At 61.2% G+C, this 230686-nt stretch carries 209 protein-coding genes and 2 pseudogenes (1 of these 211 only partly in view); 108 read left to right on the top strand and 103 right to left on the bottom strand.

Features of this window, described 5'->3' with window-relative positions; all coding sequences use genetic code 11:
* The 12 genes from panC to E4656_RS07935 form a co-directional block, all read right to left on the bottom strand.
* On the bottom strand, nt 1-114 hold the beginning of the coding sequence (panC, locus tag E4656_RS07990; protein WP_135482676.1) for a pantoate--beta-alanine ligase. Its footprint begins 735 nt before the window's first position; 114 of the gene's 849 nt are visible here — the first part of the coding sequence; its start codon is at nt 112-114; its stop codon lies beyond the left edge, outside the window.
* A complete protein-coding gene (gene panB / locus E4656_RS07985) occupies nt 114-902 on the bottom strand; it encodes a 3-methyl-2-oxobutanoate hydroxymethyltransferase (protein WP_135482675.1) in 789 nt (262 codons plus the stop codon). The genes panC and panB overlap by 1 nt, the downstream gene beginning before the upstream one ends.
* Nucleotides 903-1043: 141 nt before the next feature.
* Nucleotides 1044-1547 (bottom strand): 2-amino-4-hydroxy-6-hydroxymethyldihydropteridine diphosphokinase, encoded by a 504-nt coding sequence (folK, locus tag E4656_RS07980; RefSeq protein WP_135482674.1) that lies wholly within the window; start codon nt 1545-1547, stop codon nt 1044-1046.
* A 36-nt stretch (nt 1548-1583) separates the two neighbouring features.
* Nucleotides 1584-2939, bottom strand: coding sequence for a polynucleotide adenylyltransferase PcnB (pcnB, locus tag E4656_RS07975; protein WP_135482673.1), 1356 nt, complete (start codon nt 2937-2939; stop codon nt 1584-1586).
* A gap of 542 nt (nt 2940-3481) precedes the next feature.
* The gene (locus E4656_RS07970; RefSeq protein ID WP_135482672.1) at nt 3482-4999 is read right to left on the bottom strand and encodes an amidohydrolase family protein; all 1518 of its coding nucleotides are present in this window, start codon (nt 4997-4999) and stop codon (nt 3482-3484) included.
* 63 nt (nt 5000-5062) lie between these two features.
* Entirely contained in the window at nt 5063-5674 is a 612-nt protein-coding gene (locus E4656_RS07965; RefSeq protein WP_135482671.1) for a malonic semialdehyde reductase, read from the bottom strand.
* 19 nt (nt 5675-5693) lie between these two features.
* Nucleotides 5694-7022 carry a TRAP transporter large permease gene (locus tag E4656_RS07960; protein ID WP_135482670.1) on the bottom strand — a complete coding sequence of 443 codons (1329 nt, stop codon included), beginning with the start codon at nt 7020-7022 and terminating at the stop codon, nt 5694-5696.
* Nucleotides 7019-7600 carry a TRAP transporter small permease subunit gene (locus E4656_RS07955; RefSeq protein ID WP_135482669.1) on the bottom strand — a complete coding sequence of 194 codons (582 nt, stop codon included), beginning with the start codon at nt 7598-7600 and terminating at the stop codon, nt 7019-7021. Before E4656_RS07955 ends, E4656_RS07960 begins: the two co-directional genes overlap by 4 nt.
* A gap of 95 nt (nt 7601-7695) precedes the next feature.
* Nucleotides 7696-8805: a C4-dicarboxylate TRAP transporter substrate-binding protein gene (locus E4656_RS07950; protein ID WP_135482668.1), complete on the bottom strand. Its 1110-nt coding sequence runs from the start codon at nt 8803-8805 to the stop codon at nt 7696-7698.
* Between the two features lie 55 nt (nt 8806-8860).
* Nucleotides 8861-9802, bottom strand: coding sequence for a dioxygenase family protein (locus E4656_RS07945; protein ID WP_135482667.1), 942 nt, complete (start codon nt 9800-9802; stop codon nt 8861-8863).
* Between the two features lie 93 nt (nt 9803-9895).
* Nucleotides 9896-11038, bottom strand: coding sequence for a CaiB/BaiF CoA transferase family protein (locus E4656_RS07940; protein ID WP_135482666.1), 1143 nt, complete (start codon nt 11036-11038; stop codon nt 9896-9898).
* Nucleotides 11039-11075: 37 nt separating this feature from the next.
* On the bottom strand, nt 11076-11876 hold the full coding sequence (locus E4656_RS07935) for a citryl-CoA lyase (RefSeq protein ID WP_135482665.1): 801 nt from the start codon (nt 11874-11876) through the stop codon (nt 11076-11078).
* A 232-nt stretch (nt 11877-12108) separates the two neighbouring features.
* Between E4656_RS07935 and E4656_RS07930 the strand changes: the two genes are divergently transcribed.
* Both E4656_RS07930 and E4656_RS07925 read left to right on the top strand, forming a co-directional pair.
* Nucleotides 12109-13035, top strand: a complete 927-nt coding sequence (locus E4656_RS07930) for a LysR substrate-binding domain-containing protein (protein ID WP_135482664.1) — start codon at nt 12109-12111, stop codon at nt 13033-13035.
* Nucleotides 13036-13096: 61 nt separating this feature from the next.
* The gene (locus E4656_RS07925; protein ID WP_135482663.1) at nt 13097-13573 is read left to right on the top strand and encodes a peroxiredoxin; all 477 of its coding nucleotides are present in this window, start codon (nt 13097-13099) and stop codon (nt 13571-13573) included.
* A 21-nt stretch (nt 13574-13594) separates the two neighbouring features.
* Here E4656_RS07925 and E4656_RS07920 read toward each other — a convergent pair whose 3' ends face one another.
* Together E4656_RS07920 and E4656_RS07915 are read right to left on the bottom strand one after the other, a co-directional pair.
* Nucleotides 13595-14158 carry a thioredoxin family protein gene (locus tag E4656_RS07920; RefSeq protein WP_135482662.1) on the bottom strand — a complete coding sequence of 188 codons (564 nt, stop codon included), beginning with the start codon at nt 14156-14158 and terminating at the stop codon, nt 13595-13597.
* 74 nt (nt 14159-14232) lie between these two features.
* A complete protein-coding gene (locus E4656_RS07915; protein ID WP_135482661.1) occupies nt 14233-15858 on the bottom strand; it encodes an alpha/beta hydrolase in 1626 nt (541 codons plus the stop codon).
* 181 nt (nt 15859-16039) lie between these two features.
* Here E4656_RS07915 and E4656_RS07910 point away from each other — a divergent pair, with 181 nt between their 5' ends.
* The gene (locus E4656_RS07910) at nt 16040-16663 is read left to right on the top strand and encodes a LysE family translocator (RefSeq protein ID WP_135482880.1); all 624 of its coding nucleotides are present in this window, start codon (nt 16040-16042) and stop codon (nt 16661-16663) included.
* Here E4656_RS07910 and E4656_RS07905 read toward each other — a convergent pair whose 3' ends face one another.
* Nucleotides 16664-17005, bottom strand: coding sequence for an AzlD domain-containing protein (locus E4656_RS07905; protein ID WP_135482660.1), 342 nt, complete (start codon nt 17003-17005; stop codon nt 16664-16666).
* On the bottom strand, nt 17002-17733 hold the full coding sequence (locus E4656_RS07900) for an AzlC family ABC transporter permease (protein ID WP_167855980.1): 732 nt from the start codon (nt 17731-17733) through the stop codon (nt 17002-17004). Before E4656_RS07900 ends, E4656_RS07905 begins: the two co-directional genes overlap by 4 nt.
* Before the next feature lie 238 nt (nt 17734-17971).
* Between E4656_RS07900 and E4656_RS07895 the strand changes: the two genes are divergently transcribed.
* The 7 genes from E4656_RS07895 (at nt 17972) to E4656_RS07865 (ending at nt 25208) form a co-directional block, all read left to right on the top strand.
* Nucleotides 17972-18727: an outer membrane lipoprotein-sorting protein gene (locus tag E4656_RS07895; protein ID WP_240753932.1), complete on the top strand. Its 756-nt coding sequence runs from the start codon at nt 17972-17974 to the stop codon at nt 18725-18727.
* A 27-nt stretch (nt 18728-18754) separates the two neighbouring features.
* Nucleotides 18755-19999, top strand: a complete 1245-nt coding sequence (locus tag E4656_RS07890; RefSeq protein ID WP_135482658.1) for an ABC transporter permease — start codon at nt 18755-18757, stop codon at nt 19997-19999.
* The gene (locus E4656_RS07885) at nt 19999-21228 is read left to right on the top strand and encodes an ABC transporter permease (RefSeq protein ID WP_135482657.1); all 1230 of its coding nucleotides are present in this window, start codon (nt 19999-20001) and stop codon (nt 21226-21228) included. Before E4656_RS07890 ends, E4656_RS07885 begins: the two co-directional genes overlap by 1 nt.
* A gap of 12 nt (nt 21229-21240) precedes the next feature.
* A complete protein-coding gene (locus E4656_RS07880; protein ID WP_135482656.1) occupies nt 21241-21972 on the top strand; it encodes an ABC transporter ATP-binding protein in 732 nt (243 codons plus the stop codon).
* Nucleotides 21969-23129, top strand: a complete 1161-nt coding sequence (locus E4656_RS07875) for a hypothetical protein (RefSeq protein ID WP_135482655.1) — start codon at nt 21969-21971, stop codon at nt 23127-23129. Before E4656_RS07880 ends, E4656_RS07875 begins: the two co-directional genes overlap by 4 nt.
* 275 nt (nt 23130-23404) lie before the next feature.
* Complete coding sequence (locus E4656_RS07870) at nt 23405-24547, top strand: sensor histidine kinase (RefSeq protein ID WP_167855979.1); 1143 nt, start codon at nt 23405-23407, stop codon at nt 24545-24547.
* Entirely contained in the window at nt 24525-25208 is a 684-nt protein-coding gene (locus E4656_RS07865; RefSeq protein WP_135482653.1) for a response regulator transcription factor, read from the top strand. Before E4656_RS07870 ends, E4656_RS07865 begins: the two co-directional genes overlap by 23 nt.
* Before the next feature lie 12 nt (nt 25209-25220).
* On the opposite strand, the gene E4656_RS07860 is transcribed toward E4656_RS07865, so the two are convergent.
* The 3 genes from E4656_RS07860 to E4656_RS07850 all read right to left on the bottom strand — a co-directional run bounded on the left by E4656_RS07860 (nt 25221) and on the right by E4656_RS07850 (nt 28583).
* On the bottom strand, nt 25221-26546 hold the full coding sequence (locus E4656_RS07860; RefSeq protein WP_135482652.1) for a TrkH family potassium uptake protein: 1326 nt from the start codon (nt 26544-26546) through the stop codon (nt 25221-25223).
* Complete coding sequence (locus tag E4656_RS07855; RefSeq protein WP_135482651.1) at nt 26525-27184, bottom strand: potassium channel family protein; 660 nt, start codon at nt 27182-27184, stop codon at nt 26525-26527. Before E4656_RS07855 ends, E4656_RS07860 begins: the two co-directional genes overlap by 22 nt.
* Before the next feature lie 445 nt (nt 27185-27629).
* On the bottom strand, nt 27630-28583 hold the full coding sequence (locus tag E4656_RS07850) for a WD40/YVTN/BNR-like repeat-containing protein (RefSeq protein ID WP_135482650.1): 954 nt from the start codon (nt 28581-28583) through the stop codon (nt 27630-27632).
* Nucleotides 28584-28757: 174 nt separating this feature from the next.
* Here E4656_RS07850 and E4656_RS07845 point away from each other — a divergent pair, with 174 nt between their 5' ends.
* From E4656_RS07845 to E4656_RS07835, 3 genes are all read left to right on the top strand, one after another.
* A complete protein-coding gene (locus tag E4656_RS07845) occupies nt 28758-29498 on the top strand; it encodes an SCO family protein (RefSeq protein ID WP_167855978.1) in 741 nt (246 codons plus the stop codon).
* 9 nt (nt 29499-29507) lie between these two features.
* A complete protein-coding gene (locus tag E4656_RS07840) occupies nt 29508-30260 on the top strand; it encodes a cytochrome c biogenesis CcdA family protein (RefSeq protein WP_135482648.1) in 753 nt (250 codons plus the stop codon).
* A 152-nt stretch (nt 30261-30412) separates the two neighbouring features.
* Entirely contained in the window at nt 30413-31036 is a 624-nt protein-coding gene (locus E4656_RS07835) for a DUF2269 family protein (RefSeq protein WP_205849146.1), read from the top strand.
* A gap of 51 nt (nt 31037-31087) precedes the next feature.
* On the opposite strand, the gene E4656_RS20475 is transcribed toward E4656_RS07835, so the two are convergent.
* The 5 genes from E4656_RS20475 to E4656_RS07810 all read right to left on the bottom strand — a co-directional run bounded on the left by E4656_RS20475 (nt 31088) and on the right by E4656_RS07810 (nt 34353).
* Nucleotides 31088-31246: a hypothetical protein gene (locus E4656_RS20475; RefSeq protein ID WP_240753931.1), complete on the bottom strand. Its 159-nt coding sequence runs from the start codon at nt 31244-31246 to the stop codon at nt 31088-31090.
* A gap of 242 nt (nt 31247-31488) precedes the next feature.
* Complete coding sequence (locus E4656_RS07825; RefSeq protein WP_135482646.1) at nt 31489-31710, bottom strand: hypothetical protein; 222 nt, start codon at nt 31708-31710, stop codon at nt 31489-31491.
* A 195-nt stretch (nt 31711-31905) separates the two neighbouring features.
* Nucleotides 31906-32313, bottom strand: a complete 408-nt coding sequence (locus tag E4656_RS07820) for a heavy metal-responsive transcriptional regulator (RefSeq protein ID WP_135482645.1) — start codon at nt 32311-32313, stop codon at nt 31906-31908.
* A 409-nt stretch (nt 32314-32722) separates the two neighbouring features.
* Complete coding sequence (locus E4656_RS07815) at nt 32723-33298, bottom strand: hypothetical protein (RefSeq protein ID WP_135482644.1); 576 nt, start codon at nt 33296-33298, stop codon at nt 32723-32725.
* Nucleotides 33295-34353 (bottom strand): DUF3179 domain-containing protein, encoded by a 1059-nt coding sequence (locus tag E4656_RS07810; RefSeq protein ID WP_135482643.1) that lies wholly within the window; start codon nt 34351-34353, stop codon nt 33295-33297. The genes E4656_RS07815 and E4656_RS07810 overlap by 4 nt, the downstream gene beginning before the upstream one ends.
* 113 nt (nt 34354-34466) lie before the next feature.
* On the opposite strand from E4656_RS07810, the gene E4656_RS07805 reads away from it, so the two are divergent.
* Together E4656_RS07805 and E4656_RS07800 are read left to right on the top strand one after the other, a co-directional pair.
* Nucleotides 34467-35600 (top strand): phosphatidate phosphatase App1 family protein, encoded by a 1134-nt coding sequence (locus E4656_RS07805; protein ID WP_135482642.1) that lies wholly within the window; start codon nt 34467-34469, stop codon nt 35598-35600.
* Nucleotides 35601-35645: 45 nt separating this feature from the next.
* Nucleotides 35646-37892: a patatin-like phospholipase family protein gene (locus E4656_RS07800; protein WP_135482641.1), complete on the top strand. Its 2247-nt coding sequence runs from the start codon at nt 35646-35648 to the stop codon at nt 37890-37892.
* Here the strand turns inward: E4656_RS07800 and E4656_RS07795 are convergent.
* From E4656_RS07795 to gluQRS, 4 genes are read right to left on the bottom strand one after another with little or no spacing between them, the layout of a single operon-like run.
* The gene (locus tag E4656_RS07795) at nt 37880-38911 is read right to left on the bottom strand and encodes a histone deacetylase family protein (protein ID WP_135482640.1); all 1032 of its coding nucleotides are present in this window, start codon (nt 38909-38911) and stop codon (nt 37880-37882) included. The genes E4656_RS07800 and E4656_RS07795 overlap by 13 nt on opposite strands.
* Before the next feature lie 56 nt (nt 38912-38967).
* Entirely contained in the window at nt 38968-40383 is a 1416-nt protein-coding gene (locus E4656_RS07790) for a sigma-54-dependent transcriptional regulator (RefSeq protein WP_135482639.1), read from the bottom strand.
* Nucleotides 40383-43340: an ATP-binding protein gene (locus E4656_RS07785; RefSeq protein WP_135482638.1), complete on the bottom strand. Its 2958-nt coding sequence runs from the start codon at nt 43338-43340 to the stop codon at nt 40383-40385. The genes E4656_RS07790 and E4656_RS07785 overlap by 1 nt, the downstream gene beginning before the upstream one ends.
* A complete protein-coding gene (gene gluQRS / locus E4656_RS07780) occupies nt 43337-44272 on the bottom strand; it encodes a tRNA glutamyl-Q(34) synthetase GluQRS (RefSeq protein WP_135482637.1) in 936 nt (311 codons plus the stop codon). Before gluQRS ends, E4656_RS07785 begins: the two co-directional genes overlap by 4 nt.
* Nucleotides 44273-44368: 96 nt before the next feature.
* Between gluQRS and E4656_RS07775 the strand changes: the two genes are divergently transcribed.
* A complete protein-coding gene (locus E4656_RS07775) occupies nt 44369-45538 on the top strand; it encodes an aminotransferase class I/II-fold pyridoxal phosphate-dependent enzyme (RefSeq protein ID WP_135482636.1) in 1170 nt (389 codons plus the stop codon).
* On the opposite strand, the gene E4656_RS07770 is transcribed toward E4656_RS07775, so the two are convergent.
* Nucleotides 45539-45856 carry a Rieske (2Fe-2S) protein gene (locus E4656_RS07770; protein ID WP_135482635.1) on the bottom strand — a complete coding sequence of 106 codons (318 nt, stop codon included), beginning with the start codon at nt 45854-45856 and terminating at the stop codon, nt 45539-45541.
* An 85-nt stretch (nt 45857-45941) separates the two neighbouring features.
* Entirely contained in the window at nt 45942-47285 is a 1344-nt protein-coding gene (locus E4656_RS07765; RefSeq protein WP_167855977.1) for a hypothetical protein, read from the bottom strand.
* Between the two features lie 169 nt (nt 47286-47454).
* On the opposite strand from E4656_RS07765, the gene E4656_RS20215 reads away from it, so the two are divergent.
* Nucleotides 47455-47625 carry a hypothetical protein gene (locus E4656_RS20215; RefSeq protein WP_167855976.1) on the top strand — a complete coding sequence of 57 codons (171 nt, stop codon included), beginning with the start codon at nt 47455-47457 and terminating at the stop codon, nt 47623-47625.
* 8 nt (nt 47626-47633) lie between these two features.
* On the top strand, nt 47634-48872 hold the full coding sequence (gene serB / locus E4656_RS07760; protein ID WP_135482633.1) for a phosphoserine phosphatase SerB: 1239 nt from the start codon (nt 47634-47636) through the stop codon (nt 48870-48872).
* Nucleotides 48873-48876: 4 nt separating this feature from the next.
* Here serB and E4656_RS07755 read toward each other — a convergent pair whose 3' ends face one another.
* The 3 genes from E4656_RS07755 to epmB all read right to left on the bottom strand — a co-directional run bounded on the left by E4656_RS07755 (nt 48877) and on the right by epmB (nt 53891).
* On the bottom strand, nt 48877-50991 hold the full coding sequence (locus tag E4656_RS07755) for an EAL domain-containing response regulator (protein ID WP_135482632.1): 2115 nt from the start codon (nt 50989-50991) through the stop codon (nt 48877-48879).
* Between the two features lie 71 nt (nt 50992-51062).
* Nucleotides 51063-52793, bottom strand: coding sequence for a hypothetical protein (locus E4656_RS07750; protein WP_135482631.1), 1731 nt, complete (start codon nt 52791-52793; stop codon nt 51063-51065).
* A 63-nt stretch (nt 52794-52856) separates the two neighbouring features.
* Nucleotides 52857-53891: an EF-P beta-lysylation protein EpmB gene (epmB, locus tag E4656_RS07745; protein ID WP_135482630.1), complete on the bottom strand. Its 1035-nt coding sequence runs from the start codon at nt 53889-53891 to the stop codon at nt 52857-52859.
* Nucleotides 53892-53964: 73 nt separating this feature from the next.
* Between epmB and efp the strand changes: the two genes are divergently transcribed.
* On the top strand, nt 53965-54534 hold the full coding sequence (gene efp, locus E4656_RS07740; protein WP_135482629.1) for an elongation factor P: 570 nt from the start codon (nt 53965-53967) through the stop codon (nt 54532-54534).
* Nucleotides 54535-54559: 25 nt separating this feature from the next.
* Nucleotides 54560-55528, top strand: coding sequence for an EF-P lysine aminoacylase EpmA (gene epmA / locus E4656_RS07735; RefSeq protein ID WP_135482628.1), 969 nt, complete (start codon nt 54560-54562; stop codon nt 55526-55528).
* Here the strand turns inward: epmA and E4656_RS07730 are convergent, their stop codons facing one another.
* Nucleotides 55529-56275 (bottom strand): ProQ/FINO family protein, encoded by a 747-nt coding sequence (locus E4656_RS07730; protein WP_167855975.1) that lies wholly within the window; start codon nt 56273-56275, stop codon nt 55529-55531.
* A 171-nt stretch (nt 56276-56446) separates the two neighbouring features.
* The gene (gene asd / locus E4656_RS07725) at nt 56447-57301 is read right to left on the bottom strand and encodes an archaetidylserine decarboxylase (RefSeq protein WP_135482626.1); all 855 of its coding nucleotides are present in this window, start codon (nt 57299-57301) and stop codon (nt 56447-56449) included.
* A gap of 76 nt (nt 57302-57377) precedes the next feature.
* On the opposite strand from asd, the gene rsgA reads away from it, so the two are divergent.
* Nucleotides 57378-58403, top strand: coding sequence for a small ribosomal subunit biogenesis GTPase RsgA (rsgA, locus tag E4656_RS07720; protein WP_135482625.1), 1026 nt, complete (start codon nt 57378-57380; stop codon nt 58401-58403).
* A 48-nt stretch (nt 58404-58451) separates the two neighbouring features.
* The gene (gene orn / locus E4656_RS07715; RefSeq protein WP_135482624.1) at nt 58452-58994 is read left to right on the top strand and encodes an oligoribonuclease; all 543 of its coding nucleotides are present in this window, start codon (nt 58452-58454) and stop codon (nt 58992-58994) included.
* 4 nt (nt 58995-58998) lie between these two features.
* Here orn and queG read toward each other — a convergent pair whose 3' ends face one another.
* A complete protein-coding gene (gene queG, locus E4656_RS07710) occupies nt 58999-60084 on the bottom strand; it encodes a tRNA epoxyqueuosine(34) reductase QueG (RefSeq protein ID WP_135482623.1) in 1086 nt (361 codons plus the stop codon).
* A 125-nt stretch (nt 60085-60209) separates the two neighbouring features.
* Here queG and tsaE point away from each other — a divergent pair, with 125 nt between their 5' ends.
* The 19 genes from tsaE (at nt 60210) to E4656_RS07615 (ending at nt 80381) form a co-directional block, all read left to right on the top strand.
* Entirely contained in the window at nt 60210-60707 is a 498-nt protein-coding gene (gene tsaE / locus E4656_RS07705; RefSeq protein ID WP_135482622.1) for a tRNA (adenosine(37)-N6)-threonylcarbamoyltransferase complex ATPase subunit type 1 TsaE, read from the top strand.
* Nucleotides 60704-62032, top strand: a complete 1329-nt coding sequence (locus E4656_RS07700; RefSeq protein WP_205849144.1) for an N-acetylmuramoyl-L-alanine amidase — start codon at nt 60704-60706, stop codon at nt 62030-62032. Before tsaE ends, E4656_RS07700 begins: the two co-directional genes overlap by 4 nt.
* The gene (gene mutL, locus E4656_RS07695; RefSeq protein WP_135482621.1) at nt 62025-63920 is read left to right on the top strand and encodes a DNA mismatch repair endonuclease MutL; all 1896 of its coding nucleotides are present in this window, start codon (nt 62025-62027) and stop codon (nt 63918-63920) included. The genes E4656_RS07700 and mutL overlap by 8 nt, the downstream gene beginning before the upstream one ends.
* Nucleotides 63921-64865 (top strand): tRNA (adenosine(37)-N6)-dimethylallyltransferase MiaA, encoded by a 945-nt coding sequence (gene miaA, locus E4656_RS07690; protein WP_205849143.1) that lies wholly within the window; start codon nt 63921-63923, stop codon nt 64863-64865. It abuts the gene before it with no gap.
* A 227-nt stretch (nt 64866-65092) separates the two neighbouring features.
* A complete protein-coding gene (gene hfq, locus E4656_RS07685) occupies nt 65093-65329 on the top strand; it encodes an RNA chaperone Hfq (protein ID WP_135482620.1) in 237 nt (78 codons plus the stop codon).
* 15 nt (nt 65330-65344) lie between these two features.
* On the top strand, nt 65345-66646 hold the full coding sequence (hflX, locus tag E4656_RS07680) for a ribosome rescue GTPase HflX (RefSeq protein WP_135482619.1): 1302 nt from the start codon (nt 65345-65347) through the stop codon (nt 66644-66646).
* A gap of 64 nt (nt 66647-66710) precedes the next feature.
* Complete coding sequence (hflK, locus tag E4656_RS07675; RefSeq protein ID WP_135482618.1) at nt 66711-67868, top strand: FtsH protease activity modulator HflK; 1158 nt, start codon at nt 66711-66713, stop codon at nt 67866-67868.
* 11 nt (nt 67869-67879) lie between these two features.
* Complete coding sequence (gene hflC, locus E4656_RS07670) at nt 67880-68773, top strand: protease modulator HflC (RefSeq protein ID WP_135482617.1); 894 nt, start codon at nt 67880-67882, stop codon at nt 68771-68773.
* Between the two features lie 105 nt (nt 68774-68878).
* A complete protein-coding gene (locus tag E4656_RS07665) occupies nt 68879-70117 on the top strand; it encodes an ATP phosphoribosyltransferase regulatory subunit (protein WP_135482616.1) in 1239 nt (412 codons plus the stop codon).
* A complete protein-coding gene (locus E4656_RS07660; RefSeq protein WP_135482615.1) occupies nt 70110-71405 on the top strand; it encodes an adenylosuccinate synthase in 1296 nt (431 codons plus the stop codon). Before E4656_RS07665 ends, E4656_RS07660 begins: the two co-directional genes overlap by 8 nt.
* Before the next feature lie 72 nt (nt 71406-71477).
* Nucleotides 71478-73826 (top strand): ribonuclease R, encoded by a 2349-nt coding sequence (gene rnr / locus E4656_RS07655; RefSeq protein ID WP_167855974.1) that lies wholly within the window; start codon nt 71478-71480, stop codon nt 73824-73826.
* Nucleotides 73827-73845: 19 nt separating this feature from the next.
* Complete coding sequence (gene rlmB, locus E4656_RS07650; RefSeq protein WP_135482613.1) at nt 73846-74607, top strand: 23S rRNA (guanosine(2251)-2'-O)-methyltransferase RlmB; 762 nt, start codon at nt 73846-73848, stop codon at nt 74605-74607.
* A gap of 134 nt (nt 74608-74741) precedes the next feature.
* Entirely contained in the window at nt 74742-75221 is a 480-nt protein-coding gene (gene rpsF / locus E4656_RS07645; protein WP_135482612.1) for a 30S ribosomal protein S6, read from the top strand.
* Between the two features lie 27 nt (nt 75222-75248).
* Nucleotides 75249-75476 carry a 30S ribosomal protein S18 gene (gene rpsR / locus E4656_RS07640; RefSeq protein WP_135482611.1) on the top strand — a complete coding sequence of 76 codons (228 nt, stop codon included), beginning with the start codon at nt 75249-75251 and terminating at the stop codon, nt 75474-75476.
* A gap of 66 nt (nt 75477-75542) precedes the next feature.
* The gene (rplI, locus tag E4656_RS07635; protein WP_135482610.1) at nt 75543-75992 is read left to right on the top strand and encodes a 50S ribosomal protein L9; all 450 of its coding nucleotides are present in this window, start codon (nt 75543-75545) and stop codon (nt 75990-75992) included.
* Nucleotides 75993-76148: 156 nt separating this feature from the next.
* Nucleotides 76149-77522, top strand: a complete 1374-nt coding sequence (gene dnaB / locus E4656_RS07630; RefSeq protein WP_135482609.1) for a replicative DNA helicase — start codon at nt 76149-76151, stop codon at nt 77520-77522.
* The gene (alr, locus tag E4656_RS07625; protein WP_135482608.1) at nt 77519-78607 is read left to right on the top strand and encodes an alanine racemase; all 1089 of its coding nucleotides are present in this window, start codon (nt 77519-77521) and stop codon (nt 78605-78607) included. Before dnaB ends, alr begins: the two co-directional genes overlap by 4 nt.
* Before the next feature lie 45 nt (nt 78608-78652).
* A complete protein-coding gene (locus E4656_RS07620; protein ID WP_167855973.1) occupies nt 78653-79777 on the top strand; it encodes a sensor histidine kinase in 1125 nt (374 codons plus the stop codon).
* The gene (locus tag E4656_RS07615; RefSeq protein ID WP_135482606.1) at nt 79770-80381 is read left to right on the top strand and encodes a response regulator transcription factor; all 612 of its coding nucleotides are present in this window, start codon (nt 79770-79772) and stop codon (nt 80379-80381) included. Before E4656_RS07620 ends, E4656_RS07615 begins: the two co-directional genes overlap by 8 nt.
* Nucleotide 80382: 1 nt before the next feature.
* Here E4656_RS07615 and narL read toward each other — a convergent pair whose 3' ends face one another.
* Together narL and E4656_RS07605 are read right to left on the bottom strand one after the other, a co-directional pair.
* On the bottom strand, nt 80383-81036 hold the full coding sequence (gene narL / locus E4656_RS07610; RefSeq protein WP_135482605.1) for a two-component system response regulator NarL: 654 nt from the start codon (nt 81034-81036) through the stop codon (nt 80383-80385).
* Nucleotides 81037-81045: 9 nt separating this feature from the next.
* Entirely contained in the window at nt 81046-82479 is a 1434-nt protein-coding gene (locus E4656_RS07605) for an ATP-binding protein (RefSeq protein ID WP_135482604.1), read from the bottom strand.
* Between the two features lie 235 nt (nt 82480-82714).
* Between E4656_RS07605 and E4656_RS07600 the strand changes: the two genes are divergently transcribed.
* The gene (locus E4656_RS07600; protein WP_135482603.1) at nt 82715-83023 is read left to right on the top strand and encodes a hypothetical protein; all 309 of its coding nucleotides are present in this window, start codon (nt 82715-82717) and stop codon (nt 83021-83023) included.
* A 16-nt stretch (nt 83024-83039) separates the two neighbouring features.
* On the opposite strand, the gene E4656_RS07595 is transcribed toward E4656_RS07600, so the two are convergent.
* From E4656_RS07595 to E4656_RS07585, 3 genes are read right to left on the bottom strand one after another with little or no spacing between them, the layout of a single operon-like run.
* A complete protein-coding gene (locus E4656_RS07595) occupies nt 83040-83996 on the bottom strand; it encodes a 5-oxoprolinase subunit C family protein (RefSeq protein WP_240753930.1) in 957 nt (318 codons plus the stop codon).
* On the bottom strand, nt 83993-84697 hold the full coding sequence (gene pxpB / locus E4656_RS07590; RefSeq protein WP_135482602.1) for a 5-oxoprolinase subunit PxpB: 705 nt from the start codon (nt 84695-84697) through the stop codon (nt 83993-83995). Before pxpB ends, E4656_RS07595 begins: the two co-directional genes overlap by 4 nt.
* Nucleotides 84694-85431: a 5-oxoprolinase subunit PxpA gene (locus E4656_RS07585; RefSeq protein ID WP_135482601.1), complete on the bottom strand. Its 738-nt coding sequence runs from the start codon at nt 85429-85431 to the stop codon at nt 84694-84696. Before E4656_RS07585 ends, pxpB begins: the two co-directional genes overlap by 4 nt.
* Nucleotides 85432-85690: 259 nt before the next feature.
* Between E4656_RS07585 and E4656_RS07580 the strand changes: the two genes are divergently transcribed.
* The 5 genes from E4656_RS07580 to E4656_RS07560 all read left to right on the top strand — a co-directional run bounded on the left by E4656_RS07580 (nt 85691) and on the right by E4656_RS07560 (nt 90129).
* Entirely contained in the window at nt 85691-86671 is a 981-nt protein-coding gene (locus E4656_RS07580) for a TRAP transporter substrate-binding protein (protein ID WP_135482600.1), read from the top strand.
* 63 nt (nt 86672-86734) lie between these two features.
* Nucleotides 86735-87289, top strand: coding sequence for a TRAP transporter small permease (locus E4656_RS07575; RefSeq protein ID WP_135482599.1), 555 nt, complete (start codon nt 86735-86737; stop codon nt 87287-87289).
* Nucleotides 87289-88593, top strand: a complete 1305-nt coding sequence (locus E4656_RS07570; protein WP_135482598.1) for a TRAP transporter large permease — start codon at nt 87289-87291, stop codon at nt 88591-88593. Before E4656_RS07575 ends, E4656_RS07570 begins: the two co-directional genes overlap by 1 nt.
* A gap of 10 nt (nt 88594-88603) precedes the next feature.
* Entirely contained in the window at nt 88604-89125 is a 522-nt protein-coding gene (locus E4656_RS07565; RefSeq protein ID WP_135482597.1) for a winged helix DNA-binding protein, read from the top strand.
* Between the two features lie 53 nt (nt 89126-89178).
* The gene (locus tag E4656_RS07560; protein WP_135482596.1) at nt 89179-90129 is read left to right on the top strand and encodes a hypothetical protein; all 951 of its coding nucleotides are present in this window, start codon (nt 89179-89181) and stop codon (nt 90127-90129) included.
* Between the two features lie 19 nt (nt 90130-90148).
* Here the strand turns inward: E4656_RS07560 and E4656_RS07555 are convergent, their stop codons facing one another.
* Nucleotides 90149-95269 (bottom strand): RecQ family ATP-dependent DNA helicase, encoded by a 5121-nt coding sequence (locus E4656_RS07555; protein WP_205849142.1) that lies wholly within the window; start codon nt 95267-95269, stop codon nt 90149-90151.
* A 303-nt stretch (nt 95270-95572) separates the two neighbouring features.
* On the opposite strand from E4656_RS07555, the gene E4656_RS07550 reads away from it, so the two are divergent.
* The gene (locus tag E4656_RS07550; protein ID WP_135482595.1) at nt 95573-96778 is read left to right on the top strand and encodes a BaiN/RdsA family NAD(P)/FAD-dependent oxidoreductase; all 1206 of its coding nucleotides are present in this window, start codon (nt 95573-95575) and stop codon (nt 96776-96778) included.
* Between the two features lie 57 nt (nt 96779-96835).
* Here the strand turns inward: E4656_RS07550 and E4656_RS07545 are convergent, their stop codons facing one another.
* Both E4656_RS07545 and E4656_RS07540 read right to left on the bottom strand, forming a co-directional pair.
* Nucleotides 96836-97225, bottom strand: coding sequence for an ectoine synthase (locus E4656_RS07545; RefSeq protein ID WP_135482594.1), 390 nt, complete (start codon nt 97223-97225; stop codon nt 96836-96838).
* Nucleotides 97226-97288: 63 nt separating this feature from the next.
* Nucleotides 97289-98233 carry a hypothetical protein gene (locus E4656_RS07540; protein WP_135482593.1) on the bottom strand — a complete coding sequence of 315 codons (945 nt, stop codon included), beginning with the start codon at nt 98231-98233 and terminating at the stop codon, nt 97289-97291.
* A 164-nt stretch (nt 98234-98397) separates the two neighbouring features.
* Between E4656_RS07540 and E4656_RS07535 the strand changes: the two genes are divergently transcribed.
* From E4656_RS07535 to E4656_RS07490, 10 genes are all read left to right on the top strand, one after another.
* Nucleotides 98398-99393: a serine/threonine protein kinase gene (locus tag E4656_RS07535; protein WP_135482592.1), complete on the top strand. Its 996-nt coding sequence runs from the start codon at nt 98398-98400 to the stop codon at nt 99391-99393.
* Nucleotides 99394-99560: 167 nt separating this feature from the next.
* The gene (locus E4656_RS07530) at nt 99561-100787 is read left to right on the top strand and encodes an efflux RND transporter periplasmic adaptor subunit (RefSeq protein WP_135482591.1); all 1227 of its coding nucleotides are present in this window, start codon (nt 99561-99563) and stop codon (nt 100785-100787) included.
* A 1-nt stretch (nt 100788) separates the two neighbouring features.
* Nucleotides 100789-103911, top strand: a complete 3123-nt coding sequence (locus tag E4656_RS07525) for an efflux RND transporter permease subunit (protein WP_135482590.1) — start codon at nt 100789-100791, stop codon at nt 103909-103911.
* Nucleotides 103912-104047: 136 nt separating this feature from the next.
* Nucleotides 104048-104758 (top strand): corrinoid protein, encoded by a 711-nt coding sequence (locus E4656_RS07520; protein WP_135482589.1) that lies wholly within the window; start codon nt 104048-104050, stop codon nt 104756-104758.
* Nucleotides 104755-105390, top strand: coding sequence for a DUF1638 domain-containing protein (locus E4656_RS07515; RefSeq protein WP_135482588.1), 636 nt, complete (start codon nt 104755-104757; stop codon nt 105388-105390). Before E4656_RS07520 ends, E4656_RS07515 begins: the two co-directional genes overlap by 4 nt.
* On the top strand, nt 105378-105716 hold the full coding sequence (locus E4656_RS07510; protein ID WP_135482587.1) for a virulence factor: 339 nt from the start codon (nt 105378-105380) through the stop codon (nt 105714-105716). The genes E4656_RS07515 and E4656_RS07510 overlap by 13 nt, the downstream gene beginning before the upstream one ends.
* 18 nt (nt 105717-105734) lie before the next feature.
* Nucleotides 105735-106247 carry a methylenetetrahydrofolate reductase C-terminal domain-containing protein gene (locus E4656_RS07505; protein ID WP_135482586.1) on the top strand — a complete coding sequence of 171 codons (513 nt, stop codon included), beginning with the start codon at nt 105735-105737 and terminating at the stop codon, nt 106245-106247.
* Nucleotides 106244-107296 carry a methylenetetrahydrofolate reductase gene (locus E4656_RS07500; RefSeq protein ID WP_135482585.1) on the top strand — a complete coding sequence of 351 codons (1053 nt, stop codon included), beginning with the start codon at nt 106244-106246 and terminating at the stop codon, nt 107294-107296. Before E4656_RS07505 ends, E4656_RS07500 begins: the two co-directional genes overlap by 4 nt.
* Nucleotides 107293-108207 carry a dihydropteroate synthase gene (locus E4656_RS07495; protein WP_135482584.1) on the top strand — a complete coding sequence of 305 codons (915 nt, stop codon included), beginning with the start codon at nt 107293-107295 and terminating at the stop codon, nt 108205-108207. Before E4656_RS07500 ends, E4656_RS07495 begins: the two co-directional genes overlap by 4 nt.
* 554 nt (nt 108208-108761) lie before the next feature.
* Nucleotides 108762-110795, top strand: a complete 2034-nt coding sequence (locus E4656_RS07490) for an ASKHA domain-containing protein (protein ID WP_135482583.1) — start codon at nt 108762-108764, stop codon at nt 110793-110795.
* Nucleotides 110796-110996: 201 nt separating this feature from the next.
* On the opposite strand, the gene E4656_RS07485 is transcribed toward E4656_RS07490, so the two are convergent.
* Nucleotides 110997-112553 carry a trimethylamine methyltransferase family protein gene (locus tag E4656_RS07485; protein WP_135482582.1) on the bottom strand — a complete coding sequence of 519 codons (1557 nt, stop codon included), beginning with the start codon at nt 112551-112553 and terminating at the stop codon, nt 110997-110999.
* Between the two features lie 11 nt (nt 112554-112564).
* A complete protein-coding gene (locus E4656_RS07480; protein ID WP_135482581.1) occupies nt 112565-114244 on the bottom strand; it encodes a formate--tetrahydrofolate ligase in 1680 nt (559 codons plus the stop codon).
* 210 nt (nt 114245-114454) lie between these two features.
* Here E4656_RS07480 and dgcN point away from each other — a divergent pair, with 210 nt between their 5' ends.
* From dgcN to E4656_RS07445, 7 genes are all read left to right on the top strand, one after another.
* Complete coding sequence (gene dgcN / locus E4656_RS07475) at nt 114455-115459, top strand: N-acetyltransferase DgcN (protein ID WP_135482580.1); 1005 nt, start codon at nt 114455-114457, stop codon at nt 115457-115459.
* 10 nt (nt 115460-115469) lie between these two features.
* Complete coding sequence (gene dgcA / locus E4656_RS07470; RefSeq protein ID WP_135482579.1) at nt 115470-116444, top strand: N-acetyl-D-Glu racemase DgcA; 975 nt, start codon at nt 115470-115472, stop codon at nt 116442-116444.
* Nucleotides 116445-116476: 32 nt separating this feature from the next.
* Nucleotides 116477-117328 carry a D-amino-acid transaminase gene (locus E4656_RS07465; RefSeq protein ID WP_135482578.1) on the top strand — a complete coding sequence of 284 codons (852 nt, stop codon included), beginning with the start codon at nt 116477-116479 and terminating at the stop codon, nt 117326-117328.
* 410 nt (nt 117329-117738) lie between these two features.
* On the top strand, nt 117739-118866 hold the full coding sequence (locus E4656_RS07460; protein WP_135482577.1) for an ABC transporter ATP-binding protein: 1128 nt from the start codon (nt 117739-117741) through the stop codon (nt 118864-118866).
* 82 nt (nt 118867-118948) lie between these two features.
* A complete protein-coding gene (locus E4656_RS07455) occupies nt 118949-120079 on the top strand; it encodes an extracellular solute-binding protein (RefSeq protein WP_135482576.1) in 1131 nt (376 codons plus the stop codon).
* Between the two features lie 125 nt (nt 120080-120204).
* Entirely contained in the window at nt 120205-121485 is a 1281-nt protein-coding gene (locus tag E4656_RS07450; RefSeq protein WP_135482575.1) for an ABC transporter permease, read from the top strand.
* A gap of 12 nt (nt 121486-121497) precedes the next feature.
* The gene (locus E4656_RS07445) at nt 121498-122349 is read left to right on the top strand and encodes an ABC transporter permease (RefSeq protein WP_135482574.1); all 852 of its coding nucleotides are present in this window, start codon (nt 121498-121500) and stop codon (nt 122347-122349) included.
* A 28-nt stretch (nt 122350-122377) separates the two neighbouring features.
* Here E4656_RS07445 and E4656_RS07440 read toward each other — a convergent pair whose 3' ends face one another.
* The 7 genes from E4656_RS07440 to E4656_RS07410 form a co-directional block, all read right to left on the bottom strand.
* Nucleotides 122378-123403, bottom strand: coding sequence for a succinylglutamate desuccinylase/aspartoacylase family protein (locus tag E4656_RS07440; RefSeq protein ID WP_135482573.1), 1026 nt, complete (start codon nt 123401-123403; stop codon nt 122378-122380).
* Between the two features lie 2 nt (nt 123404-123405).
* Nucleotides 123406-124311 (bottom strand): 30S ribosomal protein S6--L-glutamate ligase, encoded by a 906-nt coding sequence (rimK, locus tag E4656_RS07435; RefSeq protein WP_135482572.1) that lies wholly within the window; start codon nt 124309-124311, stop codon nt 123406-123408.
* A gap of 140 nt (nt 124312-124451) precedes the next feature.
* Complete coding sequence (locus E4656_RS07430) at nt 124452-124928, bottom strand: FKBP-type peptidyl-prolyl cis-trans isomerase (protein WP_135482571.1); 477 nt, start codon at nt 124926-124928, stop codon at nt 124452-124454.
* A gap of 97 nt (nt 124929-125025) precedes the next feature.
* Entirely contained in the window at nt 125026-125793 is a 768-nt protein-coding gene (locus E4656_RS07425) for a hypothetical protein (RefSeq protein ID WP_135482570.1), read from the bottom strand.
* Between the two features lie 78 nt (nt 125794-125871).
* A complete protein-coding gene (gene hisI / locus E4656_RS07420) occupies nt 125872-126285 on the bottom strand; it encodes a phosphoribosyl-AMP cyclohydrolase (RefSeq protein ID WP_135482569.1) in 414 nt (137 codons plus the stop codon).
* 16 nt (nt 126286-126301) lie between these two features.
* Nucleotides 126302-126616, bottom strand: a complete 315-nt coding sequence (locus tag E4656_RS07415) for a DUF503 family protein (protein WP_135482568.1) — start codon at nt 126614-126616, stop codon at nt 126302-126304.
* A gap of 65 nt (nt 126617-126681) precedes the next feature.
* Nucleotides 126682-127218: a hypothetical protein gene (locus E4656_RS07410; protein WP_135482567.1), complete on the bottom strand. Its 537-nt coding sequence runs from the start codon at nt 127216-127218 to the stop codon at nt 126682-126684.
* A gap of 216 nt (nt 127219-127434) precedes the next feature.
* Between E4656_RS07410 and E4656_RS07405 the strand changes: the two genes are divergently transcribed.
* A complete protein-coding gene (locus E4656_RS07405; RefSeq protein ID WP_135482566.1) occupies nt 127435-128292 on the top strand; it encodes an SDR family NAD(P)-dependent oxidoreductase in 858 nt (285 codons plus the stop codon).
* A gap of 10 nt (nt 128293-128302) precedes the next feature.
* Here the strand turns inward: E4656_RS07405 and mnhG are convergent, their stop codons facing one another.
* From mnhG to E4656_RS07350, 11 genes are all read right to left on the bottom strand, one after another.
* Nucleotides 128303-128719: a monovalent cation/H(+) antiporter subunit G gene (mnhG, locus tag E4656_RS07400; protein WP_135482873.1), complete on the bottom strand. Its 417-nt coding sequence runs from the start codon at nt 128717-128719 to the stop codon at nt 128303-128305.
* Nucleotides 128712-128984: a monovalent cation/H+ antiporter complex subunit F gene (locus tag E4656_RS07395; RefSeq protein WP_135482874.1), complete on the bottom strand. Its 273-nt coding sequence runs from the start codon at nt 128982-128984 to the stop codon at nt 128712-128714. Before E4656_RS07395 ends, mnhG begins: the two co-directional genes overlap by 8 nt.
* Nucleotides 128985-128998: 14 nt before the next feature.
* A complete protein-coding gene (locus E4656_RS07390; protein ID WP_135482565.1) occupies nt 128999-129472 on the bottom strand; it encodes a Na+/H+ antiporter subunit E in 474 nt (157 codons plus the stop codon).
* The gene (locus E4656_RS07385) at nt 129469-130977 is read right to left on the bottom strand and encodes a Na+/H+ antiporter subunit D (protein ID WP_135482564.1); all 1509 of its coding nucleotides are present in this window, start codon (nt 130975-130977) and stop codon (nt 129469-129471) included. Before E4656_RS07385 ends, E4656_RS07390 begins: the two co-directional genes overlap by 4 nt.
* A complete protein-coding gene (locus tag E4656_RS07380; RefSeq protein WP_135482563.1) occupies nt 130974-131321 on the bottom strand; it encodes a Na+/H+ antiporter subunit C in 348 nt (115 codons plus the stop codon). Before E4656_RS07380 ends, E4656_RS07385 begins: the two co-directional genes overlap by 4 nt.
* Nucleotides 131322-131361: 40 nt before the next feature.
* Entirely contained in the window at nt 131362-131787 is a 426-nt protein-coding gene (locus E4656_RS07375; protein ID WP_205849156.1) for a Na+/H+ antiporter subunit B, read from the bottom strand.
* Between the two features lie 13 nt (nt 131788-131800).
* A complete protein-coding gene (locus E4656_RS07370) occupies nt 131801-134104 on the bottom strand; it encodes a putative monovalent cation/H+ antiporter subunit A (RefSeq protein ID WP_135482562.1) in 2304 nt (767 codons plus the stop codon).
* Nucleotides 134105-134289: 185 nt separating this feature from the next.
* Entirely contained in the window at nt 134290-135963 is a 1674-nt protein-coding gene (locus E4656_RS07365) for a carbon starvation CstA family protein (protein WP_135482561.1), read from the bottom strand.
* Between the two features lie 141 nt (nt 135964-136104).
* A complete protein-coding gene (locus E4656_RS07360) occupies nt 136105-137112 on the bottom strand; it encodes an ArsA family ATPase (protein WP_135482560.1) in 1008 nt (335 codons plus the stop codon).
* Between the two features lie 22 nt (nt 137113-137134).
* A complete protein-coding gene (locus E4656_RS07355; RefSeq protein WP_135482559.1) occupies nt 137135-137413 on the bottom strand; it encodes a cory-CC-star protein in 279 nt (92 codons plus the stop codon).
* A 3-nt stretch (nt 137414-137416) separates the two neighbouring features.
* Nucleotides 137417-139093, bottom strand: coding sequence for a carbon starvation CstA family protein (locus E4656_RS07350; RefSeq protein ID WP_135482558.1), 1677 nt, complete (start codon nt 139091-139093; stop codon nt 137417-137419).
* Nucleotides 139094-139741: 648 nt separating this feature from the next.
* Here E4656_RS07350 and E4656_RS07345 point away from each other — a divergent pair.
* The 3 genes from E4656_RS07345 to E4656_RS07335 are packed head-to-tail and all read left to right on the top strand — an operon-like array spanning nt 139742 to nt 143725.
* Nucleotides 139742-141019: an aspartate aminotransferase family protein gene (locus E4656_RS07345; protein ID WP_135482557.1), complete on the top strand. Its 1278-nt coding sequence runs from the start codon at nt 139742-139744 to the stop codon at nt 141017-141019.
* Complete coding sequence (gene doeA / locus E4656_RS07340) at nt 141016-142344, top strand: ectoine hydrolase (protein WP_135482556.1); 1329 nt, start codon at nt 141016-141018, stop codon at nt 142342-142344. Before E4656_RS07345 ends, doeA begins: the two co-directional genes overlap by 4 nt.
* 10 nt (nt 142345-142354) lie before the next feature.
* Nucleotides 142355-143725: an NAD-dependent succinate-semialdehyde dehydrogenase gene (locus tag E4656_RS07335; RefSeq protein ID WP_135482555.1), complete on the top strand. Its 1371-nt coding sequence runs from the start codon at nt 142355-142357 to the stop codon at nt 143723-143725.
* An 82-nt stretch (nt 143726-143807) separates the two neighbouring features.
* Here the strand turns inward: E4656_RS07335 and E4656_RS07330 are convergent, their stop codons facing one another.
* From E4656_RS07330 to E4656_RS07285, 10 genes are all read right to left on the bottom strand, one after another.
* Nucleotides 143808-145448, bottom strand: a complete 1641-nt coding sequence (locus E4656_RS07330; RefSeq protein WP_135482554.1) for an ABC transporter ATP-binding protein — start codon at nt 145446-145448, stop codon at nt 143808-143810.
* Nucleotides 145441-146262 (bottom strand): ABC transporter permease, encoded by an 822-nt coding sequence (locus tag E4656_RS07325; RefSeq protein ID WP_135482553.1) that lies wholly within the window; start codon nt 146260-146262, stop codon nt 145441-145443. The genes E4656_RS07330 and E4656_RS07325 overlap by 8 nt, the downstream gene beginning before the upstream one ends.
* A 9-nt stretch (nt 146263-146271) precedes the next feature.
* Entirely contained in the window at nt 146272-147231 is a 960-nt protein-coding gene (locus tag E4656_RS07320; RefSeq protein ID WP_135482551.1) for an ABC transporter permease, read from the bottom strand.
* 20 nt (nt 147232-147251) lie between these two features.
* Nucleotides 147252-148844, bottom strand: a complete 1593-nt coding sequence (locus E4656_RS07315; protein ID WP_135482549.1) for an ABC transporter substrate-binding protein — start codon at nt 148842-148844, stop codon at nt 147252-147254.
* Between the two features lie 102 nt (nt 148845-148946).
* Entirely contained in the window at nt 148947-149732 is a 786-nt protein-coding gene (locus tag E4656_RS07310; RefSeq protein ID WP_135482548.1) for an HAD family hydrolase, read from the bottom strand.
* A gap of 9 nt (nt 149733-149741) precedes the next feature.
* A complete protein-coding gene (locus tag E4656_RS07305; RefSeq protein WP_135482546.1) occupies nt 149742-150362 on the bottom strand; it encodes a GbsR/MarR family transcriptional regulator in 621 nt (206 codons plus the stop codon).
* A gap of 231 nt (nt 150363-150593) precedes the next feature.
* Nucleotides 150594-151457 carry a nitrate- and nitrite sensing domain-containing protein gene (locus E4656_RS07300; RefSeq protein WP_135482545.1) on the bottom strand — a complete coding sequence of 288 codons (864 nt, stop codon included), beginning with the start codon at nt 151455-151457 and terminating at the stop codon, nt 150594-150596.
* Nucleotides 151454-152620 (bottom strand): methyl-accepting chemotaxis protein, encoded by a 1167-nt coding sequence (locus E4656_RS07295; protein WP_167855972.1) that lies wholly within the window; start codon nt 152618-152620, stop codon nt 151454-151456. Before E4656_RS07295 ends, E4656_RS07300 begins: the two co-directional genes overlap by 4 nt.
* A 189-nt stretch (nt 152621-152809) precedes the next feature.
* Complete coding sequence (locus E4656_RS07290; protein WP_135482543.1) at nt 152810-153772, bottom strand: NADPH:quinone reductase; 963 nt, start codon at nt 153770-153772, stop codon at nt 152810-152812.
* Between the two features lie 61 nt (nt 153773-153833).
* Entirely contained in the window at nt 153834-154148 is a 315-nt protein-coding gene (locus tag E4656_RS07285) for a hypothetical protein (protein WP_135482542.1), read from the bottom strand.
* 389 nt (nt 154149-154537) lie between these two features.
* On the opposite strand from E4656_RS07285, the gene E4656_RS07280 reads away from it, so the two are divergent.
* The 4 genes and pseudogenes from E4656_RS07280 (at nt 154538) to arsJ (ending at nt 158560) form a co-directional block, all read left to right on the top strand.
* Nucleotides 154538-154912, top strand: coding sequence for a metalloregulator ArsR/SmtB family transcription factor (locus tag E4656_RS07280; RefSeq protein WP_135482541.1), 375 nt, complete (start codon nt 154538-154540; stop codon nt 154910-154912).
* Between the two features lie 62 nt (nt 154913-154974).
* Complete coding sequence (arsB, locus tag E4656_RS07275) at nt 154975-156042, top strand: ACR3 family arsenite efflux transporter (RefSeq protein WP_135482539.1); 1068 nt, start codon at nt 154975-154977, stop codon at nt 156040-156042.
* Between the two features lie 222 nt (nt 156043-156264).
* A pseudogene (locus tag E4656_RS07270) lies at nt 156265-156910 on the top strand (glyceraldehyde 3-phosphate dehydrogenase NAD-binding domain-containing protein).
* A gap of 444 nt (nt 156911-157354) precedes the next feature.
* Nucleotides 157355-158560, top strand: a complete 1206-nt coding sequence (gene arsJ / locus E4656_RS07265; RefSeq protein WP_135482537.1) for an organoarsenical effux MFS transporter ArsJ — start codon at nt 157355-157357, stop codon at nt 158558-158560.
* Nucleotides 158561-159378: 818 nt separating this feature from the next.
* On the opposite strand, the gene E4656_RS07260 is transcribed toward arsJ, so the two are convergent.
* Nucleotides 159379-161088: an ATP-binding protein gene (locus E4656_RS07260; protein WP_135482535.1), complete on the bottom strand. Its 1710-nt coding sequence runs from the start codon at nt 161086-161088 to the stop codon at nt 159379-159381.
* Nucleotides 161085-161903: a response regulator transcription factor gene (locus E4656_RS07255; protein WP_240753928.1), complete on the bottom strand. Its 819-nt coding sequence runs from the start codon at nt 161901-161903 to the stop codon at nt 161085-161087. Before E4656_RS07255 ends, E4656_RS07260 begins: the two co-directional genes overlap by 4 nt.
* A gap of 154 nt (nt 161904-162057) precedes the next feature.
* Between E4656_RS07255 and E4656_RS07250 the strand changes: the two genes are divergently transcribed.
* Both E4656_RS07250 and E4656_RS07245 read left to right on the top strand, forming a co-directional pair.
* Nucleotides 162058-163626, top strand: a complete 1569-nt coding sequence (locus E4656_RS07250; protein ID WP_135482533.1) for a hypothetical protein — start codon at nt 162058-162060, stop codon at nt 163624-163626.
* Nucleotides 163607-164326 (top strand): VWA domain-containing protein, encoded by a 720-nt coding sequence (locus E4656_RS07245; RefSeq protein WP_205849141.1) that lies wholly within the window; start codon nt 163607-163609, stop codon nt 164324-164326. Before E4656_RS07250 ends, E4656_RS07245 begins: the two co-directional genes overlap by 20 nt.
* Before the next feature lie 14 nt (nt 164327-164340).
* On the opposite strand, the gene bioB is transcribed toward E4656_RS07245, so the two are convergent.
* The 3 genes and pseudogenes from bioB to E4656_RS20745 all read right to left on the bottom strand — a co-directional run.
* A complete protein-coding gene (gene bioB, locus E4656_RS07240; protein ID WP_135482531.1) occupies nt 164341-165357 on the bottom strand; it encodes a biotin synthase BioB in 1017 nt (338 codons plus the stop codon).
* Nucleotides 165358-165472: 115 nt separating this feature from the next.
* Complete coding sequence (locus tag E4656_RS07235; RefSeq protein ID WP_240753927.1) at nt 165473-166120, bottom strand: LysR substrate-binding domain-containing protein; 648 nt, start codon at nt 166118-166120, stop codon at nt 165473-165475.
* An 81-nt stretch (nt 166121-166201) separates the two neighbouring features.
* Nucleotides 166202-166384 (bottom strand): annotated as a pseudogene (locus tag E4656_RS20745) (LysR family transcriptional regulator); the annotation flags it as partial.
* Nucleotides 166385-166531: 147 nt separating this feature from the next.
* Here E4656_RS20745 and E4656_RS07230 point away from each other — a divergent pair.
* Nucleotides 166532-166735 carry a DUF1127 domain-containing protein gene (locus tag E4656_RS07230; RefSeq protein WP_135482528.1) on the top strand — a complete coding sequence of 68 codons (204 nt, stop codon included), beginning with the start codon at nt 166532-166534 and terminating at the stop codon, nt 166733-166735.
* Between the two features lie 150 nt (nt 166736-166885).
* Here the strand turns inward: E4656_RS07230 and E4656_RS07225 are convergent, their stop codons facing one another.
* Nucleotides 166886-167788, bottom strand: a complete 903-nt coding sequence (locus E4656_RS07225) for a DMT family transporter (protein WP_240753926.1) — start codon at nt 167786-167788, stop codon at nt 166886-166888.
* A gap of 200 nt (nt 167789-167988) precedes the next feature.
* Between E4656_RS07225 and E4656_RS07220 the strand changes: the two genes are divergently transcribed.
* Nucleotides 167989-168921, top strand: coding sequence for a DegV family protein (locus tag E4656_RS07220; RefSeq protein ID WP_135482527.1), 933 nt, complete (start codon nt 167989-167991; stop codon nt 168919-168921).
* Nucleotides 168922-169060: 139 nt separating this feature from the next.
* Nucleotides 169061-169798, top strand: a complete 738-nt coding sequence (locus tag E4656_RS07215; RefSeq protein ID WP_240753925.1) for a winged helix-turn-helix domain-containing protein — start codon at nt 169061-169063, stop codon at nt 169796-169798.
* Nucleotides 169799-169816: 18 nt separating this feature from the next.
* Here the strand turns inward: E4656_RS07215 and E4656_RS07210 are convergent, their stop codons facing one another.
* The 3 genes from E4656_RS07210 to E4656_RS07200 all read right to left on the bottom strand — a co-directional run bounded on the left by E4656_RS07210 (nt 169817) and on the right by E4656_RS07200 (nt 174097).
* Complete coding sequence (locus E4656_RS07210) at nt 169817-170842, bottom strand: class I SAM-dependent methyltransferase (protein WP_167855971.1); 1026 nt, start codon at nt 170840-170842, stop codon at nt 169817-169819.
* 277 nt (nt 170843-171119) lie between these two features.
* A complete protein-coding gene (locus tag E4656_RS07205; protein WP_135482525.1) occupies nt 171120-172574 on the bottom strand; it encodes a sigma-54-dependent transcriptional regulator in 1455 nt (484 codons plus the stop codon).
* Nucleotides 172571-174097 carry a sensor histidine kinase gene (locus tag E4656_RS07200; RefSeq protein WP_205849140.1) on the bottom strand — a complete coding sequence of 509 codons (1527 nt, stop codon included), beginning with the start codon at nt 174095-174097 and terminating at the stop codon, nt 172571-172573. Before E4656_RS07200 ends, E4656_RS07205 begins: the two co-directional genes overlap by 4 nt.
* 198 nt (nt 174098-174295) lie before the next feature.
* Here E4656_RS07200 and E4656_RS07195 point away from each other — a divergent pair, with 198 nt between their 5' ends.
* From E4656_RS07195 to E4656_RS07185, 4 genes are all read left to right on the top strand, one after another.
* Nucleotides 174296-174655: a DUF4168 domain-containing protein gene (locus E4656_RS07195; protein WP_135482524.1), complete on the top strand. Its 360-nt coding sequence runs from the start codon at nt 174296-174298 to the stop codon at nt 174653-174655.
* A gap of 114 nt (nt 174656-174769) precedes the next feature.
* A complete protein-coding gene (locus E4656_RS20210; RefSeq protein ID WP_167855970.1) occupies nt 174770-174913 on the top strand; it encodes a hypothetical protein in 144 nt (47 codons plus the stop codon).
* Between the two features lie 186 nt (nt 174914-175099).
* Complete coding sequence (locus E4656_RS07190) at nt 175100-175582, top strand: hypothetical protein (RefSeq protein ID WP_135482523.1); 483 nt, start codon at nt 175100-175102, stop codon at nt 175580-175582.
* On the top strand, nt 175579-177549 hold the full coding sequence (locus E4656_RS07185) for an Lnb N-terminal periplasmic domain-containing protein (protein WP_167855969.1): 1971 nt from the start codon (nt 175579-175581) through the stop codon (nt 177547-177549). Before E4656_RS07190 ends, E4656_RS07185 begins: the two co-directional genes overlap by 4 nt.
* 16 nt (nt 177550-177565) lie before the next feature.
* Here E4656_RS07185 and E4656_RS20205 read toward each other — a convergent pair whose 3' ends face one another.
* A complete protein-coding gene (locus E4656_RS20205) occupies nt 177566-177715 on the bottom strand; it encodes a hypothetical protein (RefSeq protein ID WP_167855968.1) in 150 nt (49 codons plus the stop codon).
* 228 nt (nt 177716-177943) lie between these two features.
* Between E4656_RS20205 and E4656_RS07180 the strand changes: the two genes are divergently transcribed.
* Entirely contained in the window at nt 177944-179257 is a 1314-nt protein-coding gene (locus E4656_RS07180) for an MFS transporter (protein ID WP_135482519.1), read from the top strand.
* Here the strand turns inward: E4656_RS07180 and pntB are convergent.
* The 3 genes from pntB to E4656_RS07165 all read right to left on the bottom strand — a co-directional run bounded on the left by pntB (nt 179247) and on the right by E4656_RS07165 (nt 182848).
* Nucleotides 179247-180638 carry a Re/Si-specific NAD(P)(+) transhydrogenase subunit beta gene (pntB, locus tag E4656_RS07175; RefSeq protein ID WP_135482518.1) on the bottom strand — a complete coding sequence of 464 codons (1392 nt, stop codon included), beginning with the start codon at nt 180636-180638 and terminating at the stop codon, nt 179247-179249. The two genes, E4656_RS07180 and pntB, sit on opposite strands and share 11 nt — an antisense overlap.
* A gap of 25 nt (nt 180639-180663) precedes the next feature.
* A complete protein-coding gene (locus E4656_RS07170) occupies nt 180664-182250 on the bottom strand; it encodes a Re/Si-specific NAD(P)(+) transhydrogenase subunit alpha (RefSeq protein WP_135482866.1) in 1587 nt (528 codons plus the stop codon).
* A gap of 124 nt (nt 182251-182374) precedes the next feature.
* Nucleotides 182375-182848, bottom strand: a complete 474-nt coding sequence (locus E4656_RS07165; protein WP_135482517.1) for an RDD family protein — start codon at nt 182846-182848, stop codon at nt 182375-182377.
* Between the two features lie 164 nt (nt 182849-183012).
* On the opposite strand from E4656_RS07165, the gene E4656_RS07160 reads away from it, so the two are divergent.
* Both E4656_RS07160 and E4656_RS07155 read left to right on the top strand, forming a co-directional pair.
* A complete protein-coding gene (locus E4656_RS07160; RefSeq protein ID WP_135482516.1) occupies nt 183013-183354 on the top strand; it encodes an ArsR/SmtB family transcription factor in 342 nt (113 codons plus the stop codon).
* A 212-nt stretch (nt 183355-183566) separates the two neighbouring features.
* A complete protein-coding gene (locus E4656_RS07155; protein WP_135482515.1) occupies nt 183567-183950 on the top strand; it encodes a hypothetical protein in 384 nt (127 codons plus the stop codon).
* Between the two features lie 13 nt (nt 183951-183963).
* On the opposite strand, the gene hrpB is transcribed toward E4656_RS07155, so the two are convergent.
* The 3 genes from hrpB to E4656_RS07140 are packed head-to-tail and all read right to left on the bottom strand — an operon-like array spanning nt 183964 to nt 187782.
* Entirely contained in the window at nt 183964-186384 is a 2421-nt protein-coding gene (gene hrpB, locus E4656_RS07150; RefSeq protein ID WP_135482514.1) for an ATP-dependent helicase HrpB, read from the bottom strand.
* A 19-nt stretch (nt 186385-186403) separates the two neighbouring features.
* Entirely contained in the window at nt 186404-186799 is a 396-nt protein-coding gene (locus tag E4656_RS07145; RefSeq protein WP_135482513.1) for a hypothetical protein, read from the bottom strand.
* Between the two features lie 41 nt (nt 186800-186840).
* Complete coding sequence (locus tag E4656_RS07140; protein ID WP_135482512.1) at nt 186841-187782, bottom strand: histone deacetylase family protein; 942 nt, start codon at nt 187780-187782, stop codon at nt 186841-186843.
* 44 nt (nt 187783-187826) lie between these two features.
* Here E4656_RS07140 and E4656_RS07135 point away from each other — a divergent pair, with 44 nt between their 5' ends.
* Nucleotides 187827-190475: a bifunctional acetate--CoA ligase family protein/GNAT family N-acetyltransferase gene (locus tag E4656_RS07135; protein ID WP_135482511.1), complete on the top strand. Its 2649-nt coding sequence runs from the start codon at nt 187827-187829 to the stop codon at nt 190473-190475.
* Nucleotides 190465-191307 (top strand): NAD(+) diphosphatase, encoded by an 843-nt coding sequence (nudC, locus tag E4656_RS07130; RefSeq protein ID WP_135482509.1) that lies wholly within the window; start codon nt 190465-190467, stop codon nt 191305-191307. Before E4656_RS07135 ends, nudC begins: the two co-directional genes overlap by 11 nt.
* A 26-nt stretch (nt 191308-191333) precedes the next feature.
* Here nudC and fnr read toward each other — a convergent pair whose 3' ends face one another.
* From fnr to E4656_RS07110, 4 genes are all read right to left on the bottom strand, one after another.
* Complete coding sequence (gene fnr, locus E4656_RS07125) at nt 191334-192101, bottom strand: fumarate/nitrate reduction transcriptional regulator Fnr (RefSeq protein WP_135482507.1); 768 nt, start codon at nt 192099-192101, stop codon at nt 191334-191336.
* A gap of 208 nt (nt 192102-192309) precedes the next feature.
* A complete protein-coding gene (gene ttcA, locus E4656_RS07120; RefSeq protein ID WP_135482506.1) occupies nt 192310-193215 on the bottom strand; it encodes a tRNA 2-thiocytidine(32) synthetase TtcA in 906 nt (301 codons plus the stop codon).
* A 258-nt stretch (nt 193216-193473) separates the two neighbouring features.
* Nucleotides 193474-194022 carry an adenine phosphoribosyltransferase gene (locus E4656_RS07115; protein WP_135482504.1) on the bottom strand — a complete coding sequence of 183 codons (549 nt, stop codon included), beginning with the start codon at nt 194020-194022 and terminating at the stop codon, nt 193474-193476.
* Nucleotides 194023-194062: 40 nt separating this feature from the next.
* Nucleotides 194063-194626 carry a gamma-glutamylcyclotransferase family protein gene (locus E4656_RS07110; RefSeq protein WP_135482503.1) on the bottom strand — a complete coding sequence of 188 codons (564 nt, stop codon included), beginning with the start codon at nt 194624-194626 and terminating at the stop codon, nt 194063-194065.
* A gap of 115 nt (nt 194627-194741) precedes the next feature.
* On the opposite strand from E4656_RS07110, the gene E4656_RS07105 reads away from it, so the two are divergent.
* The 4 genes from E4656_RS07105 (at nt 194742) to E4656_RS07090 (ending at nt 200665) form a co-directional block, all read left to right on the top strand.
* Nucleotides 194742-195185, top strand: a complete 444-nt coding sequence (locus tag E4656_RS07105) for a YHS domain-containing (seleno)protein (protein WP_135482502.1) — start codon at nt 194742-194744, stop codon at nt 195183-195185.
* Between the two features lie 245 nt (nt 195186-195430).
* The gene (locus tag E4656_RS07100; RefSeq protein ID WP_135482501.1) at nt 195431-197101 is read left to right on the top strand and encodes an Ig-like domain-containing domain; all 1671 of its coding nucleotides are present in this window, start codon (nt 195431-195433) and stop codon (nt 197099-197101) included.
* 22 nt (nt 197102-197123) lie between these two features.
* Nucleotides 197124-198848 (top strand): Ig-like domain-containing domain, encoded by a 1725-nt coding sequence (locus tag E4656_RS07095; RefSeq protein WP_135482500.1) that lies wholly within the window; start codon nt 197124-197126, stop codon nt 198846-198848.
* A gap of 2 nt (nt 198849-198850) precedes the next feature.
* Nucleotides 198851-200665, top strand: coding sequence for an Ig-like domain-containing protein (locus E4656_RS07090; RefSeq protein ID WP_135482499.1), 1815 nt, complete (start codon nt 198851-198853; stop codon nt 200663-200665).
* Between the two features lie 37 nt (nt 200666-200702).
* Here the strand turns inward: E4656_RS07090 and E4656_RS07085 are convergent, their stop codons facing one another.
* The 3 genes from E4656_RS07085 to E4656_RS07075 form a co-directional block, all read right to left on the bottom strand.
* Nucleotides 200703-201479, bottom strand: coding sequence for a Crp/Fnr family transcriptional regulator (locus tag E4656_RS07085; protein WP_240753924.1), 777 nt, complete (start codon nt 201477-201479; stop codon nt 200703-200705).
* A gap of 442 nt (nt 201480-201921) precedes the next feature.
* Nucleotides 201922-202476: a CBS domain-containing protein gene (locus tag E4656_RS07080; protein WP_135482498.1), complete on the bottom strand. Its 555-nt coding sequence runs from the start codon at nt 202474-202476 to the stop codon at nt 201922-201924.
* Between the two features lie 507 nt (nt 202477-202983).
* Nucleotides 202984-203937, bottom strand: a complete 954-nt coding sequence (locus E4656_RS07075) for a DMT family transporter (RefSeq protein ID WP_135482497.1) — start codon at nt 203935-203937, stop codon at nt 202984-202986.
* 180 nt (nt 203938-204117) lie between these two features.
* On the opposite strand from E4656_RS07075, the gene E4656_RS07070 reads away from it, so the two are divergent.
* The 3 genes from E4656_RS07070 (at nt 204118) to ybaK (ending at nt 207221) form a co-directional block, all read left to right on the top strand.
* Nucleotides 204118-204996, top strand: coding sequence for an AraC family transcriptional regulator (locus E4656_RS07070; protein ID WP_135482496.1), 879 nt, complete (start codon nt 204118-204120; stop codon nt 204994-204996).
* A gap of 73 nt (nt 204997-205069) precedes the next feature.
* Nucleotides 205070-206680, top strand: coding sequence for a gamma-glutamyltransferase family protein (locus E4656_RS07065; RefSeq protein ID WP_135482495.1), 1611 nt, complete (start codon nt 205070-205072; stop codon nt 206678-206680).
* 76 nt (nt 206681-206756) lie between these two features.
* The gene (gene ybaK, locus E4656_RS07060; RefSeq protein ID WP_135482494.1) at nt 206757-207221 is read left to right on the top strand and encodes a Cys-tRNA(Pro) deacylase; all 465 of its coding nucleotides are present in this window, start codon (nt 206757-206759) and stop codon (nt 207219-207221) included.
* A 25-nt stretch (nt 207222-207246) separates the two neighbouring features.
* Here ybaK and E4656_RS07055 read toward each other — a convergent pair whose 3' ends face one another.
* Complete coding sequence (locus E4656_RS07055; RefSeq protein ID WP_167855967.1) at nt 207247-209805, bottom strand: EAL domain-containing protein; 2559 nt, start codon at nt 209803-209805, stop codon at nt 207247-207249.
* 209 nt (nt 209806-210014) lie between these two features.
* On the opposite strand from E4656_RS07055, the gene E4656_RS07050 reads away from it, so the two are divergent.
* On the top strand, nt 210015-210926 hold the full coding sequence (locus E4656_RS07050; RefSeq protein WP_135482492.1) for an AEC family transporter: 912 nt from the start codon (nt 210015-210017) through the stop codon (nt 210924-210926).
* A 10-nt stretch (nt 210927-210936) separates the two neighbouring features.
* Here E4656_RS07050 and E4656_RS07045 read toward each other — a convergent pair whose 3' ends face one another.
* From E4656_RS07045 to E4656_RS07030, 4 genes are all read right to left on the bottom strand, one after another.
* Complete coding sequence (locus E4656_RS07045) at nt 210937-212283, bottom strand: sigma-54-dependent transcriptional regulator (protein ID WP_135482491.1); 1347 nt, start codon at nt 212281-212283, stop codon at nt 210937-210939.
* 8 nt (nt 212284-212291) lie between these two features.
* Nucleotides 212292-214205: a sensor histidine kinase gene (locus E4656_RS07040; RefSeq protein ID WP_135482490.1), complete on the bottom strand. Its 1914-nt coding sequence runs from the start codon at nt 214203-214205 to the stop codon at nt 212292-212294.
* 2 nt (nt 214206-214207) lie between these two features.
* Entirely contained in the window at nt 214208-216391 is a 2184-nt protein-coding gene (locus E4656_RS07035; RefSeq protein WP_135482489.1) for a TRAP transporter permease, read from the bottom strand.
* 115 nt (nt 216392-216506) lie between these two features.
* The gene (locus E4656_RS07030; protein WP_135482488.1) at nt 216507-217484 is read right to left on the bottom strand and encodes a TAXI family TRAP transporter solute-binding subunit; all 978 of its coding nucleotides are present in this window, start codon (nt 217482-217484) and stop codon (nt 216507-216509) included.
* 290 nt (nt 217485-217774) lie between these two features.
* Between E4656_RS07030 and E4656_RS07025 the strand changes: the two genes are divergently transcribed.
* Nucleotides 217775-218938: an alpha-hydroxy acid oxidase gene (locus tag E4656_RS07025; protein WP_135482487.1), complete on the top strand. Its 1164-nt coding sequence runs from the start codon at nt 217775-217777 to the stop codon at nt 218936-218938.
* Nucleotides 218939-218945: 7 nt separating this feature from the next.
* Here the strand turns inward: E4656_RS07025 and E4656_RS07020 are convergent, their stop codons facing one another.
* Nucleotides 218946-219506 (bottom strand): lytic transglycosylase domain-containing protein, encoded by a 561-nt coding sequence (locus tag E4656_RS07020; protein WP_135482485.1) that lies wholly within the window; start codon nt 219504-219506, stop codon nt 218946-218948.
* A gap of 155 nt (nt 219507-219661) precedes the next feature.
* Here E4656_RS07020 and aspS point away from each other — a divergent pair, with 155 nt between their 5' ends.
* The 12 genes from aspS (at nt 219662) to queC (ending at nt 230474) form a co-directional block, all read left to right on the top strand.
* Nucleotides 219662-221434 carry an aspartate--tRNA ligase gene (gene aspS, locus E4656_RS07015; RefSeq protein ID WP_135482483.1) on the top strand — a complete coding sequence of 591 codons (1773 nt, stop codon included), beginning with the start codon at nt 219662-219664 and terminating at the stop codon, nt 221432-221434.
* A gap of 27 nt (nt 221435-221461) precedes the next feature.
* Nucleotides 221462-222193: a YebC/PmpR family DNA-binding transcriptional regulator gene (locus tag E4656_RS07010; protein WP_135482482.1), complete on the top strand. Its 732-nt coding sequence runs from the start codon at nt 221462-221464 to the stop codon at nt 222191-222193.
* A 15-nt stretch (nt 222194-222208) separates the two neighbouring features.
* Nucleotides 222209-222730 (top strand): crossover junction endodeoxyribonuclease RuvC, encoded by a 522-nt coding sequence (ruvC, locus tag E4656_RS07005; RefSeq protein WP_135482480.1) that lies wholly within the window; start codon nt 222209-222211, stop codon nt 222728-222730.
* Nucleotides 222731-223241: 511 nt separating this feature from the next.
* Complete coding sequence (gene ruvA / locus E4656_RS07000) at nt 223242-223841, top strand: Holliday junction branch migration protein RuvA (protein WP_135482478.1); 600 nt, start codon at nt 223242-223244, stop codon at nt 223839-223841.
* A 47-nt stretch (nt 223842-223888) separates the two neighbouring features.
* Complete coding sequence (gene ruvB / locus E4656_RS06995) at nt 223889-224917, top strand: Holliday junction branch migration DNA helicase RuvB (RefSeq protein WP_135482476.1); 1029 nt, start codon at nt 223889-223891, stop codon at nt 224915-224917.
* Between the two features lie 87 nt (nt 224918-225004).
* Complete coding sequence (gene tolQ, locus E4656_RS06990; RefSeq protein WP_240753923.1) at nt 225005-225769, top strand: protein TolQ; 765 nt, start codon at nt 225005-225007, stop codon at nt 225767-225769.
* Nucleotides 225766-226188 carry a protein TolR gene (gene tolR, locus E4656_RS06985; protein WP_135482475.1) on the top strand — a complete coding sequence of 141 codons (423 nt, stop codon included), beginning with the start codon at nt 225766-225768 and terminating at the stop codon, nt 226186-226188. Before tolQ ends, tolR begins: the two co-directional genes overlap by 4 nt.
* Before the next feature lies 1 nt (nt 226189).
* Nucleotides 226190-227053 carry a cell envelope integrity protein TolA gene (tolA, locus tag E4656_RS06980; protein WP_135482474.1) on the top strand — a complete coding sequence of 288 codons (864 nt, stop codon included), beginning with the start codon at nt 226190-226192 and terminating at the stop codon, nt 227051-227053.
* On the top strand, nt 227053-228360 hold the full coding sequence (tolB, locus tag E4656_RS06975) for a Tol-Pal system beta propeller repeat protein TolB (protein ID WP_135482473.1): 1308 nt from the start codon (nt 227053-227055) through the stop codon (nt 228358-228360). Before tolA ends, tolB begins: the two co-directional genes overlap by 1 nt.
* Before the next feature lie 97 nt (nt 228361-228457).
* Nucleotides 228458-228988, top strand: coding sequence for a peptidoglycan-associated lipoprotein Pal (gene pal, locus E4656_RS06970; protein WP_167855966.1), 531 nt, complete (start codon nt 228458-228460; stop codon nt 228986-228988).
* Nucleotides 228989-229038: 50 nt separating this feature from the next.
* A complete protein-coding gene (gene ybgF, locus E4656_RS06965; protein WP_167855965.1) occupies nt 229039-229806 on the top strand; it encodes a tol-pal system protein YbgF in 768 nt (255 codons plus the stop codon).
* On the top strand, nt 229806-230474 hold the full coding sequence (queC, locus tag E4656_RS06960; protein ID WP_135482467.1) for a 7-cyano-7-deazaguanine synthase QueC: 669 nt from the start codon (nt 229806-229808) through the stop codon (nt 230472-230474). The genes ybgF and queC overlap by 1 nt, the downstream gene beginning before the upstream one ends.
* Nucleotides 230475-230686 lie beyond the last annotated feature (212 nt).

Raw genomic sequence — 230686 nt, 5'->3', positions numbered from 1 at the left:
CAGATGGCCATCATGCAGGTTGCCCATGGTGGGCACCACAGCCAGCGTCTTGCCGGTCAGCGTCAGTTCATGCCTGAGTTGGCGCAGTTCTTCCGGCTGGGTATATATCTGCATCAGAACTGGTGCTCCGGTTGCGGAAAGTCTCCGTTGCGCACGGCCTGATCATAGAGGGCGATGGCGGCCTGTGGGGTGTCCGCATCGGCCATGAAGTCGCGCACGAAACGGGCAGTGCGGCCCGGATTCAGACCCAGCATGTCATAGAGTACAAGCACCTGGGCATCCACATCGGCACCGGCACCAATACCGATGACTGGAACCGGGGAGCGCTTCTGCAGCTCGGCGGCCAGGGTGGCGGGAATGCATTCCACCAACAGCAGGTCGGCACCGGCGGCGACCAGTGCATCGGCGTCTTCCAGCAATTGCAGGCCGGCGTCATCCTTGCCCTGTACCCGGTAGCCGCCAAACTTGTTGACTGACTGCGGGGTCAGGCCCAGATGGGCGCAGACCGGCACGCCGTTGCGAGCCAGCTGTTCGATCGCCGGTGCCAGCCAGCGGGCGCCTTCCAGCTTGACCATCTCGGCGCCGGCCTGCATCAGTTGTCGGGAGGCGTCCAGAGTGCTTTCCAGGGTGGCGGTGGCCATGAAGGGCAGATCGGCCATCAGCAGGCTGTCACCATTGCCACGGGCCACGGCAGCGGTGTGATAGACCATGTCGGCTACCGTCACCGGCACGGTGCTGTCATGGCCCTGGATGACATTGCCCAGGGAGTCGCCGACCAGAATGACATCAATGCCCGCTGCACTGACCCAGTGCGCCTGGGTGGCATCATAGGCGGTGAGGCTGGTGAACTTGCGGCCCTCTGCCTTCATTTTCTGCAGGGTACGGATGGTAATCTTGGCCATGCTAACCTCGTCAGTTCAGGTGGCGGCAACTATACCGAAACTGCAGCAACGGTGAAACGCTGTGCTGCATTATGCATCCCTGTCCAATAATGAGGCCCCGCAGGCCTACTTTGATGCCCGGGGGCCATCAACCGAGGCCAGTCAGAGTGCTGTGATGGCCTGATCAGCCACCTGCTTGAGCCAGTAGGCCAGCGGTTGTCCGTCCAGTTCCAGGTCATCAGGCACCAGATCAGCCAGCGGCACCAGCACAAAGGCCCGTTCTTTCATGCGCGGATGCGGAATGGTGAGATTCGGCAGACTGATCCGCTCTTCTCCATAGAGCAGAATGTCCAGATCCAGTGTGCGCGGTCCCCAGCGCTCCTTGCGCTCGCGCTGCTGGCGGGCCTCGATCTGTTGCAGTGCCGCGAGCAGGGATTCCGGGGTCAGGCGGGTCGAGATCTCGGCGACGGCGTTCACAAAGTCGGGTTGATCGGGCGGGCCGCCGATTGGGGCCGTGGCATAGTAGCCCGACACCACCAGCAGTGACACATGGGCCTCGCTCTGCAGCCAGCCGATGGCGGCATCCAGTTGCGCTACCGGATCGTCCAGATTGCTGCCCAGTCCGATATAGACCTGGGCAAAGGTGTCATTGAGCACGCGTGTCATAAGGCTTCAGTGCGGTTGCGAATGAATCAGGCCCGACTACAGGGTCGGGCGATTGCGCCGGCGGGGTCGCCGGTTGCTGCTGCGCCGGCGTTGACCACCCAGAGCGCTGACCATCTGCTGGCGCTGTTCGTCATCGGCGTTCTGATAGTCCTCCCACCACTGGCCCAGACCATCCAGATCGGCGCCAGCCTGTTCCCGCAGGAGCAGGAAGTCGAAGGCGGCACGGAACTTGGGATGGGTCACCAGACGCTCGGCCCGGTTGCCCTGTCGATTGGGCAGCCGTGGCTGCAGCTCCCAGATATCACGCATGGTGAACTGGAAACGCTTGGGAATCGAGGTGCGCTGCCCCTGCAGGCTGATGGCTTCCTGGATAGCCTGCTGCTGGGCCGGTACCGGAGGGGTGCCGCTGTTCAGGTTGATCTCGGTCTGGGCTTCAACGACCGGCCACAGGAAGGCCGCGTAAATGAAGGCCGGGGTTACCGACTTGCCAAGTTCGATACGTTCATCGGTGCTCTTGAGCGCACCCAGAATCAGGCGCTCATAGTGGCCGCTGTCATCCTGGTCCAGGCTGGCCTGAGTATGCGGGAACAGGTGGCGGAACAGACCGTACTGCTGCAGGCGCTCATAGGTGCGCACGCCATAGCCGCTCATGAACAGTTTCAGCACATCATCGAACAGCCGCGCGGCGGGAATGTTGTCCAGCAGATCAGCCATTTTGGGAATGGGCGCTGCTGTGGCTGGCTCGATATCAAAGTCGAGTTTGGCGGCAAAGCGCACGGCGCGCAGCATGCGCACCGGGTCTTCGCGATAGCGTTGTACCGGGTCGCCAATCATGCGGATCTGGCGGTCGTCCAGGTCATCGAGCGATTCCGCCAGGGTGACCAGCGAGAAGTCGTGCGTGGTGTAGTACATGGCATTGATGGTGAAATCCCGCCGGACGATGTCCTCCTCCAGCGTGCCATAGACATTATCGCGCAGCAGCATGCCGCTGTCCGAACGGCGGTGGGCATCGCCCTCGCCGCGTTCCTTGGCGTCTTCGGCACCGGCGCGGAAGGTGGCCACCTCGATGACTTCGCGGCCGAACACGACATGCACAATCTTGAAGCGTCGACCGATGATGCGCGAGTTGCGGAACAGGGCCCGAACTTCCTCCGGCGTGGCGTCAGTCACTATGTCGAAGTCCTTGGGCTGAATGCCGACCATGATGTCGCGCACGCCGCCGCCGACCAGATAGGCTTCATGGTCGTGCTTGTTCAACCGGTAGAGCACTTTCAGCGCGTTCTCGCTGATCTGCTTGCGGGAAATGGGGTGCTGATCGCGGGGGACTGTCGTGATTTCGGGTTCGTCCGTGCCGTTATTTTTCCCGAAAAAGCGCTTGATGGCCTGTAGCAAGTGGTAAGGTCCTCGGTAAACCGTGCTCGTTCATGTTCTTGTCGTGAATGCGCGCTAGTCTAACGCAAATTGGTCTGAGTAAACAGCAGACAGTCCGCTGACTGCGGGGCAGTCATCAGGGGCAGTATATCTGTGCTGGTTGCGCACAGAGAGAAGATGGATCGGGTGTGCTGAGAGGGTACAAATGCAATCCGGCGCCTGTTGTTCTTGTTGTCGGCGCCGACAGATGAAATGGCCATTCTTGTTTTTGTTGCCGGCTGCTGATGCCTGGCATAAAGCAGCACCAGACAATAAAAGAGCGCCCTTGGAATTATTTTTGGATGGGCGCCGGATTGTCTCTTGGGGCCTTGTTGTTTTTGTTTGGCGGCCTTTGTTGTTGTGCACGCTATGGATAGCAGATGCTGTGCCAGTTTTTGAAAAGGTTTTAAAAACAATAACTTAGGTAAAAAAAGGGAAAGGTGTTACCCATCGCACACAGTTGATCTGTGTCGATGGGTAACACAGTGTTACGTCTTTACGTAACACTGAAGGTCAGAATCTGATCAGGTGCGGAACAGATCCTGTTCGATGCCGGCGGCCTTGAAGATGTAATCACGGCTGTCTTCGATCTTCCGGCGCAGACCTTCCACATCATGGCCCAGCAGTTCACCCTGCCACTTGCGGATGGCACCGGCGACCAGCACCGTTTCAACATTATTGCGCTCCATCAGCGACACCACGGCACCGGGCACATGGTTCAGCGGCGCCACGTTCAGCGCGGTGGCATCCAGCAGGATGACGTCGGCTTCCTTGCCCGGCGTCAGGGAGCCGGTCTTGTGGTCCAGCTTCAGTCCCTTGGCGCCTTCGATGGTGGCAAAGCGGATCGCATCCCGGGCCGTCAGCAGGGCTGGCAGGTTGTCTTCGCCCGCCAGCGCGCGGTCGTTCACAAAGCTGCGCTGATAGGTCAGTGCCGAGCGCATCTGGGTGAACATGTCGGCGGTCATGGTGCATTCCACATCCGACGACAGAGACGGCTGCATGCCGAGATCCAGAGCTTTCTGCATGGGCGGCAGGCCGTGACGCATGGTCATCTCGATGGGCACGGACAGCGACACATGAGCACCGGCATCGGCCGCTTTCTGCCAGGCCATGTCGCTCATGCCGGTCATGTGGATAAAGATGTTGTCCGGCCCGAACTGGCCGGCCCGGGCCAGCTCATCAAAGGTCGGTTGCATGCCGAAGGTGCCAACCACATGCAGGGCGATGGGCAGGTTCAGTTCGCGGCCGATCTTCCAGCTTTCTTCATAACCGGGCAGATAGATCTCGCCACCCATGATCATGCTCAGCAACTGGTCGTCCGAGCTGAAGTGCTGCTCGCGGATACGGCGCGCATCCTGCGGGTAGCGGGCATCATCACCCCAGCCTTCGAAGTAGCCGAACACGGCGCGCCGACCGGTGTCGTGCAGGGCTCTGATGACCGAGTCCGAGTGCTCCGGCGAATGGTGGATCTGACTGACGTCCATGACCGTCGTCACGCCGGCATCAAGCTGCGACAGGCCGCCGTAGACTTCGTTGATGTAGACGTCCTCCGGACGATAGACCATGGAGAACTTCTGCAGGATGGTCTCGTAGTAGTTGAGCGCGCTGTGCGGCTGGCCATCAGGCACCAGGATGCCGTCGGTCAGGAAGCTGCGCAGCACGGTCTCGAACTGGTGGTGGTGGGTGTCAATGAAGCCGGGCATGACGATCTTGCCACGGGCATCGATGATGGCGGCATCGCCGGCGTCAATGGAAGGCCCCACTTCCAGAATGCGATTGCCTTCCAGCAGCACATCCCCGGTAGCGAAATCACCCACCCTGGGGTCCATGCTCATTACCGCGCCGCCCCTGATCAGGGTGCGGCGGCCGTCGGTACCGACGCCGGCCGGCATGGGTTGGCGGGTGCGTCCGGGCCAGCTGGTGTTGGCCATTTTCAGGCTGCCAGTGCCATCACTGATGCCACTGCCGGCAGAGACGCCGCTGTTGTCGGCAGCGGCCGGGTCATGGGCCCCGGTTCGGGCCAGGTCACAAAGTCTGCACATGTTTCGTTCCTCTCTGTCTGTTGCTCTTGTTTTAGTTTTGGCATGGTATCCGTCTGGCGGATGTCAGATCAGCTCACAGGCTTCTTCGAAGCTGAGCCTGGGGCCACGGGGACGCAGCTTGCTGTCATCGCCATAGCCCAGATTGCACAGGAAATTGCTGCGGTAGTTCGGCTTGTCCTTGCCGAAAAACAGCGCGTCGACCTTGTCATTGTCAAAGCCGGAGAGGGGGCCGCAGTCCAGCCCCAGAGCGCGCGCAGCAAGAATGAAGTAGCCGCCCTGAATGCTGCTGTTGCGGAAGGCGGTTTCCTCCTGAAAGGGTTCATTGCCGACAAACAGGGCCCTGGCGTCCACGTGCGGGTAGAGTTCCGGCAGCTTGTCGAAGAAGCGGCGGTCAAAGGCCAGAATGGCTGTCACCGGCGCCGCCTCCACCTTGGGCATGTTGCCTTCGGCCAGGGCTGGCTTTAGCCGGGCCTTGGCCTCCGGGGTGCGCAGGAAGGTGATCCGCAGCGGATTGCTGTTCATGCTGGTCGGGGCAAATTTCATCAGCTCATAGAGCTCGTGCAGGGTGTCATCGGACACCGGCCGGTCCTGCCAGTAGGCGTAGGTACGGGCCTCCCGGAACAGGCGGTCCAGGGTCGCGGTCTGCAGCGCAGCGTGTGGTAATTCGCTAGTCATGATGGATCCTCGCTCAGGGTCAGTATCGGTAGGCCAGATAGGTGGACAGGGCCGGGAAGGCCGACAGGATGATCAGCACCACGACCATGGTCAGGAAGAAGGGCACCACGCCCTTGAAAATCTCCTTGACCGGCACACTCTTGTCGTTCAAGGCGGCTTTTACCGTGTAGACGGATATGCCGAAGGGCGGTGTGATCAGCCCGATCTCCACTGCCACCACGGTAATGACACCGAACCAGATCAGGTCCATGCCGAAGTGCTGGGCAATTGGCAGCACTATGGGCAGTACGATCAGCATGATGGATACCGAATCGATGATGCAGCCCATCAGAATGATGATCAGCAGATACATGGCCAGGAAGTGATAGATGCTCAGATCCAGGGCGGTGACCCACTGTGCGATCGACATCGGCAGGCCGGTCAGGGCCAGCATGCGGCTGTACAGGGACGCCGCCAGAATCAGGAACAGGATGGACACCGCGACATAGCCGGTCTCGCCCAGTACCTGATAGAACTTGCCGGGCGTCAGGCGCCGTTTGCCCAGCGCCAGCAGCAGGGCTCCGAAGGCGCCCACACCACCAGCCTCCGTCGGCGTGAAGAAACCCGAATACAGGCCCCCCAGTACCAGGGTCATCAGCAACAGGATGGGCGCCAGCTTGGAGAACAGCGTCAGCGGGGTTTCCTCGACGGCCACGTCTTCGACGGCGCCGGTCTGGGTCTTGTCCTGCATCATGAAGCCGGGACGCAGCCAGGACAGCAGCAGGATGACCGCACAGAAGGCAGTCGCCAGAATGATGCCCGGGATGATGCCGGCGATGAACATCCGGCCCACCGATTGCTCGGCCAGTACCCCATAGACGATCATCAGCAGCGAGGGTGGAATCAGCATGCCCAGCACCGAGCTGCCGGCCACCACGCCCACTGCGAACTTGGGGGTATAACCGTGACGCCGCATTTCCGGCACTGCCACCTTGGTAAAGACGGCAGCCGAGGCAACGCTGATACCGGTAATGGAGGCAAAGATACCGTTGGCGCCGACGGTGGCGATGCCCAGACCGCCGCGAATCTTGCGCAGCAGCCACTGGAACACATCGAAGGTGTCCCGCCCCACACCGGATATGACCACCAGCAGGCCCATCAGGACAAACAGCGGCACCACCCCGTACAGATAGCTGCTCAGCGAATCATTGGCGGCCGCAGCCACCATGCGCGTGGCCAGTTCCGGGTTGCGCAGCATGGAGATGGAAATCAGGGATACCAGCATCAGCGCGATGCTGATATGCATGCCGAGATAGATCAGCACCAGCATCAGTACGACGGCAATAATGCCGATTTCGAGACCTGTCATGATTCGGCCTCCTCAGGCAGAGTGGCCTGCCCGCGCCAGGCCAGCCAGAGGGCCTGCAGCGCCAGCAGCACATACTGCACCACGGTGATGGCGGCACAGCTGATGATAATGAAACGGATGGGCCAGACGGGGAAGGTGAATACGCCTTCAACGCCCATGAACTGGTTGCGTTCCCAGGCCCGAATAAAGGTCGGCAGGGTGCCCTTGTAGACGATATAGAGCATGTAGGCCCCGGCCAGAAAGAACAGGCACTGCAGCAGGTTGCCCAGGCGCGGGTGCCGGTCGGTGAAGCCGACGATGAAAATGTCGGCCTGTGCCATGCGGTTGTGGCGCAAGGTGCCCGGCAGTTGCAGAAACACGATCATGACGATGGACGCAGCCACCAGCTCCGCCACACCCGCAATGGGCTGGTTGAGCAGGTTGCGTGACAGCACATCGGTCACGATCATGGCCATGATGGCGAAAATCAGCAGTGACCCGATGGCGTTCAGACCATCCACCAGATAACCAAACAGGCTGTTGTGCTGTCCGTTGCCGAGCCTGCGCCCCAGAATCAGGGTCTTGAAAGAAAAAGACATCGCCCGTTACTCCCGGCATCCGGCCAGCCTCACGGCTGGCCGGACGGTCTTGTTGCGTTGGGTCATATGACCGGTTGAAGGTCGCGGCGACGAGGTCAGTCTTCGTCCCAGGCCCGTTCCGGTTCATGACCGCGCTCACGGAACTCGTTCATGTAAGCATTGAGCAGATCCTGCGCCGGGTAGCCCCGATCGGCGTTGCGCTGTACCCACTGGCGGGCAAGATCAGGCATGCCGTCGATCCAGGCCTGACGCTCTGCGTCGGACAACTGGTTGACCTGCACCGGCGTGCTCTGGCTGGCGCCGAGTTCAACCATGCTTTCGATCGAGGACTCATAGCGCTGGGCCAGGTCGTAGCCGTGCTCACGAGAGTACACTTCACCGGCGGTGGCCAGAGCTTCCTGTACGGCTTCCGGCAAGCTGTCCCAGGTCCACTGGTTGATGGCCAGGCCACCGGAGAACACCACGCCCAGATTGACTTGGGTGATATAGGGCGATACCTCGTAGATGCGCGCCGGCAGGTTACCGGTGGCCAGACCGACCACACCTTGCGAAACCCCGGTCTGGATGTCGGTGTAGTAGCTGGCCAGGGTGCCATCTACCGGCACTGCGCCTACCGGCTCCAGCCAGACGCCCAGCACGCCGGGCGCGGAAATGCGGGCACCGCGCAGGTCGTCGATCGACTCGACCGGGAAGTTGGTATAGATGTCATAGGTATCGGAAGCCGTGGCGCCCAGGAAATGGACGTCGTGGTCTTCCCACTCACCACGGAACTCGGGCACGTTGCGTACCATGTCGTTCCAGACTGCCAGCATCAGCTCCGGATCACTGGTGGTGAAGGGGGTATAGGCACTCATCTGGGCCAGTGGCATGCGCGACGGCTCCAGGTAGCTGAAAACCCAGCCGATATCGGCAATGCCGTCCTGAATGGAGGTCAGGGTGGCGTTGACGCCGTACAGCTGGCCGGCATAGGCTTCGGTCCAGTTGATCTGGTAGTCACCGTCCTCGGCCAGGATGCGGTTTACGGTCGGGATGAAAACCTCGGGGATCATGCCGACCCAGGGGATAGTGGTCGGGTGGCTTGAACCCACAGTCAGGTCGATCACTTCCTGGGCGTTCACCGTCGCCGGGATCATGGCCGCAGACAGGGCCACGGCGGCCAGCGCGTGCGCCGGACGGTACAGAATGGTTTGCTTCTTTGTTTTCATGGTTTTGCCTCTTGGAAACACTTGTTGTTGTTGGTTTGGGGTTGGCTTGATCGGCTCAGGACCCGATCGGTGACTCGGGCAGCCGGGATGCACCCGGTGACAGGTCGAAATCGACATCCAGCGTGCTGTATTGCCCCTGCACATCGGGATCCGGCGCCTTGCCGTCGTTGTGCAGCGGGAAGTCCATGGCCAGGTCGGCACTGGTCACGCCGAATACACAGTCGGATTCGATAAAGAGGTCATCCCTGGGGAAAATCTGTGTCACCAGGGTCTGGTGTCCGGGTGCCGACACACAGAAATGAATATGGGCAGCGCGGAACGGATGCCGGCCCTGGGCCTTCAGCATGTCGCCCACCAGACCATGGGTCGGAATGGGGTAGCTGGCCGGGCGCAGGGTGCGGAAATGATAGTGCCCGTTCTCATCGGTGCGGAACTTGCCGCGCAGGTTCATCTGCGGCTGGCTTTCGTCCTGGTTTTCGTACAGGCCTTCGGGGGAGGCCTGCCAGACTTCCACCAGTGCATTGGCCAGTGGCTGGCCGTCGCGGCTCTTCACCTGACCGGACACGAACAGCGGAATATCGGACTCCTTCGGCTTGTCCCGCGCAATATTGGTGCCCAGAGGGTATTCCGGGTCCTTGCGTGTGTAGAAGGGGCCCAGCAGCGCCGGCGAGATCTGCTCGTCGGTGCGGTCCTGATTCATGATCATGACCAGGGTTGAAAAGCCGAGTGCATCGGACATCACCATGGTCTCATTGTGGCGGTCTTTGGTCAGGTGGCCGAGCCGGGTAACGGCATTGATGGCGGCCATGAACTCTTCATCGGTCAGCTTCACCTCGCGCCCAAAGGCGTGCAGGTGCCTGACCAGACTGGTCAGAATCTCCCGCAGCCGGTCATCTTCGGTGTGGTTCATCGCCTTGAGCACGATATCGGTAATATCATCCGGCGTGGATGGAATGCCGTGATTGACGATGTCTTCTTTCCTGGGCAACTCGAACATGGTTTACGCTCCTCTGGGGCTGGCGGTCGGAGACCGGCCGGCCCTTTGCTTGTTATTGGATGCAGCGTCGACTGTCTGTCTTGTGCAGCGTGTTCAGCGCTGACGTTCTCTCAGTTCCCTGATGATCTCGTCGTGGTGTTCGTCCAGCACCGGCGGTGCGGTCACCTCCAGCGGCCGCACACCGTCGTAGGACACGGGTGAACGCACGGTGTCCCATTTGCCGATCTGCGGATGCTCGGTGCTGATCTGCAACTGCAGGTGCCGGGCCTGCGGGTCTTCCAGCACTTCATTGGAGTCATACATGGGGGCGTGCGGCACATCTTCCGCTTCCAGCCGCTGGAGCCATTCGGCACGCGGCTGCTTGCTGAAGATGTCGCGCAGGACCACGATCATGTCTTCCTGATTCTGAATCCGGCCTTCGCGCGTCGAGAACCGCTCGTCCTGCAGCAGTTCCGGGTAACCCATGGCGTTGGCCAGGCCCTGCCAGAACTTCTCCGGCGAAGACATGTGCAGCGCCACCCACTTGCCGTCGGCACATTCCATGACATAGGACTGCGATACCTGCGGGCGGCTGTAGGGGCCCATGATTTCGCCTTCCGACAGATAGTGCGTGAACGCATCCAGATTGAAATGGCACATGGCCTCCAGCATGGACACATCCACCCGACGGCCCTTGTTGGTCTGGTTGCGTTCGTAGAGAGCGCCCAGAATACCGTAGGCGGCATAGAAGCCGGACATGGCATCGGCCATGGCCGGGCCTACCACCCGCGGGTTTTCCGGGTTGATCAGCAGCTTCAGAAAGCCGCTGGCCGCCTGCGCCACGGTGTCGTAGCTGGGCCGGTTGGCGTAGGGGCCGTCATTGCCGAAGCCACTGATGGCGCAGTAGATCAGGCGCGGGTTCAGCGCCCGCAGCTCTTCTTCACCGGCACCCAGTCGCTCTGCCGTGCCCGGACGGAAATTCTGGATGTAGACATCCGCATCACGAATCAGGTCATGAAAAATGGCCCGGTCCGCTTCGTCCTTGGTGTTCAGCGCAATGCTGCGCTTGTTGCGGTTGTAGGTCTGATAGTGCGGGCTGTACAGACCGCCCTTGAAGGCCCGAAACGGATCTCCCTTGCCGGGCAGTTCCACCTTGATGACATTGGCACCGAGATCGGCCAGCAACATGCCGGCTGCCGGGCCGGTAATAAAGGTGCCCTGTTCGATGACGGTGACGCCTTCCAGTACTTTGATCATGATTCATCTACCTCTAGCAGTGTCGGCTCGCGCCGGTTCAGCCCTTGTAGCCGGCCGGTACAGCGCCGGTGTAATCCAGGTTCTGGGTGGCCTGATAGGACAGGGCAAAACCACAGGGTTGTTCGGACTCTTCCAGCATGTGCGCAATCAGGCTGGCGGTGCGGGCCAGAATCGGCACGCCTTTCAGCGCCTTTACCGGGAAACCTGCACCCAGCAGGACGGCCGGGATGGCTGCCGATACATTCAGCTTGAGGTCCTTGCCGATCACCTGCGGAATGGCTTTTTCCACGGCCTCGGCGATTTCCACATAGCGCATGTCGGCACCGGCTTCACGGGCCGTGGAGAACAGCGCGTTGACTCGCGGGTCGCGCGCCTTGTGCAGCGGGTGGCCATAGCCGGGAATGGGCTTGCGCTCGGCGCGCAGGGTCTTGACTGTCTCCAGTGCTGCCGCGTCCAGTGACTTGCCGTCGTCGACCTGACGCGCGATATCGTCGAGCAGCACGCCGGCTGTCTCGGAGGCCCCGAGAATGACCGAACCACAGCCCAGAATGCCGGCCGCCACGGCACCCTGCAGCGCATCGGGAGCGGCCGCATAGGTCATGCGGGCTGCCTGCACACTGGGAACCAGACCGTGCTCGGCGATGGCTACCAGGGTCGCGTCCAGTACCCGGCGCCGGGTCTCGTCGGCCGCTTGTCCGGTCAGCAGAAACAGGAAATAATCAGTGAAAGAGGTCTGACCGATCAGGTCCTGACACAGATCCTTGCCCCGCACCACAATGGTGTCAGCATTGGATGTACTGATGGCTGTTTTCGGGGTGGTCTCGCGCCCTATTTTCATGGTTGTGCTCCGCTGTATGATTGTTGTCGGGATGCGGCCGAATGTCGGCCGTAATGACTGACCGCACTCAATATCTTGTTTGTGGAGTAACCTTAGGTCGGGGTTGAGATTTATAAAAATGATAAATTTGCATAAAACCCATTGATGTCATCGATTGGTTGTGGCAAAAGTGATCAGTGCCGAATCGGAGTGTACGACTCGGAGCTCAAGTCATTTTTTTGGGGCACAGTCTATGGAACTACGTCACCTGCGCTACTTTCTGGCTGTGGCGGAGACCCTGAATTTCACCCGCGCCGCCGACAAGGTGCATGTCACCCAGTCCACGCTGTCGCATCAGATTCGGCAACTGGAGGACGATCTGGGCCAGCCGCTGTTCGAACGCGTGGGGCGGCGGGTGATTCTGACCGAGTCCGGTCAGACATTCTATGAGCATGTGGAACCCATCATGCGGCAGGTGGATGAAGCGGTCGGCGCGGTCAAGGATGTGCCGGATGAACTGCGCGGCGAGTTGCGCATAGCGGCAACGCACAGTTTCAACGTGCAACTGATCCCACAGTGTCTGGCGGTGTTCATGAAGCGGTTCCCACTGATCCGGGTGGTGGTGGAAGAACTGTCCGGAGACCAGATCAGTGACGGCCTGGTCAACGGCACCCTGGATCTGGGCATTTCCTATCGGCCGGCCGTGCCCCGAGGTCTGCGCTTCGAACCGCTGTACAATGAGGAACTCAGGCTGATTACACCACCGGATCACCAACTGGCCAGCCACCGCCGGGTGCGCATGGTCGAGTTGAACGGGGTCCGCATGACCTTGCTGACCGGCAAGTTCTCCACCCGGCAGATGCTGGACGAGTGCTTCGCGGCAGCCGGCGCCAGACCGCATATTGTAGCCGAGCTGAACGCCATTTCGCCCATGGTGGAACTGGTTCGGCGTACCGGCCTGTGTAGTATAGTTTCAGACAATGCATTGAAAGATGAAGCAGGTATTGTTTCCATCCCCTTGGAAAGCCCGACCCCGGTCAGAACACCCGGCCTGCTGTGGAGCCAGTCACAGCATCGGCTGCCAGCCAGTCGCTTTATGGCCGAAACGGTGCGGCAGGTGGTGCAGAGTCCGGGGCAGGGCGGAAAATCCAGAGCTCGACGCCGCCAGAGTTCACGCTAATGACTATACTTCAGACCCATTCGGGTTTATTCACCGTTATCCATGCAATAGGAGAGTCCCCATGACCATCGCAACAGGTGATCGCATTCCTGATATCAAACTGAAGACCAATGGCCCGGAAGGCCCGCAAGACATCAGTACCGGTGACGTTTTCAAGGGCAAGAAGGTGGTGCTGTTTGCCGTGCCGGGCGCCTTCACGCCCGGTTGCTCCAACACCCACATGCCCGGTTTCGTGGTCAAGGCCGACGAGATTCTGGCCCGGGGGGTTGATACCATTGCCTGCATGTCGGTCAACGATGCGTTTGTAATGGACGCCTGGCAGCGTGACCAGAATGCCGAGAAGATCCTGATGCTGGCTGATGGCAATGCTGATCTTGCCAGGGCCATGGACCTTGAGCTGGATGCCACCGGTGGCAGCATGGGTATCCGCAGCAAGCGTTTTGCCATGATCGTCAATGACGGTGTCGTCGAGTATCTGGGCGTGGATGACAAGGGTATCGACAAAAGCAGCGCCGAAACCGTGCTGTCCAAACTCTGAGCCCTGGCTGGCCTGGGGGCTTCAGGCCCCCGCCTTCCATTTGATATTGCAGCCCATGCTGGGTTTTTGCTGTTCCGGCGGCGGCTGCTCTCCGCGTGCCATTTGCTCGGCGGCCCGCAGCAGATCTTCCCCGGTCACCGGGCGGTCATTGCCCGGGCGGCTGTCATCCAACTGACCGCGGTAGGTCAGCTTCAGGTTGGCATCAAACAGAAAGAAATCCGGTGTACAGGCCGCATCAAAGCTTTTGGCCACCTGCTGACTTTCGTCATACAGGTACGGAAACGGCAAACGATAGCGGGCGGCAAATTCGCCCATCTTGTCGGGGCTATCCTCCGGATGCGTTGCAATATCGTTGGCACTGATCGCCACCACCCGAATACCCAGTGCCCGCAGACGATCATGCAGGGTTTCCAGAAAGGGTGCGATATGGATCACGAAAGGGCAGTGATTGCAGATGAACATGACCAGCAATCCCCGCTCACCGCAACACTCGGGCAGGCGCCACTGTTGTCGGTTCGGGTCGGGTAGTTTGGCATCCGGCATTTTGGTGCCCAGGGGCACCATGGTGGAAGGTGTGCGTGCCATCTGAATGGCCTCCGTCAGTTCATGATCATGATTTGGGCATTGCAGGGCCCTGCAGATACCAAAGTGTATGCAACTCAGTAGCGCTCGGCAAAATAGGCCCGCAGGGCCGCATAGCTTTCGTCCGTCCAGCCTTCAGGCTCTGTCAGCGCATACCAGGCATCAAGATAATCGGCCCCGGAGTAGTCATGGCCATAGCCCCGGGGCGAGGCTCCGGTGGCCATGTCGGCGCCCAGTTGCAGAAAGGTCACCACCGGAATCCAGCGCAGTTCCGGTGAGACATCGAACGCCCGTTCGCCCTGCATCCAGTCCGGTTCCCGGTACAGCACTGACGGGTCGAACAGCGTGATCGGGTCGCTGGCATACTGCAGAATGCCGATACGGAAACTGCCCCAGGGCTGCTCGAAATCGTCCCAGCCGCCATCCTGGTTGCCGAAACGAATCACCTGGCCCGCGCGGAAACGGGGCAGCCAGGCAGGCGAACCACGATCACGCCGATGGGTGGCGGTGCGCCAGGTGTCGGTACGAAACGGCGGGCCGCTCCACAGCGCCCCGTGGAAGGGGTCGTCAATGATATCGAACAGATCGAAGGAGCGATCCGAATTCAGGGCGCCGAGGCTCAGGCCGTGCAGATACAAGGCCGGGCGTTCAGTGACCGGCAGCGAGCGCCAGTGGCCGTAGATCACCTCGAATGTGGCCCGCGCCTGCTCGGCACCGTACTCGCTCTCTGTCATCAGTGCCAACGGGCTCGACAGGTAGGAGTACTGCACTGCCACACTGGCCACATCACCATGAAACAGCGCCTCCAGAGTGTGCATGGCTGCCGGGTCTATCCAGCCGGTGCCGGTGGGCGTGATCAGCGCCAGTACCGAGCGCTCGAAGGCATCCACGCGCAACAGTTCCTGCAGCGCCAGTTGGGCCCGCTCGGCATGGGTAGCGGCCGAATTGAGTCCAGCGTAGACCCGCACCGGGGCCTGATACTGGTCACTGAACGGGGCCAGGGCCTCTGCTTCCAGTCCATTGATGACAAAGCGCCGACCCTGTCGACCCAGGCTGTCCCAGGCCAGCAATGACTCGGCGCTGCCGGTCAGGCTGGGGTCCGTCGGTTGTTCGGTGGTCGGTTCGATCAGGGCATCTACCTGCTGATAGGATCGATCCACTGTGCGGAGCAGGTAGGCAAACACGATGCCGTCGATCACCAGCCAGAACAGGATGAAGGCCACCAGAATACCGCCCAGATAGGAAATCCGGCGCGGCACCAGGCGCAGAGACCAATGCGGAATCAGCATGAAGGCCCGACGCAGCCAGTAGCTGGCCGTTTTCAGCAGCAGGAACAGCGGGATGGCAATCAGCCCGATCCACAGCGAGCGGATGCGGGCGTCCTCCTCCATGCCCATCAGGCTGCGTACCTGATTCTGCCATTCGGTGGCCTGCCACAGAAAGGAGATGGCAATCAGGCCGAACAGCCCTGCGGCGACCCATTGGGAGACCAGACGACTGCGCCCGCTGAGTACCGGCAGCTCAAGCCAGAGCCAGAGTCGGTGCAGCGCAAAGCCCAGCAGATAGCCGGCGCTCAGGGACAGGCCGGTAATAATGCCCTGTACCAGTTCGCCGCGTGGCAACAGGGTCGGGGTCAGAGATGCAGCAAAAAACAGGGTGCCCAGCAGCAGGCCGGTGGTGTTGTATTGTTTCAGGGGTGTCATAGCCGTGAACAAGTGAATGCAGAGGCGCTCCAGCATGCGGGGTCAGGCCACCTGGGTCAAATCAAATGCCGCACTGGCAGCCAGCGTTGACACGGAAGTACCGACAGCAAGGCAGAAAGCATTGCACCCATCAGGGCAGACCCCGAGAATAGCCGGTTTCCGCTGTCACGGAGAGAGCCTGATGCTCAACCCGGCGCTGCTGTCCGCCTTCATACCCACCTTCTTTTTCGTCTCCATCACGCCGGGGCTTTGCATGACGCTGGCCATGACGCTGGGCATCACGGTCGGCGTGCGCCGGGCCTTCTGGATGATGTGGGGCGAGATGCTGGGGGTTGCCACCGTAGTGATCGCGGCCGTGGCCGGTATTGCCGCCCTGCTGCTGACCCTGCCGGAACTGTTTACCGCCCTGCGCTGGGTGGGCGGGCTCTACCTGATGTTCCTCGGGGTGCAGATGTGGCGTTCGCGCGGGCGCATGGCCATTCCCGACAATCTGGATGATGCCGTGCGCGCGTCGCGCACACAGCTGTTTGTGCAGGGGTATGTCACCGCCGTGGCCAACCCCAAGGGCTGGGCCTTCACCATTGCCCTGTTGCCGCCCTTTCTGGATGCCAGCCACCCGCTGGTACCCCAGTTGATGGTGCTGCTGGCGCTGATTCTGGTGATCGAGTTCGTCTGCCTGCTGATCTACTCCAGTGGCGGCAAGATGATGCGGGTGTTTCTGCTGCAGGCCACCAACGTACGGGTCATGAACCGGATCGCCGGCACCCTGATGCTGGGCGTCGGGGTCTGGCTGGCCTGGTTCTGATCAACCCTGTAGCAGCATGGTGGCCACGCCGTAGAGCAGAGCCCCGCCCAGGGTGGCAATACCGACATTGCGGCTCAGGCGCAGCGTGATCAGCACGCCCAGAGTGCCGGCGGCCAGGCTGATCAGGGTCGCCGGCTGCGGCTGGTTCTGCCACAGGTCGCCCACCGAGACCACAATCAGCGCTGCGATCGCCGACAGCCCCAGCGCACTCAAGATCAGGGTCAGCGGGCCTGAGCCTCTGGCCAGGCGCTGGCCGACCAGCATGGGCAACAGGCGGATCAGATAGGTGCCGATGCCGGCGGCCACAATCAGGGCCACAAACTGGGTGCTGCTTAGGGTCATGGCTGAGGCTCCGCAGACCGGTCCTGCAGGGCAGGACGAATCAGGGCGCCGGCGACCATGCCGGCCATCATGGCCACATGAGACGGGTAGAACCAGCCCAGGATCAGCGTTACGGTCGCTGCCACAGCGACCACAGGCCACAGGAAACGCTGCAAGGCGCTGGCCAGCAGCGCAATGAACAGGCCAGGCAACACAAACGTCAGCGCATGGCTGATCACCGTCTCACCTTCCCCCAGCCCCACACCCAGCCAGGCCCCCAGGGCGGTGCCGCCAACCCAGGCACTGTAGGCACCGATGCCCACGCCGAGGGTCCAGGCCGGGGTGACGGCGGTGCGTGTGGACTCGGCCATGGCGGTGGCAAAGACTTCATCAGTCAGACCGAACGCCAGCGCCGGCAGCAGGCGACCGGGGCGTTCACGCAGCTGTGACAGCAGGGCCGGCCCGTAGAACAGATGGCGCAGATTCAGCACCCAGACCGCGATCAGCGCCGCTCCGGCACCACTGCCGGCGGCCAGCATGCTGACCAGAATGAACTGGGCCGCGCCGGCAAACACAATCAGGGAGATCAGCAGGGTTTCCCAGGTGGCAAGCCCGGCCTGAATGCCGACCACACCGAATGAAAAAGCCATGGGTGCATAGCCGATGGCCAGCGGCAGGCTGGCTCGCAGGCCGCTCATCAGGGCCCGACCGGCCGCTGCGGTGACCGGCAGAGAAGTGGATTGATTCATGGCGCGCATTATCAGCCAAAGTGCCCGTGTCGACAAGGCAGGCAGTATGGGTGCCGGCGTGATTGACGGAAAGGGCAGTTTGGTCTGTACTGAATCGACCGCAGTCAATGACGGGTTGGTTCCGGTTGCGTCGGGCCTGACTGGAAGAAGGAATATTGACCTGGATCAGGGTTGTTGCTGCAGGTTTTGTGTTATCTGTAGAGCATGGTTGATGCCGTGCAGATCAAAGGACATGTCAATGATTATCAGAGTATATCGGACCCGGGTTGTGCGCATGCTGTCGGTGCTGGCAGCATGCTCGCTGCTGACCTTGCCGGCGCAGGCAGAGCCGACTGCAGAAGCCTTGCTGGAGCATCTGGATCAGCTCTACCAGCAGGATTCGGCGCAGGCCACGCTGCGCATGGAAATCATCAATCCCGATTATGAGCGCACCCTGCGTCTGGAATCCTGGTCGCTGGGCATGGACTATTCGCTGGTACGAGTGCTGGAGCCGGCACGCGACCGAGGGGTCAGCACACTCAAACGCGAGAACGAAATGTGGAACTATCTGCCCCGGGTCAATCGCACCGTGCGCGTACCGCCTTCCATGATGATGGGCAGTTGGATGGGGTCCGACTTCACCAATGACGATCTGATGCGCGACACCTCCTGGGCGGAAGAGTATGACGTCAGCATGACCACTACGGACAGCACCCATGAACTGACGCTGGTACCGCGCGAGCAGACGGTAACCGTTTGGGGGCGCATGGAGATCAGCGTTGACCGTGACAGCCTGTTGCCTCTGGAACAACGCTATTTCAATGAACGCGATGAACTGGCCCGGGTCATGACCTTCAGCGACGTGCGGGACTTTGGTGGCCTGAGCCTGCCCGCGCGCCTGACGCTGGAACCCGCCGACAAGGAGGACCAGCGCACCACCGTGATCTATGAATCACTGGCTTTTGATGTGGACCTGACGCCGGACTTCTTTTCGCTGCAGAACCTGCGTCGCTAGACAGAAAGTTATAGATAAGGACAACTCATGCTTCTGCTCAGACTGGCCTGGCGCAATGTATTGCGCAATCGTCGAAGAACGATACTGACCCTGCTCAGCATGGTGGGCGGCTACGTCATCGTCACCCTGGTGCTGTCGGTCAACTACGGCTCCTACGACCAGATGCTGGAGCAATATACCCGCGACAGCATCGGTCATGTACAGGTGACCGCCGACCAGTACCTGGATCGACCCCGCCTGCAGCGCACCGTGCCGGTAGACGAGTCACTGCGCGGCCAACTGTCGCAGGCTCAGGGCGTGCGGATGCTGACGCCACGACTGGAAAGCGGGGCGCTGGCCTATGGCGAAGAACGCAGCCTGCCGGTTGAAGTGCGAGGTGTGGAGCCCGACCAGGAAGACCGCCTGTCACGTCTGAGCAACCGCCTGAGTGCCGGACGTTACCTGAGTGCCGAACGTGATGGCCACGGGCAGCACGAAGCCCTGATCGGTGCCCGCGTGGCGCGCCAACTGGACCTGGAGCCCGGCGCTGATCTGGTGCTGATCGCGCAGGGTGCTGACGGCTCCCTGGCCAATGAGCTGTACACCGTGGTGGGCATTTTGGGTGACACCGAGGCGGTGGAGAGCCGCTGGGTGGTGCTGCCGCTGGCCGCTGCACAGGACTTTTATGTATTGCCCGATCAGGCCCATCGCTGGATTATTCTGGGCGATGACTTTCAGCGCGCCGAGCGGCTGGCGGCGGCGGTCAGAAGCAGTCTGGCCGGCGATGCGAATTGGGCAGACAACGCCTTGCAGGTCAGCCCCTGGCAGGTCGTGGCGCGAGAGTTTTATGAAACCATGCAGGCCGATCAGCAGGGTGGCATGATCGCCAGCTATATCCTGATTTTCCTGGTCTGTATCGGGGTGCTCAATACCATTCTGATGTCGGTCATGGAGCGCACCGGCGAATTCGGTGTGCTGAAAGCCATCGGCACACCGCCGCACCGCCTGTTCGGCATGATCGTGCTGGAGACGCTGGTGCTCGCCACCCTGGCCTGTGGCCTGGGTTTTCTGCTCGCCTGGCCGATCAACCTCTGGCTGACCCTGGTCGGCATTCCCATGAGCGAACCGATTGAAGTCTCCGGCCTGTATTTCAGTCATTTTCGCGGTCGCATGTCGTGGGACATGTTCGCCATCCCCACCGCGCTGGTGTGGTTCACGGCCTTATTGGTGGCGCTGTATCCGGCTACCCGGGCCGCACGCCTGACCCCTCTTGATGCGATGCGGAGGCTGTGATGCAACTGACCTGGCAACTGGCCGCGCGCAATCTGACCCGCAACCGGCGCCGCACGCTGCTCACCGGCCTGATTATCAGCCTGAGCACGGCGGCGCTGATTCTGACCGATGCCTTCATTCTCGGCTTCAGCGATACGGCCGTGCGCTCGGCTACCCGCATGTTCCCCGGCGATGCGCAGATTCATCAGGTGGATTATCTGGCCGAACGCGATGAAGAATTGGTGATCGAAGCGCCGCAGGCCAGGCTGGCGCAACTGGACAACGAACCCGAGGTGGTCGGCTACAGCCCGCGCGTGATGGCCTTCGGCATGATCTCCAGCGCCGCCGACAACCGCGCCACCCAGGTGATCGGCATTGATCCGGCGCAGGAGCGCACCGTGTCCCGGCTGGCCGATGCCATGGCCGCAGGTGACTATCTGACCTCGGACGGTGCAGAGACACAGTTGTTGATGGGGCGCCGACTGGCCGAACTGCTGGCCGTCGAGCTGGGTGACCGCATTGTCATCTCGGTGCACAATCAGGAATGGGGGGGCGCCGAACAGGCCCTGTTCCGGGTCAGTGGCCTGTATGACTTCAATGCCCGCGTGCTGGACGAAGAAACCGTGTTCGTGCTGCAGGCGCCCTTGCAGACCCTGCTCGGGGTCGGTGATACCGTGCACGAGATCGCGCTGGCCCTGCGCACGCCGGCGCTGGCCAGTGATCCGGATCTGCCCCTGTGGCAGCGCCTCAGTGATGAACAGGTGAAAGCGCAGGGCTGGACCACCCTGATGCCGCAACTCGCCGCCATGCTGGACATGACCAGTGCCAGCATGGCCCTGATCGGTACCATGCTGTTTATCCTGGCGGCACTGGGCGTGACCAACGGCATCTTCATGTCGATCTACGAGCGCACCTGGGAAATCGGCGTCCTGCTGGCCATTGGCACACGACGGCTGGCCGTGTTCCGGATGATTCTGGCCGAAACACTGTTGCTGGCGCTGGGTGCCATTGCCGTTGGCCTGGCGCTGGGCGGGCTGGCGACGCTGACTCTGGGCGCCGTCGGCATCGATTATGGCAGTATGGAGCTGGGTGGTGTGGCCATGGCCGAGCAGATTCGCCCCCGAGCCAACTGGACCCAGTACAGTGTCTATCCGCCCATTGTGCTGGCGCTGACGCTGCTGGCCGCCATGTATCCGGCCGCCCATGCGGCGCGCATCGTGCCCACGCGGGCGTTGCACAAGAGTCTTTGAGGAGATCCCGTCATGCAAGCATCCATCCAGCGCAAAGCAAGCGCCGATCCCACCGCCGATGTGGTGTTCGAGACCCGGGAACTGAGCCGGCACTATGGCAGTGGCGACACCCTGGTCAAGGCGCTGGACCAGGTCAGCCTGACCATAGCACCCCGTGAGTTTACCGCCATTGTCGGGCCTTCGGGGTCGGGCAAGTCCACGCTGCTGCAATTGATGGGCGGGCTGGAGGCGCCGACGGCTGGTGAGGTCTATCTGCGCGGACAGGCCATCTCTGCCATGAGTGGTCGCGACTTGTCGGACTTCCGGCGCGATCACATCGGGTTCATCTTTCAAGCCTACAATCTGATCCCGGTGCTGACGGCGGCCGAGAACTGCGAGTACATCATGCTGCTGCAGGGCGTGCCCAAAGCCGAGCGGCAGGCCCGCGTGGACAGCATGCTGAACCGGGTCGGGTTGAGCGGCAAGGCCGATCGTCGGCCGGCCCAATTGTCCGGCGGGCAGCAGCAGCGGGTGGCCGTGGCCCGCGCCATGGTCAGCCAGCCGGATATCATCCTGGCCGACGAGCCCACGGCCAATCTGGACTCCCAGACCGGCAGCGACCTGCTGGACATGATGCATGAGCTGAACCGCCGCGAGGGCATGACTTTCGTCTTTTCCACCCATGATCCCATGATCATGGAACGAGCCAGCCGCCTGATTCAGTTGCGCGACGGCCGGATCGAGAGCGATGAGGTCCGCGCATGAAAGCGTGGACAGGACCTGCTCTGGCCGGGCTGCTGCTGGCAAGCGTCGCCGTCGCTGCCGACACGGATGTCTGGATTGATCTGAATCTGGGTGTCGAGACGCAGATGGAGCGCACCGAGCCGCTTACCGATCCGGCGCTGACCCAGACGGCCGGCAGTCGCTTCAATCTGCTGCATCACGTTGATGCCGACGTGCGACTCAATCTGCAGTATGGTCTGGAGCAGCGGCTGCATGTGCGCCGCGGGTCCGGACTCGGCGGCCCCGGCTTGGCGTCAGGTGCCCCCGGAGCCGACTATCGATGGGAAGACCTGACATCCAACCTGTACAGCTCGCCCGACGACGATCTGGTGCTGACGCAGAATCTGGATCGGGCGAATGTGCAGTATTTCGGTACTCGGGGCGAACTGAGCGCCGGTCGACAGGCCATCAGTCTGGGTTTGTCACCGCAGTTCTCACCGATGGATGTCATCATGCCGGCCCGCATCAGCGCCCAGGAACGCAGTTATCGCCCGGGTGTGGATGCCCTGCGCTGGCGCCAGCCCTGGGGGGCCTTCGGTGAACTGGATTTGGGCTGGGTGCAGGGGTCGGATCAGGCCCTGTTTGTACGCGCCTATCAGCAGGTAGACCGCTGGACCCTGGAAGCCACGGCACTGACGGTCAACCGATCCGAGCACCTGCTCGGTGTCGGGGCGCAGACGGCGGTTGGTGACTGGGGCCTGTGGCAGGAGTCGGCCTGGCTGTTCAACGAGGACGACAGTGGCCTGCGCCTGACTCTGGGTGCCGACCGGCAGATCTTCGGCGATGTCTATGTGGTCGGCGAGTACCACTACAATCAACTGGGTGCGCGCCGACCCGACATGACGGTGTTGGCCAGTGACTTCTACCAGCAGGGTCTGGTCGTGCCCTGGGGCCGCCACTATGCCGGAGTGCAGGCCTCTGCCCCGGTGAGTGCGCTGACCGATCTGCAGGCCGGCACCGTGATCAATCTGGGCGACGAGAGCGCGCTGCTGACGACCGGTTTCCAGCACAGCCTGACCAACGACAGCCGGCTGGAAGGCACGCTGGGTGTGCCGGTGGCGACCCGCAGCGAAGCGAGCGCGTCGGAATTCGGTCTCTATCCGCTGACGGCAGCGCTCAACTGGTCGGCGACGTTCTGATGGCTTGCAGTCGGGCCCGCAGTGACCAGGCAGGACCAGGGTTACCCTGGTCAGGATGTTGTCCTGCATCCGCACTTGGCCTTGTACACGCCTAGAGCCTTAAAGTAGCCGCCTGAACAATGAAAACGGGTGACATCGGGATGGTCCATAGAGACCAGTAGGTAGAAGCGAAGGGACACTAGCTGCCAGACTTAGTTCAAACCACCCTCAAAGGCCTCGATAGGTGCTAATCTCTCCTATCAATGATGAATTCCTGTAGAGTGTCGCCTGTCCTCATGAATCTGGCCTCGAAACTGACAGCCAAGCGATGTGTTGAGTATGTGGTCGCAACGGTACTGCCGATACTTGTTGCCAGCATGCTGTATTGGGTGCTGACAGAGGCTCAGTATCCCATTGCACTCATGGCACTGTTGCTTTGTAGTGTGTGGTCGGCAACTTACGGTTCTTTGGGCTCGGCGTTGGTTGCCGCATCGGTTAGCTTCCTGAGTTTCAATTTCTTCTTCACAGCACCCCAGTTCACTCTGGTTATGGACGACTTGAACGACTGGGCTCTGGCAATCACACTTTTGATAGTCGCCGCCTTGATCGGGCTGCAAACTGAGCAGTTGCGTCGCAAGTTGATTGACGATGCACAGGCTCGTGCGGAAATCGAACGAATCACGCACGAAAAGGATCGCGAATTATTGCGAACTGCGTTGATGTCTTCTTTGTCGCATGATCTTAAAACTCCCCTGGCTACGATGATTGGTGCCACTTCAAGCGTTCGGGAGCTGCGGGATGATCTGACGCCGGCTGAGCAGGATGAGCTACTGGACTCGGTTCTATCAGAGGCAAGACGGCTGGACCGGTATATCAGAAACCTGCTGGACATGACACGGTTGGGGCACGGTGATTTGAGCCTGGATCGACAGGAGATTGCCCTGGCCGATCTCTTGGCATCGGTGGCGCAACGCGTGAAGAAAGCCTGGCCAGGTTGCGACCTTCGTGTCAGAGCAACAGAGGCATCCTATATCGTTGAAGTCCATCCTGCGCTTGTGGGGCAGGCACTATTCAATCTGGTGGATAATGCAGTCAAGTTTTCCGGTGTGGAAAAACCCGTATTCATAAATACCAGGTTCGACGAGGGTGATGTGGTCATTGATATTGTAGACCATGGCCCTGGCATACCAGAAGCAGACCGTGATGCAGCATTCGATTTTTTCAACACCCTTGGCCGAGGTGATCATCATGCCGCCGGTGAAGGGCTCGGTTTGGCCATAGCGAAGGGTATGATCAGTGCTCATGGCGGCAGCATAATGATTATGGATCCGGTCTCGATCAGCAGGGGCACTTGTGTGCGAATACGACTGCCTGCCAGCGCTTCAACATTGCCAGACCACGACCGTCAGGAAAGCCATGGCCCGCATTCTGATCATTGATGACGAACCACAGATCATTCGGTTCCTCTCCATCAGTCTGACTTCTCAGGGGTATGACATCGTGTCCGCCGGCTCAGGCGAAGAAGGAATCGCCCAGGCCGGCCTGGCCTCACCCGACCTGATCATTTTGGACCTGGGCCTGCCCGACCTGGACGGTCAACATGTGTTGCGGGAAATACGCGGCTTTACTCGAACGCCCGTGATCGTTCTGTCGGTGCGGGAAAGCGAACAGGACAAGGTAACCGCTCTGGACCAGGGTGCAAATGACTATGTGGTTAAACCATTCAGTGTGCGCGAATTACTGGCCCGAATCAGGAGGCTGCTGGAGTCGTTGGCTGCAACCCGGACAACAGACCGAATAACAGTGGGTGAGTTGGAGATTGACCTGACTCGCCACCAGGTGAGACTGGAAGGTGTGCCGTTGAAACTCTCGCGCAAGGAATTCGCTCTGCTGGTGAAATTGGCAGAACACTCAGGACAGTTGGTTACACAAAGCCAGTTGTTGAAGTCGATTTGGGGTGCTCATCGAGCCCAGCCGCATTACCTCAGGATTCTGGTGACTCGATTGCGCGCCAAGTTGGGGGATGAGGCCACTCAGCCGCGTTTTATCGAGAACGAGCCGGGCGTCGGTTATCGGCTGAAGACATCAGGATCTGACTAACCCGTTGGGCTTTCAGCCCAGCGCCACATAGCCCCCGGCATGACGGATGGGGCGATCGGGACGACCGGCCAGAGCACTGAACAACAGTACCGGCGAAACCTTCCCAATCAGCATCACCAGAATGACCAATACCTTGCCTGCCTCTGACAACTCCCCGGTGGCACCGAGTGACAATCCCACTGTGCCCAGAGCGGAAACTGCCTCAAAAATCACCACTAGTCCGGGCTGCTCTGGCTCCAGCGTCAACAGCGCCAGACTGATGACCGTCAGAAGCGCCAGGGTCAGAACCAGAATACCCGAGGCTCGCAACAGGTGATTGACGTCCAGAGAACGTCCCAGCAGGCGCGTGGTGTGCCGGCCCTGCAAGGCCGCTACCAGCCCGGACAGCAACAGAACAAAGGTGGTCAGGCGAATACCACCCGCCGTTGAGCCCGGTCCGGCACCGATGACCATATTGACCATCATGAAGGTAAGGCTGGCGTCACTCAGGCTGTCCAGATTCATACTGTTGAACCCGGCCGTGCGTGTCGTGGCTGCCTGGAAGAATGCCTGTGTGAAGCGTTCCATACCCTGACCCAAGCTACCGTTGTGCCGTTCAAACAACATGATCAACAGTGTACCCAGAGCCAGCATCGCGATACTGCCGTAGACCATGATACGGGTGTGAATGCTCCATTTTCGATCTTTGCTGAGTACCTCCAGGGTGACGATGAAACCCAGTCCACCGGTGATAAAAGCAAAGGCATGTATCCAGGCGACGGGCTGTCCGCCAGCAGCGGTGACGAGAGAGTCGGAAAACAAGGCGAACCCCGCATTGTTGTACGCCGAATTTGCGTGAAACACCGAGCGCCACAAGCCGTCCTGCCAGCCATAGGCCGGTACCCAGAAAACGGACAGCGCCAACGCTGTGAAGACAACCATGAGTGCTGTCAGAATTAAGGCAAAACGCAGAATGGAAAAGAGGTTAAGGCCACTGTCGGTGAAACCGGTCACGCCCAGAGTGGCCTGCTGTCGCAATGACAACAGGTGTTGTTTGCCCAGCAAGGTCAAGGAACCGATCAGCATGTAACCCAGGCCACCTACCTGGATCAGCAGAGCGATAACCAACTGACCGAAGAATGAGAAGTCGGACCCGGTGTCCAGCGTGACCAGCCCGGTTACCGTGATTGCCGATGCCGCAGTGAAGAACAGATCAAGCAGATGGAAATCTCCCGTCCGGCTGATTGGCAAGGCCAGTAACAGGGTTCCTGTGAAGGCACCCAGGAAAAAGAATTTGAGCAGTATGCCGCCGGCTGAATCGAGGGGACGATATCGCGTTACGACATGAATGACAGCCATGAGGCCTCCGCAGACGACTGGCTCAATACCAGGATGCGATCACCGGGATACAGGCAGTCAGGCAAAGCCGTTGTTTGAGTAAAAGACGATTCTGTTTTGCGTTTGATCGCCAGCAACTGATGATGTTTACGACCCAGTTTCGAAGCGATGGCGCTTCTGTCCATACGGTTGATGATCTGGATTTCTGCCACGAACTGGTCTGCTCCCAGAAGCATTTGCTGCATCATGTCCGGAAAATGGATGGTGCGTCCGGCTCGCCGCGCCATTTCCTCCTCCGGGCTGATGACTTTTTGTACTCCCAGACGAGACATCAGGGCTGCATGATATTTGTCCTGTACCTTGCACCAGAGTGTCCTCACACCCGCCTCTTGCAAATGTATGACGGTCATCATGCTATTCTTGATATCGCTACCGATGGCGACCACCACAGTACTGAACTGTTGCCAGTCGATAGCATTTATGGCTTTCGGATCCGTACAGTCTGCGATGATCGCCTCGCCGACAGAATCGGCGATATCATTCACCTTGGTTTCATTGCTATCGACGGCCAGTACCTCGACACCATTGGCCTGTGCTTCTTGAGCCAGGGTAGCTCCAAAGCGGCCCAGTCCAATTACGGCAATACGCTGCTTTCCCATTTTTCCGTCCTGATTGAGTAATCAATGAACTCTATCAGTGTATTTGGCATGGGACCGCTACAAAGCAGCCGTCTGGTGTAACATCAGAGTAACAATTTCACTACTAAGTGAGGTGGGCCCCATCAGTTGGACTGGACCAACCCCGTTACGATCCTGAATCGCCGGGATCCCTTTGACCATGCAGACTTCCAAGAGTGGCATTAGCTCAAGATGAGAATTTTCACGCGGTACGGTGGCCGCATCAGAGCTTGGGCAACCAGACACCCGATGAAGTCTATTAAAGTGGCCAGGGTGGTGGAGCGTCAGTGCCGGACCACTTCAGTACGCGCAAGGCAACGCCGGAACATGAGCAATCAGGGCAGCGCTGTGCAGCTGCAACCATGACCGAGGCACTAACTTAAACTCATGCATTTTTTGTCTTGACCATGAGGTCCACTATAAACCTTCACGGCCAATTGACACCGAGAAGTTTTTTCCAGTTTCGGCCCTGGTCATTGGACTGATAAACTTGGTCGCCCGTTGTGGCGAGAAATACCCGGTTCGCGTCATCGGGATCAAACACAAACTGGAAAACCGCTTCTCCATTTGCCAGCTCAAGGCCTGCGCTTGCGGACTCCCAGGTTGAGCCAGCGTCAACGGACCGGGCAACACCGTAATGCTGGGTATGGGCAATCAGTACCTGTCCATCATTCGGGGCTACACCCGCACTGACGACCGCGCCGGCACGGCCGTCGGTTACCTCTGTCCAGTGATCCCCTTGATCGTCTGACCTCATAAGGCCCTCTGGCGTGCCGGCATAAATCCGATTCGGATCATGGGGGTCGGCGTGCAGGCACGGCACGCCCCAGCAATAACCTTGTCCTGGCAACCCCTCAGCAGTGGCATAACTCCAGCTTTCGGCACCGTCAAGGCTGCGATATAAACGCCCCCGAAAGGCACCGTAAAGTATACCGGCATCGGCAGCGCTGATCGTCATGCTGTGGAAGTCTACAGTTCCGCCCTGCAAGCCAGTGAACACCTGTTCGTATGTCTTTCCCCCATCGCTTGATTTCATGACCCCCATGTTGCCGCCACGACGAGGGTGGCCGCTGGTATAAATGACATCAGGGTCATGGGGATGCAGAGAGAAGCCCATAAAATCATCCCGGCTAGCTCCCAATTGATAAAGCTCTGAATTCTGCAGCACAAATATCCCGAAATGAGTCGCTAGGAACAGGCTTTGCTGGGCCGGGTGAAAACCTAGCCCATGGATATGGTTTTGCTCATATTCATAGTAGATGGATTCTACCGGAGACATTGGCTCGGAAGACGCTTGCTCTAGACTGCCAAAGACCCAAGCGCCTCCAAACGCCAATGCAGCCACTCCCAGCAAGGTAGAAAAATAAACAGTTTTGCGCACAACGTGTCACCCTGGGTGATAAAGTTACACGAAAAAATAACCCTTTATCCCACTATAAGGTCAAGGGCCCTCTGAATTAATCGCCAAATCTGGGGAAGATCCGACGATCAACGCTTGACCTTGAACTTGACTACAACCTTATGGTGGCCGTCTAGCCAAACCGGAGATCGAATCGTGGTTCATGAGCTTCAGGGGGATGGGTCAATACTGCTGCGCGGCATACGTACGCGAGGCGGCTGGCTGGTCGCGGTTGTGTTCTGGCTCTTATCGACAGCGGCATTTGGCCACTCGATTGAGGATGTTGAAGCAGCCCTCCATGACCGTCAGCCCCATGCCCAGTTTGTTCGTTACCCGGCGCCGGAATTCAGGCTCGCAGATGTCAATGGCGATATTGTGACGAGTGAAGATATGCGTGGCCAGGTGGTCATATTGAACTTCATTTACACCCGTTGCGATGAAGCCTGCCCGATTCACCAGCATTTGATTGGACAAGTGCAACATGCAGTCAATGCTCGGGGGCTGCATGAAGACGTCGTGTTCATCACCATTGCGACAGATACCGAAGACATCGCTTCCACGCGTCGGATTATGCGGGAAATGGGTGAGCGTTTTCGCATGGGTGATCGCAACTGGCAGTTTCTGTTCCGCCAGGAATCTGATCCGCCCGAGATAACAGGCAATTTGGCCGCAGAATACGGTGTTAGATTCGAGGTGGTTGATGAGGGGGTGCAGATGCATGGCATTGTCATCCATGTCATCGATGGCTACGGCGACATGCGAGCTCGATTTCACGGACTGCTGGCAGATACGGAACCCATGGTCTCGTATGTGACTGCACTGGTGCAGGGGCCTGAAGCAGTGCCGGTGGCGCTCCGGTACCGCTTCAGGCGGATGTTCAATTCACTTTTTGACTGACGGACTGCAATGTTTGAGATTGCCAATGTTGGCTTGCTGGCTGCCTTTTTAGGTGGTTTGATTTCCTTTCTGTCGCCTTGTGTGCTGCCGCTGGTGCCAGGCTACCTCTCGTTTATAACCGGGCAGACGATCAGACCGGCAGGCGGTGGTGCTGCGAGCTTCGACGGTGACCGACATGACGCCGTTGTGCAAGCTGCCTGGTTCATTGCCGGCTTCACGACCATCTTCATGTTACTCGGGGCGAGTGCGACCATGCTCGGCCGACTGCTGCTGTCGTACCGCTATGAAGCCCAATTTGTTGGCGGCATTGCAATCATTGTTTTTGGCTTGATGATGACCGGAATACTCCGTTTCAACTGGCTGCAACGAGAGTGGCGCTTTTTGCACAGGATCAACCTGGTCAGCGGCCGGCCCAGCACGGCTTATCTTTTGGGTGTCGCCTTTGCGGTTGGCTGGACGCCGTGTATCGGTCCTGTTCTGGGGGCCATTCTCACCGTCAGCGTATCGTCAGGCGGCGCTTCCAGCGGCCTGTTTTTGCTGGGTGTATATTCTCTTGGGTTGGCAGTGCCGTTCATGCTGACGGCTCTTTCGGTGAACAAGTTCCTGCACCACCAGAGGGTACTTCAGCGCTGGGGACGGATTTTGCACCCGGTTGCCGGGGGCATCATGATATTGATGGGCGTTATGATCATGACAGGCACAATGACAATAATGTCATTCTGGTTGCTGGATCAGTTCCCCATTCTGGAGCTCATCGGTTGAGATTGACCTGCCAAGTTTCTGGTCAAGACACTGACTCGACCTAGCCGTGAAGTTAGCTGAAGCAGCTGTAACTATGGCCAAGCTGCGAGCGGCAGAGCCACGATACCTGCGGCCACTATGTGGTTCCCCAAGAGCAGTTTAGGACTTCGAGTATGGTTTTGACTCCCGGTTATAAAAAATTCGCACTCGCTACACACCTGGTCGTCTCCCTGGGCTGGCTTGGAGGCGTACTGGTGTATTTGGCACTGGGCGTTGCTGCCGTCGCCAGCCAGAACCCAGAGACCATTCGTGCAGCCTGGATTGCCATGGAGCTGACGGGCTGGTTCGTCATTCTGCCAATGGCCGTACTAGCGCTGCTGACCGGGATTGTAATGGCGCACGGCACCCCTTGGGGACTTTACCGTCACTACTGGATCTTGATTTCTCTGTTATTGACGGGCCTTTCCATTGCCGTACTACTGGGCCACATGCCAACGGTGAGTGCCACAGCAAACCACGCACGGGACGCAAACGCTGCCCAACTCGGGGCGCTGGGGGGTGATCTTGTCCACGCTGGGCTTGCCTTCGTGGTTCTGCTGGTCATTGTGGCCCTGAACGTTTACAAACCGCCAGGTTTGACCCCTTGCGGTCGGCGCCACCGCGCAGAGCGGGGTGGCGGACCGGGCGTTATACCCCGCTGGTTAAAAGTGTCGGGGGCCATCGTTGGCATTCTTTTGTTGGCTGGGGCCTTTCTACTTGCTGGTGGTCACAGTCCCCCGTCCCAGGGACGGCCATAAAACCACAAGGCCGACACCATCGCGAAAACAAGTGCGAGTTCCCATTCGCGGTTAGGCCTGAAACCTGGATACGGCCTGTTCGGTCGCTGCTTTCTGCTCCGCTGCCTGGGGATGGGTGGATTGCTTCTCCGTCGGCGCTGCAGTAGCGGCCTGCACGTTGGAGGCTTCGCTCTGGTCGGTCGACTTGCCGCCCTTGTTTCTACACATCATGCCTACTCCCAGCCCGCACATAACGAGGCAGGGCAAAAGGCTTACCAGAATGGGGGCGATACCCAACAAAACCATCTGGTCCCAACCCATGGCAAGGCCGCCCGCTACAACCACGGCTCCCAAAAGCATCCAGCGGCGAGGCCCTTGCATCAGGCGCGCCACTCCTGTTTTCTGGTGGGTCTTGTCATCACAGCAATTCATGGCGCTTCCTCTTTCTCTCCGGCGTTTTCTTATCGTTTGGATCAATGACGGTCACTCTCGTGACCCTGTTGCATCATGTCCATCATGGCGTTGCATCGTTCCATCATTGCATTCATGTCATTCATCATGTCCTGCATCTCCATCATGCCCTGGCCTCCCATTGGTCGCTGTTGACTGCCTTCCTGTCCTACAAGGGTGCCAGCCCCAAAGGTGCTGGCGGCGATGATGACAATGACCAGTATCCAATTGCGGCGTTTGTTCATAGCATTCTCCACCCTCTCGTTGATCGCCTATCCACCAGCAGGGCAGGAAGATTGGATTTGGAGTTCAACCTGTACAGCGCAGCTGGTAGAGAAGACTACATCTTTATAGTCTGCTTAAAGGTCAAGTTCATTTGGGCTCCTGCTCCGTATCAGCCGTTTGTTGACGACGGTCGGCAGTCCGGTTCCTGTGCCATTTCATTCCTCTTTCCCCGCGATAGCCTCGATGATCGGGCAGCCCTCATGCATTGGCCCTTCTCCCGCACACTCGGCCAGCGTTTTGGACAATACGGACTCGATCCGCGAGAGATGCTTGATCTGCTCGCGGATCTTGTGCAGTTTCTCTGCGGCGATGCGCTTGGCCTGGGCACGATCGCCATTGGCATCCTGAAGCACCAGCAATTCTCGGATCTCATCAAGCGTGAAGCCCCACTGCTTGGCGTGGACGATAAACTCCAGCCTGGCTACGGCCTCCATGGGATAACGCCGATAGTTGGAATCTGTCCGCAGAGGAGCAGGCATCAATTTCTCTTTCTCATAGTATCTGATCGTTTGACTGGAGACCCCGCTGAGTCCTGAGAGCTCGCCGATACTTAGGGTTTGCATGGTTTGACCTCATGAAAGCGTCGCTAATGGACCAGTGTCCCTTAACAGAAGTTCGTAGGTTTCAGCGAGTCATACAAGGTTTCTGGCTAGGCGCAGCTCGCAGGGAATGGCCGTAGCCCTTTGCAAGAGCTGCAACACCGCCAGAGGCCTTGTATGGCTCGCCCTTCGGGAGCCTCTGTCAGACACTATTACGGCGTTGCACTCCTGGCAAATAGAACCACTATTCCCGGCGGAGTGCGCCTTGTACTAGCGCCTGACAGAGGCTCTGAAAGGCCACGAACTTCTGTTAAGGGACACTAGGTTGGTAGCTGAAAAGCAGGAGCATTCGCAACACACTAACTTTAAAACTGACTTCAAGGTCAAGTACAGTGGACCCTCAGGTCAAGGCGATGGTCCAACCAATAGGGTGTTAAATCAGGTCGAGTTTGAGACGTTCGAGATTGGTTCTCTGTGCCACCCAGACCAGAGAACCAATCAGCAGTACCAGCGCCAGCGGAATCATCCACTGCACCGCCGTGATCAGCGCAGCTGTGGCCTGTATACCCAGTACCAGCAGCAATGTGGGTGCGCAACAGGCACCACCGGCCAGCAGGGCGGGGATCAGGCCCAGCGTGCCGGTGGTGCCGTTGACTCGGCAGACGCGTGGCTGGCGCCAGGCGGTCCAGGACAGAACCAGATTCAGCCCCACCAGCAGGGAAATGAACAATCCCAGCAGCAGATTGAGCGGTGCCAGCAGCCAGGTGAACAGCGGTGTATGGATCACTGCAATGGCATCAAAGAGCAGATAGCCGGTGCGACGGAACATCAGCGCCGGATCGGCCCAAAGCATGGCAAAGTCGGTGCCGGTCGGCAGCGTCAGGTTCTGAATGGCGAACAGGAATGCCACCAGATAGACCAGCGTTACCAGAATCAGTGCAGTACGAAAGCGTCGAATCTGCAGCAGCACCAGGATGACCTGAACAGTCTGCACCAGCCAGCGCATCACCAGCCTCGCTCGCTGTCCGGATAAACCGCGTTCCAGGCAAACCAGAAGGCCTCAATGGCGATGACCGGTTCCAGCGGCAGGGCATCGGCTGCAAAGGCTTTGCCGGATGCCGACTCCAGCACCTGTCCCTCCTGCCAGGTGAAGGACTGATCGCCATCGCGAAGATAGATCCGCGCATTGCCCAGGTCGGCATCATGGACACCGACAAAGTGTTCGGTCTTGACCAGGCCCACTTCGGCAAGAACTTCCAGGTCGAAGACCACTGCCTGGTCTCTGGTGCGCGCTCCGGATACCATGTGCTTGGAATGCAGGCTGTCATCCTCGGTCATCAGCGGAAACATGACCCGGTCACTGCTGTAGTAGCCGCCGGTCGGGTTGTAGCGGCCATAGGGATCACGCCGATAGTCGCGGGCGAAACCGGTGCGGTCACTGAGCAGTTCGGTGTCGGGGTGCTGTGCATACCATTCGCCCCAGGTGGTCCAGGTGAGGTTGATCTCCTCCAGCGATTCGCCCCTGCGTTCGCCGGCTATGGCGGTCGCCGAGATCTGTGGCCAGAGGCTGCCGGTGTCCCGGTCATACATGACCAGATTGCTGTTGATCAGACGGCCGGACACACCCAGCGTGGTGCTGCCGGTCTTGAACCCCTGTGCGGTGGCGGTCAGCGGGCAGTAGGTGACGGCAATGTTCTCACCCCCAATCTCGTGATTGACGATCTCGTGCAGCACCATGATGCTGTGCGGATAGGCGCGAACCACGCCGTTGTATTCCAGCCCGATGACCCGGTCATTCGGGTCCATGCTGTGTTCGGCGGCAGCCAGAAACTGCGGTTCGTCGATGGAGGGAATGCCATCCGGCGGCGGACCACCCGACATCATGTTGTCTGCAAAGGCCTCGAGACTGTGGTGCAATACCAGAGACTGATCGTGTACCGGCAGGTTGCCTTCGCCGGTGCGCAGGCCGGAAATAGCCGGGGGGTCGGCCAGTGCGACGGTACTCATGCTCATGGCCAGCAGGGCGGCGGTATTCGGGTATCGGTTGACGGGACCGGGCAACATGGCTGTCAGACCTCGGATGATTTGAAGTTGCAGGCTTGGACCCCGTGCGGACGGAGTGGTTCCCGGATTGGTCGATTTGACAGCAATCGGTTGCTGGGCCAGCCTGTTACATCATGCGCTGTGCAATTTTCCTGTTTGTTCTGCTGGCTCTGCCTGCAGTCGTTGGGACCGAGCCCCTGGATGATTCGCCGGTTGGCGATGGCCGGCACTTCGTGACCGCCTACAACACATACGCCTATCAGGGTACCGATGCCGACGGCCAGGACGTCTGGATCGCGCCCATGCGTCTCTATGTGTACGAGCGGCGGCGGGTGACCGAGCGGGTGATGACGGCCATGGCGCGGGTCACCTTCTGGCTGAGCTCCGAAGAAGCAGGGATTTTCCGCTCCCGGATTCGGGATTTTGCCGCCGATAGTGAGTCTGGTCGGCGCCCGGAGATTCGTTTCGACAGTGACCCGGAAGCACGGATCTACAGCGTGCGGGACGCTGCAGGCAGCGCCCGGCGCAGCCGCCTCAACGGCATTGTCGATGGCCGTCTGGCTCTGCCGGCCGAGCATGCCGAAACCCTGTTGCAGGCACAGAACAGTGCAGATGGCTGGCTGACATTCACGGTGACCACCGGAGGGCGGCACCAGGGGCGGGGTCATGTGCAGTTGATCGAGCCGGAGGGGTTGTCGGTGATCTCGGATATCGACGACACGGTCAAGGTAACCGAGATACCGGCCGGCCGACGCACCGTGGTGCGCAATACCTTTTTCAAGGCCTATGAAGCTGCCCCCGGGATGGCAGAGCTCTACAGTGAGTGGGAGGATGCGACCTTTCACTACGTCTCCGGCTCACCCTGGCAGCTTTACAATGCCCTTACCGGGTTTCTGTTTTCCGAGGCGGCCGGCTTTCCGCGCGGCAGCCTGCACATGAAGAGCGTGCGCAAGAACCCGCTCAGTCTCAACACCTGGCGGGATCTGAGCGAGCTGGCCACCAACGAGAATGTTACTTTTGATCAGAAGTTGCGGCAGATTGAGCAGGTGTTGCAGCATTTCCCGCAGCGCCGGTTCATTCTGGTGGGTGATTCCGGCGAGCGAGACCCGGAGATATACAGTACCATCAGGGAGCGTTTCCCTGCTCAGGTCGAGGCGATCTATATCCGTGATGTGGTCAATGATCGCGAACTGCGGCCCGAACGGCTGAAAGGAATGACGATCATCGCTGCACCGACGGTCCTGCACCGGAGTCTGCAAATGGAATAGTGCCGGCCCGGTGGCAGGCCGACAAGGCAAACATGGAGCATTGCCATGATCACACTCGTAGCACATTCACATAGCACCGACTGGCGTCGAATGACCCGCCTGCTCGGTCTGCTGCTGGTGTTTCTCTGCTGGCTGCCAGCCCTGGCTTTGGCCTCCGAACGGCCTCGCGTGGGCCTTGTGCTGGGCGGTGGTGGTGCCAAGGGGCTGGCGCATGTCGGGGTACTGCAGTATCTGGAAGAACAGCAGGTGCCGGTGGACTTTATTGTGGGTACCAGCATGGGGGCGATTGCCGGCGGCCTCTATGTGCAGGGCAACACGTCGGAGGAGTTGGTCGAGATTGTCATCAACACGCCCTGGCAGGAGATATTCTCGGATCGCACCCGCCGACCCTTGCTGCCACCCCGGCGTCGCGCTGAGCAACTGGAGTTGCCGTTGATGGGCTCGGTGGGCATCGGGCTGACCGGTCCCCAGTTCCCGCTCGGTCTGCTGCAGGGCCAGCGGCTGATGCCGACGCTGCGCGCCTATGGTGCTCAGACCCCGGTGCCCCATCATTTTGATGACTTTGCAGTACCTTTTCGGGCCATTGGGGTGAACATCGAAACCGGTAATCCGGTAGTGCTGGACGAGGGTGATATCAATCTGGCCATGCGGGCCAGCATGGCCATTCCCGGTATTTTCCAGCCCGTGGTCTGGGATGATCTGGCGCTGGTGGATGGGGGTGTGGTCAATAATCTGCCCATTGACGTGGCTCTGGAAATGGGCGCCGATATCCTCATTGTGGTGGATGTGGTCGGCAACTTGAAAGCACAGGAAGAACTGACCAGCCCGCTGAGCATCATCGAGCAGGCGCTCAATATCAACATGAAGCAGCATCAGTGGCTGCAGATCGAGCGCATGCGCGAGCACGACATCCTGGTCCAGCCCGGCATTACCGAGGCAGGACTCACCGCTTTCGATTTTGACAAGGGTCTGGCAGCCATTCAGGTGGGGTATACGGCTGCCGTTCTGCACGCAGAGCAGATAGCGGCTCTCGCCGTGGACGATGACACCTGGGCCAGCTATCGGGAGCGCCTGAGCGCCCAGAAGCAGACCCTGGAACCCCAGTTCTTCGATCTGGACAACCGGTCGCGTGTGCCCAGAGAGCTGCTCTGGGCGACCATGACCAGTGCGCCGGACGAGACCTTCCAACTGGAGGAACTGGAGCAGGACCTGAGTCGTCTGTACGGTCTGGGCTACTTCGATCATGTCGATTATCAGCCCGTCGAGGAGGAAGACGGTACTCGGGGCGCTCGCATTACCGCCCTGCCCAACAGCACTGGCCCCGGCTATCTGCGCTTCGGCCTGGCGCTGGAAGAAGGCTTTGCCAACTACTCCCGCTACGTGGCGGCAGCCAGCTATCTGCAGACCGAGGTTACCGATGCCGGCACCGAATGGCAGGTGGATGCTCAGGTGGGCCAGGAGGCACTGCTGAGTGCTTCCCTGTGGCAGCCGCTGCGGCGTGACGCCCGTTTCTACATGACGCCGCGCGTCAGTCTGCAGCGGAAGAATGTCAATCTGTACGATGGTACCGGGGAGCCCGAGGGCCAGTATCGTATGGCTCGTTTTGGTGGCGAATTCAGCCTGGGCTACAACTGGCGCAATCAGATGGATCTGCAACTCGGTTACGCGGCCGGTGTGGGCAACACGCGCATACAGTCACCCGGGCCGCAGGCGCCGCCGGAAGAAAGTTTCAGCACCAGTGTGGTGCGCCTGACCGGCACCGTGGACAGTCTGGACAGCATCGTGCTGCCGCGCCGTGGACAGCTGCTGGAAACGCGTTATGAAGTCAGCCTGCCGGAACTGGGTGCCGATGCCGATTATCACTCACTGTCCCTGCGCCATCTGGGCGCGGTGACCTGGCGGCGCAATACCCTGTTTGCAGGCGGGCGCCTGGGCACAGTGCTCAGTGGCGATCTGCCCTATTACGAAGCCTTTCAACTGGGCGGTCTGATGCGGCTGTCGGGTTACAACCCGCAGGAACTGCGTGGCCAGGTGCTCCTGCATGGACAGTTCGGTTATCTGCGCCAGTTGAATGACCTGACCGGCCTGGGAGACCTGCCGCTGTTCGTGGGCGGGGCGGCGGAAACGGGCCAGGTCTGGACCGATACGGACGCTTTCGATCTGCATGACCTGACCGTCGGGGGCACAGCGCTGATGGCTGTGGATACCCCGGTGGGCATGGTCATCGGGGCCTGGGGGTACAACAGCGATGATCGCATGGCGATCATGCTGTCGCTGGGTCAGCCCTTCTGAGTGGCGGCACCGCGCAGTACATTGACCGCATTGAGGCCGATTTCCGCTACCGCATAGCCGCCTTCCATCACGAACAGGGTGGGCAGCCTCAGGGCGCCGATCTGCTCGCCCATGCGGAGATAGTCATCACCCTGCAGCCTGAACTGGGAGATGGGATCGCCACTGAAGGTGTCGACGCCCAGTGAAATCACCAGTGCATCCGGTGCATAGCCGGCAACGACCCGCAGCGCATCCTGCAGGGCCTGAGACCAGGCCGCCCAGGCGGTACCCGGTGGCAGCGGATAGTTGTGATTGAACCCCTCGCCGGTGCCGACGCCACGCTCATCGGCATGACCGGCAAAGAACGGATACTCCACGCGCGGGTCGGCATGGATTGAAGCAACCAGGACGTCGGGTCGGGTCCAGAAAATATCCTGGGTACCATTGCCATGGTGATAATCCACATCCAGCAGTGCTACCCGCCGCGCACCCTGGTCCAGCAGGGACTGGGCGGCAATGGCGGCATTGTTGAGATAGCAGTAGCCGCCCATGTAGTCGGCTCCGGCATGATGGCCCGGTGGTCGGCACAGGGCAAAAGCCTGGCGCTCATGCTGCAGCAGGGCAGCGGCACTCAGGGCCACCTGGGCACCGCTGTACACGGCCTGCCAGGTGGTGGCGGTGATCGGGGCGCCGGCATCGAAGCTGAAGTAACCCAATTGGCCGTCAATATCCTGCGGGCAGCGTGGCTGCACCCGACGCGGCGGCCAGGCCAGCGGCAGCATGTCATTGCTGCGGCCCAGGTCCGCCCAGCGTGACCAGGCAGACTGGAAAAAATCGATATACTGGTCGGTATGAACTCGCCGTATCGGTGCTTCGCCGTGGTCGTCGGGCGGGATGATCGGCCCCAGTTCGGCCCGCTCAACCTCGGCCAGCACCTGATCCGCCCGTGCCGGCTTCTCGAAGCAGGGCATCATCTCGCCATCGTTCAGTTCGGCGCTGGCATGATGCAGGCGATGGTCTTCGCTGTAGACGGTTTTCATGCAATGGTGCTCCTGTGTCTGCAGGCAGTCTGCCGGTGCCTGTTGCTTGTGGTCTGCTACTTGCCCTTGCGGCGGGGTATGCCCAGCTTCTGTCGTCTTTCCCACAGGCTTTTGCGACTGATGCCGAGTTTCTGCGCCAGCTCGGTTTCGTTCATGTGCTCTTCGTGCTCCAGCACGAACTGCACGAAATAGTCTTCCAGCGAGGCATCATCCACATTGTCGGCACTGGTGCCGATGGGCGCACTGGCACCGCCGCTGCTGCCGGCCGGCGTGGTGGTCGCCGCAGAGGTGGTGACCGGACCGGCCCGGCGGCCGGAAGGCAGGCCCAGCAGCTCGGCGCTGATGGGATGGTCGCCTTCGGAGAGTATCATGGCGCGTTGCATGGCGTTTTCCAGTTCCCGCACATTGCCTGGCCAGTCATAGCTCATGATGCGTTCACAGGCCGCCTCCGACAGTTCGGGGATGGCATCGAGCTGCATCTCGCGGGCGTACTTGGACAGCAGGTAGCGCGCAATCATCAGGATGTCGTCACCCCGTTCGCGCAGGGGCGGAATGGTCAGTTCGATGACCTGCAGCCGATAATAGAGGTCTTCCCGGAACCGACCGGCCTCGACCAGGTTGCGCAGGTTGCGGTGTGTGGCGGCCACCAGGCGGATATCCACACGCCTTGAGTGTACGGTGCCGACGCGGCGGATCTCGCGTTCCTGAATCACCCGCAGCAGACGCGCCTGGGCTTCCAGCGGCAGCTCCCCGATTTCGTCCAGAAACAGGGTGCCGCCTTCCGCCGCTTCGACCAGACCCTGACGAGCGGCCACGGCGCCGGTGAAGGCTCCGCGTTCATGACCGAACAGCTCAGATTCGATCAGGCTCTCGGGGATGGCAGCGCAGTTGACCGAGACGATGGGCGCCTGCGCGCGCGTGCTGTGTTCGTGCAGGGCCTTGGCGGCCAGTTCCTTGCCGGTGCCGGATTCACCATGAATCAGCACGGTAACCTGGGTGGGCGCGATCTTGCGGATTTGCTGATACAGCTTCTGCATGGCCCGGCACTGGCCGACCATGCGGCCCATGCGCTCGCTGGCGGAGGTGGTGGCGCCGGCATCGGCTTCCGAGGTGTCATCCGGGTCATGGCCCTGAGCCAGAATGCGCTTTACCGTCTGTACCATTTCGTTGTGATCGAAAGGCTTGGCGATATAGTCCCGGGCGCCCATTTTCATGGCGTCTACCGCCGAGCGCATGCTGGCATAGCTGGTCATGATCAGCACCGGTACGCCAGGGGCACGGGTGATCATCTCGGTGCCGGCCTCGCCAGGCAGACGCAGGTCACTGATGATCAGATCGAAGATTGACGGGTCCTGCTGACAGGCTTCGTCAACGGAGCCGGCTTCGCTGACCGAGAATTCATGGCGTTCCAGCAGCCGCTTCAGGGCACTGCGGATAATGACTTCATCTTCAACTATCAGAATGCTGGCCATCAGGGAGTCGCTTCAACCTCTGTCATGAATCGGGGCAGGGTGATGATCACCCGCGTACCCCGGCCTTCCAACTGGAAAGCCGGGCTTTCAATATCCAGGCTGCCATAGTGTTCTTCAATGATATTGCTGGCCAGGGACAGGCCCAGCCCGGTGCCCTTGCCGACTTCCTTGGTGGTGAAAAAGGGTTCCAGGATGCGGTCCCGGACCTCGGGGGGAATGCCCTTGCCATGATCAAGCACCGCCACCTGGACGCGATGCCGATCGGCTTCCGCCGTAACCAGAATTTCATCCCCGGACGCCGAGGCATCGCGCGCATTGGTCAGCAGGTTGATAAACACCTGACCCAGACGCTGGGGGTCACAGGGTACCATGATGTCTGCGGGCACTTCGTTCAACAACACTACCGGACGGGCTCCCTTGCTGAGCTGCAGCAGATTGATGGCATCCTGAACCACGTCCTGCAACCGGTGCGGCGAGTGTTCATCCTGGCGCCGACCCAGGCCAGCGTGGGCATAGCTTACCAGAGACTGCACGATAGTGGTGACCCGCCACGCCTGATCCCGTATCTGATCGGCAACCTCCTGCACGTCGGGTTCGCTGCTCAGATAGCGCAGCTCCTGCGCCAGTGAATCGATGCCGGTAATGGGGTTGCCTATCTCATGGGCGACACCGGCCGACAGGCTGCCAATGGCGGCCAGGCGTTCGCTGTGCACCAGTTCCTCCTCCAGCATCTTGGTCTGGGTCTGGTCATCCACCAGCACCACCATGGAAGCGGGCTCACCCAGGCCCGGGCTCTGCGGCGCCGATGACTTGTGCAGGTTCAGCCAGCGGCGCTGATCACCCTCGTCCATGGGCAGCAGGGCCGCGTCCTGATGGCTGTCATCCACAAAGCCTTCCAGCAGGCTGCGCCAGGGCGCCGGTAACAGACCCAGGCGGGCTCCCAGGGCCTGCTCGGCGGGGATTCCGGTCAGTTGGGCCATGACCTGATTCCACAACAGAATCTCCCCATCCTGAGCCAGCGAAAACACACCGATGGGCAGTCGCATCAGGGTATCCCGATGGAAACGCCGCAACTGGTCCAGTTCGCGGGCCATGCCGGTGAGCTGATTGTGCAGGCCTTCCAGGCGGTTCTCCACCAGATACAGGTCCTCGGTTGCGGGCTCGATCTCGGTCGGATCTATGGCCAGATAACGCTCGACCAGAGTGTTGGCCACGCTGGGGCCCATCAGGCCGGACAGATTGATTTCCAGCCGGTCACGCAGGTTGCGCAGCGCGAAGGGTCGGTACTCGGCCAGGGTGTACCCCAGTTCCTTGAGGGCTTTTTCCACCTCTCGTTCGGCGGTAACCTGACCCAGCGGGCCGGCCAGCTGGGCCACGAACTCGCGCGCGTTGTGGGCGCGCAGGGCCCGCCGGCTGGGCGACATGGGGGCGTTCTGGCTACAGGCCGAGGCGGCGGCCTGTTCTTCGGTGGATGGCGGGAACCACAGCGAAAACACCACGAACACCAGTGCGTTGGCAGCCAAGGTCAGCAGGGTGGTGAGGAACCACTCACTGGCCAGGGTTTCAAAGTACAGGGGCAGGCTGCTCATGCTGCGGTGCGCCTCCACCACCAGCGGCAGCCCGAGCAGAATGAGCCAGAGCCCCATGCCCGTGGCCAGGCTGGCCATCAGGCCGGTGCGGCTGGCGCGTTGCCAGTACAGCAGCCCGACCAGGCCGGGCAGCAGCTGCAGTGCCGACACAAACGACAGCATGCCCAGCGACGTCAGGCTGTGTCCGGTCTGCAGGATGCCGTAGAACCCCAGGCCACAGAGCAGGATGACCATGGTCAGGCCGCGCCGGGCCCACAGCAGCCAGTGATAGATGTCCGATGACTCGCGCCGGGGCGGGGCATAGGGCAACAGACCATGATTGATCCACATGGACGCCAGGGCCAGGGTGCTGACCAGCAGGGTGGTCACTGCCGCCGACACCACCATGACGAACAGGGTCGCACTGAGCCAGGGCGTGGACAGCTGCTGGCCGATGCTGAGCGCAAAGTATTCCGGCAGGGACGGGAAACCGAGCCGCAACCCGGCCCAGAGAACGGGCAGCACCGGCAGCGCGAACAGCAGCGCGTACACCGGCATGCCGAACTGCAGCCAGCGGCGGCTGATGCCGCCGGGCTGCTCCCGGACCAGCAGATGGAACAGGTGCGGCAGCACAACCGGGGACAGGGCAAACATGAAGACCAGCGTCAGGCCGGTAGTCAGACCCAGGCTTTCGCCGAGCAGGGCGTGGCGGGCGGTCTGGCTGGTCTGCCATTGCCACATGTCCAGCGGGTCCTGAAAGACCTGCCAGGCGATAAAGGCGCCCAGGCCGAGAAAGACCAGCAGCCGCAGCAGGCCGTCGGTTGCCAGCGTCATGACCAGACTGCCGGAGCGCCGCCCCTGGCCGAGCTGGTTGGCCCCTACGAAGGCCGTGAACAACAGCACCAGGATGATGAACCCGATGGCCACTCGCTGCTCATGTACCGTGCCCAGCAGCAGTGACAGGCTGCCGGTGACTGCCTGAATCTGCAGCGCAAAGAGTGGCATGATGACCAGCGTCAGCGCCAGCGTCACCAGAGTGCCGGCCCAGCGCGACCGAAAACGGAACGCCATCAGGTCGGCCAGAGAACCCAACTGATAGTTCTGGGTGATGCGCATCAGCGGCTGAATCAGTACCGGCAGGGCCAGAAAAGCCAGTGACACACCGAGGAAGAAGGTGAGAAATCCGCCCTGCAGGGCATAGGCCAGGCCGACGGTGCCAAAGAAGCCCCAGACCCCGAAGAACAGACCCAGAGACAGCAGCCAGGTCAGTGGGTGCTCACTGATGCGGCGTGGTATCCAGTTGCGGTCGGCCGCCTGCCCGACCACAAAGAGTGTGGTCAGATAGGCCAGTGACAGCCCCAGCAGCAAAGGCAGACTGAGCGTGGTCATGCGGAGTCGGACTCCTCGGTGGTGGGGAGCAGAGTGGCTGTCGCAGCGTCGGTGCTCTGGCGGCGCTGCGGCCAGTGCGCGATGCCCCAGCGCAGCAGCTCCGCTGCCGACAGGCCGACCGGCGGCTGCAGCCCCAGTACCTGCAGCCCCTGCCGCAGCAAGGCCCGGCGCTGGCTGACTTCGATGGCCGGTGCATGGTTCTGCTTGCTGAGTTTGCGCCCGCTGTCGTCCGTGACCAGCGGCAGGTGCAGATAGTTCGGCGTCGGCAGCCCCAGATGACGCTGCAGCGCCACCTGTATGGGGGTAGTGGTCAGCAGATCCCGGCCGCGCACCACGTCGGTGATGCCCTGGGCGCCGTCGTCAACCACCACGGCCAGTTGATAGGCCCAGAATCCGTCCTTGCGTCGCAGTACCGGATCACGCCCGGCCACGGTGACATCGAGCCTGATCTCGCCCTGCAGGCGATCAACAAAGGCGGGTGGCTCGGCAGCGCGACAGCGAATGGCTGCCAGCTCTGCCGGGGGTGTCCGACGGTGATGGCAGGTGCCCGGATAGACGCCCTCGTGGGCACGCAGCATGGCGCGGGTACAGGTGCACCAGAACAGATGCGGGCGCAGCTGTGCCAGCGCGGCCTCATAGGCCTCGGTACGCTGACTCTGCCAGACTACGGTCTCGTCCCAGTGCAGGCCGAAGGCCTCCAGCGTGCGCAGGATGTCGTCAGCAGCCCCGGGCTGCTCCCGTGGCGGATCAATGTCTTCGATACGCACCAGCCAGACGCCGTCCCGGGCCCGGGCGTCCAGCCAACTGCCCAGAGCCGCCACCAGCGAGCCGAAATGCAACGGCCCGGAAGGCGATGGTGCAAAACGCCCGCGACAGGGTGTTTTGCCACCGCCGGCGGGGTGGAGCTGGGCGTGGATACTGGGTTGCTTCATGGCCACAGTTTACCCTCTATGCCGGGACGACGGGAACCATTGCCCCTGATCCTGGTGTACACTGGCCGCCGATTATGGGCAGGTGGAGACATCGTCATGCCGAAACTGGCACAGCGTGAGCAGCAGGTCGGGGCCTTTCAGGTGATGCATCTGGTGGGCGAAGCCCAGCGCCTGATGGCCGAGGGTGCGGATGTGATTCATCTGGAGGTGGGCGAGCCCGATTTTCCGACCCCGCCCCAGGTAGTGGCTGCGGCCGTCGAGTCGATGCAGTCCGGGCAGACCTTCTATACCCCGTCTTCCGGGTTGCGCGGCCTGCAGCAGGCCCTGCAGGGCTTCTACCAGCGCCGCTACGGCCTCGCTATTGCCCCCGAGCGCTTTGTGCTGACGCCGGGCGCTTCCGGGGCGTTGCAGGTGGTGCTCAGTCTGATGCTGGATGCGGGGCAGGAAATCCTGTTGCCGGAACCGGGCTATCCCTGCAACCGCCATATCAGTCGGCTGCTGAACATCAGCACCCGCTGTGCGCCACTGGCAGCGGACCAGGGGTTCGATCTGACTGCCGCCTGGCTGGCGCAGCACTGGCGACCCGAAACCCGGGCCCTGCTGGTTTCCAGCCCGGCCAACCCGACCGGCAAGGTGCTTGACCGCGCGCGCCTGTCGGTACTCGCCGAGTGGTGTCGCGAGCATGACGCCCACCTGCTGGTGGACGAGATCTATCACGGTCTGGTCAATGATGCCGAGCGCACGCCCTCGGTGCTGGAAGTGGATCCGCAGGCCTGGGTGGTCAACAGCTTTTCCAAGTATTTCGGCATGACCGGCTGGCGTCTGGGCTGGGCGGTAGTGCCGCCGTATGCCGTGGAAGCGGCCAATCGACTGGTGCAGAATCTGTTTCTGGCGCCGCCGACCATGTCGCAGCATGCGGCGCTGCGGGCGCTGGATGCTGACATGGGCGAGGTCTATGAGCAGCGCCGTCAGGCCTTCCGGCAGCGCCGTGATGTGCTGCTGAGCGGGCTGCAGCGGCTCGGTTTCCAGTGCCCGGCAGGCGGGCAGGGGGCGTTCTATCTCTATGTGGATGTCAGCCACACCGGCCTGAGTGCCTGGGACTTCAGTGCGCGTCTGCTGCAGGAAGCACATGTCGCCACCACGCCGGGTGACGACTTCGGTGGCGCCGCGCCGGAGCGCTATGTGCGCTTTGCCTACACCTGCGATACGCCGCGGCTGGAAGAGGCGCTGACCCGACTGGCCGGCTTTCTGGAGCGGACCTGCTGATCAGAGCAGATAGACCTGGCCGTCGTCCATCTTCCAGGGCAGGGGCTTGAGTGACTCGCCCTGGCAGGGGCCGGCAATGCAGTGGCCGTCGGTGATCTGGAACAGGGCGCCGTGCATGGCGCATTCAATCAGTTCACCGTCCAGATCCAGGAATTCGTCTTCCTTCCATTCCAGATTCACGCCCAGATGCGGGCATTCATTCTTGTACAGGTAAAGTTCGGCGTCTTTCTTGACTGCAAACAGGGCCATCCCTTCGACGGTGAAGCCTCTGGATTCACCCTCGGGAATATCATTGAAATGGCACAGGGGCCTGGACATGCGGGAACTCCTCTCGCGTTTGGGCAGCGCCCAAAGCTAATGTCAGACCGGTGTCGAGTCAATCATCGGACGTCCGGCCTGTGGCTCAGAAGCGCTCGCGCAGCGCCTGTACCTGACGGTCCAGCACGCGCAGCCAGTTGTCGGCAAAGCCGCTCAGGCGCCAGACTTCCAGGCTCTCTGCGCCCGGCAGCGTGACATCACGGTAGATCTCGGCTTCAACCACGTCGCCCAGGGCGGCGTAGCGGAAGACAGGTTCGCCAACCAGAATCTGTTCGCCCCGGTTGTGCGTGCTCAGAGCGTCCAGGTCCTGCTGGGCCTGACCGAAGACGGTACGCACCGGCAGCCCGCCGCTGGTCTGGATGCCGACATACAGCGGGCCAGCCATGATCGACAGGCTGAATTCGGGACGCGGGCGCAGGGCCCAGTCGGTATGGTCCCGCAGCAGGCTGTTGAGCACATAGGCCGCACAGAGTGTGCGCTGAATGAAATCACCTTCATCGGTATGATCCCGCACCAGAAACTGCCACGGATCCTGCGTGGTTTCGCCATGATAGAGCCGCATGACGTCCTCGCAGCGCTGGCGTGTACTGTCCAGCAGTTGCTTGATGATGGCGGCGGTCAGTTGGCCTTCCAGCGCATCCAGATTGAGCAGGTCGATCTTGAGCAGGGCACCGTCGGCAATCTCGCCGGGCTGCCTGCTGTCCTGAAAACGCTGGTAGATTTCCGCCAACTGATAATCATCCAGGCGCTGCTGCAGTTCGTGGACCACGAGCAGGCTGTGATGGTAGTGCTGCTCGAACTGCTCGCGCAGATGTTCGGCCTGCCGGTCGGGCTCCACGATCGGGTCTGGCTGCAGGGCCGGGAACAGTTCGCACAGGCGGTCATTGAAACGCGTCTGCTGGCTGAGGCTGCGGGTCAGGAAGCGGCGCCACAGCAGCCAGCCCAGACCGGCCAGCAGGGCGGTGCTGATGGCCAGCAGGGCCAGATTGCGCCAGCGTGCCTGCAGCAGCGGGGCCGGGTCTTGCCACAGGGTCAGGTTGCCCAACAGGCTGTCTTCGTAGTAGAGCGCGGCGGAAAACTCCACTTCGGGCAGATGGCTGGTCTGGCCGGAAGCCGTGATGACCCGGCCCTGCGGGTCGGCGATCTCGATACCGAGCAGCATGTCCTGACGTGCCCAGCGCTGGGCCTCGACAGTCAGGCTGATGCGGTCATCCAGTGTCAGCAGGTTGGTGGACCTGTGGGCATACTCGGCCGCCAGTTGCTCTCCCTGCTGGTACCATTGCTGCTCGATCTGCAGATAGGTGGGCCAGATCAGCAGCAGCGCGTTGGCGGTAGTGAGCAGAAGGAGGCTGCCCAGAGCGAGCAGTGCGGCGGGCGAACGTGCCAGTTTGTGTACCGTGGGCCAGATCATCCTGTGGTCGGATTCCATCAATGCTGTGCGTGATCGAGGTGGTGTTTGGCGCTGTCCGGGAACCGCCTGTGCCGTATGGTCTGCTGTCCTGTTTGCCGGTACAATGGCGCCCGATTCCAGAGGCTCCACAGTCTAACCGCTGGCAGGGCCCCTCACCACCCCAAATAACGGCACAGAGGACACCGACATGAGTGATGCCAAGCAACAGATCAAAGAAGAACTGGACGCCATCGGTCACGGGCTGTTCATGCTGAGCCCGGACTGCATCCGTGCCCTGTCCACGCATGAAGCCGATGATCTGATTGCAGAGCTGCGCGCTCGGGTCGAGAAGGCCAGCAAACTGCTGGACAGCCAGTAAGTCGGCCCATGTCTGTGGCCGATACTTCTGAAGTCATACTGCTCCGGGTGGCCGGCTCGGATCGTCGTGGGCTGACGCTGGCCTTCTCCGAGTTGCTGGCGCAGCACGGCATTGCCATTCTGGATATTGGCCAGTCGGTGATCCATGAACAGCTCAATCTGGGCATGCTGATTGAACTGCCTCCGGGCGCTCAGTCCAGCTCGGTGCTGAAGGATCTGCTGTTCAAGGGCCATGAGATGGGCGTGAGCGTGCAGTTCACGCCGGTTTCGGCCGCCGATTACGAGCATTGGGTCGGCGGTCAGGGCAAGAAGCGATACATCGTGACCCTGCTGGCGCGCAAGATCACGGCAGTGCACTTTGCCCGCATGGCCGAGGTGGTGGCGGAACAGGGGCTGAATATTGACGACATCGTGCGTCTGTCCGGGCGTGTGCCGCTGGGTCAGGCCGATGCGGCCAGTCGCGCCTGTGTGGAAATATCCCTGCGCGGGGATCCGGTGGATGCCGACGTGATGCGCTCACGCTTTGTACAGGCGGCGGCTGACCTGGATGTGGACATTGCCTTTCAGGAAGACACCCTGTATCGGCGCAATCGGCGCCTGATCTGCTTCGACATGGACTCCACCCTGATCGAAACCGAGGTGATCGACGAGCTGGCGGCGGCGGCTGGCGTGGGGGCTGAGGTAGCGGCAATTACCGAACGCGCCATGCAGGGCGAACTGGATTTTCAGCAGAGTTTCCGCCAGCGCATGGCGCTGCTGCGCGGCCTGGATGAATCCGTGCTGGCCGAGGTGGCCGCCCGGCTGCCGATTACCGAGGGCGCAGAACGCCTGATCAGGCATGTGCGGGCGCTGGGCTACAAGACCGCCATCCTGTCCGGCGGGTTTACCTATTTTGGCGAGTATCTGCAGCGGCAACTGGGTATCGATTATGTCTATGCCAACCAGCTGACATTCGATGCCGACGGCCGCCTGACCGGCGAGGTGACCACCCCCATCGTCGACGGGCAGCGCAAGGCTGACCTGTTGCGCGAGATAGCAGCGCGCGAGCAGATCTCACTGGAGCAGGTCATTGCCGTCGGCGACGGTGCCAATGACCTCCCCATGCTGCATGCGGCGGGTCTGGGCATTGCTTTCCGGGCCAAGCCGATCGTGCAGCAGAATGCCCGGCAGGCGCTCAGTACCATGGGCCTGGATGGCATTCTCTACCTGCTGGGATTCAAGGAACAGCACCAGCTGACCGACGACTGAGCGCTCAGTCGTCTTCCTCGAAGGTGAAGTCCATGCTCTGCGCCGGCGCCTGCAGGTAGTAGCCCTGCACGTAGTGCACGCCGAGCGGCCACAGATTGCCCAGCACGGCAGCACTTTCGATATGCGGCACTATGGAAGCCACCTCGTGCTGGTGGATCTGCTGCAGGATGCCGCTCAGCCGCTCCATGTTGGTCTTCTGATCCAGGTCACGAATAAAGCCCGGGTCCACCTTGATGTAGTCGATCTTCAGATGCCGGAACAGCGCATCGTTGTGCTGCTGGTGCCCGAAGCGGATGACTGCCAGCCCGGCGTGCAACACATTGATGCCCTTGACGAAAGCCTTGAGCATCTTCAGATAGGTATGGGCGACCCGTTCCGAGACCTGGAAGACGATGGCATCGCCTGGCAGGCGCTGTTCACGCAGCACCTTGTTGGCCCAGGGCAGGAAGGTCGGGTCCTGCACCGAGGCTGCGGTCAGATGGATGAAAGCGCGCGTGGCGGCCGACCGGCTGCGGCGATGTTCGGCCAGTTCGACCACGGTCCGGCGGAACACCCAGCGGTCCAGATCGCGGCTGAGATCGGCGACATCAGCCGCGTCCAGGAATTCCTGCGGCTCGATCAGGGTTTCATCCCGGGTTCCGTGCAGGCGCACCAGAACCTCGTAGTTCTCTTCGCTGCCCCGGCGCAGGTTCATCACCGGCTGGAACAGGATGCTGAGCTCGTCGGCGGCCAGTGCCTCGCGCAGCTGCGCCGTGATGGTATTGTCTGCTGCGGTTTGTGCACCCGGCTCCCAGAGGCGGCAGGGCCGGCCGGCCTTGATGGCCAGCATGCAGGCCTCATGGGCATGCGTCACGGCCTCGGTCGGGTCATGATGGGTTTCATCGATACTGATCAGGCCCGCATGCAGCTGCACCTGAGCGGTCTTGCCGCTGACCTCGAACAGATGGTCGGTCAGCCGCTGAATCACCCCGGTTACAGCGTCTTCACTGTCCTGCAGGGACTGCCTGCAGATCAGGGTAAAGACATCATCGAGGAAACGTGCAATCACCCGCGCCTCGCTGAAGGCTGTGCGCAGTATTTCCGCCACATCCGCCAGCACGATATCGGCACCGGCAATGCCGAGTTCGGATTTCAGGTCATTGAAGTTGGCCACCTGCAGGAACAGCAACGTATGCTGGGTGCCCTGTCGGGCCGCTTCGGCGACAATTTCCTGCAGACGCTCATCGAAGTAGGCCCGGTTGTGCAGGTTGGTCTGGGTATCATAGGTCGCCATCTCCCGGACCTTGGCCTGCAGGGCCTCCGCATCGACATTGGACTTGCGGATCACGATCTGGATACAGGGTTCGCCTTCATAGGCTGCGGGGCTGATGTCCAGGGTGGCATTGAAATGCTCGCCGCTTTCGTGCTCCCCCTGCGCCCGGAACCGGGTCTTGTCACCCTGGCCGACCTTTTTCAGTTCGTTCTTGAGCTGCCTGGGCGGGTCGGTACGGACCAGGTCGACCAGCGGCATGCAGGACAGCTCCTCCATGTCATCATAGCCAAACAGCTCCCGGTAGGCCTGGTTGGCGTAGATGTGCATGCCTTCATGGACATAGGCAATGGCATCCCGGGATTCATCCAGCAGCAGCTGGCAGCGCCGCTGGGATTCCTGCAGCCGCAGTTCGAGTTCACGTTGCTGGCGTCGGCTCAGCAGATTGCGGTGGGCCCGCAGCACGGCATGTACGAAGTGGGCCGAGAATTCATCCGCAACGACGTCTTCTACCCCCTGGGCAAAGGCGGCCTCCAGGGTGGCGGCTGACGGGTCACCGGTCAGCCCGATAATGGGCAGGTCGCGGCCCTGACGGCGCAGCAGCTCGATGGCCTGGCGTGCGTCGACGGCTTCGCTGTCCAGATGTACGCAGACCACATCGGAGCCCTGCTCGGCCAGTTTCTCGGCCAACTCGTCGGTGGAGGCAATAAACTGACTGCGGGTGGACTGGCCGGCATCGCGCAGGCTGTTGATCAGGGGTTCGGCTTCGTTCTGGCTTCGGTGCAGCATCAGCAGGTTCAGAACGGCCTTTTGCTTGCAGCTGGTCGGTATGTTGGCGTCGGCATTCATGGTGGCCGGTTGCGTCTCCATGGTTTGCGGATCCGCATGTGTGTGCGGCGGATCTGAGTCTTGTCGGGTTCAATGAGGCTGTGTTTGCCGTCTCAGACGGGTCTCCACAGCGGGTCATTCTGCAAGTCCAGATCCTTCTGAGCCTTGGGTCGGTCGGCTTCCGTCGGACCGGCCGGGGCAATCGAAAACTGCCCGGCGGCGCTGGTTTCATTGATCTTGTGCAGCAGGCGATAGGCCTGCTGGCGACCATTGCGATACAACAGAATCTTCTGGCCGGCCCTGACCTGCAGACGCGGCATGACCACGGACTCAGGCTGTGCCACGGCGTTGATTTCCGGCAGCAGGATGGCGCGCAGAAAATCACTGTTGGGGCCGCTGGTATTCACTACCCTGACCGCACAGGCTTCAGCCTGGGGCGACAGCAGCTCAACGCCACCACGGACGCCGGATCCGCGATACTGGCGCAGCCAGCGCAGCAGGCCAATGGTCCGGTGGGATGCATTCTCAGCCTTTACACTGATCACTTCGCCCATGATCAGGTGTTCGGGTACCGGGTCGGGCCAGTGCAGGCAGAACCCGCGGGGGCTCATGTTCACTGCCGTGGCAGGGTATTCCATCACCTCTGCGGCGGTTTCTGCTGTGGTGTCAGGCGTATCGGCCGCCGCATCCGGGGCAAGGTCGCGCGCGGCGTCGTGGGACTGATCCCAGGCGTCCTGACTCTGCCGGGTGGCCAGGGTGTCGCGCGCCTGGAAACGACTGTCCCGGCCATCATCGGGTGGCAGATAGTCGGCATAGGCCGCCAGAAAATGACTGAAACTGTGACCGCCGCAGAGCTGACTGTGTACCGCTGACAGGCCCAGCGTGACGGTCACTGCGCCCTGGGTCGGCTTGCGCTGAAAGGCGCGCGGCTGGGCCCGGTCCCAGGCCATGCCCAGATGGTCACGCAGCCGTTCGGTCATGTTCGGCACCGCAGGCAGGCTTTGGGGCGTCTGCAACTGGGTGACCAGGTCGCCGGTGTAGAGGCTGATCAGGTTGCCGTGCAGCGTGGTGTCGTGGCTGAGCTGGCTCGGTCCCTGATCCCGGGTCAGGTCGACCACATAGATCCCGCCCTGGCCGGCTTTTTCCAGTTGGGCGCCGGGCGCCCAGGCCACGCAGGCCTGAAACAGCGGGTCCAGTTCATGGCGCTGCAGTTGAAAGGGCTGTGCAATGCTGAACAGCAACGCGGCCTGATAGGCCTGGTTCAGGGTCCGGCTGTGGCCGTTCCAGTCGAAGGGCCTGGTGCCGGAATCAAGCTGCAGGCCCAATTGATACAGGTCGTGGAGCTCGCGCCAGAACCCCTTGGGTGCGGGCAGATAGAGAGAAAACATGCGGTAGAGGTTGGGCAGTATGGACCAGATACAGTGGTGCAGGGCGCGTGCGGCCATGTCCTTGCGGCCCAGGCCCCAGCCGCCCGCGGTGGCCTGGGCAACCTCCTTGTAGCCGGCGCCCAGTTCTATGGCCATGCCATGGGTCAGACTGAGTACCTTGCGCTCCATCTCATCCAGCGCAAAGGGACGTTCCAGATAGCGGCGGAACAGGCCGTCTGCCGCGTGCTCTATTTCCGGTGCCAGAATGTCCAGCAACTCCAGCCGATCAGCCGGGCTGCATTTCAGCTGATTGATTTCCCGGATGGCCTTGTACAGCCTGTGGCTGGTCTCGGCGTGGTTCACCTTGGGCAACTGATCGACCCACTCGGCCAGCAGTCTGGGTCTGGACGGCGCATAGGACAGCGAAGTCCGGGACGGTTCCACCAGAGCGAGGTAAGGTTGCGGGTTCTGGGACATCACTTTTCTTGCGCCGTAAACGGGTTACTTCAATAGTGGCATCATGACCCGGGCGGAGCAAGCTCAGACCCGGAGCCAGCGCTTGCCGGCGTCGCCTGGCACCTCGCGTACCAGTCTGGGTACCAGAAATCCGGGCAGTGCCGCCTGCAGCTCCCGGTGCAGCGCCTGCGCCTCGGCATCCGTAACGGTAAAGTGCGCTGTGCCGGCCACTGCATCGGTCTGATGCAGATAGTAGGGCAGCACCCCCAGCGCAAACAGTCGTTCACTGAGGGCGCTTTGCGCCGCTGCCGTGGCGTTGATACCGCCGAGCAGTACGGTCTGGTTGAACAGGGTGACGCCGGCCCGGGTCCAGGGGCGCAGGCGCTGTGCCAGGCGCTCACTCAGTTCCCGGGGGTGATTGGCATGCAGCACCAGCACCGGTTGCAGGCGGGTCCCGGTGAGGATGTTCAGCAGCGGCTCGGTGAGGCGGTCGGGCAGCACCACCGGCAGTCGGCTGTGCAGCCGGACCCGGGTCAGGGAGGGTACCGCTGCCAGTTGCTGCAGCCAGTCGTGCAGCGTTCTGTCCTGCAGCATCAGCGGGTCGCCGCCACTGAAAATGACCTCGTTGATCTCTGCATGGTCGTGCAGATAGTCGATGATGTCCTGACGCTGCTGCGGGCGCAGGCGATGCTCGGTATAGGGGAAATGACGGCGAAAACAGTAGCGGCAGTGAATGGCACAGGCACTGGTGGGCACGATCAGTACCCGGGAGCGGTATTTGTGAATCAGCCCTGGCAGTGCGGTGGCGTCTGCCTCGGCCAGCGGGTCTGTGCTGTAGCCCGGCGTATCCTGCTGCTCGCTCTGCCAGGGCAGTACCTGCAGCAGCAGCGGATCGTGCCAGTCTCCCGGCGCCATCAGGTCGGCAAAGAAGCGGGTGACCCTTACCGGGAAGGGGTTGGCTGCCATGTCGGCCAGGGTTGCCGGCGGGTCGGTCAGCCGGCAATAGGCCAGCAGCGTCGGTAGGTCCGTGATCATGTCGGCAATCTGGTCCTGCCAGCGAGGATTTTCCGCTTCGGCGGTCGGGATGACCTGCAACGGCGATCGGTTTCCGGTTATCATAGGGATCTTCAAGAACTCAGAGTCGGTTCGGGCCAGGGCCCGGGCTGTGCACACACTAGCGAACGGAAGTGATATGGCAACCTATTCTACCAACGAATTCAAAGGCGGTCTCAAGGTGTTGCTGGATGGCGACCCCTGCACCATCGTCGAGAACGAATTCGTCAAGCCCGGCAAGGGACAGGCGTTCAACCGGGTCAGGCTGAAAAACCTGAAAACCGGTCGGGTCTGGGAACGTACCTTCAAGTCTGGTGATTCCATTGAGTCGGCCGACGTGATGGATCTGGACATGCAGTATGTCTACACCGACGGCGAGTTCTGGCACTTCATGAAGACGGATGGCTCATTCGAGCAGTACGGTGCCAGTGAGGCCGCCGTGCGGGAGGCCAGGGACTGGCTCAAGGAACAGGAGGTCTACACGGTGACTCTCTGGGATGATGCCGTGCTGACCGTAACACCTCCCAACTTTGTCGAACTGGACATTGTCGAAACGGACCCGGGTGTGCGCGGTGACACCGCCACCGGCGGTACCAAGCCGGCGACCCTGAGCACCGGAGCTGTGGTCAAGGTACCGCTGTTTATCGACAATCACGAGGTGATCAAGGTCGATACCCGTACCGGCGAGTACGTCTCGCGGGCCAAGTAAGCCGGCCCCACCTGGAGCTGAGCGGATGAGCGACACCGAGGCAGCAGAGTCATGGCGACCGGCCGCATCATGGACCATGATGCGGCGTCGGGCCCGGATGTATGCCGATATCCGGTCGTTCTTTGCACAGCGCGGGATGCTGGAAGTCGACACCCCCATACTCAGCGGTGCCATGAACCCCGATCATCAGATCGAGTCACTGTCGGTCAATACGTCCGACATGCCACGTTATCTGCATACCTCGCCGGAATTCGCCATGAAGCGCCTGCTTGCGGCCGGCAGCGGGCCCATCTGGCAGCTCTGTCGGGTCTTTCGCAAGGGCGAGTCCGGGCGGCGCCACAATCCCGAATTCACCATGCTGGAGTGGTATCAGCCGGGCTACTCCGAGCAGGACCTGATGCAGGAAGTGGCCGACCTGATACAGCAGTTGCATGCGCAACCCGTGCCGGTTGCCTTTGTGGCCTATCGGCAGGCGTTTCGACAGTATGCCGGCTTCGACCCGCTGGCCGGTGATCTGAAGGTGCTGCGCCAGGCCACCCGCGAGCGCTTTGACTGGTCGGATGAAGACCGCGAGCCGATGCTGGACCTGTGGCTGGCCGAGGTGGTCGAGCCGGCACTGCCGCACGACTCCCTGACGTTCATTCATGACTGGCCGGCGAGCAAGGCGGCTCTGGCTCGTATTGCGCCGGACCCGGAGGATGGCCAGCCGATCGCCCGACGGTTTGAACTGTTCTGGCAGGGGATGGAGCTCGCCAACGGCTATTACGAATTGACCGACGCCGCCGAGCAGGCACAGCGTTTTGAAGCGGAGCAGCGTCGGCGCGTGCGCCACCGCCTGCATGTGGCACCACTGGACCGCTACCTGGACCAGGCCATGCAGGCCGGGTTGCCGGAGACTGCCGGTGTGGCGCTGGGTGTGGATCGGCTGTTGATGGCACTGACCGGGACGCGGGATATCAGAGAGGTGCTGGCCTTCCCGGCGGACCGGGCCTGATCAGTCGCGGTTGAAACGACGGGCCAGATTTTCCAGCTTCGCGTTCAGGCGCTCTTCCGGATTGGCATTGTCAGCCCTGGCCCCGTCACTGGTGGTCTGCTTGCGACCGGTGTCACGCGGCGCCTGGCCGGGTTTGCCCTTGCCGGCTTCGGCACGGGGTGCCCTGGCGGCTTTACCTCCGGACTTGCGCCGCTGCTGCTCCGCCGGCTTGCGGCGTTGCTGCTGACGCTCCTGCCTGCGGGCCGCGCGCCGCGCCTCGATCTCTTCCACACGGGCTTTGGCATGGGCGGCATCTTCCGCACTGACTTCGCCGGCTTCGCCCTGCAGATCATAGCGCTTGCCGCCTTCGGATACGGCACGGATATAGGCCAGCTGGCGCACATAGAAGTTCAGCGCGCGCCGGATCTTGGTCTTGGACAGCTTGCCGTCTTCGGCCAGACTGACATGAATGCCGATTTTGAGCGGCTTGGGTGCTTTCAGGTCAAAGAGGTGCGGGTAGGTACTGGACAGCAGGTCATAAGCCGCCCGGTTCGGATGCACCTTGGGGGCCTCTTTGGGCGCATTCGGCGCAGCGCCCGGGCTGGCGGATTCGGCCGCTGCAGCCGCCGCCGTTTCGGACCCGGGGGCAGCAGCAGTCTCGGACGCAGCGGCTGACTCAGGCGCGGCCTCGGAAACAGGGGCATCGGTCGGGTTCGACGGCGTGTCTGGGCGCACTTCAGGCGCATTCTGCATTTGCTTTTCGGTCACTGTGCCTGGGTGCTCGCTGTGTCTCTGAATCATACTAACGTCAGTCTTGGGCCAAGCCCGTGGTCGGCACCGTGAGGAAACCGGTTCCTCAGCGCAGACAGGCCGCATTCTGCGGGTATCGCTCAGGGTCGTCAAGGCACCACTGCATAATTCCGGGGTTCTGCGGTCCTGTCAGCCTCCCAGAGGTGCGCCAACCCGCACTGCCTGACCCGGGCGCAGGCTGTCTGTCCAGTCCGTACCGGCGTCACTGGTCAGGATCACTATCGTGGAACCCAGCAGGAAGCGGCCCAGCTCATCGCCGCGCTGCAGTGTCGGGGCGTCTATTTCGTAATCCCACTGCTGCAGACCACCCTTGCGGGGGGCTATGGTGCCGGCCCAACTGGTGGCAATGCTGGCCACGATCATGGCGCCGACCAGTACTACGGTGGCCGGGCCTGCGGCTGTCTCGAACTCGCACACCACCCGCTCGTTGCGGGCAAACAGGCCGGGTACGCGCTCGGTAGTGGTCGGGTTGACACTGAACAGCCGTCCGGGCACGAAGGTCATGCGCCGCAGAGTGCCGGTAAAGGGCATGTGGATGCGGTGATAGTCACGCGGTGACAGGTAGATGGTGGCAAAGCGACCGGCCTGATACGCACTGGGCTGGTTGCTGTTGCGCCCCAGCAGGGCGTTGACGCTGTAGACATGGCCCTTGGCCTGCACCAGGGTATCCTGCTGTATCGGCCCGGCCTGACTGACCGCACCGTCCACCGGGCAGATCAGTTGCGCCGCCGGCAATTGGCTGGCGGCGGCCAGAGGGCGAGCATCCGGGCGCAGTGGCCGGGTGAAAAATTCGTTGAAGCTGGCATAGTGTGCCGGGTCCGGGTGCTGTGCCTCACTCATGTCGACCCGAAAACGGGCCATGAAGGCGCGTATCAGCGGCTGGGCCAGCCAGCGCCGTTCGCTGGCGGCGATGCGCCCGACAAGACGGCTCAGGGCGTGGTGCGGTAGACTGTACTGCAAGGCGACAAACAGAGTTCTGAACATGATGCTTTCAAATCCGATGGTATGGAGAGATGCGGGACGGCTAGCGTACCCGCATTGGCCCCGAGCAGGCAATTGAATGGCCAAACGAAATTTGTCACGTCGTCAGCTCGCGCGTATCCGGCATACGCAGCACGAGCGTGAGCGCCGGTCGGAGCGACGGGGTGCCGAGATAGAAACCGCCCTCGAGCAGGGGCGGCTGGGCGCCGAGCGTCGTGGTCGCGTGCGCGCCCATTACGGTATTACCCTGGACATCGAAGACGCGGACGAGGGGCGCGTGGTGCGCTGCCATCAGCGTGCCAACCTGCCGCCGTTGGTCACCGGCGACTGGGTCACCTGGTGTCCGGGGCCGGACGACACGGGCGTGGTGGTGGCACAGCAGGACCGTCACAGCCTGCTGTCGCGGCCTGATCTGAGAGGCAACCTGCGTCCTGTGGCGGCCAATATCGATCAGATCATGGTGGTATTCGCCGTGTCGCCAGCCACGCCGATGGCCCTGGTGGATCGGTATCTGGTGGCGGCGGCGCTGTCGGACATCGAGCCGGTATTGTTGTTGAACAAAGCGGATCTGCTGGCGGCCGATGATGTCTACCACCGCTATCTGGCAGAGTATGAGGCGCTGGGTTATCGCGCTCTGAAGCTCAGCGCCCTGCAGCCGCTGGAGCAGTCACTGGGGCCGCAGTTGCAGCAGCGCACCACGGTCTTTGTGGGCCAGTCCGGGGTGGGCAAGTCCTCCCTGGTCAACCGGTTGCTCGGTGAGACCATAGCCGTGCAGGAAGTCTCGACCGCCACCGGCAAGGGGCGTCATACGACCACCCGGGCTCAGCTGTACCATCTGCCCGCCGGCGGCGAACTGATCGACTCCCCCGGCATCCGCGAATTCGGTCTCTGGCACATTGATCCGCAGGAGGTGGTGGCCGGGTTTCCCGAGTTTGTGCCGCATCTGGGGCAGTGCCGGTTCCGCGATTGCCGTCATCGGGACGAGCCCGGCTGCGCGCTGCGCGCGGCGGTCGACAGCGGGCAGGTGTTGGCGCGACGACTGAAAAGCTATCACAATATACTGGCGTCGCTGTGTGAGCTGAATCCTCATCAGCGTTATGAATAGACCGGGAACGGGCTGATCTGACAGGCAGCCTCCGAATTAGGGAGTACCATGAACAAAGATACCAACCTGGTCTGGATTGACCTCGAGATGACCGGCCTGGATCCGGAGCGCGAGCGTATCATCGAGATCGCCACCATAGTGACCGATGATCAGCTCAATATTCTGGCCGAAGGGCCAGAGCTGGTGGTGTCCCAGCCCCGCAGCCTGCTTGATGCCATGGATGAGTGGTGTGTGCAGCATCATGGCGAGTCCGGTCTGACCCAGCGGGTGCTCGACAGTCAGATTACCGAGGCCGAGGCCGAAGCCCAGACGCTGGCGTTCCTGCGCAAGTGGGTCAATCCCGGCTGTTCGCCGCTGGCTGGCAACACCATCGGTCAGGATCGCCGCTTTCTGGTCAGGTACATGCCGCAGTTGGAAGCCTTCATGCATTACCGCAATCTGGATGTGTCGACGCTGAAGATACTGGCCAAGCGCTGGAAGCCGGAAATCCTGGACGGCTTCAGCAAGCGGAATACGCATCGGGCGCTGGATGATATCCGCGAGAGTATCGAAGAACTGCGCTACTACCGCACGCACTTTATCAGGGCCTGACCCGTCACTGCCGGGCCGGTGTGCCCAGAGTCTTCGCGCGCAGGCGCTGCAGTGCCCAGTCGATGTGCTCCTGCACCAGCTCGCTGCACTCGGGGCGGCGCCGGCGCAGGGCCTGCAGGGCCTCCGGTCGCGGTGAGCCGTTGCCCAGCGCCACCGCCAGATTGCGCAGCCAGTTCTCGTAGCCGGTGCGGCGGATGGCCATGCCCTCGGTGCGCTGCAGAAAGGTGGCCTCGTCCCACAGGAACAGCGCCACCATGTCCGCCTCGTCCAGTTGGTGGCGCGGTGTGAAGTCGGCTTCCCGGGTATGGGGCGTGAACTTGGTCCAGGGGCAGTAGATCTGGCAGTCATCGCAGCCGAAAATCCGATTGCCCATGGGCGCCCGCAGGGGCTCGGGTATGGGCCCGTCATGCTCGATGGTGAGATAACTGATGCATTTGCGCGCATCCAGTTCCCAGGGGCCGGTAAAGGCGTTGGTCGGGCAGACGTCGAGACAGCGCGTACAGCTGCCACAGTGCTGGGTCGCCTGCGGCGGGTCCGGTGGCAGTTCCAGGTCGGTATACAGCTCGCCCAGAAAAAACCAGGAGCCGGCATGGCGGTTCAGCACCAGAGTATGCTTGCCCACCCAGCCCAGGCCGGCGTTGCGGGCAACCGCCCGTTCCAGCACCGGCGCACTGTCGGCGAAGGCCCGGTAGCCGAACGGCCCCACAACCTCTTCCAGCCAGCGGGCCAGTTGCACCAGCCGTTTGCGCATCAGCTTGTGGTAGTCGCGTCCCAGGGCATAGCGGGCAATATAGGCCTGCTCCGGATGATCCAGCAGTTCATGGGTGCGGGTGTCGGGCAGGTAGTCCAGGCGCACGGAGATCACGCTGCGGGTGTCGGGTACCAGCTTGTCGGCGTGGAAGCGCTTGTCACCGTGGGCGGCCAGAAAACCCATGCTGCCGTGGTAGCCCCTGGCCAGCCAGGCGTCAAAACGGGGCTTTTCGGCGCTGACATCGGTGCCGGTAACACCCATGTCGGCAAACCCCAGGCTGAGCGCCTTGTCGTGCAGTCGGGCCTTGATGTCGGTGAGGTCTAGCGCCTGCAGACGCATAAGCGTAAAAAACCTGTGTCACGGCAGTGTGGCGTGGTTGGTGGGCTGTCCGCCCGGCAAAGTAATGATACACTGCCGTTCAGATCAGAGCGACCTGCACGCCGGAAATGCCACAACAGCCAATAATGACAGCCTCAGTTCGCCTGGCGGGAGAGTCCGCCACTCAAGCTCTGGGCGCCAGTCTGGCTGCAAATCCGGCCGTGGCCGCGAGTTCGGGCATGGTTGTGCATCTGCTGGGCGAACTGGGCATGGGCAAAACCACCCTGGTGCGCAGCTACCTGCAGGGCCTGGGCTGGCGCGGGCGGGTCAAGAGTCCGACCTATACCCTGATTGAACCCTATGAGTGGGCACACTACCGGGTGTATCATTTCGATCTGTATCGACTGGGTTCGCCGGAAGAACTGGAGTTCATGGGCATCCGTGATTATCTGAACGCTGACAGCCTGTGCTTTGTTGAATGGCCTGAACGGGGCCAGGGTGTGCTGCCTGCGGCAGACCTGCGTCTGTCCCTGACGCCAGCCCATGCCGATGAGTCGGCGCGGGACCTGCGTGCAGAGGCCTTTGCCGACGGAGCCCTGCCCTGGGTGCAGGCATTGCGCGAGTGGGAGGATACCCCCGCATGATGCGTTACCTGCTTGTATTGCTGCCCCTGTTGCTGCTAAGCAGCTCTGCCTTCTCCACCTCGGTGAGCAATATTCGTCTCTGGCAGGCGCCCGATCATACCCGGATCGTCTTCGACCTGACGCAGGAAGTCGATCATCGCGTGTTCACGCTGAGCGGCCCCGACCGCGTCGTGATCGACATGACCGACACCAGCCTGTCCGGTTCCTACAGTGACCTGGAACTCAGTGACAGCGGCATCAGCAGCATACGCTCGGCGCGGCGCGAAGATGGCAGTCTGCGCGTGGTACTGGATCTCGATACCGAACTGACTCCACGCAGCTTTGTGCTGGCGCCCAATGAACAGTATGGCCACCGTCTGGTGGTGGACCTGCAGCGTGATGACCGCACTTCGCCGACCATTGAGGCAGCGCGGGAAGTCCGGCGCGCCGAAACCGATGGTGAGCGGGATATCATCATCGCCATCGATGCCGGTCATGGCGGTGAAGATCCGGGGGCCATCGGGGTGCAGGGCACCTATGAAAAGCATGTGGCCATGGCCATAGCGCGTGAAATGGAGCGCATCGTTGAGGACGCCGAGGGCTTCACACCCTTCATGGTACGCACCGGTGACTACTACATCTCGCTGGTTCGACGCCGCCAGCTGGCCCGCGAAGCCAATGCGGATTTCTTCGTGTCCATTCATGCCGATGCGTTCACCAGCCCGCAGCCCTCAGGAGCTGCGGTCTATGCTTTGTCGGACAGTGGCGCCACCTCCACCATGGCCGAATATCTGGCCAGCAGTGAAAACCGTGCCGACCGCATCGGCGGCGTGAGTGGTGTCGACATGCAGGATATGGATGCCATGGTGCGCGAAGTCATCGTCGATCTGGCCATGACCTATTCCATGCAGGAGGGCCTCACTATCGGTGAGCAGGTGCTGCAACGCATGGGCGAGGTCACCAACCTGCACCGCCGGCGAGTGGAACAGGCAGGGTTTGCCGTGCTCAAATCCCCCGATGTGCCGTCCATACTGGTCGAGGCCGGCTTCATGTCGAACCCGCGCGATGAAGCCAACCTGGGCTCGCAAGGCTATCGGCAGCGGCTGGCCCGATCGGTGTTTGCCGGTATTGAAGACTACTTCCATGACAATCCGCCGCCGGGCACCTGGGTCTATTCGCAGCGTCGCAGCGGCAATCAGCTCAGCAGCTATACCGTGCGCCAGGGCGACACCCTGTCTAGTATCGCCTCCCGTCACGGCATTACCGTCAACCGGCTGCAGGAACTGAACAACATGAATTCCGATGTATTGCGAATCGGGCAGACGTTGAGGGTGCCCAGTGGCTGAACAGGAGGCACTTTCATCCCGGCGCATTCAGGTGCTGTCACCGCGGCTGGCCAACCAGATCGCGGCCGGCGAAGTGGTCGAGCGCCCGGCCTCGGTAATCAAGGAACTGCTGGAAAACAGTCTGGACGCGGGCGCTGACCGCATTCAGGTCGAGCTGGAGCAGGGTGGGGTCAAGCGCATGCTGGTGCGGGACAATGGCCAGGGTATTGCGGAGGAAGACCTGCCGCTGGCCCTGAGTCGGCACGCGACCAGCAAGATCGTGAATCTGGACGACCTGGAAGCTGTGCGCTCCATGGGTTTTCGCGGCGAGGCACTGGCTTCGGTCAGTTCGGTATCACGCCTGACCCTGACCAGCCGTCACGTCGACGCCGAACAGGCCTGGCAGGCCCGCACCTCGGGGCGGGACATGGTGCCGGAAGTCAGCCCGGCCGCGCACCCGGTGGGGACCAGCGTCGAAGTGCTTGATCTGTTCTTCAATACGCCGGCACGGCGCAAGTTCCTGAAGACCGAAAAAACCGAATTCAATCATCTGGAAGAAGCCTTCAAGCGCATTGCCCTGAGTCAATGGCACTGCTTTCTCAGCCTCAAGCACAATGGCCGTCAGGTGCACAGCCTCAAGGCCTGCAGCACCCGGGCCGAACAGGAAAAACGGGTAGCCGACCTGTGCTCGCCGGACCTGATGCAGCAGGCCGTATTTCTGGAGATGGAACACCTGGGCCTGCGGCTCTGGGGTTGGTTGGGTCTGCCGACCTTCAACCGGCGGCAGGCTGACATGCAGTACTTCTTCGTCAACGGGCGGCCAGTGCGTGATCGGGTGGTCAGTCACGCCGTCAAGCAGGCCTATCGTGACGTGCTGTTTCACGGCCGCCACCCTGCTTACGTTCTCTATCTCGAACTCGACCCGGCCGGGGTGGATGTCAATGTGCATCCGACCAAGCATGAGGTGCGGTTCCGCGATTCCCGGCAGGTGCATGATTTCCTGTTCCGCACCCTGCATCGGGCGCTGGCCGAGGTGTCACCGCAGACCCATCAGCCGCAGGCTAATATCCAGGCGCCAGCCACAGGCAATGAGCAGGCGGCGGCGCCAACGCAGTCGGCCATGGCCCTGCGCGATGACAGTCGCGCGGCGGCGTCCTCGGGCCTGGCCTTTGGCCCGTCAGATTCTGTCAGCCCCGTCGGCGGCGGTGGCAACGCCTTTGACAGCCCGGCCGCACGCCACTGGCAGCAGGCCCGGGCACGACCGGAGCAGGTGGCCGACCAGTTGTCCGCCTATCAGCAGTTGCAGGCCGACGACGCGCGGGAAGCGCCGCCGCTGGGCTATGCGCTGGCGCAGGTGCACGGCGTCTATATTCTGGCCCAGAACGCCGATGGCATGGTGCTGGTGGACATGCATGCAGCGCATGAGCGCATCACCTATGAGCGCATGAAGCAGGCGATGGACGCCAATGGCATGCCGGCACAGCCGGTGCTGGTGCCGGCTGTCATTCACGTGTCGCAGCGCGAGGCTGATGCAGCGGAAGAATTCAACAGCAGTTTCCGTGCTTTCGGGTTCGATATTCGTCGCACCGGCCCGGAGCAGCTGTCGGTTCATGAAGTGCCGGTGTTTTTCCCTGCCCAGCAGGTTGAAGAGCTGGTGCGTGATGTAGTGGCCGAGCTGGTGCAGCATGAAACCAGTGATGCCATCCTGGCCGCCCGCAACGAGATTCTGTCGACCATGGCCTGTCACGGTTCGGTGCGGGCCAACCGCAAGCTGACGGTGCCGGAAATGAACGCGCTGCTGCGCGATATGGAAGTCACCGAGCGCAGTGGTCAGTGCAATCACGGCCGGCCGACCTGGGTACAGCTCAGCATGGCCGAACTGGACCGTCTGTTTCTGCGGGGGCAGTAGGTGACGGCACCGGTCATCTGCCTGCTGGGGCCGACCGCCGCCGGCAAGACTGCTCTGGGTGTCGAGATAGCACAGGCGCTCAACGGCGAAGTGATATCGGTCGACTCGGCGCTGATCTATCGCGGCATGGATATCGGTACCGCCAAGCCCACACGGGCTGAGCAGGCCGGTATACCGCATCATCTGCTCGACATTCTGGACCCGGCGGAACGGTATTCGGCACAGGATTTTCGCCAGGATGCCCTGGCGCTGATCGACGACATTCGGGGGCGTGGCAAGACCCCGGTGCTGGTGGGCGGCACCATGCTCTATTTTCGTGTGCTGCTGGCGCCCATGGCCAGGCTGCCGGCGGCCGATCCGGAAGTTCGGGCCGAGCTTGGCCGACAGGCCGCAACATCGGGGCTGAAGGCGCTGCATGCCGAACTGGCGGCGGTCGACCCGCAGGCGGCTGTCGCCATTCACCCGCACAATCGTCAGCGTCTGATTCGGGCGCTGGAAGTTTATCGCCTGACCGGACAACCTCTGACCCGGCTGTGGCAGAACGATACGCCACTGCCGCCAGCCGGCGAGGTGGCTCCGGACTTTCCCGCTCCGGTCCGGCAACTGGCGGTGTCGCCGCTGCAGCGGGCGGACCTGCATCAGCGCATAGAACAGCGCTTCGACCAGATGCTGGCCGCCGGGTTTGAGCACGAAGTCAGGGTTTTGTATGAACGTGGTGACCTGACGGTCGATCATCCATCGGTACGCTGCGTGGGCTATCGGCAAATGTGGGACTGGCTGGCCGGTGAGCTGGACTGGGACAGCATGCGCGAGCGCGGTATTGTGGTCACCCGACAACTGGCCAAGCGGCAGCTCACCTGGTTGCGAGGCTGGCGCAATCTGCAGCACTTTGATACGCTTGCGCCCGATTTGACAGAGCGCGTGCTGACCTCTCTGCGGTCCTGAGTCGACACCGGCAGCCCCCGCTTCAGACAGCGCGGAAACCCGGATCCGAGCCGTGACCGCATCTCTTTGGTCAGCGTCGTTTAAAAACACTGTGGCCTTGAAACCACTTTGCTATAGTAGTGCAGGTAAGGAGCAAACGAAGCCCATGTTGTTGTGCCTTCCGGGCTTCGCTGCGGTCATCCGATTGGGTGGCTCTTATAACTACTAGAAGAATTGAGGAGTGAACAATGTCCAAGGGACAAAGTCTTCAGGATCCCTATCTGAACTTTTTGCGCAAAGAGCGTATTCCGGTGTCCATCTTTCTGGTCAACGGGATCAAGCTGCAAGGCCAGATAGAGTCCTTCGATCAGTTTGTGATTCTGCTGAAAAATACAGTGTCACAGATGGTGTACAAGCACGCAATTTCCACTGTCGTGCCCTCACGTCCGGTCAAGTTGCCGCACGCCGAGGAAGACGACCTCTGAATGCGGAGAACCTGATTGCTCTTTGAACGCGCCCAGGGCGGCGACCGGGCTATACTGGTCCATATCGATTTTCCCGAGGGTGACGAGCGCGAGGACGCCGCCGAGTTTGTCGAACTGGTCAACTCGGCTGGCGCCGATCCGATGACGTTGATTACCACGCGTCGTTCCACGCCCCATCCCAAGCTCTTTATCGGTTCCGGCAAGGTGCAGGAAATCAAGGCCGCCATTCATGAACATGAAGCGGATGTGGTCTTGTTCAATCACAGTCTGTCGCCGAGCCAGGAGCGCAATATCGAGCGCGAGGTCGAGTGTCGGGTGCTGGATCGCACCGGCCTGATCCTCGATATCTTCGCGCAGCGCGCACGCACACACGAGGGCAAACTGCAGGTCGAACTGGCCCAGTTGCAGTATCAGGCCACGCGGCTGGTGCGGGGCTGGACGCACCTGGAGCGGCAGAAGGGCGGTATCGGGCTGCGCGGGCCGGGTGAAACCCAGCTCGAAACAGACCGCCGACTGTTGCGTGATCGTATCACCCATATTCAGCGCCGCCTGCAGAAGGTGGAGAAGCAGCGCGACCAGGGACGGCGCTATCGGCAGCGGTCCGACACGTCCACGGTGGCGCTGGTCGGCTATACCAATGCCGGCAAGAGCACTCTTTTCAATGCGTTGACAAGCGCCGAGGTGTACGCCGCCGACCAGTTGTTCGCCACCCTGGATCCGACCCTGCGCCGCCTGCAGGTACAGGACCTTGGGCCCGTGGTGCTGGCCGACACGGTCGGCTTTATCAGGCACCTGCCGCACAAACTGGTGGAAGCATTCAAGGCCACCCTGCAGGAAACGGCAGAAGCCGACCTGCTTTTACACGTTGTGGATTGCGCTGCCGGTGAGCGGGATGCGAATATAGAGCAAGTAAATGAAGTGTTAAGCGAGTTGGCGGTAGCTGAAAAGCCGACTCTGTTGGTGTTCAATAAAGCGGATTTGCTCGGCAAACCCGCCCATATTGACTATACCGAAGACGGCATTCCCGAACGTGTCTGGGTCTCTGCGCTGACCGGAGAGGGGTTCGACCTGCTGCAGGAGGCCATCGCCCATCGGCTGGGTGGAGACCTGTTCGTGGATACGATTTCCGTACCGCCGCAGTGGCCCGCCTTGCGTGCCCAGCTTTACAGTCTGGGTGCGGTGCATAATGAGCAATTTGACGACGCTGGCAATAGCTTGTTGTCGGTGCGCCTGCAGTGCAAGGATTTCCGCAGGCTGCTGGGGCAGTGTGGTATTGATACCGCACATTATCTCGAAGAGCCGGAAGCGCTGTACTGACCGGGTCGTTCTGGCCTGGCCAGTAACAGTCCGATTTATCTGAACCTGAGAACTGGAGATAACCATGGCGTGGAACGAACCGCCTGATAATAGAAACAAAGATCAGGATCCCTGGGGGCGGCGCCCGAACGGCGGCGGCAATCAGGGTGGTGGTCCGCCCGATCTGGATCAGGTACTGGGCGACCTGGGCAAGAAGCTGAGCAGTCTGTTCGGCGGCGGCAAGGGCTCCGGCGGCGGCAGTGGCGGTGGAGGCAGCTCCAGCGGAGGGTCCTCCGGGCCACAGAACGTCAAGGGCCTGGTGCTGGCAGCGGCCATCGTGGTGCTGGGTGTCGGCCTCTACAACTCCTTCTATACGCTGGACGAGCAGGAGCGCGGTGTGGTGCTGCGCTTCGGTACCTTCCACAAGATCGAGATGCCGGGTCTGCGCTTCAAGCTGCCCATCGTCGATCAGGTGGAAAAGGTCAATGTCACCAACCTGCGCTCCTACAGCTACCAGGATCTGATGCTGACCGAAGACGAGAATATCGTCGACATCTCGATGACGGTACAGTATCTGGCCCAGGACGCGCGTGACTTTGCGCTCAATGTGCGCTCGCCGGAACGCAGCATGGAAGATGCAGCCGATGCCGCCCTGCGCCACGAGATGGGGGGTGTGATCATGGACGAGGTGCTGACCGCAGGCCGTGCTGAACTGGCGCGCAATGTGCGTGAGCGTCTGCAAAGCTATCTGGACAACTACGGTTCGGGTATCCAGGTCAGCGCGGTCAACATCCGTGAGGCACGGGCCCCGCGTGAAGTGCAGGATGCCTATGATGACGTTATTCGGGCGCGGGAAGATGAGCAGCGGCTGATCAACCAGGCCCAGTCCTACGCCAACGAAGTCGTGCCGCTGGCTCGCGGTCAGGCGCAGCGTCAGCTCGAGGAGGCCGAGGCCTACAGAGCTGAACTGGTGGCCACAGCCGAAGGTGATGCGTCCCGTTTCACCCAGTTGATGACCGAGTACCAGAATGCGCCGGAAGTAACGCGCGAACGCCTGTATCTGGAAACGGTGTCCGGTATCTATCGCGATGTGAACAAGGTCATGCTGGATGTCCGTGAAGGCAGCAACAACCTGATGTATCTGCCGCTGGATCGACTGTCCAATGGTGCCAGTCGCATGAGCGATGACGAGATTGATCGTCTGAGCGAGCGGCTCGAGCAACGTTCACGCAACCGGAACTGAGAGGAATAACCATGAGCACACGCAGCGTTACCATCCTGGTTGTCCTGGGTCTGGTTGTCTTACTGCTGACCCAGACACTCTATATCGTGACCGAGAAAGAACGCGCTATCCAACTGCGTTTTGGTGAAGTCGTGGTATCTGATGTGCCTGCCGGTCTGCACTGGAAGGTGCCGTTCATTGATACGGTGGCCAAGTTCGACGGCCGCGTACTGACCAACAACTCGCAGCCAGAGCGTTTTCTGACCGTGGGGCGGGAAAACCTGATTGTCGATGCCTTCGTCAAATGGCGTGTACAGCATCCGCGTGAATTCTACCGTGCTACAGCGGGCGATGAGTTTGCGGCCTCCGAGCGCCTGACGGCCATTGCCAATGATGCTCTGCGCGCCGCCTTTGGTGTACGCACCATCTATGAGGTGGTCTCGGGGGATCGTGACGAACTGATTCGCGAAGTGACCGAGCTGGTCAATGAAGCCGGCCGCAACGCGCTGGGCGTCGAGGTGGTGGATGTGCGCATCAAGCGTATCGACCTGCCGGACGAAGTCAGTGCAACGGTATTCAGTCGTATGGAGTCGGATCGGGAGAAGGAAGCCCGGGAAATCCGTTCACGCGGTGAGGAGCAGGCCGAGGGCATTCGCGCCAACGCGGATCGCCAGCGCACCGAGATAATGGCCAATGCCTATCGGCAGGCCCAGTTTATCCGGGGTGAAGGTGATGCCGACGCGGCCCAGATCTATGCGCAGGCCTTCCAGGCTGACCGTGATTTCTACTCCTTTTGGCGCAGCCTGCAGGCCTACAATGATGCCTTCAGCAGTGACGACCTGTTTGTGATCGAACCGGACAATTCGTTCTTCCGGTTCATGCACGACGCCAATGCCCAGCCGGGTATTTCGCTCAGCGTGCAATAAGCAAAAACGGGTGAGACTTCCGCTCAATAGCGGTATACTCCTGCAACCGGGCCATACGGCCCGGTTTTTTGTTGCCCGCTGTTTACGAGAACAACACCGATTTCTATGAGTCAGACCGATCGCTGGTTACTGCCAGACGCCATTGAAGAGGTTCAGCCGCCTCTCGCTGAGCATGTTGAACGCCTGCGCCGTCGCAGCCTGGATTATTTCCAGCGCTGGGGCTACGAGCTGGTCATGCCGCCGCAGGCGGAATTCCTGGAAAGTTTGCTCGCCGGCATGGCCAGCGACCTGGATCTGCTGACCTGCAAGGTGACGGACCAGTCCTCCGGCCGTCTGCTGGGCATCAGCCCCGACCTGACTCAGCAGGTCGCCCGCATGGACGCTCACAGTATCGGCCGCGAGGGTGTGGCCCGGTACTGCTACTGTTCGCCCGTCCTGCATGCGCGCAAGGCCTCGTTGCTGAGCTCACGCAACCCGCTGCAACTGGGGGCCGAACTCTATGGTACCGCCAGCGGTGATGCCGATCTGGAGATCATCTGCCTGATGGTCGGTCTGGCCACGGATGTGGGACTTGATACCCTGACGCTGGATGTCGGTCATGTCGGCATCTACCGGGGCCTGGTCGACAGGCTGCAGCTCGCACCTGCACAGCGCGCCGAACTGTTTGATCTGATGCGCCAGCGTGCCTTGCCGGAGCTGCAGGCCTGGCTGGAACAGGAGGTGGACGACGAGGACGCGCGCGGTGTGTTGCTGGCGCTGCCCGGCTGGTCCGGCGGGCCGGAGGTGCTGGCTGGCCTCTCTGACCGCCTGGCCCGCTTCGATGTCGCCGGCCCGCTGGCCGCGCTGCGCTCGCTGGTCGATACGCTGCAGGCGCGCCTGCCCGAAGTCACGCTGCACATTGACCTGGCTGAACTGCGTGATTACAACTACCACACCGGCCTTGTTTTTTCCCTGTTTCACCGCGAGCATGGCCATGCCATTGCCAAGGGTGGGCGTTATGACGATACCGGTGCGGCCTACGGGCGCAGCCGGCCGGCAACCGGGTTTTCGGCGGACCTGAAAACCCTGGCCAAGCTGACCCCGGAACGCCGCAGTGCGCGGCCCCGGCGCATCTATGTACCGGCCCGGCCGGATGCCACACTGCAGCAGACCGTGCGGCAGTTGCGCGCCGAAGGTGAAGTGCTGATACAGGGCTTCGAGGAAGTGGCTGCGGAAGCCCGCACACTGGATTGTACACACCGCCTGGCGGAACATGCTGGCGCCTGGCATATCATGCCGCTTGACGATGCTCACAGCGGACTGGACAGCACAACGACTGAAGGGTTGAAGACAACTGATGGGTAAGAACGTCATTGTTCTGGGAACACAGTGGGGCGATGAAGGCAAGGGCAAGATAGTTGACCTGCTGACCGATGAAGCACAGGCTGTGGTTCGTTTTCAGGGCGGGCACAATGCCGGCCATACCCTGGTGATTGACGGGGAGAAAACCGTACTGCACCTGATTCCCTCCGGTATCCTGCGTGATCATGTCACCTGTGTGATCGGCAATGGTGTCGTGCTGGCGCCCGATGCGCTGCTGGAAGAGATCCACATGCTGGAAGCGCGCCAGGTACCGGTGCGCGAGCGGCTGAAAGTCAGTCTGGCCTGCCCCCTGATCCTGCCCAACCATGTGGCTCTGGACAAGGCGCGGGAAGTGCGCCGGGGCAAGAATGCCATCGGCACCACCGGGCGTGGTATCGGCCCGGCCTATGAAGACAAGGTCGCCCGGCGAGCAGTGAAACTGGGTGATCTCTACCGGCCCGAAGTGTTCCGCGAAAAACTGGTGGAGCTGCTGGATTATCACAACTTCATTCTGACCGGTTATTTCCAGCAGCCGGCGCTGGACCTGGATAGCGTCTACGACACCGTGATGCGGCAGGGCGAGCAGATTTTCGACCTGGCCGATGACACTGTCGAGTATGTGCACAGTGTGCGCCGTGCCGGCGGCAACATCATGTTTGAAGGTGCTCAGGGGTCCATGCTCGATATCGACCATGGCACCTATCCCTATGTCACGTCATCCAGTACCACAGCCGGCGGGGTGTCAACCGGTTCCGGTGTGGGTCCGCTGTATCTGGACTATGTGCTGGGTATCACCAAGGCCTATACCACCCGTGTGGGTGCCGGTCCCTTCCCGACCGAGCTGTTTGACGAGGTCGGCATGGGTCTGGCCCAGCGGGGTAATGAATTCGGTTCCACCACCGGCCGCCCGCGCCGTTGCGGCTGGTTTGATGCCGTCAGCGTGCGTCATGCCATCCAGATCAACTCCATCTCCGGTCTCTGTCTGACCAAGCTGGACGTGCTGGACGGCATGGACGAGGTAAAGGTCTGTGTCGGCTACAATGATGAACAGGGCAACGCGATCAACGTTCCGGCCGAAGCCGAAGGCTTCGAGCGTGTTGTGCCCGTCTATGAAACCCTGCCCGGATGGCAGGAAAGCACCGTGGGCGTGAAGTCCATGGATGAGCTGCCGGCCAATGCGCTGGCTTACATACGTTATCTTGAAACTGCGGTAGGCGCACCAGTGGACATCATATCCACCGGCCCTGATCGCAGCGAGACCATTATTTTACGTCACGCCTTCTGCGCTTGAGCCAGGCTTGAGCGCAGAAGGAGTCCGGCTCGACAGCCGGTACGCCTGCGGGCGTGGCGTCAGGAGAGCATTTTGAGCAGGAAGAAGAGTAAAGAGCAGGACGCATTGCAGCAGGACCCGTTCGCCGACCGTGAGGCCCAGAAGTACGACAGCCCGGTGCCCAGTCGCGAATTTCTGCTGCAGTACCTGAAAGAAAGACAGGGCCCGGCCACCCATGCCGAGCTGGTAGTCGAGCTGGATCTGCAGTCCGACGAAGAGACCGAAGGTCTGCGCCGCCGACTGATCGCCATGACCCGTGACGGCCAGGTGCTGTGTTCACGTCAGGGTGCCTACGCCCTGGTGGACCGCATGAGCCTGATTCGGGGTCGTGTGCACGGGCATCCGGACGGGCACGGGTTGCTGATCCCTGATGACGGAGGTGAAGCCCTGGCCTTGTCGCATCGGCAGATGCGGACCTGTTTCCATGGCGACCGGGCTCTGGCCCGGCGTCTGGACACTCAGCAGCGCGGCAAGCCGGAAGGCAAGATTGTCGAAGTGCTGGAACGCAACACGGCCCAGATCGTGGGTCGTTATCACAGCGAAGCCGGGGTGTCCTACGTGATCCCGGAGAATCCCCGCGTATCGCACGATGTGCTGGTGCCCGAAGGCAAGTCTGCCGGCGCCCAGGCCGGCGATATAGTAACCGTGGCCATTACCGTGCAGCCCGCCATGCGGCGGCAGCCGGTCGGCGAGGTGGTGGAAGTACTGGGCCGCTCCATGGCGCCCGGCATGGAAATAGACATTGCCCTGCGCAGCCATGACATTCCCTGGGAATGGCCGGATGATATTCATGAGCAGTTGCAGGCCCTGCCTGATGAGGTCAGGGAATCCGACCTGCAGGATCGTTTTGATCTGCGCAACCGGCCCTTTGTCACCATTGACGGTGCCGACGCCCGCGACTTCGACGACGCCCTCTGTGCCAGCCGCAAGGTCAATGGCGGCTGGCGGCTCTGGGTGGCCATCGCTGATGTCAGCCACTATATCCGCCCCGGCACCCCGCTGGATGTGGAAGCCGAACGGCGCGCCACCTCGGTCTATTTCCCCGAGCGCGTCATCCCCATGCTGCCGGAGAAACTGTCCAACGGCCTGTGTTCACTGAACCCGGCCGTGGACCGCCTGGTCATGATCTGCGAGATGAGCATCAGTCGCGGCGGTGACGTCGAGAGCTACCAGTTCTACGAAGGGGTCATTCACAGCCACGCCCGCCTGACCTATGACCAGCTCTGGCAATGGATGGAAGGCGACCGGGATCCGGTGCGTGAGCAGGTGGCCATGGATGAAGCCCGGGTTGAGCGTTCGCTGAAAAATCTGGTGCAGCTCTATCGTGTATTCCGCAAGGCGCGCGCCGCGCGCGGGGCCATGGATATCGAAACCGTGGAGCCGCGCATTGTCTTCGGGCCCGACAAGAAGATAGAAAAGATCGTGCCCTACCGGCGCAATGATGCGCATCGCATTATCGAAGAGTGCATGCTGGCGGCCAACACCTGTACCGGCGATTTGCTGGAAGAGTCGGAACTGCCGGCACTGTACCGGGTGCATGACGGCCCGACGGCGGAAAAACTGGAAAATCTGCGCAGCTATCTCGGTGAACTGGGCCTGGTTCTGGCCGGCGGCGATGACCCCGATCCGGATGACTATCGTCACCTGATGCAACAGATTCAAGGCCGTCAGGACCGGGAAGCCATTCAGGGCATGATTCTGCGCAGCCTGTCGCAGGCGGTCTATCAGCCGGAAAACCTCGGCCATTTCGGGCTGGCGTATGATGCCTATGCACACTTCACGTCACCGATTCGCCGCTACCCCGACCTGCTGGTGCATCGGGCCATTCGTGGCCTGATCCGCAGTGGTACCCGGCTGCCGCAGTTGAAGCGACCCAAGGGCCTGGACAAGGCCAGGCTTGCTGAACTCTACCCTTATGACGAGTCGCGCATGAATGCGCTCGGTGAGCATTGTTCGCACTGCGAACGGCGGGCCGACGATGCCACCCGCGACGTTGTGGCCTGGCTGAAGTGCGAGTTCATGCAGGATCATATCGGTGACGAGTTCACCGGCACCATAACTGCCGTCATGGGTTTTGGCCTCTTTGTGCAGCTGGATGACTTCTGGATCGATGGCCTGATTCATGTCACCGCCCTGTCGCGTGACTACTATGTCTTCGATGCGCCGCGCCAGCGCCTGGTCGGCGAGCGTACACGGGTAGTTCACCGCCTGGGAGATGCGGTCCGCATCCGGGTGGTACGGGTATCGCTGGACGATCGCAAGATCGATTTCGAGCTGGTGCCGGCCGTCAAGCCCAGTGCGCCGACCGATGAGCCCCTGCCGAGTGAGCGCCGGGGGCCGGGCAAGCGACGGCCGCGCAAGAGCCGTCGGCGCCCGGGCTGAGTACAGTTGGAAACACTGAATGTCATCAGAACAAGCTGAAGCCATTGCCGGCATCCATGCGGTGCAGGCGGCCCTGCAGGCGCGTCCGGAGCGCCTGAAACAGGTGGTCGTCAACACCGAACGCCATGACAAGCGCCTGCATGCGGTGCTGGATGCCGCGCGTGCTGCCGGTGTGCCCTTCGAACGGCTGTCGGCCCGGGCTTTTCAGCAGCGCGTGCAGAAGCTGGGCCTGGGTGAAGTGCGCCATCAGGGTGTGCTGGCGCAGGTGCATGCCCTGGCGCCACTGGACGAAGCTGACCTGTGGCCGCTGCTGCGCAGTGTGGAAGCGCCCCTGTTGCTGATTCTGGATGGCGTTACCGATCCGCATAACCTGGGGGCCTGCCTGCGCACGGCCGATGCCGCCGGAGTACAGGCGGTGATTGTGCCACGCAAGCGTTCGGCCGGGATCACGCCGACCGTAGTCCGTGTAGCCAGTGGCGCCGCTGAAACCGTCCCGCTGATTCAGGTGACCAATCTGGCGCGTACCCTGCGCGGCCTGCAGGAAGCCGGTATCTGGCTCACCGGCACTGCCGGGGAGGCCACCGACAGCCTGTATGATGCGAAGCTCACCGGCCCTGTTGCCCTGGTCATGGGCGCCGAGGGTGAGGGCATGCGCCGCCTGACGCGGGAGCATTGCGACCATCTGGTACAGCTGCCCATGCAGGGTCAGGTGTCCAGCCTAAATGTGTCGGTTGCCGCCGGTATCTGCCTGTTCGAGGCGGTGCGACAGCGGCGGGCCTGAAATCCGTTTGCTTGCGCTGACGCAGGGTCTGGGGTAAACTCCGCCGCCCCGGTTTTAATACCCATGAACTGAAGAGTTCTCCTTACCTTACCGCGCACCGGGCGACGGAAGGTTTGAACCCGAAAGGAGCGATTATGCGTCATTACGAGATTGTGCTGCTTTTCCATCCGGACCAGAGCGAGCAGGTCCCTGCGATGGTGGAGCGCTATGTCACCACCGTGACCGAGAGCGGCGGCAAGATTCACCGCCAGGAAGACTGGGGTCGCCGCCAGATGGCCTACTCCATTCAGAAGGTCCACAAGGCGCACTACATTCTGCTGAATGTCGAGTGCGACAACGACACCATTGAAGATCTGAAGTCCACTTTCCGTTTCAACGACGCGGTGATTCGCAACCTGGTTACCCGGTGCAAAGACGCCGTGACCGAAGCGTCGCCGATGATGAAAGAAGTGGAAGCCAAAGAGGCCCGCAAGGCGCAGGAAAAAACCAGCGGCCGTGCGGATGATGATGGTGAGCGCCCGGCCCGGGAATACGACGAGCGCAGCGACTCTGCTGATGAAGCGTCCGCGGAAGATTCTTCCGAGACCCCGGCCGAGAACACCAGCGAAGCCTAATTTCAGATCTGATCAGGAGCATTTATCATGGCCCGTTTTTTCCGTCGCCGTAAGTTCTGCCGTTTTACTGCCGAAGGCGTGACCGAGATCGATTACAAGGATGTCGATACGCTGAAGAGCTATGTCACCGAGACCGGCAAGATCGTACCCAGCCGTATTACCGGTACCCGGGCACGTTATCAGCGGCAGTTGGGCACGGCCATCAAGCGTGCGCGCTATCTGGCCCTGCTGCCTTACTCGGACCGTCACGAGTAAGCGTACATTATTCTGCATTACACGGGTGCGCCCGCGGCGTGCCCCGGACAGTAGAGGAATTCAAAAATGGAAGTCATCCTGCTCGATAAAGTAGGCAAAATCGGTGATCTTGGCGACAAGGTCAACGTCAAGGCCGGTTACGGCCGCAACTACCTGATTCCCCAGGGTAAAGCGGTACCGGCAACCAAAGACAATGTGGAAACATTCGAAGCCCGTCGGGCCGAGCTGGAAGCTGAAGCCAAGGCTCGCATGAGTGCCGCTGAAGCCCGCGCTGCTCAACTGGCAGACCTGGAACTGACCATCGCCGTGCGCGCTGGCGATGAAGGCAAGCTGTTTGGTTCCATTGGCACCCGCGATCTGGCAGACGTCATTTCTTCTGCCGGCGTGGAAGTCAGCAAGAGCGAAGTCAAGCTGCCGTCTGGCCCGCTGCGTCAGACTGGCGAGTACGAGATCGACCTGCAACTGCACCCTGAGGTGCTGGCCACGGTTACCGTTATCGTGGTGCCGGAAGACTGAGTCGATCCCGCACATACCGTTTTAACCGGTGAGTGCCGCGCCACCCCCTGTGGATTAGTCCGCAGGGGGTGTTTTTTTAGGGGCCTGCCTCCCATGTCTATTCAAGTGTATGATAGGCCGCTGACACTGAACCACGAACTGACCTGACACCGCCCCATGACTGAAGAACTGGTCCTCAAAACACCGCCGCATTCCCTGGAAGCCGAGCAGAGTCTGCTGGGTGCCCTGATGCTGGACAACGGGCGCTGGGACTCGGTGGCGGAAAAGGTGCAGGCGGATGATTTCTATCGTCCCGAGCACCGGGCCATCTACCGCACCATGATGCGGCAGGTGGAAGTACAGCAGCCCATTGATGTCATCACCCTGACTGAAGCCCTGGAGCGCTCCGGTGACCTGGAAGTCGCCGGTGATGTCATCTATCTGACCGAGCTGGTCGAGAATGCCACCGGTGTGGGCCACTTGGAGGCCTATGCCGGTATCGTGCGCGAGCGGGCCGTGTTGCGCCGCCTGATCGATGTGGCCGGTCGCATCAACGCTCTGGCCTATGAGCCCGAGGGCCGCTCCGCCGAGGAACTGGTGGACGAGGCCGAACGGGCCGTCTTTGCCATCGCCGAGGAGCGCCCCAGCGATGGCGGCCCCGAAGAACTGAAATCCATCCTCAAGCGCACCCTGCAGCGCATTGACGAGCTGTCCGGGCTGGAAGGCAATCTGACCGGGCTCAGTACCGGTTTCGAGAAACTGGACGAGATGACCTCGGGCCTGCAGCGCGGTGATCTGGTCATCGTCGCGGCACGTCCGTCCATGGGCAAGACTGCCTTTGCCATGAATCTGGTGGAAGCCGGCCTGATGTTCAGCGATGAGCCGGTGATCGTGTTTTCTCTGGAAATGCCCTCGGAACAGCTGGCGCAGCGTATGCTGTCCTCACTCGGTCGCATCAATCAGACCCGGGTGCGTACCGGTGATCTGCAGCCGGACGACTGGCAACGGCTGACCAATGCCGTCAACAAGATTCATGATCGCCCGCTGTTTATCGACGATACACCGGGCATTTCGCCTTCCGAGATGCGCGCCCGGGTGCGGCGCCTGGTCAGGGAACACGGCAGGCCGGCCGTCATCATGGTCGACTACCTGCAACTGATGTCGATCAAGGGCTTCTCGGAAGGGCGTACCAACGAGATTTCCGAGATCAGTCGCTCACTCAAGGGCATGGCCAAGGAATTCGATTGCCCGGTAGTGGCCCTGTCGCAGCTGAACCGAAGCCTGGAGCAGCGGCCGAACAAGCGTCCGGTGAACTCCGATCTGCGGGAATCCGGCGCCATCGAGCAGGATGCCGACATCATTGCCTTCATCTATCGCGATGTGGTCTACAACCCCGATACCCCCGATCAGAATGTGTCTGAAATCATTATCGGCAAACAGCGGAACGGGCCCATCGGCACCTGTTATCTGTCCTTTATCGGCGAATACACGCGCTTCGAAAATCTGGCCCCCGATTATCAGTTTGCCAGCTCCGAGGGGGGCGATGAATGAGTCGCGGTACCTGTGCAGTCATTCATCTTGACAATATCCGTCACAATTTGCAGGTGGCCCGTCGCCATGCGCCGCACTCCCGCATCTGGGCCGTGGTCAAGGCCAACGCCTACGGGCATGGTCTGGTACCGGTGGCGCAGATGCTGGCTGCTGAGGCTGACGGCCTGGCCGTGGCCACACTGGATGAGGCACTGACCCTGCGCGCCGCGGGCATCAACAGCCCTGTATTGCTGCTCGAAGGCGTGGTCTCCATGGCCCAGACCCAGACTGCACTGGACGCCGACCTGGAACTGGTGGTCCATACCATGGACCAGCGCCACTGGCTGGCAGAAGCCAGTGTACAGCAGGCGGTTCGGGTCTGGCTCAAGGTGGATACCGGCATGCGCCGGCTGGGCTTCATGCCGGCAGAGGCCGGGGCAGAATATGCGCACCTGCAGGCATTGCCGCAGGTGGCGACCGTGAGTTTCATGACGCACTATGCCCGCGCCGATGACCCGGCACACGCCATGACGCCGCAGCAGTATGACTGTCTGCACTCGGTGGTGCCGGCCGGCTGTGAGGCCAGCCTGGCCAATTCCGGCGGTGTGCTGTTCTGGCCCGGTCGGCAGGGCGACTGGGTGCGCCCCGGCATCATGCTCTATGGGGCGACACCGGCACCGGAGCAGTCCCGTGACCGCCTGGGACTGCGCGCCGGCATGACGTTGTACGCGCCCATCATCGCGCTGCGTGATCTGGTCCCCGGCGATACGGTCGGCTATGGCGGCGGCTTCAGCACGGATCGTCCGCTGCGCCTGGCCACGGTGGCCATGGGCTATGCCGATGGCTATCCTCGCCATGCCCCCAATGATACCCCGGTGGCCATCAACGGCATCCGCTGTCGGCTGGTCGGTCGCGTGTCCATGGATATGCTGACCGTGGACGTCACAGGGCTGCAGGACATCGGGCCGGGTACGCCGGTTGAACTCTGGGGGCCGCATGTGGCTGTGGATGAAGTGGCGCAGGCGGCCGGCACCATTGGCTATGAATTGCTGGCCGGGCTGGCCCTGCGAGGGCGATATGACTATGTTACCGAACGGTGCTCGTGACATTATTCACTGTCCGCGCCGCTTGAAACCCGCACAATGGAAACCATGAAAGAATACCCCCTCTGGCATTATCGGCGCTGGCTGCCCGGCTCTCATCCCGGCCTGGAAGACTGGGTGCTGCCGCTGGGTATCGCCTTCTACCTGCTGATCTTCTGGCTGGGCATGCTGTGGCCCAGCGTCAGCCCGGAACGGGTGCTGGTCGGACTGCTGGTCAGCATCGTCTTCATCGGCCTGGTGTTCCGCGGCTTCTGGCACGATGACTGGGGGGTCTACGTCTATATGGTGGCCGTGGGCAGTCTGGCCTATATCACCCATCCCTTTTCCATGACTGGCCTGATATTCCTGTTCAGCCCGGGTTTCGAACTGAAGAACCGCAGCATCGGGGTTGCCGTGGCCGTGCAGATGGGCATGGTGGCGGGCTTTGTAGGCCTGCTCTGGTGGCTGGAATCCGGTTACTTTCACGGGCTCTTTATTGCCGTGATGCTGACGCTTGTGGTGTCCCGCACGGTGGCAGATTTCTATTTCTTCCGTTATGTGGAGCAGCAGCAGGCCCTGCTGAGAACTCAGGACGAAGCCGAGCATCATGCCCGCCGGGCAGAGCGTGAACGCATTGCCCGTGACCTGCATGATCTGCTGGGTCATACCCTGTCCGGCATTCGCGTCAAGGCAGAACTGGCCGGCCGCCTGCTGGCCGACAGCCCTGATCGGGCCGGGCAGGAAATTCAGGAGATTGAACAGCTGGCGCGCAGCAGCCTGCAGCAGGTGCGGGCTACAGTCAGTGGCTATCACGAGGGCGGCGTGGCGCTGGAAATCAATGCCGCCCGCAACCTGTTGTCTTCCGCCGGCATGACCTTCCGCCCGGTTACCACCGAAGCCGTGCCGCCGCGCCTGGAATCGACTCTGGCAGCGGTCATGCGCGAAGGGGTTACCAATATTGTACGCCACTCCGGTGCCACCGAAGTCCGCCTCGAACTGACCCATGAACGCCACCAGATGCGGCTGACGCTGGATGACAATGGCCAGGGTATGAACGGGGGTGAAGTCGGGCATGGCATGCGCGGTATTCGCTCCCGTGCCAGTTCCGCCGGCGGGGTAGTCAGCTGGCGTCAACTGAACCCGGGTACCCGACTGCAACTGGTACTGCCTGTTGAGGACAGTGATTATGAATGACCCCACCCGCCTGATTCTGGTGGAAGACCAGACACTGATACTGGGTGCCCTGGCCACCCTGCTCGACATGGAACCGGATCTGACCGTGGTGGGCCGGGCCTCGGATGGCGAAGAAGCCCTGCGCCTGGTGGCCGGGCAGCCGGTGGACCTGGTGCTGACCGATATCGAAATGCCCGGCATCGGGGGGCTGGAGCTGGCCCGACGCCTGCACCGCGACAACCCGAATATCATTGTCGGTATCGTCACCACCTTTGCGCGCAAGGGCTACCTGCGGCAGGCTCTGGACGCCGGCGTGCAGGGCTACTTGCTGAAGGATACGCCATCCGATCAACTGGCCGATGCCATTCGCCGTATGTGTGCCGGCGAGAAAGTCATAGATCCGGAACTGGCCGCCGCCGCCCGCAGCGGCGAGAACCCGCTGACCGAACGCGAACGGCAGGTGCTCAAGCTGGCCGCCGAAGGCCTGACCACCGAGATGATCGCGCTGCGTATCCATCGTTCCGAAGGCACGGTGCGCAACTATCTGAGCGAGGCCATCAGCAAGCTGCATGCACGCAACCGGGTAGAGGCTGCCCGTATTGCCCGTGAGCAGGGGTTTCTGTAGCTCAGTAGTGGCCGGCCTGTCGGGTCAGCCAGAGTGCCGCTTCCACCCGTGATTTCATGCCCAGCTTGGCCAGCAGTCGCTTGACGTGAACCTTGACCGTGCCTTCGGCAATATCCAGATGCTGAGCGATCAGCTTGTTGCTGTAGCCTTCGGCCAGCAGTTCCAGCACACCGCGCTCACGTGGGGTCAGGGCGGCCAGTTGCCGCGCCACATCATTGACTGGCACCCGCTCCAGTACATAGTCGCGTACGCGCGGGCTCAGTGTGGTCTGGCCACGTACTGCGGCATCCAGTGCGGTCACCAGATCTTCCGGCTCCGTATCCTTGAGCAGATAGCCATCGGCGCCCATGCGCATGGCGGCCGCGATATCGCTCTGCTCATCGGATACCGTGAAGACCACCACCCGTGCATCCGAGCCGCTCTGGCGCAGGGCCTGCAGTACCTTGAGGCCATGCATGTCAGGCAGATTCAGATCCAGCAGGATCAGGTCAGGCTCCAGGCGCTCGGCTTCCTGCAATGCACTCTCACCGTCACCGGCCGTGCCGACCATGCGCAGTTGCGGGCGCAGGGCCAGGATCTGCTGCAGGCCGGAGCGCAGCAGGGGGTGATCGTCGACGATCAGTACATCGGCAATGATTTCTGCGGTATCTGCCATGGTGTCTGGTCACGCCTCCACACTGAATGTCAGGGTTACTTCGGTGCCCGGGCCATCGGTGCGCCGCCTGATCTGCAGCGTGCCACCCAGCTGTCTGGCTCGTTCGCCCAGTATACTCAGACCCCAGTGCTGCTGGCCATCTTCCTGCACTGCCACGGGCAGGCCGCGGCCATCATCGCTGACGCGCACCGAAACTTCGTTGTACCGGCGCTCGATCGAGACCTGCGCCGTCTCGGCTTCGGCATGCTTGATGATATTGCTCAGAGCCTCGCGCAGAATGTGCAGAATATGGATTTCCCGCTGCGGGGCCAGCCCCAGATCACCAAAGCGGCCGGCGACAAGCAGATGGGTCGGGGTGTTGGGTTGCAATTCGGAGACGGTAGACGCCAGAGCCGTATCCAGATCCGGGTGATTCAGTTGCAGGCGGAAGGTCGACAGCAGCTCGCGCAGCTTGCGGTAGCCCTCGTTCACATTGGTGCGCAGTATGGACACCGTTTCCTGCCAGTCCGAGTCCTCCGGATAGCGGCCCTGCAGGCGTGTTTGCAGCAGCGACAACTGCATCTTCTGGTAGGTCAGGGTCTGCGCCAGGGAGTCATGCAACTCGCGGGCTATTACCGAGCGCTCCTCCTGCAGGGCCACGCGCGCGCGTTCATCGGCCAGGCTGCGGGTGCGTTCGTCAATCTGCGCCTGCATATTCGCATAGATCGCCGACAGCTCGGCGGCCATCAGGTCCAGGCTGCGACTCAGGGTGGCCAGTTCGCCGCGTCCCTTGAGTGCACTGCGGGCATGCAGGCGGGTCTGCTGAAGCGCTGCGGCCTGCTCGATCAGACGACCCAGCGGTCTTATCACGGCACGCCACAGCCAGATACCGAGCACCACGACCAGCAGTCCGGCGAGGCCGGCAAAGGTCCACAGCGTGATCCGGATCAGGGTCAGCTTGCGTTCACTGTATTCCTCAAGCGCCGACACAAAACGGTCGATCACCTCGACCAGGCCTTGCGCTTCCACCAGTGTGGGCATGCGATCTCCGGTGGCCAGAGCGGAGCTGGCCCAGGCGTTTTCCACCTGTGTCAGAGCCAGATTCACCGCGTGCGTGGGGTCGTCCGGCAAGGCGAAGCGCAGGGTCGGGCTGTGCAGTCGCAGTTCGAAGTCCCGCCGCCAGTAGGTGGCGCGAGGCTCCATGGAGGATGGGTGAATGAGTCCGGGCACCCGTTCGTGGGAGACCACCAGCAGGCGATAGGTGCTCATGCGCAGGGCGCCGGCCTCGTTGATGGCCCGGGCATCACCCTCGACGCTGCTGGCCAGCCAGAGCGTGGACGTCATGCTCGCCAGGGCGAGCCCGGCCAGCAGCACCAGCCCCGCCACCAGGCGCAGAGTGATCGGATAGTGCTGAAACAGATTGCCCGGGCGCCGCCGAGCGGTTGTTGAAACTTCTGTATTCATCAGGCGGGAACAACTTCTTCTGGCCGGCTCAAGCTGCCATGTTCGGGAAAACGGGGGATATTGTCCAGTTGAACCGCATCTGTTAATGTCTCTGTTCAACCGCTGATTTAAGAGCAACTTGCTGGCGGTATACAAATGATGCTAAAGCGCGCTGATGCCTCGTCTTTGTATTCCCCTCCGTGCTTCTTGATCAGCCTGCTGACATTCGAACCCTGTCTGTGAGGCAAGCTGAGTGATGGAAACGCTGAATCAACATTATTTCGCCCGACAACGGGTGCAAAACCATGCGGCCAGAACCGCTGCTGTCCCGGCCGCAGCCCGGTCCAGAGCCTATCGGGTGTTTTTGCGCGCCCATCTCGAAGCGGGTTATCACACCCCACTCGAGCACCTGCGCGAAGACATCACCGCCGCCGTACCCGCCCTGGAAACGCTCAGCTATCAGTCACATGTGGTACCGCTGGCGCAGACACTGCAGGGGCGCCTGGAGCAGGACCTGGGCGTACGCGTGCGCTCGATCGATGTGGAGGTGCAGTACCAGCCCTGAACGGCCTGAGCGCCGCTCAGGGCCAGACCAGTTCCTCTCCGGAGCTGTGCCACTGGCTGGCGGCAAAGAAGCGATTGAACAGCAGCCGCTCTGCCTGCACCGATTCCAGCGTCACGAACTCGAACTGGATGGGTGCGCCGGGCCCGCGCTGAGCCAGTTGGCTGCAGCCCAGTGACGATACGCAGCCAATCTTCGGGTAGCCACCTATGGTCTGTCGATCACGCAGCAGCACTATGGGCTGACCGTCTCTGGGTACCTGTACCGCACCGAGCGCAATGCCCTCGGAGATGATGCCGCCGACTTCGGGGGTAATGACCGGACCTTCCAGGCGGTACCCCATGCGATCTATCCGCTGGCTGATCCGATATTCCTCGCTGCTGAAGCGGCGTCGATCCTGCGGGCTGAACAGGTCGTGCTGGTAGCACGGCACCAGGCGCAGGGTCAGCGGGCTGCTGTAGTCGGGAATGTAGCGCGGTGCCAGTTGGCGCCGGAAGGTGGCTTGTTGTGGCCCGAAGGGTAGTTCGTCGTGCTCGCGCAGAGGCCCGCCGTCGAGACCGCCCAGCCCCTCGCGCGTGACCACCGAACGACTGGAGAACAGCTCCGGTGTCAGCCAGCCCCCGGCTACACCAAGATAGGCACGCAGACCGTTGAGCGGGCGGCGAAACTCGATGCGGTCGCCGGCCTGCACCGGGTGCGTGCTCCAGTTTTCAGCCGGCTGGCCGTTGATGCTGAATTCCAGATCCGCACCGGTGACCGACAGCAGTGCGTCGGCACTCAGTACAGCCTCGAAATTGCCCATCAGAACTTCCAGACAGGCGGCATTCATCGGGTTGTCCAGCAGCTTGTTGGCCCACAGGTAGGCATGCTCGTCTGCAGCACCGCCTTCGGTCAGACCGGCACGCTGAGCACCCTTGCGACCCCTGTCCTGGATGATGGTAAACCAGCCCGGGGTGATGATCCTGAGATTGTTCACAACTGGCCTCCCAGACTGATGAAGGTGTCACGGTCGATAGGCCGAAAGGTCACGGTGTCGCCTACCTGCAGCAGCGACGCGTGGGCCGGATCCTGCTCCGGATCGAACATCAGCTGTGGACTGCGGCCGATGATCTGCCAGCCGCCGGGTGACAGGCGTGGGTAAATCGCGGTCTGTGCATCGGCAATACCGACACTGCCGGGATCAATGGCCTCGCGCGGGGACTTGTGGCGCGGTGTGGCGATTCGATCGTCCACCCGACCCAGAAAGCCGAACCCCGGGTTGAAGCCAATGGCAAATACCTGATAGGACTTGCCGCTGTGGATGCCAATGACCTCGTCCACGCTCAGCTCATGGCGCTCGGCCAGAGCCTCGAGGTCGTAACCGACGGTCGGGTCGTACCATACCGGTATTTCCACCTGGCGGCCCGCAGGCGCATCTTCCGGGTGTGCCTCCAGGTCTGCCACCAGGTGGCGCAGCTCGCGCAGCACATGACGGAAGTCGGCCCGATTCAGATCATAGTGCACGAGCAGTGTGGTATAGGAGGGCACCAGATCGATCACAAGCGGCCCCAGACGTTGTTCGATTCGTTTCTCCAGCGCCACTATCTGCGGAATCAGGGCCTCGCTGATGGTGTCGCCGAAGCGAATCATGGCGGTGTCCTCCGAGACCGCTTCCACGCGCATGGTCGAGTCGCTCATCGGCCTGCATCCAGTGCGTTGCGGATGGCCTGCACCGCCTGCACGGACTCGGGGTTGTCGCCGTGCACACACAGTGACTGCGCCGGCAAGTCCAGCCACTGACCGCTGACGGATGTCAGGCCGGCGCGCTCCGCGAAAGACCGGGCCTGCTGCACAATGGTGGCTTCGTCGTGATGCACACTGCCTGCAATGCTGCGTGCGACCAGCAGCCCTTCGTCGTCATAGGCGCGATCGGCGAAGGCTTCCAGTATCAGTTCTATGCCGATCTCCCTGGCCATGGCCTGATGGGTTTCCCACTGGCGACTGACCGGCACCATGAGGCGCACATCATCGCCATAGGCAGCGACGGCCTCCATGACAGTACGCAATTGCTCTTCAGAGCGCATCATGTCGTTGTTCAGCGCCCCATGAGGTTTGATATAGGACACCTGCAGACCAACGGTGCGGGCAATGCCATCCAGTGCACCAGCCTGGTACCAGATCATGCTCTGCAGTTCCTCTTTGGTGCATTGCATGGAGCGTCGACCAAAGCCGACCAGATCCGGGTAAGCCGGGTGAGCACCGATTTCAACGCCATGTTCGGCTGCCATCGAGAGCGTGCGCTGCATGGTCAGCGGGTCTGACGCATGAAAACCACAGGCGATATTGGCCATGTCTATCAATGGCATCACAGCCTCGTCCAGGCCCATTTTCCAGGGGCCGAAGCTTTCTCCAAGGTCACAGTTCAAGCGCATGGTTTTACCTCCTCGGGTGCGGATGGGCGCCACTTTAACAGATAACCAACAGATAATCGGTGGCATTCCGGCGGTCGGGCAAGTTCGATTTCAGGTCTGTTGCGGAACTCTGGCCCAGCCTTTGCTTGTTATATTATGTTGATAAAACGTCGATGAATAGTTGACATTTAGTCTGCATATTATACTTTTGTTGTGTGTGATACAAAAAAATCACGCTGTCACGCTCAACAACAATCAATAAAGAGTAGAGAGGCGAGATATGAAACGACTGATAACTGCAGCCACTGCCATATCACTTCTGGCTGCCGGTTTTGCCAGCCAGGCACAGGCACAGACACGCTGGGATCTGGCTACCGGTTATGGCGACGGCGTACACCACACCATCAATATCGTTCAGTTTGCCGACGAGGTGCGCGCAGCGACCGACGGCGAACTGGACATCACCGTGCACTCGGGTGCTTCACTGTTTCCGCAGGGTGAAATCCACCGGGCCGTGCGCACCGGTCAGGCACAAGCCGGCGAGCTTCTGATGGCCAACCTGGGCAATGCCAACCCGATTTTCGAAATCGACAATATTCCGTTCCTGGCCAGTGACTGGGATTCTTCCGAGCGGTTGTGGGAAGTCACCCGGCCGGCGGTAGAGGACCATCTTGCAAGTGAAGGCATGCGCCTGCTGTTTGCCGTGCCGTGGCCGCCCCAGGGGTTCTACACTCGCGAGTCCATTGCTGACATCGACGACCTGCGTGGTATGCGGATGCGATCCTACTCACCAATGACCACCGAGCTGGCCGTGCAGTTTCAGGCCGCACCGACAACCGTTCAAGAACCCGAGATACCGCAGGCTTTCTCCACCGGCATGATCAATGCGATGGTGACCTCACCGGCTACGGGTGTGTCCAGTCAGGCCTGGGACTTTGTGGATCACTACACCGATGTACAGGCATGGATTCCCAAGAACATGGTCTTCGTCAATGAGCGTTCTTTCAGTCGCCTGAGTGAAGAGCATCAGGCTGCCGTGCTGGAACTGGCCGCACAGGCCGAAGCCCGGGGTTGGGAAATGGGCATTCAGGAAACCGAGGATGCCACCAACCGCCTGCGTGAAGAAGGCATGACGGTTAGCGAGCCGACGGCCGAGCTGCGCTCCGCGCTGGAGGACATTGGTGAGGAAATGGCCACCCAGTGGGCTGAGGACGCCGGAGAGGCGGGTCAGGAATTGCTGCAAACCTATTTTGGTGAGTAAGCGCTGAGAGTGGTGCCGACAGGTCGTCGTCTGCATGGGCGATGGCCTGTTCTGGAGGCGGATATGCGTAAAAGTCTCGATTTGCTGTACACCGGCGCCGGTTTTCTGGCCGGCCTGTTCGTGATGGCCATCGTGGTTCTGATCATGGCGCAGATCATCGGGCGCTGGTTTGGCATTCTGGTGCCCTCCACGGAAGATTTTTCCGGCTGGTTTCTGGGCGCATCAAGCTTCCTGGCCCTGGCTTACACCCTGCGTACCGGCGGCCATATTCGGGTCAATATCCTGATCCGCAACCTGCGCGGCAAGACCCGTTACTGGCAGGAGATCGCGGTGCTGGTGCTGGGGCTGGCACTGGCCTGCTTCATGACGTACTGGCTGATTCACATGGTGTGGGAAAGCTACGTCTTCAATGAGCGCAGTCGCGGCTACATCTCGGTTGATATCTGGATGGTGCAGGTGCCGGTCGCCGTCGGAGCCGTCATCTTCAATATCGCCATGCTGGATGAACTGGTGCACACGATTCGTACCGGCAAGCCCAGCTACCACGGACAGGACGACGAAATGGAAGAACTGGAAGAGCTGCTGCAGGAAGGCCCAGCCGAAGCGGGAGAGCGCTGATGGACAGTATCACCATAGGCATCATTCTGGCGGTACTCATGCTGTCGCTGCTGGCTTTCGGCTTCTGGGTATCGCTGTCCCTGATGACGGTAGCCCTGGTCGGGGTCATTCTGTACGGGTCGGAAACCTACGGCCTCATTTTTGCCTCAAGTGCCTGGAGCAGTTCGACGAGCTGGTCGCTGGCGGCGTTGCCGCTGTTCATCTGGATGGGGGAAATCCTGTTTCGCACGCGTCTGGCATCCGACCTGTTCAAGGGGCTGACGCCCTGGCTGGGGGCGCTGCCGGGCAGGCTGCTGCATGTCAATATCCTCAGTTGCGGCCTGTTTGCCGCCGTATCGGGATCGTCTGCCGCCACGGCGGCCACAGTCGGCAAGATGACGCTGCCGGAATTGCGCGCGCGGGGTTACAACGAGCGCATGTCCATTGCCACCCTGGCCGGTTCGGGCACGCTGGGCTTTCTTATCCCGCCCAGTATCATTCTGATTGTTTACGGTGTCGCTGCGGAAGTAAGCATAGCCCGACTCTTTATCGCCGGGGCCTTGCCGGGCCTGCTGCTGATTGTGCTGTTCATGGCCTATACCATGATCTGGTCCTGGCTCAACAAGGGCGGGGTGGACAACAGCCCGGACGTGCGCCATAGCTGGAAGGAACGGTTGGTCGCGCTGCGCTATCTGCTGCCGGTACTGGGCCTGATCGGGTTCGTCCTGGGGTCCATTTATGGCGGCTTTGCCACCACCACCGAGGCGGCTGCCGTCGGTGTGACCGGGGCCCTGATTCTGGCCTTGCTTTCCGGAGGGCTGAATCGGCAGACTTTCTTCGACAGCCTGATGGGGGCCGTGCGGACCTCCTGCATGATTGCCCTCATTCTGGTGGCGGCGCATTTTCTCACCGTGGCCATGGCGTTCCTGGGTATACCGAGAATGCTGGTGGGCATGATTGATGCGCTGGAGCTGTCGCCCATGATGCTGCTGGTCTATCTGACCATTCTGTTCATCATTCTGGGCTGTTTTCTCGATGGCATCTCGGTGGTCCTGCTCTCCACATCGATCATGCTGCCCATGGTGGCAGCGGCCGGCATTGATTTGCTCTGGTTCGGCATATACATTGTGCTGGTCATTGAGATGGCACAGATCACGCCGCCAGTCGGCTTCAACCTGTTTGTGCTGCAATCTCTGACCGGAAAGAACATTCTCTATGTCGCCCGGGCGGCGCTGCCCTTCTTCCTGCTGATTGGTCTGGCCATCGTGCTGATCTCCTGGTTCCCGGAAATCGTGACAGCGTTGCCGGCGCAAATGTCGCGATAGGAGCTAGCCGATGACCCCCAGTGATGTACCGACTGTCCCCATTGTGTCTTCGTCCCATCTGGTATCAGAGAAAGGCGGGGCACTCAGCGAGTACGAGTTTGGCCTGATTATCGCCAACAATGCGTTCAATCGCTGGATGATGCACTGTGCCAGGGCCAGTGGAGTCGACGCTCTGGCCCCGCTGGACGTGCTGGTGGTGCACAACATCAATCACCGGGATCGGGCCAAGCGGGTGGCTGACATCTGCTTTGTACTGAATGTCGAGGATACGCACACCGTGACCTATTCCGTCAAGAAGCTGGTGAAGCTGGGCCTGGTATCCGGCACCAAGAAGGGCAAGGAAATTTTCTACGCCACCAGTGACGAGGGGCGGGCGTTCTGCGAGCGCTACAAGGACAATCGCGAGCGCTGCCTGGTCAATTCACTGAAGCAACTGAATCTGGATCAGGACACTCTGACCCAACTGGCCGCCACCTTGCGCACGCTGTCCGGGATCTATGATCAGGCCTCACGGGCTGCGGCGTCGCTGTAGCTCGCCTGACGACAAAGAGAACGGAGGATGACCGTGAGAAGTGATCACAGCGCATGATGTCTCTGCTCCGGTTCGCCTCTCGGTGTCTGGCCAGCCTGCGCTCGCGGGCGGCCCTGATTCTGCCCGGCTGTATCGTGCTCGGTCTGGTGTGGCCAGGCCTAGCTGCGGCCCTGCAGGCATGGCTGTACCCCGCCTTTGTCATACCGCTGATGATTTCCATCGCCCGGCTGGAGTGGTCCGGCCAGTGGCTGATGCTGAAGCGCTGGCCGCTGATGCTGTTGCTGAGTCTGTGGGTCCTGACGGTATCTCCGGTGGTCGTCTGGCTGGTCCTGCAAGGGGTGGCATTGCCGGACGAGTTGTCCATGGCGCTGGTACTGGCTGCTGCGGCACCGCCAATCACGGCCTGTGGTGCGCTGGCGCTGCTGCTGCGACTGGACGGTCATCTCGCCGTGGTCGGTACCCTGCTGACCCTGCTGCTGTGCCCGCTCACGTTGCCGCCGCTGGCGCTGTTGCTGCTGGGGCTTGAACTGGACATTGCGCTGACCGAGTTCATGCTGCGCCTGGGCGGCATCGTGCTGCTGGCCTTCGGCGGTGCCTTTCTGCTCAAGCGCTGGCGCGGTCAGGCGCACATCGACCAGCATGCTGATCTGTTCGATGGCGTTGCGGTCGCCTTTGTCGGTCTGTTCATCGTCGGCATCATGGATGGCATCACTGCCCTTGTGCTGGAGAATCCGGGGCAGATGCTGGGTGCACTGTTGGCAATCACGCTGGTGGTTTATGGCCTCAACCTGCTGGGCTCATTGCTGTTCGTCGCGGTGACTCGGCCGACCGCCCTGGCCGTTGGCCTGATCTCGGGGCAGGCCAACCTGGGTCTGCTCTACATCACACTGAATGATCAGTTGCCGCTGGAAGCCCTGGCGGTGTTTGCCATTGGCCAGATACCGCTCTATCTGCTGCCGACCGTGGAGCAACCTGTTATCAGGTTTTTGTACCGGCACAGTTGAGGCTACTGGTCTAAAGAGCTCAGACCAACACCAGTCTTGGCAGGACTACTTCCCAGCGTTCAACTTGGCAGTGAGCCTGATAGGCTTCTTCAGAGTCCGCAGTGTATCGAATGACAATGGAAGCGACACATGCGGACTCCATCTGTCCTCCCAGTTCGAAGGCCTTGGTGGTGCGGCCCACCTGATTGCCATTTTCATCCAGAATAGCAAATCGTTCACCGTCTTGCCTGAGCTTAAGCGGGTCGCCTGGCTGCAGTTTTTTAAGACTGTCATGAATTTTGTCAGATGCAGCAAGACGGCCTGCAAATCCGATGTCTACTTCTTTCAGAGTCATTACTCGATATCGCTTTTCCAGTTCCGGCAGATAGTGGCCCTCCCATGCTTCCTGTTCTGTCAGTGTGCGGAGCGCACCCAACAACAGGTTATCTTCGGAAAATTCACAAAGAGCCAGAGTTTGTTCTGCCCGAGTCATCCCAACGTAATAGAGGCGTCGCTGTTCCTCCAGAGTCGCTGCATCGGTCCTCCAGTCTCCGTCCAATATCACAACATGCTTAAACTCAAGCCCTTTGGCAGAGTGTGTGGTGCCTAGAAACAGTCCTGGGCTTGGACGTTGACGGATCTCGCGAAAGTAGTCGTAAAGCCAATCCACAATGATTTGGTTTTGAACCTCAGCAGTACCAAATTCTCCTCTAAAATTGGCCAGTACATCAGTCATTAGTGTTGACCAATTGGTATCAGCATTCAGTGCTTTTACCAGCGAATTCAACCGGTCTGAATCTATTGCTGTGGTTTCCTGTCTTAGCCAGTCCACCAACTGCACGAAAGTGCGATTGCGTGTCAACAAGGACCCCTGATCTTTCTCTGCGCTCATGAAGTAGGGGATATCCTGCTGCTCGCACCATGCCTGTAACGGCAACAGGAATTTGTGGCTGCGTGCCAATACGGAGAAATCGGACCAGTCTTTGGCTCCATTGTCGCGAAGGCGCTGTAGCCACTGCATCGCGATTTGTGCCTGCAGGTTTCCAGTTGGCGCATCTTTGGCAGGGACTTCCAATCTCACCACTTGGCCGTTATGCAAATCTGGTACGTTGGACCAACGCCCTCCGCAAGGTATGTGTCGCCGGCCGCTGTCAATGGTGATCGGTTGATCCTGTTTGAGTCTACCTGTGTTTTGTGCAATTAAGCGGTTTGCCGCTTCGATGATATGGCCGCTGGATCGATAGTTCTCGACCAGATACAAAACTTCAGCCTGATAATCTACCTGGTAGCGCTCAATATATTCATTGCTCGTCTTTCGAAAAGCATAGATGTTCTGATCGTCGTCGCCCACAGCCAGTATGCAGAGTCGATCTTCCTCGTCTCTGTGACGCCCAGCCAGTGCACTGACCAACTGATATTGAAGATCATCAATGTCCTGATATTCATCGACCAATATAAACCGGTAGCCACGCAGTAGCTGTTCGCGCAGGCTATCCTCTCCATCAGCCACGTGCTGCTGGCCACCAAGCAAGTCTGCCGCTTGGCGCAGTATGGATTGCAATCGTTTTTCGTCGATCTGCTCATCACGTTCAAATCGGGTGCCAGTCAGTCTCATGGCCAGGCTGTGGTAGGTGAGTACAGTAACCCCGTAGGCATCTTGTCCCACCAGATTGTGCAGGCGCTTTCGGATTTCGTTAGCAGCATGTCGATTGAACGATAACACTACAATTGCGTTTGCTGGCACTCTGCGCACCCGCAACAAGTAAGCAACGCGATGCACTATAACCCGGGTTTTACCGGAACCAGGGCCGGCCAGCACGAGCCGGTTTCGGTCTTCATCATCGACTACTGCGGGCCGCTGTTGGTCACTTAGCGGATCGACTATGGACTGCCACGATTCCTCACTGGTAGCGCGTTGCAGAATATCCTCACGTCCGGCGAAATGACGCTGTAGAAACTGGTCATTATTGGTGCTGAAGTAGTCGAGCACCAGTTTCAAGGCTTCAGCCATTTCCTCAAGTGCACGTAAGGCATACTCTCGCATGACGTGCACCTGTATCAGACGTTCTTGATAGTGCTCCTCCAGTCGAGTGAAATCGCTCTTTAGATAGCGGTTTTTTTGCTCATTGACACTGATAGTCATGGCGTGACGCATTACCGCCATGCCATGGTTCAGTACCAGTACATCAGACTGGTGCAAATACAGCAGCACGTGCTCTACTGCCTTGCGACGCTGGTCGTGCGGTATCCTTGCAGACAGCGCAATATCATCTGCAATGCATTTTTGCAGACCCCCAAAGGTGGTGTCGACCATGAGGTCTTTACCCCTGACTCCATCCGGGATCCGTTGTATCAGGAACTCCATGAGCACACCGGCCAACTCACGCCTCTTTTCTCCAAGTTTTGCCAGTTGCTGCCACCTGAGGGCACCGAGCGTTTTGATCTTCAGGTAGTCACGGTTGATTATTCTGAGTTCAAAACTACTGCGCTGGCTGGAAGAGGTTGAGCGATCCCTGGATAAGCTCTTCAGAAGTTGCAGCACCTGAGGAGGGATCAGTTCTGGGATATTTGTTTCATCTCGTAAACGGCTGGTTAGTTCATTAAGACTGACGTCTTGCCACTCCCCCGAGTCGGCATCTGGAGCTACTTCCGTGAGGACTTGGAACAGGGCTTTTTCGAGGGTGAGTATCTGCTGCAAGCGTTTCCGGGACGAGCTGTCTACACCGTGGCGCAGGTACATGGTAATCCGTGTATCACTGGTCAGTACGCCCAACGCCTCCAGGCTTTGTAAAGAAGCCACGACCTCTTCAGTTGTTTGTCCGGTGAGGTCAGTCAACTGATCAGTAGTCACCCGTTCATCCGCTGGTGACGCCTTAATAAAGTTGAGAATGGACTCGAATTCCTGGCGCTTGCGCATGGGTAGGGCGGCAGCGTCTAGTATTTTTTGTATTTGGGGCCAGGTCTTTTGTAGTTTAGCGGCAAAAATACGGGTTACGTTGGCATCACGAACCAGGTACTGTCCCTTCTCCAGCCAGGAAACGGCAGTGCTGACTTTCGTGGCTGCGTCACGGTCATCATGATTGAATTGTGTTTCCACATCTTCATCCTGCAGGATCTCACCTGAAGTAATGACCAATGGTTCGTTCTTCCGGCGTTGGCTCTCTCGACGCAGTTTTCGGTATATCTGTTGAATGTCGTTGAAGCTCAGGCGAGAGGTCTGTGCCAGTCCGAACTGTGTTTCGATGTCGTCTGGACAATAGAGCAACACACAGCGGGCCTGTTGCTGGTCTCGGCCAGCTCGACCAGCCTCTTGAAGATAGTTTTCCAGAGAGCCGGGGATATCAGCATGAATAACCAGTCGAATGTCTGATTTGTCTACGCCCATCCCAAAAGCGTTGGTGGCGACTATTATGCGCAGTTGGCCAGTCTTGAACGCGTCCTGAATATCCTTCTTTTCATTGGGATCAAGGCCGGCATGGTAGTGTTGACATGCCCAACCCTGGCTGGATATGAACTCGGCGTACTCTTCAGTCCGTTTGCGACTGGATACAAACACTACAGCGCCATCTTCAATGCCGGAAAGTTCATCGTTCAGAAGGTCCAAGGTTCTGCGTTGTTTCTCTGGCTTCTCGCACGGCATGACCTCGAAAGAGAGGTTGGGGCGTTCGTGGGTGCCGATGAAGGTTTCGAATTTGATATTCAACTCTTCATGGAAATGGTTCTCGATGTCTTTCAGTACATCCGGTTTGGCGGTAGCAGTGAAGCAGCCAATGGGTGCCATCTTTCCACTGGCGGTGAATTCGCGGATAAAACGAGCCGCATACAGATAGTCGGGCCGGAAATCATGACCCCACTTGGAAAGGCAGTGGGCCTCGTCAAAGATCCAGGCCCCAACTCTTCGGTTAGAAATGGCTCGCTGAAAAGTTCTGTTGCGGAACTGCTCTGGTGACAGGAGCAGTATGCCGACGTCGCCCATTTGAATCTGTTCCAACACGTCAGCTCGTTCAGGCATGGACAAGAGACCATTCAGCGCAGCAGCGCAACCAATGTTGTTAGCTGCCAGGCCATCGACCTGATCTTTCATCAGTGATTGCAAGGGTGAAATGATGATTGTCAGGTTTCCGTTGCGGTAGTAGCGATTCAAGGCAGGTAACTGGTAGCAAAGAGATTTCCCCCCTCCCGTCGCCAGCACGGCAAGTACATTCTTGCCACTCATACCTGCTGCTACGATCTCTCTTTGCAGACTGGTTCCTTGTTCGTCATATCGAAAATCGGGGAAGCCAAAGTACCGCTGGAGTTCCTTCTCTGGATTGTGGGTCGTTTGGCAGTATTGGCAATCTGGCCGATCACAGGGGATATCACGCAGTTCATGCAGCAGACGCTCTGTATCAGGGAACTGATGGTACACCCAGGGCGGCAAGACTGAGTTATCGCCTGAGACCCGAAGCCAGGCCAGGGCATAGGCCAGTGGCTGTTGCAAACTGGCCTGATAGATGTCATCAGCCATGATCCGTTCCAGGCGGGCCCGACAAACCTTGAGGTTTCTGTCGGCAGCAGGGTCTGACTCTGCCAGTATCTCAGGTAGTAATTCGGCTGCCGCCTGCAGGGGCAATGGTTGTCGGCCCGTTAGCGTGGCCATAAAGTTGCCCAACCCTGGTCCAACTGCAGGGGCCAGCAGGCTCTGGTAACACAGAAGTTCAGACTTCTTCTGTTCAGCCAGTTGCAAGAATGCATCACGCTGATCACTGAACAGCTTCAGGGTTGATACGCAGTCCTTGAGTGGGGAGTTGAGGCTCTCACGAACCAACTTGTAGTCTTTTACAAGACGATGATAAGGGTTCTTCGGAAAAGCCAACGGTGAGAGGTTTAGCGTATCAATGACAGGAAGCTGCAATAAAGACAGGTCTGGCTTCGCAGTTGATAGCACTGGCAGGTCATGCCGTAATACGTTGTGCCCAAGAACAAAGCTTGCTCCCTCTGTCAGACGGTCAAGCGACTTCAGGCAATAGTTCAAAGGGGTTTTGTGGGTGACTGAAAGCTCGAGCTGGCGTCCGGTGTCCGGGCGCAAACCGGCAAGCATGAAAATACTGGTCGCTGGTGAACTGCTTTGAGGCTTGGTCTCCAAATCTACAACCAAGGCTTTTGGTGTGAAACTCGACACTCGTTCGATCCTTGACCACTTAAAGACAGAAGGGGAGTCTGACTGACGCTGCTGTCAGTGCCGTAAAAACCCTATCCTTGGGTATAGTACTGGGGATCAGCAAGTAACCGCAATCCGATGGATTTTGCTCAGGGTCCGCTCTCATTTGCCGTATGTCGAATGGAGTCCGGACGTGCTGGATCTGGCGTCTACTTTTTGTCAATCAGACCAAGTATCCTTGCCGGTAGTTTTCAACCGGTGGTGCAGATCTGTCCGAACAAGCGGGGCAGGCCTGACTGCCCCGATTTTTCTGGTTACTGCATCATGATATTGCCCCCTCAGACCCGCTCGCGACAGCAGGCCGCGGACGTGCTTGTGATCGGTGCCGGTGCCGCCGGACTGATGTGTGCCCGGGTGGCCGGGCAGCGGGGCCGTCGGGTGACGGTGCTGGAGCGTGCCAACAAGCCCGGCAAGAAAATCCTGATGTCCGGCGGCGGGCGTTGCAACTTCACCAATCTGGATGTGCAGCCGGAGCATTTCCTGTCGCGCAATCCGCATTTCTGCAAATCTGCCCTGAGTCGCTATACCCAATGGGACTTTATCAGCCTGGTGTCGGAACACGGCATAGCCTGGCACGAGAAGGCGGATGGCCAGCTGTTCTGTGATCACAGCAGCAAGGATATTCTCAATATGCTGCTGCAGGAGATCGAGGCGGTCGGAGTGCAACTGCGGCTGCGCACCGAGGTTACGGCCGTCAGCCGGAAAGAGGAAGGCTGGGTGGTGCAAACCGATCAGGGAATATGGGTAGCCGAATCGCTGGTGATTGCCACCGGCGGCCCGAGCATTCCCACTCTGGGCGCGACCGACTGGGGCATGCGCTGGGGCGAATCCATGGGGCATGAACTGGTAACCTACAGGGCGTCTCTGGTGCCCTATACCGCGCATCCAGAGGACCGGGCAGGCTGGGCACCGCTGTCCGGCGTGTCGCTGCCGGCCACGCTGTCCGTGTCAGCCCGGGACTGGACCGGCGATGTGCTGTTCACGCATCGTGGGCTCAGTGGGCCGGTGGCGCTGCAGATCTCCAACTACTGGCAACCCGGAGAGACGGTTTTCATCAACTGGTGGCCGCACGGCGACCTGCTGGCGCAATGGCATTCGGCCCGGCAGCAACAGGGGCGTCAGACGCTGGTCAACTGGCTGGGCCAGGACCTGCCGCGCCGTGTGGCGGACTGGCTGGCCGGTGACCTGGGGCAACTGCGGCTGGCTGATCTTGACGGCGAGCAGGTTACCCGGCTCCGTACGCGGGTGCACGCCTATGCGTTTCAGCCTGCGGGTACCGAAGGGTATCGCACGGCAGAGGTAACGCTGGGTGGCCTGTCGACAGACGATATCTCATCCCGCACCATGGCCAGCGGGTTGCACTCGGGGTTGTATTTCATCGGCGAGGTACTGGATGTGACCGGCCATCTTGGCGGCTACAATTTTCAGTGGGCCTGGTCATCGGGCCAAGCGGCAGGAGAGGTGGTGTAGCGGTGCTGACGCCGGGCAGAGACTGCCCGGCGCCTGTGGTGCATACGCGGCGCGGGTTCAGTCCGTGACCAGCGTATAGGACCCGTCTTCGTCGTGGACTTCACGGCCGGTAACCGGCGGATTGAAGGTGCAGATCAGGCGCATGTCTTCGGTGCCGCCACGCAGGATATGCTGGTCATGCTTGTCCAGCGCATACAGAGTGCCGTCCTTGATCGGGTGGACTTCACCGGTGGCCTTGTCTTCGATACTGCCGTTGCCGGCGACACAATAGACGGCTTCCAGATGATTCTTGTACCAGAGATGCAGCTCAGCCCCGGCCGGAATAATGGTTTCATGGAATGAAAAGCCCATGCCATCCTTCTTCAGCAGCAAGCGGCGGCTGACCCAGCCCGGCCCTTCCACTTCCTGCTCGGTGCCGACAATGTTCTCCAGACGTACAATTTTCATGCGGATAATCTCCGAAAGCCGTTAATCAGGCGCCAAAGTGTAGCACATCCGGCCCTGTCGGTTTCAGAAAAACAGCCAGCCCACAGCCAGCAGGCCCACCGCCAGCCACATGATGGCAGTGTCGCGGTCATCTTTCGCAATACCGGGCTCCCACGGGCCGGCGGCAGGGCGAGCTTCGGCGCGGATGTTGTAGCCATCGGCAGCCAGTTCCGCGTCGTCATCGGCTTCCGTCTCTTCGACACCGGCTGACAGCACTTCCCAGTATTCCAGCTCCAGGGCGCGCCGCAGGGCGTCAATGGAGGCCTGCTCAATGGCCTGGCGCCATACGGCTTCTCTGAACGCGCGTGGGTAGACCGGATGCGACAGGCTGTCATGCAATGAACGCACATACTGCTGCACCAGACCTTCCAGCCAGCCATGCAGCGGCGGCGCCGGTGAAATATCGCCCAGTGGCAGTTCTATCTCGCCGTTGTCTTCGGCGGCGACCAGAGCGTCGATCAGCTCGGCCTTGCGCAACCGTTGCGGAATGCGCTCGGACTGACGGGCCAGCATCTGCAGGTCGGATACCGTCAGCTCTTCCAGGCTGGCCCGCACATCATGTTCATGCTCTTCGGTTTCGATGGTGGCGAGACCGTCGCTCAACAAGGCCAGCCGCGCAGGGAACGGCAGTGAGGTCAGCACCTCGCCGCGGGCCAGGGCAAACACGGACTCACTGTAACCCTTCAGGTTGGCGGCCTCGCCCAGGCAGCCTTCGCGGTTGTGATCGATCATGTCGGCCAGGGTGTCGACCGCAACGCTGATCTGTTCGGTGGGCATCAGGCGTTGCCAGGTGTCGCTCCACTGGTCGACATCGGTGACATTGGCCGCAGCACGGCGCAGTTCCGACAGATCAGAGACATCGTGAATATGGACCGCGCCCTGAGTGATGGCGGGCCAGTGGCGGACATGGGGTTTCTGTTTGTCGAAGTCCCACAGCCATTCAAGGCTTTCGCTGGACAATTCGCTCATGTGACGACTCCCTGCACGCGGTAAGTGTAAGTGGATGCTTGCACTATAGCGGCCGTGAACCGGGCTTTCCACTGCCGTTTTCTGTACAGGGTTTGTCTGCCTGCGGGGTATGCCGTACCCTCTGCGTTCTCAACAGCCCCTATATGGAGCGGAAGGCGCCCTGCATGAGCGAAGCCTCGAACGAACAACATCCCTATTTCAGCCTGACGCCCGATACCGTGATGGATGCGGTGGAGAGTGTCGGCTTTGTCTGTGATGCCAGAATTTTCCCGCTGAACAGCTATGAAAACCGGGTCTATCAGGTCGGTATTGAAGACGCGGCGCCGGTGATCGCCAAGTTCTATCGTCCCGGGCGCTGGCGGGCGGAAGAGATTCAGGAAGAGCATGACTTCTCCACTGAGCTGGCCGAGCTGGAGGTGCCTGTGGTGGCCCCCTGGCGCGATGCTCAGGGTGAGTCATTGTTCCGGCACGAGGAATTCCTGTTCGCGATCTATCCCCGTCAGGGTGGGCGCGCCCCGGATCTCGAAGATGCGGATGATCTGGAAGTGCTGGGGCGGCTGATGGGACGCATGCATGCAGTGGGCTGTCAGCATCCCTTCGTGCACAGACCGACCCTGTCGGTGCAGAGCTTTGGCGTCGACAGTGTGGAGTTTCTGCTGAGCTCGGGGGCTGTCCCCGAGTCGCTGCGGCCGTCCTATGAGGCGGTGGCCTTTCCGCTGCTGGAGGACATCAGCGCCCGTTTCGCGGCCCTGGAGTTCGAACCGGTGCGGCTGCATGGCGACTGCCATCCCGGCAATATCCTCTGGCGTGACGGCGCCGCGCATTTTGTCGACCTGGACGATGCCCGCAATGGTCCGGCCGTGCAGGATCTCTGGATGCTGCTGACGGGTGATCGCGAGCACCAGACCATGGCGCTGTCGGATGTGATGGAAGGTTATCAGCAGTTTCACAGCTTCAACTTCGCCGAACTGGCGCTGATCGAGCCGCTGCGCGCCCTGCGCAGCATGCATTATGCGGCCTGGCTGGCCCGGCGCTGGCCCGACCCCAGCTTCCCCATGCACTTCCCCTGGTTTGGTGACGAGCGTTACTGGGGCGAGCACATCATGACGCTGCGCGAGCAGCTCGAGGCCCTGCAGGCACCGCCACTGGCGCTCTGGTAGCGTCGTTGTGCCCGCACCCGGTTCGGGTGCGCTCAGGGCGCATCTTCAATTGTAAACAAACCGTAAGCAGGACAGATGTCACTACTGATTGCAAGGGTCAGGAGGATAATCCAGCGCCAACCTGAAACCGGTTTCTGCCGGAGCCAACCCGAACAAGTGAGGATCAGATGCACAAACGAGTCGTTCGCATTGCAGTGGCACTGGCAATACTGGGACTGGCCATCCTCCTGGCAGTCCTGATGATCAACGGCGGCAACGACACGGCGGAAGAGGAAGCCGAGTCGCCGGCGACTGAAATCACCGCCATCGAAGTGGCACCGGGTCGTTATGCACCCCAGATGACCTGGGTGGGCACCGTCATGGCCCGCCGGGAGGCCGAGCTGAGCACGCCGATTGCGGCCGATGTGCTGGAGCTGCTGGTGGGCGAGGGCGATTCTGTTGTGGCCGGGCAACCGCTGATTGAGCTGGATACCCGGCAACTGGATTGGGACCTGGCACAGGCCCGCACCGAAGTGCGTGAACTGGAGCTGAGTCAGGAGCAGTTGCTCGACCAGCAGGAGACCGATGAAGCCATGCTGGCGCTGGAGCGGGAATTGCTCGTGCAGTCCGAGCGCGCGCTGGCTCGTGAGCGGGGGCTGCGTGAGCGCGGCGCCTCGACTGAAGCGGCGCTGGATGAGGCCGAGTCGCGTACCATTCAGGCCCGGCAGTCGGTGCGCCAGCGTGAAAGTGCACTGGCCCAGCATCCGCGTGAACTGTCACGGCTTGAACTGCAGCGCGAGCGCGCCGAAATCGGCCTGGAGCGGCTGGAGGACCAGGCCAGACGGGCAGCCATGACAGCGCCATTCGACGGCATAGTGGATGCGGTGAACACGTCCGCCGGCCAGCAGGTCGGGTCAGGGCAGGTACTGGTTTCGCTGCATGATCCGGACAGCCGGGTCTGGCGCGTGAATGCACCGGATCGCAATGCCGAAGCCCTGGAAGCTCGCCTCAACAGTGCCTGGGTGGCGCAGAGCCGGCGTGCCGCCCGGGTCAGTGAAGGTGCGGCCAGCCGCTATGTGGAATTCCCCGTGCCGGCCGAACTGGATTGGGCGCCCGGTGAAATGCACCAAGCTATGGTGCAGCGGCCCCATGTGGACAATGTGCAGCCAGTGCCTGCAGCTGCACTGTATTCCAACAACCGAATCTTCCTGGTGGATGACGACGACCAGTTACAGTCCAGCGTGATCGTGCCACTGGGGGCGACCTGGATCGATGGTGATGAATACTGGTTGATTGACGCCGCCGATCTGCCCGCAGACGGTCTGATCCTGGCCTCTCGCCTGCCCAACGTATTGAACGGGCTGCGGGTCGAGGTCACCGAGACCCGTACCGTCAGTTCGAACCGGGAGCAATAATATGACACGGATTCTGGACCACCTGCGGGAGGCCCCGTTTCTGGCCTATTTCGCCCGCCATCGGGTAGCGGCCAACCTGTTGATGCTGTTCGTCATTCTGATGGGCTTTATGGGGCTGACCCGGTTGCCCATGCAGCTGTTCCCCGATGTGACACCGGGCGCCGCAGCCGTGACCGTGGCCTGGGACGGTGCTGGTGCCGATGCGGTGGTGGACCGCATCACCGAACCGCTTGAGCGCGAACTGCTGGAACTGGATGCGATAGACCGAGTCACCTCGAACAGCCGCGATGGTTATGCGGCGCTGTCCATCTACTTTGAAGCCGGCAGCGACATGGAATCGGCCATGCGAGATTTGCGTACGGCCGTGGACAGCGTCAGTCTGCCTTCCGGTGCGGACGACCCGACCGTGCGCGAATACGAATTCTCCGAGCCGGTCATTTTCACCATCCTGTCCTATGACGGCCCCATTTCCGATCTGCGACCCTTTCTGGATCAGATGGAGAGCGATCTGCGCCGCCGCGGCATTCCCGAAACCCTGGTCGAGGGCATGGATGAGCCCATAGTGCGCATCGAGGTGACGCCCGAATCCCTGGCGCGTCACCAGTGGACAGTGGATTCGCTGGCTGATGAGATCCGCCAGGTCAATGACCGCTTTTCCGCCGGTCAGGCCGGCGAAGGCGAGAATCAGCGCAATGTGATTACCGGGGAGCGACGGACCAGTGGCCTGGCCCTGCGCGAGCTGCCACTGGGCGACAATCGCACCCTGGGTGACGTGGCCACGATTCTGGAACAGGGCGAGGAGCCGCGCAAGCGCCTGGTCTTCAATGATCGCAATGCGGTGCTGGTGCAGGTGTTCCGCTCCGGCGGCATGGACTCCATGACCACCTCCGAGATCTACCATGAGTGGCACAACGAGGTGGTACCCACACTGCCGGCAGGTGTCGAAGTCGTTGTGTTTGGCGACAACTCCGAGTTTGTCGGCGACAATGTGGAACTGCTGCTGACCAATGGTTTCTACGGCCTGATGCTGGTGCTGGGCACGCTGTTCATTCTGCTCAACCTGCGGGTGGCACTGTGGACGGCCATGGGTATTCCTGTGGCGCTGCTCGGCACCATGGCGCTGCTGTATTTCAGCGGCGGTTCGCTGAACTTTTTCTCCATGTTCGCCATGATGATGGCGCTCGGTATCATCGTCGACAACGCCATCGTGGTCGGTGAGGAAACCCAGTCCATGCTGGAGCGTGGTATTGCCCGCAGCGATGCCGCCAGCCTGGCGGTCAGCCGCATGTATGCGCCCATAGTGGCGTCATCCCTGACCACGATGGCGGCGTTTTCACCGCTGCTGTTCGTGCCCGGCATGTTCGGCGAGCTGCTGCGCCCGATTCCGCTGGTCATCATCATGGTGATCGCGGCAGCGCTGGTGGAGTGCTTCCTGATTCTGCCCGGCCACCTGCATATGAGTTTTGGCCGCAGCACCGGCAAGACCGAGACCGGCCTGCGCAAACGCATTACAGCGCTCGAGCATCGGGTGCGTGAACAGTATTATCGGCCCTTTATCACCTTCATGATTCGCCAGCGTCTGCTCAGTGTCAGTATCGCCCTGAGCCTGTTTATCGTCTCCATCGGCATGGTGGCGGGCGGCGTGGTGCCGTTTTCCGAAGATCTGGATATAGAGGCCGAAGAGATCTTTGCCGATGTTGAATTTGTCGAAGGGGCCCCGGAACAGTCCGTGGTCGAGTTCATGGAGACCATGCAGGCCGGCCTGAGAGCTGCCGAAGCCGAGTTCCTGGAACGCTATGATGTACCGTTCGAAGCGCTGATTCGCGATCTCTATTACGAGTACGATCTGGATGCCGGTGAAGCCTTCTTCATGGCGCGCCTGCCGTCGCCGGATGATCGGCCCTTCAGCAACAATCAGTTCCTGCGCGCCTGGGAATCCCATGTCGAGTTGCCGCAGGTTGTGGACCGGCTGCGTATTGCCAGCGAGAGCGGCGGTGGTGCCTCGGCCAGTGAACTCAACCTGCGGTTGGCCGGCGAGGATGCCGAGCAGTTGCGGGCCGGTACCCAGGCTCTGGTGCAGGCGCTGGAAGACTACGGTGAGCTGCGCAACGTCAATGACACCCTGCCGGCGACCAATCGCCAGGTACGGCTGGACCTGACCCCAGCTGCCCGGGCACAGGGGCTGCGCGAACAGGCGCTGGCCGGCCAGGTGGCCGCGGCCATGGATGGGGTGACCGTGCAGACCTTTACCGAGTTCGGCTCGGAGGTCGACGTACGCCTGCGCCTGGACGAACAGACCCGACAGCAACTGGACTATCTGTCCTGGCTGCCCATCAGTCTGGGCAATGGTCGTACGTTGCCGCTGAGTGAGGTCGCGACGCTGACCGCGCAGGAAGAGCCTTCGGCCACCGCGCGCGAAAATGGCCGTCAGGCCGTCACCATCACGGCGGATGCCGCCAGTGAAGACGTCAACATGCAGTCTGTGCAGGCCGACATCGCGGAGAATGTCATGCCCGGCATTCTGGCACAGTACGGCCTCAGCGCGGACTATGAAACCGGCCAGGATGCAGCGGAACTGCTGGACAACCTGGTGGTCGCTGCCTATGCCGCAGCGGCGCTGATCTTCCTGATCCTGGCCTGGATGTTCCAGTCCTATACCTGGCCGCTGGCGGTCATGACCTCGATTCCGCTTGCCATGACCGGGGCCATCTTCGGTCACTGGGTACTGCGGCTGGATCTGAACTTCCTGTCGCTGTTCGGCCTCTTCGGCCTGGCCGGTATCGTGATCAACGGCTCCATCATTCTGATCTCGCGCTATCGGGAACTGCTGGCTGACGGCTGGGATCGTCACGAAGCCATCGTCGAAGCCAGTTGCCAGCGCTTCCGGCCAGTTGTTCTGACCACCCTGACCACGGTCATGGGGCTGGTGCCCATTCTGCTGGAGACCTCGGTGCAGGCCCAGATGATCCGCAGCATGGCCACCTCGCTGGCCTTCGGTCTGGGCTATGGCGCCTTCCTGGTACTGCTGGTCATTCCCTGTGTGCTGAGCTATCTGCAAAGCATGACCGAAGCCTTCGACCGACTGGTGCGCTGGCTGTCACCAAAGCGTCCTGAAGCCGGCTAAGAGCGGCCTGCAGGCGCTGTCGTGAATCGGCAAGGTTAGGTCGTTCCTGCATCATCCCGCACCCACGGTGCGGGATACGCTTCCAGCAAGAGTGGTTCCCGGGCCAGGCCCGGGCTCTTGCACAGGAGCGGCAGCCATGACCGACGATTACGAAGACGACGATCTGGATCTCAGCACCCTGCCCGACGACGAGTTGGTCGAGCAGATGCATGATGATCTCTACAACGGCCTGCGCGAAGAAATCGTGGAAGGCACCGAGATCCTGCTGGAGCGGGGCTGGTCAGCCAATCGGGTGCTGGACGAAGCTCTGGTGGAAGGCATGCGCATTGTCGGGGTCGATTTTCGTGACGGTATCCTGTTTGTCCCCGAAGTGCTGATGTCGGCCAATGCCATGAAGGGCGGCATGGAGTTGTTGCGCCCGTTACTGGCAGAGACCGGTGTCGAGCGCATAGGCAAGATCGTCATCGGCACCGTCAAGGGCGACATCCACGATATTGGCAAGAACCTGGTCTCCATGATGCTGGAGGGTGCCGGCTTCGAAGTCGTCGATATCGGCATCAATATCCCCGTTGAAACCTATCTGGAAGCACTGGCAGAACACAAGCCGGATATTCTCGGCATGTCGGCACTGCTCACCACCACCATGCCCTACATGAAGGTGGTGATCGACACCATGACCGAGCAGGGCATCCGCGATGATTATATCGTGCTGGTCGGCGGGGCGCCGCTCAACGAGGAGTTCGGTGCGGCCATAGGCGCTGATGCCTATTGCCGCGATGCCGGGGTGGCTGTGGAAACGGCCAAGGCCCTGATTCAGCAACGTCGGGAAAACCGGGTCAGCGCATGAAACCGCTGCAGGTCATCGCCTGTGGGGCGCTGGCGCATGAGCTCACGGCGCTGCAGCGCGCCAACGGTTGGTCCGGCGTTCAGGTGCAGTGCCTGCCAGCTGAACTGCACAATCGCCCGGAGCGCATTCCCGAGGCTGTCCGCCAGGCCATTCGGGCGGCCCGCCCGCAGGTGCGGGCCCTGTTTGTCGCCTATGGCGACTGTGGCACCGGCGGCGCCCTCGATCGCGTGCTCGCGGAAGAGGGCGTGGAGCGCCTGCCCGGCGCGCACTGCTATGCCTTCTATGCCGGTCCGGAGCGCTTTGATGCCCTGGCCGCCGCCGAACCTGGCACCTTCTATCTGACCGATTTCCTCGCCCGTCACTTTGAACGTCTCGTCATGCGTGAACTGGGTCTGCGTGCCCATCCTGAACTGCGGGATCTCTATTTTGGCCACTATCGCCGGGTGCTGTGGCTGACCCAGACCGGCGACAGCGCGCTGGCAACACGCGCTCGTGCCGCCGCCGAAGCGTTGGGTCTCGAGTTTGCACAACTGCATACCGGGCTCGGCGCGCTGGAAACCCGGGTGCTGCGCTTTGTATCCCAACCACCACCGGTGTCCACCACGCAGGAGTCTCTGTCATGGCCCAGTTGATTACCGTTCTGTGGCGGGACATACCCGCCCAGATCATCTGCAAGAAGGGGCGTCGCAGCGCCCGTGTCCAGTTGTCGGACCGCTTCCAGTGGGCCATCGACAGGGCCGCCATGCGGGCCGGCAAGGGCAGCTCCGATGCCTATCTGGCCGACTGGCAGCGCAGCCAGCCCCGGCCCTGTGGCGACGATATCGAAGGCGAAGCGCGCACCGAAGCGGAACGCCTGGAGGCCCTGTACAGCGATGATGATCTCAAACGCATGATCCGCAACAAGGGGCTGTATGAACCGGAGGCCGGTGATGTGCCGGCCAGTGCGGGTCACCACTGAATCACGGAGGCCACTGCCATGTACTCAGTCAGACGCTGGGCGGTGCGCCATGCCCGCCTGATGGAGAGGACCTACAACGTCTTCGAGCCGCTGTTTACGCGTCTGGACCCGCTGTGGCGGCGGTTGGGTTATGGACGTCTGGAAAAACCGGTGGCCGCAGTGGAGCGTGGCCTGAAGGGCTGGTTGTTCGACTGCCGAATGTGCGGCCAGTGCGCGCTGAGCAGCACTGGCATGGCCTGCCCGATGAACTGCCCCAAGAACCTGCGCAACGGCCCCTGTGGCGGGGTGCGAGCCAACGGTCACTGTGAAGTGAAGCCCGACATGAAGTGCGTCTGGGTGGAAGCCTGGGAAGGCAGTCAGCGCATGACCGAGCAGGGAGGCGCGCGTATTCACCAGGTACAGCCACCGGTGGACTTTCAGTTCCAGAACACCTCGTCCTGGCTGCGGGTATCGCGGCAGAAACGGCAGGAACGTCTGATCGCCCGCTCCGGCCACACACCAGGCCAGTCGCACGGGGAGCCCTCGGCATGAAGTTTGATGACGAGCCGATTCCGGGTTACTCGCTGCCGATCCTGCCCGGCCATTACTCGCCCGGGCGGCTGGAGCGAGTATTGCGTGCCGGTTGCTTCGCCGTCACCACCGAGATCGACCCACCGGACTCCGCCGACCCGGCCGAGGTGCTGAAGCGGGCGGCCATCTTTGATGGCTATGTGGACGCCATCAATGCCACCGATGGCTCCGGCGCGAACTGCCATATGTCCAGTGTGGGCGTGTGCTCTCTGCTGACCCGGGTGGGCTACGCGACCATCTTGCAGATTTCCTGCCGCGACCGGAACCGTATCGCCATTCAGGGCGAGATTCTGGGTGCCGCCGCCATGGGCGCCTGCAACATCCTCTGTCTGACCGGTGACGGCGTGCAGGCCGGGGATCATCCGGGCGCCAAGCCGGTGTTCGATCTGGACAGCATGTCGCTGCTGGAGATAGCCCGCACCATGCGCGACGAATCCCGCTTTCAGAGCGGCCGCAAGCTGGACCTGCCGCCGCGGGTGTTTCTTGGCGCGGCGGAGAACCCCTTCGTCCCACCTTTGGATTTTCGCCCGCATCGGCTGGCCAAGAAGGTGGCTGCCGGCGCCCAGTTCATCCAGACCCAGTACTGCTTCGATATCGACCTGCTGCGCAATTTCATGCGCAAGGTCAGTGATCTCGGCCTGCTGGAAGGGCCGGACCGGGTGTTCATCCTGGTCGGTGTGGGGCCGCTGGCCTCGGCCCGGGCTGCGCGCTGGATTCGCGCCAATGTCCCCGGCGTGCATATTCCCGATGCCATCATCGAGCGTATCGAAGGCGCGCAGAATCAGAAGGCCGAGGGCGTTGCCGTGTGCAAGGATCTGATTCACCAGATTCGCCAGATCCCCGGTGTCAGTGGTGTGCATGTCATGGCCTACCGGCAGGAACACACGGTGGCCGAAATCATCGAACAGACCGGAGTGCTGGCAGGGCGTGTGCCCTGGTACCCCGGTCGTGACAACCCCGAAGAACTCAACCCCGAATCCCCGGACGCACTGCAGGAGGAAACCCTATGACCGACACCATCATCAGTTCACACAGGAAAGAGGTCGTTATCGGCTTTGATCGCCCCTTTGTGGTGATTGGGGAACGCATCAACCCGACCGGCCGCAAGCAACTGGCGGCCGAAATGGCGGCCGGGGACTTTTCCCGGGTGGAACAGGATGCGCGCGCCCAGATTGCCGCCGGTGCACACATGCTTGACGTCAATGCCGGTATTCCACTGGCAGATGAGCCGGCGATTCTGGCCGCAACCATCAAGCTGGTGCAGTCGCTGACCGATGTGCCGCTGTCGATTGATTCCTCGGTTCGTGATGCACTCAAGTCGGGTCTGGAGGTCTATCAGGGCAAGGCGCTGGTCAATTCGGTGACCGGAGAAGAGGAGAGCATGGAAGCGGTGCTGCCACTGGTGAAGAAGTACGGTGCGGCGGTGGTGGCGATCAGCAATGATGAAACCGGCATTTCGGAAGATCCGGAGGTGCGGTTTTCGATAGCGAAAAGAATAGTGGAGCGGGCGGCGGATTACGGCATCCCGGCCAGTGATGTGGTGGTGGACCCGCTGGTGATGCCGATCGGGGCGGTGCGCACGGCGGGGCGGCAGGTGTTCGAGCTGTGCTATCGACTGCAGCGGGAACTGAAGGTGAACACCACCTGCGGGGCGTCGAATGTGAGCTTCGGGCTGCCCAACCGCAATGGCATCAATGCGTCCTTCATGAGCATGGCCATTGCCTCCGGCATGACGTCGGCGATCACCAATCCGCTGCATGCCGAGATCATGACGTCGATCATGGGGGCGGATGTGCTGATGGGGCACGACCCGGACTGCGGGCGCTGGATTCAGAAGTTCCGCGAACCGCCGGCGGCCAATGCTGACGGCAGCGCTGGCCGCGGCCGCCGCCAGACCCGGCGGCGGCGGGCTTCGGCTTAAAGTCAGGCAGTGCCACCCTGTAGGCTGTGGCCCTTGGCCACGCATAGACACCGAGGCCATCGGTAGACCGGGTGCCAGTCGGACCGTCGCCAGGCTCGGGTACATGCCTGTGAGACACGCAAAAAACGGCATCCATGCCAGCTCGGTTGCGGCCGTCCCTGGCCGCAAACGGTCTCACAATGCATGCACCCGGCAGGCGACTCCATGAATGCCGCCCCGTGCTCATGTAGCGAGCGACGCGAGTCGCGATGGGCGGCGGAAGCTGCCCTTCATGCGGGCCCAGTCGGGACTTGCGTCCCTCGCTACAGAGAGGTGGCAGACGGTGGCACTGAGGGTGCGGCCGCCGCGCGGCGGTGCCCTGATCCGCAGACCGTCTGCGCACATGGATGTGCGCAGTCGAGCTGGCATGGATGCCGTTTTTTGCGTGTCTGCGGTCAGGGTACCCCGCAGCAGGCGGCATAGGTACGGTGCCTTCCGCCGCTTTGGTGCAGTGCGTGGCCAAGGGCCACAGCCTACAAACAAGGCGGCCAATCAATTCGGGCAGGAGAACAGACATGTCGGAACAGGACGCGCTGGTTGTATTTACCCCCTCCGGGCGGCGCGGGCGCTTTCCGGTAGGCACGCCGTTGCTGCAGGCGGCGCGTGCTCTGGGCGTGGACATCGATTCCGTCTGCGGCGGCCGTGGCCTGTGCGGGCGCTGTCAGGTCACGGTCTGTGAAGGCGAGTTCTCCAAGCACGGCATATCTTCGCGCGCCGACAGCCTGAGCCCGGTCGCCGAGAACGAACAGGCCTACATTCGCCGCCGCGGCGAACTCAAGCCCGGGCGGCGCCTGAGCTGTTCCTCGCAGTTGCAGGGCAACTGCGTCATTGACGTGCCGCCGGAAAGTCAGGTGCACCGCCAGATCGTGCGCAAGCGGGCCGAGGTGTTCGACATCGAACTCGACCCCATGATTCGCCTCTATTATGTCGAAGTGCAGCAGCCCGACATGCACCTGCCCACCTCCGACCTGCGCCGCCTCAAGGAGGCTCTGGACTTCGAATGGCGGCTGGAGAATCTGTGGTCGGACATCCGCGTGGTACAGGAAATTCAGGCCGCGCTGCGCACCGGCGACTGGAAGGTCACCGCCGCCATCTATGACGACCAGCGCATCATTGCCGTCTGGCCCGGCTTTCAGAGCCGCATCTACGGCATGGCGGTGGATGTGGGTTCCACCACCATCGCCGCCCACCTGTGCAACCTGCAGAGCGGTGAGGTCGTGGCCTCGGCCGGGCGCATGAATCCGCAGATCCGCTATGGTGAAGATCTGATGAGCCGGGTGTCCTACGTGATGATGAACCCGGGCGGCAACGAGGACATGACGCGTGAAGTGCGCCAGGCGATCAATGATCTGGCGCTGGATCTGGCCACCGAGGCCGGCATTGCCCTGACCGAAATCATCGAGGCCACCTTTGTCGGCAACCCCATCATGCATCACCTGCTGCTGGGCGTGAACCCGATCGAACTGGGCGGCGCGCCCTTTGCGCTGGCCACCGGCGACAGTGTGTCCGGCCTGCAGGCTACCGAGCTCGATCTGTTCATTCACCCCAATGCACGGGTCTATGTGCTGCCCTGCATCGCCGGCCATGTGGGTGCCGATACGGCGGCCATCATACTGTCGGAGACACCCTACCTGACGGAAGAACTGACGCTGCTGGTTGATGTCGGCACCAATGCCGAAATCGTGCTGGGCAACCGCGAGCGGGTGCTGGCCTGTTCCAGCCCCACCGGCCCGGCCTTCGAGGGCGCCCAGATCAGCTGCGGGCAGCGCGCGGCCAACGGCGCCATCGAACGGGTGCGTATCGACCCGGATACGCTTGAGCCGCGTTTCAAGGTTATCGGCAGTGATCTTTGGTCCAACGAGCCGGGGTTTGACGCGGTGGTACAGAAAACAGGCGTTACCGGCATCTGTGGTTCCGGCATCATCGAGGTGATGGCCGAGCTGTATCTGGCCGGCATCATCACTCAGGACGGCATCATCGACGGCAGTCTGGCGGCGCGCAGTGAGCGCATCGTGGCCGATGGCCGTACCTGGTCCTATGTACTGGATCAGAGCGACGATCGCACCCTGAGCATTACCCAGAATGACGTGCGCGCCATTCAACTGGCCAAGGCGGCGCTTTATGCCGGCATCCGGCTGCTGATGGACAAGCTGGGTGTGGATTCGGTGGAGCGGATCGGCCTGGCCGGGGCCTTCGGCAGCCACATCGATGTCAAATACGCCATGGTGCTGGGCATGATTCCGGACTGTCCGCTGGAGAACGTCAAGTCGGTGGGCAACGCGGCCAGCACCGGCGCGCGCATTGCGCTGCTGAACAAGAAGGCGCGGCTGGAAATAGAGGATCAGGTGCAGCAGGTGGAGAAGATCGAAACCGCCGTCGAACCCCGGTTTCAGGAGCACTTCATCAATGCGATGGCGATACCGCACAAGACCGACGGCTTTCCCCACCTGCGCGGCAGGTTCACCCTGCCCGAACCCCGGTTCATCGAGCGCGACGACGGCAGCGAGGGTGGTGGTCGTCGCCGGCGCAGACGCCGGAGGGTGGCGTGATGTGCCTCCGAACTGGCATGGATGCCGTATTTTGCGTGTCTCACAGGGCATGTGCCCGAGCGTGGCGACGGTAACCGAGCACCATATGGCGGTCAGACAGCCCCGAGCCTGGCAACGGTCCGACCGGCACCACAAGTAGCGGACAAAGGGGCGCCTGTCGGCGCCATGCGTGGCCGAGGGCCACAGCCTACAGCCGCCGCCTCACGAGATATTGGAGTCCGGGAACTCGGCCTTGCGCTGGTCCATCCAGGCCACCAGTGCCGCATCGACGGCCGGGTCGAGCTCGGGGGCTGCATACTCCGCCAGCAGCTTCTTCCAGCGTGCATTGGCGCGCTGAGCCGCCTCCAGTGAGCCGTCGGCATCCCACTGCTCGAAGCTGTTGTTGTCCGCCACCGTCGAGCGATAGAACGCCGTCTGGAAGTTGGCCTGGGTGTGCGAACAACCCAGATAATGGCTGCCCGGCCCCACCTCGTGGATGGCATCCATGGCCTGACCGTTCTCGCTCAGGTCGACGCCCTTCAGCAGCGTCTGCATCATGCCCGTCTGGTCCGTGTCCAGAATGAACTTCTCGTAACCCATAGCCAGGCCGCCTTCCAGCCAGCCGGCAGCGTGCAGCACAAAGTTCACCCCGGCCAGTGTGGTCGGCAACAGCGTATTGGCGCTTTCCGTCGCCGCCTGCGCATCGGGAATCTTGGACGCTGTCAGGGAGCCGCCGGAACGGAACGGCACGCCCAGACGCCGCGCCAGATTGGCCATCACATACAGCACCAGAGCCGGCTCGGGGGTGCCGAAGGTCGGGGCGCCGGACTGCATGGACATGGAACTGGCAAAGCTGCCGAACACCACCGGTGCGCCCGGCTTGACCAGTTGGCAGAAGGCCATGCCGGCCATGGCTTCGGCCAGCGTCTGGGTGGCCGTGCCGGCTACCGTTACCGGCGACATGGCGCCGGCCAGAATGAACGGCGAAATGATGCAGGCCTGATTGTTGCGCGCATAGACCTTGGCCGCCCCCAGCATGGTTTCGTCGAAGGTCATCGGCGAATTGGCGTTGATCAGGTTGATCACCGCTGTGTTGGGCTCGCCCGTTTCCGGGTTCAGCCAGCGTTCACCGAACAGTATCTTCGCCATCTCCACCGTGTCCTGAGCGCGCTCGGGATGCGTGACCGACCCCATGAACGGCTTGTCGGAATACTTCATATGGCTGTAGACCATGTCGAAGTGGCGCTTGTTCACCGGCAGGTCGACCGGCTCGCAGATGGTGCCGCCCGAATGGTGGATGCTGGGTGTCATGTAGGCCAGCTTGACGAAATTGCGGAAGTCCTCGATGGTCGCATAGCGGCGACCCTGGTCCAGATCGCGCACAAAGGGGCTGCCATAGGCCGGCGCAAACACCGTGTTGTTGCCGCCGATCTGCACATTGCGCTCCGGGTTCCGCGCAATCTGGGTAAACTCGCGTGGTGCATGGTCCTGAATCAGTTGACGGCACAGGCCCTTCGGCATGCGCACGCGTTCTCCCTGTACATCGGCACCGGCCTGACGCCACAGGTCGAGCGCTTCCGGGTCGCCCCGGAACTCGATGCCGATCTCTTCCAGAATGCGGTCGGCATTGTGTTCGATCAGCGCCAGGCCATCCTCGCCCAGCACCTCGAATACCGGAATCTGCCGGGTAATGTAGGGCACGATGTCGACCGGAGCGGACGCTCTGGCCCGGCGATCAGCGCTGCCGCCACCGCGGCGGCGTCGGGTTCTGGTAGTCATGGTAATGCTCCTCAGGAAAGTCCCACAATATTGCCTTCGGCATCCAGCCCGATATGCTCCGCCGAAGGCACGCGCGGCAGCCCGGGCATGGTCATTACATCGCCACAGACCACAACCAGAAATTCGGCACCGCCGGACAGCCGCACCTCGCGGATCGGCACCTCATGATCAAAGGGCGCACCTTTCAGGTCCGGGTCGGTGGAAAAGCTGTACTGCGTCTTGGCCATGCAGATCGGGAAGTGCCCGTAGCCCGACTCCTGGAATTCATGAATCTGATCACGCACCTTCTGGTTGGCCATGATGTCGTGGGCGCCATACAGGGTGGTGGCAATGGTGCGGATCTTTTCCCACAGGGGCAGTTCGTCGCTGTACAGGGGGGCATACTGGCTGGCGCCGCTGTCGGCCAGTTTTGCCACCGCCCGGGCCAGATCCTCGGCGCCGGCGCTGCCATCGGTAAAGTGGGTGCAGACAAAGGCCTCGGCGCCCTGTTCGGCGGCCACCTCGCGAATCGCTGCCAGTTCGGCATCGGTGTCGTTGTGGAAGCGGTTGATGGCCACCACCACGGGCACCCCGAAGGTCTTGACATTGCGGATATGCCGGGCCAGGTTTTCGCCGCCCTGCAGCACTGCCTCGACGTTCTCCTGGCCGAGGTCATCCTTGCCCACGCCGCCGTGCATCTTCAGTGCCCGGGCGGTGGCCACCACCACAGCCGCATTGGGATGCAGCCCGGCCTTGCGGCACTTGATGTTGAAGAATTTTTCCGCCCCCAGGTCGGCGCCGAAGCCGGCCTCGGTCACCACATAGTCTGCCATCTTCAGGGCGGTGGTGGTGGCCATCACTGAGTTGCAGCCATGGGCAATATTGGCGAAGGGGCCGCCATGAATAAAGGCCGGGTTGTTCTCCAGAGTTTGCACCAGATTGGGGCTGAATGCTTCACGCAGGAGCACGGTCATGGCCGAATTGGCCTTGAGCTGGGCCGCCGTGACCGGTTCCCTGTCGCGAGTCTGCGCCACAATGATGTTGCCCAGCCGCGTTTCCAGTTCCTGCAGTGAGCGCGACAGACAGAAGATGGCCATGACCTCGGAGGCGACGGTGATGTCGAAACCGTCCTCGCGCACATAGCCGTTGCCGACGCCGCCCAGACTGTTGATGATGTGCCGCAGGGCGCGGTCGTTCATGTCCACCACCCGGCGCAGATAAATGCGGCGCGGGTCGATGTTCAGCTCGTTGCCCCAGTGAATGTGGTTGTCCACCAGGGCGGCCAGCAGGTTGTGGGCGCTGCCGATGGCGTGGAAATCGCCGGTGAAATGCAGGTTGATGTCTTCCATCGGAATCACCTGCGCATAGCCGCCCCCGGCCGCACCGCCCTTGACGCCAAAGCAGGGGCCCAGGCTGGGCTCGCGCAGGCAGGTGATGGTCTTCTTGCCGATGCGGTTGAGCGCATCACCGAGACCGACCGAGGTGGTGGTCTTGCCTTCGCCGGCCGGGGTCGGGGTGATGGCCGTGACCAGAATCAGCTTGCCGTCATCCCGGCTGCCGGTCTGGCGCAGAAACGGTTCGGACAGTTTGGCCTTGTAGTGGCCGTACTGGAGCAGGGCATCAGCCGGAATGTCCAGGCCTGCGGCTACTTCCGTGATGGGTTTGATGTCGGCTCCGCGCGCTATCTCGATGTCGGAGGGAAAAGATGCCATGGTCGCGCCTCTTGTCTGTTCTGAGTTGATGGAAGCCGCCTGCGGCACCCGAAGCAACTGCCCTGATGGCATCATGGCAGTTTGCGGCGGGCGGTATTTCCCACCGACGACAGAGTCGTGTCCAAAGGCGCCTGACTATTTGCTCAGCCTCCTCTATCATGAGGGCAATTTGCAATTGACCACCGGTCGCTGAATATGGAGCGCTGTAACATGATCAAGACACCCTATCTGTTGTTTCTCGGCGATGCGCCTGATGCGCTGGCAGCCAAGGTAGCGCAGGGTATCAGGGACTGGCGCCCCGAATATGCACTGGGGCAGTTGTGCCTGCCTGGCTGCAAGGCGGATCTCGGTCTGCCCGAGATGACGCTGCAGGCAGCGCGGGACGCCGGGGCCGAGACCCTGGTGGTCGGGGTGGCCAATCGCGGCGGGGTGATTTCCGAGGCCTGGCTGGACGTGCTCGAAGAAGCGCTGGCTACCGGCTTTGATCTGGCCTCCGGCCTGCATAATCTGCTGCGTGATGAGCCGTGTCTGGCGGCTGCTGCCGAAAAATACGGTCGGCAGTTGTTCGATGTGCGGGTGCCGCAGGTGGAATACCCCATCGCCAACGGCGTGAAGAGAACCGGCAAGCGTTGTCTGGCCGTGGGCACAGACTGCTCGGTGGGCAAGATGTACACCGGCCTGGCCATGCACCGCGAGATGAAGGCCCGCCACATGAAGGCCAGCTTTCGGGCCACCGGGCAGACGGGCATTCTGATCACCGGTGAGGGTATTCCGCTGGATGCCGTGGTGGCGGATTTCATGGCCGGCTCGGTGGAATGGCTGACGCCGGACAATGACCCGGACCACTGGGACCTGATCGAGGGCCAGGGGTCGCTCTACCATGTGTCCTATTCCGGCGTCACCATGGCGCTGATTCATGGCGGCCAGCCGGATGCCCTGATTCTCTGCCATGAGCCGACGCGCGAGCACATGCGCGGCTTGCCGGGCTATGCGCTGCCGTCACTGGAGGCGCTGCGGGACCTGTCATTGCAGATGGCACACATCGCCAACCCGGCCTGCCAGGTGGTCGGTATTTCGGTCAATACCGCCGGCCTGACCGAAGCACTGGCGGAGAAATATCTGACCGAGGTCGAAGCCCGCATGGGCTTGCCGACCGTGGACCCCTATCGTTATGGGGCCGCGCGTCTGGTGGAAGCGCTGGAGGCGCTGACATGAGGGCACGAACATGAGTGCGCTCCGGGTCCGCGTCAGTACCCAGTCGTTTCGGCTGGCCGAGGTCTTTACCATCGCGCGCGGTTCGCGCACACATGCGGAGGTGCTGATGGTCGAGATCGCCTCCGGGGGGCACATCGGGCGCGGTGAATGTGTGCCCTATGCCCGCTATGATGAAACCCTGGCCTCGGTGCAGGCGCAGATAGAGGGCTTGCCGGCGGAATTTGATCGCGCCGCGCTGCAGCACCTGCTGCCTGCCGGCGCCGCGCGCAATGCGGTGGACTGTGCACTCTGGGATCTGGAAGCCCGCCAGCGCGGACAACGCGTCTGGCAACTGGCGGGCCTGGCCGCGCCCGGACCCGAGATCACCGCCTTCACGCTGTCGCTGGATACACCGGAACGCATGCAGGCGGCGGCGCGCCGCCATGCGCAGCGGCCGCTGCTGAAAATCAAGCTGGGCACACCGGATGACATGCCCCGGCTGGAAGCGGTGCGGGCCGGGGCGCCGGAGTCGCGCATCATTGTCGATGCCAATGAAGGCTGGTCGGCCGAGGTCTATCAGGATCTGGCGCCGCACCTGCTGCGGCTCGGTGTGACCATGGTGGAACAACCGCTGCCGGCCGGTGACGATGAACTGCTCGGCGAGATTGAACGGCCGCTGCCGGTGTGCGCTGATGAATCCTGCCATGACCGGGCCAGTCTGCCCGCGCTGGCCGGGCGCTACGACATGATCAATATCAAACTGGACAAGACGGGCGGTCTCACCGAGGCGCTGGCGCTGAAGGCAGAGGCGCAACGGCAGGGCTATGACATCATGGTGGGCTGCATGGTGGGGTCCTCGCTGGCCATGGCGCCGGCTGTGCTGGTGGCGCAGGGCGCAGCCATTACCGATCTGGATGGGCCATTGCTGCTGGCCGAAGATCGACCGGAAGCACTGCATTTTGACGCGGCCGGTGTCCATCCTTCGACCCCGGGGCTCTGGGGCTGATGGCTTTCAGGGTCTGAAAAGGAGTATTTGAAATGAGCAGAACAGTCTATGTGAACGGGGACTGGGTGCCGGAAGAGGCCGCAACCATCTCGGTATTTGACCGCGGTTTCCTGATGGCGGACGGTGTCTATGAGGTTGTCACGGTGCTGGAAGGCAAGCTGGTCGATTTTGCGGGCCACTGTCGGCGCCTGCATCGTTCACTGAGCGAGCTGGATATTGCCAGCCCGCATACCGAGGAAGAATGGCTGCAGTTGCAGCGTGACCTGGTGCACCGGAATCGGCTGCGTGAGGGCCTGGTCTACCTGCAGGTGACCCGGGGGGCGGAAGACCGCGACTTTGCCTGGTCCGAGGGGCTGACGCCCGGCGTGGTCATGTTCACCCAGGCCAGGTCGCTGGTCGACAATCCGCTGGTCGAGCGCGGCCTGGATATCATCACCATTGATGACCTGCGCTGGCAGCGGCGCGATATCAAGACGGTGCAGTTGCTGTACTCCTCCATGGGTAAGATGATGGCCAAACGGGCGGGCGCCCATGACGCCTGGATGGTGGAGGATGGTCTGGTCACCGAGGGCACCTCCAACAATGCCTATATCATTGCCGGGCGGCGCCTGATTACCCGTCAGGCAGGACATGCTATCCTGCAGGGCATCACGCGGACGGCCGTGCTCGCTTTGGCGGCGGAAACCGGCCTCGAGCTCGAAGAGCGTCCCTTCACCGTGGCCGAGGCTCAGGCGGCTGACGAAGCCTTTGTTACATCGGCTACCACCTTCGTGATGCCGGTGGTCACTGTGGATGGTGTAAAGATTGGTGATGGCCAACCGGGGCCGATGGCCCGAAAATTGCGTGAACATTATTTGCAACAGGCCCGAGATGCCGCCATCTGAGCAGACATCCCGGTGTTATCCGGTGGGATGGCACATTGCCCTGGCGCGAAAAAAAATGGTTCTATCCCTTGCGCTATCGGACTGAAAAATTTAAATGTATAGGAGGCTTAAAGGGAGTCGGCTGAGATCAAGCTGCCAGGCAGAGCAGAATCCAGCGGTCAATCCTTTGAGTCGGCCCGGCAAACAGGTCAAGCAGGACAGTCTGATCACTGTTCACTGCTGGCCTTCCGGAGTGGACGCCCAACAAGAACAAGGTCCGAACCCGGAAAATACACCAGCATCCAGGCTGGGAACTGACAACTTGACGCGCATCGACTCGTGTGACCGCCGCGTGGGGTCTGCGATGCCGAGTGCCGTCAGCGTGTGAGTGCATTGGAAGCGATCAGATAATGTCGTAGAGGAGTCCTCCCTTGGAGCACGTTGACACCGCCAACCCGTATGTCGTATTCGACCGCGTGCAAAAAACCTATGATGGTGAAGAGCTCGTGGTCAAGGATCTCAACCTCTCCATCGAGAAGGGTGAGTTCCTGACCATGCTGGGCCCTTCCGGGTCCGGCAAGACAACCTGCCTGATGATGCTGGCAGGTTTCGAAACATCCACCTTCGGTGAGATACGCATTGATGGCGTGGCCATCAACAATATCCCACCGCACAAACGCGGCATCGGCATGGTGTTTCAGAACTATGCCCTGTTTCCGCACATGACCATCGGCGAAAATCTGGCCTTTCCGCTGGAAGTCCGGCAGATGGGCAAGAGCGAACGCGAAGAGAAAATCCGCCGGGCGCTGGCCATGGTGCAGATGGAGGCCTTTGCCAACCGGCGGCCGGCACAGTTGTCCGGCGGCCAGCAACAGCGCGTGGCGCTGGCCCGGGCCCTGGTGTTCGAGCCGGAGCTGGTACTGATGGATGAACCCCTGGGGGCGCTGGACAAGAACCTGCGCGAAACCATGCAGTACGAGATCAAGCATCTGCATGAACAGCTGGGGGTCACCGTCGTCTATGTCACCCATGATCAGACCGAAGCGCTGACCATGTCGGACCGGATTGCCGTGTTCAATGATGGCCGTATCCAGCAGCTGGCAGCCCCGGCTGACCTGTATGAGCGGCCGGAGAACGCCTTTGTGGCGGCCTTTATCGGTGAGAACAACCGCATGACCGGTGCCGTGGAGGAGTACTCTGAAGACAAGGTCAGTGTGCGCCTGGAAGATGGGTCACTGGTACAGGCGAAGAATGTCTGCGCCAGCGGTCAGGGTGATCAGACCACGCTGTCACTGCGGCCCGAGCGGGCCTTCACCATCGGAAATGGTGACAGCCAGCCGGTCAACTGTTTCGATGGCAAGGTGGAAGAGCTGATCTACCTGGGTGATCACATTCGGGCCCGCATGAATATCTGTGGGCATGATGATTTCATTATCAAACTGCCCAACGCTTCCAGCAAACTGACTTTGAAAGTCGGCCAACCGGTCAAGGTTGGCTGGGCGGCAGAAGACTGTCGTGCGCTGGACCTGTCGGAAGACGGTCCGGTACACAGCGACTGAGTCCAGCGACCCTGTCGCTGAGCAATAGAACCCGGGCACTGGTGAGCAGTGCCCGATCATTTGGTAAACGAGGAACGACCCAATGAAAAATACCAAAACAGCAGTACTGGTCGCGGTCATCGCGATTGTACTGATTGGCATCGCCTACTACTTCCTGCGCCCTGCGCCCGAGGATCAGGCCGAGGGCCCAGTGAGTCTGACCATCGTCTCCTGGGGTGGTGCCTATACAGAAAGTCAGAACCGGGCTTATCACCAGCCGTACATGGAAATGAACCCGAACGTCGAGATCGTCAACGACGACGGTTCTGCCAATGCACTGGCCGGCCTGCGGGCGCAGAGCCAGGCGGGCAACGTCAGCTGGGATCTGGTTGACATGCTGCCTTCCGACGCGCAGCTGGCCTGTGACGAAGGCATCATCATGCCGATCGATCACGATGAAGTGCTGGCGGCCGCGCCGGATGGTACTGCAGCGAGCGAAGACTTCCTGCCGGGCAGCCTGGGTGAGTGCTTCATTCCCCAGATTGTTTACTCCACCATCATTGCCTTCAACACTGAAATGTTCCCGGAAGATGCGATGCCTTCCAGCATTGACGACTTCTTCAACGTGGAAGATTTCCCTGGCCGTCGTGCCATTCAGGACCGCCCCGGCGTGAACCTGGAATGGGCCCTGTATGCTGATGGCGTGCATCCGGACGACATCTATGACGTGCTGTCCACACCGGAAGGTCAGGACCGTGCGTTCGCCAAGCTGGATACCATCAAGGATGAACTGGTGTTCTGGACTGAAGGTGCACAGTCACCGCAGTTGCTGGCAGATCAGGAAGTGGCTTTCTCCACCGGTTACAACGGCCGTATCTTTGATGCTTCCGAGGTTGAAGGTCAGCCGTTCGAAATCATCTGGGACGGTCAGGTAGTCGAGTGGGACGGCTGGGTTGTGCCTTACGGCGACAACGTGGACGCGGTCATGGAGTACCTGTACTGGGCGACTGACACCCAGCGTCTGGCGGATCAGGCCAAGTACATCTCCTATGGTCCGGCCCGTGCGTCTTCAGCGCCGCTGGTAGCCGAGCATGCTGATCTGGGTATCGACATGAACGAACACATGCCGACCAACCCGGACAACTACTTCTCGCCGATCCTGCTGGACAACGACTTCTGGACCGACTACGGCGACGAACTGCGTGAGCGCTTCGCCAACTGGATGCTCCAGTAAGCAACACCCTGGTGACGTCTGCCTGCCTGCGGGCAGGTGGGCGTCACCACAGATTTCGATAAAGCTGTCAGTGCCCGGCCCCGGGTCGGGTGCTGATGATTTTCCTGCTGTGGAGTGAGTCTGCAATGCAACAGAGCGCAAGTGCATCATCATCGGACGACCACAGGCGCGATGGCAAGTTGGTGACGGCTGATGGCCGACCGCTGCAAGCCAGTCTGCGATCCGCCGAGCGGCGTCGCAAGATTATCGCCTTTCTGTTTGTGAGTCCCCTGCTGGCTTTTTTGCTGATCAGTTTCGTGATCCCTATCGGGCAGATGATGTGGCGCAGCGTCGACAATCCGACCATTATAAACACCCTCCCGCGCACACTCGAAGCCATGCAGGAATGGGATGGTCAGAACATACCGGATGAACCGGTTTTTGCCGCGCTCGCAGAAGATCTGCGGGAAGCGCAACAGAACAGACGAGTGGGGCCCCTGGCGGTTCGACTCAATTACGAAATCAGTGGTGCCCGCGGCGCCCTGAGCCGCAAGGCGCGCAGTGTAGCCACCATGGACGCGCCCTATCGCGAGCAGTTCCTGGAGTCGGACCGGCTCTGGCAGAACCCGCGCCTGTATCAGATTATTCAGCGTGAAGGCAGACCGCTGACGCTGTCCTACTATGTGGCGGCCACGGATCGCGCCTACGACGCCGACGGCAATATTGTACGCCGGCCCGAGCAGCAGCGCATCTACATGACGTTGTTCGGGCGTACCTTCGCCATGAGCGCCGCCATTCTGGTGCTGACCCTGCTGCTGGGCTTCCCGATTGCCTTCTGGATGGCGCATCTGCCCATGCGCTATGCCAACCTGCTGATGATCATGGTGCTGCTGCCGTTCTGGACCTCGCTGCTGGTACGGACCACGTCCTGGATCGTGCTGTTGCAGCAGCAGGGCGTGATCAATTCCAGTCTGGTGGCACTGGGCATCCTGGACTCGGGGAATCGACTCAGTCTGATGTACAACATGACCGGCACCATCATCGCCATGACGCATATTCTGCTGCCGTTCATGGTGTTGCCGCTGTACAGCGTCATGAAGACCATTCCGCCCTCCTACATGCGCGCGGCGCGCAGCCTGGGGGCCAACAACTGGACGGCGTTCTGGCGCGTCTATGTGCCGCAGACGGTGCCCGGCATCGGCGCGGGCGGTGTGCTGGTGTTCATTATTTCCATCGGCTACTACATCACGCCGGCACTGGTGGGCGGTCAGTCGGGTCGCATGATTTCCAACATGATTGCCTACCACATGCAGAACTCGTTGAACTGGGGGTTGGCGGCCGCATTGGGCACCATGCTGCTGGTGAGCGTGCTGATTCTTTACTGGGCCTACAACAAGCTTGTAGGCGCCGATATCAAACTGGGTTAGGAGACTCCGGACATGGCCTTACCATCCTATGCAGGCAAGCTGGAGCGCTTCTGGTATTACGCCTTTCGCTTCCTGTGCTGCCTGGTCTTCTTCTTTCTGATTGCACCCATACTGATCATGGTGCCGCTGAGCTTCAACGCGCAGCCGTACTTCACCTTTACCACGGAAATGCTGACGCTGAACCCGGAAGGGTTCTCGCTGCGCTGGTATGAACAGCTGTTCTCTTCATCCCAGTGGATGCGGTCGATTCGCAACTCCGTGTTCATCGGCATCTTCTCGACCCTGATTGCCACCACCCTGGGTACGCTGGCGGCGCTCGGTCTGTCACGCTCGGAGATGCCCTACAAGGGTCTGATCATGGGGCTGCTGATCTCACCGATGATCGTGCCGCTGATCATCTCCGCAGCCGGCATGTTCTTCTTCTATTCCAGCATCAACCTGGCGGGCACCTTCCCCGGGGTGATTCTGGCGCATGCGGTGCTGGGGACACCCTTTGTGGTGATTACCGTGACCGCCACCCTGGTTGGGTTCGACAACTCGCTGACCAAGGCCGCTGCCAATCTGGGTGCAGATCCGATTACCATCTTCCGCCGCGTGCAGATGCCGTTGATTCTGCCCGGGGTGATTTCGGGCGCGCTGTTTGCCTTCATTACGTCCTTTGATGAAATCGTCATCGTGCTGTTCCTGGCGGGCGTGGAGCAACGCACCATTCCACGCGAAATGTGGTCAGGTATTCGGGAGCAGATCAGCCCCACCATACTGGCCGTGGCGTCTTTGCTGGTGGCGATCTCCATTGCGCTGCTGACCACGCTGGAACTGCTGCGTCGGCGCTCGGAACGCCTGCGGGGTCTGACCCCGGGCTGAATTCAGCTGCGGGGACCGGAAACCGGCTTCAGACATCATCCTCGGCTTCCAGTTCCGACTGGAAGTCGGTCTGAAAGGCTTCGACGCGCTCGGTGGCCGTTTCCATGCGCCGGAAATAGGCGATGTGGTACATGGCCTCGCCGTCCTGCACCAGCGGGATCTGCTGCTTGCCGATAATGATGCCGGCTCTCGGAGCCATGACATCGACGGTCTCGGCGGTACTCGGGGAGGTGATTTCGGCCAGTCGTTCGCCGGCCTCCACCGAATCGCCCAGTTGCCTGTGATGGATGACCAGGCCGGAGCCGGTGGCGCGCACCCAGCCGGAATCCCGGGCCAGTACCGGCTGCGGCATCTTGCGCGGCTTGCGGCGACTGCCGAACATGCCCAGGTGCCGCAGTACGTTCTCGACCCCACGCAATCCTGCCCGAATACAGATCTCGTCAAAGCGCAGTGCCTCGCCGGCCTCGTAGAGCAGCATTTTCACACCCATCTCGTCGGCCACCTGACGCAGTGAGCCATCGCGCAGATCGCTGTTGAGCAGTACCGGGGCGCCGAACACCTGACCCAGTTCGCGGGTGACCTCGTCATCCATGTTGCCGCGGATCTGCGGCAGATTGGACCGATGGATGGCGCCGGTATGCAGATCGATGCCGTAGTCACTCTGGGCCACGATTTCGCGTGTGAACAGGTCGGCCAGCCGCCCGGCCAGCGACCCCTTGCGTGAGCCGGGGAAGGCCCGGTTCAGATCACGCCTGTCTGGCATATACCGCGTCTGCGCCAGCACGCCATAGACATTGACCATGGGTACCGCAATCAGCGTGCCGCGAAAGCCGCGGTAATCGCCCTTGAGCAGGCGCCGGATAATCTCGATGCCATTCAGTTCGTCGCCATGGATGGCCGCAGAGACAAAAACGGTGGGGCCGTCACGTCGTCCTCTGATCACATGGATGGGCAGATTGACATCAATGTCAGTGTAGAGTTTGGCGATCGGCAATTCGATCAGCCGTCGTTCGCCGGGTTCGATTTCGAAACCACCGATAATGAGAGGGGTCATGGTCAGCCCTTGCCGCGCGTGCCGGTGGCGTGCGGGCGCGCCCGCTGCTCGATGAATTCGTAGATGGCAGCGGCCAGGTTCTTGCCGGTTGCCCCTTCAATACCCTGCAGGCCCGGCGAGGAGTTGACCTCCATGACCAGAGGGCCGCGGCTGGAACGCAACAGATCGACACCACAGACGTTGAGACCCATCACCTTGGCCGCCTTGACGGCCGTGGCCCGTTCTTCCTTGGTAATGCGTACCACTTCGGACGTACCACCTCGATGCAGGTTGGAACGGAAGTCGCCGTCGGCAGCGGTTCTTTTCATGGCCGCCACCACCTTGCCGTCGATGACCAGGCAGCGGATGTCACTGCCTTCGGCTTCTTTGATGAATTCCTGTACCAGGATATTGGTCTTGAGGCCGGAGAAGGCATCAATGACGCTTTCGGCGCTCTTCCAGGTCTCGGCCAGTACCACCCCGACGCCCTGAGTGCCTTCCAGCAGCTTGATCACGACCGGCACGCCGCCCACTTTCCGCACCAGGTCGCGGGTGTTGTCCGGCGCGTGCGCGAAACCGGTCTTTGGCATGCCAACGCCTTTGCGTGACATCAGCTGCAGGGAGCGCAGCTTGTCGCGCGAGCGACTGATGGCGACCGACTCATTGACCGGGAAGGTGCCCATCATTTCGAACTGGCGGACCACAGCCGTGCCGTAAAAGGTAATGCTGGCACCAATGCGCGGAATGATGGCGTCATAATGCGGGAGTTCGGCACCATGGTAGCGGACCGTCGGGTTGGCGGTGGCGATGTCCATGTAGCAATGCAGGGTGTCGATCATGTCGACAGTGTGGCCCCGGGCTTCGCCTTCTTCCCGGAGGCGGGTACTGGTGTAGTTGTTCGGTTCCTGAGTCAGTACAGCAAAATGCATGGGGTGTTCCTTACATCAGCCGGGACCGTGGCAGGCTGGCACGGCGGTTCAGCAAGGATTACTGTCCATCCTCGGCAGGAAAAAGTAAAGGGGTGGCAGGGCGCCGGTGTACTGACGTACACCGGCCCGGACGACGCAGATCAGTGCGCGTTGTCACCCTCGTGCACATGACCGTGTTCCAGCTCTTCGGAGCTGGCATCGCGGACGGTTTCAATCTTGCCATTGAAAGCCAGTGCCTTGCCGGCGAGCGGATGATTGCCATCCACCACGACCGTGTCTTCTTCCACATCAGTTACGGCTACCTGCAGAGGGCCGCCATCGGTCTGGGCGTTGAAGACCATGCCGATCTCGACCTTCTCGACACCCTGGAAGGCTTCCATCGGAACGCGCTGCACGAGCTCTTCACGATGTTCGCCGTAGGCTTCTTCGGCCGGTACTTCGGCACTGAAGTCGTCACCTTCCTGCAGGCCTTCAAGGGCCTTTTCCAGGCCGGGAATAATATTGCTGTGCCCGTGCAGATACCACAGCGGGCCACGGCCTTCTGAAGTGTCGACCTGGGTACCGGTTTCGTCTTTCACCGTGTATTGAATGGCTACGGCTTTGTCTTGCGCAATCATTGCGTCATCCTGTGTTGCTGCTTGAATGTCGGCCGCAGACGCACTGCGGACCTGCCACGTTAACATAGGGCCGGGGGGCAGGAAAATGACAGTTTTGTTATCTGTGCCTGCTGTCCAGGCTGCCCTGGGGCAATAACAGCCAGGCAGCGTTGTAATCAAACTCGACGTGAGCGGCATTGGACAGGTCGATAAGGCGGTTGCGCAGAGTGATATCGTGACCGTAATCGGCGCGCACGATACGGCCATCAAGCCAGCGAAAGGTTTCTTCCACGGTAAACTTTTCCACGTTGAAGAAACGATAGCTGAACGGGGTGGTCAACTGCATGCTGACGGTACGCAACAACTCCTGCTCCAGATCCCAGACCAGTTGGCCGGTGAAGTTCTGGCTCTCGGGGCTGATTTCGCCGTCCATCAGCAACTGGGGCGCGAAGCTGAAGTGGACGTCCTGACCGCTCTGGTGCAATACCTCCAGGGTGTCATAGTCGATGGTCAGTCTGAGCGGCTGCTGGTCGCGTTCGTCCGGCTGTGTTCGGCGCTCGAAGCGGCGCTGGGCAGTGCTGTCCGGCGGCGCACCGTTGACCAGTTCCAACTGCTCGCGATCACCGGGTGCGCGCTCCGGGTGGAAGCTGGTGATTTCGGTTCGCCGGTCGTCATGGCGGTCTCTGACCACAGAACGGGTCCAGTAGGGTTGTTCCAGCATGACCCTGTCAATGGTGTCGTACTGGGCCTGGATGCGGGCGGCGAGCGCATCCCTGTCGACTGTGCTTGCGTCGGCCAGAGCCCCGGTGGCAAGGCCGAGGCCCGCAGCGCACAACAGAGTGCGCGCGTACCGCTGGTACAACAACATGAGAGTAGGGGGCATCATCAACCGGTATTCCTGCGTGATCTTGAACGGATACGTGACCGGTTGCAGGCTGGATTGTCAGCGCCGGGACAGGCGGCTTCAGTGGTCAGCGACCGGGTCGGTGATAATACGGCCCTGCTCCGCATCCAGTTCAATATAGAAGCAGTTGGGGCGCAGGGTATGGCAGGCGGGGCCTTGCTGGTCCACCTGCAGCAGCAGGGTGTCACCATCGCAGTCCAGCCGGGCGCCGACCAGGCGCTGCCGATTGCCGGAACTTTCGCCCTTGCGCCAGTAGGTCTGGCGCGAACGGCTCCAGTAGCAGACCTGGCCTGTGGTCAGGGTCTCCTGCAGTGCGGCCGCGTTCATCCAGGCCATCATCAGCACCTGGCCGTTGTCATGCTGCTGGGCAATGGCGGGGATGAGGCCATCTTCGTTCCACCGCATCTGCCTGATCAACTCATCCAGGCTCACTCGGGTGCCAATGGGTTGTGATTCCAGGGTTTTGAAGTCCATGCCGCGCGTTTCCTGTTCAGGCTGCCGACACCTGGTAGGTTTCTACCCAGGCGCTGAGGTTGCGTTCGCACCAGAGCAGCAAGGCATCTATTTCCCGCCGCCCCTCGGTTTCATTGCTACAGCATACCACGACCGTCAAGGCGGCGCGTTCCGGCTCGCCGCTGACAGGCTCCTCGCGCAGCGCGATATGGGGCTGCCGGCCCCAGTGACGAAACAGTGGGCCGAGGCGTTGGCGTTTTTCCTGCTCGCTGTGGCAACCCTCGAAGCGCAGGCGCAACTCGAGAATCTGCAGGGGTTCGGGGTAGGGTGATGGCTTGGGCTCAACCGGCATCGCGCGGACGCTCCTCAGAACTGACAGACGGCGGCGGCGAGTCTAGCATGCAGCCGGCATCCGCTCTACTGGGCCAGTCCGATCAGAATGAAGACCACGGCCACGGAAAAGAAAGCGGACACGGTAGCGGGCATGACCCAGGGCGGCGGCGGTGGGGGTTTCTGCTGCCGGGGCTGCACTGGCGGCGGCAGTGGCTCGGTCAGGGCCCTGACATCGATGGCCGAGGGATCCTGGGGTGGCTCGGTCAGATGCTCCCAGGAAAATCGCGGGTGATCGCTGGGCAGTACCCGGATAGGGTCGCTGTGGAAGTGGGCAATGTAGATTTCCCGGGCGCTGTTGAACAGCGTGCCCAGGGTGTCGCGGAACGCATCCTGATCATCGCGGACACGCTGCGCCTGGCTGTGCCCGAGGCAGGTATCATGCAGGTTGATCAGGTAGCGGTCCGGGCTCTGGCCCGGAGTCTGTACAATCAGGTCCGCAAAGGTCCGGCAAGCCGCCGTGGCAGCTGGCACCTCTCCCTCACCGTAATAGTCCAGCCATTGCAGTTTCTGGTAGACCATGCGATGGAGCAGCACCTGATAATCAGTCAGCGGTGGATTCATGACGGCAGTGCTCCGATTCTTATTGTTGTAGCGGCCATACAACGCCATATTCGATGAGCATAGCAAATTCAGCCCAGAAGGAAAGTTGTGTGGTGTGAACCAGTCCCGGGTTCTGTATGGTGATGTTCTGTGCAGGGCGCTGAAGAATCCGGCATAGTGGCCGTTAATGAATAACAGCAGAATCTGGAGTTGAATACAGATGAGGATACAAGCCTGATGCCTGATATACAGGCGCCGCAACGGCGACCCGAAGGGCGCCTGGTGCTGATCACCGGGGCGACCAGTGGCATTGGCGCGGCCTATGCCCGCCTGCTGGCGAGTCAGGGCCATGACCTCTGGCTGACCGGGCGCCGCATGGCCATTCTCGAGCCCATGGCGGAAAGGCTGCGCAGCGAGCAGGGTGTCAGGGTGACCACCCAGGCAGTCGAACTGTCCGACGAGCATGCATTGGCCGCGCTGGAAGAAGCCGTGCGCGAGGTGCCGGATCTGTATGGTCTGATCAATAATGCAGGCTACGCTGACGACGGCATCTTTCATCTGATGACGCCGCGTCAGCACCGGGCGCAGATGCGGGTGCACATGGATGCCACCGTGCAGTTGGCTCACGCGGCCCTGCCGGCTCTGGAATCCCGCCAGGGTTTCATGATCAATGTAGCCTCGCTGGCGTCCTGGCTGCCGACAGGGGGCAGCCCGCTGTACGGCCCCACCAAGGGTTTTGTGCGCCTGTTTACCGAAACGCTCGCCGTGGCTTATCATCCGACGGGGATCCGCTTCCAGGCGCTGTGTCCAGGGTTTGTAATTACTGACTTCCACAGCCGCATGGGGCTGGACCCGCAGACCTTCTATCAGCGCCACGGGCCGACACGGGCCTTCCCGGCCAGTTGGGTGGTGCGGCGTTCATTGCGTGATCTGCAGCGGGGGCGTGTCATCAGCGCGCCGGGACTGCACTACCAGTTTCTGGGCTGGGTGATCCGCAATACCCCGCGGCCGCTGCTGTACCGCCTGTTGCGCTTTGGCATGAGCCGGCGCTATGACGTCAAGGGTCGCGCTGAAAAGCAGGCCGAAGAGCGCTGAACCGAAAGGGTCAGCGGGCGCTGTCTTCCGACTTGTCCATATCGTCGGACTCGCCATTGTCCTCCATGCCTTCAAAGCCGCTGCGCAGATAATGCGAGTCGGCATCATAGCTTTCTTTCAGCATGTCTTTCACCGTGCCGTCCCACAGTGACACCCCCACGAAATAGCCGGCGCGCGCGATAACATGGGCCGCCACCGGTGAAGTGATCATGATGAACATGATGATGGCGAAGGCACGGAAGGTGACCACAGGCTCCAGGAACGCCAGCATCACGCCCACCATGATCAGCGAGGTGCCGAGCGCGCCGGACTTGGTGGAGGCATGCATGCGCGTCAGCAGATCCGGCAGGCGGATAATCCCGATGGCCGCCAGCAGACCCAGTGAGGCGCCGGAGAGCATAAAGATGGATACCAGTATCTCAATCATCACGTGGTCCTCCGCGCTCCAGGAAGCGAGCAAACCCGATGGCCGCCAGAAAGGCCGTCAGTGCCAGTACAATGGCGATATCCAGAAAACTGGCTACCCCGGTATCAATGGCGTGTACGCCGATGATGGCAACCACCATGGTTGCAATCAGTTCCAGCGCCACCACCCGATCCGGCAGGGACGGCCCCTTGGCCAGCCTGATGAATGACAGCAGGATCGACAGCGACAGCAGCAGATAGACCAGGTTGATGACGAATGGGTTGATCAAGGTCAGGCTCCTCAGCGCATGATCTGCAGTATGCGGCGTTCGATTTCATGCAGATCATCACGCAGTGTTTTTTCATCCTGCAGGAACATGGCGTGAATGAACAGCACCCGGCGGTCATTGGACACATCCAGGCTGAGCGTGCCGGGCGTCAGGGAGATCAGGTTGGCCACCATGGTGATTTCCAGATCGGTCCTGGCCTGCAGTGGCATGGCAATGACGCCGGGCTGCATGTGCCAGGGCGGTGTCAGTACATCGAAGGCGACCTTGACGTTGGCCTTGATCAGTTCCTTGATGAAGAAAAAGACGAAGATGACGAAGCGCGGTACGCGCTGCGCATAACCCGCCAGTATGGGTGCGCCCGGCTGCAATACCGCCAGCGCCCCATAGCCCAGCACAAAGCCGAAGATCATGTTGAGTACGGACAGATTGCCGGACAGTACCGTCCAGGACAGCGCAAGCAGTACATTGGCAAAAAAACCGATCATGGTGTGACCCCCAGTACGGCTTCAATATAACCGGCCGGATTCAGCAGTTGTTCGGCGGCATCGCGCGCGACCTGATACAGAGGTTCGGCCCAGACCCCAAAGAGTACCACCAGCGCGGCCAGACCGATAATGGGTGTGAGCAGCCAGAACATGCCCGGGTCCCGTTCTCTGCTGCGCAGTCGGGTGGCGTCAACAGCGTCCGGTACCGGCTTCCAGAACACCTGGGCCCAGATCTTGATCATCGAATAGAGTGTCATGAAGCTGACCGTCAAGGCCACCACCACGGCCATCCAGGCTTCGATCTCGACGGCGGCCCTGATCAGCAGGAACTTGGCAAAGAAACCTGACAGCGGCGGGATGCCGGCCAGGCCGAGCGCCGAGATCAGGAACAGGATGGCGATACCCGGGCGTTCACGATAGACCCCGCCCAGTTTCTTCAGGTCATAGCTGCCCAGCAGGCGGTAGGTCAGGCCGCTGATCAGGAACAGGTTGGTCTTGGCAATGATGTTGTGCACCAGATAGAACACGCCGCCCAGCAGGGCCAGCGGCGTGAACAGCGCCAGACCCAGCATGATGTAGCCGATCTGACTGACAATGTGAAAGGACAGTATGCGCCGGAATTCGAACTGGGCGGCGGCCCCGAGTACGCCGGTCAGCATGGTCAGCGCGGCACTCCACAGCAGAATGGTATGCGTATAGCCGGTGTCGCCGACAAATACCAGGGTGAACAGGCGATACAGTGCATAGACGCCCACCTTGGTCAGCAGGCCGGCAAACAGCGCCGACACGGCAACCTGCGGTGTGTGATAGGACGCCGGCAGCCAGAAGAACAGCGGGAAGGCCGCAGCCTTGATGCCGAACGAAATCATGAACATCAGGGCCACGACATTGACCATGCCGGTATGCTCGACCTGGCTCAGCTTGTAGGCCAGGTCGGCCATGTTCAGCGTGCCGGTCAGGCCATAGGTCAGACCGATGGCAGACAGGAACAGGGCGGATGAAAACAGGTTCAGCGTGACATACTTGATGGCCCCCTCCATCTGCGCGCGCTCACCGCCGAGCGTGAGCAGCGCGAAGGAGGCCAGCAGCATGACCTCGAACCAGACGAACAGGTTGAAGATGTCACCGGTCAGAAAGGACCCGGCCACGCCGGCCAGCAGCAGGTGCATCAGCGGGTAGTAACCGAACTTCTCGTGCCGGTCGGGAATGGTGCCCAGAGAGTACAGCGCAACGGCAAAGCCGATCAGGCCGGTAATCACCGCCATGACGGCGCTCAGCAGGTCGGCCACCAGAGTAATCCCGAACGGGGCGGCCCAGCCGCCCAGTTGCATGACCACATAACCCTGATCCAGCGTGCTGCGCAGCAGCCACAGCGTGGAAGCCAGCAGCAGGCCGGTGGCCAGGACAGCCAGCCGCCGCTGCCACTTGCGCGAGCGCCACAGCATCAGCGACAGCACACCCGCCAGCAGCGGGATAAAGACGGGAAGGGCGACTTCGGTACTCAAGTGTCGGTATCCTTCATCTGATCCAGGTCATCGGTTTCCACCACTTCGAAGGCTCGGTGGATCAGCACTACGGAAAAGGCCAGCACGCCGAAGGCAATAACGATAGCCGTCAGCACCAGCGCCTGCGGCAGCGGGTCGGCAACGGCGCCTTCGGGCAACTGCAGACCCTCCGGAATCAGCGGCGGAGCGCCGCGCGTCATGCCGGATACGGCAAAGATCAGCAGGTTGGCCGCGTTGCTGAGGATAATCAGCCCGATCACCAGCTTGACGATGGAGCGCCGCAGCATCATGTAGACCGCGCAGCCGAACAGAACGCCTATGGCGTAGGCCATCAGGGTTTCCATATACCCTCCCGTCGCTTGTTGCTTGCAGGTTTCGTGCTATTCATTCTTCGGCCTCGGTCAGTGAAACCACCACCGTGAGGATGGTGCCGACAACCGCGAAATAGACCCCGATATCGAATACCAGTACGGTCGACAATTTGATCTCGGTGCCGGCCAGATCGAAGATCCACCACTGGGCGCTGAGAAACGGCTCTCCGCGCAGCAGGGCGGGGAAGGCCGAAACCGTGCCCAGAAACAGCCCGATACCCAGCAGATCGCGCGGATCAAAACGCATGATGCGCCGCGTGGCGTCGACACCGTGAGCGAACAGATAGAGCACCACAGCTCCGGCGCCGACCAGCCCGGCAATGAAGCCACCGCCCGGTTCATCATGACCGCGCAGCAGCAGGAACACCGAAAACAGTAGTTGCAGTGGCAACAATGCCAGTGCCGCCGTATGCAGAATGACGGTGTTGTCCTTCATGATTTTCTTGTTGGGATCAGTCATTCAGCTTCTCCGCCCGCAGTTTCAGCATGGAGTAGACCCCCAGCGCCGCGATGCCCAGCACGAACAGCTCACCCAGGGTGTCCAGCGACCGGAAGTCGACCAGAATGACATTGACGATATTGCGACCCAGCGCCTCCGGATAGGCCGCCTCGATAAAGTAGGACGAGATCGGCTCGAACATGCGGGCATCCAGCGTGGCCAGCACCAGCATGGTCATCAGAAGCCCGAACGAAACCGCCACAAAGCCGTCACGGAATATCTCGAACAGGGTGGAGTAGCGTGCAAAGCCGGGCAGCCGGAACAGCACCAGCACCAGCAGGATAACGGTGAGCGTCTCGACCAGAACCTGGGTAATGCCCAGATCCGGGGCGCTGAACAGAATGAAGATCAGCGCCACCATGAAGCCCAGTACACCCATGGTGGCGACCGCCCCGAGGCGCGAGCGGGTCGTGGTGGCGAATACCGCCGTGACCATCAGCAGGGCCACGATGGCCATCTCGTAGAAGTTGATATCCTGCCAGTCCAGCGTGAACCGGATGCCATGCTGGGCGGCCAGGGTATAGCCGACGACAACCACTGTGGTCATCACCAGCACGATCATGTAGTTGCCCATCTTGCCGTTCTGCAGCAGGCGGGTCTGCCAGTCACAGAGCCAGACAATGCCGTCCAGCGCCTTGAAATAGCCGGTCTCCGGGGCGAAGCGGTCCAGTCTGTCCATCAGTCGGCGCAGGGGTTCACGGCTGCGATCCCACCAGAAGAACAGCAGGGCACCACCGCTCAGGCCCACAGCCGACAGCAGCAGCGGCAGATTGAAGCCGTGCCACAGAGACAGGTAGAAGTCGAGCGGCACCCCGGCCACGGCGGTAACCGCCGCTGTCACCAGCATGGTTTCCGGCAGGCCGGGCACCAGGCCGAACAGCAGTGACACCGCCGCCAGCACCACCGGCCCGGCCAGCATGGACAGCGGGGCTTCGTGGGGTTTTTTCGGCGTATCGAGCCGCGGCCCGTAGAACGGTTTGAGTGCGATCACAGCGGCAATGGCTGCCGTCAGCATGGCCGAGACGACGGCCAGAGTCAGCGCCAGGGCCTGCAGCGGGCCGGCAGACAGCGCTGCTTCCAGCATCAGTTCCTTGCCGATAAAACCGAACAGCGGCGGTACCCCGGCCAGAGACAGCGCCGCAACCAATGCCGCCGCCGCAGTCCACGGCATCAGCTTGCGCAGGCCGCCCAGCCTGGACAGATCCTTGGTGCCGGCCTCATGGTCGATGGCGCCGGCAATCATGAACAGAGCCCCCTTGTACAGTGAGTGCCCCAGCAGGAAGGCACTGAAGGCAATCATGGCGTAGTGGGTGCCGATACCGATCAGCATGGTCAGCGTGCCCAGCGCCATCACGGTGGAATAGGCCAGAACCTTCTTGGCGTCGGTGTGAGTGTAGGACAGCCAGGCGCCCACAAACATGGTGACCGCGCCAAAGCCGGTCAGGGCAAGGGTCCACAGCATTTCTTCGCCGAAGGCCGGGTTCAGCCGTGCCATCAGATACACGCCGGCCTTGACCATGGTGGCCGAGTGCAGATAGGCGGATACCGGGGTGGGCGCTGCCATGGCGTTGGGCAGCCAGAAATGGAACGGGAACTGGGCGGATTTGGTGAAGGTGCCGCCCAGCACACAGATGATGATCAGGGCCACCGGTGCCGCACTCATCCAGTCGCCACTGTCGGTCAGCAGTTCGGCAATGCTGTAGGTGCCACCGTAAATGCCCAGCAGCATCATGCCGACCAGCAGGAAGAAACCGCCGATCACACTGACAAAGAGCCCCTGCAGTGCGCATTTGCGGGCATCTTCATTGTCATGGTTGAAACCGATCAGCAGATAGGAGGTGATGCTGGTCAGTTCCCAGAACACAAAGAGCGCAATCAGGTTGTCGGACAACACCAGCCCGAGCATGGAGGCCATGAACGACAGCATGACGACAAAGAAGCGGCCCAAAGCGGGGTGGCCCTTGAGGTAGCCCCCGGCATAGATCATGACAAAGGTGCCGATGAAGCTGATCAGCAGGGCGAACAGCAGCGACAGACCATCCAGAGTGAAGCCCAGATGGATGTCCATTCCGGGGAACCAGGCCCACTGCTGGAAAATGATTTCGCCGCCGCTGACGGCGGGGATCATGGATGCAAAATAGACAGTCAGGCTGGCCGGCAGCACCGCCAGCACCCAGCCGATATGACTGCGGAACAGCCAGTGCAACCAGGGCACCAGCGCCGCTACCACAAAACCGGAAAGCACGGCATAGAGCATTGTCCGGGGTGTCTCCTCGCCGGTTGAAGGTCCTTCTGCGGCGCGGTCCTGCGCGTGGTGCCGGTAGGCAGGCGCACGTCTGGCCGCGTCAGCAGGGCGTCAAACACAGGAACGGAGGATAGCGGAGCCGCCCCGACGGTGCAACTGAGACCCGTCCGGAGGTTACCCGGACGGGCTTGCAGGTATCAGCTCTGGCGGCGTACCTCTGCACTGTGTCGGCGCAGCGATGCAGCGCATTCCAGCGCCACCAGTATGGCCGCTACCAGCACCAGCACATCGACCGCGAACAGGAACCAGTCGCCGGCCTCGAAGAAGGTGCGCAACTGGACCAGCAGCGCGAATATGGTCATCACCAGCAGGAACAGCAGCGGCGCCAGGGTATAGATGATGGGCCGGCCCTTGTGGATCAGAATCACCGTGATGACCAGCAGGGTCAGACCGGCCAGCAACTGATTGGTGGTGCCGAACAGCGGCCAGATCAGCATGCCGCCGGCGCCCTCGGCCCCGCCGGCGCCGAAGGCCAGCAGCAGGCAGGCGCCCACTGCCAGCACCGTGGCCGGAAGATTGCGCCGCATCCAGCCGATGTTGTAGATCTGCCCCCACTCCTGAAAGATGTAGCGTTGCAGTCTTATGCCGGTATCCATGGTGGTGCCGGCGAACAGGCAGGCCATGACCGCCAGCAGCGTGGCCGCGACCTCTTCAGACATGCCCCAGCCCTGGCTGATGATGCGCGCACCGCCGGCCACGAAGGCTTCCACGCCACCGGCACCAAAGCTGGTATAGATGGCCTGCCAGTCGCCCAGAGTTGCAAAGCCGGCGCTGGCGGCAATGATGGTGGCCAGCGCCAGGGTGCCTTCACCCACCGAACCGAAATAGCCGACAAAGCGGGCATCGGTCTCCCTGTTGATCTGTTTCGAGGTGGTGCCGGAGGCCACGAGGCCATGGAAGCCGGAGATGGCGCCACAGGCAATGGTCACGAACAGCAGTGGTATCAGTGACGGCGTGCCGGCCGGCACATCGGTGTTGAACATGGGCGCGACCACCGTAGGACCGGTCAGCAAGACGGCTCCATAGAGCACACCCAGCGCAATGAACAGCTGTATGCCATTGATATAGTCACGGGGCTGCAGCAGCACCCATACCGGCAGCAGTGAGGCAATGAACGCATAGGCGAACAGGATCAGGATCCAGGTAGCCGAATTGGACAGCGGCCCGACCATCTCCGGGAACTCGAAAGGCACGACTGGCCCCATGCCTACCATCAGGTAGAGAGACAGTACGCCAACCACAGTGACCAGAGGCAGGCTGGTGTATTGCTGATAGATGATGACGCCGATGATGGAGGCCACAATGATGGTGCCCCATACTGCCAATACGGCACTGGGATAGGCGATCAGCAGGTTGGAAATCACCACGGCGAAGACCGCGTTGACCATCAGCAGGACCAGGAAGATCACGATCATGAAGATGGAGCGCGCGCGAGCGCTGACCACATCGCCGGTCAGAGCACCCATGGACTTGGCCTTGTTGCGGGTACTGGCCCAGATGGCACCAAAGTCATGGATGCCGGCGAAGAAGATGGTACCGAGAATGACCCAGACAAAGGCCGGTCCCCAGCCCCAGATGACCGCGACAGCCGGCCCTACAATGGGTGCGGCGCCAGCCACGGAGGTGAAGTGATGCCCCCAGAGTACCAGCCGGTTGGTGGGCACATAGTCGACACCGTCCTTGAATTCATGGGCCGGAGTACGAAAGTCCGGGTCGAGCTGATATATCTTTTCGGCAATGAACCGCGAGTAGAAAATGTAGCCCAGAGCCAGTCCACCCAGCCCCACAACCATCAGCATAATGGCGTTCATACCGCTACTCTCCTGTCTTGTCGTTATTGTTCAGCCCTGCGGGCGCTCTGATCTCTGCCTCCCTGAGATACTGCGGTGCGATTTGATGATGGATGTCTGATCTGCCCCTGCTCTGCCGGGCAGGGATTGCGGGCAGCAGCTTCAGAAACCCAGTTTTTCCATTCGGTTGGCAATGTCCTCCAGAATAGTCAGGCCCTGGACGTCGGTTTCCAGCCAGGGGAGATGGGGGGTGTACAGTCCGCGCAGTTCGTGCTCGATGCGATGCAGATACTCGGCTTCCTGTACGCGGCGACGGGCCAGGAACTCGCCGTCCGCATCCTCCGGAATCACCCGGTTGACCACCGCCACACTGACCTTGATACCCGCTTCGGTCAGCGCCTCCACGGCCCGGCGCGTCTCCAGAATGGGCAGCCGTTCCGGGGTCAGCACAAATACAAAGGCGCTGACGCCCTGATCCTCCAGGCGGTGCCGCGCCTGATGGAACAGGCGCTTGCGCTCGGTCAGGGTGCGTGCAATGCGCTTGCTGCGATCGTCCAGGTCGGCATAGGGGTCTTCCTGCGGATCGTCGAAGGGGGTGGGCACATCGCGCCCCGATTTGGGGGTCAGATGTTTCATCACATCACCCAGTTGCGCCGACTTGCGGTTGCTCTGCAGCAGACCATCGGTCCAGGCCGCCATGGCTTCCGGCAGCGTCAGCAGACGCAGGGTGTGGCCCGTGGGCGCAGTGTCAAAGATGATCAGATCGTAGTGATTGTCTTCCGTCGTGATCAGGCGCGCGATGCGCTCCAGCAGCGCGGCTTCCTGAGTCCCCGGAGATTGCCGACTCATGCGCATCTGGCGTTCGAGCTCAGGCATCAAGTCCGGCTTGGCATAACCCCGCATCTGGTCCAGTACCCCGTTGAGGTGGCGGTCGACCTCGGCATCAGGGTCAATCTCCATGGCATCCAGATTGGGCATGATGCGTTGCGGGTGATCGCCCAACTCGCGGTCAAAGACATCGCCCAGGCTGTGTGCGGGGTCGGTCGATACGACCAGGGTACGCTTGTCCCGGCGCGCCGCCAGTACCGACAGGGCAGCGGAGACTGTGGTTTTACCCACGCCGCCCTTGCCACCGACCCAGACAATACGGGCGTTCAATACATCCTGCATGTCATCAGTGTCCTGAAAGTTGTCAGCAGCATTTGAAGTGGTCGAGCGGGGAGTGCTCCATGCCCATGCGCTTGTGCCAGTCGTGAAACCGCTCCAGCAGGAGCGGTTGCAGTTCCAGCGTGTAGTAGGACGCCGGGTTGGGCACTCCCATCATTTCGGAGAACACCATCAGCATGAAGAGGTCATCCTCATCCCGCTTGGCACGGGCGATGGCGCTCCGATAGGGCGCTGAATAGACTTCCTCGGCGACATAGGTGGCCTTGCGCAACCAGTCGGCAATGGTGTGTCTATCCAGCGGCATGGCTCACGACTCCTGTGTTTTTGCTTCGCGCCGCAGGCGCATCAGAGTGGAGGTACATTCCAGTGCTACCAGTATAGCAGCGACCAGAACAACCACATCAAGGAACAGCAGGAACCAGTTGCCGTCGTTGTAGAAGTCGACCAGTTGTACCAGCAGTGCCGAAATCGTCATGACCAGCAGGAACACCAGCGGCACCAGCGTATAAATCATGGGGCGACCGAGGCGTACCAGCATGACTGAAATCACCAGCAGGGTCAGACCGGCCAGCAACTGGTTGGTGGTACCGAACAGCGGCCAGATCAGCATGCCGCCGTCTCCATCCGGACCACCGGCACCGAAGGCCAGCAGCATACAGGCGCCAACCGCCAGTACCGTCGCCGGGATGTTTTTCTTCATCCAGTCAATGCCGTAGATCTGACCCCATTCCTGGAAGATATAGCGCTGCAGGCGCACGCCGGTATCCATGGTGGTGCCGGCGAACAGACAGGCCATGACCGCAAGCAGTGTCGCCGAGACTTCCTGCGACAGGCCCAGGCCGCCACTGATGATATAGGCACCGCCTTCCACAAAGGCACCGACGCCACCGGCGCCGAATGAGGCATACAGAGACTCCCACTCGGCCAGAGTGGCAAAGCCGGCGGTCGCCGCAATGATGGCTGCCAGGGCCAGAGTGCCTTCACCCACGGCACCGAAGTAGCCCACAAAGCGAGCGTCAGTTTCCTTGTTGAGCTGCTTGGATGTGGTGCCGGATGACACCAGGCCATGGAAGCCGGAAATGGCACCACAGGCAATGGTCACGAACAGCAGCGGTATCATCGACGGTGTGCCTTCGGGCACCGACTCATTGACCATGGGGGCGACCATGCTCGGGTTCAGCAACAGAACGGCCAGGTACATGACGCCCAGACCGATGAACAGCTGAATACCGTTGATGTAGTCACGTGGCTGCAGCAGTACCCAGACCGGCAGCATGGAAGCCACAAACGCATAGGCGAACAGGATGATGATCCAGGTGGCGGTACCGGACAGGAAGCCGACCTCGGATGGCATTTCCAGCGGCACGGACGGGCCGATGAAGATCAGGGCGTAGAGTGCAATCACGCCGAAAATGGACACTGCCATCAGATTCATCTTCTGGCGGTAGATAAGCTGGCCGATCAGCAGGGCCACCAGAATGATGCCCCAGACCGGCAGGACCGCGCTGGGATAACTGATCAGCAGGCCGGCGATGACCACCGCAAAGACGGCGTTCACCATCAACAGCACCAGGAAGATGACGATCATGAAGATCGAGCGGGCGCGCGCACTGACCACATCGCCGGTCAGAGCACCCATGGACTTGGCCTTGTTGCGGGCACTGGCCCAGATGGCGCCGAAATCATGCACGCCGGCAAAGAAGATGGTGCCCAGGATGACCCACAGGAAGGCTGGCCCCCAGCCCCAGATAACGGCAACGGCCGGGCCGACTATGGGCGCGGCTCCGGCCACTGAAGTGAAATGGTGTCCCCACAGAATGAATTTGTTGGTGGGCACATAATCCACACCATCTTCGAACTCGTGGGCGGGTGTCTTGAAGTCCGGGTCGAGCTGATAGATTTTCTCGGCGATGAACTTCGAATAGAAGATAAAGCCCAGGGCGAGGCCGCCCAGGCCGACAAGCATCAGAACTATGGCACTCATTTCAGCGCACTCCTCCATACTGGTTGTTGTTTGAGACCGCAGGTCAGGCAGCGCCCGAAAGCAGGCCGTCTTGTGTCAGTTTTACGTATGGCAATACGACCATCAGGTTAGGAGATCCGGAACTTCTTGTCGCCGTTATAACATAACAACCTGGTTCCGTTTCTCTTTGCGAGCAGGTCACATAAGGGTTTGGCGTCTGGTTCCCACGTAGGGTGGCACCCTGTCCGGATCATGTTTCGGCAATCTGATTTACCCCAATAATTTACTTTATATATACACTAATGGGGTGTGCTGATGGAGTGTTCCGATGTGCCTGCGATGTTGTGAAGAAGACAGCGTCCTGACCAGGACAACTTAAGCAGAGCTTTAGCACAAAGAGGGTTATCAAGAGCTGTCCCGGTGCTCGTTTGATGGCCGTGAATCAGGCGGAGAGCCCCAGGCTTAACCCAGGCTTTTCAATAGTTAAGCACAGCTTATGAGTGAGAGAATTGGAAGCAAATTTTCCACCCAGATGTATTGCAACTGACCCGTTCATTGCCTAAGTTGCGAGGGGTCGCTGCACAAAGCGAAATTGAATTATGGCGTTCGGGCACAACAAAATGTATTCACCTGCCCGATCTGGCCGGTCTCTAGTAAGGAGGGGCGATTGTGAACGTAAATATTTTTGAGCAATGGGAATCTGATATTCGGGGTTACTGCCGGGTGTATCCGACAGTATTCACCAAGGCCTCGAACGCCCGGCAGTGGGATGAGAATGGCAAATCCTACATTGATTTCTTTGCCGGCGCCGGGGTGCTGAATTTCGGGCACAACAATCCGCTGATGAAGAAGGCACTGGTTGAATATATTGAATCCGATGGCGTGACGCACAGCCTGGATACCTACACTGTGGCCAAACGCGAGTTCATGGAGAAGTTCGTCAATACCATCCTGAAACCGCGCAAGATGAATCATAAACTGCAGTTCATGGGTCCCACCGGTACCAACTCGGTGGAGCTGGCGCTGAAAATGGCCCGGCGGGCCACCGGGCGCCGCACCGTGGTCGCGTTTTCGCATGCCTTTCACGGTATGACTCTGGGGGCGCTGGCCTGTACCACCAACAACCACTTCCGCAATGCGGCCGGGGTACCACTGGAGCATGTGGTGCACCAGCCGTTCGACGCCGAGGCGGGCGATCCGCTTGGCGGCGGTCTGGAAGCGCTCGATCGTCTGCGCGCCATGTATGAAGATTCCTCCAGTGGTCTGGAAGCTCCCGCAGCCTTTATCGTCGAGCCGATTCAGGCCGAAGGCGGGGTCAATGTGGCCAGCAAGGAATGGCTGCTTGCTGTGCAGAAGCTGGCCCATGATCTGGGCGCACTGTTTATCCTGGACGACATCCAGGCCGGCTGTGGCCGTACCGGCAGCTATTTCAGCTTTGACGGCATGGGCCTGGACCCCGATGTCATTACCCTGGCCAAGGGTCTGGGTGGCTTCGGCACCCCCATTGCCATGAATCTGGTCAAGCCGGAATACGACAAGCTGTGGAAGCCGGGTGAGCACACCGGCACCTTCCGGGGTCAGAACCTGTCCTTTGTGGCCGGCCGTATTGGCCTGGGCTACTTCGACGATGACGAGTTCAACCAGCAGACCAAGCGCAAAGGCAAGATCATGCAGGATGCGCTGGAGAAGATCGCTGCCGGCTACAGCCAGAAGCAGTTCCAGGTGCGCGGCAAGGGCATGATGCAGGCACTGGATGTCGGTGATGGCGAGGTGGCGAAGAAAATCGTCAGCGGCAGCTTTGAAGGCGGCATGCTGTGCGGTGCTGTAGGCACCGGTGGTCGTGCCATCAAGCTGATTCCGCCGCTGACCATTCCGGATGAAGACCTGAAAGAAGGTCTGGATATCTTCGCTCGGGCCGTCGAGGCCGCTGCCGGGGGTGCTGGATGAGGCAACGCGATGACATGACGTTTCCGTTCGAGGAGTATGAGCGGCGACTGCAGGGTCTGCGCGAGCGTATGGCGAAACGGCTGCTGGATGCAGTCGTTATCGTGGACCCTGAAAACATCATGTACCTCACGGACTACCAGACCACTGGCTATTCGTTTTTCCAGTGTCTGGTGGTGCCGCTTGAGGGCGAGCCCTTCATGATTACCCGCAAGATGGAAGAGTCGAATGTCCACGCCCGCACCTGGGTCGAGCTGACTCGACCCTACCCGGACACCGGGGATGCGATTCAGGCGCTGGTGGAAGCGCTGCGGGAATTCGGGCTCGGCAAGAAGGACATCGGCTACGAGCGCAACAGCTATTACTTCCCGGCCTATCATCAGGATGCCATCCATACCACCTTTACCGATGGTCGCCTGCTGGACTGCTTCGGCATTGTGGAGCAGGGCCGCATCTGCAAGTCGAAGTTCGAAATCGAGATCATGAAGAATGCGGCCCGCGCCACTGAAGCCGGCATGCTGGCCGGTTTCGATGCCTGCCGGGCCGGGGTCACCGAGAACGAGATTGCTGCCGAAATCAGTGCGGCCATGTTTCGTGTGGGCGGTGAGTTCCCGGCCGTGATGCCCTATGTCACTTCCGGTCCTCGGACCATGATCGGTCATGCCACCTGGGAAGGCCGGGTGGTGCAGCCCGGGGAACATGTGTTTCTGGAAGTCGGGGGCTGCTACCGGCGCTACCATACGGCCATGATGCGCACCGTGGTGCTTGGCAACCTGACCGACTCCATGTACGAAGCCCAGGAGCGCATGAAACTGGCGCTGAAGCACCTGAAGGACGTAATCCGTCCCGGCATGACAGTGTCTGATGCAGACAATCTGGTGCGCAATATCATTACCGAGAACGATGTCGGTGCCAGCCTGATCACCCGTTCGGGCTACTCGATCGGCATCGCCTTTCCCCCGAGCTGGGATGAAGGCTATATCGTCAGTCTCAAGCAGGGTGACTCCACCGTGCTCGAGGAAGGCATGACCTTCCATATCATCCCCTGGATGTGGGGCGTTGATGGCGACAAGACGGTGGGTATCTCCGACACGCTCTATGTGACCGAGCGCGGCTGCAAATCGTTCTTCACGCTGGATGAAGACTTTGTGGTCAAACCGGAAGAGGGCAACGGCAAGGCTCAGGGTGCTGCCGAGGCGCCGACGGAGATCAAGGTCTCCGACAAGAGCGATGCGAGACCCGAGTTGCCGGAGTCGACCACCGAGAACACCGCCTCGAACGGAAAGGCCAAACGAGACCACAAGCACAAGAAAACGGCGAACACCTGAGGAACCAGCCATGTTGACAGCGATTGATCCAAGCACCGGGAAGGTGCTGCATGAATATCCACCCATGGACGAACAGGCGCTGGACGCTGCAATCGGGCGGTCTGAAACCGCATACCGCAGCTGGCGCAACACCACCTTTGCCGAGCGGGCCGAGGTACTGCGCAAGGTCGCAGCCCTGCTGCGCGAGGACATTGAGCATCTGGCGCCGCTGATGACCGAGGAAATGGGCAAGCCGATCAAGGAAGCCCGGGGCGAGGTGGAAAAGGCCGCCTGGTGTGCGGAGCACTATGCGGAGCATGCCGAGGCCTATCTGAAGACGGAAGAACTGGGCTCTGACGCCACGCGCAGCTTTGTGCAGTATCTGCCGCTGGGCCCGGTGCTGGGCATTCTGCCCTGGAATGCCCCGTTCTGGCTGGCCTTCCGCTTCTGTGCGCCGGCGCTGATGGCGGGCAATACCTGCCTGATGAAGCATGACCCGCATGTGCCGGCCTGTGCCGAAGCCATAGCGAAGTTGTTCGAGCGGGTGAGTGCGCCGGCCGACATCTTCCAGAACCTGCCGCTGGAAACGCCGCAGGTCGAAAAGGCCATTCGGGACTCCCGGGTACAGGGTGTGTCCTTCACCGGTTCCGAGAAAGCCGGCAGCATTGTGGCTTCGACTGCCACCAGCGAAATCAAGCCGGTGGTCCTCGAACTGGGCGGTTCCGACCCCTGTATCGTGCTGGCAGATGCCGATCTGAACGCGGCGGCACCGGTAATTAGCCTGTCGCGCATGATCAATGCCGGTCAGTCCTGCATCGCCGCCAAACGCATCATTGTGGAAGCACCGGTATATGACCAGATGGTGGATCTGCTGCAGGAGCACCTGAGTCGTTTGCAGATGGGTGATCCGCGTGAAGAGAGCACGGATGTCGGACCCATTGCGCGGCAAGATCTGCGTGACAACCTGCATCGGCAGGTGCAGGCCACCAGGGATGCCGGAGCCCGCTGCCTGTTGGGCGGCGAAGTCCCTGATCGCCCGGGCTTTTACTACCCGGCCACCCTGCTGGCGGATGTGACGCAGGACATGACGGCGGCCTGTGAAGAGACCTTCGGGCCGGTGATGGTGGTAATGAAGGCGCAGGATGAAGCCGAAGCCATTGCCATCGCCAATGACAGTCCCTATGGCCTGGCGGCCGGGGTCTGGACTACCGCCGAACGCGGTGTGGCCATGGCAGCGAAGCTGGAGACCGGGCAGGTGGCGATCAACGGTATCGTCAAGACCGACCCGAGACTGCCCAGCGGCGGCGTCAAGCGTTCCGGCATCGGCCGCGAACTCGGCCCGCACGGCATTCGCGAGTTTGCCAACGCGCAGCAGGTCTGGGTCGGACCCAAGCAGGGTTGAAGGCCGGTTTCGGCTGCGGTCCGATCGGCACCCACTGTGAAGCGCCACCAGGCACCAACCAAGGCACGGTACAAGGTCGCTACTAGTTCCCCTGCGCCTCCATGCGGCGCTGGCTGAAGGCTTCCTCCAGCCAGCCGACACGCATCTGCGGCACCGAAGACAGCAGCAGATCCGTATAGTCATCGAACGGCGGTGCCAGCACTTCATCCCGCGTGCCATAGCGCACCACCTGGCCCTGGTACATCACCGCAATCGAATCCGCGATGGCTTTCACCGTCGCCAGATCATGCGTTATGAACAGATAAGCCACCCGATGTTCTTCCTGCAGCCGCAGCAGCAGTTTCAGGATGCCGTCCGCCACCAGAGGGTCCAGCGCACTGGTCACCTCGTCACAGATAATCAGCTTCGGGTCCGCCGCCAGCGCGCGGGCGATACAGATGCGCTGCTTCTGGCCGCCGGACAGCTCGGCCGGATAGCGCTCATGGAACTCCGGGCCCAGTTCGATCTGCTCCAGCAACTCGATTACCCGTGCGCGCTGCTTCCGGCCGCGCAAACCAAAGTAGAACTCCAGCGGCCGGCCGATGATGGTGCCCACCGTGTGACGCGGGTTCATGGCCACATCCGCCATCTGGTAGATCATCTGCAACTGGCGCAGGTCTTCCTTCTTGCGCTGTTTCAAGGCCGCTTTCAGCGTGCGCCCGTCAAACTGGATATTGCCCTTCTCCGGAGGCAACAGACCGGTAATCACCCGCGCCAGGGTAGACTTGCCGGAGCCGGACTCGCCCACCACGGCCAGCGTTTGCCCGGGCGTGATGGCGACCGAGACGTCGTCGAGCACCGGCTTGCCAATACCCGCCTTGCCGTAGCGGGCGGTAATGCCGTTCACGGTCAGGATGGGCTCGCCAGGTGACTTGGCGGTATGGTCAATGGACCGTACCGATACCAGACGCTGGGTATATTCTTGCTGCGGGTTTTCAATGATTTGCCGGGTTTCGCCGTGTTCAACCATTTTGCCATGGCGCAACACCATGATCTCGTCGGCCACCTGAGCCACCACGGCCAGATCATGGGTGATGTAGAGCGCACTGACACCGGTATCGCGAATGGCCTCCTTGATGGCCGCCAGTACATCCATCTGGGTGGTCACATCCAGCGCCGTCGTGGGTTCATCAAAGATGATCAGATCCGGCTCCGAACACAGGGCCATGGCCGTCATGGCGCGCTGCAACTGCCCGCCCGACACCTGGTGCGGGTAGCGTTCACCGAAGTGCTCCGGGTCGGGCAGGCCCAACTTGCGGAACAGTTCGACAGCGCGTTTCTCGGCCTGCTTGCGCGAAGCCAGGCCGTGCCACAGGGTGGCCTCGATGACCTGATCCATGATTCTGTGGGCCGGGTTGAAAGCCGCCGCTGCCGACTGGGCCACATAGCAGACTTCCTTGCCGCGCAGCGCGCGCATGCTGCTGGCCCCAAGCTCGAGGATATTGCGCCCGTTGACGTTGATCTCACCGCCAGTAATGCGCACGCCACCGCGCCCGTAGCCGGCCGGTGACAGCCCGATGGTCGACTTGCCGGCGCCGGATTCCCCGATCAGGCCCAGCACCCGGCCCCGCGGCAGACTCAGATTGATGTCTTCGACAATGGTGACATCGTGCGGCTTTTCACCTGGCGGGCGCAGCGTGGCCTCGATCTTCAGGTTGCGTATGTCGAGCAGTTGATCAGCCACTGCGACCTCCTTTCAGATCCGTTTTCTGTTTCAGAATCCAGTCGGCGACCAGATTGACCGAGATGGCCAGCGCTGCAATCGCGGCGGCCGGAATCAGTGCCGCCGGTACACCGAACACGATGCCCTGGCGGTTTTCCCGTACCAGCGAGCCCCAGTCCGCGTCCGGCGGCTGGACTCCCAGGCCAAGGAACGACAGCGAAGACAGGAACAGCACAGCGAAGATGAACCGCAGGCCCAGTTCGGCAATCAGCGGTGCCAGGGCATTAGGCAGGATTTCCCGGAAGATGATCCAGGTTCGGCCCTCGCCGCGCAGGCGGGCAGCTTCCACGAAATCCTGCACATTCAGATCCACCGCCACGGCACGGGCCAGACGATAGACGCGGGTGCTGTCGAGCACGCCCATGACCACCACCAGCACGGCAATGGTGCTGGGCATGACCGACAGAATCAGCAGCGCGAAGATCAGCGTAGGAATCGACATCAGCAGGTCCACCCCGCGTGACATCAGTTGATCGGCCCAGCCGCCCAGAACGGCGGCCAGAATGCCCAGCACACTGCCCAGGCTGAACGCCAGTATGGTGGCCAGAGCGGCGATGGTAATGGTGGTGCGGGCGCCATAGATCAGGCGCGACAGCAGATCCCGGCCGATGTTGTCGGTGCCGAGCAGGGCTTCGGCAGAACGGGGCTCCCAGGGGTTGCCCACCACCTCGGCCATGGAGTAGGGCGCAATCCAGGGCGCAAACACGGCGCAGAACAGAAACAGCACCGTCAGCAGCAGGCCGATCATGGCGGTTACAGGCATATGTCGCAGCATGATCTCTCCTTATTTCGGATGCCGCAGGCGCGGATTGGACAGAATGGATACCAGATCGGCGATCATGTTGAGGCCGATGTAGACCGCCGCGAAGATCAGGCACACGGCCTGCACCACGGGGATGTCGCGCTTGGACACATGGTCGATCAGGTACTGACCCATGCCCGGGTAGACGAAGATGACCTCCACCACGACCACGCCGACCACCAGGAAGGCCAGATTGATCATGACCACATTGACCACCGGTGAGACCGCATTGGGAAAAGCATGGCGCCAGATGATCAGCAGGCTGCGCAGGCCCTTGAGTTCGGCCGTTTCGATATAGGCGGACTGCATCACATTGAGAATGGCAGCGCGGGTCATGCGCATCATGTGCGCCAGTATGACCAGCGTCAGTGTGGCTGCCGGCAGTGCAATGGCATGCAGCCGCTCACCCAGATTCATGCGGTCGTGCACACTGGCCACACTGGGAAACCAGTTCAGTTGCACGGCAAAGAAATAGATCAGCAGATAGCCGATAAAGAATTCCGGCAGTGAAATGGCCGTCAGCGTCGAGCCGGAAATCAGCCGGTCCGGCCAGCGGTTCTGATAGCGTACCGCCACCAGACCGAGCAGTATGGCCAGCGGGACAGCAACCACGGCGGTCCAGAAGGCCAGGAAGAGGGTATTGTTCACCCGCCGACCCAGGCTTTCCGCGATATCCCGGTTATTGGACAATGCGGTGCCCAGATCGCCTTGCAGGATGCCACCCAGCCAACTCAGATAGCGTTGCCAGGCGGGTTGATCCAGCCCCAGCTCGCGCCGGATATTGGCCAGCGCTTCCGGGGTGGCGCCCTGGCCGAGAATCGACTGGGCCACGTCACCCGGCAGAATCTGGGTGCCGGCGAAGATCAGCATGGAAACCGCAAACAGAAGGGAGATGCCCAGCGCGAGGCGCTGGGCAATCAGTCTTGCAATCAGACTATTCATAATGATTACGAATTATCGGTTCAGGCGCTGAGCCAGAGACGGGACAGCGCATAGCCGGACATCATTTCGCCCATCGGATGCGGCGTCCAGCCCTGCACGCGGTCGCTGGTGGCCTCGATGTAGTCATTGAACATGGGCAGGATCAGGCCGCCCTCGTCACGCACCATCAGACCCATGTCCCGATACATCTCCTGACGGCGAGCCTCGTCCAGTTCACCACGGGCCTGCCGCGCCAGTTGGTCGAAGTCGTCGCGCTTGAAGCGGGTGTCATTCCAGTCTGCGTTGGAGATATAGGCTGTGGAATACATCTGGTCCTGGGTCGGACGGCCGCTCCAGTAGGACGCACAGAACGGCTGCGCATTCCATACCTCGGACCAGTAGCCGTCGCCGGGCTCACGGCGCACTTCAATGTCGATACCGGCCTGGGCTGCGCTCTGCTGGAACAGCTGGGCAGCGTCCACGGCACCCGGGAAGGCCACTTCTGACGTGCGCAAGACAACGGGCCCGTCATGACCAGAGCGGCGATAGTGGTAGGCGGCACGATCCAGGTCGAATTCACGCTGTGGAATGTCTTCCGGGAACAGCGGATAGGCGGCATTGATCGGGAAGTCGTTGCCGATGGTGCCATAGCCGCGCAGTATGCGGTTGACCATGTCTTCCCGGTCCATGGCGTACTTCAGCGCCAGGCGCAGGTCATTGTTGTCAAACGGCGCGGTGTCGCAGTGCATGACAAATACGTAGTGCGCCCGGCCGGATACGCTCTGCACCTGAACATTGGACAGGTTGGCGACGCGATCCACAATGCTGGGCTCCACCCGGTTGACCACATCCACCTGGCCACTCTGCAGGGCTGCCATGCGCGAGGTGGTGTCATTGATGATCAGGATCTCGATCTCGTCGGCATGGCCGAACTCGTCCGGGTTCCAGTAGTTCTCGAAGCGCACGGCGCGCTGACGCACGCCCGGTTCAAATTCGACCACCCGGTAGGGGCCGGTGCCGATGCCGGCTTCCGGCGCATCCTTGCCGCCATTGGGCTGGATCATCAGATGGTAGTCGGACAGCAGGAAAGGCAGGTCGGCATTGGCCTCGGTTGTGGTCACCACCACTTCGTAGTTGCCGGTTTTGCGCACGGACTCGATGCCGCGCATGATGCCGAGGGCACCGGACTGGGAGTCTTCATCGGAATGGCGCTCCAGCGTGGCCACCACATCGTCCGCATCCATTTCCTTGCCATTGTGAAACTGGATGCCGCGGCGCAGCTTGAAGGTCCATTCACGGGCGTCATCGGAGGAGTGAACCTCTTCGGCCAGGCGCGGTACCAGATCACCCTCGGGCGACACATTGGTCAGCGCCTCGCCCCAGGACTGGCCGAATGAATGCTGAACCTGACTGGTCCACAGCGCAGGGTCCAGGCTGTCGGTGGATTCGCCGCCCTGCATGCCGGCGCGCAGGCTGCCGCCCTTGACGGGGCTGGCGGCCAGTGCGGCGCTGCTCAGCATGCTGGTGGCGACTGGAATGCTGATGCCCAGTGCCGCCGCACGGCCCAGAAAATCGCGCCGCGACAGGCGGCCCAGAATGACTTGTTGGCTCAGAAAGTTGAGTTCTCTAGACATGGTCGTACCCTTTTCTGTTTTTCTCTGTAGTGTGATTGGTCTTTCTTGTCATCATTGGTTCACCGGCCCTGCCAGGGGTCAGTGAACGGTGTCGTGCGATCGTCAGGTCGGCGCCTCGACAACCACACCGGTAAAGTCGGTAATAACGCGATCTGCATCCCGCAGATGGCTGCTGTCACGGCCTTGCGGGTACAGGCCGATGGCGCCGGCGAGCCCGGCGGCGCGGGCCATCCGGAGATCACCATTGGAATCGCCGAACAGCAGCGTCTGAGCCGGTTCAACACCCAGCTCCCTGCAGGCCTGCAGGGCCATATCCGGGAATGGCTTGCCGCGGGCCACGGCATCGTGGCCGAGAATGGCGGCAAAACTGTTGTCCACACCGAGCTGGGCCAGTTGTGCACGGGCGCTCTCGGTATCGTCAGCGGTCACAACCGCCAGCGGTATGCCCAGAGTCCGTGCCTGCGCGAGCAGATTCAGCAACCCGGGCATGGGAGCCAGATGCTCGGGCCCTATGGTCTGCAGGGCCTGCTCGGCAGCCAGATAAACGCGCTGTATCGCCTCGTTCCAGGGCAGGCCGTGGTGGCGATACAGACCCAGTGCCAGCAGGGCGCGCACATCGTTGAGGGTGCCGATGGCCAGCGCGCCGGTAGGGTGGCAGTGCTTCAGGTCCGGCGTGACCCCCAGGGTGACCAGGGTCTCGGCTGTCGGCAGCGGACTGCCCTGCTGTGCCAGCAGCGTCAGCACGCGCTCAAGCCAGCCCAGCCACAGCGGTTCGAAGACCAGCAGGGTGCCATCCTTGTCGAACAGGATGGCCTGAATATCGGCAAAGGACTGACCGTCGATGCGGATATGGCTGGCGCGGGTCTGTGTCTGATCCAGTGGGTCCATACGCTGGTCCTATCGGCCTCTGCCCTGGCGGCGCCGGCGCTCGCTGTCGGTATCTTCGGACAGCCAGCGCAGCAGTTCACCAGACTCGCAGCGGTCGATCAGGCGCTCCAGAAACCAGTAGTATTCCTTGGACTCCTCGATCTTGGTGCGGTCTTTCTCGATGCGCCGGCGCACGCTCAGCGGCAGCTCGTAGCTCTGCAGCAGGTCATCGTAGGCGGCCTGAGCCTCCTCGATGGCTTTCATGTTGATGGTGATTTCGTCTTCCCACTTGCGGCAGAAGAAGTTGATGAAGTTCTTGTAGAAATCCTCTTCTGCCCGATAGAGATCCTTGCGCTCGCCGGGCCGGAAGGTCCGGTGGACCATTCTGTTTTCCAGCAGCTTGCGCACTCCGGTGCTCATGCTGCCCTTGCTCATGCCCATCTTGGTGCACATCTCATCCAGCGTGATGGGGTCATCATGAAAGTACATCAGACCATACAGCAGTGCCGTGGTGGCACTGACGCCGTAGTGGTCCATTGTCTGGGCGATGGAGTTCACAACCAATGACCTGACTTCATCCAGTTTTTCCATGGCGGCCGGTTCATCCAGTGACTCACCGGACGCCGACACAGCGGGGTTTTCATGATTCATAGAGCGACTCTAACGGGCACATGTGACTGTTTTATTAACGCTATTTCGAACGTTTAATATTTTTTAAACGTATTACACAGTATGTTTATTGTCAGCGCTCTGTCAAATTCAGCGCAGCACAGAAAGTCGTACAGTGACGGCTGGCGGTTGCGCCGGGGCAGGAGGGTGAGGGATTGCAGGACAATGCAGACCGGGCGACGCCTGCAGCCTCTGGCCGGGCTGTGGGGGTCTTCAGGGCCGGGCTGCCGTGGTCTCCAGATGAGCCAGTGCAGCATCGACCAGCCCCAGCAGTTCATCGACGGCGCGGGTGGCCAGGTGAAAATACTGCCGGGCGTCGAGGGCAGGTTGTTCGGTCTGCAGCAGGCGACTTTCGATGCAGTTCAGCAAGTTGCTGACCGCCGGGTCGACTCGACTCAGGGCATCGGACAGCGGATGCTCCGTCTGGGCAGCTTCATGCTCACGCAGGGATTTCATGGCGGTCCAGGTCAGCATCTCAATCTTGCCGTGCAGAAAACGCAGCCGCACCCGTTGCGCCGGTGTGCTGGCGCCGGTTGCGGCCATGCCGGTGCCGAGTGCTCTGGCCTGACCTGACCATTCAGCAGCCTGCATGACTTCATGCCAGATGCGCGGCAGATAGGAGAGCTCAGGCCGACCCAGAGTCAGGTCCATGGCGGTGGCAACATCTTCCAGCAGCATCAGACTGTTGCGGATCAGTTGATGATGCTGGCGCAGGTTGTCGTCCGCATCTCTGGTCTGCCGGGCCCGCAGTCGTGACCAGTGGTTGAGCAGCGCCTCCCAGCGGTCGCCGTGGTCGGTATCCAGGCCACGGGTGGCGCCAAAGCACTGGTCCAGCTGGTGCCGGGTGTGCTGCAGTTCAGTGGCCAGGCTGGGATCACCGTTCAGAACACCCTGACTGAGGCCCCTGTGCTTCTGCAGGCCGGCGATCAGGTGGCGCAGCAGGGCGAGCTGGTGCTGATGTCTGGCCAGTTGCTGGCGTCGATGGCGCCGAAAGGCGATGTGCACCAGCGGCAAAACCGCCAGGGCCAGGATGGCAAGGCTGAGGCTGAAAACCAGCTCCGGTGTCAGATGGATCATGACGCTTCCTCGGTCAGTGTGGTCAGGTGGCCGGCGATCTCCTGGGTGCGGGCGGCCGCATGCAGGTTGTCTTCATTGCCGCGTCGGGCCTGCTCGGACAGCGCCGCAATGGCATCGACGGCCTGGCTCTGCTGTTCGGTACTGACGGCGACCTGCTCAATCTGCTGCTGCAGGTCGCGCGTGGTGTCCTCAACGGTGCGCAGCAGGGTCATCACGGTATTCGAGGTCTGGGCGCTCTGCTCGGCCTGCGCCGTCAGCCGGTTGACCTGGTCGGTGGTGGCGCGGATCTGCTGATCGACGGTGGTAATATTGCGGCTGATCTCGGCTGCCGAAGTCTGGCTGCGGGCGGCCAGATGGCGTACCTCGTCGGCCACCACACTGAAGCCGCGACCCTGCTCGCCGGCCCGGGCAGCTTCGATGGCCGCATTCAGGGCCAGCAGGTTGGTTTGCTCGGCGATGCTCTCGATGGTGTCGGAAGCCTGATTGATACTGCTGAAGTGCTGGTTCAACTCTAGGATCCGGTCGTGGGTAGACTGGGTGGTGTGCGCCATTTCGGTGATTGACTGCACCAGATTGGTCAGTTGCCGGATGCCATGCGTCAGCTGACTGCCGGTTTCGGCACAGGCTGCACGAGAGTGCTCTGCCAGGTCGGCGACTTCGCGAATACTCTGGGTCATTTGCTCGGTCGCTGCCGCGGCAGTGCCTGCTGTCTCGTTCTGCTGTTCGGCATTGCGAGCCACCCGAGAGGCGCTGGCACGCAATTCCCGGGAAGCATGGGCGATCTCGTCCAGCCGATGCTGCAGTTCCTGCCGGTGCCGCCAGTGGCGCTGCAGATCGTCCAGCATGGGCTGACGTCCGCTGCCCAGTCCGTCCGGGTCAACGCCATAGAGGTTGGGCAGAGCATGGTCATCGCTAATGCTGGCGCACAGGGCTGCCAGGGCCTGATGGCGGCGCGACTGCAGTGCCAGAGCAACCAGGCTGATGTAGGCACAGAGCACCAGAAACACCACCACAATGGGTACCAGTGCCTGCATGAAGACAGCCAGCATCGCCGTTACCAGGGTGCACAGGAAACTGGCGCTGGCCAACTGCAGCAGGCGACTGTCGCCGGTTGACTGGGCGGCGTTCAGGAGACGTTGGATGGGGTAGGTCAACCACTGCATGCTGGATCCCGCTTCGCTTGCTTGCAAAAAAAACGCCTGCGCTCCACTGCCGTGAAGCAGTGGAGAAGCAGGCGTCGTTGCCAGGGCAGGTGGGCCGGGTTTCATACCGCGGCACTGCCATTGTGTATAACATGACCAAGCAAGTTGGGTGCCACCTTGGAGGTATGCCTCGGTGGCCGGTGCCGGGGTTCAGGCCTCCAGATCAATGACCAGGTTGCCGGCGGCACCCGATTCCAGAATTTCCGTGTGCGCCTGCGGCAGGTTTTCCAGACTGAACGTCTTGCGCACCACCGGCTTGACCAGGCCGCCGTCCAGCAGCGGGTACAGGGCCTGCGAGATTTGCCTGAACTCGGCCGGTGTGCCATTGAACAGAGCCATGCCCATCACTGCGGCATCACGCGCCATCAGATCACGCGGGGTGATTTCAATACTGCCCCGGCTGCCCACCACAACCACGCGGCCGCGCCGGGCCAGAGCTTTCAGATCACGGTCCAGATTGACGTCGGCCAGCATTTCGATGATCAGGTCGAAGCCGTCATCCAGGCTGTGCCAGGGCTGCAGGTAGTCTTCCGTGCGGTGGTTGACGATCTGATCGGCGCCGAGCTGGCGCAGCAGTCGTTCACCCTCTTCGGTGCCGGCACTGGCGGTGACATTCAGGCCGGCGGCCTTGGCCAGTTGCACGGCCACGGTGCCGACAGCACCAGTGGCGCCGTGGATCAGCACGGATTCCCCGGCCCTGGCCTGGCCGCGATTGAACAGCGCCCGGTAGGCAGTCAGTCCGGGCACGCCCATGCAGGCGCCCTCCACCCAGGAGACCGAATCCGGCAGTTTGTAGGTGGTGGCGGGGTCACCGACCGTGAACTCGGCGGCCGAGCCGGTGACGCAGCGATGAAAGAATACCCGATCACCGGTGCAGAACCCCGTGACGTTGGCGCCGACTTCGACCACTTCGCCGGCGCCATCCATGCCGGGTGTGTGGGGAAAGGTGGTGCTGTAGTTGTTGGTGCCACCACGGATATAGGTATCCACCGGGTTCACCCCGGCCGCCTTTACCTGTATCAGCATCTGATCATCATTGATTCGAGGCTTTTCTACGTCCTCGAGGCGCAGCACCTCGGGACCACCATACTCGTGACTGCACATGGCTTTCATGTCAGGACCTCAGTGTTGGAATTCAGAGCCGAGTATAGCTTATTTGTGCTGCATTTTGCCGTCACCCGATTGGATGCAGTCGACAGCGTTCGAGCTGCAGCCACTGGGTCAGCAACCGATACTGCACCTGCTGGGCCGTTGCCCCTGCGACCCGATCATCGTAGTGATAGAGGGTCTCCAGCGCTTCATTCAGGGCCGCCATGGCCTGGGTCCTGAGGCCGATCATGGCCCAGCAATGGGCCAGATTGGCTATGGTGGCACCATAGGCCGGCAGCCATTGCGGGACGTCTTCACCAGCGCTCAGTCGCTGTTGGCACAGGCAACGAGCACGACTGTAGGCCTGCAAGGCCGCACTGTAGTGACCTGCAGCGAGCACTGCATTGCCGTCCTGCAGGCATTGGCGCCAAGCGTCCAGAGCAGGGTTGTCCTCGGCGCAGAATTTGTGCCTGGGCCGGGCGGATGCCGCCGGTCTGGCCGGATTGACAGTGGCGGCCTGTATGCACTGTCGAAGCCATTGCCAGGAACTGACGGCCGACGTGGGGTTGTGAGTGTTGCTCGATAATGAGGTCATAACGGCATCGGGTTTGCTGTTGAGTGTCTGTTGTCTCTATTTAAATGAAAATGATTGCTATTTGCAATGCTGTTGATTGCAGTTTTCTGTCGGCATTGAAGCAGGCCAGTAATAGCCACGGCATACAGTTGCATATATGCATATACGTATGTACGATTAAATCGTACGAACAGAACATTGCAAGAGATGCGCATATGACACTGGCCATTGTTCCGACTGAATCGGCACCGGGGCTGACACCAGCTCGGCTGTTGCGTTGTCTGGGTGACGAGACGCGGCTGCAGATCATGTTGCTGATTCAGCAGCACGGGGAGCTCTGTGTCTGTGAACTGACAGCGGCGCTGGCACTCAGTCAGCCCAAGGTGTCGCGACATCTGGCCCAGTTGCGCCAATGTGGCCTGCTGGCGGACCGCCGCCAGGGGCAGTGGGTGTTCTATCAGTTGCCGGCAGTGCAGCCGGATTGGGTGCGGGCTGTCCTGGAGGCCATTCTGGACGGGCAGGGTAGCCTGATCGAGGTGGCCAGGCAGCGTCTTGCAGCCATGAACAACCGACCGAATCGTTGTTGCTGATGTCATGCGCCGGCAGCGGTGATCGGGTTTTCATTCCCTGATTCAAAGCGGAGCAATCAGCCTTGGGTATTTTCGAACGTTTTCTGTCGATCTGGGTGGCTCTGGGTATTGTCGCCGGCACGCTGCTCAGCCTGGTGTTTCCGTCCCTGTTCGAGGCGGTGGCGGCCTTCGAGTTTGCCCACGTCAACGGGGTCATTGCCGTCTTCATCTGGATGATGATCTACCCGATGATGATTCAGGTGAACTTTGCCTCCATCAGGGAAGTGGGGCGGCAGCCGCAGGGGCTGATTCTGACCCTGGTCGTCAACTGGCTGATCAAACCCTTCACCATGGCCGCCCTGGGCTGGGTGTTCTTCCGCGTGATCTTTGCCGACCTGGTCGATCCGCAGACCGCCAGCGAATACATAGCCGGCATGATCCTGCTGGGTGTGGCCCCCTGTACCGCCATGGTGTTTGTCTGGAGCCAGCTGACCAGGGGTAATGCCAGCTACACGCTGGTTCAGGTGTCGGTCAACGACATCATCATGATTTTCGCCTTTGCGCCCCTGGCCGCGTTGCTGCTGGGGCTGACCGACCTGACGGTGCCCTGGGATACCTTGCTGCTGTCGGTGGCGCTCTATGTGTTGCTGCCCCTGATCGCGGGCATGCTGACCCGACGCTGGCTCATGAGCCGGGGTGGTGAGCAGGCCGTGACTGCCTTTGTGGCACGGCTCAAACCTGTCTCCATACTCGGGCTGCTGGCCACGGTCACCCTGCTGTTCGGTTTTCAGGCCGAAACCATGCTGGGCAACCCACTGGCCATCGTGCTGATTGCCATACCGTTGCTGATTCAGAGTTACGGCATCTTCTTTATTGCCTATGGTGGCGCCAAGGCCCTGAAACTGCCGCATGACATCGCCGCACCGGCGGGCCTGATCGGCACCTCCAATTTCTTCGAATTGGCTGTCGCCGTCGCCATTTCACTCTTTGGTCTGACCTCCGGGGCGGCGCTGGCCACCGTCGTGGGCGTGCTGGTCGAAGTGCCGGTCATGCTGACTCTGGTGGCCATTGCCAACCGGACAAGGCATTGGTTCCCGGCCGCCAGGCTAGAGGATACGGTTGAAAAGCCACGGGAAGCGGGTGTGGGGTGAGTTGTAGTCGACAGAAGACAGTCGTGAACGAGTCGACAGTCGTGAACGAGTCGACAGAAGACAGTAGACGGTCGACAGTTGGGTTCTGGCGCCGATTCAGGTGATCAAGAAGAGGTCTCGAACGCAGCGCCTTTCGACGAATTGTCATGATCTCCGCTGTCTACTGTCGACCGTCTACTGTCTACTCCCAACCGTGTACTATTTACCCAAGAGGATATTTTCATGACCCTGAAAATCGGCATCAACGGCTTCGGCCGCATGGGGCGTCTGGCGCTGCGGGCGGCCTGGGGCTGGCCGGGCCTCGAGTTTGTGCAGATCAATGACCCGGCCGGAGATGCGGCGACGCTGGCGCACCTGCTGAACTTCGATTCGGTGCATGGGCGCTGGGCACATGAAACGTTGGCGGACGGCGACCATAACGCAGACCATTATCGATGCACCGCACAAGGATCTGCGCCGGGCGCGCTCCTGCGGGTCCAGCCTGATTCCGACCACTACTGGCTCGGCGACTGCCATTACCGAAATCTTCCCCGAACTGAAAGGCCGCCTGAACGGCCATGCCGTGCGCGTGCCGCTGACCAATGCATCGCTGACCGACAGTGTGTTCGAGGTGGAAAAGCCAACCACAGCCGAGGCGGTCAATGCGCTGCTGAAGGCCGCCGCCGCAGGCGAACTGAAAGGTATACTCGGCTACGAAGAGCGGCCACTGGTCAGTATCGATTATCGCACTGATCCACGCTCCGGCATTGTGGATGCGCTGTCGACAATGGTGGTCAACGAGACTCAGGTGAAACTCTATGCCTGGTATGACAATGAATGGGGCTACGTGAACCGGATGATGGAACTGGCCCGCAAGGTTGGTGCCTGAGGGCTTGATTTGAAACAGTGCCAATGCCGCCTGGTACCAATCGGACCGCCGCCGGGCTCGGGTGCATGCCCTGTGAGACACGCAAAATACGTCGTCCCTGACAGCTCGGTTGCGGCCGTCCCTGGCCGCAAACGGTCTCACAGGGCATGCACCCGGCAGGCGACTCCAACCGTGCCATTCTAGTGGCCAAAGGGCCACCGCCTACAGATGAGCCTCCGTTGCAGGCCGATCAGGAGGCACTGATGATGCGGCCGCCACGCGGGGTGCCCTGATCCGCAGAGGCGGCTGGGCTCCCAGTCCTAACCTGGCGGCAGCAGCAGGGCACTATATAACGGCCATCCTGCCACGCGCGGCACATTGACACTGTTGACTGTCGACCGTCTACTGTCGACTCACAACTTTCAACTTTCAACTTTCAGATTTCAACTCAAAACTCAGAGCCCCATGACCCAAGCCCTTCGCCAATACGCCATCATCACCGGTAACTACTGGGTCTTCACCCTCACCGACGGCGCCCTGCGCATGCTGGTGGTGCTGCATTTCAACGCGCTCGGCTACAGCCCGCTCGAGATCGCCATGCTGTTCCTGTTCTACGAGTTCTTCGGCGTGGTCACCAACCTGATCGGCGGCTGGCTGGGCGCGCGCATCGGCCTCAACCGCACCATGCATATGGGGCTGTTCCTGCAGGTCGGGGCGCTGCTGATGCTGACCGTGCCGGCGGCCTGGCTGACCGTGCCCTGGGTGATGGCGGCACAGGCGCTGTCTGGTATCGCCAAGGACCTCAACAAGATGAGTGCCAAGAGCAGCATCAAGCTGCTGATTCCGGAAGATGCTCAGGGCCGGCTGTATCACTGGATTGCGGTGCTGACGGGTTCCAAGAACACCCTGAAGGGCGTCGGTTTCTTCATGGGAGCGGCACTGCTGGCACTGTTCGGTTTTTCCGGGGCGGTCTGGACCATGGTGATCATGCTGCTGGTGGTGGCGGTGGCCAGTCTGTTCATGCTCAGTTCAGATCTGGGCAAGGCCAGGGATAAACCGAAATTCCGCGCGATACTGTCCAGGGACAGCCGGGTCAATCGGCTGTCGGCAGCCCGGGTTTTTCTGTTCGGCGCGCGCGATGTCTGGTTTGTGGTGGCGCTGCCGGTCTTCATGGCCTCGCAACTGGGCTGGGAGTCCTGGTGGGTCGGGGCCTTCATGGCGGCCTGGGTGATCGGCTATGGCGGGGTACAGACGCAGGGCCCGCGCTTTACCCGCAGCGCCGACGGGGACCTGCCGGATGGTCGTACGGCAGCGATCTGGGCCTTTGCGCTGGCGGGGGTGACCATGCTGATCGCCATCGGCCTGGACGGACGGGTGCCGGATGCGCCGTTGCTGGTGGTCGGCCTGCTGGTGTTCGGGGCGCTGTTTGCGATCAATTCGGCGCTGCACAGCTATCTGATTGTGTCCTATGCGCGTGCGGACGGGGTGTCGATGGATGTGGGTTTCTATTACATGTCCAACGCGCTGGGCCGACTGACGGGCACAGTGCTGTCGGGCTGGGTATATCAGGTGTGGGGGCTGCAGGCCTGCCTGCTGGTGTCGGCGGCCTTCATACTTATGGCCGCCGTCCTCGCCCGTCCGCTGCCGCGGCCCGGGCCTTCTGCTGCCTGATGATGGGTGCCGATCGGACCATTGCCACTTTCAGGTGTGATGCCTCTGCCGCCTGATGGCTTGGAGCTGAATGGACCGTCGCCCCGCTCAGGTACAGGCCCTGTGAGCCCGAGAGGTCCCGCCAGCCCCGACAGCCCGCGAACCGTGGTACCTTGTTTCCGGCTGTCCCTTGTCCCCGTCGGGCGGGCCGCAAACTCGCTGCGCTCAGACAAGCGGCCCGCTGATCCTCCGGGTCCTGCGCGCCAGCCGGCGGTACCACAGATGGTTCGCTTGCCTGCCGGGGCCTGGCAGGATGCTCCCTCAACGCCTCAAGCAGCATAACCAAATCTGATTGCCAATGCCGCCTGATGGCTTGAAGCTGAATGGACCGTCGCCCCGCTCGGGTACATGCCCTGTGAGACACGCAAAATACGTCATCCCTGACAGCTCGGTTGCGGCCGTCCCTGGCCGCAAACGGTCTCACAGGGCCTGCACCCGGCAGGCGACTCCAGCCTTGCCTCCCAGCTCCTGTAGCGGGGACGGTCCGACGCTTCGGCGCAAGTGCCGATTCCGGGTCCACAGGACCCCTTGTGGAGGGCGGCCTCACCGCCCATCGCGACTCGCGTCGCTCGCTACGATAGAGGCTATTCTGCAGGCTGTGCGGTCCTAAATTTTGAGGCTTGCTCACGCATGCGTGGCCAAGGGCCACTGCCTACAAAGATTGGGAGGCACGGCTGGTGCGGCCGCCGGGCGGCGGTGGCACGGAACCCGAGCGGGGCGACGGTCCATTCAGCTCCAGGCCATCAGGCGGCCGTGGCACGGAACCCGAGCGCGGCGCTTCAGCGATACCCCTCGGGTTGGGCGGCGGCGAAGGGTTCGTTGAGGCGTTCGACTTCGTCGTCGATATCGGCCAGGTCACTCTGGCTGCCCTCCAGGCGAGATTCCGCCGTGGGCAGCAATACCTCGAAGGTGACGCCGCGCACATCCAGCGGCTCGAACACCACCCGACAGCCCCGCTTGCGCGGGTGGAACTCCAGTACCCAGTGCGGCAGCTCGGGTCGGAAGGGGTCGTACAACGCCTGTGTACCCTCGGCCGTCGGCACGGTGAGTTCGACCTGCTCGCCGCTGTGCGCACAGCTGACCTCCACTGCCGTCACCGCCTTGCGCAATGACCAGGCACACTGCCGCTCCGGCTCTGCCGGCTCCGGCATGCGTACTCTGGGCTGGCCATCCACCAGCACCACCTGCGCTGTTTCATGCACCAGGTCGCCATTGCTCAGACGAAAACGAAAGTGCCACGCCAGTGAGTCCGCCGTGGGTTCGGGGCGGGCATTGTCTTCGTTGTGAATCAGGATGCGACCGTCATAGCCGCGCACGATTTCCTGCACAAAGAACAGCCCCAGCCCCTTGCCGTGATGCTCCTGCACCCGGCGGGTGGAATAGCCCAAGTGGAAGATGCGGTCCTGCTCGGTGGCCGGGATATGCGGGCCGCGATTGTAGACCCGCAGTCGAATCAGCCCGTCGGTCTCGTCCATGTTCAGCCGGATCCGATTGTGACGGTGCCGGTAGGCGCGCTTGTGGGCATAGAACTGCGCATTCTTCAGCAGGTTGTCCAGCAGCAGCGTCAGATGGTTGGCCTTGCCCAGCAGTGGCCCGGTGGGCAGCAGCCGCAGGGCCAGCAGCGGGTCCTGTTCGACCAGCAGCGGCTGTTCCGGGGTGTCCAGTTGCTGGCGCAGCGCGTCGGTCAGCGTCTGCTCGTGCAGCAGCGGGCGCACTGCCTGCCAGACGGCCAGCCGGGGTGAGTAGTCGATGGTCAGCGGCGTCGGCTCGGGGTCTTCCGGGTTGAGCAGCTTTTGATAGTAGCGCTCTTCGCACTGGGCCTGCAGGTTGCCGATATAGAGCGCCAGGTTGTCAGTGGTGGCCAGGTCCAGCAGATCCCACAGATACCGCATCTGCACACTGGCTTCCCGGTAGTCGGCGGTGTCCCGGTCGGCCTGGTCCATGGCCTTCTGCAGTGCGATCTGCACCCGATCAAAGGCGATCACGCCATTGTGGCGCACCTCGGCCGCGATGCTCTGGAAGTGCAGGAACTTTTCGTCGTATTCGATGTAGTCCAGCAGCTTGTCGCTGATAAAGCGTTTCAGACGGTCGGCATGACCGGAATAGGTCTGGGCGCGCAGGCGCAGTTCATGGCGCTGCTGCCACAGGGTTCGGTTTTCGTCCTGCAACTGATTCAGCGCCATCTGCAGCGCCCGCTGGCGCCGCACGTGACGACGGGTGTCGGCCAGCAGGGCCAGCAGCAACAGGCAGGCCAGCGCATACAGGGCTTCGGGCCGCAGCAGCAGTTGCAGCCAGTCGGGGGGCACTTGATAGAAGGTACCCAGTGACGGGTCGGCCCTGACCAGCAGTACCATTGCCGACCCCAGAGCCGCCAGTGCCGAGCAGACGGGAAAGGCCGGTCGCGGCAGACGAACGGTGGGCCCAGGGCCCTGCTCGCCGGCGGTGAGTTCGGGTTCGCTGATGTTGTCAGTGGTTTCAGCAGGCTTCATGAAGAGGCAACCAGATCCGGCTCGGTAACGGGTTTCCAGCAGTAGGCACCGGCATCACCAAAGGTGACCAGACCCTGGTCACGCTGACACAGGGCCATGAAACGGCCGTCGCCGCCGCCAGCCTGATCGAATGCATTGCGCAGGGTGCGAATGTGCTGGCGATAGCTGGCCCAGGAAAAACGGCCCGGGTCGGCCTGCAGGTGGTCGGCAATCTGCTCTGTGGTCAGCGGGCGCGGCGAGGCCTCGACCAGGTAGCGCAGTATCTTGCGCGGGGTCGGGCCCAGCGGGCGCTGCGGGTTGCTCGGGTTCATCAGCTTGCGGCCCTGCCAGAACACCTCCCAGGTGCGTGTGTCGATGCGCAGTGGCCCCTGTTCAAGATGATCATTGCTGGCCGGTTGTCGCCCGCGCAGCACCGCCCGTATACGCCAGCACAGCACCTGCTCGATATTGGGCTGGTGCTTGGCAATGAAGTCGCGGGCGCCGGTCTGCTCGAATGCCTGCTCCTCGATGCCGGTACCGCTGTACTCGGACAGGTAGAGGATGGGTACCTCCGGCCACTGGCGCTGCAGCGCGCGCGAAACCGAAAAGCCGGCTTCGTCGTCACCGCTCATCTGGGCATCCAGCAAAGCCAGATCAGGCGGCGTGGAGCCGGGCTGACGGATGTGCTGACAGGCCGCCGCCGCAAACCGGAACACCGTCAGCCGGGTGGGCTGTTGGTCAAAGGCCTCTGCTTCCAGTACGGGGCGAAAGCGGTCAATCCAGTGTGTCTGGTCTTCTACCCAGAGTATATCGGCCATGAGGTCGGGTCTGTTCATCACTTCTGCGTGCACAGTCTAGCATGACGTTCCGTTGACGTGGTCGTGCACAACTCACAGATTTTTCACCGGCGCCGTGCAGACTCCCGGTCATGGTGGTGCGGCCCCAGTCTGTCGCCGCACCGATACAACAACTGATGCAGGAGCACAAACCATGACTGATCTGATGCTGGTCTGGTCCGATTCACCGGCCGTTTCCATGGCGATCTGGCTGGGTCTGGCCATGATCGTTCTCTATTTCGGGCGTCCGCATGCCCATCAACTGTTTCATTCCACCGGTCAGGCCATCCACACCGTGTTGCGCCTGGCCGCGCGCTCGGTACGCCAGTTGGAAGACCGGGTGGTGGCCCGCAACCGCGACGTGCTGCTGGCACAGGGACGGGAGGAAGTCGAGAAAACCATCGAGCAGGAATTCCAGCGCGTCAACACCGTGGTGGAGCGCGAACTGAGCCACTACCCGGCGCTGCACCGCAAGATCAGCGAGACCATTCAGCAGATCGCCAGCGACTACCATGCGGCCACGGACGAGCAACCGCTGCCGCCGGCCTGGTCGGAGGTGATCGATAAGCTGCACAGCATGCCGGCGCAGGGCGACCCGGCCGTGATCAAGGTGATGGACAACATCAGGGGCGTGGTTGACAACGCCCACCAGCAGACTCTGAAGGCCTATCAGAAGAACTGTGCCGAACGGCACAAGCTGCTGTCGGCCATGCAGCCGCAGTGGCGGTCGCTGAACCAGAATCTGCAGGCCACGGAAAAAACCATCAATGGGCTGGAAGAGCACAGCAAGTCCATTGATCGTCAGATGGAGCGCTACGAAAGCATGCGCAAGGGTGAGGACAGGGCCGCCAATACGCTGATGGCCTCGTCGTTCACCCAGTTTGTGATCGCCAGCATAGTGCTGGTCATCGCCGCCTTCGGTGGCATCATCAACTTCCATCTGATCGCCCTGCCGATGTCGGAGATGGTCGGTGGCAGTGCCTATATCGGCTCGGTGCGCATGTCCGATATCGCGGCGCTGGTCATCATCATGGTGGAAATCGCCATGGGGTTGTTTGTGATGGAATGCTTGCGCATTACGCACCTGTTTCCGGTGATCGGGCGGCTCGACGACCATATCCGCCGGCGCATGCTGTGGGTGGCGCTGACCATTCTGGTGATCTTTGCCACCATCGAATCCTCGCTGGCCTATATGCGCGATCTGCTGGCACAGGACCGTGAAGCCCTGTCACAGGCGCTGGCCGGTGCGGCAACAGCCGAAGCCCAGTTCCGCTGGATTCCGTCCATCGGCCAGATGGTGCTCGGCTTCATTCTGCCCTTTGCGCTGGCCTTTGTGGCCATCCCGCTGGAGTCCTTCATTCATTCGTCCAGGGCAGTCCTGGGCGCGCTGACCGTGGGCCTGCTGCGCATGCTGCGTGTCACCCTGCGGGCTCTGGGCGGCTTTGCCCGGCAACTGGCCCGCATGGCCACCAGTCTGTACGACATCTTCATCATGCTGCCGCTGGCCATCGAGCAGCGCATCGGTGCTGCCGGCAACCGCCGTCGCGAGCAGAAGGCGCAGCATGCCGAGTCGGCCGCAGTGTCTGGTGAAGATGACGCGGCGGACAGGTCGCCCCGGGGCCGCCGGTCGCCGCTGAGCCGACGCAAGGCCGAAAAGACAGAACCGGAAATCAGTTCACCCGATCAGGATATGGAGGTGCCACATGAACCGCGTACAGCCTGAACATCATCGTGATCCCCAGGACCGCCCACGGTGGCGGCTCTGGTGGGGCAAGGTCCGCCTGACCATCGGGGTGGCGCTGGGCATGCTGCTGGCAGGCTGCGCGCAGACGGACGACCCCCGCCGCGCGGCCTATGTGCTGATGGATATTTCCGACAACTATGTGCAGGAGCTGGCCAGCGCCCAGGCGCTGACCCGCTTCCTGCTGGCCGAGCTGCAGCCGGGGGATACGCTGGGCGCGCTGTTTATCGACAACAGCAGCTACAGTGATCGCAACGTGATTGCACAGACCACCTTTGACGACCGGCCCAGTCTGGCCACGCAGCAGAAGCGCCTGTTCTATGCCGAGGTGGATGACTTTGTATCGGGCATCCAGGTACCCAGTGCGCACAACGACATCACCGGCGGCATCCTGCTGGCCACGGAGCGGCTGCGCAGTGTCGATGCCGGGCAAAGGGTGCTGTATGTGTTCTCGGACCTGCAGGAAGATCGCCCGCCCTGGCTGGAGCGCGACTTCCCGGTGGATCTGGACGGCGTGGAGGTGGTGGCCATGAATGTCACCAAACTGCGCTCGGACAACCACAATCCCCAGGCCTATCGCGAGCGGCTGGCGCAATGGGAGCAGTGGGTGGAAGACAATGGCGGCAACTGGCGGCTGGTCAATGACCTGCAGCAACTGGAGCGCCAGTTGGCGCAGCGTTGACGGTCCAATGCCTGTCAGTCGGTAACCAGTGGTTCCGGCTGCAGGTCGAGACGGTCGAACAGGGCCCGGTCGCGCTCCGCCTGCGGGTTGTCGGTGGTCAGCAACTGGTCGCCGTAAAAGATGGAGTTGGCACCGGCCAGGAAGGCCAGTGCCTGAGTCGAGTCGTGCATCTGCTCACGACCGGCTGACAGCCTGACGTGGCTGGCCGGCAGCAGGATGCGCGCCACCGCAATGGTGCGCACGAACTCGAACGGGTCCAGGTTTTCTGCATCCGCCAGGGGTGTGCCCGCTACTCTGACCAGCAGATTGATCGGTACGGATTCGGGGTGCGGGTTGAGACAGGCCAGTTGCTGCAGCAGCGCAGCCCGATCCCGGGCTGACTCGCCCAGGCCCAGAATACCGCCGCAACAGACCTTCATGCCCGCCGCACGGACATTGGACAGGGTTTCCAGCCGATCGCCATAGGTGCGGGTGGTGATGATCTCGCCATAGTATTCCGGCGAGGTATCCAGATTGTGGTTGTAGTAGTCCAGCCCGGCCGCCGCCAGTTGCCGGGCCTGTTCGGCATCCAGCATGCCCAGTGTCATGCAGGTTTCCAGACCCAGAGCCTTGACCCGACTTACCATCTCCAGCACTGCCGGCAGGTCGCGCGCGTGCGGGCTGCGCCAGGCCGCACCCATGCAGAAGCGGCTGGCACCGGCATCACGCGCGGCGGTGGCCTCTGATACCACCTTGTCTATCGCCAGCAGCGCTTCCTTTTCCAGCCCGGTATTGTGATGGCCGGACTGCGGGCAGTATTTGCAGTCTTCCGGGCAGGCGCCGGTCTTGATCGACAGCAGGGTGGAGGTCTGCACGGTGTTGGGGTCGAAGTAGGCCCGGTGCACCTGCTGTGCCCGATACAGCAGATCGGCAAAGGGCAGGACGAACAGGGCTTCTATTTCTGCCAGTTGCCAGTCATGGCGGGGTCCGTGTCGGGTTGCTGTCGGTGCGGTGGGTCGGGGGTTGAATGCTGTGGCGGTGGCTTGGCTCATGACGATGGGTTCCCTGGCCGATTGCGATATCCAGCCGTCAGCCTAGAGTCGTCATTCTTTATGTCAACAATATAGCATACATGTGGTTTACATATGATTGCAAAATAGCCTGTCGTCAGGGCGGATCGGCCCGATACCAGGCGGTCTGCTGGATGGCGTGGGTAATCCAGGTCTGGAAGGCCTGCACCTTGGGCCAGCGAAAGTGGTGCTCCGGCGCCACCAGCAGATAACCGTATTCGGAATCATGGGACAGATCCAGTGGACGGATCAGTTGCCCTTTTTCCAGAGCGTCACTGCAGATACTGCGGCGTACCAGTGCCACCCCCTGACCGGCCAGCGCCATCTCCGTCAGGGCCCAGGTGTCCGATACATGCAGGCGGCGTCGGTACAGTGCCGGGTCCTGGCCGTTTTCCTGCAGGAAATCGTCCCAGCGATAGTCCATTGGGTCCTGGCCCGCCAGCAGATACTGATGACGCAGCCAGGACCACACATCTTCACTGTCATCCTGATAGAGCAGCGGATGGCAGACCAGCAGCACGCTGTCGTAGCTCAGCCAGTCGGTATGCAGGCCCGGATAGTCGGCAATGCCATAGCGGATGCCCAGGTCATTGCCGCTGCGGGTGGTGAAGGACTGGGACCGATCCATGTCGATCTGCAGGTTGATATCCGGGTGCTCGTCCTGAAATTCAGGCACTCGGGGCAGCAGCCAGGCGCTGGCAAATGAGGGCAGTACGGACAGCCGCAGCACGTTCGGCGCCGGCACGCCGCTGATCCTCTGCAAACCCTCTGCCAACTGTTCAAAGCCATGCTGAACAAAAGGCAATAATTCCTTACCAGTTGAGTTGAGCTGTATTTGTCGGTGTGTGCGGTCAAACAACTGGAATCCAAGCCAGTCCTCCAGTTGTCGGATCTGCTGACTGACCGCAGCTTGGGTGATATGAAGCTCTTCTGAGGCGGCCTTGAAACTGCCCGTCTGGCATACGATCCAGAAGCAGCGCAGCGTGTTGAGTGGTGGGAATTTGATCATACGGTTAAGCGTAGCTTATGTGAAATTAAAAAACTATCGTTTGTGGAGAAACCGCTTTCTGCAGACAATACTCCTGCCCATTAACCGGGGCCATGCAGTCTGCGGAGTGCAGCACAATGGCCCCAAGCCCGGTAAGGAGAAACTACCATGACAGCACAGATCCCAAACACTCAGATCGTTCATCCCATCCGCATCAAGCTGCCGATGGACGGTATCAAGCGCATCATCAACCGCATGATCGTACGCAAGCAGAAGCGCGTTCTGATGGAACTGCCTGATTACCTGCTGCGCGATGTCGGCCTGACCCGTTACGACGTGGCAGAAGAGCTCAATCGCCCCTTCTGGCGCTGAGCAACCTGTCAGCGCAGCCTAATCGGTTAACTGCGCTCACACCAGAGAACAAGAACACCGGGTGAGCAGGTCAGGGATTTGACCAGCGATTGAGTAAGAAGAAAGAGTACCAGCAAGCCGCCGTGGGCAACCAGGGCGGCTTTTTTGCGTTCAGATCACCGGATTTTGCCGCCGGATCCGTTCCTGGCGCAGAGAGATACTGGCGTGAATGGCAATGGTGGTCAGTATCAGGGCGCCGCCCCAGAGCGTGGCCGCAGTCGGCTCCTCGCTCAGCGCCCACCAGACCCAGAGCGGCGCCAGAATGGTTTCCACCAGCAGGAACAGGCTGACTTCGGGTGAAGGCAGATACTTGGGTGCCATCATCAGCAGAAAGCTGGCAGCCGGCATCTGCAGCATGCCCATCAGCAGCAGCCAGCCGAACTGATTCGGCGCCAGGTCCAGCGGCTGGGCCGGGATAATACAGACTATGGCCGTGACCAGGCCGGCCCCGGCCACCAGCACCGTGCGTGGCACCTGCGGCGTATAGCGCAGTACGGTTAAAAGCCCTCCGGTGGACATGGCCAGCAGCAGGGCCAGGGCGTCGCCCTGCCAGTTGAAGCTCCCCATGGAGCCGCCGAACACCAGCACCACCCCGGTCAGGCAGACCGCGATGGCAATCTGGGTGCGCGGGGGCAGGTATTCCTTCAGCCACCAGCGTGAAAACAGGGCGGCAAAGAAGGGGGCGCTGGCCAGAATGACCACGGTGTTGGCGGCATGGGTATGGCTGACCGAGAACACGAACAGACTGGTGTTGATGCCGTAGACTACCATCATGCCCAGAGTCAGTATCGCCACGCGGCGTGTGGCCGGACGCCAGCGCAGGTCGCCTCGCCAGATGCAGATGCACAGCATGGTCAGGCCGATCAGGAAGCCGCGCCAGAATGACGTGGTCCAGGGGTCGGCCGCCGCCAGGCGCACGAGCAGAGCATCGAAACTGAGAATGAAGACACCGACAAAGGCGATGAGTATGCCCTGAGCGTGTGGGGGCAAAGCCAGAAAGCGCTCCCTGTTCAAATCGATGGTCTCCTGCAATGGGGTGTTGGATAGAGCGCAGGCTGGTGCAGCCTATACCAATGGGCAGTCTTTCAGGTTACTCTGCAGAAGTAAATCAGCGCCCTGGCATTCGCCCATACTGCACCGGGGCTGCCGCCGGCAACGGGCCACATTGCCCGTGTCGGTCTGTCTGGATAACAAGAAAAGGAGGGAGTATCGCAGTGCCCAGGGTAGCGGTCGTCGTCGATTCGGTGTGTGCTCTGCCGCCACAGTTCATGCGGGATTTTCACATCTTTCAGGTGCCGATAAACATCAGCATTGACGGTGAACATTTTGCCGATCCCTGTGATGATCAGGCGTCTCTGCGTCTGTTCCGTTCCGGCCGCCTGAGCCGTCGCCACAAGGTCACTACGGAAGCCCCTTCGGTCGCCGCATTTGCGGGTTTGCTCCGGCAACTGATCGAGCAGGGCTATGAACATATCTGGATTCAGACACTGAACCGGATGCAGGGGCTGACTTACGAACAGGCCAATCAGGCGGCAGCAGATGTGGCCCGGCAACTGGAACCACCCCGCAAGGTCTTTATTCGCGTGATGGACAGTCGTACCGTATTTGCCGGGCAGGCGCTGCTGGCGGCCGAGGCAGTGCGCCGCCTGCAGACCGACGAAGACCCGGTACGGATGCGCCGCGAACTCGATTACATGTCCAGCTTTGTGCATACCTTTGTGGCGCCGCGCGAACCGCTGGTGGCCCTGGAACGCTCACGAACCCGCGGCGAGCGCGCCGTCAAGTGGACCCAGGCGCTGGTGGCCAACACGCTGGGCATTCACCCCATTCTCTGCATCGTCAATGATCAGTCATACCAGGTAGACCGGATTCGCGGCTTCAACAATGCCGCCGCCGGCATATTTCAGCATCTGCAGACCCGAGTGGAGACCACTCACCTGCTGTCGCCTGTGGTGACGGTCAACTATTCGGGCAGCCTGTCGGAACTGCGTGAACTCCCGGGCTATGCCAGCCTGGAGGAAGCCTGTCGGGTGCGCCATTTGCAATTGATTCCGGCGGTAGCGGGCCTGGCTGGCGGCATCTACGGCAGTGTTGGTTCATTGATGGCGGCCATCGCCACCGAGCCGCACGAGTGGGAAGGGCGCTGATGCTGTGATCAGGCCTACATTTTTGGCACTTCAATTAAGCAATTTTTTCTAGTCCGACTACATTAATAGGACAGTCAGTCGGGGTTTTTCCAGAATACCCCGGTGTTCTTCAAATCCGTAACGTCAGGGCAGGGTGTGCATGGGTACAGACGGCAGTCAGAATGCCACCACCAGAACACTGATGCTGGTTGATGATGACGCTGCCAACCGGAGGCGGTTGCGGGACTATTTTTCCGCTCGTGGCTATACGGTGGTGGAGGAAGATAACGGCAAGGTGGCTCTGAAGCGAATAGTCGCAGAACCCCCTGATGTGGTGATTGCTGCAGTGGATCTGCCAGGGGAGAACGGACTGACGGTCTGCAAGCTGAGCCGACAGCATTTTTTTGGTCCCTTTGTGCTGATGGCCGAGCGCTGCGATGAGCTTGATCAGGTCCTGGGTCTGGACATGGGCGCCGACGACTATGTGCTCAAGCATGTATCACCGCGGCTGCTGGCCGCACGCATGGCGGCCGTCTTCCGGCGTGTGGAAGCCTGGGACGAACAGGCCAGATGCCAGCATGAACGACTCGACTTCGGTGACCTGGTAATCGACAACACCATGCGTGAAGCCTGGCTGCATGACCAGCCGATCGAGCTGACCAGCGCCGAGTTCGATCTGCTGTGGCTGCTGGGCAGCCATGCCGGTCGTATACTGACCCGGGAAGAGATTTTCACCCGTCTGCGCGGTATCGAGTATGACGGCCAGGACCGTTCGGTGGATGTGCGCGTATCCCGAATCCGTCCCAAGGTCGGTGATGACCCCGACCATCCGCGCCGCATCAAGACAGTACGCTCCAAGGGCTATCTGTTTGTCGAGGACCCGTTCAGCGCCCCCTGACTGCTGATATGGGGCTCGCTATACAGTCGCCGACCAGACTCTGAACCCACCCTCGTGGCGCAGGCACTCCACCGCTCCGAGATGCTGCAGCAGCCAGTCCCGATAGGGCAGGTGGTCGTTGACCACCGCCAGCCAGCGGCCGCCCGGTTGCAGCAGGTGGCGGCTGCGGGCGATCAGGTCATGCGTGGTGTCGTACTGGACATCCAGGCCGGTATGAAAGGGTGGGTTGGTCACCAGGGTGGCGAAGGGGCCTTGCAGGTCGCCCAGACCATCCTGCCAGTGCAGGTCCCATTGCCAGCCATTGCGCCGGGCTGTTTCCCGACTGCTGAGAATGGCCAACCAGTGGTTGTCGACCGCCGTGATGGCCGCCTCCGGATGCAGGGCCTGCACGACCAGCGACAGCAGACCTGCCCCACAGCCAAAATCCAGCACCGGACCCTGCAGGTCAGCCAGCAGAGGCAACAGATACTGACTGCCCCGGTCGATGCGACCGTGACTGAATACCCCTGGCAGGCTGCAGAGCAGACGGTTTTCAGCTTCGGGTACGGAGACAGTCTGCCAGTAGGTATCCAGGCTGAACGAGTGGGCCTCGGTCGGTGGCTGGGCGCGCAGCAGGGCCGCATGACGCGCACTGCCGACCTTGCGCACGGTCCAGCCGCGCTGGGTCAGGAAACGGGGGGCAGAGCGAATGCCCGCCCGATTGTCACCGCTCAGCCAGAGCTCGCCGCTCGCCGGCAGCCAGGCGGCCAGCCAGGCCAGCAGCATGTCGGCCTCCGCCTTGGCCTTGGGCCAGGCCCAGATGACTCTTTCCGGGGGCTGTGCCGGCACCTGGGGAAAGGTCAGGGCCGGCAGCCCGAGTTGATCGTGCACGGCAGACGCTTCGGCTGCAAAATGGCAGTGCAGGGGGGCTGGCTCGGCCTGCCGCGCCTGTACAGCAGCGGCCACATCCGGTTCGCGGGTGTTCAGCAACAGGCTGGAAGAGCCAACGGGGAGCCAACGGTGCAACAGGTCGGCGGCGGAGGACAGACGGGAACTGTCAGGCATGGGCGCGGGGTCTCTTTGAACGGGCCAGGTGCGCATTGTAGGGAAGGGGTTGTCGGGTGTCTGCCCGGGGCGGACCAAAAAAAAGGGTACAGGCGGATGCCTGTACCCGAAGGTGCCGATGTACGCTGTAGAGAGGCACCCCAGTTTCGTGCTGCTGCATTACGAGGAATCCCTGAGTGCTGAATCACACTGGAGAAACATCCTGCTTGTCTCCTTACTCAGTGTAGATGAACGCAGCCGGCAACGCCCGTCATGAACGCAATTTAATCCAGAATCATTATCCATCTCCGGATTCTGTCGGTACGTTGTCCAGTTCGTCCAGCCAGCGATAGAGCGTACGCCGCCCGATGCCCAGAATCCCGGCGGCCTGCCGCTTGTTGCCGGCAACCCGGTCGAGCACCAGTTTGATATAGCGTCGCTGTACTGCTTCCAGAGTGGGCAGTTCTTCGCCGTCCAGCAACTGGGGACCCGCAGACTGACTCGGCAGGGCCTGGTGGGTATCGGTATTGTCTGCGTCGGTCAGGGCCAGGGCCTGCTCGCTCAGACGGGTGGGCAGATGATCGGGTTCAATCCAGCGGCTGTTGCAGAAGGCCACGGCCCGCTCAATGACATTCTGCAGTTCCCTGACATTGCCGGGGAAGTCATAACGTCGCAGCCGGGCCATGGCTTCCGGGCCAACCCCTTCAATGTCCTTGTCCTGGGCGGTGGCAAACTGCTGTACAAAGCGCTGTGCGAGCAGGTCGCAGTCTTCGCCCCGCTTGCGCAGTGGCGGTATTTTCAGGGTGAAGGTTTCCAGTCGATAGTAGAGATCTTCCCGAAACTCCCCCGCCTCCACACGCTGCTTCAGGTCACGGTGGGTGGCAGCAATAATGCGCACATCCACATGCTCTTCAGTGTCCTGGCCGACAGGCCGAATGGAACCATCCTGCAGCGCGCGCAGCAACTTGGCCTGCAGCGACAGCGGCATTTCAGCGATTTCATCCAGCAGCAGGGTGCCGCCATCCGCTTCCTGCAGCAGGCCCTTGCGCGCATTGCGGGCGCCGGTAAAGGCGCCGCTGGCATGGCCGAAGAATTCGCTTTCCAGCAATTCCTGCGGAATGCCGGCACAGTTCACAGCCAGGAAAGGGCCATCCGCCCGGTCGCTCTCAGCGTACAGTGCCTGCGCGACCAGTTCCTTGCCGGTACCGCTTTCGCCGTTGATCAGTACCGGACCATGTGCCCGGCCGATCACCCGGATCTGTTCGAACAGAGTTCGCATCTGTTCGCTCTGGCCGTACAGGCCATGAAAGCCCGGGTCTCTGGACAGGGCCCGGAAGCGGCTGAGTTCGTGCCGCAGTGTGCGGTGCTCCAGCACTCGGGCGACACTGAGCAGAAAATGGTCGAGGTCCAGCGGCTTGGTCAGGAAGTCGTCGGCTCCGGCCTGCAGTGCTTCCACTGCCTGGGGCACACTGCCGAAGGCAGTGATCACGATCACGCCAGGGCGCTGCTGGCCTTCACGCTCATCAGCGCTGCGCATGATCTCATGTACCAGGTCCATGCCATTGCCATCGGGCAGGCGCAGGTCGGTGATAACCAGCGCTGGCTGGTGCTGGGCCAGCCAGGCCCGTCCGGCTTCCAGGTGCGTAAAGGCCTTGACGGTCCAGCCCTCGGCTTCGAGCTCGTCGGTAATCAGGTGTGACAGGGCCGTATCGTCTTCGATCAACAGCAGCGGGCTGACAGCTGGGTGGGTCATGCGCTGGGCTCTCCCTGGGCATCTGCAGTCAGGAGCGGGAATGTAAGGCTGAAGCGGGCGCCGCCGAGGCCGGGGCTGCGGTCTATCTTTATGCTGCCCTGATGCTCGCGCAGGACCCGTTTCACGATGGCCAGACCCAGGCCGCTGCCTTCTCCCGGTGCCTTGGTGGTATAGAAGGGCTCGAACAACTGATCCGCCTGCTCCGGCGGTATGCCCGGTCCTGCGTCCTCTACAGTCACCGTGACCTGGTCAACTGATCCGTTGGCGCTCTCTTCCAGTTGCCAGCCGATGCGAATCTGTCCTGCCGGGTCAGCCTGCAGGGCATTGCGCAGCAGATTGACCAGAGCCTGTTCCAGGCTCAGGGAATCGCCTTTGATCTTGCACTCGGGCCCGCTGACCACGGTGACCCGATCATCTGATGTTTCGTCCCCGACCAGCGCACAGGCGCGCTGGGTCAGTGCGGCCAGACACAGAGGGCGTTGCTGGGCGCGCGAGCGGCGCCCGTAAGACAGCAACTGTTCGATGATGGACGTCATGCGGGCGGCCTGGGTGCGGATATCCTCCAGCTCCTGGTTGTCCTCGGGCTGATCCAGACGCCGCTGCAGGCGTCGGGCGCGCCCGTCCACAACACTCAGTGGCGCCCCCAGTTCATGCGCCACGCCGGCGGCCAACTGACCCAGCGCCGCCAGCGTTTCAGCCTGGCGCAGCTTCTCCGCCATTTGCGCGCGCTCCTCGCGCTGGCGTACAGCCCTCAGTTCTGCCAACTGGATGGCATCCAGCATGCCATTGAGACCTCCGGCAAGCTGGCGCACCTCCTTCGGCCCCTTGATGTCGGCCCGATGAGCCCGGTCGCCTTCCTGCACCTTCTGCATGCTGCTCAGCAATCGATCCAGCGGCTGGCCGATGCTGCGCTGGTGGGCCAGTGTAATGGTGCCCAGTATAAGCAGGGCCAGCAGCCCGAAGCCGGTCCAGGACCAGTTGCGCAACTGCAGCAACTGGTTGTCGATGTCACTGCGTCGTCGGGTGACCTGAAGAAAGCCGTTGGGTTGACCGGCGGTGCGGAACAGCGGCATGAAGTAGGAATAAACATTGCGCCCGTCAATACTCTCGTACTGCGCGAACTCGCCTTCCTCAGTCTGTCGCAGCGCCTCGTCGGCCTGGCGGCGAGTGGGATGCACGGACCCGAGGCTGATAATCTGTTCGCCCTCCGCATTGAACAGATAGGCACCATAGACTTCGCTGATGCCGAATACCGAGCGCAGGCTGTTCTCCGCCTGCTCCAGGTCGCCACGCTCCATGGCCTCGGATACCGGCAGGCTGATGGCCTGTGCCAGGATCTGGAGATTGCGCTGCAGGCGCTCCTCGGTGAAATGGGCTACCACATTCAACGTGATGGCCAGCACGCCACCCATCAGCAGCAGCACAGGCAGGGCGACCTGCACCAGCAATACCGAACGCAGACTGGACGGTTGGTGCGCCGATACGCGCCGAGTCGGATCATAGTGAGTGTATCGATATGACACAGGGAGACCTCGTTCAGGTGGCACATGAGTCAATGTGGCACATGTTTTTGAGGGTGTCAAACAGTGCTCAGGGTGCGGGTTTTTCCGGGAAAATAAATAAATTCGTTTATAAAACAATGAGTTATAGATTTTAATGTCAGACTGGCACGGCCAATGCAGTAGTCAGCGTGAATTCATGAAAAAGCGAAGAGGTGAAACATGACGCGTATTTCTGCATTGCTGGCCGCCCTGATGATGTCCCTGGGTATTGCGGCCTTTGCTGGCGCGCAAGAAGACACCATGACTGATATGCCAGGCGAGGCAGATATTTCCGATACGGATCTGGAACGTTTTGTCGACGTGCAGACCGATATTCAGGAAATCACGGCAGATTATTCTTCGCGCCTGGAAGGGGTCGATGATCCGGACGAAGCTGCTCAGTTGCAGCAGGAAGCCAGCCAGATGATGGTTGAAGCGGTAGAAGATACCGGTCTGGATGTTGCTACTTACAACAACATCGCTGTAGCGCTGGAAACGGATGAAGAGCTTCGTGAGCGTGTACAGAGCATGATGAACTGAAAATTTTGATCGGGAGGGCGGTCTTCGAGACTGCCCTTCGAATCAGAACAGTTTGAAATCGAGTTTGATTAACAATTTGTTGAGAAGGTCCACAGGACCTAAAAGGGGGAAACCATGAAAACGCTGATGAGCACACTGATGGCACTGTCCTTTGCGCTGGTACTGGTCGCTTGTGGCGATCCGGGTGAGTTCGAAGACCTGCCTGCAGACGAAGGCATGCAGCAGGATGACGGCATGGGTGGTGGTAACGACTGGTAAGCACCACCATGCGCAAGGCACTGACCGGCTGCTGCAGTCGGCAGTGTCTCAGCCAAGCTGAAGCAGTACCCTTTTTGAGCCCCGCATTGCGGGGCTTTTTGTTTGTCCCTCACTTTACAGACAGGTTACAGTAGCGGAGTATTATCCAGGCCAGCAAGTTCATGATCGCACTGGGGCGTGAAGGCGATGAAGTCAGTACTGTCAGTTCTCCTGCTATTGCTTGCGATACCGGGCCAGGCGCAGAATGTTCAGGCCACGCCAGCACATCTGATGGCCGAGTGCGGCATTGATGGCGCTGTCTATCGACATACCGAGCTGGGCTACCCGGCATCCCGCATTGACTGGGGCTTCATGAGCATTGATATAGCCTCCTTCGGCATGCCTGATGCCCGCTGTGGTGATTTCAGGGCGCGCGGTCTGTTTCTGATCGCTGAAACTCTGCCACAACTGGAGTACGAACTTCTGCGCGGCGGCGGACCCTATACCGACAGCGTACTGCAGCAACTGCGCTGTCCGGGAACAGGGCGTCAGGATCTGCTCGGCGCAGCGCGGGCGCGTTTTGCCGCCGAACTGGGGGACGTCACGGCCAACGGAAGACAGGAGATGACGCTCTGGTATCTGGCGTTGTTGTCCGGGGAGACTGATGCATGGCCCTGTGTTCAAGGATGAAAAAAGCTGACCCTGTGCGGCTGTTGATCGGCGGCCTGGGTTTGATCGCGTGCTGGCCCGGCGTCGTGCTGGCGCAGGCCACCGGCAGTGCGGTCGATTCTGAAGTCTGGCAGGCGGCAGCAGAGGCGAGCGCCCTGCACGAGCGGCCGCGCTGGCATCAACTGGTACATTATTCCCCCCGGCTTGCCGGTTCGGTCCGCAGTGACATCCATTCCCCTGAATTTTTTCTGCACCCCGATGGCGCAAACAGCTCGCAGGCGGAGCTGCAGGCCACCATCGAAGCCATGTTCGAACCGGTCAACGGTCTGGACGAGTCGCACGCGCAGTGTCGTTTCCCCGCGCGGTTGCTCTGGTTGCAGCAGGAGTTGCCGCAGGTAACTGGTCTGCCGACCCCCGAGTGCATTGGCTATGGCAACTGGCGCGGCGAGGGTGGCAGCGAGATTACCTCCATCAGCCTGATCTCCGCCGACGGCTATCTGCGCAATCCTTCGTCGCTTTACGGCCATGTGCTGCTCAAGCTGAACGAACGTGGCTACTCTCCCGACCCGGGCGGTAACAGGCAGAATCTGTTGGCCACCAGCGTCAATTTTGGTGTGGATCTGCCCTCAGGGGAGAGCCCGCTGATGTTTATCGGCCGAGGCATGCTGGGCGGGTATCAGGCGGTCTTCTCGCATGCCCGCTTTCATCAGAACTCGGTGCTTTATGGCGAGTACCAGCAGCGCGACCTGTGGGAATACCGACTGGATCTCGAGCCCGAGCAGGCGGCGCTGATTGTGGCGCACACCTGGGAGTTGCTGGGCAAGGAATTCACCTACTATTTTACCGGCTCCAACTGTGCCTATCGCACAGCGGCCGTGATCAATCTGGTGCTGCCGGAAGGACAGTCACTCGACAACCGGATCAAGCCCTGGACCATGCCGCACGATATATTCAATCACCTGGCGGGCACTCAACTGAACGGTCGCGACCTGGTCGAATCCGTGATCTATTACCCTTCGCGCGAGTCCGAACTGGCTGCGGACTGGGCCAACCTGAATCCGGCGCAGCGGACTCTGGCGCAGCGCTGGCTGGCTGAGCCGGACCTGACATTGATCAGTGAGGCGGCCCTGTCGGACGCCGACGAAGCGGCGCTGCTGGATGTGCTGCTGGCCTACAGTTCCATCCAGACCGAGTACCCACTGGCCTGGAACGGTGCACCCGGCCTGACCGAGCTGATGGCCCGACGTGCCGCCTTGCCCTCCCGAGCGGCGCCGGCGCAGCCGCTGTCGGTGCAGGTCAATGGTGAAGCGCGGGCGGTGCCGGGCGCGCCGGCGCCGGTGCACAGGGCCAACTATCCGACCCTGCTGGAAACTTCCGGGCTGTGGAATCAGGAACAGGGTCCTGGGGCCATGGCCCGTTTCCGTCTGTCCTATTATGACCTGCTGGCAAGGCCGGTTGCGCGTCCCGAATTTTCCGAACTGAGCATGCTGGACGTGAAGGTGACAGCGTTCGAGGACACAGTGCAGCTGCGCAGCCTTGATCTGGTCAGTGTCACTGCGCTCAATGTTCCCGCCACCGGGCTGCCCGGTACCCGTGCCTGGTCCGGGCGCCTGCGGGCGGGCTATGAACAGACCGGCCTGGCCTGTACCGACTGTGGGGCCTGGTTTGCGGAAGGCGGACCCGGCATGGCGCTGGGCCGCCCCGGCAACTGGGCCGCCTATGGGCTGCTGGAAGGGCGCCTGGACTCGGAAACGGACGGTGTGCTCTCGCTCACGCCGCGCACCGGTCTGATCAATCACTGGGGTATCGGTTTCAGTAGCGGGTTGTCGGCGGCCTATCGCTGGCCGGTCGCACAGGCAGCGGATTCGGGAGACTGGTTGCTGGATGCCGGTATGCGCGTCGGCAGCAGCCAGCGCTGGGATGTCAGGCTGCGTTGGCAGCACTGGGATACGCAGGAAGCGCGCCTCTCCCTCGGTACCTATTGGTAGCCGGTGAGAGGCTGGCTCAATGTGCCTTGCGGGCCCGCTTGAGCGCCTTGTTGACCGCCCGTGCATCCTTCCAGGCCTCATGGCGCACCTGCAGGCGTGCCAGCCAGCTGATCAGACGATGTGACTCCTGGCGACGGGTCAACAGTTTGGGTAGGGCCTTGGCCATGGCTGAATGATCTCCGGGTCTTTGAAACAGTGCCTCGATTATGCGGGCCTTTGTGCCAAGCGCAAGCCCTGATGACATTCGGTGTGTGCAGTCATGGCGTCAGGTCATCAATAGGCCTGCTTTACACCGGGCTCTTGAGGTATACAACAGGGACGCAGTACCATGGCGGCGTTGATGGCAGAGCCGTGTGCCGGACCATCTGCATTGGTCTTTACGGCAGGGACGATCATGCGTGTTCATTTGCGTGCGCTCGCGGCGCTGTTCGCGGGCATTACACTGTTGTTGCTGGGCAATGGCCTGCTGAATACGCTGGTGACCCTGGCCGGAGAGGCCCGGGGGTTCAGCACTACCCTGCTGGGGGTGCTGAGTTCCGGTTATTTCGTCGGTTTTCTGCTGGGTATCTTTCTGGTGGTGCCGGTCATACGCCGCGTTGGCCATATCCGCACCTTCGCCTTCATGTCGGCGCTGGCGGCAGTGGCTGCTCTGGCCCTGGCCCTCAGCGACAGCCCCTGGGTCTGGCTGGGGCTGCGGGTCCTGTACGGGATCACGCTGGTAGCTCTCTATGCGGTGATCGAAAGCTGGCTGAATGCTGCCGTACCTCCGGAGCGCCGGGGTATGGTTTTTGCGCTCTATACCATGGTCAGCCTGGGCGCCATTGCCGCTGCCCAGCAACTGCTGCGCCTTGATTCTCCCGCCACCTTCACCCTGTTCGTTCTGGGCGGCATCCTGCTTTGCCTGGCGCTGACACCCGTAACACTGACCCGCCTGCCACAGCCGGACACGCTCTCCATGCCGCGGCTGGACCTGCGGATCATCTGGAAGCTGGCGCCTCTGGCCCTGACCACTTCCCTGTTTTCCGGCCTGGTGCTGGGCGCCTTCTGGGGTCTGATGCCCCTCTATGGCAGCATGATGGGGTTGTCATCCGGGGGCATCGGTATGCTGATGAGTGCTGCCATACTGGGGGGTGCCATAGGTCAGTTGCCCATCGGCTACTATTCCGACCGCCATGACCGCCGGCGGGTACTGGCCTCGGTGATGGCCGTGGCCATAGTGGTATCGCTGTTCCTGACTGTGTTTGAAGACTCTGTATTCAGTTGGGGCCTGATTGCGGTATGGGGTGCCATGGTGTTCGCGCTGTACCCGATCGCTGTTGCCTATATGGTCGACCGGGTCGACACCGAACATATTGTCAGCGGATCCAGTGCTGCCCTGATGGCGTTTGGTATCGGTGCTGCCATAGGCCCGACCGTGGCCGGGGCGCTGATGGAGGCTCTGGGGCGTGATGCGCTGCCGGCCTATTTTGCCGCCTGCCTGCTGATCATGATGGTAATTCTGACCGCGTCTGTGCGTCGTCGCGCCGAGGAAGTGCCGGTGGACGATCTGGGTCATTTCTCACCCATGCTGCGCTCTACACCGCAGGCGCTGGAAATGATGCCGGATGCACCGGAACACAGCGAGGAACAGGTTCCGGTGGAGGCCGAAGACGACCTGCCACCGGAGCCAGAGACCACAGAAACGGGCGCGGAAACCCTCAGGCCTTGAAGGCCTGAATCAGCTTCTGCACGCTGTCCTTGGCATCACCGAACAGCATGCGCGCACTGTCCTTGTAGAACAGCGGGTTCTGTACTCCGGCATAGCCGGTCGCCATGCTGCGTTTCAGGATCACGCACTGCTTCGCCTTCCAGACTTCCAGCACCGGCATACCGGCGATGGGGCTGTTGGGTTTTTCCTGCGCATCCGGATTGACGATGTCGTTGGCCCCGATCACGATGACCACGTCCGTCTCCGGGAAGTCGTCATTGATCTCGTCCATCTCCAGCACTATGTCATAGGGCACATTGGCTTCCGCCAGCAGCACATTCATGTGTCCGGGCAGCCGTCCGGCTACCGGGTGAATGGCGAAGCGAACCTGTTTGCCGGTTTTGCGCAGCTCGTCGGTCAGTTCACTGACGGCGATCTGGGCATTGGCCACGGCCATGCCGTAACCCGGGACAATAACGATGCTCTGGGCTTCACTCAGCGCATCGGCCAGGTCTTCGGCCGTGGTGGCGACGGCGTCTCCATATTCGTCACTGCTGATGCCGCTGCTGGAGTCGGTACCGAAACCACCGGCAATCACGCTGATAAAGGAGCGGTTCATGCCCCGGCACATGATGTACGAGAGGATGGCACCACTGGAGCCCACCAGGGCACCCACCACAATCAGCAGGTCATTGTTCAACATGAACCCGGCCGCCGCCGCCGCCCAGCCCGAATAGCTGTTGAGCATGGACACGACCACTGGCATATCAGCACCGCCAATGGCGGCGATCAGGTGAATGCCAAGCAGGCAGGCAATAATCGTCATGATGAAGATCAGCGTGGCATTGCCCGGGCTGGGGTCGCTGCCGGCCACCACGAACAGCAGAATCACACTGACCACGATGGCGGCCAGGTTCATCCAGTGGCGGAAGGGCAGCGTCAGTGGGTTGCCGGACAGTATCCCGTGCAACTTGCCGCAGGCGACCCAGGAGCCGGTCATGGTGATGGCCCCGATAAAGATACCCAGATAGATCTCGGTATTGAGAATGACTCGATCAGCCCCGGTGTAATCGTACGCCGGGTCGAGGTAGGTGCCCCAACCGATCAGCACGGCCGCCAGACCCACAAAGCTGTGCAGCAGAGCAATCAACTGCGGCATCGCCGTCATCTGTACCCGGTGGGCCAGCGACAGGCCGATCACAGCTCCTACGGCCATCGCAATACCTATCATCAGATAGTTTTGCACCGTAGCACTGAGAAGGGTGGCACCGACGGCAACCGCCATGCCGGTGATGCCGTACCAGTTGCCCCGACGGGCGGTTTCCTGCGAACTGAGGCCCCCGAGGGCCAGAATGAACATAACGGCGGCGAACAGATACGCCATGGCAATGGTGCCGGTCATACGAGATCTCCCTTAATTCTTGTCATTATTTCCGGAACATATGCAGCATGCGATGGGTCACATAGAAGCCGCCAAATATATTGATGCTGGTCACGAACACCGCCACCATGGCCATGACCGTGATCAGGGTGCTGTCCGGTGTCGCCACCAGCAACAGGGCACCCAGTATCACAATGGAACTGATGGCGTTGGTGACACTCATCAGTGGCGTATGCAGGGAGTGTTTGACGTTCCAGATCAACTGCCAGCCGACAAAGATCGACAGTATGAAGATGAAGAAGTGGTGCACGAAGTCTGCCGGTGCCACCGAACCCAGCAGTAGCAGCAGAGTGCCGGCCACAGCCCAGTAGCCGATCAGCGCCTTGCCGCTGAACAGGTTTTTCGGTTTTGCCTTCACCGACGGTGCTTCCGGCGCAGACTCGCGGGCCGCAGGTTTTTCGGCAGCCTGTGCTGGTGGCGGAGACGGTTCGGCAGACTTGGGCGGTGGCCAGGTGACCTTGCCCTGGTGCACAACGGTGGCTCCGCGCTGCACCTCATCGTCCATGTTGATGACCAGTTCGCCGTCCTTGTCCGGCGTCAGCTCAGCGACCAGATGTACCAGGTTGGTGGCATAGAGCTGCGATGACTGGGTGGCCAGCCGGCTGGGCAGATTAGTGTAGCCGATAATGCTGACGCCGTGTTTGGTTACCACCTTGTCAGCCTGGGCCAGCTCACAGTTGCCGCCATTGGCAGCTGCAAGGTCGACAATCACGCTGCCCTGCTGCATGGATTTGACCATGTCTTCCAGAATCAGCTTGGGCGCCGGCTTGCCGGGAATCAGGGCCGTGGTGATGATGATGTCGACCTCGGCGGCCTGCTCGCGGAACAGCGCCATTTCCGCCTCGATGAACGCCTTGCTCATCTCCTTCGCATAACCACCGGTACCACTGCCATCTTCCTCGTAGTCGAGCTCGAGAAATTCGGCGCCCATGCTTTTGACCTGATCCTTCACCTCAGGCCGGGTATCGAAGGCACGTACGATGGCACCCATTGACTTGGCCGCACCGATGGCGGACAGCCCGGCCACACCAGCGCCGATGACCAGTACCTTGGCCGGCGGCACCTTGCCTGCCGCAGTAATCTGGCCGGTAAAGAAGCGGCCGAACAGATTGGAGGCTTCGACTACAGCCCGATAGCCGGCAATGTTGGCCATGGAGCTGAGGGCGTCCATTTTCTGGGCGCGGGAAATGCGCGGCACGGCGTCAATGGCCAGGGCATTGATCTTCTTTTTGGCGAACTGCTTGAGCAGTGGCTCGTTGAGTGCCGGCTGCAGAAAACTGATAAAGGTGGTGTCCTTGCGCAGCAGATCGAGTTCGTTCTTGTCGTCCAGATCGGACCGTTTTTCCGGCCCGTTGACCTTGAGCAGGATGTCGGCCTGGGGGTACAGTCTGGCGGCGCTGACCACCTCGGCGCCGGCTTCCTTGTAGGCATCATTGCTGTAATTCGCCTGACTGCCGGCGCGTGACTCCACGATAACCCGGTAGCCGAGTTTGATCAGCTTGCCCACCGAGTCCGGGGTGGCGGCGACACGCTTCTCCAGCTTGTGGGTTTCCCTGGGTATGGCAACGGTCAATGGCATGCAGACATTCCTTCTGAAAGACGGGCGGGAATTGTTGGTTTTCTAACCGACTTTATAGGGCGCGGGGCAACAGAAGTCAAAGGCGCGCACTCGTGGCTGCGCGCTTTGATATCAGGTGTCAGCGGCGTTTGGGCAGCAGTACTGTGCGGCTGTAGGAAAGTTGTTCCTGCAGGGTCTGATGTTGCGGCGACCAGAAACTCCACAGATAGCCCAGCCCGAACAGCAGTATGGCCGGGAAGCCGGAGAAGAAACGCAGCAATACCTGTCGGTGGCCGAGGATATGGCCGTCCAGTGTCTCTGCCCGCAGACGCCAGGCTTTCATGCCGATGGTCTGCCCACCCTTGCGCCAGCTCAGCCAGGTATAGCCCAGCAGCAACGCCAGCAAGTAGATACGAAACAGAGGGTCCCCGACGTCTGGCGCTTCGGCACCTGTGGTCCAGTAGAGCAGGCCGAGGTAGGGAAAGGTGGCAATCATCAGGCCGCCGCCTACAACCAGGCTGTCATAGGCCAGCGCCGCGAGACGCCGGGGCAGGAGGCGCGCTGGTGAGGGCTGTTCTGGGGCATCGTGGCGGTGTCTGGATTGGGTGGTCATAAGCTGGCGGGCTCCGGGCAACGCGGCAGATGATGCCGCAATCGCCGCGCGGGTGCAATTGACACCGGCAGCCCGGGTGTGGCGGGGAATTGTGCAGAGGCGTGCTTGATGTATACTCGGGAGCGTCCTTGTGTCGGGAGGTTGTCCTCTCAAAGGTGTAGTTGATGACTCCTACAATAGAAAAAAAAGAGACGCCATCCATTCCGGCGGATGCCGACTTTGGCGCCATGGAAACGAATGCCAGAGAAGCCGCCAACCTGCTGAAGGCGCTGGGCCACGAGTGTCGTTTGATGATTCTCTGCAGCCTGGTGGAAGGCGAGAAAACCGTCAGTGAGCTGAATGCCCGGGTACCGCTCAGCCAGTCTGCGCTGTCGCAGCACCTGGCCAAGCTGCGGCACCAGAATCTGGTCGCTATCCGCAAGGATGCCCAGATGGTGTACTACCGCCTGCAGTCGGACAAGGTGGAACCGGTTATCGCCACGCTGTATGAACTTTATTGCAAGTGATGTGCGCCATTGAGCGGAGCGTGTGGACCTGTTGCCAGCCCCTCGCCAATCTGAAAGTCGATACTGCAGCACTTCCTGTGACTTGCGTCGGTTTTTTGAATTTTGCACCTGTCGAATGTTTGACAAGGCGCTCGGGGCCTCCTAATGTGTAGTTGTCTAAAAATTATGCATAACATTTCTATCCAACCGATTGCAGTACGGAGGACAGTCTGATGCCCCAAGCGACAGCTGCGACCGCGTCGCACCTGGACATGGACGACCTGCCAATGATGCCTCAGAAGCGGCGCCTGTCAGCAAATGCCTGGCAGATGGTATGGACACTGCAGATGATGAACCCGCTTCGTTCACCTGAGACTCTGGAGCGTTTCGTTCAACAGTTCGACGACGAGCGGCGCACCTTTGGTGCCAAGCCGAGAACCAGTACGCGGCTGTGCCTGTCAGTGACAGCACAGAGCATGGACGACAACGAGATGGCCGTCGAGGCGTTCTCGGTGATCAGAGCCATGGAAGAGCAGTACGGGCCGGTCGCTCAGATCGAGAATAGAGCAGCGGAGCAATGGCCGCTGTATGCTGTGGCACCCAAAATAAGCCGCTGACGCCGGGCTCTGATCAGGTTCTGTTCTGCCGGTGTCGGGTTGCACGCGTGGCCGGATGATCCAGTGGATTTTCCGGCCACGGGTGTTTTGGGTAACGCCCGCGCATTTCCCGCGCTACCTGCTGATAGCTGTTGGCCCAGAATGAAGCCAGATCATCGGTAATCGCCAGCGGGCGGTTGGCCGGTGACATCAGTTGTACCGTCACTGGCAGTCGGCCATCGGCCGCTGTTATTTTCTCTGCACCGAAAAACTCCTGCAATTTCCCCTCCACGCTGAGCCGGCCTGCTGCGTCGACATGAAGTCGAGCCTTGCGCCCGCTGGGCAACTCCAGTTCCTGCGGCAGCAACCGAGACAGCTGGCGTACTCTGTCGAAACCCATATAGTTCTCCAAGCCCTGACGCCAGGGCAACTGCGTGGAAGACTGGTTCAGGTGGAGCAGGGGGCCAAGCCATTCCGGCAGGCAATGACTCAGCGTATCGTCATCCAGTGGCGGCAATGTCAACAGGCTGTGTGCCTGGGCCAGGCGGGCGCGCGCCAGCAGGTCGCTGGCGTCAGTTGGCAGCACCCAGGTGGCAGGATTCTCGGCCTGCAATTGGGCCAGCATGGCCTGTTGAAAGGCGGTTGCGCCGAGACGTTCATGGTCGGTACGCACCACCCGATCACCCAGTCGCCATTCGATGGTCCATTGCCAGTGTCCACGCCTGTGGCTCAGGCTTTTCTCCGGCTGTGCCAGGGCTTCGATATCCGCTGTGGACAGGCTCAGCGGCAGGGCGACGCCGGCATGCCCCCGGCCCTGTCGATACAGGCTGATGATCAGTGCCCATTCACTCTGTGGGTCCCTTGTGCCGCCATCCACGCTGATGCCGGTGGCCAGGTGATAGCGCCCCGATGCCTGCCGGTGCCCGATCCGATCCGGCCAGGCTTTGGCCGCCACCAGCGCCAGTTCGGCCAGAGCCTGGTCGTCGACAGCGGCGGAGGTGTCAGCGCGACAAGTCAGCACCGATTGCCAGCGCCTGGCCTGGGCCTGCCAGTAGCGGTCCTGCTGCCAGAGCTGCGCGGCCTGACTGAACAGCGAATCGGTGGCGGTATCAGTGGCAACATCAAAGTGCAGCCAGAGTGCCAGTTGCAACGCCACGGGTGGCCAGGCAGTGCCAAAATGATCGCGGCAATGCTGCAGCAGGGCTGCGATGCGTGGGTGCGTGCCCAGAGCAGACACCTGGCGTCCGCGCTCGGTAATGCGGTACGCCGGGTCCAGATGGCCCCATTGCAGCAGGGTGCTTCTGGCGCGCTGCAAGCCGGCTTCCGAGGGCCGGTCGGGCCAGGCCAGCTCACTTGTCGGGCTGCCCCAGTGGGCCAGTTGCAGGGCCAGTGGCAACAGATCTGTCTGGCGAATTTCCGGCGGGTCCGCCGGCGCCAGTTGCTGTTCCTGTGACCACAGACGCAGGCATTCACCGGCCTGCACGCGGCCCGCCCGCCCCTGACGCTGTGCCGCTGCCGCCTGGCTGATATGGCGCGTTTCCAGCCGGGACACGCCGGTACCCTGATCAAAACGGAGCTGGCGTACCAGGCCACTGTCGATGACGACCGTGACATCCGGCACCGTGATGGCGCTCTCAGCAATATTGGTAGCCAGAATCACCCTGGCGCCACTGGTCGGGTCCAGCGCCGCCTGTTGCTCTCTGTGTTCCACCCGGCTGTGCAGGCGCACACAGTGGCGTTGCGGTCGGTGTCGGCGCAGTGCCTGTTCGGTCTGTTCGATGTCCCGCCAACCCGGCAGGAATACAAGTACTGTTGCCTCCGTCGGCACCTGACCCAGAGCCCGTACCACCTGCGCCGGCAAGGACTCGCGCGGCGGTGCCGGCTGGTAACGGGTCTGTACCGGGTGTTGACGCCCCGGCGCGGTCAGTCGCTGCGGGATCAGATTGCTCAGGCGCGCATCCGGGGTGGCTGTCATCAGAATCAGCTGCAGGTCGTCCCGCAACTGGGCCAGTTCATGCAGCCAGACCCAGGCCAGATCCTGATTGACGGCGCGCTCATGAACCTCATCCAGAATCACCGTGCTGACGCCGCTCAGTTCCGGATCGCTCAGCAGTCGTTGCAGCAGAATGCCGGGTGTCATGACATGCAACCGGGTAACTGATCCCAGCCGGCGCTCGAAAGGTACCTGATAGCCGATGCTTTGGCCCACCTCGGTCTGCGTCAGCGCGGCCAGACGGTGCGCCAGATTGCGGGTGGGCAGGATGCGCGGCTGCACCAGCCAGATCTGTCCTGCGTCCGGGGCCGTCTGTTCCAGCAGCCAGAGCGGAACCAGCGTTGATTTGCCGGCCCCGGGCTCGGTTTCCACCAGCAGAGGAGTGCCCGGCTGCAGGGCCGCCTCGAATTCAGCGCGGTGAGCATGCAGCGGCAGATCCGGCAGCGCCTCGAACGGGGTCATGGCAGGGACCTGTTCCGCTTCAGAGGGCAGGGCCGTAGGGCAGAAAACGGTTGTCGGAATGCGACCGTATCCAGCGGGTCAGCTCGGGGTCAGGCCGGCCGAGTTGCTGGCGATAGCGCCGAAAGGCATGAATAACAACCGACTGCTCGCCTGCAGCACAGCCGGCAAGGTGCTGCTCGGCCAGGGTGCACAGCCGCATCAGGCCTACCAGTTGGTCGGTCGACAGGCTGTCCAGCAGCGCCGCCCAGCGTTCTTCCGGGAGGTCGATCCAGCGTTGCAGGCTGGCCTGGTCCAGGTCATCCAGCTGTTTCAGGTCGTCGGGCTGTTGCCAGTCCCGCTGCAGCCAGGTTCGGACCCGGCTCGGGTCGGGCTTGAGTTGATCCTGCTCGGGTTCCCAGGTGCCGGTTGCGGGCATGCTGCCTCCTCTGTACTTCGGATGTTGTACGGTGAAAAAACTCAATAGGTCGGCTCACCGGCAGCCAACAGCTCTTCGATATGGGCCTGCACGCTGTCGGCCAGGCCTGCCGTGTTGTAACCGCCCTCAAGGCAACTGATAACCCGGCCTCGGGCGCCGCCGGACCTGGCTTCCTGCATGATCTGTTGGGTCAGCCAGCGGTAATCTTCGGTTTGCCAGGCCAGTTCGGCCAGCGGATCGTCTTCATGCGCATCGAAACCGGCCGACAGCAGGATGAATTCGGGCTGGTGCGCCCGCAGTGCCGGCTGCCAGTCGTCGGTCCAGATCTGCCGGATCAGGCTGCCGTCAGAGCCCGCCGGCAGCGGCGAGAACAGCTGATTGGGCCTGTCGGCTTCCCAGTGCGAATGGGGGTAGAACGGGTGCTGAAAGGAACTGATGAACAGCACATTGCTGTCACCGCGCAGGATTTCTGCAGTGCCATTGCCCTGATGCACATCGAAATCAATGATGGCCAGCCGTTTGACACCATATTCCCGCTGCAGGTAGCGCGCCGTGATGGCGACATTGTTGAAAAAGCAGAAGCCCATGGTAATGCCGGGTTCGGCATGATGCCCCGGGGGGCGGGTGGCGCAGAAGGCATTCTGATAGAGGTGGTTCATGATGCCGTCCACGGCCTGGATGCCGCACCCTGCCGAACGCAGTGCTGCTTCCAGTGAGTGCGGGCCCATCAGCGTATCCGGGCCGGCATGGACCAGACCGTGTTTGGGGGCGATCTGGCGGACCTGTTCCACATAGCGTGGCAGGTGTACAGTCAGCAGGTGCCGGTCTTCCGCCAGCGGGGCCTGGTAAATGTCCAGTTGAGACCACAGCCCGCTGTCATGCAGGCGGTCCAGAATGGCCTGCAGGCGCGCCGGACTTTCCGGGTGATTGTCGCCCATGTCATGCTGCAGGCAGACCGGGTGATGAATGAATCCGGTGGTCATGAAAAGGCTGTGACTCCGCGCAGATATTGAGTAAGGTGCGCATCATGGCAGAGCTTGACGCGTTCTTTCAACCGAAATCCATCGCCATACTGGGCGCCTCGGAGCGAGCTGGCAGTATGGGCGGTCTCGTCTTGCGCAACCTGCAGCAGGCAGGTTACCCCCATCGGATTCTGGCGGTCAATCGCAAGGGATACAAGTCTGTTCACGGGGTGCCCTGCAAGAGCAGCCTGTCGAAGAAAGACGAGATCGACCTGGCGGTGATCTGTCTGCCGGCGCCAGGGTTGCAGCGTGCCATCAAGTTGGTGGCGCAGGCGGGTGTGCGGGCGGCGCTGATTCTGACCGGTGGCATGGCCCGCGACCAGCTCAGCGCCACTCGTATGCGTCGTATCAAGCTGCTGGCCCGCCACTGGGGTATTCGCCTGATGGGGCCCAACAGCCTGGGCCTGATCGTGCCCTCGCAGCAGCTCAATGTGTCCTGGTCGCACCTGCAGCCGCCGGCCGGCGACATTGCCTATATCGGCATGTCCTCGGCTCTGGGCTCGGCATTGCTGGACTGGGCCGCAGGGCGCGGCTATGGCTTCTCGCATTTCGTGACCGTTGGTGCACGGGCTGACATCAGCGTCAGCGATGTGGTCGACTATCTGGCCGGGGATCGGCGGGTCAGGGCGATCCTGCTGCATGTGGAGAACATCCGCAATGCGGAGCGCTTCATGACTGTATTGCGCGCGGCCTCGCGCAGCAAGAAGGTGCTGATCCTCAATACCGACCCGGATACCCTCGTTCCGCCCGGGCTGGCGTCCCGCGACAAGCTGACGCAGGCCTTTTTTGACCGCGCCGGCGTGCTGCAGGTCAGCAACTTTCAGCGTCTGTTGGGTACACTGCAGACCCTGATCCGCTCGCGTCCCCTCTATGCCCACACCCTGGCGCTGGTCAGCAATGGCCTGGGGCCGGCGTTGCTGGCCCGGCAGGAACTGGTGGCCAGAGCCGGCACCTCGAGCCGACTGGATACGCTGCCCGAGGCCCTGAAACCATTGCGTCTGCATGGTGACCGGCAGGCCGAGCACGGTCTGGTATTGCCGGCAGCGGTGGACCCGGCGACCCTGAATCAGGTGTTGGTGGGCCTGGACGGCATGAGTGGCATAGGCGCGGTGCTGGTGATTCTGGTGCCCAATGCGCGGCTGGACATCCCCGGGCTCAACAAGGTGTTGCTCAGTCACCGCAAGCGAACGCGTCGCACGCTGATGGTCACCTGGCTGGGTGAAGCCTCGGTAGGGGCTGCCCGCGATGAGCTGGATGCGGCCAATATTCTCAACTTCGATGCCACCGAAGAAGCGGTGCAGGCGTTTTCATCCATTGTGCGGCATGAGCAGGTACAGGCCTATCTCAGCGAGACACCGGAGCAGAACACCCGTATCACACCAGCACCGGAGATGCTGGCGCCCTTTAATGAGCGGGCCGCCGCATTGCCCGCGGGGGAGACCCCCTGCCTGAGCTGGCAGGACACCCGCGACCTGCTGACATTGTTCGGTTTCCACCTCAATCCCGGGCAGTACCTGCCGGATCGGCGAGCGCTCGAGCGCGCCGCACCGGGGCTGAACTATCCGGTTATCGTGCGCGTGCTGCATGAGGCCTATCAATACCCCTTCGCCTACCCCGAGGAGGCTCGTCACCGCTGGCGCGGTGTCGCCATTGACGTCACCGGCCCGGAAGCGCTGCTCGGTGAGGTGGAACAGCTGCATGAAGGGCTGGCACGATACTTCCCCGACAGCCCGTTTCAGGGTTATGTGGTGCAGCCGATGCGGCGGCGTCTGGATTCCCTGCAGTTCAGTCTGGGCATCACGCGAGACAGCATCTACGGGCCGGTGCTGTTGTTCGGCCTGGGTGGCAGCCTGGCCAATGTGCGCGCCGACCGCAACGTGGCGCTGCCGCCGCTGAACCGTACCCTGGCCCGCTTGCTGCTGCGCGAGACCCATGTTTATGCCCTGCTGCGGGAGCGTGTGCGACAACCGGTGATGGCGGAAGAAGCGCTGATTGACGCCATCATGCAGCTTTCGGAGCTGGCCGAGCATTGCCCCTGGCTGAGTGGCCTGGAGATGAATCTGGTGCTGGAGCAGGATCGTGACCTGATTGTGCTGGGCGCTGCTGCAGCCATTGGCGAGCGCCGACCGCCAGTGATTCCAACCTATCCGCGCCACTGGGAAAGCACATTGGAGCGGGCCGGCCAGCAGTGGCAGATACGACCGGTACGCGCCGAAGACGAACCGGCCCTGAAGGAACTGTATGAGCGTCAGCCGGCGGAAGCGCTGCGCTTGCGTTTTTTCGGCAGCCGACTGCATTTTGCGCACCGAGAGCTGGCGGCCATGTGCCAGATCGATTACCGCCGCGAGATGGCCTTTGTGCTGGAGTCACCCGACGGCACCCTGATGGGGGAAGTGCGCGGCTGGACCCATGTCAACGCACACAGCATGGAATTCGCCATCATGCTCGATGCCGCTGCGCAGGGTAAGGGTCTGGCCCAGGCCATGCTGGCGCAGTTGGAGGCTTTTGCGCGCTCCGAGGGCATCAACCACATGCATATGGACATCATGCCTGAGAATACACCCATGCAGACGCTGGGTCAGCGCATGGGCTACAGTGTCAGCCACCGCGACAGTGATTCGGTGCTGATGGAGAAATATCTCGATGCTGTATGAACTGGATCAACTGAGCTGGGCGCTGGAGCCCGGGCCCGAGCTGCCGCCGGATGATGCCCGGCTGGTGGTTGTGCAGGGGCGGGAGCTGCTGTCCGAGCAGCAGGGCTACTGGACGCCGCCGAGCGCGGCGGCGGTGACCGAACGCCTGGGCACTGAGGCCAGCCACTGGCAGCCCATATCGCTGGGGCAGATCAACCGCCGCCCCTGGTATGTGGTCGAGTGGCCGGAGGATGCAGATATTGGCGACTGGACGCGGGTCAACCCGCGCGATGTGCTGGTACAGTCCGAGTCGGCCTTTGCCGTGGTCAGCCGGGGCACGCAGATGCTGACCTGGCGCCGCCAGCACCGCTACTGTGGTCAGTGCGGGCGGCCGACCGAGGCCGGGCGAGGTGAGCACTATCGATTCTGTGCACCCTGTGATCTGCGGTTCTATCCGCGCATCAATCCCTGCATCATTGTGCTGGTGGTGCGGGGGGATGAAGTACTGCTGGCTCAGGGCGAGCGACACCGCTCCAGTGGCTGGTTCAGTACGCTGGCCGGGTTCATGGAGCCGGGTGAGTCGGCCGAGCAGGCGGTGCACCGTGAGGTGTATGAGGAAGTTGGCGTGACCCTGGGCCGTCTGCGCTACCTGAACAGCCAGACCTGGCCCTTCCCGCATCAGCTGATGCTGGGCTTTATTGCCGAGTATGCAGAGGGTGAAATTCGCCCGCAGCCCGGAGAAATAGCCCGGGCCCGCTGGTTCTCCATTGATGATCTGCCCAACCATCCGCCGGTGCAGTCCATCAGCGGCTGGCTGATTCGTCAGTATGCAGAAGAGCGGGGCCAACCCTGATAAGGGTCGGCACTCTCGGGCTCCTGTCAGTGCACCCGTGATGTCGCGATCAGCCCCAGTTCGAGCCGCTCGGCTTCGCTGAGTGACGCCATTTCACACAGGGCTCGCTGGTCCAGAATGCTGATTTCGCGGGCACTGCCGGTATTCTCGATAATGCCGTTCTTTTGCAGGCGGGTGAACACCCGGCTGACTGTTTCCACTGCCAGGCCCAGGAAGTTGGCGATATCCGCCCTGGCCATGGTCAGACGAAAGCTGTGTTCCGAGAAACCACGGCGCTTGAAGCGCTGGGCCAGACTGAGCAGGAATGAGGCCAGCCGCTCTTCAGCGGTTTTCTTGCTCAGCAACAGCATCATCTGCTGATCATCGCGAATCTCCCGGCTCATGATCCGCATCATCTGGCGACGCAGCTCGGGTAACTGGCTGCTCAGCCGATCCAATTGATCCAGCGGAATCTCGCAGACATTGGTGGTTTCCAGGGCCCGGGCCGATACCTGGTGATGCTGGATGTCGAAGCTGGACAGGCCAAGAATTTCACTGGGCAGATGAAACCCGGTGATCTGTTCTTCTCCGGCCCGGGTCAGCGCAAAGCTTTTGAGTGTGCCGGTGCGGACCGCAAACACCGAATGCATCGGGTCGCCCTGACGAAACAGGTACTGACCCTTTGGGATGGGACGGCCTCTTTCAATGATGCCGTCCAGACGGTCCATGTCGGAAAATGACAGGGAAACCGGCAGACAGAGTGGGCTCAGAGAGCAGGTCTTGCACGCCGTGTTGTGTCGCATATTCATACTCATGAAACAATTGTTCCCGAATGTCCCAGTCTGTCTGCAGCATACTGCCTGCGTGCAGGACCGGCCTTGATCCAGATCAATAATTCAGTCGGACCCAGAGCTGCGTCACCGGCAGTCTGGCCTCGTTTTGCTGGGCTCAACTGAAGATAGCACAGGAATGGCATGTCTGCGCTGCAATAGCCGGGCAAGCGGAGAACCCCTCGTGTGGCTGTCAGGCTGAAGGTGACCAGGTGTTGACCCGGGTCTCGGCCAGTGGGCTCATGCCACTGTCTTCGCCTGCCGGGGTCAGCGGTATGGCGGCGGCCTGCAGGCTCTGAAAGTCGAACAGGTTGCTGTCGGCCAGTTGGGAAGGCGCCACATTCTGCAACGCCCGGAACATGATTTCCGACCGGCCGGGATGCTCCCGGTCCCACTGCTGCAGCATCTGCTTGATGGTCTGGCGTTGCAGGTTCTCCTGCGAACCGCACAGGTTGCAGGGGATGATGGGAAACTGCTGATGGTCGGCAAAGGCCTGGATATCCGCTTCGCGGCAATAGGCCAGGGGGCGGATCAGCACATTGGTGCCACTGTCGGCCAGCAACTTGGGCGGCATGGCTTTCAGCTTGCCGCCGAAGAACAGGTTGAGGAAGAAGGTTTCCAGAATGTCGTCGCGGTGGTGACCCAGAGCGACCTTGTTGCAGCCGATTCGATCCGCGAACGCATAGAGGGTGCCACGGCGCAGCCGCGAGCAGATGCCGCAGGTGGTTTTGCCTTCCGGCACCACTTCCTTGACGATGGAATAGGTATCGCGTTCGAGGATGTGGTAGGGCACGCCCTGTTTTTGCAGGTATTCCGGCAGAATGTGCTCGGGGAACCCGGGCTGTTTCTGGTCCAGATTGACCGCCACCAGCTCGAAGCTGACCGGGGCGCTTTTCTGCAGGCTGCGCAGGATCTCCAGCATGGTGTAGGAATCCTTGCCGCCCGACAGGCACACCATGATGCGGTCGCCGTCCTCTATCATGCGGTAGTCTTCGATCGCACGCCCGGTTTCCCGCCGCAGACGCTTCTGCAGCTTGTTGAACTCTGTGCGGGCTTTTTTCTCTGCCGTGGCGGAGGGCGTGTCAGTCAGGGTCGTCATCGAAGGGTCCACTGTACAAGGCGGTTTATGGCGCTGCGTTCTAGCACTTGAGAGGGTTGGCAGTCAAGTTGAAGCGAGTGTTAGTCGACAGATGACAGTGCACAGTAGACAGTGGGTTGTAGTCGACAGATGACAGTGCACAGTAGACAGTGAGGGTTTGACAGCCTTCTGTGGTTTGGAACGATTCTACCGTCTACCGTCTACCGTCTACCGTCTACCGTCTACCGTCTACCGTCTACCGTCTTCTGTCGACTAAAATCAGCGATTCTCAAACGCCACCAGCGAAAACAGACTGATATCCGCGCTGCCAATCATGTCGCGACAGCCCTCATCCGGGATCTCGGCAACAGTGGCGACTTCGTGGATCTCGGCGCCGAGTTCCTTCAGCAGGGTGCTGGCGCCAATGATCGAACCGCCGGTGGCGACCAGATCATCGAAGATGACCACGCGGTCGCCGGGCTGACAGGCATCACGGCGCAGTTGCATCTGGCGGGTGCCATAGGCCATTTCCACCTGCTGCTGCAGGGGCTTGCCGGCCAGCTTGTCGCCCTTGCGGATCAGCACCAGAGGCAGGTTGAGACTGGCGGCGAGCATGCCGCCGACAATGAAGCCGCGTGCTTCGATGGCAGCAATATGGCTCAGGTCGGCATCGATGTAGCGCCCCTTCAGTGTGGATACCACCCGGTGCAGCGCCGACGCGGACTGATAGAGCCGGGTCAGGTCGCGGAAGGTGGTGCCCTTTACGGGCCAGTCCGGGTAGGAGTCGATAAACTGATGCAGGAAAATGGCATCATCACGCATGGTCATAACCTCACTGCGGGTAACCAGTAGTCAGTAGTGTAGAAGATCAGAGCGGAAAACGGGTCAGCAGAGAGTCAATATCTGTCAGCACGTCCTGATGTTCCGGACGCAGGGGCCTTGGATAGAGCGGGTCGGCGCGGTCATTCAGACGCGTTTTCCAACTGTGGGTGTGGTGCAGGAAGTGTTCGGCAAATGATTCACCCACGGTGAGGCAGCCACGCAGGGCGACATCCAGGTAGCTCTGGGCGATGGGGTAGGGGCTGTCTCTGTGCGGCGGCACATAAACCCAGAAGTCGCCGTCCGGCAATGTCCGGTCCTCCCGCACCGGTCGGACCTGATCGGGCGCCAGGCGGACGCGCTCATATTCGACCTCTCTGGCATCGAACTGGTGAAAGTCAGCCTCACCGAGGGCAAACAGGACGCCACCGACCTCGGCGTCGGGCGCGGCTGGCCGGACCCCCAGTACCGACAGCCTGGCGTAGCTGACAGCCACTGACCAGTGGCGCTCCAGGCCACTGACAATAACGGGCAGGGCGTCGCCTGTGAGGCCGGTTCGAGCGCGACTGTCGGGGCAGATCAGACTGCCATAGCCGAAAATCCAATGCTGCATGGACTACTCCATCTGCTGTGACGGTGCCCCTTATATCATGTTTCGGGGTGGAACTTTGAGTCGGTCAGGCAGTCTGAGCTGACTACCTCATTGTCTCCAAGGAGCACCTGTCATCATGTTCAATCGATTCAAACTGGCTCTGGCCCTGCTGGGCCTCTCTTCATTCAGCTATGCGGCCGGTCCTGTCTATACCGGTCTGTTCAGCAATGTGGCCATTCGCGGGTATGACCCGGTGGCCTATTTTGAGCTCGGCGAAGCCCGGGAGGGCAGCAGTGAGTACAGTACCGAATGGAATGGTGCCGACTGGCACTTTATCAATGCCGAGCATCGGGACCGGTTTGTGGCCGACCCTGAGGCCTATGCGCCGCAGTACGGTGGCTTTTGCGCCTACGCCATGGCTGACGGCCGGACTGCCCGCATCGACCCGGAAGCCTACGATATCGTCGATGGTCGACTCTATCTGAACTACAACCAGCGCATACAGACACGCTGGCAGGCCGACCGACCCGGCTATATCGAGCAGGCCGATCGACACTGGACAGAACTGCGTCAGGACTGAACTGTTCGGGCTGCCCCAAAGCTCACTGCTGCTGCCGAAAATTGTGATGCCGTTCCCACAATACGGAGAGACAGGCTGCGCCATGTCTCAAAACGGGTGTTTCTCCTTTGATTCTTCCCTCTGCCTTCCATAGATTGCCGTCACGGTTTGAAACCGATTACACGTGCAGGGGATGCCGTTGTATGACAGCAGGGAGTAGCGCTGTCTTTCCTCTGCAGTAACGACTGGCAAGGGAAGGACAACAGATGAAACGGCAATGGTTGGTGCTGGTTGCGCTGGGCTCGAGTCTGGTGCTGGCGGCCTGTTCGGACGGCAGCGGATCGGGGTCTTCAGGCGGACCACTGGGTATCACGGAGATGATTCCCGCTGCTGAAGAAACGGACGTCATCCCCAGCATGGTGATGGTCACGCGGTTCAATCAGACTGTGGACCCGGACACGCTGGAAGACGCCTTTGCATTGCTCGACGAGCACGGTGATCGGGTCGAGGGCAGTCTGGAATGGCTGCCCGGGCGGAACCAGGCTCATTTCTATCCTGCGGGTGCTCTGGACCTGGGTGCCGAGTACCGATTGTCGTGGTCTGACGCCCTTCGCGATGCCGATGGCAATGCGCTGCAAAGCCCGGAGCAGGGCCGTTTCACGGTACGCTCGGGGCAATGGCATGACTGGGAAACCCTGGTCGGCCCCTATTACATGTCCGACATGCCCTCTACCCCCTCCCACCTCATCACCAGTGTCGGCCCTCAGGGTGATGCCCTGATCGGCTGGTTCCAGCGTGACGACGAGCAATCGGCCCTGATGGCCTCCCATTATCGTCCGGGTGATGGCTGGCGGCACCCACAGGTACTCAGCACGCCCTGGGTCATGCGCGCAGATGCGCTGTCGCTGACCTGGCTGGATGACTACCAGGCCCTGGCTGTCTGGCATGAAGGCCATGGTCGCAGTCATCAGGTCATGGCGGCCCGCTTCCACTATCAGACCGGCTGGGCAGAGCCGGAACAGCTTGGGCTGGGGTCGCGTGCTCTGGAGCCCCGGGTGATCGCCCGGCCCGATGGCACCGCCATTGTCCACTGGCTCTATCAGGACCAGGTCCATGTCACCTCTCTGCAGGGCGGACACTGGGCGTACCCCGCGCAGATCAGTACGGGCCAGGGTCATTCCATTGATGCCCATGAACTTCTGATCACCGCTGACGACACCCGGGTATTGATATGGGAAGAAGAGGACTCCCGGGGCAAGCAGGTCTATCAGGCGGCGGTGGATGAAGACAACAGCCTGCAGGGCGACCCCGCCCGTGTACTTGCAGACACGGCAGACGTGCAATTGGTTGCCGCCTTTGTGGACGGTGATGACTGGCTGGTGGTGTGGTCCGTGGATGATGGCTCCGCCCTTGGCCGCCGCCCCCAGGGACAATGGTTCAACGGCCAGGAACCATTGGCAGATCCCTTCTGGGTGACTACCAGCTCCGGCGTCAGCGGCCGGCTTGACCGTGATGCCGTCACGTTTTTCGTGTCGCCCGAGGGCTACCGTGATCTTTATCTGAACAACATTCGCCACCGTGTCAGAACGGACCAGCAGGGCGACCTTGTGCACCGAGACAGTATTCCCTGGCCCCATGGTGACAACGACTATGTGCTGGCGCAGTGGGTTCAGGGCGCGGATGGACAGCCCATTGGACTGTGGCGGTACCGCCCCCGTGCGCAGGACGACGACCCACACTCCGTGCTGGTGGCGCGCCACAGTGACAGCCAAGGCCTGCCTGTTGAAGATGAACTGCTGAACTACGCACTGCCGGGCCTCAGCCCCAGGGTGCCTGACCTGTATTTCTTCACCGGTGCTCAGGGGCATGCCGCCATGCTGGAGTACGGCATCATCGACGACCTGCAGGCGCGGATTCGAACCCGGATGTTTGACTGAGCTCAAGACAAGGAACCATGTCATGCAAACACAAACCAAACAGATAATCCTGTTCAGCCTGTTTTGCCTCCTGTTGCTGGCAGGCTGCAGCGGTGACTCGGACAGCACTCCACCAGATGAACTGCTGCTGGAGTGGACCTCGCCCGAAGCCGCACGCGCTATCGAACCCAGTGAGCATCTGGTTGCCCGGTTCAATCAGGCCCTGGATGCCAGCACGGTCTCGGCTACCGCATTCTGGGTGGAAACCGAGAACGGCGATCGCCTGTATGGCGATATCAGCCTGAATGCCGGTGGCCGCGAACTGGAACTGGTGCTGGACGAGCCCCTGCAACTGCTCATCCAGTATGAAGCCGTGCTGCATCGGGACCTGACCTCAGAAGCCGGGCATGGCCTGGGCGAGCACCACCGCTGGACTTTCGTGCGTGACATTGTCTGGTCCGAACCGGATGAACTCGCGCCGGCCTATATGCCGGAGGACCTCGACGAGTCCAGTAATTATCGAGTCAGATCCAGTGCGGCACTGAACCGACAGGGCGCCGGTCTGATAGCGTGGGCGGAAGGCACGGCCACATTCCCCGCCGAAGGGCAGGTGTTCCATACCCGCCACCATGACCCGGTTCTCGGCTGGTCTGACCCCGAACCCATCACCGAACATACCGGCGCATTGCACCTCATTCCGGACATCGCGGTAGATGAGGCAGGCAATATCCTGCTGACCTGGCAGGTGCGAGAGAGTCACCCGGACCCTGACACCTCCTGGTTGTTCATTCCGCATTATCGCTATTACTCGGCGGAGGATGGCTGGCACGACCTGGGAAACGGCCCGGGCGAGGGCAATACAAGATCCCTGTCAGTCGGACCCGAGCCACTGGGTGACGGCCGTTTTATCGGACAGTACCTGCGCAACAACGAAGACGGCGAACGCCAGTGGATCTATGCCCTCTTCGACCCGGATACTGGCTGGTCCACCGATGATGTGCCCATCCCCGGAGAATCTGCTGATATCGGTACCGTCGACTTCACGGCGAATGGTCAGGGCGATGCGCTGTTTGCCTGGCAACAGCGCGTTGGCGAGGCTACCGATGGCCAGTGGATGTTGCAGTATCACGCAGACACCGGCTGGTCCGACCCGCACCACATGACGTCCTGGCAGATAGGGCCAGACCACGACATGACTATCCGCTCGCTCGCACTTAACGACGACGGCAAGGCAGCCGCTCTTTGGGCCGGTCAGGACGAGCAACTGGCCAGCCCCATGCTGTGGTCGGCCATTTATGAGCCCGGAGAGGGCTGGAGCGATGCCGAACAAGTCACAGGCGAGTACGGGCGCGAAGCCTTGATCACCGTGGCGCCCGAGGGCGAGGTACTGGCACTGAACTCCGGAAACACCCCATATCGCGGGTCTCTGTACGCGCGGCGATATGAGTCGGGTCAAGGCTGGCAGGCGCCGGAAACCCTCACCCAGAACCTTTCCTACCCCACCAATATAATGCAGGCACGCTGGGACGACGATGGCTCACTGGTTCTGCTGACGCTTGAAGCCAGCGACGGCGAGCGGGACATTGTCGTGTGGGTCTACCACCCGGAGCAGGGCTGGACCAACGGCAGCGACTTCGGTCGCATGAGGGACAACCCCCAGTTCCTGACCTTCGTTCTGCCCATCCAGGGACCGCGGATCATGATGATGTGGGCCTACGAGGGTCCCGACCATCAGTCCTATCACTTTCTGAGCAGCAAGGGTTATTGACCATGAAAGGAAATCGGATACTGCAACCCTGGGCCGGGGTGACCACGCTGGCAATACTACTGCTGCTCGCGGGCTGCAATAGCCAGAACAGCGGCTCGGGCAGCGCCGGGAGCACTGCCGACACGGGGAGCACCGAGAGCAGCACCTCCGCAGCGGATGGCTTCGCCGTCGAGTCGACCTTCCCCAGCCCCGAATGGAGTCTGGGCACCCGTGAGCCACTCACAGCCCGGCTCACTCAGCCTCTGGATGAAAACTCCATAGCGGCAACCGTGTTCTGGGTGGAAGCCGAGAACGGTGATCGTCTTTACGGCGACATCAGCCTGCAGGGTGATGGTCGCGAGTTGCAACTGGCACTGGACGAACCACTGAACCTGCGAACCGATTATACCGCTGTACTGCACCGCGACCTGAGGTCGGAATCCGGGGACGAACTGGGCGAGCATTATCGCTGGTCGTTTCGCACCCGAGATATCGTCTGGTCCGACCCGGAACTGCTGGCGCCGGCTTTTGTACCGGGCGATCTGGACGCGTCCGCCTACTATCCGGTTTCAATGAACGTGGATCTGAACCGCGATGGTGTCGGCATGATGGCCTGGACAGAATCGCTGTTCCGGGAGACCAGCGACATACACCTGCGGCATCATGATCCGGTCCTCGGGTGGTCTGACCCGGAGGTTGTCAGCGAACTGTCGGATGAACGGCACTCGGTACCCCGATTCAGCGTTGATGATGCGGGCAATGCGCTGCTGATCTGGGAAATCACACGCGACAATCCGGACCCGGATGCGGACCGCGACATCATATTCAACTACCGTTACCGCTACTACTCGGCAGATGATGGCTGGAGCGATACGGGGGATGGTCCGCGAGAGGAGTCGATCATCCGCCATGGTGCCATGCTAACGGAGCCACTGGGCGATGGCCGCTTTATCGGGCACTTCAGGCAGAACGATGAAGCTGGTGAAAGGCAGTGGTATTACCTGATCTTTGATCCGGACACCGGCTGGTCCACCGATACAGTGCCCCTGCCGCACTCGGCGGGTGATCTGGAGTCGATACGCCTGACAACCAATAACCAGGGTGAGGTACTTTTTGCCTGGCACAAGCTACGCGGCGAAGAGGATCATGGTGTGTGGCTGTTGGAGTACAATGAGGATGATGGCTGGTCCGATGCCCGCCGCATGTTCACCTGGGAATCGGGTGGCGTCGGAACGTTCAACATGCACTCGGTCGTGCTCGAGGACGACGGCAGAGCCGGCCTGGTCTGGGAAGAGCGGGATGAGCATCTGGGCAAGTCTGTGCTGTGGTCCGCCCTGCGTGACCCCGACACGGGCTGGGATCAGCCCGATCAGGTCACGGTTGCGGGTTCTGATGAGCACGACCACTCCGCGCTCCTGACCTTCGGGCCAGAGGGAGAAACACTGCTGCTGACCCAGGCCGGCAGCTTCCGTTCGTCCACTCTGCGCGCGCGGCGCCATGAGCCGGGGCAGGGCTGGCAGACGCCGGAAATCATCAGCCGGGACCACCATGGCAACAATACCGGCCTGAATGCACGCTGGGGCGCTGACGGCTCTCTGGTTCTGGTGACTCGACAGAACACGGAGCACAGCAGCATGAGCCACCGGAACATCATCATCCGGCGTTATCATCCGGATCATGGCTGGGACAACGGCAGCTTCGTCGGCCACCAGGGCGACTACAGCTCTGCGCATGCGTTTGCCTTGCCAACCCTGGGGCCTCGCATGATCATGGTTTGGGCCTATCAGCCGTCGGAAGACGGCGAGTCGATCCGAATCATGAGCAGCGAGGGGTACTGATGCAGAGACTCCTTCTCCGGTTCGGCGGGATTGCGGATTACCCGTGGCTGCTGTTCGCCGCGGGTGACACCTGCCAGGGCATGAGACGGTCACTTTCGGCAGTGACCACCGAATAGCACTCGGAGCTGAGTTCTTCAAGCCTGGTGCGGTCCAGCACCTTGATGTGCCCGCGGCAGTAGTCGATAGCCCCCTGTTCACGAAGCAGATTGGCAGCGTCAGTCACGCTCTCGCGGCGAACCCCCAGGGCGTTTGCGATCGCCTCCTGGGTAAGTGTCAGTTCGTCTCCGCCCAGCCGGTCGAGAGAGAACAGCAGCTTGCAGCAAAGTTGTTGTGCAATGCTGTAGTGCGGGTTGCAAGCAGCCACCAGCGCAGTCTGGATCATCGCTGACTGAATGTAGAGCAGGACCATCGTCTGCAGTTCCGAATTTCGGTAAAACTCCTCGCGCAACACCGAAGCGCGAATTCGGTAGGCCGTGCCGGCATTCTGCACCAGTGCCTGGCTCCAGCTTGTGCCTTCTCCCAGTAATGCGTCAGAGCCAACGAAACCGTCACTGCCAACGACAGCTATTTCAGTGGACTTGCCATTCTCCAAAACATAGAGCAGTGAGAGAAGGCAATCGTTGGGGAAATAGACAAAACGCTCAGTGTCACCAGCCTGGAAGATGACCTCGCCCTGGCTGAGCGATATGTTTTCCATGTTGGGTATGATCCGGGCCTTGGCGTCGCGGGACAGGGACGTCAGCAGTCGGTTTTGGCTCGGCACGCGGTTTTGGCTCGGCACGAGCGGGGCCTGGCGGGGGGAAGTCATCTGCATGAAACCTCCTGGCTTTGGATCGAGTCCTGTGGACGGTGCCAGCGCTGGCCAGTGACTGCGGCTGCGCTCAGGCACCTGAATGTGTGCTGTCCCGCAAACCCTGTGCCATTGTTTTTATTTCCTTTTAAATCAACAAGTTGTGGTTTTCCAGGCAATCAACCCGCTGGCATGGTGTCGCACTATTGCCACGAGAGATCTGGCAAAAATAGAAAATCCTTCAAATACAACGAACTGGAGTGTCGCATTAATGCGACAGTGGACAATCGGGAGCAGTCGCGGTGTTCTGTGACCGGCCGCTCCCAGTGGCTTGGTTGGTTCAGGATCAGAGGTAATGTGGCGGGCGCTTCTTCTGTAGCTCACATGCTCCAAACGTCTCGCCGGGGGGAGCAAAAGCAGAATGGTGTACATGGCGGCGCCCCCCATGGGCGCCGCGTCTCTGTTGTCAGGACAACACCGCCTGAGCGATGGATATTTTCGGTTTTACCGCCAGTGGTTGATGCAGCCGGCTGGCGATGTCTGCCACCGAAATCAGCCCTCTTATCTGATGCTCGATTCGGTCCAGAACCAGGCAGTGGCTCTCGCCCGTTTCACGCAGGGTGTTGACCAGATCGACAACCAGCGCGCCTTGCAATGCCTCATAGTCCACCACCGGAATGTCCTCCCGTGGGCGCATCAGGTCCGAGACTGTGAGTTCATGGCGCCTCACATCCAGTGCGGTCTGAGCGATCAGTATACGCTGCTCGGAGAGCTCGTCTCTGGTCAGCAAGCCGACCAGCTCGCCGTCCTTGTCGGTCACCAGTTTCTCGGTCACACCTTCCATGGACATCAGTCTGGCAGCCTCAATAGCGTCCGCATCGGGATGAACCGTATGGGGCTGGTGAACACGAAAGTCCTTCATCAACGACAACACCGGCGACCGCTCGGTCCAGTCGGAGAACTCGTACGGATTCACCAGGTGGTCCTGCCGCTCAAGGCGGGACAGTGGGAGTTGTTTCATTTTCAGGTACCTCTGACAGTCGCGCATCTCAAATGCGCAAACAGAAACTTCCATAACCGGTACAGGGCCAGTCATGGTCTGATTGGTTCAGAATCAGAGGTGGTGTGGCGGTGCGCGAGCGTGCGGGCGTTCTGCGGTGAGTGTCAGATCCACCGGCACGGGCAAAGGGGCTGCAACCGGCCGCAACGCCAGGGGCATCGCCCTTGCGCGGATCAGACAACCGGAATCGTCCGAATCGTCTCCCGAAGACACGCTCGGGAGCGCCTCCCCGTCGACAAACGGGGTGTGGAACGATGGCTCGTCACTGTGACCAGGCGCTGCCCCTGCTGCCAGCGGAGCCGACACCAGTGTACCCAGCAACAGGGCGGTAAACAGTGAGAGCAGAGCACGGCTCATCATTCTATAATTGGCTGCTTCAGTGAGTGTTTCAGTGATTACGGTTGTACCGTGTTTATTGGGTATACCTATAAATCAATAAAACGTCCAGCTCTTGTTTGAGCAACAACATTAAATTTTCCTTTCCGTATTGCCCCCATGTCGAACCTCCGGACCGTCTATGAGGCGCCGCTCCGGCTTCAGCCACCGCCACACCACCTTGTGGGCATTGAACATGAGCAGGTTGCCGCTCAATATCATCACCAGCCCTGTCAGGGCATCAGCTCGCCACTGGTACCCCTCAAACACCGTCGACAAGGCCAGGGCGACCAGAGGAAACAGCACCGTGGCATAGGCAGCCTTGCCGGCACCGATCCGGCCGACCAGCATGAAGTAGGCCCCGAAACCGCCCACCGAGCCAATGACCGCCAGATAGATCAGGGCCCCCAGATATCGGGGCTCGGCAGGCAAGGTAAAGCTGGCACCCTGAAGCAAGGCTATCGAACCCAGCAACAGAGCCCCGTACAGCATGGCAAAGGCGTTGGTGGTGCTGATCTGCAGGCCTCGGCGCTGGTGACGCACCGATACCATATTGCCCAGCGAGAAGCCGAAGGTACCCAGCAGCGACAGACCAATGGCACCCGCCAGCGTCCAGGTGGCCTGGACAGCGACCAGGTCCTGCCAGAACACCATGGCCATGCCCAGCAGCCCCAGAACCAGCGCCGGGTAGAAGACCCGGGGAACCGGTGTGCGAAAAAACAGATAGCCGTTGAACGCATTGAACAGGGTCGACATGGAAAACAGGATCGCGATCAGGCCGCTGGGCAAGACGCCGGCGGCGAGATAAAAACAGTAGAAATTCAGGCCAAATACACAGCTGCCCTGCAGCACGCAGAACAGGTGATCCTGCCCGCTCAGCGGCTGCCGTCTGCGCCACAGCATCAGGCCAATCAGGAGCACCAGTGCTGCCATGATGAAGCGATAGAATACAGACACCGGCACGGCCACTTCCCCCACCTGCCAGGCAATGGCCAGCCAGGTCGAGCCCCAGATCAGAACGGTCGAGATATACAGCAGGCTGTTCATGTCAGTCCTTGAACGAGTTGGTGATGGTCGGATCTTTGCCGAAAGCATGTGCGTTGGCTTGCACGCTGTTGCGGCCATTTGTCTGTTCTTGCGGTTAAGTGGGCGACAGGATTGTAAAGCACCCAGGGCCTGAGTAATCTTGGCCGGGTCACCCGTGTCCAGGACACCCAGGCCGCAGACATGTTCGCCGATACCCTGAATCAATACCCGAGGATGCGCCAGACGCAAGCACGTCTCGTTGCCAGTACTCAGCTGAAAAACGGCATGGGTCTGGTGCGCTGGGACAATCAGGGGGATTACATTGAAAACATCCGGGCGGACCATCACACCCTGAGTGTCTACCTGGACGGTGCCGCTCACTCGGTACGTCGACAAGGCGCTCGCATCATTGGCAGCCAGGCCCACTCGAGCATGTGTTTGCTGCCGGCCTCTCTGGCCACCACCTGGGACGTATCGGGTCCGATCTCCCTGCTGCATTTCTATTTCAGCGATGCACATCTGCAACAACTGATCGAGCAGGTATGGGACAAGGACGGTCAGCGCATACAGCTGGACGAGATCGACTTTGCTCAGGATCCACTGCTGATACAGCTGTTCTGCACCACCCTGAGCCAGAGCAACTGGCAGGACCCGCTCGACCAGTTGGCGCTGGACTCCGCCACTCAGACGGCACTGATACACACCCTGCGGCACTATAGCCAGCGTCGCCTGCCAACGCCACGCCCCAGTGGTGGGCTGCCAGGCTGGCAACTGAAGCGCGTGGTCGATTTTGCCGAACACCATCTGGATCAGCCGCTGACTCTGTCTGAACTGGCCGGGGTAACCGGCCTGAGTGACTATCATTTCGCCCGCATGTTCAGGCAAGCCACGGGTTACGCGCCCCATCGCTATGTGCTGCATCGCCGCCTGGTCCGGGCGCGCCAGCTGTTGGAGCAGACCGCGCTGAGCATGACGGAAATCGCCCTGCAATGCGGGTTCGGGTCCAGCAGCCACTTCAGCAATCGCTTTCGCAGAGAGACGGGTACCAGCCCCAGCCAATACAGAGCGCTGAAGCGTTAGGGTCTCTGGTAGTGGCGAGGCAGAGCCTGGCTGGTTAAGATCAGGGTCTCATTTATCGGACCCGGGTGCAGTGATGCCAACCGACCCTCATTTTCTGCCTTTTCCTTCCCGCCGCATGCCCGCAGTCGGCCACCGCAGCATGGTGGCCACCTCGCAACCCCAGGCCGCACAGGCCGGCCTGCAGATACTGCAGGCCGGTGGCAATGCGGTGGATGCGGCCATTGCCGCGGCGGCTGCCCTGACTGTTACCGAGCCGACCTCCAATGGTATCGGTGGTGATGCCTTTGCCATTGCCTGGGTGGATGGGGCCTTGCACGGCCTGAATGGCAGCGGGCCGGCTCCGGCAGCGCTGACGGTAGACGCGGTCAGAGCCAGGGGCCACAGTCGCATGCCTGATCACGGCCTGCTGCCGGTGACGGTACCCGGAGCTCCGGCCTCCTGGGCGGCGCTGTCCCGGCGTCTGGGCCGACTGCCGTTTCGCCAGTTGCTGCAGCCGGCCATATCTCTGGCCCGCGCCGGCTTTGCGGTGTCACCGGTCACCAGCCAGCTGTGGGCCCGGGCAGCAGTCAAGTATGGCCGTTATGACGAGCCCGAGTTTCGCCCCTGGTTCGACCATTTTGCGCCTGCTGGCTGTGCACCTGCGGCCGGTGAGGTCTGGCGTTCCGAGGTGCTGGCCAGCACGCTGGAGCGGCTGGCCGACAGCGAGTCGGCCGATTTCTATCAGGGTCAGCTGGCGCAGCAGCTGGATGCCTTCATGCGCGAGCATGGCGGCTTGCTGCGGGCCGAAGACCTGCATGACTATGCGCCGGAGTGGGTCACGCCCCTGAGTCAGGACTATCAGGGCCATACCGTATGGGAACTGCCGCCCAACGGCAGCGGGCTGATTGCCCTGCAGGCACTGGGCATGCTGGAAAGCCTGAATCACCGGGCGCTCACCGACCCGGTGGAACAGTTGCACCAGCGCATAGAGGCGCTCAAGCTGGCCTTTGCCGACGGCCTGCACTACATCACCGAGCGTGATGACATGCCGGTCAGCACCGACGCGTTGCTGGCGGCGGATTATCTGGCCGAGCGCGCCCGACTGATTGGCCACGAAGCACTGGAACCGGGCTGGGGGCAGCCCCGCCTGGGTGGCACTGTCTATCTGGCCACGGCGGATGAAGACGGCAACATGGTGTCCTTCATCCAGAGCAATTTCGAGGGCTTCGGTTCCGGCATGGTCGTACCCGGCACCGGTATCAGTCTGCAGAATCGGGGGCAGTCGTTCTCGCTGGATGCGCAGGCAACCAACCAACTGGCACCCGGGCGGCGACCCTATCACACCATTATTCCGGGCTTTCTGACCCGTGACGGTGCGCCGGTCGGGCCCTTTGGTGTCATGGGCGGGGATATGCAGCCGCAGGGGCACCTGCAGGTGGTCACCGCCATGCTGAATGAGGGGCTGAACCCGCAGGCGGCGCTGGACCAGCCGCGCTGGAAGTGGACCTCTGGCCGCACGGTCGAGGTGGAGCCGCACTTTCCTGATCATCTGGCGCAGGCGCTGGCCCGCCGGGGGCACGATGTCCGCAAGCAGACCAGCAGCCTGAGCTTTGGTCGCGGCCAGATCATTCTGCGCCAGCCGGAACTGGGCAGCTATCTGGCCGGCAGCGAGCCCAGAGCGGATGGTCTGGCGCTGCCCTGGTAGTCAGAATTGAACCGACATCGGGTGCCGTCCTCGCCGGTGTCACCATTGCCTGTCCGTTGGATGCAGGAGAGAACAGATGACCCCCGCCGTCAGAATGGTGGAAGCTGCCCGTGTTCCCTTCAGGGTACATGAATACACCCATGATGCGGGTGCCGGTACCTATGGTCAGGAAGCTGCCGACAAGCTCGGCCTGCCGGCGGAACAGGTGTTCAAGACGCTGGTGGTCCAACTGGACAGCGGCAGGCTGGCGGTGGCACTGGTGCCGGTGACGGCGCAGCTGAACCTGAAAAATCTGGCCCGGGCAACGGGCGCCAAGAAGGCGGCCATGGCGGCGCCGGTTGATGTGCAACGGGCCACCGGCTATGTACTGGGCGGAGTCAGCCCGCTGGGGCAGAAAAAGCGGCTCGCCACCTGGATAGATCAGAGCGCCCTGGAGCACGAGGTCATCTATGTCAGTGCAGGCCGGCGGGGTCTGGAGCTTGAGCTGGCAACGGCCGATCTGCAACGGCTGACAGCTGGGCAGTTTGCGCCTCTGATATAGTTGGCGGTGCGCGGTGGCGCCGGGATTATGCCCTTCTCGAGGCCTGATCCCGGGACCCCAGGCTGTCGCCCAGGGCCTCGGCAGACTGCGGGTAGGCCAGCAGGTAACCCTGCCCCAGATGGCAGCCGGCCTCGGTGAGGAAGCGGCGCTGGGCATCCGTTTCGATGCCTTCGGCCAGCAACTGCAGATCCAGCGCCTCTGCCATTGCAATGATGGCGCGGGTGATGGACTCGTTGGGACGTGAGCGGCCGATGTCGCGTACAAAGGACTGGTCCAGTTTGAGCTGGGTCAGTGGCAGGTTGCGCAGATAGACCAGGTTCGAGTATCCGGTGCCGAAATCGTCCATGGCGATACCGAAGCCCGCCCGGCGCAGTCCTTCCAGCAGCGTAATGGTGCGCTCCGGGGCCTGCATGATCATGGACTCCGTCAGTTCCAGTTCGAACCTTTGTGGCGTCAGTCGATAGCGGTGCACGGTCTGCACCAGCCAGTCGGCAAACTGACCGTCTTCCAGACTCGCAGCCGCCATGTTGATGGCCACGCGGGGAACAATCATGCCGACCTGGTCCCAGATCCGCAATTGCTGACAGACCTTCTCCAGCACCCAGTGATCCAGGGCCTGAATCAGGCCGGTACGCTCCGCGATCGGGATGAATTCGGCCGGCGAGACCAGTCCCCGTTCCGGATGTTGCCAGCGGATCAGGGCTTCGACTCCTGTGATATCACCACTGTGCAGGTTGAACTGGGGCTGGTAGTGCAGCAGCAGTTCCTGACGGGGCAACGCATGGCGCAGCGCATTTTCCAGCTCGAAAGCCGCTGTGGTGAGTTGCCGCAGAGCGGGGTGATACTCGCTGCAGCGGTTGCCGCCGCCCTTCTTGGCCTCCACCATGGCCAGTTCGGCACAGGTGAGCAGATGGTCTGCATCTTCGGCGTGATCGGGATAGCAGGCCATGCCGATCGAAGCACTCACCATGGTGGAATCCTGCTGCAGCTGGTGGGGCTCGCGCAGCACCTGCAGTACCTGCTGACTGGCCAGGGCAGGGTCGAAGTGGTGGGTTTCGGCCATCAGCACGAACTCGTCGGCGCCCAGACGAGCCAGGGTTTCACCCGGCCACAGGGTCTCCAGACGCCGGGCGACCAGGCGCAGCAGTTCATCGCCGGCACTGGTGCCTCGGGTGTCATTCACCACCTTGAATCGATCCAGATCAATGAACAGCAGCCAGATGGTCTGCCCGTTCTGGCGTGCCAGGCGCAGGGCATGCTCCAGCCGATCCATCAGCAGCCGTCGATTGGGCAGGCCGGTCAGGCCATCGTACTGGCGCAAATACCGTACTTGCGCTTCCTGCTCATAGTAGGGCGTCAGGTCTGTCCAGGTACCGACGACTTCCGGTTGGCCCTGATCATTGTGTATCAGTTGCTGTTCGTCCCGGATATGCCGGACTCGGCCCTGGGCGTCCAGCAAGCGGTATTCCTGCTTGCGCTTTTGCGAGGACAGAATGCGGTCGCGGGTGCCGGTGACCAGAGCATGATCATCCGGGTGCAGGTGAGACTCCCAGGTGTCCGCCGCAACCAACTGCTCCGGTTTGAAGCCGAAGATGCGATTCACATTGCCGCTTACCCAATAGGGTTCCAGGTCCGGCATCTGCAGGGCGTAGACCACCACTGGACTGCCTTCCAGCAATTGGGTCATGCGGTGGTGGGTGGCATGCAGCTCTGCTGTCCGTCGCTTGATGGTCCAGCGCATGGCGGCACTGGTGGCCAGCAGCAAGATCACCAGGCCGATAACGCCGAGCAACAGGAGCCGTGCCCAGGGCGGGAGGCGCTGCTCTGCCGGTATCGCTGATGCCCTGACCAGAGCCGCATAATAGGGGGACTGGGCATCGGCCTGCCAGGCTTCGAGGGCTGCATCGATGGCATTCAGCAGAGCCGGATCTGCATCTGGCGCGGCAGCGAAGAAGAGCCCGACCAGATTGAAGGTAATGGGGGTCTCGGTCAGTCCATGGTGGTTCCGGTGGCGACTGCCATAGAAATGGTTGGCAACCACTGCATCGGCCTGCCTGCTTTCGACCTGGCTGAATCCGTCTTGCAGGCTGCTGACCTGAACAAACTCCAGGTTCAGGTCGCTGTCTGCGGCCGCAGCAGCAAGGTAGTGATACTGGACGGAGTTGCGCAGCACTGCCAGACGACGCCCGTCGAGGTCGGACAGACTGAACAGGGCACTGCCCGGTGGTGCATAAAGCTGACTCCAGGATTGGGCAATTGGTACCTGATGAAAACCGAACTGGCCGGCCCGGTCCGGGGTGTAGGCGACATCCGGCATCAGATCCAGATTACCTCCCGCGAGCTGGCTCAGGCAGTCGGCCCACAGGCAATCGACAAAGTTCAGGGCCCAGCCCTGATCCTCGGCAATGGCCTCTATCAACTCGACGAAGAGACCCGCAGGCTGTCCCTGATCATCGCGATAGATCTTGGGCTCATTCTGGTACAGGCCGACCTGTATGGTGTCGGCCCGGGCCACTGAAAGCATGGTCACCAGTGCAACCAGGCTGATCAATAGTGAGCGCTGCTGTTTCTTCCCTGTAGTCAATGGCGGCCTCGGCTGCAAATAACAGGAACATGTCGTCCGTGCCACTAGACTATAGCGCATTTCTGTCCAAATACCGCAACCGCCGGTGTGGCGGACAACCGCCTTTGGCGGGTGGCGCTTGCGATCACTGGTGGTCTGGTCTAGTTTGAGCGGATTCTTCCGCCCGGTGCGGTATTGGTTCTGGAGCCCCTGATGTCGGTACAAGCAAGATGATGATCGCCAGTGCGCTGGGCCCGGTGTTTCTGCTGATTCTGCTGGGGGCAGTTCTCAATCGGCTGGATTTTCCCGGTCGGACCTACTGGCCGGGTATCGAGCGCCTGACCTATTACGTGCTGTTTCCGGCGCTGCTGATCCACCGGCTGGCGCTGACCGAGTATGCGTGGTCCATTCTGCCGCCGCTGATACTCACCCTGGTGCTGGCACTGGGCACGGTGAGCCTGCTGATTCTGCTGACCCGCCGCTGGCAGGCTCGTGATGGAGCCGCCCTGACCTCGGTCTATCAGGGCTCGGTACGGTTCAACACCTATATCGGTCTGGCGGCTGCGGATGCGCTGTTTGGCCCTGCAGGCCTGGCCTTTGCGGCCATTGTACTGGGGCTGAAGATACCTCTGGTCAACATCGGCTGCGTGCTGATGTTCTCGCTGGCGCTGGGTGATGCACGCCTGGACTGGCGCAAGGTCGGGCGTGAACTGGGTACCAATCCGTTGATCCTCGGATGTGTCATTGGCCTGCTGCTGAACTTTACCGGCATCGGCCTGCCCGGCTGGTCGGCCGACACCCTGGCCTTTCTGGGTGCGACGGCACTGCCGCTGGGGCTGCTGGCCGTCGGCGTGGCGCTGGCGCCGCGGGCGCTGGGCGGCGATGCAGGGGCGATCATGCGGGCCAGTGGATTCAAGTTTCTGGCCATGCCGGGTATGCTCTGGGGCTTCGCGGCACTGCTGGGGCTGGACCCGCTGATGCAGCAGGTACTGGTGCTGCTGGGTTGCCTGCCCACGGCGACATCGGCTTACATTCTGGCGCGACAGCTGGGCGGCAATGCGACCCTGATGGCCAACCTGATCACGGCCCAGTCTCTGCTGGCCTTTGTCGTGATCCCGCTCTGGATGTGGGTGATTCTGTAGTCGGTCCGGGTCAGTCCTTGTAGAACGACTTGTCCAGGCCGTGCTTTTTCATCTTGTCATAGAGCGTTTTGCGCGCCAGGCCAAGCTGTTCCATGGTGTCCTTGATACTGCCGTTGTTGGCGCGCAAGGCGTCCTGCAGCAATGAACGTTCGAATATGGCCATGGTCTCCGCCAGCGTACCGGCTGTTCTGGGCTGGCCGATATCCCAGCTGTTTTCCAGCGCTGCCGGACCCATCAGTACATAGCGTTCGGCCAGATTGCGCAGTTCCCGCACATTGCCGGGCCAGGGTTGCTGCTTCAGGTAGGCAGCCTGCTCGGGTTGCAGCGGAATGATTTCGCGTCCGTGATGTTCGGCCGCAATCAGCGCAAAATGCTGGAACAGCAGGGGGATGTCTTCCGGGCGCTGCCGCAGCGGCGGTATCTGAACCTCGACCACATTGAGGCGGTAGTACAGGTCGGCGCGGAATTCACCCGTGTCGCTCAGCGCCCGCAGGTCCGCCTTGGTGGCGGCGATGATACGGACGTCAATGGCAATCGGCTGATTGCTGCCCAGGCGCTCCACCTTGCGTTCTTCCAGCACGCGCAGCAGTTTTACCTGCAGGGCAGAGGGCATGCTCTCAACTTCATCCAGAAACAGGGTGCCGCCGTGGGCGTGTTCGAATTTGCCGATGCGCCGTCGTTCGGCGCCGGTGAAGGCCCCGGCCTCGTGGCCAAACAACTCGCTTTCTATCAGGTGCTCGGGCACGGCACCGCAGTTGATGGCCACATAGTGGGCGCCACTGCGCGGGCTGCGCTCATGGATGAAACGGGCCAGTGCATCCTTGCCGGCGCCGGTTTCGCCATGCAGCAGAATATCGGCTGACGTGGGGGCCAGAGTGTCGACCATGGCCAGCAGGCGCTGCATCTGTGCCGAGGTTCCCAGCAGACGCGGTCCGGGCCGACCAATCTGGTTGAGCTGGCCCTTCAGATAGCGGTTTTCCAGCGCCAGTTGGCGCTTTTCACGGGCCTTGCGCAGCAGCTCGATCAGTTCCTCGTGATTGAACGGCTTTTCGATAAAGTCATAGGCGCCCTGCTGCATGGCGGTGACTGCCGTGCTGATGTCGCCATGGCCGGTGAGTATGATGACCGGGATGCTGTTGTCCAGGCTCATGACCTCGGCCAGCACGGACAGTCCGTCGCGCCCGGGCATGTGGTAGTCACACAGGATCACGCCGCAGAAATCCGGTGTGAGGGCCCGCAGCGCACTGTCACCGTCCGCGAACACCTCGACCTTCAGCCCTTCCAGCAGAAAAGTCTGCTGCATCACCTGCCGGATGTCGGCTTCGTCGTCAATGAACAGGACGTCGGCATCGGTCATTGCGGGTATCACTCCGTCAGCGGCAGTTCGTTGGCGGGCGCTTCAGTGACCTGAGAACGCACGCGCAGGGCCAGGGTGAATTCGGCGCCCGTGCCTTCGGGGCGATTGTGTCCGGTCAGGCGACCGCCCAGGGCGTCCACTATCTGGCGCGATATGGACAGGCCGAGCCCCAGCCCCTGCTTTATCGATTTGGTGGTGTAGAAGGGCTCGAACAACTGCTCGGTATTGGCCGGCAGGCCGGGGCCGTTGTCACGCACCAGGCACAGCCAGTAAGGGTCCTGCAATTGCAGCACCACCTCAATGGTGGCGTTGGGGTGATTCTCCACTGCCTGGATGGCATTGTTCAGCAGGTTGATCAGCACCTGTTCGATGCGGATCAGGTCCCCATGCACCCAGGCAGGCTGGTCCGGGCGCTGCCAGAGCAATCTGATGTCCGGATGCGAACGGCCCACCTGCAGCATCTTTATTGCGGCATCAATGGGCTGTCGCAGGTCCAGCACACTCGGCTTGCCTTCCGATTTGCGCGAGAACACCTTGAACTGCCGGGTCAGGTCTGCCATGCGCTGGCAGAGCTGACCGATTTCCTGCAGGTTGGCATCGACCGTGTCGTTGTCGCCACGCTCCAGAAAACGGCGACTGTTGGCAGCATAGGCCTGAATCGCCGTGACCGGTTGGTTCATCTCGTGGTTCAGCCCGGCCGACATCTGACCGAGTACCGCCAGTTTGGCCGCCTGAATCAGTTCCTGCTGGGCTTCTTTCAGTTCTTCCTGGGCGCGCTCACGTTCCCGAATCACCCCCAGCAGACGCTGGTTGGAGGCCTCAAGGTCGGCGGTACGCGCTGCCACGCGCTGCTCCAGTTGCACGCCGCGCTCGGCCAGTTCTGCTTCCCGGCGATAACGCTCACGCAGATACAGCGTGGCCAGCAATACGCCCATGAACAGCAGGGCACCGCCGGCCAGAAAAACCAGTTGGGAGCCCAGTACCGGCTGGGTGCTGACCATGACCCGCAGGTCCCAGTCGAGTCGGGGCAGGGGCGTGCTGACACTGAGGAAGGTACGCTCCTGGCCGGCATGCTTGATCAGCAGCAGCTCGGACTGTTCCGCCAGGCCCCAGTGCCGACCGAGCCGGGTCAGGGGCATGCTGGGAATGGGTTGGCTGGCGTAGCGTTGGCTGGTATAGACGGCATCCATGCGCTCATCCGAGAGCGGCAGGAAGGCGTGGTAGAGCCAGTCCGGCTGGCTGGACAGAAAAGCAATGCCGTCAGCATCCTGCACGACCATCTCGGCATCATAGTAGGGCGAGGGCCGCTGCCATTGCTGTTCCAGATCTTCCACCAGTATCTTGACCACGATAACACCTATGCGCTCGGTGGGGTCGGTGCTGCTTTTGACCGGATGCGAAAAATAGAGCCCGCGCTCCAGCGAGGTGGTGCCCAGTGCAAAGTAGAGCCCGGACTCGCCGGTTGCCATGGGTTCGGTAAAATAGGGACGAAAGCTGAAATTCCCGCCGACAAAACTGGTCGGCAGTTTGTAATTGTTGGCGGCAATGGTCAGGCCGGTGTGGTCCATCAGATAGACATCGGAACTGTCCACGATGGTGGCCATGCGCTTCATTTCTTCGTTGGCGCGCAGCAGAATGGTGTCATTGTCCGCATTTTCCAGCGCTTCGGCCATCAGCGGATGCTCTGCCATCAGTTCCGGAATGGGGCGGTAGCGGTCCAGTTCGTTGCCAAGCAACTGGCCATAGCGGAATGATTCCTCGAAGCTCTGGCGTTCCAACTGGTGATAACCGAACCAGGTGCCAAGCAGCCAGGACACGCCCAGCGTCAGCAGAAACAGGACCGTCACCCAGACCCGAAGGCCTGGATGACGGAACAGCGTTTCGCCGGAGAGCAGCCCCGGCCTGGTCGCGGGGCTGGTCATGCTCAGTCCAGCCCGCGCGCGACGCGTTCCGGCGTCAGCAGCGTTTTCTTGATGGTCAGCACCAGTGCCGCAGCACCCAGACCGATGGCGTCAGACATCCAGCCTCCCTGAATCATGAACAATGCGGCGACCAGCAGAATCAGACGCAATACCGTCCCGACGCGGCCGAAGAACCAGCCCTGCACGGCCGAGGCCAGCAGGAAGATACCCAGTGCCGCCGTGGCCACGACATGCACGATCTCGTACCAGGGGCCCTGCATCAGCAGTGCTGAATTGTAGAAGAACATGAAGGGGACCACAAAGGCGGCCAAGCCGATCTTGAAGCTTTCCACACTGGTCTTCATCGGGTCTGACTGCGCTATGGCCGAGCCGGCAAAGGCGGCCAGCGCCACCGGCGGTGTAATGGCCGACATGACCGCAAAGTAGAAGATGAAGAAGTGAGCCGTGAGCGGATCAATACCCATGCGGATCAGACCAGGTGCGATCACCGAGGCGGCCACTGCATAGGCGGCGGTCGTCGGCATACCCATGCCCAGAATGATGGACACGCACATGGCGAAGAACAGGGCCAGCAACTGGTTCTGGGCGGCAATGGCCAGCAGCATGGAAGAGAAGCGGGTGCCGACACCGGTCAGTGCGATAACACCCACGATCACCCCGGCGGCGGCACAGACCGCAACCAGTTGCAGTGACATGCGTGCGGCCAGCTCAAACGCATAGAAGATGGCCCTGGGTCCCATGCGGAACGGCGTCAGCCAGCTCACGACGGCGGCGGCACCCATGGCCAGCGTACCGGCGCGAATGACCGAGTAACCCATGAACAGGGCGACGATCAGAATCAGGATGGGCGCAAACAGGTAGACCTGCTTGGCCAGAGCTCTGAACTTGGGCAACTCCGAACGTGGCAGGCCCTTCATGTTGTTCTTCAGGGCTTCCTTGTCGACCATGAAGTAGACCGACAGGAAATAGAGCAGGGCCGGGATGATCGCCGCGACCACGATCTCCGTGTACCGGATGCCGGTGATTTCGGCCATGATAAAGGCCCCGGCACCCATGATCGGGGGCAGAATCTGCCCGCCGGAGGAGGCTGCAGCCTCAATGGCGGCAGAAGACTGCGGTCGGTAACCCACCTTCTTCATCAGCGGAATGGTCAGCGAGCCGGTGGACACCACATTGCCGGCACTGGTGCCGTTGATCATGCCCATCAGGCCAGAGCCGAATACTGCCACCTTGGCCGGCCCGCCGCGGGTATGCCCCGCTGCTGCGAAGGCAAAGTTGACGAAGTACTCGCCCACCCGACTGGCCTGCAGGAAGGCCGCGAAGGTGATGAACAGGATGATGTAGGTCGACGAAATGGCCGTGGTCGGCCCCAGAATGCCGTTATCCGTGTAGATATAGGAAAAAAACCGCTGCATGGAGTAGCCGCGGTGCTGCAGTATGCCCGGCAGCCAGGGGCCGACAAAGGCATAAACCACGAATACGGCCGCGATGATGACCAGGGCCAGCCCGGCCAGGCGCCGGGTCAGCTCCAGAATCAGCAGCACACCGACCATGGAGGCGTACATGTCGGACGGCAGCGCCATGCCGGTGCCGGCACGCAGGCGCAGCATGGGTGCGTAGTAGACAAAGTACAGCGCCACTGCCAGTGCAGCCAGAGCCAGCAGCACATCCGCCGGGTCCAGGCGTGACCGGCGGCGGGCCGGAAACAGCCAACTGGTCAGCACGGTAAGCGCCGTGCCGACCAGCAATGGAATACCAAAGGTCAGGACGAACTCGGGGGGCTGTGGCGCCCCGAATCCACTGCGTCCACCGGTGCTGACCCACAGGGTCAGCATGGCAACCAGACCATAGAGAACGCCTGCGGCGCCGGCGGCCAGCATGATCCAGCCCAGTGCGCTGCGTCGTCCCGGCGCGTTGCTGTCATCGGACAGCATATGCGCGGAAAACAACAGAAAGCCGAGGGCCAGACCGCCCCCGACGTGAGTAATACGGTAAATCCAGGGTTCCAGCGGGTACAGGTTCATGGACCAGACATGGAACAGGGTGTACAGAGCGCACAGGGCGCTCAGCGCAATACCCAGGGCGCCGCTGATGACGCGCTGGTTACTGGCAATGTTTTCGGCGTCGACCCCGGCTGCAATATTCTTTTTCTCGGCTGCGGGAGTCTGATCAGTGGCCGCGGACATGGGGGGCTACTCCGATCAAGTCAGGACAATAGTAATAGTGATAAACGAACGGTGAGACAAAGACCAGAACTACCGGGGCAACAAGGCCCCGGCAGTCTGGTCGTATGGGCCGTGATCAGCCGCGCAGGTCATCCGGAATATCGATGCCCTGTTCGTCGAAGTAACGTACCGCTCCCGGGTGGAAGGGCAGGAAGCCGTTCTTGTCGACGTGTTCTTTCAGCGTCTCGCGGGCGGCAGAGTGGATCTGCATCATGCGGTCATTGTTTTCCATGACTACACGAGTGATCTCATAGGCCAGGCTTTCCGGCATATCTTCGTGCGCAATGGCAAAGTTCCACATGGCAACAGAGTCAATGTCTTCATCCTGACCGGAGTAGGTGCCTGCTTCCATAACGAAGTGGGCCACTTCCGGGTGGTTTTCCAGAATGGTGTCCAGCTCGTCACTGGTGAAACCGAAAATGTTCACATTTTCTTCAGCGGCCAGTTGGCTGAAGGCTGCAGTCGGAATACCGGCCGCAAATGCAAAGGCGTCAATCAGACCATCGCCCAGTTGGCTGGCCGCATCGGCCGCTCCGGCATTGGAAACATTGGCGTTCACGCCCAGGGTGTTCAGGAACTGGGGCCAATAGGTACCGGGTGTACCACCCGCAGGGCCGACGTTGACCCGGCGACCGTCCAGGTCACTGACCGTTTCGAGGCCAGAGCGCGCCAGAGTCACTACCTGGAAGGGTGTCTGGTACATCGGGAACAGAGCACGAATCTCGGTGTGTTCCAGGCCAGGAGCCAGTTCACTCTCGCCTTGCAGCGCAGTGAAAGCCGGCCCCATGGTCACCAGGCCGACATCATGGTCACCCAACTGTACCAGGGTAACGTTCTGTACCGGACCGCCGGTCACTTCGCCGCTGGCACCAATACCCAGCTCTTCGCTGAGGAAGTTGGCCAGGCCGTTGCCGTAAACGAAGTAGGCGCCGCCCTGACTGGCAGTACCCACGGTGATTTCGCTGGGCCAGTCGGAACGATCAGCCAGTGCTGAGCCGGCAAGCAGAGTGGATGCGGCCGCAATGGCGGCAACGCTTTTGAGCATCGTATGCATAAGAAAACTCCGTTGTTGTATTTCTTGTGGTTGGGTCTGAACTAGAGCGATGTTTGTACGCTCACCCGGTCTGTTACCAGCAAGGGCCATGCCATAGTGAAAATCGGCACGGATGCAGGCGTCAGGCTGGCTGCGCGAGGCAGAAAAGCGTCTTCTGGGTGGAATGCCACCCATTGGGCCGTGTGGGCGTGGGTGGAAGTTGACCCATTATCCGGCCCGGTTCTGCTGTACTCGGGGCTGTGCCAAAGGCTACATTGTCTGGCTTCAAGTCAACAGGATCAGATCGGACCATGTCAAAACCCTGTGATGTCAGTGATTATCAGCGTCTGGCACAAAAGCGTGTACCCCGGATGTTCTTCGACTATGCCGACTCCGGCTCCTGGACCGAGTCGACCTACCGCCGCAACGAGACCGACTTTCAGCGTCTGCTGCTGCGTCAGCGGGTGGCCGTTGACATGACCCGGCGCTCGACAGCGACCAGCATGGCGGGTGACAAGGTCTCCATGCCGGTGGCGCTGGCGCCAACCGGGCTGACCGGCATGCAGCATGCTGATGGCGAGATTCTGGCCGCCCAGGCGGCGGAGCAGTTCGGTGTACCCTTTACCCTGTCCACCATGAGTATCTGTTCCATAGAGGATGTGGCAGCGCATACACAGAAGCCGTTCTGGTTTCAGCTCTATGTCATGCGTGATCGGGATTTTATCGGGCGGCTGATCGACCGCGCCAAAGCAGCCGGCTGCAGTGCCCTGATGGTGACGCTGGACCTGCAGATTCTGGGGCAGCGGCACAAGGACATCCGCAATGGTCTGAGTGCGCCGCCGAAAATGACGCTGAACAGCCTGCTGCAACTGGCCACGCGTCCGCACTGGTGCCTGAAGATGCTGGGGACAAGGCGGCGCGGTTTCGGCAATATCATTGGCCACGTCTCCGGCGTGTCCGATCTGTCATCACTGGGTGCCTGGACCGCCGAGCAGTTCGATCCGCAGCTGTCCTGGGATGACATCGACTGGATTCGCGAGCGCTGGGGCGGCAAGCTGATTCTCAAGGGCATACTGGACCCGGAGGATGCCCGCATGGCGGCCAGAACCGGCGCCGATGCGCTGATCGTCTCCAATCACGGTGGCCGTCAGTTGGACGGCGCACCGTCCAGCATTGCCATGCTGCCGACCATACTGGATGCAGTGGGCGATGACATCGAGGTGCATGTCGACGGCGGTATCCGCTCCGGGCAGGATGTGCTCAAGGCCGTCTGTCTCGGCGCCAAAGGCACCTATATCGGCCGGCCCTTTCTCTATGGTCTGGGCGCGGCCGGCAAGGCTGGGGTGGATGATGTACTGAGGATACTGCACCAGGAACTGGATACCACCATGGCGCTCTGCGGTGAGCGGCTGCTCACCAACCTGGGGCGTCACAACCTGCTGGAACCGACCCTGTTTGATCGGCCGGTGCAATGACGGCGTATTAGCGGCTCAGCGAATAGCGCGCCTGATAGGCATTGAACACCCGTTCCGGGTACCAGGTCTGGCCGTAGCTGCCGTTGTAACGGGCCAGACCGCCGACCTCGTCGCCGTTTTCCATGTCCAGATAGTAGGCCAGAATGGTGGTGCCGTAGCGCAGGTTGGTTTCCAGATCGAACAGGTTGTCATCCGGGCGGCCGATCTCGTTTTTCCAGAACGGCATCACCTGCATGATGCCGCGGGCACCGGCGTGTGACAGCGCAAACCGGTCAAACAGGCTTTCCACATGAATGACCGCCAGCACCAGTTGCGGGTCCACATCAGCGCGCCGTGATTCCCGATGCACCAGACGCAGAAATTCGAGGCGTTCCTGCTCGTTCGTGATAAAGCGGTCGATGCGGGCCGACATGTCGACCATCCACACCTGGGCATCAAAGCGGTCTTCGAAGCCGGATTCCTCGGCCACGGCATCCGACAGGGCATCGATCAGCCCCGGCTCCGGCGGTTGCTGGGTAGAGTCTTCCGGCAGTGCGGATTGCTGCGCCCAACTGCTGGCTGACAGCATCAGACCGCTCAACAGGAGCAGCCTTTGCAGCCAGCAGCCAGTCCACTTCGAGTCCCTGTGCATCGGTTTGCCAAACTCCGGGTTAAGTTACAGCGAAAAGTCGGTATAATCGCCCCCTCAAAAATTCACCTCATCGGGGCACTGGACAGAATACTATGCGAACTCATTACTGTGGTGAACTGCGCAGTTCACATATCGATGAAACCGTCACGCTTTGCGGTTGGGTACATCGCCGCCGTGATCATGGCGGGGTCATTTTTCTCGATATGCGTGACCGCGAAGGCCTGGTGCAGGTGGTGTTCGACCCTGATGATGCGGCCAACTTCGAAACCGCCGACCGGGTGCGCAGCGAATTTGTGCTGAAAATCACCGGCCGGGTGCGAGCCCGCCCCGAGGGTACCGTCAATCAGGACCTGCCGACCGGCTCGGTCGAGGTGTTGGGTACCGGTATCGAAGTGCTGAACGCGGCGGCAACGCCGCCGTTTCCGCTCGACCAGTATTCCGATGTGGGCGAGGACGTACGCCTGAAATACCGCTACATGGATCTGCGCCGCCCGGAAATGCAGGACAAGCTGATTCTGCGCAGCCGCATCTCGCAGTCCCTGCGCCGCTTCCTGGATGATCAGGGCTATCTCGAGATAGAAACGCCGATTCTGACCCGCGCCACGCCGGAAGGCGCGCGCGACTATCTGGTACCCAGCCGCACCCACGAAGGGCGTTTCTTTGCGCTGCCGCAGTCGCCGCAGCTCTTCAAGCAGTTGCTGATGGTGTCCGGCTTCGACAAGTACTTCCAGATTGCCAAGTGCTTCCGTGATGAAGACCTGCGCGCCGACCGGCAGCCGGAATTCACCCAGATCGATATCGAAGCCTCCTTTGTCGAAGAGCAGGACATCATGGGGGTGGCCGAAGGCATGATTCGCCAGACTTTCAGGGAAGTGCTGGATGTGGATCTGGGCGAGCTGCCCCACATGACCTTTGCCGAGGCCATGGAACGTTACGGCGTCGACAAGCCGGACCTGCGCATCCCGCTGGAGCTGGTCACGGTTGATGACCTGATGACCGAGGTCGAATTCAAGGTGTTTGCCGGCCCGGCGAAGGATGCCAAGGGTCGTGTCGCTGCACTGAAAGTGCCCGGCGGCAGCAGTCTGACGCGCAAGCAGATCGACGACTACACCAAATATGTCGGTATCTTCGGTGCCAAGGGTCTGGCCTATATCAAGGTCAACGACAAGTCGGATCTGGAAAACGGCCTCCAGTCTCCCATCGTCAAGTTCCTGCCCGAGACCGTGCGCGCCCAGTTGCTGGACCGCCTGCAGGCCGAAAACGGCGATCTGATCTTCTTCGGTGCCGACAAGGCGCGTATCGTCAACGATGCACTGGGCAATCTGCGCTGCCGCCTGGGTGAAGACCTCAACCTCTACACGCGCGAATGGGCACCGCTGTGGGTGGTAGACTTCCCCATGTTTGAACAGGACGATGACGGTTCTCTGGCCGCACTGCATCACCCGTTCACCGCACCATCCTGTTCACCGGAAGAACTCAAGGCCAACCCGGCCGGGGCGCTCAGTCGTGCCTATGACATGATTCTCAATGGTGTCGAGCTGGGTGGCGGGTCCATCCGTATCCACAACCCGGCCATGCAGGAAACCGTGTTCGATGTACTGAACATCAGCCATGAAGAACAGCGCGAGAAGTTCGGCTTCCTGCTCGACGCGCTGAAATACGGCTGCCCGCCGCACGGTGGTCTGGCCTTTGGCTATGATCGTCTGATCATGCTGATGACCGGCGCCGACAGCATTCGGGAGGTTATTGCCTTCCCGAAAACCCAGTCCGCCTCCTGTCTGATGACCCAGGCACCGGGCGAGGTCACCAATGATCAGTTGCGCGATCTGAATATCCGTATTCGCAAACCGGTCAGCGAGAGCTGATCACGCATTTTCAAGGGAGATGCATCTATGGCAGGTCATTCCAAATGGGCCAACATCAAGCACCGCAAGGCGGCGCAGGATGCGAAACGCGGCAAGGTCTTCACCAAGATCATCCGCGAAATCGTGGTTGCAGCCCGCAATGGTGGCCCCAACCCGGAGGACAACCCGGCGCTGCGTTCGGTCATGGACAAGGCACTGACCGCCAACATGAAAAAGGACACCATCGAGAAGGCCATCGCGCGTGGCGCGGGTAATCAGGATGGTGACAACTTCGAGGAGATGACTTTCGAGGGTTATGGCGCCAGTGGCGTGGCGATTCTGGTCAAGTGTCTGTCCGACAACCGCAATCGTACCGTCTCCGAGGTGCGCCATGCCTTTAGCAAGCATGGCGGCAACCTGGGCACGGACGGCTCGGTGGCCTATCTGTTCCAGCACAAGGGCCAGCTGTTTATCGAAAACGGCGACGAAGATGCCATCATGGAGGTGGCGCTGGAAGCCGGCGCGGAAGATGTCATCAGCAATGACGATGGCTCCTTCGAGATTCGCTGCGAGCCGACGGACTATCTGGAGTTGAAAAAAGCGCTGGTCGACGCCGGCTATGAAGCCGAGGGCGAAGTGTCCTGGCTGCCGGATGTAGAAGTCGAAGTCGACGGTGAGACTGCGGAAAAGGTACAGAAGCTGATCGACACGCTGGAAGAGTCGGACGACGTGCAGAACGTCTATACCAACGCGGCTTTCCCCGAACCGGCCGAGAGCTGAGGCCGGCGGGCTCTGATGAGCATCATCCTCGCCATTGACCCCGGCTCCCGGCGTACCGGGTTCGGGGTCATTGATGTGTCGGGCAAGCAGCCGCGCTATATCACCAGTGGCTGTATCAATCTGACCGACCTGGGAGAGATGCCGGCGCGGCTGGATGCCATCTTTCGTTATATACAGGACATTGTGGCACAGGTCAGTCCGACTGAGTTTGCCATCGAAAAGGTGTTCATGGGACGCAATGCCGACTCGGCGCTGAAGCTGGGACAGGCGCGCGGGGCGGCCATAGTGGCGGCGATGCAGTCAGGGCTGCCGGTGTTCGAATATGCAGCGCGGCAGATCAAGCAGTCGGTGGTGGGCAAGGGCGGTGCCGACAAGGCGCAGGTGCAGCACATGGTCACGGCGCTGCTGAAGCTGCCGGGCACGCCGCAGGAAGACGCCGCCGACGCACTGGCCATTGCGCTCTGCCACGCGCACTACCGGCAGAGTTTTGCCCGCCTCGGCAACGCCGCCCAGGCGCGCCGGGGGCGGGCGCATTAGGGTGTGACCTTGTAGAGTATGGTTGGTGGACCGTCGCCACGCTCGGGTACATGCCTGTGAGACACGCAAAAAACGTCGTCCCTGACAGCTCGGTTGCGGCCGTCCCTGGCCGCAAACGGTCTCACAGTGCATGCACCCGGCGGGCGACTCCAGCCGTGCCCCCCCCAACTTCTGTAGCGAGGCACGCAAGTGCCGGTTGGGTCAATAGGACCCATATGAAGGGCGGCTTTGCCACCCATCGGGACTTGCGTCCCTCACTACAGGACAGGTCCCTTGCCAAGTGAGGGTGCGGAGGCACGATTGGTGCGGCCGCCGGAGCGGTGGTGCCCTGATCCGCAGACCGTCTGCGCACATGGATGTGCGCAGTCGAGCTGGCATGGATGCCGTTTTTTGCGTGTCTGCGGTCAGGGTACCCCGCCATCAGGCGGCCAGGCTAATGTCTCACAGGCCTGCACCCGCGCTTGGCGACGGTCCGCTTGGCAACCACAACCACAGGAACCGGAGAACGAACATGATCGGACACCTCAAGGGCACCCTGAGTGCCAAGCAGCCGCCGGAAATCCTGCTGGATGTGCAGGGCGTCGGCTATGAACTGCTGGTACCCATGACCACCTACTATCAGCTCCCTGCCACCGGCGAACCGGTCAGCCTGTGGACGCACCTCAGCGTGCGCGAGGATGCCCACACCCTGTTCGGTTTCGCGCAGGAAGGTGAACGCCGCCTGTTCCGCACCCTGATCAAGGTCAATGGCATCGGCCCCAAGCTGGCGCTGTCGATTCTGTCCGCCATCGAGCCGGACGACTTCGCGCGCTACATCGAACAGGAATCGGTCAATCAACTGGTCAAGATTCCCGGCGTGGGCAAGAAGATGGCCGAACGCCTGGTGCTGGAACTGAAAGGCAAACTCACCCATGCCGACGGAACTGCCGCCGAACTGGGCGGCCTGGCTGCCGCCATGGCCGAGGGCGGCGATCCGGTAGACGATGCCGAAAGCGCCCTGATAGCGCTGGGCTACAAGCCGGTGCAGGCCGCGAAGATGATCAAGCAGGTGCGGCAGCCCGGTCTGGGCAGTGATGACCTGATCCGCCTGGCGCTCAAGTCGGCGCTGTAATGATTGCCGTCTTGTCTCTTTACCAGCGCTGGGTCAAACTCTGAGTCATGATTGAAACCGACCGCTTCATTACCCCGGAACCCGAATCGCCGCGCGAAGAAAAGCTCGACCGCGCGATCCGGCCTTCCAGTCTGGCCGACTACACCGGGCAGCCGGTGGTGTGTGAGCAGATGGAGATCTTCATCTCCGCAGCCCGCAATCGGGGCGAACCGCTGGATCACATCCTGGTGTTCGGGCCGCCCGGCCTGGGCAAGACCACGCTGGCCAACATCATTGCGCATGAGATGCAGGCCTCGATCAAGACCACCTCGGGGCCCGTGCTGGAAAAGGCCGGTGATCTGGCCGCCATGCTGACCAACCTGGATGCCGGTGACGTGCTCTTTATAGACGAGATCCACCGCCTCAGTCCGCATATCGAGGAAATCCTCTATCCGGCCATGGAGGACTATCAGCTCGACATCATGATCGGCGATGGGCCGGCCGCCCGCTCCATCAAGCTCGAACTGCCGCCGTTCACCCTGGTCGGGGCAACCACGCGCGCCGGCCTGCTGACCTCGCCACTGCGCGACCGGTTCGGCATCGTGCAGCGGCTCGAGTTCTACAATATCGAGGATCTGACCACCATTGTGCACCGCTCGGCGGGCCTGATGGACATGCAGATGACCGACGAAGGCGCACGCGAGATTGCCACCCGCTCGCGCGGTACGCCGCGTATCGCCAACCGGCTGTTGCGGCGGGTGCGTGACTATGCCGAGGTGAAAGCCGACGGTGTGGTCAGCTATGAGGTTGCGCATGCGGCGCTGAGCATGCTGGATATCGACCCGAAAGGCTTTGATCTGCTCGATCGTCGCTTCCTCAGTACCATGATCGAAAAGTTCGACGGCGGCCCGGTAGGCATCGACAGCCTGGCAGCCGCCCTCAGCGAAGAGCGCGAAACCATGGAAGATGTAGTCGAGCCCTATCTGATTCAGCTCGGGTTTGTGGTGCGCACTGCGCGCGGCCGCATGGCCACGCCGCTGGCCTATCGGCATTTCGATCTGCCCCCGCCCGGCAGTGGCAATGGAACCGCTTCATAAAAACAGTGCAAACCTCTGTGCACTCTTGGCCAATTTCGGTACATTGGCGCACATTGCCGACTTTTCGGGTTAAGGAGTTTTGCCGCTGTGGCTGAGGAAATGTCCTATATCGCGCTGATTGCCAGCGCCAGTATTGTCGTCCAGATCGTGATGTTGATTCTGGTTCTGGCTTCCGTGCTCTCATGGTATTTCATTTTCGAGCGCGCCAAGGTCATGGGCCGTTTCCGGAATGCCAGCGATCACTTTGAAGAGCGCTTCTGGTCGGGCATGGATCTGACCCAGCTGTTTCGGCAGGTGAATGCCGCGCCGGATCCGGACAGCGGTACCGAAGCCGTATTCCGTGCCGGTTTCAAGGAGTTCACCCGCGCCCGCCAGCAACCCGATATGGATCCCGACACCACCATGACCTCCATCCAGCGGGCCATGCGGGTGGCCGTAAACAAGGAAGAGGACAAGCTCGACAAGCATCTGACCTTTCTTGCCACAGTGGGTTCCATTACCCCGTACATCGGCCTGTTCGGCACGGTCTGGGGGATCATGGGGGCTTTCCGCGGTCTGGCCATGACCTCGCAAGCCACCCTGGCCACGGTGGCGCCGGGTATCGCAGAAGCTCTTATTGCAACAGCAATGGGCCTGTTTGCTGCTATTCCTGCGGTCATTGCCTACAACAAGTTTTCGAATACAGCGACCAATCTGATCTCGCTCTATGACACCTTTGCAGAAGAGTTTTCCAGCATTCTGCATCGCCAGGTCTATGCACTGTCGCGCAAGAATCAGGCACGACGTGAAGCAGGTGCAGACGGCCGCAATGAATCAGCACAGTCCGCAGGGACTGAGGCTCAACGTGTATGAGAAACAAGGGTAATCGCCGCCGCCCCATGGCGGAAATCAATGTCGTGCCTTATATCGACGTCATGCTGGTGCTGCTGGTCATATTCATGGTGACCGCACCCATGCTGACCCAGGGCGTGGACGTGGAATTGCCCCGGGTATCCACGGAGCCGCTGCCCACAGAAGACGACCGGGAAAACCTGATTGTCTCGGTGACAGCGGATCAGGAGTACTATCTGGAACTGGGTGAGGAGTCGCCCCAGTCCGTTCCGCTGACCGAGATACAGACCTTTGTGCGCCAGATCCTGGAGAACAATCCGGGCACCGCTGTGCTGGTTCGGGGCGATCAGTCCGTACCCTATGGACGGGTAGTGGAACTGATGGTCATGCTGCAGCAGTCCGGGGTTCACAATGTGGGACTGGTGACGGAGCCACTCTAGAATGGGTTTCGATCGGGAACATCTGCTGCCACTGACCTACTCGGTGCTGCTGCATACGGTACTGGGTATCTTTGTGGTCTTTGGGCTGCCGGTGTTCAGTTCACCGCCAGAGCCCAATATGCCGGAAGTGGTCAATGCGCAGCTGGTCACCATGTCGCGCGTGCAGCAACGGGCGGAACCCGATCCGCCGCCGCAGGCGCCGGAGCCACGGCAGGTAGAAACCACAACCGTGGAGCCGGAACCAGCGCCGGAACCAGAGTCGCCACCGGAACCGGAACCAGCGCCGGAACCCGAGCCTGCGCCCGAGCCGGAACCGGCTCCGGAGCCCGAACCCACGCCCGAGCCGGAGCCGGCCCCTGAGCCCATACCGGCGCCGGAGGTAGAGGAACCGGCCCCGGCGCCCGAGCCGGAACCGATTCCCGAGCCCGAGTCGCCGCCCGAACCCGAGCAGCCGCCCGAGCCATCGCGGGCACCGCCGCCGGGTGACGATTTTCTGGATCTGGAGTCCGCATTGCTGTCTCAGGTAGAGCAGGAAGGCGCCCGGGAACGGGCTCAGGCCGAGCAGGCGGAAGAAGCCAGGCAGGCCATCGGTACCTATGACGGCCTGATTCAGCAACGGGTGCGGCGTGCCTGGTCGCTGCCGCCCAATGTCGACGGTTCCATGGTGGTAACAGTGCGTATTGAGCTGTTGCCGACCGGCGAGGTGGTGAGTGTACAACTGGTCAATTCCAGTGGTTATGATGCCCTGGATCGCTCTGCGATTCAGGCTGTGGAGCGCGTGGGTCGTCTTCCCGTGCCGGAAGACAATCGGCTGTTTGAACAGCATTACCGACGCTTCAATTTCGATTTCAGGCCCGAGGTCTAATGATGAATAAATTGCGGCTGTACTGTGGCATTGCGCTGATTCTGCTGGCCTCCGGATTGGCGGCACAGTCATCGGATCGAACCATTACCATTATTCGCGGCTACGATGATCCGTTTCGCATTTCCATTGTGCCCTTCACCTGGGATGGCCCCGGGTCGGCACCGTCGGAGTTCAGTGAGATTGTGGAGGCCAATCTGGAGCGCACCGGCCAGTTCGATCCGTTGCCCAGAGACCAGATGCGCAGCTGGCCCACGCGCCGGGAATCCATGGTGTTTCGCGAATGGCGGTTGCTCAATCAGGACTATGTGGTGATTGGCCGGGCACAGCCGCGAGACGACAACCGGGTTGAAATCACCTATGAACTTTACGACCCGTATTCGGAGCGTCGTCTGCTCGGTCGGAGTGTCACCGGCGACCGTGATCAATGGCGCCAGCTGGCGCATCGCGCCAGTGATGCCATTTACGAAGAAATTACCGGCGTAAGAGGCGTATTTTCAACCAAAATAGCCTATGTTGCGATCGAACAAACGGGGTCGGGTCGAAGCCACACGCTGTATGTTGCCGATGCAGACGGTTTCAACGAAGAGCCCTGGTTCGAGTCGGAGCGGCCGTTGATGTCGCCAGCCTGGTCGCCCGACGCTCGTCAGATTGCGTTCGTCACCTTTGCTCCCGATGGCAGTTCTGAAGTACGTATCCTTGATCTGGATAGCGGTAATGTGCGTATCGTAGCGGAAAGGCAGGGTGCGATTAACAGTGCGCCTGCCTTTTCTCCGGATGGACGGCGCCTGGCGTTCACATCATCTCGAGATGGTGCGGCCAATATCTATGTCATGGATCTGTCCAATGGCCGTTTGCAGCAGGTGACGCGGCACTGGGCCATTGACACCGAACCGGACTGGCTGGACAACAACACCCTGGTGTATACGTCCGGTCGCAGTGGCAGACCGCAGATCTATCGTCTGCGCATAGGGTCTGACAATGCAGAACGTCTGACTTTCGATGGCCGATACAACGCACGGCCCAGAGTGGCGGAGAGCGGTAACAGAATTGTGATGGTACATAATGATGGCGATGGTTATAACATCGCCACCATGGACCTGAACAACAGAGTCCTGCAGGTACTTACGGGTAACCCGCAGGACGAGGCACCCAGCCTGGCCCCTAACGGGTCCATGGTGGTATATGCAAGCACTCAGGGTGGAACCTCGAGGCTTGCGTGGGTGTCAATAGATGGTATGGTGGAGAATGTGATGCCCAGCCGGTTTGGCAATGTGCGTGAACCTGCATGGTCGCCATTCACCTACTAACCTATAGTGGGCGCCACCTTTGTGGTGAACTGTTTTATTGCTGTGCTATTATCAGCCAGCGACTAGATAAAACCTCTGACAAATGGGATTGAGAGCAATGTCAAAATTCAAGCTGCTGCAAGTGATGCTGGTAACAGGGACACTGGTTATCGCCGGGTGTTCCAGTGCACCAACCGATGATGCCGGAACTGCAGAAGATACAACGACCGAAACTACTGAAGAAAGAACCACCGGACTGATGCCGCTCGACGAAGCTGAAGTAGCCGAGGCAGAGGCGCCTGAAGTGGCTCCGACCCCGAGTGAAGACATCGTCTACTTCGAGTTCGACAGCTTCGCGCTGAGCTCCGAAGCTCGCTCTGTGCTCGACGAGCACGTAGCGTACCTGCGTCACAACGCGGATGCGGTTGTTGTGCTGGAAGGCCACACCGATGAGCGTGGCAGCGCCGAGTACAACCTGGCTCTGGGCGAGAATCGTGCCAAGTCAGTACAGGACTACATGAACCTGCGTGGTGTCGAGAATTCACAGATGTATGTGACTTCCTTTGGTGAAATGAACCCTGCGGTTGCCGAGTCCAACGAAGAAGCCTGGGCTCAGAACCGTCGTGTAGAGATCAAGTATCAGAACTAATGCCAGCACTGAAGAAAACAGCGCTGCTTGGTACTTTGGGAGCTGCCCTGATGGGCAGCTCTTTTTCGTTGGCCAACCCGCCTATCGAGCAGGGCAGACCAACGCTTATAAACCAACCCGGCGGCATACTAGCTGATGACCTGGTCACGGACGAGCAATTGCGCTCGCGCCTCCAGGCCCTGGAAAATGAACTGTCAGGGCAGTTTGTCTCGCAGGATGGGTTGACCCAGCTGCTGGATCGCCTGCTGCGCATGGAAAGTGAGATACAGTCACTGCGGGGCGAGGTTGAAGAATTGAATGAGAGACTCCGGCGAGCGGAAGCCGACTCGCGGGACCGTTACATTGATCTGGACCGCCGTCTGACTGACGTGCAGGCCTCAGGCGCCCAAAGCCTGGCTGGCCAGGCCCCTGAAACCTCGGATATTGACGACCCGGAAGAGGCCCAGCGTGACTATCGCAGAGCGCGGGACCTGATCTCCGAGCGTCGTTACGAAGAAGCCACCAGCGCACTCGCCGACTTTGTGGAAGACTATCCGGACAGCGGACTGGCTGCAGATGCCTGGTTCTGGCTGGGTGAAGTGCATACACTGCTGCGCGAATATGACAGCGCCGAGGCGGCTTACAACCGGATCATCGACGACTTCCCCGATTCCGACAAGCGGCTGGATGCCCTGTTCAAGCTTGGCTTTGTCGCCGAGAGGACCGGTGACGTTGAACTGGCTCAGGATTATTACCAGCAGGTTGCAGAGCAGGCGCCCGATTCCAATCTGGGCAGTCTGGCCAATCAGCGCCTGGATACGTTGCAGGAATTCCAGTAGTGAGCAGCGCCATCGTCCTGCTGTCCGGCGGGCTGGACTCGGCGACCGCCGTGGCCATCGCGGCACAGCGTCACGACAAGGTATACGGGCTCAGCTTTCGCTACGGGCAGCGGCACAGCGCGGAGTTGCTGGCGGCCCAGCGCGTGGCTGCGCGGCAGAATCTGGCAGAGCACCGGATCATCGATATCGACCTGGCCCAACTGGGCGGGTCTTCACTGACCGATGGTTCACTGTCCGTGCCTGAAACACCCACCGAGGGCATTCCCAATACCTATGTGCCGGCCCGCAACACCGTCTTTCTGTCCTACGGGCTGGCCTATGCGGAAGTCACCGGGGCACAGGCCATCTATCTGGGTATCAATGCAGTCGACTATTCGGGCTACCCCGATTGCCGGCCCGAATTTGTGGCCGCCTATCAGAACCTGGTCAATGTCGCCACACGGGCCACCGTGACCGGCAGTACGATACAGATAGAAGCACCGCTGATTGATCTGAGCAAGGCCGACATCATTCGCTGGGGCGTTGAGCTGGGCGTGGACTACGGCATTACCGTATCCTGCTACCAGGCCGATGAAGCCGGTACCGCCTGTGGGGTCTGTGACAGCTGCCGTCTGCGCCACCAGGGGTTTGTGGATGCCGGGGTCGAGGATCCGACACCCTATCGGTAGCAGGCTCACGCATGGTGCTGCCTTGTAGGCTGTGGCCCGTGGCCACGCATGTAGACTGTAGTCGACAGATGACAGTGCTCAGTCGACAGTGGGGGCTTGACAGTATTCGGTGGTTTGGCAACGATCCTACTGTCTACTGTCTACTGTCTACTGTCTACTGTCTACTGTCTACTGTCTACTGTCTACTGTCTACTGTCTACTGTCTACTGTCT

The sequence above is a fragment of the Natronospirillum operosum genome (genome assembly GCF_004768465.1).
In the GTDB taxonomy this organism is placed as follows: Bacteria; Pseudomonadota; Gammaproteobacteria; order Pseudomonadales; family Natronospirillaceae; genus Natronospirillum; species Natronospirillum operosum.
This window is presented reverse-complemented; position numbering and strand designations above follow the sequence as displayed.

What these genes read in the sequence shown, in the direction of transcription:
- E4656_RS07615 (WP_135482606.1), top strand. Translation starts at nt 79,770, where the DNA reads ATGAATGACCCCACCCGCCTGATTCTGGTGGAAGACCAGACACTGATA.
- E4656_RS07575 (WP_135482599.1), top strand. Translation starts at nt 86,735, where the DNA reads ATGCGTAAAAGTCTCGATTTGCTGTACACCGGCGCCGGTTTTCTGGCC.
- E4656_RS07500 (WP_135482585.1), top strand. Translation starts at nt 106,244, where the DNA reads ATGAAGTTTGATGACGAGCCGATTCCGGGTTACTCGCTGCCGATCCTG.
- E4656_RS07320 (WP_135482551.1), bottom strand. Translation starts at nt 147,231, where the DNA reads ATGAATAGTCTGATTGCAAGACTGATTGCCCAGCGCCTCGCGCTGGGC.
- E4656_RS07010 (WP_135482482.1), top strand. Translation starts at nt 221,462, where the DNA reads ATGGCAGGTCATTCCAAATGGGCCAACATCAAGCACCGCAAGGCGGCG.
- E4656_RS07085 (WP_240753924.1), bottom strand. Translation starts at nt 201,479, where the DNA reads ATGCAGATGACTTCCCCCCGCCAGGCCCCGCTCGTGCCGAGCCAAAAC.
- E4656_RS07115 (WP_135482504.1), bottom strand. Translation starts at nt 194,022, where the DNA reads ATGACCATGCGTGATGATGCCATTTTCCTGCATCAGTTTATCGACTCC.
- E4656_RS07960 (WP_135482670.1), bottom strand. Translation starts at nt 7,022, where the DNA reads ATGACAGGTCTCGAAATCGGCATTATTGCCGTCGTACTGATGCTGGTG.
- epmA (WP_135482628.1), top strand. Translation starts at nt 54,560, where the DNA reads ATGAGCGACACCGAGGCAGCAGAGTCATGGCGACCGGCCGCATCATGG.
- E4656_RS07515 (WP_135482588.1), top strand. Translation starts at nt 104,755, where the DNA reads ATGAAACCGCTGCAGGTCATCGCCTGTGGGGCGCTGGCGCATGAGCTC.
- alr (WP_135482608.1), top strand. Translation starts at nt 77,519, where the DNA reads ATGAGTCGCGGTACCTGTGCAGTCATTCATCTTGACAATATCCGTCAC.
- E4656_RS07255 (WP_240753928.1), bottom strand. Translation starts at nt 161,903, where the DNA reads ATGAACAGACCCGACCTCATGGCCGATATACTCTGGGTAGAAGACCAG.
- E4656_RS07965 (WP_135482671.1), bottom strand. Translation starts at nt 5,674, where the DNA reads ATGACTAGCGAATTACCACACGCTGCGCTGCAGACCGCGACCCTGGAC.
- E4656_RS07560 (WP_135482596.1), top strand. Translation starts at nt 89,179, where the DNA reads ATGATGTCTCTGCTCCGGTTCGCCTCTCGGTGTCTGGCCAGCCTGCGC.
- E4656_RS07495 (WP_135482584.1), top strand. Translation starts at nt 107,293, where the DNA reads ATGACCGACACCATCATCAGTTCACACAGGAAAGAGGTCGTTATCGGC.
- E4656_RS07530 (WP_135482591.1), top strand. Translation starts at nt 99,561, where the DNA reads ATGCACAAACGAGTCGTTCGCATTGCAGTGGCACTGGCAATACTGGGA.
- folK (WP_135482674.1), bottom strand. Translation starts at nt 1,547, where the DNA reads ATGACACGCGTGCTCAATGACACCTTTGCCCAGGTCTATATCGGACTG.
- E4656_RS07335 (WP_135482555.1), top strand. Translation starts at nt 142,355, where the DNA reads ATGTTGACAGCGATTGATCCAAGCACCGGGAAGGTGCTGCATGAATAT.
- bioB (WP_135482531.1), bottom strand. Translation starts at nt 165,357, where the DNA reads ATGAGCCAAGCCACCGCCACAGCATTCAACCCCCGACCCACCGCACCG.
- E4656_RS07380 (WP_135482563.1), bottom strand. Translation starts at nt 131,321, where the DNA reads ATGGAAACCCTGATGGCCTACGCCATAGGCGTTCTGTTCGGCTGCGCG.
- E4656_RS07600 (WP_135482603.1), top strand. Translation starts at nt 82,715, where the DNA reads ATGGAAACGCTGAATCAACATTATTTCGCCCGACAACGGGTGCAAAAC.
- E4656_RS07895 (WP_240753932.1), top strand. Translation starts at nt 17,972, where the DNA reads ATGATTATCAGAGTATATCGGACCCGGGTTGTGCGCATGCTGTCGGTG.
- E4656_RS07795 (WP_135482640.1), bottom strand. Translation starts at nt 38,911, where the DNA reads ATGAAAACCGTCTACAGCGAAGACCATCGCCTGCATCATGCCAGCGCC.
- E4656_RS07445 (WP_135482574.1), top strand. Translation starts at nt 121,498, where the DNA reads ATGGCCTTACCATCCTATGCAGGCAAGCTGGAGCGCTTCTGGTATTAC.
- E4656_RS07770 (WP_135482635.1), bottom strand. Translation starts at nt 45,856, where the DNA reads ATGTCCAGGCCCCTGTGCCATTTCAATGATATTCCCGAGGGTGAATCC.
- E4656_RS07410 (WP_135482567.1), bottom strand. Translation starts at nt 127,218, where the DNA reads ATGAATCCACCGCTGACTGATTATCAGGTGCTGCTCCATCGCATGGTC.
- E4656_RS07825 (WP_135482646.1), bottom strand. Translation starts at nt 31,710, where the DNA reads ATGAACAAACGCCGCAATTGGATACTGGTCATTGTCATCATCGCCGCC.
- pxpB (WP_135482602.1), bottom strand. Translation starts at nt 84,697, where the DNA reads ATGAGCGACTCGACCATGCGCGTGGAAGCGGTCTCGGAGGACACCGCC.
- E4656_RS07030 (WP_135482488.1), bottom strand. Translation starts at nt 217,484, where the DNA reads ATGCATACGATGCTCAAAAGCGTTGCCGCCATTGCGGCCGCATCCACT.
- E4656_RS07215 (WP_240753925.1), top strand. Translation starts at nt 169,061, where the DNA reads ATGGGTACAGACGGCAGTCAGAATGCCACCACCAGAACACTGATGCTG.
- E4656_RS07205 (WP_135482525.1), bottom strand. Translation starts at nt 172,574, where the DNA reads ATGACCCACCCAGCTGTCAGCCCGCTGCTGTTGATCGAAGACGATACG.
- E4656_RS07165 (WP_135482517.1), bottom strand. Translation starts at nt 182,848, where the DNA reads ATGACCACCCAATCCAGACACCGCCACGATGCCCCAGAACAGCCCTCA.
- E4656_RS07605 (WP_135482604.1), bottom strand. Translation starts at nt 82,479, where the DNA reads ATGAATACAGAAGTTTCAACAACCGCTCGGCGGCGCCCGGGCAATCTG.
- E4656_RS07750 (WP_135482631.1), bottom strand. Translation starts at nt 52,793, where the DNA reads ATGTCCCAGAACCCGCAACCTTACCTCGCTCTGGTGGAACCGTCCCGG.
- E4656_RS07260 (WP_135482535.1), bottom strand. Translation starts at nt 161,088, where the DNA reads ATGAAGCCTGCTGAAACCACTGACAACATCAGCGAACCCGAACTCACC.
- E4656_RS07070 (WP_135482496.1), top strand. Translation starts at nt 204,118, where the DNA reads ATGTTCGCCGATACCCTGAATCAATACCCGAGGATGCGCCAGACGCAA.
- ybaK (WP_135482494.1), top strand. Translation starts at nt 206,757, where the DNA reads ATGACCCCCGCCGTCAGAATGGTGGAAGCTGCCCGTGTTCCCTTCAGG.
- E4656_RS07135 (WP_135482511.1), top strand. Translation starts at nt 187,827, where the DNA reads ATGGCAGAGCTTGACGCGTTCTTTCAACCGAAATCCATCGCCATACTG.
- E4656_RS07620 (WP_167855973.1), top strand. Translation starts at nt 78,653, where the DNA reads ATGAAAGAATACCCCCTCTGGCATTATCGGCGCTGGCTGCCCGGCTCT.
- E4656_RS07765 (WP_167855977.1), bottom strand. Translation starts at nt 47,285, where the DNA reads ATGGAATCCGACCACAGGATGATCTGGCCCACGGTACACAAACTGGCA.
- E4656_RS07090 (WP_135482499.1), top strand. Translation starts at nt 198,851, where the DNA reads ATGAAAGGAAATCGGATACTGCAACCCTGGGCCGGGGTGACCACGCTG.
- E4656_RS07370 (WP_135482562.1), bottom strand. Translation starts at nt 134,104, where the DNA reads ATGCTCTATGCCGTGCTTTCCGGTTTTGTGGTAGCGGCGCTGGTGCCC.
- E4656_RS20215 (WP_167855976.1), top strand. Translation starts at nt 47,455, where the DNA reads ATGAGTGATGCCAAGCAACAGATCAAAGAAGAACTGGACGCCATCGGT.
- rplI (WP_135482610.1), top strand. Translation starts at nt 75,543, where the DNA reads ATGGAAGTCATCCTGCTCGATAAAGTAGGCAAAATCGGTGATCTTGGC.
- tolR (WP_135482475.1), top strand. Translation starts at nt 225,766, where the DNA reads ATGAGAAACAAGGGTAATCGCCGCCGCCCCATGGCGGAAATCAATGTC.
- tolB (WP_135482473.1), top strand. Translation starts at nt 227,053, where the DNA reads ATGATGAATAAATTGCGGCTGTACTGTGGCATTGCGCTGATTCTGCTG.
- mnhG (WP_135482873.1), bottom strand. Translation starts at nt 128,719, where the DNA reads ATGATTGAGATACTGGTATCCATCTTTATGCTCTCCGGCGCCTCACTG.
- E4656_RS07210 (WP_167855971.1), bottom strand. Translation starts at nt 170,842, where the DNA reads ATGCCTGACAGTTCCCGTCTGTCCTCCGCCGCCGACCTGTTGCACCGT.
- E4656_RS07545 (WP_135482594.1), bottom strand. Translation starts at nt 97,225, where the DNA reads ATGAAAATTGTACGTCTGGAGAACATTGTCGGCACCGAGCAGGAAGTG.
- E4656_RS07050 (WP_135482492.1), top strand. Translation starts at nt 210,015, where the DNA reads ATGATGATCGCCAGTGCGCTGGGCCCGGTGTTTCTGCTGATTCTGCTG.
- E4656_RS07325 (WP_135482553.1), bottom strand. Translation starts at nt 146,262, where the DNA reads ATGCTGCGACATATGCCTGTAACCGCCATGATCGGCCTGCTGCTGACG.
- E4656_RS07190 (WP_135482523.1), top strand. Translation starts at nt 175,100, where the DNA reads ATGAAGTCAGTACTGTCAGTTCTCCTGCTATTGCTTGCGATACCGGGC.
- E4656_RS07860 (WP_135482652.1), bottom strand. Translation starts at nt 26,546, where the DNA reads ATGGCTGTCATTCATGTCGTAACGCGATATCGTCCCCTCGATTCAGCC.
- E4656_RS07390 (WP_135482565.1), bottom strand. Translation starts at nt 129,472, where the DNA reads ATGATCGGTTTTTTTGCCAATGTACTGCTTGCGCTGTCCTGGACGGTA.
- E4656_RS07940 (WP_135482666.1), bottom strand. Translation starts at nt 11,038, where the DNA reads ATGATCAAAGTACTGGAAGGCGTCACCGTCATCGAACAGGGCACCTTT.
- tolA (WP_135482474.1), top strand. Translation starts at nt 226,190, where the DNA reads ATGGGTTTCGATCGGGAACATCTGCTGCCACTGACCTACTCGGTGCTG.
- narL (WP_135482605.1), bottom strand. Translation starts at nt 81,036, where the DNA reads ATGGCAGATACCGCAGAAATCATTGCCGATGTACTGATCGTCGACGAT.
- nudC (WP_135482509.1), top strand. Translation starts at nt 190,465, where the DNA reads ATGCTGTATGAACTGGATCAACTGAGCTGGGCGCTGGAGCCCGGGCCC.
- E4656_RS07510 (WP_135482587.1), top strand. Translation starts at nt 105,378, where the DNA reads ATGGCCCAGTTGATTACCGTTCTGTGGCGGGACATACCCGCCCAGATC.
- E4656_RS07485 (WP_135482582.1), bottom strand. Translation starts at nt 112,553, where the DNA reads ATGACTACCAGAACCCGACGCCGCCGCGGTGGCGGCAGCGCTGATCGC.
- E4656_RS07865 (WP_135482653.1), top strand. Translation starts at nt 24,525, where the DNA reads ATGGCCCGCATTCTGATCATTGATGACGAACCACAGATCATTCGGTTC.
- E4656_RS07520 (WP_135482589.1), top strand. Translation starts at nt 104,048, where the DNA reads ATGACCGACGATTACGAAGACGACGATCTGGATCTCAGCACCCTGCCC.
- E4656_RS07145 (WP_135482513.1), bottom strand. Translation starts at nt 186,799, where the DNA reads ATGCCCGCAACCGGCACCTGGGAACCCGAGCAGGATCAACTCAAGCCC.
- rsgA (WP_135482625.1), top strand. Translation starts at nt 57,378, where the DNA reads ATGGCCAAACGAAATTTGTCACGTCGTCAGCTCGCGCGTATCCGGCAT.
- E4656_RS07315 (WP_135482549.1), bottom strand. Translation starts at nt 148,844, where the DNA reads ATGTCTAGAGAACTCAACTTTCTGAGCCAACAAGTCATTCTGGGCCGC.
- E4656_RS07580 (WP_135482600.1), top strand. Translation starts at nt 85,691, where the DNA reads ATGAAACGACTGATAACTGCAGCCACTGCCATATCACTTCTGGCTGCC.
- E4656_RS07660 (WP_135482615.1), top strand. Translation starts at nt 70,110, where the DNA reads ATGGGTAAGAACGTCATTGTTCTGGGAACACAGTGGGGCGATGAAGGC.
- ruvC (WP_135482480.1), top strand. Translation starts at nt 222,209, where the DNA reads ATGAGCATCATCCTCGCCATTGACCCCGGCTCCCGGCGTACCGGGTTC.
- E4656_RS07700 (WP_205849144.1), top strand. Translation starts at nt 60,704, where the DNA reads ATGATGCGTTACCTGCTTGTATTGCTGCCCCTGTTGCTGCTAAGCAGC.
- E4656_RS07415 (WP_135482568.1), bottom strand. Translation starts at nt 126,616, where the DNA reads ATGCCGGTTGAGCCCAAGCCATCACCCTACCCCGAACCCCTGCAGATT.
- E4656_RS07080 (WP_135482498.1), bottom strand. Translation starts at nt 202,476, where the DNA reads ATGAAACAACTCCCACTGTCCCGCCTTGAGCGGCAGGACCACCTGGTG.
- E4656_RS07465 (WP_135482578.1), top strand. Translation starts at nt 116,477, where the DNA reads ATGAGCAGAACAGTCTATGTGAACGGGGACTGGGTGCCGGAAGAGGCC.
- fnr (WP_135482507.1), bottom strand. Translation starts at nt 192,101, where the DNA reads ATGAGTATGAATATGCGACACAACACGGCGTGCAAGACCTGCTCTCTG.
- E4656_RS07570 (WP_135482598.1), top strand. Translation starts at nt 87,289, where the DNA reads ATGGACAGTATCACCATAGGCATCATTCTGGCGGTACTCATGCTGTCG.
- E4656_RS07910 (WP_135482880.1), top strand. Translation starts at nt 16,040, where the DNA reads ATGCTCAACCCGGCGCTGCTGTCCGCCTTCATACCCACCTTCTTTTTC.
- E4656_RS07785 (WP_135482638.1), bottom strand. Translation starts at nt 43,340, where the DNA reads ATGACCACGCTCAGTCTGCCTTTGCTGCTGGGGCTGTCACTGGCCTAT.
- E4656_RS07250 (WP_135482533.1), top strand. Translation starts at nt 162,058, where the DNA reads ATGACTGATCTGATGCTGGTCTGGTCCGATTCACCGGCCGTTTCCATG.
- E4656_RS07075 (WP_135482497.1), bottom strand. Translation starts at nt 203,937, where the DNA reads ATGAACAGCCTGCTGTATATCTCGACCGTTCTGATCTGGGGCTCGACC.
- E4656_RS07405 (WP_135482566.1), top strand. Translation starts at nt 127,435, where the DNA reads ATGCCTGATATACAGGCGCCGCAACGGCGACCCGAAGGGCGCCTGGTG.
- E4656_RS07180 (WP_135482519.1), top strand. Translation starts at nt 177,944, where the DNA reads ATGCGTGTTCATTTGCGTGCGCTCGCGGCGCTGTTCGCGGGCATTACA.
- E4656_RS07360 (WP_135482560.1), bottom strand. Translation starts at nt 137,112, where the DNA reads ATGCAGGATGTATTGAACGCCCGTATTGTCTGGGTCGGTGGCAAGGGC.
- E4656_RS07855 (WP_135482651.1), bottom strand. Translation starts at nt 27,184, where the DNA reads ATGGGAAAGCAGCGTATTGCCGTAATTGGACTGGGCCGCTTTGGAGCT.
- E4656_RS07535 (WP_135482592.1), top strand. Translation starts at nt 98,398, where the DNA reads ATGAGCGAAGCCTCGAACGAACAACATCCCTATTTCAGCCTGACGCCC.
- E4656_RS07195 (WP_135482524.1), top strand. Translation starts at nt 174,296, where the DNA reads ATGACGCGTATTTCTGCATTGCTGGCCGCCCTGATGATGTCCCTGGGT.
- E4656_RS07355 (WP_135482559.1), bottom strand. Translation starts at nt 137,413, where the DNA reads ATGCCGCTGGATAGACACACCATTGCCGACTGGTTGCGCAAGGCCACC.
- E4656_RS07900 (WP_167855980.1), bottom strand. Translation starts at nt 17,733, where the DNA reads ATGAATCAATCCACTTCTCTGCCGGTCACCGCAGCGGCCGGTCGGGCC.
- E4656_RS20210 (WP_167855970.1), top strand. Translation starts at nt 174,770, where the DNA reads ATGAAAACGCTGATGAGCACACTGATGGCACTGTCCTTTGCGCTGGTA.
- E4656_RS07100 (WP_135482501.1), top strand. Translation starts at nt 195,431, where the DNA reads ATGAAACGGCAATGGTTGGTGCTGGTTGCGCTGGGCTCGAGTCTGGTG.
- E4656_RS07185 (WP_167855969.1), top strand. Translation starts at nt 175,579, where the DNA reads ATGAAAAAAGCTGACCCTGTGCGGCTGTTGATCGGCGGCCTGGGTTTG.
- serB (WP_135482633.1), top strand. Translation starts at nt 47,634, where the DNA reads ATGTCTGTGGCCGATACTTCTGAAGTCATACTGCTCCGGGTGGCCGGC.
- E4656_RS07020 (WP_135482485.1), bottom strand. Translation starts at nt 219,506, where the DNA reads ATGCTGTCAGCCAGCAGTTGGGCGCAGCAATCCGCACTGCCGGAAGAC.
- E4656_RS07955 (WP_135482669.1), bottom strand. Translation starts at nt 7,600, where the DNA reads ATGTCTTTTTCTTTCAAGACCCTGATTCTGGGGCGCAGGCTCGGCAAC.
- E4656_RS07140 (WP_135482512.1), bottom strand. Translation starts at nt 187,782, where the DNA reads ATGACCACCGGATTCATTCATCACCCGGTCTGCCTGCAGCATGACATG.
- rimK (WP_135482572.1), bottom strand. Translation starts at nt 124,311, where the DNA reads ATGCATTTTGCTGTACTGACTCAGGAACCGAACAACTACACCAGTACC.
- E4656_RS07920 (WP_135482662.1), bottom strand. Translation starts at nt 14,158, where the DNA reads ATGGCACGCACACCTTCCACCATGGTGCCCCTGGGCACCAAAATGCCG.
- E4656_RS07540 (WP_135482593.1), bottom strand. Translation starts at nt 98,233, where the DNA reads ATGAGCGAATTGTCCAGCGAAAGCCTTGAATGGCTGTGGGACTTCGAC.
- E4656_RS07310 (WP_135482548.1), bottom strand. Translation starts at nt 149,732, where the DNA reads ATGGACCCACTGGATCAGACACAGACCCGCGCCAGCCATATCCGCATC.
- E4656_RS07440 (WP_135482573.1), bottom strand. Translation starts at nt 123,403, where the DNA reads ATGACCCCTCTCATTATCGGTGGTTTCGAAATCGAACCCGGCGAACGA.
- E4656_RS07365 (WP_135482561.1), bottom strand. Translation starts at nt 135,963, where the DNA reads ATGAACGCCATTATGCTGATGGTTGTGGGGCTGGGTGGACTGGCTCTG.
- E4656_RS07110 (WP_135482503.1), bottom strand. Translation starts at nt 194,626, where the DNA reads ATGCAGCATTGGATTTTCGGCTATGGCAGTCTGATCTGCCCCGACAGT.
- E4656_RS07040 (WP_135482490.1), bottom strand. Translation starts at nt 214,205, where the DNA reads ATGACCAGCCCCGCGACCAGGCCGGGGCTGCTCTCCGGCGAAACGCTG.
- E4656_RS07095 (WP_135482500.1), top strand. Translation starts at nt 197,124, where the DNA reads ATGCAAACACAAACCAAACAGATAATCCTGTTCAGCCTGTTTTGCCTC.
- ruvA (WP_135482478.1), top strand. Translation starts at nt 223,242, where the DNA reads ATGATCGGACACCTCAAGGGCACCCTGAGTGCCAAGCAGCCGCCGGAA.
- hflC (WP_135482617.1), top strand. Translation starts at nt 67,880, where the DNA reads ATGAGCACACGCAGCGTTACCATCCTGGTTGTCCTGGGTCTGGTTGTC.
- E4656_RS20475 (WP_240753931.1), bottom strand. Translation starts at nt 31,246, where the DNA reads ATGATGTGTAGAAACAAGGGCGGCAAGTCGACCGACCAGAGCGAAGCC.
- hfq (WP_135482620.1), top strand. Translation starts at nt 65,093, where the DNA reads ATGTCCAAGGGACAAAGTCTTCAGGATCCCTATCTGAACTTTTTGCGC.
- E4656_RS07505 (WP_135482586.1), top strand. Translation starts at nt 105,735, where the DNA reads ATGTACTCAGTCAGACGCTGGGCGGTGCGCCATGCCCGCCTGATGGAG.
- E4656_RS07835 (WP_205849146.1), top strand. Translation starts at nt 30,413, where the DNA reads ATGGTTTTGACTCCCGGTTATAAAAAATTCGCACTCGCTACACACCTG.
- E4656_RS07930 (WP_135482664.1), top strand. Translation starts at nt 12,109, where the DNA reads ATGGAACTACGTCACCTGCGCTACTTTCTGGCTGTGGCGGAGACCCTG.
- E4656_RS07915 (WP_135482661.1), bottom strand. Translation starts at nt 15,858, where the DNA reads ATGACACCCCTGAAACAATACAACACCACCGGCCTGCTGCTGGGCACC.
- panB (WP_135482675.1), bottom strand. Translation starts at nt 902, where the DNA reads ATGGCCAAGATTACCATCCGTACCCTGCAGAAAATGAAGGCAGAGGGC.
- E4656_RS07820 (WP_135482645.1), bottom strand. Translation starts at nt 32,313, where the DNA reads ATGCAAACCCTAAGTATCGGCGAGCTCTCAGGACTCAGCGGGGTCTCC.
- ruvB (WP_135482476.1), top strand. Translation starts at nt 223,889, where the DNA reads ATGATTGAAACCGACCGCTTCATTACCCCGGAACCCGAATCGCCGCGC.
- E4656_RS07045 (WP_135482491.1), bottom strand. Translation starts at nt 212,283, where the DNA reads ATGACCGATGCCGACGTCCTGTTCATTGACGACGAAGCCGACATCCGG.
- tsaE (WP_135482622.1), top strand. Translation starts at nt 60,210, where the DNA reads ATGACAGCCTCAGTTCGCCTGGCGGGAGAGTCCGCCACTCAAGCTCTG.
- E4656_RS07790 (WP_135482639.1), bottom strand. Translation starts at nt 40,383, where the DNA reads ATGGCCAGCATTCTGATAGTTGAAGATGAAGTCATTATCCGCAGTGCC.
- epmB (WP_135482630.1), bottom strand. Translation starts at nt 53,891, where the DNA reads ATGATAACCGGAAACCGATCGCCGTTGCAGGTCATCCCGACCGCCGAA.
- orn (WP_135482624.1), top strand. Translation starts at nt 58,452, where the DNA reads ATGAACAAAGATACCAACCTGGTCTGGATTGACCTCGAGATGACCGGC.
- E4656_RS07025 (WP_135482487.1), top strand. Translation starts at nt 217,775, where the DNA reads ATGTCAAAACCCTGTGATGTCAGTGATTATCAGCGTCTGGCACAAAAG.
- E4656_RS07490 (WP_135482583.1), top strand. Translation starts at nt 108,762, where the DNA reads ATGTCGGAACAGGACGCGCTGGTTGTATTTACCCCCTCCGGGCGGCGC.
- E4656_RS07290 (WP_135482543.1), bottom strand. Translation starts at nt 153,772, where the DNA reads ATGAAAGCCATGTGCAGTCACGAGTATGGTGGTCCCGAGGTGCTGCGC.
- gluQRS (WP_135482637.1), bottom strand. Translation starts at nt 44,272, where the DNA reads ATGAAGCAACCCAGTATCCACGCCCAGCTCCACCCCGCCGGCGGTGGC.
- rpsF (WP_135482612.1), top strand. Translation starts at nt 74,742, where the DNA reads ATGCGTCATTACGAGATTGTGCTGCTTTTCCATCCGGACCAGAGCGAG.
- E4656_RS07155 (WP_135482515.1), top strand. Translation starts at nt 183,567, where the DNA reads ATGCCCCAAGCGACAGCTGCGACCGCGTCGCACCTGGACATGGACGAC.
- dnaB (WP_135482609.1), top strand. Translation starts at nt 76,149, where the DNA reads ATGACTGAAGAACTGGTCCTCAAAACACCGCCGCATTCCCTGGAAGCC.
- E4656_RS07035 (WP_135482489.1), bottom strand. Translation starts at nt 216,391, where the DNA reads ATGTCCGCGGCCACTGATCAGACTCCCGCAGCCGAGAAAAAGAATATT.
- E4656_RS07775 (WP_135482636.1), top strand. Translation starts at nt 44,369, where the DNA reads ATGCCGAAACTGGCACAGCGTGAGCAGCAGGTCGGGGCCTTTCAGGTG.
- E4656_RS07905 (WP_135482660.1), bottom strand. Translation starts at nt 17,005, where the DNA reads ATGACCCTAAGCAGCACCCAGTTTGTGGCCCTGATTGTGGCCGCCGGC.
- aspS (WP_135482483.1), top strand. Translation starts at nt 219,662, where the DNA reads ATGCGAACTCATTACTGTGGTGAACTGCGCAGTTCACATATCGATGAA.
- dgcN (WP_135482580.1), top strand. Translation starts at nt 114,455, where the DNA reads ATGATCAAGACACCCTATCTGTTGTTTCTCGGCGATGCGCCTGATGCG.
- E4656_RS07585 (WP_135482601.1), bottom strand. Translation starts at nt 85,431, where the DNA reads ATGCGCTTGAACTGTGACCTTGGAGAAAGCTTCGGCCCCTGGAAAATG.
- E4656_RS07525 (WP_135482590.1), top strand. Translation starts at nt 100,789, where the DNA reads ATGACACGGATTCTGGACCACCTGCGGGAGGCCCCGTTTCTGGCCTAT.
- E4656_RS07350 (WP_135482558.1), bottom strand. Translation starts at nt 139,093, where the DNA reads ATGAGTGCCATAGTTCTGATGCTTGTCGGCCTGGGCGGCCTCGCCCTG.
- E4656_RS07805 (WP_135482642.1), top strand. Translation starts at nt 34,467, where the DNA reads ATGCGCTGTGCAATTTTCCTGTTTGTTCTGCTGGCTCTGCCTGCAGTC.
- E4656_RS07565 (WP_135482597.1), top strand. Translation starts at nt 88,604, where the DNA reads ATGACCCCCAGTGATGTACCGACTGTCCCCATTGTGTCTTCGTCCCAT.
- arsJ (WP_135482537.1), top strand. Translation starts at nt 157,355, where the DNA reads ATGACCCAAGCCCTTCGCCAATACGCCATCATCACCGGTAACTACTGG.
- E4656_RS07295 (WP_167855972.1), bottom strand. Translation starts at nt 152,620, where the DNA reads ATGCAGTGGTTGACCTACCCCATCCAACGTCTCCTGAACGCCGCCCAG.
- E4656_RS07245 (WP_205849141.1), top strand. Translation starts at nt 163,607, where the DNA reads ATGAACCGCGTACAGCCTGAACATCATCGTGATCCCCAGGACCGCCCA.
- E4656_RS07230 (WP_135482528.1), top strand. Translation starts at nt 166,532, where the DNA reads ATGACAGCACAGATCCCAAACACTCAGATCGTTCATCCCATCCGCATC.
- E4656_RS07430 (WP_135482571.1), bottom strand. Translation starts at nt 124,928, where the DNA reads ATGATTGCGCAAGACAAAGCCGTAGCCATTCAATACACGGTGAAAGAC.
- E4656_RS07305 (WP_135482546.1), bottom strand. Translation starts at nt 150,362, where the DNA reads ATGAATCATGAAAACCCCGCTGTGTCGGCGTCCGGTGAGTCACTGGAT.
- rlmB (WP_135482613.1), top strand. Translation starts at nt 73,846, where the DNA reads ATGTCATCAGAACAAGCTGAAGCCATTGCCGGCATCCATGCGGTGCAG.
- E4656_RS07065 (WP_135482495.1), top strand. Translation starts at nt 205,070, where the DNA reads ATGCCAACCGACCCTCATTTTCTGCCTTTTCCTTCCCGCCGCATGCCC.
- hrpB (WP_135482514.1), bottom strand. Translation starts at nt 186,384, where the DNA reads ATGACCCCGTTCGAGGCGCTGCCGGATCTGCCGCTGCATGCTCACCGC.
- dgcA (WP_135482579.1), top strand. Translation starts at nt 115,470, where the DNA reads ATGAGTGCGCTCCGGGTCCGCGTCAGTACCCAGTCGTTTCGGCTGGCC.
- asd (WP_135482626.1), bottom strand. Translation starts at nt 57,301, where the DNA reads ATGTTCAGAACTCTGTTTGTCGCCTTGCAGTACAGTCTACCGCACCAC.
- queG (WP_135482623.1), bottom strand. Translation starts at nt 60,084, where the DNA reads ATGCGTCTGCAGGCGCTAGACCTCACCGACATCAAGGCCCGACTGCAC.
- hflK (WP_135482618.1), top strand. Translation starts at nt 66,711, where the DNA reads ATGGCGTGGAACGAACCGCCTGATAATAGAAACAAAGATCAGGATCCC.
- E4656_RS07925 (WP_135482663.1), top strand. Translation starts at nt 13,097, where the DNA reads ATGACCATCGCAACAGGTGATCGCATTCCTGATATCAAACTGAAGACC.
- E4656_RS07885 (WP_135482657.1), top strand. Translation starts at nt 19,999, where the DNA reads ATGCAACTGACCTGGCAACTGGCCGCGCGCAATCTGACCCGCAACCGG.
- E4656_RS07935 (WP_135482665.1), bottom strand. Translation starts at nt 11,876, where the DNA reads ATGAAAATAGGGCGCGAGACCACCCCGAAAACAGCCATCAGTACATCC.
- E4656_RS07970 (WP_135482672.1), bottom strand. Translation starts at nt 4,999, where the DNA reads ATGTGCAGACTTTGTGACCTGGCCCGAACCGGGGCCCATGACCCGGCC.
- E4656_RS07425 (WP_135482570.1), bottom strand. Translation starts at nt 125,793, where the DNA reads ATGATGCCCCCTACTCTCATGTTGTTGTACCAGCGGTACGCGCGCACT.
- E4656_RS07480 (WP_135482581.1), bottom strand. Translation starts at nt 114,244, where the DNA reads ATGGCATCTTTTCCCTCCGACATCGAGATAGCGCGCGGAGCCGACATC.
- pntB (WP_135482518.1), bottom strand. Translation starts at nt 180,638, where the DNA reads ATGACCGGCACCATTGCCATGGCGTATCTGTTCGCCGCCGTTATGTTC.
- E4656_RS07105 (WP_135482502.1), top strand. Translation starts at nt 194,742, where the DNA reads ATGTTCAATCGATTCAAACTGGCTCTGGCCCTGCTGGGCCTCTCTTCA.
- ybgF (WP_167855965.1), top strand. Translation starts at nt 229,039, where the DNA reads ATGGGCAGCTCTTTTTCGTTGGCCAACCCGCCTATCGAGCAGGGCAGA.
- E4656_RS07800 (WP_135482641.1), top strand. Translation starts at nt 35,646, where the DNA reads ATGATCACACTCGTAGCACATTCACATAGCACCGACTGGCGTCGAATG.
- ttcA (WP_135482506.1), bottom strand. Translation starts at nt 193,215, where the DNA reads ATGACGACCCTGACTGACACGCCCTCCGCCACGGCAGAGAAAAAAGCC.
- E4656_RS20205 (WP_167855968.1), bottom strand. Translation starts at nt 177,715, where the DNA reads ATGGCCAAGGCCCTACCCAAACTGTTGACCCGTCGCCAGGAGTCACAT.
- pal (WP_167855966.1), top strand. Translation starts at nt 228,458, where the DNA reads ATGTCAAAATTCAAGCTGCTGCAAGTGATGCTGGTAACAGGGACACTG.
- doeA (WP_135482556.1), top strand. Translation starts at nt 141,016, where the DNA reads ATGAGGCAACGCGATGACATGACGTTTCCGTTCGAGGAGTATGAGCGG.
- E4656_RS07755 (WP_135482632.1), bottom strand. Translation starts at nt 50,991, where the DNA reads ATGGAGACGCAACCGGCCACCATGAATGCCGACGCCAACATACCGACC.
- efp (WP_135482629.1), top strand. Translation starts at nt 53,965, where the DNA reads ATGGCAACCTATTCTACCAACGAATTCAAAGGCGGTCTCAAGGTGTTG.
- E4656_RS07450 (WP_135482575.1), top strand. Translation starts at nt 120,205, where the DNA reads ATGCAACAGAGCGCAAGTGCATCATCATCGGACGACCACAGGCGCGAT.
- E4656_RS07550 (WP_135482595.1), top strand. Translation starts at nt 95,573, where the DNA reads ATGATATTGCCCCCTCAGACCCGCTCGCGACAGCAGGCCGCGGACGTG.
- E4656_RS07875 (WP_135482655.1), top strand. Translation starts at nt 21,969, where the DNA reads ATGAAAGCGTGGACAGGACCTGCTCTGGCCGGGCTGCTGCTGGCAAGC.
- E4656_RS07950 (WP_135482668.1), bottom strand. Translation starts at nt 8,805, where the DNA reads ATGAAAACAAAGAAGCAAACCATTCTGTACCGTCCGGCGCACGCGCTG.
- E4656_RS07810 (WP_135482643.1), bottom strand. Translation starts at nt 34,353, where the DNA reads ATGTTGCCCGGTCCCGTCAACCGATACCCGAATACCGCCGCCCTGCTG.
- E4656_RS07945 (WP_135482667.1), bottom strand. Translation starts at nt 9,802, where the DNA reads ATGTTCGAGTTGCCCAGGAAAGAAGACATCGTCAATCACGGCATTCCA.
- E4656_RS07665 (WP_135482616.1), top strand. Translation starts at nt 68,879, where the DNA reads ATGAGTCAGACCGATCGCTGGTTACTGCCAGACGCCATTGAAGAGGTT.
- E4656_RS07870 (WP_167855979.1), top strand. Translation starts at nt 23,405, where the DNA reads ATGAATCTGGCCTCGAAACTGACAGCCAAGCGATGTGTTGAGTATGTG.
- E4656_RS07300 (WP_135482545.1), bottom strand. Translation starts at nt 151,457, where the DNA reads ATGATCCATCTGACACCGGAGCTGGTTTTCAGCCTCAGCCTTGCCATC.
- hisI (WP_135482569.1), bottom strand. Translation starts at nt 126,285, where the DNA reads ATGGACTTCAAAACCCTGGAATCACAACCCATTGGCACCCGAGTGAGC.
- E4656_RS07160 (WP_135482516.1), top strand. Translation starts at nt 183,013, where the DNA reads ATGACTCCTACAATAGAAAAAAAAGAGACGCCATCCATTCCGGCGGAT.
- rpsR (WP_135482611.1), top strand. Translation starts at nt 75,249, where the DNA reads ATGGCCCGTTTTTTCCGTCGCCGTAAGTTCTGCCGTTTTACTGCCGAA.
- E4656_RS07840 (WP_135482648.1), top strand. Translation starts at nt 29,508, where the DNA reads ATGTTTGAGATTGCCAATGTTGGCTTGCTGGCTGCCTTTTTAGGTGGT.
- E4656_RS07890 (WP_135482658.1), top strand. Translation starts at nt 18,755, where the DNA reads ATGCTTCTGCTCAGACTGGCCTGGCGCAATGTATTGCGCAATCGTCGA.
- E4656_RS07880 (WP_135482656.1), top strand. Translation starts at nt 21,241, where the DNA reads ATGCAAGCATCCATCCAGCGCAAAGCAAGCGCCGATCCCACCGCCGAT.
- E4656_RS07455 (WP_135482576.1), top strand. Translation starts at nt 118,949, where the DNA reads ATGAAAAATACCAAAACAGCAGTACTGGTCGCGGTCATCGCGATTGTA.
- E4656_RS07280 (WP_135482541.1), top strand. Translation starts at nt 154,538, where the DNA reads ATGACACTGGCCATTGTTCCGACTGAATCGGCACCGGGGCTGACACCA.